Annotated in this window: 196 protein-coding genes, 1 tRNA gene, 1 other RNA gene and 3 pseudogenes (1 of these 201 running past the window's edge); 86 read left to right on the plus strand and 115 right to left on the minus strand. The window is 40.9% G+C overall.

What is annotated here, in order from left to right:
• From hrpA to A4U55_RS09070, 6 genes are all read left to right on the plus strand, one after another.
• A protein-coding gene (gene hrpA, locus A4U55_RS07435; RefSeq protein ID WP_003671316.1) for an ATP-dependent RNA helicase HrpA crosses the window boundary here: on the plus strand, nucleotides 1-1905 show its 3' portion. It extends 2268 nt beyond the left edge of the window; 1905 of the gene's 4173 nt are visible here — the last part of the coding sequence; its start codon lies off the left edge, out of view; its stop codon occupies nucleotides 1903-1905.
• A gap of 261 nt (nucleotides 1906-2166) precedes the next feature.
• Nucleotides 2167-3663, plus strand: a complete 1497-nt coding sequence (locus tag A4U55_RS07440; RefSeq protein ID WP_063454182.1) for a TolC family protein — start codon at nucleotides 2167-2169, stop codon at nucleotides 3661-3663.
• Between the two features lie 46 nt (nucleotides 3664-3709).
• Entirely contained in the window at nucleotides 3710-4873 is a 1164-nt protein-coding gene (locus tag A4U55_RS07445; RefSeq protein WP_063454183.1) for an HlyD family secretion protein, read from the plus strand.
• Between the two features lie 27 nt (nucleotides 4874-4900).
• Entirely contained in the window at nucleotides 4901-6079 is a 1179-nt protein-coding gene (locus tag A4U55_RS07450; protein WP_063454184.1) for an ABC transporter permease, read from the plus strand.
• A complete protein-coding gene (locus A4U55_RS07455; RefSeq protein ID WP_063454185.1) occupies nucleotides 6079-7179 on the plus strand; it encodes an ABC transporter permease in 1101 nt (366 codons plus the stop codon). The genes A4U55_RS07450 and A4U55_RS07455 overlap by 1 nt, the downstream gene beginning before the upstream one ends.
• A gap of 24 nt (nucleotides 7180-7203) precedes the next feature.
• Nucleotides 7204-7362 (plus strand): hypothetical protein, encoded by a 159-nt coding sequence (locus tag A4U55_RS09070; RefSeq protein WP_003668164.1) that lies wholly within the window; start codon nucleotides 7204-7206, stop codon nucleotides 7360-7362.
• A gap of 230 nt (nucleotides 7363-7592) precedes the next feature.
• On the opposite strand, the gene A4U55_RS07460 is transcribed toward A4U55_RS09070, so the two are convergent.
• A complete protein-coding gene (locus A4U55_RS07460; protein ID WP_003659817.1) occupies nucleotides 7593-7820 on the minus strand; it encodes a hypothetical protein in 228 nt (75 codons plus the stop codon).
• Here A4U55_RS07460 and A4U55_RS09360 point away from each other — a divergent pair.
• A pseudogene (locus A4U55_RS09360) lies at nucleotides 7815-8228 on the plus strand (type II toxin-antitoxin system HicB family antitoxin). The gene A4U55_RS07460 and the pseudogene A4U55_RS09360 overlap by 6 nt on opposite strands.
• On the opposite strand, the gene A4U55_RS07470 reads toward A4U55_RS09360, so the two are convergent.
• Complete coding sequence (locus tag A4U55_RS07470) at nucleotides 8208-8999, minus strand: C40 family peptidase (protein WP_063454186.1); 792 nt, start codon at nucleotides 8997-8999, stop codon at nucleotides 8208-8210. The pseudogene A4U55_RS09360 and the gene A4U55_RS07470 sit on opposite strands and share 21 nt — an antisense overlap.
• Before the next feature lie 381 nt (nucleotides 9000-9380).
• Here A4U55_RS07470 and A4U55_RS07475 point away from each other — a divergent pair, with 381 nt between their 5' ends.
• The gene (locus A4U55_RS07475) at nucleotides 9381-9584 is read left to right on the plus strand and encodes a hypothetical protein (RefSeq protein WP_003660029.1); all 204 of its coding nucleotides are present in this window, start codon (nucleotides 9381-9383) and stop codon (nucleotides 9582-9584) included.
• On the opposite strand, the gene A4U55_RS07480 is transcribed toward A4U55_RS07475, so the two are convergent.
• From A4U55_RS07480 to A4U55_RS07545, 14 genes are all read right to left on the minus strand, one after another.
• On the minus strand, nucleotides 9581-10246 hold the full coding sequence (locus A4U55_RS07480; protein WP_063454187.1) for a phage minor tail protein L: 666 nt from the start codon (nucleotides 10244-10246) through the stop codon (nucleotides 9581-9583). The two genes, A4U55_RS07475 and A4U55_RS07480, sit on opposite strands and share 4 nt — an antisense overlap.
• A 98-nt stretch (nucleotides 10247-10344) precedes the next feature.
• On the minus strand, nucleotides 10345-10737 hold the full coding sequence (locus tag A4U55_RS07485) for a hypothetical protein (protein ID WP_063454188.1): 393 nt from the start codon (nucleotides 10735-10737) through the stop codon (nucleotides 10345-10347).
• Between the two features lie 103 nt (nucleotides 10738-10840).
• Nucleotides 10841-11170, minus strand: a complete 330-nt coding sequence (locus A4U55_RS07490) for a phage tail protein (RefSeq protein WP_080534138.1) — start codon at nucleotides 11168-11170, stop codon at nucleotides 10841-10843.
• A gap of 10 nt (nucleotides 11171-11180) precedes the next feature.
• Entirely contained in the window at nucleotides 11181-14864 is a 3684-nt protein-coding gene (locus A4U55_RS07495; protein WP_227513444.1) for a tape measure protein, read from the minus strand.
• A gap of 59 nt (nucleotides 14865-14923) precedes the next feature.
• Nucleotides 14924-15760, minus strand: a complete 837-nt coding sequence (locus A4U55_RS07500; RefSeq protein WP_063454190.1) for a DUF6414 family protein — start codon at nucleotides 15758-15760, stop codon at nucleotides 14924-14926.
• Nucleotides 15723-15905 carry a hypothetical protein gene (locus A4U55_RS07505; RefSeq protein ID WP_003661679.1) on the minus strand — a complete coding sequence of 61 codons (183 nt, stop codon included), beginning with the start codon at nucleotides 15903-15905 and terminating at the stop codon, nucleotides 15723-15725. Before A4U55_RS07505 ends, A4U55_RS07500 begins: the two co-directional genes overlap by 38 nt.
• Before the next feature lie 157 nt (nucleotides 15906-16062).
• Nucleotides 16063-16893, minus strand: a complete 831-nt coding sequence (locus A4U55_RS09120; RefSeq protein WP_172953025.1) for a phage antirepressor N-terminal domain-containing protein — start codon at nucleotides 16891-16893, stop codon at nucleotides 16063-16065.
• Between the two features lie 283 nt (nucleotides 16894-17176).
• Complete coding sequence (locus tag A4U55_RS07515) at nucleotides 17177-17662, minus strand: hypothetical protein (RefSeq protein ID WP_051926236.1); 486 nt, start codon at nucleotides 17660-17662, stop codon at nucleotides 17177-17179.
• A 1-nt stretch (nucleotide 17663) separates the two neighbouring features.
• A complete protein-coding gene (locus A4U55_RS07520; protein ID WP_051926237.1) occupies nucleotides 17664-18359 on the minus strand; it encodes a hypothetical protein in 696 nt (231 codons plus the stop codon).
• Between the two features lie 81 nt (nucleotides 18360-18440).
• Nucleotides 18441-18689, minus strand: a complete 249-nt coding sequence (locus tag A4U55_RS07525; RefSeq protein WP_003665929.1) for a hypothetical protein — start codon at nucleotides 18687-18689, stop codon at nucleotides 18441-18443.
• 35 nt (nucleotides 18690-18724) lie between these two features.
• The gene (locus A4U55_RS07530; protein ID WP_063454191.1) at nucleotides 18725-19186 is read right to left on the minus strand and encodes a hypothetical protein; all 462 of its coding nucleotides are present in this window, start codon (nucleotides 19184-19186) and stop codon (nucleotides 18725-18727) included.
• 280 nt (nucleotides 19187-19466) lie between these two features.
• Nucleotides 19467-20375 carry a phage tail tube protein gene (locus A4U55_RS07535; protein WP_063454192.1) on the minus strand — a complete coding sequence of 303 codons (909 nt, stop codon included), beginning with the start codon at nucleotides 20373-20375 and terminating at the stop codon, nucleotides 19467-19469.
• A 34-nt stretch (nucleotides 20376-20409) separates the two neighbouring features.
• Nucleotides 20410-20928 (minus strand): DUF2829 domain-containing protein, encoded by a 519-nt coding sequence (locus A4U55_RS07540; RefSeq protein WP_003661873.1) that lies wholly within the window; start codon nucleotides 20926-20928, stop codon nucleotides 20410-20412.
• Nucleotides 20929-20936: 8 nt separating this feature from the next.
• A complete protein-coding gene (locus A4U55_RS07545) occupies nucleotides 20937-21323 on the minus strand; it encodes a phage tail terminator-like protein (RefSeq protein WP_049166895.1) in 387 nt (128 codons plus the stop codon).
• Between the two features lie 371 nt (nucleotides 21324-21694).
• On the opposite strand from A4U55_RS07545, the gene A4U55_RS07550 reads away from it, so the two are divergent.
• Complete coding sequence (locus A4U55_RS07550) at nucleotides 21695-21895, plus strand: hypothetical protein (RefSeq protein ID WP_003669653.1); 201 nt, start codon at nucleotides 21695-21697, stop codon at nucleotides 21893-21895.
• Here A4U55_RS07550 and A4U55_RS07555 read toward each other — a convergent pair.
• The 10 genes from A4U55_RS07555 to A4U55_RS08880 form a co-directional block, all read right to left on the minus strand.
• Entirely contained in the window at nucleotides 21892-22239 is a 348-nt protein-coding gene (locus A4U55_RS07555) for an HK97 gp10 family phage protein (protein WP_063454193.1), read from the minus strand. The two genes, A4U55_RS07550 and A4U55_RS07555, sit on opposite strands and share 4 nt — an antisense overlap.
• On the minus strand, nucleotides 22239-22595 hold the full coding sequence (locus A4U55_RS07560; RefSeq protein ID WP_063454194.1) for a hypothetical protein: 357 nt from the start codon (nucleotides 22593-22595) through the stop codon (nucleotides 22239-22241). The genes A4U55_RS07555 and A4U55_RS07560 overlap by 1 nt, the downstream gene beginning before the upstream one ends.
• Before the next feature lies 1 nt (nucleotide 22596).
• Entirely contained in the window at nucleotides 22597-22950 is a 354-nt protein-coding gene (locus A4U55_RS07565) for a hypothetical protein (protein ID WP_063454195.1), read from the minus strand.
• Between the two features lie 56 nt (nucleotides 22951-23006).
• On the minus strand, nucleotides 23007-23249 hold the full coding sequence (locus A4U55_RS07570) for a hypothetical protein (RefSeq protein ID WP_003658164.1): 243 nt from the start codon (nucleotides 23247-23249) through the stop codon (nucleotides 23007-23009).
• 9 nt (nucleotides 23250-23258) lie between these two features.
• Entirely contained in the window at nucleotides 23259-24212 is a 954-nt protein-coding gene (locus A4U55_RS07575) for a major capsid protein (protein ID WP_063454196.1), read from the minus strand.
• 2 nt (nucleotides 24213-24214) lie between these two features.
• Nucleotides 24215-24949 (minus strand): DUF6651 domain-containing protein, encoded by a 735-nt coding sequence (locus A4U55_RS07580; RefSeq protein ID WP_063454197.1) that lies wholly within the window; start codon nucleotides 24947-24949, stop codon nucleotides 24215-24217.
• A gap of 75 nt (nucleotides 24950-25024) precedes the next feature.
• Nucleotides 25025-25990: a minor capsid protein gene (locus A4U55_RS07585; RefSeq protein WP_063454198.1), complete on the minus strand. Its 966-nt coding sequence runs from the start codon at nucleotides 25988-25990 to the stop codon at nucleotides 25025-25027.
• A complete protein-coding gene (locus tag A4U55_RS07590) occupies nucleotides 25983-26240 on the minus strand; it encodes a hypothetical protein (RefSeq protein WP_125903619.1) in 258 nt (85 codons plus the stop codon). The genes A4U55_RS07585 and A4U55_RS07590 overlap by 8 nt, the downstream gene beginning before the upstream one ends.
• Before the next feature lie 104 nt (nucleotides 26241-26344).
• Nucleotides 26345-26641 carry a hypothetical protein gene (locus tag A4U55_RS07595; protein WP_003669671.1) on the minus strand — a complete coding sequence of 99 codons (297 nt, stop codon included), beginning with the start codon at nucleotides 26639-26641 and terminating at the stop codon, nucleotides 26345-26347.
• 39 nt (nucleotides 26642-26680) lie between these two features.
• Nucleotides 26681-26863, minus strand: coding sequence for a transcriptional regulator (locus tag A4U55_RS08880; protein ID WP_080534137.1), 183 nt, complete (start codon nucleotides 26861-26863; stop codon nucleotides 26681-26683).
• Between A4U55_RS08880 and A4U55_RS07600 the strand changes: the two genes are divergently transcribed.
• Nucleotides 26844-27494 carry a S24 family peptidase gene (locus tag A4U55_RS07600; RefSeq protein ID WP_063454200.1) on the plus strand — a complete coding sequence of 217 codons (651 nt, stop codon included), beginning with the start codon at nucleotides 26844-26846 and terminating at the stop codon, nucleotides 27492-27494. The two genes, A4U55_RS08880 and A4U55_RS07600, sit on opposite strands and share 20 nt — an antisense overlap.
• Before the next feature lie 51 nt (nucleotides 27495-27545).
• Nucleotides 27546-28442 carry a DUF4393 domain-containing protein gene (locus A4U55_RS07605; protein ID WP_063454201.1) on the plus strand — a complete coding sequence of 299 codons (897 nt, stop codon included), beginning with the start codon at nucleotides 27546-27548 and terminating at the stop codon, nucleotides 28440-28442.
• 17 nt (nucleotides 28443-28459) lie between these two features.
• On the opposite strand, the gene A4U55_RS07610 is transcribed toward A4U55_RS07605, so the two are convergent.
• From A4U55_RS07610 to A4U55_RS07620, 3 genes are all read right to left on the minus strand, one after another.
• Nucleotides 28460-28678 carry a hypothetical protein gene (locus A4U55_RS07610; RefSeq protein ID WP_003665900.1) on the minus strand — a complete coding sequence of 73 codons (219 nt, stop codon included), beginning with the start codon at nucleotides 28676-28678 and terminating at the stop codon, nucleotides 28460-28462.
• A 62-nt stretch (nucleotides 28679-28740) separates the two neighbouring features.
• The gene (locus A4U55_RS07615) at nucleotides 28741-29142 is read right to left on the minus strand and encodes a hypothetical protein (RefSeq protein ID WP_227513445.1); all 402 of its coding nucleotides are present in this window, start codon (nucleotides 29140-29142) and stop codon (nucleotides 28741-28743) included.
• 454 nt (nucleotides 29143-29596) lie between these two features.
• A tRNA-Leu gene (locus A4U55_RS07620) sits at nucleotides 29597-29683 on the minus strand.
• Nucleotides 29684-29964: 281 nt separating this feature from the next.
• Between A4U55_RS07620 and ppk2 the strand changes: the two genes are divergently transcribed.
• Entirely contained in the window at nucleotides 29965-31071 is a 1107-nt protein-coding gene (gene ppk2, locus A4U55_RS07625) for a polyphosphate kinase 2 (protein ID WP_003659777.1), read from the plus strand.
• A 113-nt stretch (nucleotides 31072-31184) separates the two neighbouring features.
• Nucleotides 31185-32795: an exodeoxyribonuclease VII large subunit gene (gene xseA / locus A4U55_RS07630; protein ID WP_063454202.1), complete on the plus strand. Its 1611-nt coding sequence runs from the start codon at nucleotides 31185-31187 to the stop codon at nucleotides 32793-32795.
• A gap of 7 nt (nucleotides 32796-32802) precedes the next feature.
• Here the strand turns inward: xseA and dusB are convergent, their stop codons facing one another.
• The 12 genes from dusB to A4U55_RS07690 form a co-directional block, all read right to left on the minus strand.
• Nucleotides 32803-33828, minus strand: coding sequence for a tRNA dihydrouridine synthase DusB (dusB, locus tag A4U55_RS07635; protein ID WP_003664267.1), 1026 nt, complete (start codon nucleotides 33826-33828; stop codon nucleotides 32803-32805).
• Between the two features lie 119 nt (nucleotides 33829-33947).
• The gene (gene recD / locus A4U55_RS07640) at nucleotides 33948-36005 is read right to left on the minus strand and encodes an exodeoxyribonuclease V subunit alpha (RefSeq protein WP_063454203.1); all 2058 of its coding nucleotides are present in this window, start codon (nucleotides 36003-36005) and stop codon (nucleotides 33948-33950) included.
• 33 nt (nucleotides 36006-36038) lie between these two features.
• Complete coding sequence (locus tag A4U55_RS07645; RefSeq protein ID WP_063454204.1) at nucleotides 36039-39986, minus strand: UvrD-helicase domain-containing protein; 3948 nt, start codon at nucleotides 39984-39986, stop codon at nucleotides 36039-36041.
• A 63-nt stretch (nucleotides 39987-40049) separates the two neighbouring features.
• Nucleotides 40050-40652 carry a uracil-DNA glycosylase family protein gene (locus tag A4U55_RS07650; RefSeq protein WP_080534136.1) on the minus strand — a complete coding sequence of 201 codons (603 nt, stop codon included), beginning with the start codon at nucleotides 40650-40652 and terminating at the stop codon, nucleotides 40050-40052.
• A 79-nt stretch (nucleotides 40653-40731) separates the two neighbouring features.
• Nucleotides 40732-42720 carry an excinuclease ABC subunit UvrB gene (gene uvrB, locus A4U55_RS07655; RefSeq protein WP_197711697.1) on the minus strand — a complete coding sequence of 663 codons (1989 nt, stop codon included), beginning with the start codon at nucleotides 42718-42720 and terminating at the stop codon, nucleotides 40732-40734.
• A gap of 245 nt (nucleotides 42721-42965) precedes the next feature.
• Nucleotides 42966-44372, minus strand: coding sequence for a lytic murein transglycosylase (locus A4U55_RS07660; protein WP_063454255.1), 1407 nt, complete (start codon nucleotides 44370-44372; stop codon nucleotides 42966-42968).
• Between the two features lie 159 nt (nucleotides 44373-44531).
• Nucleotides 44532-46061 carry an amidophosphoribosyltransferase gene (purF, locus tag A4U55_RS07665; RefSeq protein WP_063454206.1) on the minus strand — a complete coding sequence of 510 codons (1530 nt, stop codon included), beginning with the start codon at nucleotides 46059-46061 and terminating at the stop codon, nucleotides 44532-44534.
• A gap of 65 nt (nucleotides 46062-46126) precedes the next feature.
• A complete protein-coding gene (locus A4U55_RS07670; protein WP_003658194.1) occupies nucleotides 46127-46639 on the minus strand; it encodes a CvpA family protein in 513 nt (170 codons plus the stop codon).
• A 4-nt stretch (nucleotides 46640-46643) separates the two neighbouring features.
• On the minus strand, nucleotides 46644-47669 hold the full coding sequence (locus tag A4U55_RS07675) for a quinone-dependent dihydroorotate dehydrogenase (protein ID WP_003658196.1): 1026 nt from the start codon (nucleotides 47667-47669) through the stop codon (nucleotides 46644-46646).
• 40 nt (nucleotides 47670-47709) lie between these two features.
• Nucleotides 47710-48303: a methylated-DNA--[protein]-cysteine S-methyltransferase gene (locus tag A4U55_RS07680; protein WP_003673115.1), complete on the minus strand. Its 594-nt coding sequence runs from the start codon at nucleotides 48301-48303 to the stop codon at nucleotides 47710-47712.
• Nucleotides 48300-49241 (minus strand): signal recognition particle-docking protein FtsY, encoded by a 942-nt coding sequence (ftsY, locus tag A4U55_RS07685; protein ID WP_063454207.1) that lies wholly within the window; start codon nucleotides 49239-49241, stop codon nucleotides 48300-48302. The genes A4U55_RS07680 and ftsY overlap by 4 nt, the downstream gene beginning before the upstream one ends.
• Before the next feature lie 127 nt (nucleotides 49242-49368).
• A complete protein-coding gene (locus A4U55_RS07690; RefSeq protein ID WP_003671057.1) occupies nucleotides 49369-51492 on the minus strand; it encodes a PhoX family protein in 2124 nt (707 codons plus the stop codon).
• Nucleotides 51493-51906: 414 nt separating this feature from the next.
• On the opposite strand from A4U55_RS07690, the gene A4U55_RS07695 reads away from it, so the two are divergent.
• Together A4U55_RS07695 and A4U55_RS07700 are read left to right on the plus strand one after the other, a co-directional pair.
• On the plus strand, nucleotides 51907-53319 hold the full coding sequence (locus A4U55_RS07695; RefSeq protein WP_063454208.1) for a M16 family metallopeptidase: 1413 nt from the start codon (nucleotides 51907-51909) through the stop codon (nucleotides 53317-53319).
• 15 nt (nucleotides 53320-53334) lie between these two features.
• On the plus strand, nucleotides 53335-54789 hold the full coding sequence (locus tag A4U55_RS07700; protein WP_063454209.1) for a M16 family metallopeptidase: 1455 nt from the start codon (nucleotides 53335-53337) through the stop codon (nucleotides 54787-54789).
• 47 nt (nucleotides 54790-54836) lie between these two features.
• Here A4U55_RS07700 and A4U55_RS07705 read toward each other — a convergent pair whose 3' ends face one another.
• Nucleotides 54837-55595 carry a YoaK family protein gene (locus A4U55_RS07705; protein ID WP_003664326.1) on the minus strand — a complete coding sequence of 253 codons (759 nt, stop codon included), beginning with the start codon at nucleotides 55593-55595 and terminating at the stop codon, nucleotides 54837-54839.
• 336 nt (nucleotides 55596-55931) lie between these two features.
• Here A4U55_RS07705 and putA point away from each other — a divergent pair, with 336 nt between their 5' ends.
• The gene (putA, locus tag A4U55_RS07710; protein ID WP_063454210.1) at nucleotides 55932-59516 is read left to right on the plus strand and encodes a bifunctional proline dehydrogenase/L-glutamate gamma-semialdehyde dehydrogenase PutA; all 3585 of its coding nucleotides are present in this window, start codon (nucleotides 55932-55934) and stop codon (nucleotides 59514-59516) included.
• 80 nt (nucleotides 59517-59596) lie between these two features.
• Here the strand turns inward: putA and lptB are convergent, their stop codons facing one another.
• From lptB to A4U55_RS07765, 11 genes are all read right to left on the minus strand, one after another.
• Nucleotides 59597-60325 (minus strand): LPS export ABC transporter ATP-binding protein, encoded by a 729-nt coding sequence (gene lptB / locus A4U55_RS07715; protein ID WP_063454211.1) that lies wholly within the window; start codon nucleotides 60323-60325, stop codon nucleotides 59597-59599.
• Nucleotides 60326-60334: 9 nt separating this feature from the next.
• The gene (lptA, locus tag A4U55_RS07720; protein WP_003658213.1) at nucleotides 60335-60862 is read right to left on the minus strand and encodes a lipopolysaccharide transport periplasmic protein LptA; all 528 of its coding nucleotides are present in this window, start codon (nucleotides 60860-60862) and stop codon (nucleotides 60335-60337) included.
• Nucleotides 60863-60893: 31 nt separating this feature from the next.
• Nucleotides 60894-61469, minus strand: coding sequence for an LPS export ABC transporter periplasmic protein LptC (lptC, locus tag A4U55_RS07725; RefSeq protein WP_003664322.1), 576 nt, complete (start codon nucleotides 61467-61469; stop codon nucleotides 60894-60896).
• 9 nt (nucleotides 61470-61478) lie between these two features.
• Nucleotides 61479-62000, minus strand: a complete 522-nt coding sequence (locus tag A4U55_RS07730) for a KdsC family phosphatase (RefSeq protein ID WP_063454212.1) — start codon at nucleotides 61998-62000, stop codon at nucleotides 61479-61481.
• Between the two features lie 54 nt (nucleotides 62001-62054).
• Nucleotides 62055-63074: a KpsF/GutQ family sugar-phosphate isomerase gene (locus A4U55_RS07735; RefSeq protein WP_003658218.1), complete on the minus strand. Its 1020-nt coding sequence runs from the start codon at nucleotides 63072-63074 to the stop codon at nucleotides 62055-62057.
• 146 nt (nucleotides 63075-63220) lie between these two features.
• Nucleotides 63221-63853, minus strand: coding sequence for an RNA chaperone Hfq (gene hfq, locus A4U55_RS07740; RefSeq protein ID WP_003658221.1), 633 nt, complete (start codon nucleotides 63851-63853; stop codon nucleotides 63221-63223).
• 55 nt (nucleotides 63854-63908) lie between these two features.
• The gene (gene miaA, locus A4U55_RS07745; RefSeq protein WP_063454213.1) at nucleotides 63909-65018 is read right to left on the minus strand and encodes a tRNA (adenosine(37)-N6)-dimethylallyltransferase MiaA; all 1110 of its coding nucleotides are present in this window, start codon (nucleotides 65016-65018) and stop codon (nucleotides 63909-63911) included.
• Nucleotides 65018-65464, minus strand: a complete 447-nt coding sequence (tsaE, locus tag A4U55_RS07750; RefSeq protein ID WP_063454214.1) for a tRNA (adenosine(37)-N6)-threonylcarbamoyltransferase complex ATPase subunit type 1 TsaE — start codon at nucleotides 65462-65464, stop codon at nucleotides 65018-65020. The genes miaA and tsaE overlap by 1 nt, the downstream gene beginning before the upstream one ends.
• Complete coding sequence (locus A4U55_RS07755) at nucleotides 65461-66057, minus strand: 6-pyruvoyl trahydropterin synthase family protein (protein ID WP_003658226.1); 597 nt, start codon at nucleotides 66055-66057, stop codon at nucleotides 65461-65463. Before A4U55_RS07755 ends, tsaE begins: the two co-directional genes overlap by 4 nt.
• A 122-nt stretch (nucleotides 66058-66179) precedes the next feature.
• Nucleotides 66180-67430: a saccharopine dehydrogenase family protein gene (locus tag A4U55_RS07760; RefSeq protein WP_063454215.1), complete on the minus strand. Its 1251-nt coding sequence runs from the start codon at nucleotides 67428-67430 to the stop codon at nucleotides 66180-66182.
• Between the two features lie 191 nt (nucleotides 67431-67621).
• Entirely contained in the window at nucleotides 67622-68824 is a 1203-nt protein-coding gene (locus A4U55_RS07765) for a carboxynorspermidine decarboxylase (protein ID WP_063454216.1), read from the minus strand.
• 324 nt (nucleotides 68825-69148) lie between these two features.
• Between A4U55_RS07765 and A4U55_RS07770 the strand changes: the two genes are divergently transcribed.
• Nucleotides 69149-69994, plus strand: coding sequence for a hypothetical protein (locus A4U55_RS07770; protein WP_003664314.1), 846 nt, complete (start codon nucleotides 69149-69151; stop codon nucleotides 69992-69994).
• 64 nt (nucleotides 69995-70058) lie between these two features.
• On the opposite strand, the gene A4U55_RS07775 is transcribed toward A4U55_RS07770, so the two are convergent.
• The 3 genes from A4U55_RS07775 to A4U55_RS07785 form a co-directional block, all read right to left on the minus strand.
• Entirely contained in the window at nucleotides 70059-70370 is a 312-nt protein-coding gene (locus A4U55_RS07775; protein ID WP_003658236.1) for a 2Fe-2S iron-sulfur cluster-binding protein, read from the minus strand.
• 78 nt (nucleotides 70371-70448) lie between these two features.
• Nucleotides 70449-71579: a class Ia ribonucleoside-diphosphate reductase subunit beta gene (nrdB, locus tag A4U55_RS07780; protein WP_003659732.1), complete on the minus strand. Its 1131-nt coding sequence runs from the start codon at nucleotides 71577-71579 to the stop codon at nucleotides 70449-70451.
• A gap of 252 nt (nucleotides 71580-71831) precedes the next feature.
• On the minus strand, nucleotides 71832-73067 hold the full coding sequence (locus A4U55_RS07785; protein ID WP_063454217.1) for an O-succinylhomoserine sulfhydrylase: 1236 nt from the start codon (nucleotides 73065-73067) through the stop codon (nucleotides 71832-71834).
• A 205-nt stretch (nucleotides 73068-73272) separates the two neighbouring features.
• Here A4U55_RS07785 and A4U55_RS07790 point away from each other — a divergent pair, with 205 nt between their 5' ends.
• Nucleotides 73273-74352 carry a sulfate ABC transporter substrate-binding protein gene (locus A4U55_RS07790; protein ID WP_042510326.1) on the plus strand — a complete coding sequence of 360 codons (1080 nt, stop codon included), beginning with the start codon at nucleotides 73273-73275 and terminating at the stop codon, nucleotides 74350-74352.
• Between the two features lie 135 nt (nucleotides 74353-74487).
• Here the strand turns inward: A4U55_RS07790 and A4U55_RS07795 are convergent, their stop codons facing one another.
• The 9 genes from A4U55_RS07795 to pheA all read right to left on the minus strand — a co-directional run bounded on the left by A4U55_RS07795 (nucleotide 74488) and on the right by pheA (nucleotide 89702).
• Entirely contained in the window at nucleotides 74488-78621 is a 4134-nt protein-coding gene (locus tag A4U55_RS07795; protein ID WP_063454218.1) for an exodeoxyribonuclease V subunit gamma, read from the minus strand.
• A gap of 21 nt (nucleotides 78622-78642) precedes the next feature.
• Nucleotides 78643-79449, minus strand: coding sequence for a glutathione-dependent disulfide-bond oxidoreductase (gene yghU / locus A4U55_RS07800; RefSeq protein WP_003658242.1), 807 nt, complete (start codon nucleotides 79447-79449; stop codon nucleotides 78643-78645).
• 346 nt (nucleotides 79450-79795) lie between these two features.
• Nucleotides 79796-81466: a 2-oxo acid dehydrogenase subunit E2 gene (locus tag A4U55_RS07805; protein ID WP_003671072.1), complete on the minus strand. Its 1671-nt coding sequence runs from the start codon at nucleotides 81464-81466 to the stop codon at nucleotides 79796-79798.
• Nucleotides 81467-81493: 27 nt separating this feature from the next.
• Nucleotides 81494-84241, minus strand: coding sequence for a pyruvate dehydrogenase (acetyl-transferring), homodimeric type (gene aceE, locus A4U55_RS07810; protein WP_003658245.1), 2748 nt, complete (start codon nucleotides 84239-84241; stop codon nucleotides 81494-81496).
• Nucleotides 84242-84530: 289 nt separating this feature from the next.
• Entirely contained in the window at nucleotides 84531-84962 is a 432-nt protein-coding gene (locus A4U55_RS07815) for a 2-amino-4-hydroxy-6-hydroxymethyldihydropteridine diphosphokinase (protein ID WP_003658247.1), read from the minus strand.
• Nucleotides 84959-85318 (minus strand): dihydroneopterin aldolase, encoded by a 360-nt coding sequence (gene folB, locus A4U55_RS07820; protein ID WP_003658249.1) that lies wholly within the window; start codon nucleotides 85316-85318, stop codon nucleotides 84959-84961. The genes A4U55_RS07815 and folB overlap by 4 nt, the downstream gene beginning before the upstream one ends.
• Nucleotides 85319-86206 (minus strand): EamA family transporter RarD, encoded by an 888-nt coding sequence (gene rarD / locus A4U55_RS07825; protein ID WP_003658251.1) that lies wholly within the window; start codon nucleotides 86204-86206, stop codon nucleotides 85319-85321.
• Nucleotides 86207-86253: 47 nt separating this feature from the next.
• The gene (locus tag A4U55_RS07830) at nucleotides 86254-88557 is read right to left on the minus strand and encodes a bifunctional prephenate dehydrogenase/3-phosphoshikimate 1-carboxyvinyltransferase (protein WP_003673825.1); all 2304 of its coding nucleotides are present in this window, start codon (nucleotides 88555-88557) and stop codon (nucleotides 86254-86256) included.
• A gap of 32 nt (nucleotides 88558-88589) precedes the next feature.
• Nucleotides 88590-89702, minus strand: coding sequence for a prephenate dehydratase (pheA, locus tag A4U55_RS07835; protein ID WP_003659724.1), 1113 nt, complete (start codon nucleotides 89700-89702; stop codon nucleotides 88590-88592).
• Nucleotides 89703-90029: 327 nt separating this feature from the next.
• Here pheA and rd point away from each other — a divergent pair, with 327 nt between their 5' ends.
• The 5 genes from rd to A4U55_RS07860 all read left to right on the plus strand — a co-directional run bounded on the left by rd (nucleotide 90030) and on the right by A4U55_RS07860 (nucleotide 94767).
• On the plus strand, nucleotides 90030-90194 hold the full coding sequence (gene rd / locus A4U55_RS07840) for a rubredoxin (RefSeq protein ID WP_003658257.1): 165 nt from the start codon (nucleotides 90030-90032) through the stop codon (nucleotides 90192-90194).
• Nucleotides 90195-90200: 6 nt separating this feature from the next.
• Nucleotides 90201-91190 carry an alpha/beta fold hydrolase gene (locus tag A4U55_RS07845; protein WP_003658259.1) on the plus strand — a complete coding sequence of 330 codons (990 nt, stop codon included), beginning with the start codon at nucleotides 90201-90203 and terminating at the stop codon, nucleotides 91188-91190.
• A 63-nt stretch (nucleotides 91191-91253) separates the two neighbouring features.
• The gene (locus tag A4U55_RS07850; RefSeq protein ID WP_063454219.1) at nucleotides 91254-91886 is read left to right on the plus strand and encodes a fumarylacetoacetate hydrolase family protein; all 633 of its coding nucleotides are present in this window, start codon (nucleotides 91254-91256) and stop codon (nucleotides 91884-91886) included.
• 105 nt (nucleotides 91887-91991) lie between these two features.
• A complete protein-coding gene (purD, locus tag A4U55_RS07855) occupies nucleotides 91992-93263 on the plus strand; it encodes a phosphoribosylamine--glycine ligase (RefSeq protein ID WP_003673103.1) in 1272 nt (423 codons plus the stop codon).
• A 136-nt stretch (nucleotides 93264-93399) separates the two neighbouring features.
• Entirely contained in the window at nucleotides 93400-94767 is a 1368-nt protein-coding gene (locus A4U55_RS07860; RefSeq protein WP_003669717.1) for an ABC1 kinase family protein, read from the plus strand.
• A 76-nt stretch (nucleotides 94768-94843) separates the two neighbouring features.
• Here A4U55_RS07860 and A4U55_RS07865 read toward each other — a convergent pair whose 3' ends face one another.
• Both A4U55_RS07865 and trmB read right to left on the minus strand, forming a co-directional pair.
• Nucleotides 94844-96052 carry a TIGR03862 family flavoprotein gene (locus A4U55_RS07865; protein WP_063454220.1) on the minus strand — a complete coding sequence of 403 codons (1209 nt, stop codon included), beginning with the start codon at nucleotides 96050-96052 and terminating at the stop codon, nucleotides 94844-94846.
• Nucleotides 96053-96057: 5 nt separating this feature from the next.
• On the minus strand, nucleotides 96058-96729 hold the full coding sequence (trmB, locus tag A4U55_RS07870; RefSeq protein WP_003673822.1) for a tRNA (guanine(46)-N(7))-methyltransferase TrmB: 672 nt from the start codon (nucleotides 96727-96729) through the stop codon (nucleotides 96058-96060).
• Nucleotides 96730-96859: 130 nt separating this feature from the next.
• Here trmB and dnaQ point away from each other — a divergent pair, with 130 nt between their 5' ends.
• Genes dnaQ through mnmD form a run of 6 tightly spaced genes read left to right on the plus strand, consistent with a single transcriptional unit; the run spans nucleotide 96860 to nucleotide 103406 of the window.
• Complete coding sequence (gene dnaQ / locus A4U55_RS07875) at nucleotides 96860-98158, plus strand: DNA polymerase III subunit epsilon (RefSeq protein ID WP_003658268.1); 1299 nt, start codon at nucleotides 96860-96862, stop codon at nucleotides 98156-98158.
• Complete coding sequence (nudC, locus tag A4U55_RS07880) at nucleotides 98155-99006, plus strand: NAD(+) diphosphatase (RefSeq protein WP_003658270.1); 852 nt, start codon at nucleotides 98155-98157, stop codon at nucleotides 99004-99006. Before dnaQ ends, nudC begins: the two co-directional genes overlap by 4 nt.
• 13 nt (nucleotides 99007-99019) lie before the next feature.
• Complete coding sequence (locus A4U55_RS07885; protein ID WP_003659712.1) at nucleotides 99020-99847, plus strand: RnfABCDGE type electron transport complex subunit B; 828 nt, start codon at nucleotides 99020-99022, stop codon at nucleotides 99845-99847.
• 18 nt (nucleotides 99848-99865) lie between these two features.
• Nucleotides 99866-101134, plus strand: a complete 1269-nt coding sequence (locus A4U55_RS07890; protein WP_003659711.1) for a DUF2868 domain-containing protein — start codon at nucleotides 99866-99868, stop codon at nucleotides 101132-101134.
• Nucleotides 101135-101152: 18 nt separating this feature from the next.
• On the plus strand, nucleotides 101153-101446 hold the full coding sequence (locus tag A4U55_RS07895) for a YciI family protein (RefSeq protein ID WP_042510321.1): 294 nt from the start codon (nucleotides 101153-101155) through the stop codon (nucleotides 101444-101446).
• Nucleotides 101447-101459: 13 nt separating this feature from the next.
• The gene (mnmD, locus tag A4U55_RS07900) at nucleotides 101460-103406 is read left to right on the plus strand and encodes a tRNA (5-methylaminomethyl-2-thiouridine)(34)-methyltransferase MnmD (RefSeq protein WP_063454221.1); all 1947 of its coding nucleotides are present in this window, start codon (nucleotides 101460-101462) and stop codon (nucleotides 103404-103406) included.
• Between the two features lie 31 nt (nucleotides 103407-103437).
• Here mnmD and A4U55_RS07905 read toward each other — a convergent pair whose 3' ends face one another.
• The gene (locus tag A4U55_RS07905; protein ID WP_003658280.1) at nucleotides 103438-104085 is read right to left on the minus strand and encodes a MarC family protein; all 648 of its coding nucleotides are present in this window, start codon (nucleotides 104083-104085) and stop codon (nucleotides 103438-103440) included.
• 157 nt (nucleotides 104086-104242) lie between these two features.
• On the opposite strand from A4U55_RS07905, the gene queC reads away from it, so the two are divergent.
• The gene (gene queC / locus A4U55_RS07910; RefSeq protein WP_003666257.1) at nucleotides 104243-104941 is read left to right on the plus strand and encodes a 7-cyano-7-deazaguanine synthase QueC; all 699 of its coding nucleotides are present in this window, start codon (nucleotides 104243-104245) and stop codon (nucleotides 104939-104941) included.
• A 65-nt stretch (nucleotides 104942-105006) separates the two neighbouring features.
• Here queC and pyrF read toward each other — a convergent pair whose 3' ends face one another.
• The 9 genes from pyrF to A4U55_RS07955 form a co-directional block, all read right to left on the minus strand.
• Complete coding sequence (pyrF, locus tag A4U55_RS07915) at nucleotides 105007-105699, minus strand: orotidine-5'-phosphate decarboxylase (RefSeq protein WP_003659705.1); 693 nt, start codon at nucleotides 105697-105699, stop codon at nucleotides 105007-105009.
• 129 nt (nucleotides 105700-105828) lie between these two features.
• Complete coding sequence (locus A4U55_RS07920) at nucleotides 105829-106230, minus strand: lipopolysaccharide assembly protein LapA domain-containing protein (RefSeq protein ID WP_003659703.1); 402 nt, start codon at nucleotides 106228-106230, stop codon at nucleotides 105829-105831.
• A gap of 18 nt (nucleotides 106231-106248) precedes the next feature.
• Nucleotides 106249-106548, minus strand: a complete 300-nt coding sequence (locus tag A4U55_RS07925) for an HU family DNA-binding protein (protein WP_003658286.1) — start codon at nucleotides 106546-106548, stop codon at nucleotides 106249-106251.
• Nucleotides 106549-106760: 212 nt separating this feature from the next.
• Nucleotides 106761-108437: a 30S ribosomal protein S1 gene (rpsA, locus tag A4U55_RS07930; RefSeq protein ID WP_162839434.1), complete on the minus strand. Its 1677-nt coding sequence runs from the start codon at nucleotides 108435-108437 to the stop codon at nucleotides 106761-106763.
• A 230-nt stretch (nucleotides 108438-108667) separates the two neighbouring features.
• On the minus strand, nucleotides 108668-109381 hold the full coding sequence (gene cmk / locus A4U55_RS07935; RefSeq protein ID WP_063454256.1) for a (d)CMP kinase: 714 nt from the start codon (nucleotides 109379-109381) through the stop codon (nucleotides 108668-108670).
• Nucleotides 109382-109424: 43 nt separating this feature from the next.
• Nucleotides 109425-109970, minus strand: a complete 546-nt coding sequence (tadA, locus tag A4U55_RS07940; protein ID WP_003658294.1) for a tRNA adenosine(34) deaminase TadA — start codon at nucleotides 109968-109970, stop codon at nucleotides 109425-109427.
• Nucleotides 109971-109979: 9 nt separating this feature from the next.
• Nucleotides 109980-110687, minus strand: a complete 708-nt coding sequence (gene ung / locus A4U55_RS07945; RefSeq protein WP_003659698.1) for a uracil-DNA glycosylase — start codon at nucleotides 110685-110687, stop codon at nucleotides 109980-109982.
• Nucleotides 110688-110694: 7 nt separating this feature from the next.
• Nucleotides 110695-111648, minus strand: a complete 954-nt coding sequence (locus A4U55_RS07950; protein ID WP_003659696.1) for an RDD family protein — start codon at nucleotides 111646-111648, stop codon at nucleotides 110695-110697.
• Between the two features lie 376 nt (nucleotides 111649-112024).
• Nucleotides 112025-113170, minus strand: coding sequence for a beta-ketoacyl-ACP synthase III (locus A4U55_RS07955; RefSeq protein WP_063454222.1), 1146 nt, complete (start codon nucleotides 113168-113170; stop codon nucleotides 112025-112027).
• A 308-nt stretch (nucleotides 113171-113478) separates the two neighbouring features.
• On the opposite strand from A4U55_RS07955, the gene argF reads away from it, so the two are divergent.
• A complete protein-coding gene (gene argF / locus A4U55_RS07960) occupies nucleotides 113479-114402 on the plus strand; it encodes an ornithine carbamoyltransferase (protein ID WP_003658302.1) in 924 nt (307 codons plus the stop codon).
• A 223-nt stretch (nucleotides 114403-114625) separates the two neighbouring features.
• The gene (locus A4U55_RS07965; RefSeq protein WP_003658305.1) at nucleotides 114626-115687 is read left to right on the plus strand and encodes a L,D-transpeptidase family protein; all 1062 of its coding nucleotides are present in this window, start codon (nucleotides 114626-114628) and stop codon (nucleotides 115685-115687) included.
• A gap of 83 nt (nucleotides 115688-115770) precedes the next feature.
• On the opposite strand, the gene A4U55_RS07970 is transcribed toward A4U55_RS07965, so the two are convergent.
• Nucleotides 115771-117150 (minus strand): outer membrane protein transport protein, encoded by a 1380-nt coding sequence (locus tag A4U55_RS07970; RefSeq protein ID WP_063454223.1) that lies wholly within the window; start codon nucleotides 117148-117150, stop codon nucleotides 115771-115773.
• 200 nt (nucleotides 117151-117350) lie between these two features.
• Nucleotides 117351-117581: a SlyX family protein gene (locus A4U55_RS07975; protein WP_003658309.1), complete on the minus strand. Its 231-nt coding sequence runs from the start codon at nucleotides 117579-117581 to the stop codon at nucleotides 117351-117353.
• Nucleotides 117582-117775: 194 nt separating this feature from the next.
• Between A4U55_RS07975 and A4U55_RS07980 the strand changes: the two genes are divergently transcribed.
• The 19 genes from A4U55_RS07980 to ybeY all read left to right on the plus strand — a co-directional run bounded on the left by A4U55_RS07980 (nucleotide 117776) and on the right by ybeY (nucleotide 137478).
• Nucleotides 117776-119719: an ATP-binding cassette domain-containing protein gene (locus tag A4U55_RS07980; RefSeq protein WP_063454224.1), complete on the plus strand. Its 1944-nt coding sequence runs from the start codon at nucleotides 117776-117778 to the stop codon at nucleotides 119717-119719.
• 48 nt (nucleotides 119720-119767) lie between these two features.
• Nucleotides 119768-120811: an LpxL/LpxP family acyltransferase gene (locus tag A4U55_RS07985; protein WP_003659685.1), complete on the plus strand. Its 1044-nt coding sequence runs from the start codon at nucleotides 119768-119770 to the stop codon at nucleotides 120809-120811.
• Nucleotides 120812-120840: 29 nt separating this feature from the next.
• Nucleotides 120841-121224 (plus strand): aspartate 1-decarboxylase, encoded by a 384-nt coding sequence (gene panD / locus A4U55_RS07990; RefSeq protein ID WP_003658315.1) that lies wholly within the window; start codon nucleotides 120841-120843, stop codon nucleotides 121222-121224.
• Between the two features lie 225 nt (nucleotides 121225-121449).
• Nucleotides 121450-122073, plus strand: a complete 624-nt coding sequence (locus A4U55_RS07995) for an anthranilate synthase component II (protein WP_003658317.1) — start codon at nucleotides 121450-121452, stop codon at nucleotides 122071-122073.
• A 132-nt stretch (nucleotides 122074-122205) separates the two neighbouring features.
• Complete coding sequence (gene trpD / locus A4U55_RS08000; RefSeq protein ID WP_003673813.1) at nucleotides 122206-123297, plus strand: anthranilate phosphoribosyltransferase; 1092 nt, start codon at nucleotides 122206-122208, stop codon at nucleotides 123295-123297.
• A 32-nt stretch (nucleotides 123298-123329) separates the two neighbouring features.
• Nucleotides 123330-124154 carry an indole-3-glycerol phosphate synthase TrpC gene (gene trpC, locus A4U55_RS08005; protein ID WP_038519548.1) on the plus strand — a complete coding sequence of 275 codons (825 nt, stop codon included), beginning with the start codon at nucleotides 123330-123332 and terminating at the stop codon, nucleotides 124152-124154.
• 41 nt (nucleotides 124155-124195) lie between these two features.
• Nucleotides 124196-125257, plus strand: coding sequence for a tryptophan--tRNA ligase (trpS, locus tag A4U55_RS08010; RefSeq protein WP_003658321.1), 1062 nt, complete (start codon nucleotides 124196-124198; stop codon nucleotides 125255-125257).
• Entirely contained in the window at nucleotides 125254-126111 is an 858-nt protein-coding gene (locus tag A4U55_RS08015; protein ID WP_003663566.1) for a segregation and condensation protein A, read from the plus strand. Before trpS ends, A4U55_RS08015 begins: the two co-directional genes overlap by 4 nt.
• Nucleotides 126112-126183: 72 nt before the next feature.
• Nucleotides 126184-126750 (plus strand): SMC-Scp complex subunit ScpB, encoded by a 567-nt coding sequence (scpB, locus tag A4U55_RS08020; protein WP_003658324.1) that lies wholly within the window; start codon nucleotides 126184-126186, stop codon nucleotides 126748-126750.
• 150 nt (nucleotides 126751-126900) lie between these two features.
• The gene (gene rluB, locus A4U55_RS08025; RefSeq protein ID WP_003658326.1) at nucleotides 126901-127887 is read left to right on the plus strand and encodes a 23S rRNA pseudouridine(2605) synthase RluB; all 987 of its coding nucleotides are present in this window, start codon (nucleotides 126901-126903) and stop codon (nucleotides 127885-127887) included.
• A 467-nt stretch (nucleotides 127888-128354) separates the two neighbouring features.
• The gene (gene nrdA, locus A4U55_RS08035) at nucleotides 128355-130631 is read left to right on the plus strand and encodes a class 1a ribonucleoside-diphosphate reductase subunit alpha (RefSeq protein WP_003659678.1); all 2277 of its coding nucleotides are present in this window, start codon (nucleotides 128355-128357) and stop codon (nucleotides 130629-130631) included.
• A 176-nt stretch (nucleotides 130632-130807) separates the two neighbouring features.
• A complete protein-coding gene (locus tag A4U55_RS08040; RefSeq protein WP_003658329.1) occupies nucleotides 130808-131140 on the plus strand; it encodes a YbaB/EbfC family nucleoid-associated protein in 333 nt (110 codons plus the stop codon).
• Entirely contained in the window at nucleotides 131141-131737 is a 597-nt protein-coding gene (gene recR, locus A4U55_RS08045) for a recombination mediator RecR (RefSeq protein ID WP_003658330.1), read from the plus strand.
• A 19-nt stretch (nucleotides 131738-131756) separates the two neighbouring features.
• Nucleotides 131757-132980 (plus strand): ribonuclease D, encoded by a 1224-nt coding sequence (locus tag A4U55_RS08050; RefSeq protein ID WP_003659677.1) that lies wholly within the window; start codon nucleotides 131757-131759, stop codon nucleotides 132978-132980.
• A gap of 8 nt (nucleotides 132981-132988) precedes the next feature.
• Nucleotides 132989-133624 (plus strand): LOG family protein, encoded by a 636-nt coding sequence (locus tag A4U55_RS08055; protein WP_003658333.1) that lies wholly within the window; start codon nucleotides 132989-132991, stop codon nucleotides 133622-133624.
• A 203-nt stretch (nucleotides 133625-133827) separates the two neighbouring features.
• Nucleotides 133828-134250: an acetyl-CoA carboxylase biotin carboxyl carrier protein gene (accB, locus tag A4U55_RS08060; protein ID WP_003658335.1), complete on the plus strand. Its 423-nt coding sequence runs from the start codon at nucleotides 133828-133830 to the stop codon at nucleotides 134248-134250.
• A gap of 12 nt (nucleotides 134251-134262) precedes the next feature.
• Nucleotides 134263-135606, plus strand: a complete 1344-nt coding sequence (gene accC, locus A4U55_RS08065; RefSeq protein ID WP_003658336.1) for an acetyl-CoA carboxylase biotin carboxylase subunit — start codon at nucleotides 134263-134265, stop codon at nucleotides 135604-135606.
• A 242-nt stretch (nucleotides 135607-135848) separates the two neighbouring features.
• Nucleotides 135849-136946 carry a PhoH family protein gene (locus A4U55_RS08070; protein WP_003658338.1) on the plus strand — a complete coding sequence of 366 codons (1098 nt, stop codon included), beginning with the start codon at nucleotides 135849-135851 and terminating at the stop codon, nucleotides 136944-136946.
• Entirely contained in the window at nucleotides 136936-137478 is a 543-nt protein-coding gene (gene ybeY / locus A4U55_RS08075) for an rRNA maturation RNase YbeY (RefSeq protein WP_003658339.1), read from the plus strand. The genes A4U55_RS08070 and ybeY overlap by 11 nt, the downstream gene beginning before the upstream one ends.
• Before the next feature lie 59 nt (nucleotides 137479-137537).
• Here the strand turns inward: ybeY and ffs are convergent.
• The 6 genes from ffs to A4U55_RS08105 form a co-directional block, all read right to left on the minus strand.
• Nucleotides 137538-137634: signal recognition particle sRNA small type (gene ffs / locus A4U55_RS08080), an RNA gene on the minus strand.
• A gap of 70 nt (nucleotides 137635-137704) precedes the next feature.
• Entirely contained in the window at nucleotides 137705-138199 is a 495-nt protein-coding gene (locus A4U55_RS08085) for a SixA phosphatase family protein (protein ID WP_003658341.1), read from the minus strand.
• A 32-nt stretch (nucleotides 138200-138231) separates the two neighbouring features.
• A complete protein-coding gene (locus tag A4U55_RS08090; protein WP_003659674.1) occupies nucleotides 138232-139560 on the minus strand; it encodes an NAD(P)H-dependent glycerol-3-phosphate dehydrogenase in 1329 nt (442 codons plus the stop codon).
• 36 nt (nucleotides 139561-139596) lie between these two features.
• A complete protein-coding gene (locus A4U55_RS08095; protein ID WP_003658345.1) occupies nucleotides 139597-140172 on the minus strand; it encodes a nitroreductase family protein in 576 nt (191 codons plus the stop codon).
• A 47-nt stretch (nucleotides 140173-140219) separates the two neighbouring features.
• Nucleotides 140220-141320 carry a cell division protein ZapE gene (gene zapE / locus A4U55_RS08100; RefSeq protein ID WP_003658347.1) on the minus strand — a complete coding sequence of 367 codons (1101 nt, stop codon included), beginning with the start codon at nucleotides 141318-141320 and terminating at the stop codon, nucleotides 140220-140222.
• Nucleotides 141321-141355: 35 nt separating this feature from the next.
• Nucleotides 141356-142000 carry an alpha/beta hydrolase gene (locus tag A4U55_RS08105; RefSeq protein ID WP_003663556.1) on the minus strand — a complete coding sequence of 215 codons (645 nt, stop codon included), beginning with the start codon at nucleotides 141998-142000 and terminating at the stop codon, nucleotides 141356-141358.
• 167 nt (nucleotides 142001-142167) lie between these two features.
• Here A4U55_RS08105 and A4U55_RS08110 point away from each other — a divergent pair, with 167 nt between their 5' ends.
• Nucleotides 142168-142521 (plus strand): hypothetical protein, encoded by a 354-nt coding sequence (locus A4U55_RS08110; RefSeq protein ID WP_063454225.1) that lies wholly within the window; start codon nucleotides 142168-142170, stop codon nucleotides 142519-142521.
• Between the two features lie 164 nt (nucleotides 142522-142685).
• Here A4U55_RS08110 and ndk read toward each other — a convergent pair whose 3' ends face one another.
• Nucleotides 142686-143117: a nucleoside-diphosphate kinase gene (ndk, locus tag A4U55_RS08115; protein ID WP_003658352.1), complete on the minus strand. Its 432-nt coding sequence runs from the start codon at nucleotides 143115-143117 to the stop codon at nucleotides 142686-142688.
• 243 nt (nucleotides 143118-143360) lie between these two features.
• Between ndk and ychF the strand changes: the two genes are divergently transcribed.
• The 6 genes from ychF to A4U55_RS08145 all read left to right on the plus strand — a co-directional run bounded on the left by ychF (nucleotide 143361) and on the right by A4U55_RS08145 (nucleotide 150680).
• The gene (ychF, locus tag A4U55_RS08120) at nucleotides 143361-144452 is read left to right on the plus strand and encodes a redox-regulated ATPase YchF (protein ID WP_003666322.1); all 1092 of its coding nucleotides are present in this window, start codon (nucleotides 143361-143363) and stop codon (nucleotides 144450-144452) included.
• Between the two features lie 175 nt (nucleotides 144453-144627).
• Nucleotides 144628-145101, plus strand: coding sequence for a hypothetical protein (locus A4U55_RS08125; RefSeq protein ID WP_003658356.1), 474 nt, complete (start codon nucleotides 144628-144630; stop codon nucleotides 145099-145101).
• A gap of 218 nt (nucleotides 145102-145319) precedes the next feature.
• Nucleotides 145320-146036, plus strand: coding sequence for a TetR family transcriptional regulator (locus A4U55_RS08130; RefSeq protein ID WP_003663547.1), 717 nt, complete (start codon nucleotides 145320-145322; stop codon nucleotides 146034-146036).
• Between the two features lie 54 nt (nucleotides 146037-146090).
• Nucleotides 146091-147101, plus strand: a complete 1011-nt coding sequence (locus tag A4U55_RS08135) for an exodeoxyribonuclease III (protein WP_406564503.1) — start codon at nucleotides 146091-146093, stop codon at nucleotides 147099-147101.
• A gap of 401 nt (nucleotides 147102-147502) precedes the next feature.
• The gene (locus A4U55_RS08140) at nucleotides 147503-149257 is read left to right on the plus strand and encodes an L-lactate permease (RefSeq protein ID WP_003663545.1); all 1755 of its coding nucleotides are present in this window, start codon (nucleotides 147503-147505) and stop codon (nucleotides 149255-149257) included.
• A 214-nt stretch (nucleotides 149258-149471) separates the two neighbouring features.
• A complete protein-coding gene (locus A4U55_RS08145; protein WP_003658363.1) occupies nucleotides 149472-150680 on the plus strand; it encodes an alpha-hydroxy acid oxidase in 1209 nt (402 codons plus the stop codon).
• Nucleotides 150681-150884: 204 nt separating this feature from the next.
• Here the strand turns inward: A4U55_RS08145 and A4U55_RS08150 are convergent, their stop codons facing one another.
• The 8 genes from A4U55_RS08150 to rsmG form a co-directional block, all read right to left on the minus strand.
• A complete protein-coding gene (locus A4U55_RS08150) occupies nucleotides 150885-151856 on the minus strand; it encodes a DNA polymerase III subunit (RefSeq protein ID WP_003656804.1) in 972 nt (323 codons plus the stop codon).
• On the minus strand, nucleotides 151853-152434 hold the full coding sequence (locus A4U55_RS08155) for a histidine phosphatase family protein (RefSeq protein WP_003656802.1): 582 nt from the start codon (nucleotides 152432-152434) through the stop codon (nucleotides 151853-151855). The genes A4U55_RS08150 and A4U55_RS08155 overlap by 4 nt, the downstream gene beginning before the upstream one ends.
• 8 nt (nucleotides 152435-152442) lie before the next feature.
• Nucleotides 152443-153204 (minus strand): 3-deoxy-manno-octulosonate cytidylyltransferase, encoded by a 762-nt coding sequence (gene kdsB / locus A4U55_RS08160; RefSeq protein ID WP_003656801.1) that lies wholly within the window; start codon nucleotides 153202-153204, stop codon nucleotides 152443-152445.
• 110 nt (nucleotides 153205-153314) lie between these two features.
• Nucleotides 153315-154352, minus strand: a complete 1038-nt coding sequence (gene lpxK / locus A4U55_RS08165; RefSeq protein ID WP_003656799.1) for a tetraacyldisaccharide 4'-kinase — start codon at nucleotides 154350-154352, stop codon at nucleotides 153315-153317.
• 33 nt (nucleotides 154353-154385) lie between these two features.
• The gene (locus A4U55_RS08170) at nucleotides 154386-155426 is read right to left on the minus strand and encodes a ParB/RepB/Spo0J family partition protein (protein WP_003659663.1); all 1041 of its coding nucleotides are present in this window, start codon (nucleotides 155424-155426) and stop codon (nucleotides 154386-154388) included.
• A gap of 69 nt (nucleotides 155427-155495) precedes the next feature.
• Nucleotides 155496-155777, minus strand: a complete 282-nt coding sequence (locus tag A4U55_RS08175) for a hypothetical protein (protein ID WP_003668450.1) — start codon at nucleotides 155775-155777, stop codon at nucleotides 155496-155498.
• A 6-nt stretch (nucleotides 155778-155783) separates the two neighbouring features.
• Nucleotides 155784-156569 carry a ParA family protein gene (locus A4U55_RS08180; protein WP_003656793.1) on the minus strand — a complete coding sequence of 262 codons (786 nt, stop codon included), beginning with the start codon at nucleotides 156567-156569 and terminating at the stop codon, nucleotides 155784-155786.
• Between the two features lie 46 nt (nucleotides 156570-156615).
• A complete protein-coding gene (rsmG, locus tag A4U55_RS08185) occupies nucleotides 156616-157293 on the minus strand; it encodes a 16S rRNA (guanine(527)-N(7))-methyltransferase RsmG (protein WP_049166994.1) in 678 nt (225 codons plus the stop codon).
• 206 nt (nucleotides 157294-157499) lie between these two features.
• Between rsmG and A4U55_RS08190 the strand changes: the two genes are divergently transcribed.
• The 3 genes from A4U55_RS08190 (at nucleotide 157500) to A4U55_RS08200 (ending at nucleotide 161622) form a co-directional block, all read left to right on the plus strand.
• The gene (locus A4U55_RS08190; protein WP_003656788.1) at nucleotides 157500-159881 is read left to right on the plus strand and encodes an ATP-binding protein; all 2382 of its coding nucleotides are present in this window, start codon (nucleotides 157500-157502) and stop codon (nucleotides 159879-159881) included.
• A gap of 92 nt (nucleotides 159882-159973) precedes the next feature.
• Nucleotides 159974-160627, plus strand: coding sequence for an endonuclease III (gene nth, locus A4U55_RS08195; protein ID WP_003656786.1), 654 nt, complete (start codon nucleotides 159974-159976; stop codon nucleotides 160625-160627).
• A 425-nt stretch (nucleotides 160628-161052) separates the two neighbouring features.
• Nucleotides 161053-161622, plus strand: coding sequence for a biliverdin-producing heme oxygenase (locus A4U55_RS08200; protein WP_003669749.1), 570 nt, complete (start codon nucleotides 161053-161055; stop codon nucleotides 161620-161622).
• A 127-nt stretch (nucleotides 161623-161749) separates the two neighbouring features.
• On the opposite strand, the gene A4U55_RS08205 is transcribed toward A4U55_RS08200, so the two are convergent.
• From A4U55_RS08205 to A4U55_RS08220, 4 genes and pseudogenes are all read right to left on the minus strand, one after another.
• On the minus strand, nucleotides 161750-162703 hold the full coding sequence (locus A4U55_RS08205; protein WP_237049749.1) for a fumarylacetoacetate hydrolase family protein: 954 nt from the start codon (nucleotides 162701-162703) through the stop codon (nucleotides 161750-161752).
• Nucleotides 162704-162706: 3 nt separating this feature from the next.
• Nucleotides 162707-163236, minus strand: a pseudogene (locus A4U55_RS09015) (VOC family protein); the annotation flags it as partial.
• A gap of 526 nt (nucleotides 163237-163762) precedes the next feature.
• Complete coding sequence (locus A4U55_RS08215) at nucleotides 163763-165052, minus strand: adenylosuccinate synthase (protein WP_063454226.1); 1290 nt, start codon at nucleotides 165050-165052, stop codon at nucleotides 163763-163765.
• 55 nt (nucleotides 165053-165107) lie between these two features.
• Nucleotides 165108-166400, minus strand: a complete 1293-nt coding sequence (locus A4U55_RS08220; RefSeq protein ID WP_063454227.1) for an ATP phosphoribosyltransferase regulatory subunit — start codon at nucleotides 166398-166400, stop codon at nucleotides 165108-165110.
• Nucleotides 166401-166790: 390 nt separating this feature from the next.
• Between A4U55_RS08220 and A4U55_RS08225 the strand changes: the two genes are divergently transcribed.
• Together A4U55_RS08225 and A4U55_RS08230 are read left to right on the plus strand one after the other, a co-directional pair.
• The gene (locus A4U55_RS08225) at nucleotides 166791-168086 is read left to right on the plus strand and encodes a magnesium and cobalt transport protein CorA (RefSeq protein ID WP_003659657.1); all 1296 of its coding nucleotides are present in this window, start codon (nucleotides 166791-166793) and stop codon (nucleotides 168084-168086) included.
• A gap of 163 nt (nucleotides 168087-168249) precedes the next feature.
• Entirely contained in the window at nucleotides 168250-170103 is a 1854-nt protein-coding gene (locus tag A4U55_RS08230; RefSeq protein WP_003673799.1) for a monovalent cation:proton antiporter-2 (CPA2) family protein, read from the plus strand.
• A 56-nt stretch (nucleotides 170104-170159) separates the two neighbouring features.
• Here A4U55_RS08230 and A4U55_RS08235 read toward each other — a convergent pair whose 3' ends face one another.
• Nucleotides 170160-171470 (minus strand): Na+/H+ antiporter family protein, encoded by a 1311-nt coding sequence (locus tag A4U55_RS08235; RefSeq protein WP_192940794.1) that lies wholly within the window; start codon nucleotides 171468-171470, stop codon nucleotides 170160-170162.
• A 257-nt stretch (nucleotides 171471-171727) separates the two neighbouring features.
• On the opposite strand from A4U55_RS08235, the gene lon reads away from it, so the two are divergent.
• Nucleotides 171728-174190 carry an endopeptidase La gene (lon, locus tag A4U55_RS08240; protein WP_013107880.1) on the plus strand — a complete coding sequence of 821 codons (2463 nt, stop codon included), beginning with the start codon at nucleotides 171728-171730 and terminating at the stop codon, nucleotides 174188-174190.
• A 61-nt stretch (nucleotides 174191-174251) separates the two neighbouring features.
• Nucleotides 174252-174890 (plus strand): inner membrane-spanning protein YciB, encoded by a 639-nt coding sequence (locus A4U55_RS08245; RefSeq protein WP_003656768.1) that lies wholly within the window; start codon nucleotides 174252-174254, stop codon nucleotides 174888-174890.
• A gap of 136 nt (nucleotides 174891-175026) precedes the next feature.
• On the opposite strand, the gene A4U55_RS08250 is transcribed toward A4U55_RS08245, so the two are convergent.
• The 5 genes from A4U55_RS08250 to nadA all read right to left on the minus strand — a co-directional run bounded on the left by A4U55_RS08250 (nucleotide 175027) and on the right by nadA (nucleotide 180127).
• Complete coding sequence (locus A4U55_RS08250) at nucleotides 175027-175428, minus strand: ExbD/TolR family protein (RefSeq protein ID WP_003656766.1); 402 nt, start codon at nucleotides 175426-175428, stop codon at nucleotides 175027-175029.
• A gap of 11 nt (nucleotides 175429-175439) precedes the next feature.
• On the minus strand, nucleotides 175440-175988 hold the full coding sequence (locus tag A4U55_RS08255; RefSeq protein WP_003659649.1) for a MotA/TolQ/ExbB proton channel family protein: 549 nt from the start codon (nucleotides 175986-175988) through the stop codon (nucleotides 175440-175442).
• A gap of 105 nt (nucleotides 175989-176093) precedes the next feature.
• The gene (locus A4U55_RS08260) at nucleotides 176094-177122 is read right to left on the minus strand and encodes an energy transducer TonB (RefSeq protein WP_063454228.1); all 1029 of its coding nucleotides are present in this window, start codon (nucleotides 177120-177122) and stop codon (nucleotides 176094-176096) included.
• A 332-nt stretch (nucleotides 177123-177454) separates the two neighbouring features.
• The gene (gene nadB, locus A4U55_RS08265) at nucleotides 177455-179014 is read right to left on the minus strand and encodes an L-aspartate oxidase (protein WP_063454229.1); all 1560 of its coding nucleotides are present in this window, start codon (nucleotides 179012-179014) and stop codon (nucleotides 177455-177457) included.
• The gene (nadA, locus tag A4U55_RS08270) at nucleotides 179015-180127 is read right to left on the minus strand and encodes a quinolinate synthase NadA (protein WP_063454230.1); all 1113 of its coding nucleotides are present in this window, start codon (nucleotides 180125-180127) and stop codon (nucleotides 179015-179017) included.
• Between the two features lie 208 nt (nucleotides 180128-180335).
• On the opposite strand from nadA, the gene A4U55_RS08275 reads away from it, so the two are divergent.
• Together A4U55_RS08275 and nadC are read left to right on the plus strand one after the other, a co-directional pair.
• Nucleotides 180336-181274, plus strand: a complete 939-nt coding sequence (locus A4U55_RS08275; protein WP_003659643.1) for an NUDIX hydrolase — start codon at nucleotides 180336-180338, stop codon at nucleotides 181272-181274.
• A gap of 49 nt (nucleotides 181275-181323) precedes the next feature.
• Complete coding sequence (gene nadC, locus A4U55_RS08280; RefSeq protein ID WP_063454231.1) at nucleotides 181324-182181, plus strand: carboxylating nicotinate-nucleotide diphosphorylase; 858 nt, start codon at nucleotides 181324-181326, stop codon at nucleotides 182179-182181.
• A gap of 385 nt (nucleotides 182182-182566) precedes the next feature.
• On the opposite strand, the pseudogene prfA (A4U55_RS08885) reads toward nadC, so the two are convergent.
• Together prfA (A4U55_RS08885) and A4U55_RS08285 are read right to left on the minus strand one after the other, a co-directional pair.
• Nucleotides 182567-182689, minus strand: a pseudogene (gene prfA / locus A4U55_RS08885) (peptide chain release factor 1); the annotation flags it as partial.
• 235 nt (nucleotides 182690-182924) lie between these two features.
• Nucleotides 182925-197426 (minus strand): putative barnase/colicin E5 family endoribonuclease, encoded by a 14502-nt coding sequence (locus A4U55_RS08285; RefSeq protein WP_063454232.1) that lies wholly within the window; start codon nucleotides 197424-197426, stop codon nucleotides 182925-182927.
• A gap of 133 nt (nucleotides 197427-197559) precedes the next feature.
• Between A4U55_RS08285 and A4U55_RS08290 the strand changes: the two genes are divergently transcribed.
• The 4 genes from A4U55_RS08290 (at nucleotide 197560) to A4U55_RS08305 (ending at nucleotide 199318) form a co-directional block, all read left to right on the plus strand.
• Nucleotides 197560-197886 carry a hypothetical protein gene (locus tag A4U55_RS08290; RefSeq protein WP_038519595.1) on the plus strand — a complete coding sequence of 109 codons (327 nt, stop codon included), beginning with the start codon at nucleotides 197560-197562 and terminating at the stop codon, nucleotides 197884-197886.
• A 127-nt stretch (nucleotides 197887-198013) separates the two neighbouring features.
• A complete protein-coding gene (locus A4U55_RS08295; RefSeq protein ID WP_003667928.1) occupies nucleotides 198014-198490 on the plus strand; it encodes an ImmA/IrrE family metallo-endopeptidase in 477 nt (158 codons plus the stop codon).
• The gene (locus A4U55_RS08300; protein ID WP_003667926.1) at nucleotides 198481-198906 is read left to right on the plus strand and encodes a hypothetical protein; all 426 of its coding nucleotides are present in this window, start codon (nucleotides 198481-198483) and stop codon (nucleotides 198904-198906) included. Before A4U55_RS08295 ends, A4U55_RS08300 begins: the two co-directional genes overlap by 10 nt.
• 139 nt (nucleotides 198907-199045) lie before the next feature.
• A complete protein-coding gene (locus tag A4U55_RS08305; protein ID WP_003667925.1) occupies nucleotides 199046-199318 on the plus strand; it encodes a hypothetical protein in 273 nt (90 codons plus the stop codon).
• Between the two features lie 76 nt (nucleotides 199319-199394).
• Here the strand turns inward: A4U55_RS08305 and A4U55_RS08310 are convergent, their stop codons facing one another.
• From A4U55_RS08310 to A4U55_RS08325, 4 genes are all read right to left on the minus strand, one after another.
• Nucleotides 199395-201350 (minus strand): hypothetical protein, encoded by a 1956-nt coding sequence (locus A4U55_RS08310; RefSeq protein WP_063454233.1) that lies wholly within the window; start codon nucleotides 201348-201350, stop codon nucleotides 199395-199397.
• Nucleotides 201350-201934: a hypothetical protein gene (locus A4U55_RS08315; RefSeq protein WP_063454234.1), complete on the minus strand. Its 585-nt coding sequence runs from the start codon at nucleotides 201932-201934 to the stop codon at nucleotides 201350-201352. The genes A4U55_RS08310 and A4U55_RS08315 overlap by 1 nt, the downstream gene beginning before the upstream one ends.
• 23 nt (nucleotides 201935-201957) lie before the next feature.
• The gene (locus tag A4U55_RS08320) at nucleotides 201958-204624 is read right to left on the minus strand and encodes a hypothetical protein (RefSeq protein ID WP_063454235.1); all 2667 of its coding nucleotides are present in this window, start codon (nucleotides 204622-204624) and stop codon (nucleotides 201958-201960) included.
• Nucleotides 204625-204703: 79 nt separating this feature from the next.
• On the minus strand, nucleotides 204704-205180 hold the full coding sequence (locus A4U55_RS08325; protein WP_063454236.1) for a hypothetical protein: 477 nt from the start codon (nucleotides 205178-205180) through the stop codon (nucleotides 204704-204706).
• 56 nt (nucleotides 205181-205236) lie between these two features.
• Between A4U55_RS08325 and A4U55_RS08330 the strand changes: the two genes are divergently transcribed.
• The 11 genes from A4U55_RS08330 to nrdB (A4U55_RS08380) all read left to right on the plus strand — a co-directional run bounded on the left by A4U55_RS08330 (nucleotide 205237) and on the right by nrdB (A4U55_RS08380) (nucleotide 211592).
• A complete protein-coding gene (locus tag A4U55_RS08330; RefSeq protein ID WP_063454237.1) occupies nucleotides 205237-205878 on the plus strand; it encodes a hypothetical protein in 642 nt (213 codons plus the stop codon).
• Between the two features lie 64 nt (nucleotides 205879-205942).
• Nucleotides 205943-206674: an AAA family ATPase gene (locus A4U55_RS08335; protein WP_063454238.1), complete on the plus strand. Its 732-nt coding sequence runs from the start codon at nucleotides 205943-205945 to the stop codon at nucleotides 206672-206674.
• A 62-nt stretch (nucleotides 206675-206736) separates the two neighbouring features.
• Nucleotides 206737-207258, plus strand: a complete 522-nt coding sequence (locus A4U55_RS08340) for an HNH endonuclease signature motif containing protein (RefSeq protein WP_063454239.1) — start codon at nucleotides 206737-206739, stop codon at nucleotides 207256-207258.
• 32 nt (nucleotides 207259-207290) lie between these two features.
• On the plus strand, nucleotides 207291-207986 hold the full coding sequence (locus A4U55_RS08345) for a hypothetical protein (protein ID WP_003671143.1): 696 nt from the start codon (nucleotides 207291-207293) through the stop codon (nucleotides 207984-207986).
• Between the two features lie 9 nt (nucleotides 207987-207995).
• Nucleotides 207996-208196, plus strand: a complete 201-nt coding sequence (locus A4U55_RS08350) for a hypothetical protein (protein ID WP_003667814.1) — start codon at nucleotides 207996-207998, stop codon at nucleotides 208194-208196.
• On the plus strand, nucleotides 208193-208714 hold the full coding sequence (locus A4U55_RS08355; protein ID WP_003667812.1) for a crossover junction endodeoxyribonuclease RuvC: 522 nt from the start codon (nucleotides 208193-208195) through the stop codon (nucleotides 208712-208714). Before A4U55_RS08350 ends, A4U55_RS08355 begins: the two co-directional genes overlap by 4 nt.
• Before the next feature lie 11 nt (nucleotides 208715-208725).
• Complete coding sequence (locus A4U55_RS08360; protein WP_063454240.1) at nucleotides 208726-209079, plus strand: hypothetical protein; 354 nt, start codon at nucleotides 208726-208728, stop codon at nucleotides 209077-209079.
• 287 nt (nucleotides 209080-209366) lie between these two features.
• The gene (locus A4U55_RS08365) at nucleotides 209367-209624 is read left to right on the plus strand and encodes a hypothetical protein (RefSeq protein WP_003667805.1); all 258 of its coding nucleotides are present in this window, start codon (nucleotides 209367-209369) and stop codon (nucleotides 209622-209624) included.
• Nucleotides 209625-209628: 4 nt separating this feature from the next.
• Nucleotides 209629-210111 (plus strand): hypothetical protein, encoded by a 483-nt coding sequence (locus A4U55_RS08370; RefSeq protein WP_063454241.1) that lies wholly within the window; start codon nucleotides 209629-209631, stop codon nucleotides 210109-210111.
• The gene (locus A4U55_RS08375) at nucleotides 210112-210492 is read left to right on the plus strand and encodes a hypothetical protein (protein WP_063454242.1); all 381 of its coding nucleotides are present in this window, start codon (nucleotides 210112-210114) and stop codon (nucleotides 210490-210492) included.
• A 14-nt stretch (nucleotides 210493-210506) separates the two neighbouring features.
• Nucleotides 210507-211592 (plus strand): class Ia ribonucleoside-diphosphate reductase subunit beta, encoded by a 1086-nt coding sequence (gene nrdB / locus A4U55_RS08380; protein ID WP_003661585.1) that lies wholly within the window; start codon nucleotides 210507-210509, stop codon nucleotides 211590-211592.
• A 29-nt stretch (nucleotides 211593-211621) separates the two neighbouring features.
• Here nrdB (A4U55_RS08380) and A4U55_RS08385 read toward each other — a convergent pair whose 3' ends face one another.
• Nucleotides 211622-212620, minus strand: coding sequence for a tyrosine-type recombinase/integrase (locus A4U55_RS08385; protein WP_003667798.1), 999 nt, complete (start codon nucleotides 212618-212620; stop codon nucleotides 211622-211624).
• A gap of 45 nt (nucleotides 212621-212665) precedes the next feature.
• Nucleotides 212666-213745, minus strand: a complete 1080-nt coding sequence (gene prfA / locus A4U55_RS08390) for a peptide chain release factor 1 (protein ID WP_003656748.1) — start codon at nucleotides 213743-213745, stop codon at nucleotides 212666-212668.
• A 255-nt stretch (nucleotides 213746-214000) separates the two neighbouring features.
• Between prfA (A4U55_RS08390) and A4U55_RS08395 the strand changes: the two genes are divergently transcribed.
• On the plus strand, nucleotides 214001-215251 hold the full coding sequence (locus A4U55_RS08395) for an NRAMP family divalent metal transporter (RefSeq protein WP_063454243.1): 1251 nt from the start codon (nucleotides 214001-214003) through the stop codon (nucleotides 215249-215251).
• A gap of 141 nt (nucleotides 215252-215392) precedes the next feature.
• On the opposite strand, the gene A4U55_RS08400 is transcribed toward A4U55_RS08395, so the two are convergent.
• Nucleotides 215393-216889: an NAD-dependent succinate-semialdehyde dehydrogenase gene (locus tag A4U55_RS08400; RefSeq protein WP_003673794.1), complete on the minus strand. Its 1497-nt coding sequence runs from the start codon at nucleotides 216887-216889 to the stop codon at nucleotides 215393-215395.
• Nucleotides 216890-217015: 126 nt separating this feature from the next.
• On the opposite strand from A4U55_RS08400, the gene A4U55_RS08970 reads away from it, so the two are divergent.
• Together A4U55_RS08970 and A4U55_RS08405 are read left to right on the plus strand one after the other, a co-directional pair.
• Complete coding sequence (locus A4U55_RS08970) at nucleotides 217016-217183, plus strand: helix-turn-helix domain-containing protein (RefSeq protein WP_003656739.1); 168 nt, start codon at nucleotides 217016-217018, stop codon at nucleotides 217181-217183.
• Nucleotides 217176-217427 (plus strand): IclR family transcriptional regulator, encoded by a 252-nt coding sequence (locus A4U55_RS08405; protein ID WP_063454259.1) that lies wholly within the window; start codon nucleotides 217176-217178, stop codon nucleotides 217425-217427. Before A4U55_RS08970 ends, A4U55_RS08405 begins: the two co-directional genes overlap by 8 nt.
• Nucleotides 217428-217745: 318 nt before the next feature.
• Here the strand turns inward: A4U55_RS08405 and A4U55_RS09345 are convergent, their stop codons facing one another.
• Together A4U55_RS09345 and A4U55_RS09350 are read right to left on the minus strand one after the other, a co-directional pair.
• Nucleotides 217746-218627: a glycine betaine ABC transporter substrate-binding protein gene (locus tag A4U55_RS09345; RefSeq protein ID WP_038519713.1), complete on the minus strand. Its 882-nt coding sequence runs from the start codon at nucleotides 218625-218627 to the stop codon at nucleotides 217746-217748.
• Entirely contained in the window at nucleotides 218620-219264 is a 645-nt protein-coding gene (locus tag A4U55_RS09350; RefSeq protein ID WP_063454244.1) for an ABC transporter permease, read from the minus strand. The genes A4U55_RS09345 and A4U55_RS09350 overlap by 8 nt, the downstream gene beginning before the upstream one ends.
• Before the next feature lie 533 nt (nucleotides 219265-219797).
• On the opposite strand from A4U55_RS09350, the gene A4U55_RS08420 reads away from it, so the two are divergent.
• The gene (locus A4U55_RS08420) at nucleotides 219798-220475 is read left to right on the plus strand and encodes a type 1 glutamine amidotransferase domain-containing protein (RefSeq protein WP_063454245.1); all 678 of its coding nucleotides are present in this window, start codon (nucleotides 219798-219800) and stop codon (nucleotides 220473-220475) included.
• Nucleotides 220476-220638 lie beyond the last annotated feature (163 nt).

The following is a 220638-nucleotide window of genomic DNA, read 5'->3' on the forward strand; positions in this document are numbered from 1 at the left end:
ACGCTTGCTAAGATTGAACCTGAATGGATTATCAAAGCAGCACCGAATTTATTAAAATATCATTATTTTGAACCGCATTGGTCAAAAAAAGCAGGGCGTGTGCGTGCTTATGCTCAAATCAGTTTATTTGGACTGATTGTGATTGCCAAAGAATTGGTGAATTTTGAACAAATTGATTTGGTACAGGCCAGAGAGATTTTTATTCGTGATGCTTTGGTTGCCAATCAATATGGGATGCAGATGAAATTTTTGGCAGATAATGCCAATAAAATCAAAGACATTGAGCGTATTGAAGATAAGCTTAGACGCCGAGATTTATTGGTTGATGAAGAAAGTTTATATCAATTTTATGATGCCAAAATTCCTAATCATATCGCCAGCCGTAAAAGTTTTGAAGAATTTTATCACGATGCTGAAAACAAAACACCCAACTTTTTGCATTTTAGTGATGAAGATGTGCTTAATGAAGCTGTTGATGATAGTCGAGAATTTCCTGAAAGTTGGCATTTGGGCGGTGTACGCTTGCCGCTGTCGTATGTCTTTGATCCAGCGGCTGATAATGATGGCGTGACCGTGCATGTACCGATTAAGGCATTGGCACAGGTTGATCCTGTGGCACTGCTTTGGGGTATCTCAGGGTGGCGTTATGAATTAGTACTACAATTATTAAAAACATTGCCTAAAGAAATTCGCCGACAGATTGTCCCCATTCCAGATACTTGCCAAAAGATTTTTCACCAATTGGACGCAAGCTCAAAGATGGGTTTATTAGATCAGCTTGTGGCAGCATTAAAGACGCTTGGTGTGCAAGCACACGCTCAAGATTTTGCACCTGATAAGGTTGAAGATTACCTGCGTCCATTGATTTGTGTGGTGGATGATAAAAATCGTGTGATCGAAAAAAGTCGTGACTTGCCGAAATTACAGGCACGACATCGTAAAGCTAGCGTTCAAAGCATCGCTATTGAGCAGGGAGTGCATCATCATTTTCCAAATCATTTTAATTTTGTCAAAAATAAGCACACATCAGGCATTGTCATGCAAGAATTTTCTGCACTAAAAGCAGATGCGGCCCAAAGTGCGGTTTTTATTGCGACATTTACAGAGATGAACGCTGCTTTGGCTGAGCATAAAAAGGGCGTTTTAACGCTCATTAAGGGGCATTTGGGTGCGAAACAAAAACAGCTGACTGGTCAAATTGATAAAGCATTTAAATTGGCGTTCGCACCATTAGGTGATTTAGAAAAACTAAAAAATATCGTCGTACATGCAACTTTAGAAGCCTGCCTTTATGACTACGGTCCAGACTTTGATCATAAGCCTGTCAGTCAACACGTTGATCATGCCAGAGCAGCAATTGCAGGTCTAATAACACAAAATAATCAATGGCTGATTTCACATTTGCCACTAGATGAACGAGAGTTTGACGATTGTCAAGACTTAATTTTAAAGAATTTTTTACTGGTTGGTCAAGAAATCTTAAGAAACTTAAAAGAAATTTATACCGCTTGGCAAACAGCTCGTGGCAAGCTTTTGATGCTAGATCAGGAGATTTTCGGTGAAAATATCGAAGACATCGAAGATCAGCTTGATGACTTGCAATTGGCAAATTTTGTATATCAGACGGATTATCGGCATTGGCGTCAGTATCCTCGTTATTTACAGGCACTCAATATTCGCCTTGATAGGCTACAGCATAATTTAGAGGCGGACTTGGATGCTGTATATTTGCTAGATACGCACATGGAACGCTTAGCAAGGTGCGTTAAAAATCCTAAGTTTGCAGAATATCGCTGGCTGGTCGAAGAATACCGCATTAATTTATTTGCTCAACCGATGAAAACAGTTCAGCCGGTTTCTGCCAAGCGTCTTGAAACACTGTGGGCAAATCTGACCACTCAATAAACTGCGAGCCGCTGCCAAAATCAAGCCAAAAAACAGATTGGTTTTGGGCTTGATTGCTTATTATCTACTTATTTACTACTTCGCATAATATATATTATGTTAAATGATATAAGTAAACCAAATAACAATTCATTGTTAATATTTCACTTTGTCATATTTAAATTTAATAATTTTATCATTAAATATTAATTGATAAAGATATTTTAATGATAAAATGCATACATAATTTACCCAAAAAATCAATCATTAAATTTGATACACATGCCCATCAAATGCCAGTTGGTTGCTATTGATAATATTATCAAGCCTTGTTATGATAAGATTTTAAATTTTGTTTATTTTTCAACCATGAAAATGCCCTATTTTTTGCTTTTGGGATTGTTGTTAGCACAGCAGGCTGATGCTGATTATAGCTTGCTTGATGCCCAAAAACAGCTCATGAGCAGCAGCTCTGCCATCCAAGCAAGTCATGCCTTGTATCAAGCTGATGTCTTACAAGCAGAATCATTACAAAAATTACACTATCCTAGGATATCGCTCAATGCACACGCCTTTGTACTGCAACAAAACAGCAGCATACCCTTAGATCATATCAAAGAGCAGACCGCCCAGCACATTAACACCCATTTTGACCATCGCTTTGGCAGTGCACCCGATGGTCTGTTGGATGCTTTGCATGACAGCACCCAAACCGCCCTTGACCGCCTGCCTGACCATCAAGATGTCAAGCTACGCCATGATGGCATTACCCCAAACATTACCGCCACGATGCCCATCTATACAGGTGGCCTAATCAGTAGCAGCAAAAATATCGCCAATCTACAAGCACAGCGTGGTAAATTTGGATTACAAGAACGCATCTCTTTGGCAAAACTTAATTTGATTCGCCATTATTTTAATGTGCAATTACAAAAGCAGCTGACCGACACACAACAAAACATGCTTAGTGCCATGCAGTTACATGTAGATAATGCTTATAAATTAGAACAGCAAGGTTTTATCAGTCGTGGACAGCGTATGCAATTTGAAGTGGCACGCAATCAGGTACAAAGACTGTATCAAAGCACCCAAAATCAGCACCAAAACAGCATTTATGAACTTGCTGTTTTGCTTGGTTTGCCCCACATTGAACCGCTAAGCACACCGCTGTTTATTAACACCCAGCATCGCCCCAATTGGCAAGCATTACTCAAAGATTCCCAAAACACACCGCTAAATCAAAAGCTAAAAACCGACACTCAGCTTGCTGATGAAAATATCGCCCTAAGACAATCCACCAAAAAACCAAAAATTGCGGCCGTGGCTCGTTATACCTTAGATGATAAGCCTGATTGGTTTGCAGGTGTGGCGGTTTCTTACAACCTATTCTTGGGCATTGACCGTGATAAGCAGATTGAGGCAGCACACCTACAAAAACAAGCAGCCCAATTGGGTCATGAACAAGTCAATGAACACATCACAACCACCATGCACACCGCTTATGGCGAGATGGTGCTGGCACAAAAAACCCACGCCCTACTACAACAAAATCGTCAAGCCGCCAAAGAAAATTTGCGTATCCAGACGCTGTCTTTTCAAGAAGGGTTTGGGACGGTGGCAGGTGTGGTTGATGCCCAAAGTGCTTTATCACAGATTGACAGCGAAACCGCTCTAAATGCGTATCGCTACCTTTTGGCACTGGCGACGCTGTTGCATTACACAGGGACAATTGATGACTTTGATGATTATTTGTCTTTGGATGATGCTCATAAACTGTGATTGATAACGCTCATACTTAACCCCAACCATTTGACAGCCCAAAACCATGACCGATAAGACCGACGATGTTAAGCCAGATACCGATGGCAACCACCCAAAAAAACAAAAACCCCACACACAAGCCAAATCAAAGCCCAGACCTTTGGCGTTATTCTTATTATTGGCACTCATTGGCAGTGTGCTTTTGGTGATTATTTTTGGTTTGATACAAAGCTATGGCACACCGCAAAACTTGCCAACAGCTAACGCCATTGGTAGCACAAATGAGCCGCCAAAGGGGGTGATTGCCCATCTCAGACAAAAGATTACCGGACCTGCCACATTTAGCATTCAAGGGCGTGTGGAGGGCGAAACGGTGAACATCAGCACCAAACTGCCCAGTCGTGTTGCTGCCATTTATGTCAAAGAGGGTCAAGCTGTCAGGGCGGGTGAACCTTTGGTTCAGCTTATCAGTCCTGAAATTGACGCCAAAAAACAGCAAGCCGCTGCCATGTTACAGTCAGCCCTTGCCTTTCAGTCGTCCACAGACCGTGGCACAAGACAAGAAAATGTAGACACCCTGTACGCCAATTGGCAAAGTGCCAAAGCTCAGGCAACGCTGGCAGAGGAGAGCTATCGCCGTGGTGAGTATTTGTATCAAGAAGGCGTCATCTCCCGCCAACGCCGTGATGAGATGAGGGCAGCGAAGCAGTCTTCTGCCCAAATTGCCCAAGCAGCACAGCAGCAGTATCTAAAAGCCCAGCGTGGTCGCACTGATGAATTAAAATCATCCGCCGACGCCCAAGTCCAAATCGCTCGTGCGGCGGTTGCCGAAGCCGATGCCCTAGATGCTGAAACCATGCTTTATGCCCCCATTGATGGCACGGTCTCAAAAATCTACATTCAAAGCAGTGAACTGGTCATGCCAGCGGTGCCTGTAATGAGCCTGCTTGACAACCACCCTACCATTACCATAAGCGTCCAAGAAAATCAGTACAGTCATGTCCATGCCCTGCCCAAGCTAACTGGTTTTATCCCTGCACTGAACAAAACCGCCGATTTTAAAATCGTGCATACCGATGATGAGGGAGAGTTTGCCACCATCAAAAATACTAGACAGACAGGCGGTTATGACATTCATAGCTTTAAAACCAAACTTGAACCCATCACCCCCATTGAAGGGTTAAAAGTGGGCATGAGTATGATATTTGATATCACTGTTTTGCCTTAAATTTTCATCCAAATAAGTCTGATATCCATGATTGTTCGCTTTATTCGTGCTTTTTGCCAAGCATTTTTGCGTGAGCTTAACCGCTTATCATGTAACCGATTTGATTTGGCGATGGTCATGATAGCACCGCTTGTCATCATTGTCTTATTTGGAGCCATGTTTTATCATGGTAAAGCACATCATCTGCCTGTGGCTTTGGTTGATGAGGATAACAGTGAATTAAGCCATTTGATTTATCAGCACATTCATCATAATGAAACCATTAAAACCGTCCTAATCTTAGATAATGTACAAGATGCTCATCATGCCATCAATCGTCTGGATGTTGGTGGCTACATACACATTCCCAAGGATGCTCAAAATCATTTGGTGCGTGGTGAAAATACAGGCATTCACATTGCCTACAATCAATCATTTTTTAGCATTGGCAGTGCCATCTCATCTGCCCTATCTAAAAGCACCAAAGGCGGTATTGCCAAATTTATACAAACCAAGCATTTAACTGGTGTCTTACCCCATTTGTCTGGCAACATGCCTCATGTCAAAATATCGGTGCTGTTTAACCCCAATCTAAGCTATGAATTCTTTTTAGAGCCGTTTTTGGTCGCTGCGGTGCTGCATTTATTACTGTGCTGTTTGGTTGCCCACGCCATTGGACAAGAATTTCATGAACACAGCGTACATGAATGGTTATGTCATTCACCTTTTGGGGCGTTGTTTGGTAAAATAAGCGTGTATGTGCTGATAATCAGCCTTTGGCATGGGCTATGGCAGGCGTGGCTTATTGGGGTGCGTGGCTGGTTTGTGGCAGGGTCGTTATTTGTACTGATTATCGGTCAGCTGCTGTTTTATCTTGCTTATGCCTTATTTGGGGCGATGGTGGTACTTAAAACTCAAAACATTAATAAAAGCTATGGCATTTTGGCGGTCTATGGCGGCTCATCAATGAGTTTTGCAGGGGTTACTCTGCCGCTAAATAACGCCCCAAGCTTTACCCAATTTTGGTCGCAGATTATCCCCTTTACCCCCTTTGCCCGTCTACAAGTTGAACAGTGGGTGATTGGCAGTCCATTTATCATCACCCTAGCACACCTTAACTCTTTGCTGATATTTGTGCTGATTTTTGGCATCGGTAGCCTATTACTGCTTAGACGCATCAAAAAGACCTTAATAGCCATACCAAATACGCCCAAGGATGACAGTTGATGAGACGATTTATCAAACAATATCTGACCATCTGGCTTGATATCATCAAAGACAGGTCTATTTTTTTGACCATGGTGCTGTCGGTGGTGTTTTATGGTTTTTTTTATCCGTTTGCCTATCAAGCTCAGCGTCCTGCCGATTTGCCCATTGTGATTGTTGATGAAGAGCAAAGCCCGCTCACCCAAGCCATCATCCACACCACAAGCCATACGCCCAACATACATGTTTTGGCGGTTGTGAGTGATTTTAGGCAAGCTCAAATGCTGGTACAATCAGCAAAGGCAGATGGGATTTTATTACTGCCTAACAATCTTAGCCAAAGCATTCATCACGGTCAAACAGGCGGGGTTGGGCTGTATCTGAGTTCGGCGTATTTTTTGCGTACACAAAATATCGGTGCAGGTCTGGTATCATCATTACAAGCAACCATCATCCAAGAGTTAGGACAAGTCACCCAAACCAGACACAAACCCATGCCAGAGCTTATCCATCAATCAGCATTATTTAACCCTCTGTCAGGATATGGTAGCTATATTTTTCCTGCTGTTGCTCCCATCATCGTCTACCAAACCATCGTGCTGGGTCTTGCCATGCTTGTGGCAGGTTATCGTCAAAGGTTATGGCGTGCCAGTGCTTGTGATTTTTTGGCAATTTATGCGGTGGCATTGACCATTGGCTGTTTGTCGTGTTTTTATTTATTTGGTTTTGTATTTTGGTGGCATGATTATCCTAGGGGTGGCAACTTTTGGGGGATGATGCTCGGTGTCCCCATCTTTGTCAGCTGTGCTATTGGGGTGGCTTTATTAATCGCATCATGGGTAGCTGATGGTGCTAAGGTGGGTGTGTTGCTCATTTTTAGCTCTGTGCCATTATTTATGCTAACAGGGCTTGCTTACCCACTGATGGCGATGCCCAAATTTTTACAACCATTAGCCCACGCCCTACCAACCACACAAGGCGTACAAATGTTCATTCAGCTCAATCAGATGGGCGTACCCATTCAAGATGTTTGGCAAAAGATGGCATATTTGGCAAGTGTGGCGGTGCTTTGTTTGGGGGTGGCGTTTTGGCGGTTAAGATTAGTGAACAAATCAGTTTAAATTTAATAGAAGTGAAAAATTGATTTGAAAAAATCCGACTGGTCGGCTCGCTATATTAAAGACCATATTGAAGCGTGCAAGCCTTATTTATCTGATGGTGAGTATCAAGAGGGATGCTTGGCTAATATTTGGCATAAACCATTAGGCAATTTAAGCCCTGAATTTGTCGAAAATTGGGTGTGAAACGAAAATAAAACGCTCAAAACACGCACGGCTCAAGCTTATCAATGTATAAAGCGTTTGTTAATTGGGCAAGTGAATGCTTAGAATATAAAGGGTTAATTCTGCTTACACCAGCTCAAAATGTACCCCATCCAAAAAGCGTCAACCGCCAGCACGATATGCCTTAACCCATTCTTGTGGCGTGCCTGCTTTGCCTGTAATGACCATCCATGCACCGCCCCAACGCACATTTACGCCCAGCTTACCGCTTGCCTGTGCCATTGCTTTGGCAAGGGGGCAATAATCATCTGTAGATTTTTAAGACTACGCTCAGATAAAACAAAACCGCTTTTATTGGCAATCAGCTTATCTGCGGTGGCTGGTGCATTGTTTTCAGGGTGGGATTTAAATTGCTCACCTGCTGCCCTAATTTCGTCAGGTGTAATTGCTTTAACCACAAAGGCAGAGAATTTATGCACTATCCTGTTACCCTAACCCCTGATACAGACGGCTTTTGCGTTACTTTTCGTGACATTCCAGAAGCCATCAGCCAAGGCGATACCACGGACGAAGCCCTAGACATGGCACAAGATGCCTTAATGGTCGCCATGGAGTTTTATTTTGAAGATAACCGAGCCGTACCAATGCCAAGCTAAGCACAAGATGGCGAGCATTTGGTTAGCTTGCCACCGTCTGTATGGGTAAAGGTGTTACTGCTTAACGAAATGATTGCCCAAAATGTCAGCCAAGCTGAGCTTGCCAAAAGAATGGGCATTGTGCCACAAAGTCTAACCCGCCTTGTGGATTTATCGCACACCACCAAAATTGACACCCTTGCCAATGCTTTTGCCAAATTGGGTAAGCAGTTACAAGTTGGTTTGGTTTGATGCTTGATGACGCACCACCATCGCCGTGCGTCTTTGCCAATTGTCCCCATAAATCTCACGCACGCTAAGACTGCCATGGGGATGGTGCAAAATTAGGGCATTACCCACACAATCAGGCGTGGTTTCGCTTTTTAACTTGCCATCGCCCACATAAATCAAAGCATGATTGACATGATGGGTACGCCCAACACGGCACAAGATGACATCGTGCTTTTGTAAGTCGGTTTCATCTTGCATCTTGATAAAACCTGCTTTGGCAAAGTTTTTCTCGTATAAGGGTTCATGGTTCTCATCCTCCCACCAGTCATCAGATCGTGCAAAGCTTGGCAGTGTGATGTCAAGCTCACGGCTGTAATAGTCTTGTACTAGACTATAGCAATCTTGTACGCCATGATAATACTCACGCCCTAAAAGTGGGCTTTGATAAGTGGTAGGCTTATGGCGTTTGATGTCGCAGTATGTTGCCCCTGTCGGTGTATGACCTAAGCCCACAATCACCCAATCTATGTCATGTAAGCCCATTTGCACCTTATCCACTTCACTGGGTAAGGGTTCACCGTTTGGGTGGCTATGGACAATCGCTTCAATGTCGCCACGGTTAGACAATACCACCCATTCGGCAGTATCAATCTCAAACGCATTGGCAGGATTGGGGGCGATATTGGTACAAGGGTGGTATTGACCATCAATAATCACACCACAGCACTCGTTAGGATATACATCCTGAGCATGGGTTATGATTTGTTGTTGTAGGTTTTTAGTTAGTCGCATGGTTTATCCAATAAAAAACCGCCCAAGTTGTACTTGGACGGCTGAATATTTGTTTATAATTCAAAGGCTTATAAAATAAAAAAGCCAAATAATTTTGCGAAAAAACGCAGAAATTAATTGACTTTATTTGTATATTGTAATACAATACATTTCATCAACACAAGGGGTGTTGATTGGGCTAGGACAAGCCTAGCGGTAACATAAGGAGGAAAGGCAATGCTAAGACTCACAATCATCATTGCCCTGCTGTTGCAAGCTATCCAGCTTACTAACAGTAAAAGCCTAAGGTAGTTGCAGCTACTAAGGCAGGTTAGGTGGAAACGCCTAGCCACTCCTTACCCATTATCATAGCACCATTTTTATAAAAATCAAGGATTTTTTATGGCAGATAAAGCAAGCCCGCAAGCACGCAAAAAAGCAACCGCTAACTATTTTGATAAGTCACTGGCACGCATCGGACTTGTCATTAGCCATACTGAGCCTCATGTTTTAGATGCCTTAAATCAGATTATGGCTCATAAGGATTGCTCAAAGGCAATGGCAATCAAAATCGCTTTGGTTGAGTATGCCAAAACGCTTGACTAACCCACCAACCCAGCGGCAGGAAATCCGCCAAATCGCTGTTCATTATCTCTTAGTTTGCATTCGGTCATTCGCCCACCACATCTGTCTAGTGCTGGATTGTCGGTGGGCTTGCCGTCTGTGGTAAAGCGGTTGGTGCCGATATAGCCACATTCTTCGCCACGATAACGACCACAGACCGCCCAATGGCAGTAGCTGGTGATTTGACGCACAGGGATTTTTTGCCCTTCAAAGTCCACAGGGTTTGATAATTCAAAGGTGGTGGTGACATTGGTCTGGCTTGTTTTTTGCTCAATGTACCAGTTTTGGATTTTCAAGTTTTGTTCGTCAGCACTGGTCAGATATTCTGCTAATGTATGAATGACTTTTAATTTAGCCCCTACAAAATCACCGAACTTTAGGCATAAAAATCGTAAGGCTTGGGGTATGCCACCAATGTCGTTATGAATAATCAAAGTAGGGGTAGAAGCACGGCCGTCTGAACGCATCTCCAAACCGTCTGCCTTGATGGCGATGGGATGAAAATCCTGCCCCTGCCATCTAATCACCCCATCGTTATGCCCATGAAAACGGTAAATCTCACCGCCCAATTTACGTGCGTCTAATTCGTACAAGGTAATAAAGCCTTGTACAGTGGTTTGTTGTATGTCTGTGTTAAAACTCATGGCAATCTCATTTGATTAATCCGCCCAAGTGCCTGCATAACGCTAAGCACTTAGGCTATTACTTATCAGTTTAACCAGTAAGTTAAACTTACCTTAGCTTACTTATCTTGTTCAGCCTGTTCAGCCCCATCATCTGCCTTGTCTGTGGCTTCACTGGCAAGGGCAGCACGCACCCCATAACGGTCATTTTTATAAGACAAGCTAAACTCTGTGACCGTTTGGCTGTTGTCCCAGCCTTGCAGTTGACGCAGTTGATTGGACGCCCACGCTAAAAGGTCAGCACGAAACGCCGTGGTGCGATTGCGTTTTAGCACGCCGTTGTTAGGCTCACCGTTCGCCACCTCAAAGCCGTCATCCTCAGGGTAGTAGATGACTTCAATGGTGGCAGCTTTATCGCCATGTTGGTTTTTCCAAAAGTCCACCTGTGCGATAAAGCTCTGTAATACCTGTGCCTCGGTGCGTGATAGTTCGGTTAGAGTTGTTTCACTCATTGTTTTGCTCCTAAAAAAGCCCTTGATTTACAAGGGCTGTGGGTATGTCGCCGACATTAATGTCGTCGAGTTAAAAAACCGCTCATCAGATGGGCGGTTTGGTTTAAAAAACCTGTTCAAATTTTAGGCTAATCTCCCAAAAGTTGCCTTTTTTCTGACTGATTTCATAATTTTCACAGACATATTTTTTGGTTTGTCCATGCGGGTTTGTCCACAAAAACGGTATCACACCTTTGTGTTCATCAAGAAAGGTTTTGATGGGCAAGATGACCGTTTGCCAGTCGCCTGTTTTTGACCCTGACCAGTCCATACGCTGATTGTTAATACCATGACTGACACGCTGGGCATAGCCGTCACCAAATTGGGTTTTGCTAACAGCATGATGAACACTGGCGGACGCTCCCATGTTCATTTTCCAAGTGAAGGTTTTCATTTTTTACCCCCTATCGTCCGTTTTTAACGAAGTTATAAATGGAGCCACCTTGTCGCATTTCGCCATGAACGATGGCAAGAACGCCCGTTTTTAGGGCTTGCCCCATTTGATTTTTGCTATCATCTCTCACATCGTGTGAGCCGTCTGCGTTGATTGTGATGTGCTGGTTAATGACAACTTGTCCACCGCCATTGCTCATACTTGCTAACTTGTCATCCAGGGCTTTAGCAGTATGCCGTGGCAGTACACGCTCGCCTTTTTCTAAGTTCCAAGTACCTGATTTTGGCACGGACATAATGCCGTCGTGAGCTTGACCCACTGGCATGACCACCGATTTGATGGCACTGACAATCTTCGCCCCATGAGATACGGCTGTCGCCATATCTGCCAGCCCCTCAGGGAAACCCTTGGCAAGACCTTTACTGATGGCCTGCTGCATGGCAAGACCAGCTTGGGCGATGGCAAAGCCTTGTTGCATGGCAAACATGGCACGATATAGCCGAGACTGCTCACCTAGGCTGTCTTTGGCAATGCTGGCAAGTGAGCCGAACATATCTTCGCTGTCGCTAAGTATCAAGCTATTCATGGCGGTGCTATGGGCTTGTTCGATTTTGGCTCGCTCACTCGCTCCCCATTCTTTGATTTTGATTCGCTCTTCTTCGGTCAGTCGCTCGTTATCCAGCAGGGCTTGTAATCCTGTGTCTAGACTGGCGTACTGACCTGCTGTTTTGGCGTTTAACTCGTCATAATGATTGGTGGCGGGTGTGGCAAGTCCGACAGTTTGGCTGATGAGCTGTTTGGCTCGCTCAATGTCAAGATTTGCCCCCATCACTTGACTGTGCATGGTTAGCACATTGAGCTGGGATTTGAGTGTTTCAAGCCGTTTTTCTTCGTCTGTTTTTAAAGACTGAACAAGGCTGTGATATTCTTTGGTAACAAGAATTTTCTTTTGTTCTTGTTCTAAGGCATTTACCGCCATTTCTATCACTTTGTATTGCTCAGTGTGTCCATCTTTTAGCAAATGATTGTACTGCCCCAGCGTTTCAGTACGCTGTTGTTCAATGGCGAAAAGCTCTCGTGCCATACCTTCTTCCACGCCAAGTAAGGCAAGCTCATTTCTGCTGTCTCTGGTTTGCTTTTGTAATTCACGAGCCTTGGTAACAGCTTCTAAGGTGGCGAGCGTGCTTAAAATCTGCTTTTTCTGCTCTTCGTCAGCAAGATGCAGGGCGTTGGCGGTGTCTTGTAAATCATACGCCATTTCTAGGTATTTACTGCCATCAGCATTGGACAGGTGAATTTGACGCATGGCTTCTGTATATGTGCCTTGTAGCTCAAAATTGGCTTTGGCGATGTCCATTTCACGAGCCAACTTGCGAAGGTTATTTTTCATGTCATCGCTGGCACGATGAAACTTACCGCTTACCGATGTGATTTCAAATTCAATCTTGCTAAGTTCTGAGATAAAAGGCGTACTCATATCCCATTTAGCTCGTTCCCATTCGGCAAGCTGAGACTTGTAATTGTCATCCAACTCTTTTGAGGCTTTGCCTGCACCCTTTGCCACATCAGCCATAGACCCTGCCAAACCAAGATTGGCATCATGGGCTTGTTTGGCAGAGCTTTGCACTTTGTCATAGGCATTGACCACTTGGTTTTCTAGGTAGTGAGTATTATTTTTGGCGACGCTGGCGGTAAATCCTCCAAAGCCAAAATCAGTACTACCGTAATTCATGCGACCGATTCGCACCCGTCCAAGCAGTGCAACCGTGCCACCGCCAACCTTGCCAGAGATGGTATTTACACCATCAATAACAAAGTTGATTTTAGCTGTAACATCGTTAATAACGCCCTCAAGAACAAATGCGATAAAATTACCAATGCCTTTGAACACATTGGTGATTGCAGTACCGAGCGAGCTGATATTTTTCCACGCATACTGCGTAAAAGTAACCACACTCGCCCCTGCTAGGTCAAACACACGAGCGGTAATTTGCAGCACACCAACAAAGCCTTTGTGTGTCCCTGCAAAAAATCCCCCAAAGGCAGTTTGGGCAAAACTTGTGGCGTTAGCCGAACCGCCAATAAGATTGTCAAAGTAGTTAGCCGTTACTGTCCAAGCCGTCCCCAGTCCGTCCACAACACCACCAACAAAGTCCATTGCCAACACACCTGACACACTAAACGCATCGCCAAGCGACTCGATTGCTCCGCTTAGTCCTTCAGTGCGTGCGATGACCGCCCCAATGACGGCAGTCAAAACAAGAATGGGGTGAGCGGTGATGATCCGCCCAAGCGACATAAACGCACCGCCCAAGCCTGTGATGGTACGAGTGGCAAGAATGCCCACGCCCATCGCCCTTCGTTTAGCGGTGGTAACCCCTGCTAGGGCGAGCGTGTGTAGTCGTGCGGCCGCTGTGGCGGTATTAAAACTTTTTGCCAAACCAACCAATGAACGAGCATAGGCAACCGCATTTGTTGTGGCCTGTATGGTCTTCACAATCTTAAAGCCTAAGCCAGTGCTAAGCGACAGTATTTTAAGTTCTAGGACTTGATAAGCCGTGATTTGCCCTTGTACGCTAAATGCGTTGGCAACGCTGGCTTTGGTGCTTGCCACAGTTGCCCCTGTCAGTGTAACAAATGATGTTACTAAGGCAGAGTTTTTAGCGATGATGCCAAGCCATACCGCCCCGACCATCGCTGCCGCACTGACCAGCGTGCGAAAATGCTCAGCCGCCCATAAGACGGCATTGGCAATGTTTTGGCTCATCATGCTGTTTTGGTTCATGATGTCATCAATAAGATAATTATACTCGTTTTTAATGACTTGTAGGGCTTGTGATACCGTGGTTGGCATCTTAGCGGACATGGCGGACAGACTGTCCGTGGCTTTTGCCACCGCATTATAAACCACATCGGCGGTGATTTTACCGTCTTTGGCAAGATCTCTGATGGCATTTGATGTTACGCCCATCTCTTTGGCAATTAAATCCATCAAAATGGGAGCTTGTTCAGCCACTGAGTTAAACTCATCACCACGCAACACCCCTGACGCCAACGCTTGCCCAAGCTGGGTTAAAGCGGCCGCTTGGCTTTCTGCACTACCGCCACTGACACGCATTGCTGTTGTGATATTTTCGGTAAACTTAATCACTTCATCTTGGCTTTTGCCAAGTTGTTTTAATGACCGCTCGTTTGATGCGTACAATTGCCCAACAGAGTCAAGGCTGACCATATTACCCATCGCAATGCGTTCTATCTCACTCATTGCATGGGCATAATCTTTGGTGCTTGTGGTGGCAATTTTGATTTGACTTGTAAGGGTTTGCATGTCATCGGCGGTGGCAATGATACCGCCAACGCCAGCAACGGCAAGGGTGGTAAACATCACGCCTTTTAATGTGCCAAAAGCATTTTTTAAGCCATCTGTTTTACGCTTTAAGCCGTCAACATCATCACCTGCTTTTTTAGCACCATCGCCAAACTTTTTAGTCCCATCACCTGCTTTTTTAGCTTCATCACCAGCTTTTTTACTGGATTTTGACGCCTTATCCGCTTTGTCTGAAAAGCCATCAATACCAACGCTTGCCTTACCGCTTGATTGTTCAATCTTATCAAAATGCTCTTTTAGATTTCCCAAGGCGGTATTAGCACTATCGGCATTTACCTGTATGTCTAAGCGGTATGTATTTAACATAAATTCACCCAATAAAAAACCGCCCATAAAGGACGGTTGGTTTTTTAAGTTATATAGTGCTATTTAGCTTGTTGATTGGTGCGGATTACTCTAAAGATAGCAATCGGGGTGATACCATAACTGCTTGTATTCCTACCCATTGTTTCTTTGAGCGACTGAGACAATTCCAGGATTATATCGCCAAAGCTACCAGTTGTCATATCTATATTCATATCATCATTTGGGATGGCGTCTAACACTCCCAAAACATAATATTCCCCAAACAACACCTTACCATGCTTTAGGTTGATATCGTGTGGATTGCCGACCATTTCTCCACGATTTAAGGTCATCCATACCATGTCTCCACCGACTTTTAGTCTAGCTTCAAGTGCATATGGAATAGCCTTAATTAATTGAACCACCGGCTTGTTTTCCTCAAGCTTTTTCTTTACCGCCTGCCTTTTTCTATCACCATACAATTGCTTGTATTCTTCTTCGGTTGCAAAGTGCATTGTTGGCTCAAGTAGATTTTGCAGTGTTTCTATATCTGTAATGCTTAGCACACCGTTTAATAACACCAAATTACCTGCTGAATTCTCACCAAGTTCTCGACTGATAAATCCTAACTCGTCTAGCTTATCAATCATTTCCCTAGGTAATGTTGGTGTCGCATCATAAGTCTTTTCGCTAGATTGATTTTCACCTGTAGCATAGTTCACCTTAGCGTCAATCTTTGCCATAGCATTTACGCCAAAAGCACCCTCGCTCGCTAAGCTGCTATTAAGTGCGTTATTTGCCTTAATGCTAGCCAACGAGCCAAACCCTGTCAGCTGCGCATAAAACGAGCGAATTTTAATGCTGTCAAGATATAAAAAATCAAAGAGAGATTCTGTGGTTGGTAATTCTTGCGCCACGGTTAATCTCCTCTTTTACCTTTTTTTGCTCTTGGTGAAATTTCTCGGTTTCCCTGCTCATTGCTTGGTTTAGGCAACTAAACATATCACGCAAAAGTTGAGCAGAGTGGTGAGTTGCATCTGATTTTTTAGCATTATCTTGCATACACCCATCTCCTTGATGATAACAATACTAAAAGTATCGCTGAAATTATATTATAGCAAGCATGATATGGTTTGAACAATTTGTTTTACTTATCAATAACAAATACCAATGCCCCACTCACCATCTGATGAGCAGGGTTTTAAAACTTGTTTAATTCTTAACGATAAATCAAGGCAGCGCCACCATAATAATTTAAGCGACCTGGCTCAAACATGGGCTTGCCCTGCGTATTTTGCAAATCCAAAGCTTGAGCAATTTTGGCAATTCTTAAGATGGTATCTTGCCCGTCATGGTACATTTTTTGTGCGACATTCTCATCCATAAATGGCAATTCTTTTAAGCTTTTGATCAGCTTAAGATATGCTCGGATATTAGTTACACTATCTGTCAGTGCAATGTATAGCTGTTCATAGCCATTGCCGTGATTGTCAAAGCCATAATTGCGGATAAATGACATGGCGGTATCAAAATCACTTGCCAAAAGCTCGCTATATCGTGGAATGTTAAATTTTTGATGTAGCGCGCTATAAATCGTCTGATAATGCCGACGATTTGACTGGCAGCGGCGAGCGACCGCTTGGCGGATTTGAGCTTGTTGTTCGACGCTGATCGTATGGCGTCTTGGATTGATCGCCACGCCATCATGCCAATAGTCAAATAACGCTTGATAGCATTCTTTTTTGTAAGTGATGAGCGTTTCTTTGATTTCAGCTTTGACACGGTTTGTATCTACACCAAATAACCAACCATTTAAATATTGGATTGGTAGGCATAGCATTTTGTAGATTTTACGGTCTGCACCAGTTGTTGTTATCATAACAATAACTGAATTTAACACTTCATCACGCTTTATTCTTGTAAATTGGCTAGCCCAATCAAGACCAATATTTTCGCAAATTGGTTTCATGGCAACATAATGGTTACCGTCTTTTTCAAGCGTGATTAAGGTTTGATTGTGAAAATTCACGGTTTGGATTTGATTTGTCATGATGACACCTTTGAGATTTAGTTGGTAAAAATCGCATAGAGCGACAGGTTTCAACTACTGCTCAAAGACAGCGGAGCTTATTTCCCATTACTGGGTGTTGTATTAGGCTCTCTCAACCCGTCATAAGACGATTTGAAATGGTTTTTATCACAAAAAGAATTCGGATTAACTTTGGGATAAAATAGGCATAAAAAACACGCACTTTCGGGGCGAGATTTGATACCGCTTTGAGTTTAGTAGTAAGTATATAATACAACAAAAGCCCCACCATGTAAAGTGGATTTTACTGCCAATTCATAATTAAGTCTTTTGCCTTGTTAATATTAATCTTATCATCTATTGCCGTTGATGCTTTAAGTAAATTCTTAATGTCAGAAATTAGGACATTACTATCACTAGCAAAATAAGATTTATCATAGACTTTTCCATGAACACTACCCCAATGACGGCATAGCTCGGCTATCATTTCATCATCATACCTTAGTGCCAAATTTACACGGTCAATGACTTGTTGATAACAACCATTTTTTAAATCCTGCTTGTTCAAAATCCGAAAGATTTTAAACAGCTCTTTATAATGAGCCTTGTAAATTGTTGGCGGTTCGCATGAGATTTTTAACATCTCAACTGCTTTACTTAAATCGCCCGACTTCTTAACTTCCAGGGCTTCCAAGTAGTTATCAAGGTAATCATCTTCGCTATGTATGGTCCAAGAACCATCGGGGTGTTCTGTGATGATAGTCCTGAACCCAAAATCCTTATTTTTCATGCTAATTGCTAGGGAATTTGTGTTTATTAAGGATTTTGATTGAACCGTTGGATTTGTCTATAATCAAGGCTTCCACAGGTGTTTTGGCTTCACCAACTTTGCTTTCCGCCTTGACATAAATCTCAATTTTTTTCGCCTGCTCAAAATCACTCTTATAACTATGAACTTTTAAGTTGTGAATAAGCGGTTTTAACTCACCGCCGTCCACTCTATACCCAACAACTCCTGATGTTGGCATATCCAAAACAGATAGCTCATCCCCTTCTTTAACAGGAAGAAACGCACCCTTCATTTCCCAATTTTCTAGATTGATACTAACCGAGAAAGAATATGGGTCTTCTTGGATGTTTGGGTATCTATATCCCGACAGGTCAAACAGGGAAATTTTTCTGCGATAATCTGGAAAATGGCTTAACAGTGTTTCATAATCCTTTGATTTCATCTCAATAACGCCTTTATTCTGAGTGATTGAGATGTTAGGGCAGGTGAGTTTATAATCGGTATATCCCGCCCTGTCTGATTTAACAGGGTTGGGGAAAGAGGCTTCCTTCTTCCAATCCGCATACAGCTTGATACTGTCATTATTGGCATTTAGAATTAAAGATACAGTATCACAAACGATATCCTTCTTTGGTTGTGCGTGTGCAAAACCTGTAAATGAAAGCCCAATCAAAATAAATTTAAAAAGCTTTTTCATTCAATAACTCCCTAGTTAATCGGAGTTATAACTTTACAACATTTTTTCTTGTTTGTTAAGATATTATTTTGAAATAAAGCCCTAAGTTTTCTTAGAGCTTTTGTTATACTCATCAAGCCATAAATCATCAAGCATAAAAATAAGCTCAAACAGCCACGCCCTGGGCAATAAGCTTTGATAATGCTCACAAACATCACAAACATCACGCACAGACAACGGTAGGGCTATGCCTTGGGTGTATCGCCTTGCTCGGTTTGCCAGAGCAAAAACCATAAAGATATTGTCAACATACACATCACTAACAGCAGGCGTGGGTAAATCAATCCCCAACCGCTGATAGCTCTCAATACGGTTTGGGGTAAGTGTTACCCTGATTTTTTCCCATTGGTAGCAGTCATGGACTTTTTTACCAGTTTTGCCTTGTTGTCTTCAAATTCTTGGCTAAGGCTGGCATAAGTTTCAAATAGCAAGGTAATAAACTGTGTTAATTTGTCTTTTTCAAAACCTTGGTCAAGCAAAATTAAAAAGTTATCGCCATTGACCGCTAATGGCTCACCATCAGCGGTAACATTCCATTGACTGATACAATACTCACCTAAGATAAATAGCATGGCTTCGTACTCACCAATTTCATCTTGGCTATCACGCTTTAAGCTGTCTTTGGTTACCTTTTTGGGCGTGTTTGCTATCTTTTGTACTTCAGCGGCTGCTCGTTTAAACGCTTCGCTTGCTTGAATTTCAAGCGTCAATTCAAGCCCATCAAATTCAATCTCACGCTTAGCATTAATCTTAGCGTCTTTTTTTAATAGTGTTAAATCAAATGCCATGTTATTTTTTCCTTAAAGTTTATCGAATCGTATGGATAATATTGCCCATCTTAATTAAAAAACAAATGAACGGCGGTTAAAATCATATCCAGCTTATAAAGCGTAATCAGACTTGCCACCATCAGCCAAATGACAAATAAGCCATGTTTTTCAATTAAATATTTCATAAAATCCACAATTATGGTAATATATTCCACAAGTTAATTCCTTTTATCTGCCAAAAGGGGTTAATAAAAAAGCCTAGCTATTTGCAGTAGCTAGGCTTTTGTTTTATCACTGATTAGGCGGTATGTTTCTCAATGACTGGGCTTTCATCAACCACCGTGTAAGACAAATCCACGGTTACCAAATCCGTGCCTGATGGGCTTGGAATTTCGCCTGATACCTGAAATTTGGGGATTTTAATCACATACTTACTATTACCAAACTTAATCGGCAACTCAAGGCTTAGCGTTGCCCCTGTCATTTGGTTACTAATCATCTCATGGGCTTTTTGGCTATAAGCAATCGTCATAGAGCCTGTAATGTTGGTAAGCATGGCTAAGATATTACCACCATAGATATTATCGCCCAAGCACTTTTGTACTTCTGTTTGGTTATCAAGCTCAAAACTAAAGCTTTCAACACACACATCAAGTTTTGTGCCATTTACTTTAATCTCGCCAATAGACAAACCGCTTGCCTTAGCGGTATCTGCTTGGGCGGTCGGTGTTTTGGCAAATGATTCCGTTTTACTTTCTTGATAGCCTAGGCCTGTCATGCCAAATTTTAGTTTAATTAGGCTTGATGTATCCACACTCAGCCCAAAGCTTGAGACCACACAACCTGTAAAGACATGGTTAACATTAATATCGCTAAAATCCTTGGCTATAGCAAACTGATGTTTTGTTGCACCAACACTTAGCGTATTAGGGCTAGCACCTGCTGACCATTCACTCCAAAAAGCAGCAGCAAGTAATTCATCATACGCCCCAAACATAAGCTCGGTCTCAATATCGCCTTGTACTGACGCTGATGTTACCATGCCCGCTTTTGCCATGCGTGAGCCTGACAGCATTTCACTGTTTGTAAGCTCTGTGGCAACGGTTAAGCCATTACTGATATTTGGTAAGGTTTTCCAGCCAGTTTTTGGCAGGGTTTCGCCTGTTTGTTTGGCATACGCCGTTTTAACAAATGCTCCACTAGACATAATTTCTACTCCTAAGCCCTATGGGCTGTTAATATTACTGTACGACAACCCAATCTTCTGCCAACATATCAGTTTGACTGGCAAGCCAACCGACTGCAAATTTATTGTCTGCTGTTTTCATCGTGATAGATGGCACGGTCAGTTCGCCATTTTCATTCTGCATATCTGACAAATTAGCCTTAGTCTTAAAATCAATGTCGGTAGCAAGCAACAAATACATACCCTTGCCATTCCAACCTTTACGAGCGACTTTTTTACCGCCTTTTAACAACTCCACCGCTTGCCCAAAGGTTAAATTGTCGTTTTTATATTGCTCTTCAAACGCAAGTTTGGGTAACCACGACACATAACCATCAAAGCCGTCCACATTGCGTTCGGACACACCTGCATTAACGACAAGATAGCCGTCATCGTTAGGATTTTCATTATCAGGCACTTGCCACCCACGCAAATCATTGTATTCTTGACGGTTGAGCGGTGTTGCTTGTACCGTTCGGGTGGCAACAAATGAAGTAAGTAGGGCTGTTAAAACAGATGCAGTGATTAATTTCATAAAATCTCCTAATAGTACCGATACGGCACACTCACATTTATTTGATAAATACCGTCATTAGACGGCACATTGATGATGCTAGGGGCTAATAGTTCAAGCCGTCCTAACTGTTTTGCTTTTAGATGTTGGGCTAGGCTATCCGACCATATCTTAATCTTAACCGTGCCTAAATCCTGTGGGCAAAACAGCTGTATCACCAGCGTGCCTTGTTGCAGGATATTAGGCGTATTGCTAATACTGCGTACTTGATTGACACCACCCAAAATTGTAACCCTGCCCCAAATGCCATCAGGGGGTTTAAAGTTTCGGTTTTCTTTGGCTAAGGGGACATCATCAAAATGCTCCCAGGCTTTGATATGACCAAGGATTGTTTGTTCAATGTGAAAACTGTTCATTGTTTTATCCAATAAAAAACCGCCTATCTGATGATGGGCGGTTTGTTTTGTCAATCATTTTTTTGGCAATAAAAAAGCCAAACATTTTAGAGAAAATGATTGACTTTATTTGTTGGTTAGCTTACAATATACACCAACAAGACAAGGTATTATCAGTCTTGGAGGTGGTAGCAAGGTTGCTGGAACAACCAAGCTACTGTACACTCACTAGCAGAAGGAAAAAGCGATGAAAACTTTCATACAAATCGCAATTATCCTTGTGTTGATTATCTTACTAAAATCTAGCAGTTAAGTCAAGCTCTAATCAACACAACGCAAGTCTCACAGCGACATCGTGGGGCTTGCGACTGCACAACCTAGGAGATTAAACCATGCCAAAAATCACAAGCACCCCAAAAAGCCAAACACAGCGTACCGCTGACTCTGATGCTAAGCGTGGCTTTAAAACCAAAGGCTTAAAGCTACATATTGATGACATTAGCTTAATAGAAAACTTATCCAAACGCTTAAATATTCCCCAAAATCAGCTCATCATGGATGCTGTGCGTGCATATCAAAGACAGCTTGATTAACCCAAATTGGCGATGGCACTGTTAAAGGCATTACCGTACACCCCTGTTGGGGCTTGTTGTGACCAGCCGTGTTCAAGTCGCAACGCATAGGGCAGGTTGTTTTGAATGTAGATGAGTGGGTAGGTGTGTTTTGGAATGCCTAAGACAAGCTCAACACCGCCGCCTGTCTCGGCATAGCTAGGACTGCCAATGCTGATATGATGGGCATTTTTGTAACGCCCTTTACGCACAGGACTTAGAGCGATGACATTGTTATAACAGTCAATGGCAAATTTGCGATAAGTGGCGTCAATCTCATCAGCAATCGGATCAATGCTAAGCTTTTTATTCCATTTAATGCCCATTAAAAGCCCCTTAGCTGAATTGTAAAGCTCACCTCAGCAGGATCATGACTGATACTGATGATTTTCATCTCGTTAATCTCATCATCAATCTGTGGTATCTCTGTCAGCTCATCTTGTAAGCAAATCAGCTTAACATCGCTTTGCATGATGGTCTTGTTATCAATCTCATAGGCGTGAAAGCCTGTAAAAACGCCCCTACCGCTGTAATTGATGGTAGATAGTACTTGGGTATCATTAACCGCCCAATCGTCATCAGATAAGATGACACGCCTGCCTGTGAAGTCTTTGGCTACATCTTTTAAGTCGCCATCAAAGGCTTGGGCAATTTCAGTACTAATTTCAGCTTTTAACCCCATTTCACACCCTAACCAAAGGCAAGCCAAACATTCCCAAAGGCTGTTGTAAATACGGCTCAATAAGTGCTAAAGCGATTTGCTCATTTTGGCTCATCGCCTGCCCTTGCTCACCATCTGCATAGGTTTTTGAGACAGACACATCACCTGCTTTAGATGATTTGCTCGTCACTACGCCTTCGGTGCGTCCTGCCAACAGTTCGCCATTCATAAAAGCATGGGCAAGCTCAAGCCCTGCCTGCTTGATAGGCTCTGGCACATCGCCCACAAACTTCACACCTTTATTGATGAGATAGGCATTAACCACCATCAGCACACGCTCTTTATCAGGCGTATCAATGGGTAAATCATCTAACATAAAAACCCCCTAAAATACCCTTATAAGGATTTGGGTAAACCCCTATAAGGGTCAGATTATTCCTCTTTTGGCTTTCGGGTGCGTTTTGGCTTGGTATCGTCATCGGACACATTATCATCAAGCTCAAATCTTGGCAAATGCTCATAAGCTATTGGCACTTGCCCACAAACTTTATCACATTGTTCAAGATAATCTACCGCACCATAGGCTTTGGCGTTGCGAATAATAAGCCCATGCTGTTTAGCATAGGCTTGATTTTCTTGGCTAAAGTCATCGGTAAAATACAAAATACGCTCCATACCTTACCCCTAGGCTTTTGCGACAACCAACACGCCTGCGGTATCTTTGTCGCTTGATGCTGTCTTTTTCCAGTTGGTAGGCGTTGCCAATGCACCAGCGTTAGGATTTGCACCGCCTGCGGTCATATCCCACGTATACCCTTTAACGGATGCACCATAAGACCATTCAGCTTGATAAGCATTAGTGATGTTCTCTGTGCCTGTTTTTGGCACAATCACGCTGTTAAAATCGTTTTGGTTGTGGACAATCAAACCGCCTTCGGTTAAGCCCAAAATGTTATGCTTAGTGCTTTCATCGACCAAATCAGGGCAATCGGTTATGATAAACAAGCGTCCTTGTGGGTCTCGCAGTACACTGACATTTTCATAAGTGAATAGTCGCTCGTTGTTGCCAAGTGCTTTTAGTTGTAGGTTTGTCAAAGCACCAGAGTGCATTACCCACGCTCCAATCGCTTGTGAACGGTCGCCAAAACGGCTAGCCCCTTTGGTTAGGCTTGCAAAATCAAGGGCGGTTGTACCATCGCCTTCCACAAGAGCGGTATTGCCTTTAATGGCTGATACACCGCACTTAATGGCGGTATTTAGCATATCGGCAATGGTTGCACGTCCAAGCTGTTCACCAATCTTGATAGCGGCAAGCTGTGGGTTTTGCATTGTCCAGTTGTACTGTGCTGCCTCCCATAGGATTTCAGGCGTACCTGCTGCGATTTTTACCGCCACGTTTTTATGTTGGGTCAATCGTGCAGATGAAATGTTGTTTTGCCCATTTTCCACATCACGATGACGTACAAGGTTGGCAATCGCCTTAAAAGATGACGCTACATCAAAATCGCCCTTAAACGGCTTGGCAATCAGTTGAATTGTGCTGTTAGATTGTGCGTTAAATTTATCCACTTGTTGAGCGATAGTCTCGGTCATTACAAGGTGGGTTTCTTGGTTAAATTTGACTAAATCAAAAGCCATATTTATTCTCCGTTGTTTTGTTCATTTAGCCATGCAACACGCTCCTCATCGGTTTTGCAATCGGCTAAGGATTTGGGTGTATTTTTGCCCACGCCTGCTTGTGTCGCACCTGCACCACTTGCACCACTACCACGCAAAATGCTGTCTTTGTGTGGGTATTGGCTGATGATGGTTTCTAGTGCTTCGTCAAAATCTGCAAGCTCGCCTGGGTTCTTGCGTGAGTAAATCGGGTTTCCCCCCAAATTAGCCACAATCTTGCCGTTTTCCATCGTGAAATGACTGCCAAATGAACTTTGGACAATGTCAGACGGCAACAGCGTTTTGTCTTTGATAAAACTTGAGCGGGCAAATGCACCACCAATCACGGCATTGTTATATTCTTGTTTAATCTTATTGATTTGTGCGTCTTTCTCGGCAAGCTGTTCATCAAAAGCCTTTTTCGCTTCCGCTTTGACTTTCTCAACTTCGCCTGCGTCAATCAATCGCTTATCATCAAGGTTTTTAACCGTTTCAAGGGCTTTTTTAGCATCGTCAGCATTTAGACCATCAAAAGCCTTAAGTAAGGTTTCCGCTTTTTCTTTGGCTTCTCGGTGCTGTTTGGCTTCTGCATTGAGTTGTGAGATTTTCGCCATGTTTTGCATGGCGTCAAAAGCAATCTCTTGCCCATCGTCATACATATAAACAGGCTTACCATCTTGCACAACCACATTACCGTTTTCATCAAGTTTTAATTTCATAACAAACTCCAAAAATCGTCTTTCCAGACGTTACACCCTAGTTTTCCAACATCGGGCAACAAACCCACAAGGGGGCTAAAAAACTTTTTCAAATATCTTAGGTTCAAGCTGTCTCATTTCATCAAGTGTCAACGGCTCAAAGTTTTTATCAAGCTGTAATGCCTTAAACCGCTCAATTCCTATCTCGCCAAACAGTTTCGCTCTCGCTTTACCAAGCGCCATCTCTTGCGTTTCCAAAGCTTGCTTTTTTAGCCATTCATAATAGCTAACATTATCTGTTACACCGTTTTCACTGGCACGCTTAGTAGGTGCTGTCATTCCCTTATACACAAGGATGGTTGTACTACGGCAATTATGATGATAAGGGGGATATTTAGCCTTATCAATCGGCATTATCGTATGGTCTAAATACCTACAAATGGGGCTTGTGCGTGTATCAAGCGTGGCTAGTACCTGCACCCCTTGGATAATATCACTATACTGCACCACAAACTCTTTTTGGGCTTCGCTTGAGATAATCGCCGTTCCTGTGCGTGCAATGGTTTGGGCTTGGCGTTTGGTGGCGGTTAAAATACCATCTTTAAAACCGCCCTTTTTCGTGCCACGGATTGCCTTTACCAATTGGTCGTTTGTCCACCCCTCATAATGGGCAAGGCGTATCACGGCGGTTAGACGGTCAGCTTCATCATCGGCAAACTTGGCAAGCAATTCATCAAGGCTTAAGCCCTTAGTAACATTCAACGGCTTTTCAAAGGCGTGCTTGATCGCCTTGTCTAGCTTGTCATTTTTGGGCTTGGCAACCTTAGCAAGTTTTCGCTCATGCTCAATTCTTAGCCCAAAAAATCCACGCCATTCATTTTTAAGCACCACGCCATAGCCTGTAAACACTTGCCAAAACCGCTTACGGCTTGATTTGATGTGCTTGTATTCGCTAACGTCAATATCATCAATGATTTGGTTAAGCTCGTCATCTGGGAATAACTTAACCAAAAATGCCTTGAACCGCTCAATCATCACGGCAAGCAATAACTGTTTATCCATCTAATAACCCATCAATATCATCATCGGTTAGCTCGGCATTAATCAGATTAAACTCACGGGCTTTGTCATAAATCACGGTTCTTGGCAACTTACCACCATCAACCAACTGTGCAAGCCCCGTCAGCACACCCACATCTACCGCAAGTTGGTTAAACTGCTGACGAATGATAAATTTAGGCTCATCATCAATGCCCATATAAACATTGCACCATCTAAGTAGGGTTAAAAAGCCTTCGTTAAGGTTCGCCACACACAAAGACGCTTGGCTGTGCTGTGCTGATGTTTCATTTTCTGCTTGGGTTGCTGTTTTGATTGTACTGTTTGCTTGCTTGTGCGTTCAGTAGCCTTGTTTGACTACCTAAAGTTGTTGCCGATATGCCGTTTTTCTTGAATTTGTAAGCCAGTCATACGCTTACCTGACCTTTTTAGATAACACAAAACAAGGTGCATTTTGCTATTTATCCTTTGGTTGTTAAAATCACGCTTTTTTGCTGATTTTTTCTTTGGCTGTTCGGAATTGTCAAGATTGATGACTTTGCCACCTTTTTTGATAAATTCAGCGATTTGTTGCTCTTGGGCGTCTAAATCTGTTCTTGAATAATTAAAATCATTGCTCACAGAATTAGAGTTTGGTATAATAAATTCGTTCATTTAACTTTCCTTAAGTTAATCCGAAAATGGACACCGCCCCTAGCGATAACTAGGGGTTTTTTGTTGTTCTCTGACATATTCCCAATTAATATCAGGACGCAAGCCTTCCGCTTTTACCTTACCGCCTGTCGCTTGCTCAATAGCTAAGCATCTACCCCTTGGCGGATTGTTTTTATCCCATTTACTCAATGCCCAAGGCGTGATGCCAAGTGAGCGAGCCAAGGCTGATCAATTTCCTAAAATGATACGCCGTTATTCCAAAGGTCAAGCCAAGCCAAGAAACGACAAAATGAAACTGCTTACGCAATGTCTTGGTGTACCTATAACTTGGCTTGATTACGGCGAAGGTGAGATGACAAAAAATAATGATAAACTCACCCCTATCATTGAATGGGACGATAGCACCCCACTGGATGATGATGAAGCTGAGATCCCTTTTTATAAAGACATTGCCTTTGCTTGTGGGCATGGTGCAGTCAATGGTGATGCACCGCTTGAGGGTCGTAAGCTGCGCATGGGCAGACGCACCTTGAGCAATCTGGGTGTGATGCCCATCAATGCCTTTGCAGTCACTGCGTGCGATGACAGCATGACGCCCTATGTGCAAGATGGCGACACCATCTATATCGATAAAAGACGAAAAGAAGTCAAGGATGGGCGGATTTTTGCAATTCGCTTTGGGGAGCTGTGCTTATGTAAGCGTCTGTACCGACTGCCTGATGGTGGCGTGCGTATCGTCAGCGATAATGCCGCTGAATTTCCTGAGCAGGTCGCCACCAAGCAGCAGATCAGCGATGGTGAGTTTGAAGTGATTGGGTGGGTGTGGAGTGTCAGCCGTCTTGAGCGGTGGTGATGAATTTAAGATCGCCAAACGCATATTGAAGAAAATTTAGGAGTAATAACCGTGACAGCAGAAACCTTTCATTTAATACCAGCTATCACAGGTGCTGTGAGTGGCGCTGCATCAGTTGGTTTGCTAAATGGGCCTTTGCAAACCTTTCAAGATATTTGGTTTGTGGTATATGGTCACAAGTGGCATTATAAAGTTGAAAGCATTAAGGCTCAACAAGCAATGAATATACAAGCCATGCAGAACAACATTCAGACCGGTATTGAAAAAATACCAGCAAATGCACTCAAAGACCCCAATGTGGCAATTATCGGCCCAGCGTTGGAAGCCAGCCGATTTCATATGAACGAAGAGAACATTCGCGAAATGTTTGCCAATTTGATTGTGTCAGCCATGGATGAGAGAAAAGATGGTCAGGTGCATCATGCGTTTGTAGAGATTATCAAATCACTTAGCCCATTGGATGCCAAAAATCTAGAATATCTAAGTCAAAGCGGTGATGCACCAATTGTGAATATTGTCAAAGAAGCAAGTTATGGCTTTCATATGCTTCACCAACATGTATTTTTAGGCAATCGCCAAGTACTAGATCCCAACTTGATTACACCATCTATTGATAACCTTGCACGCCTTAAGCTAATAGATGTGACATATACCGAACACTTGACACATGAACCAGTCTATGATCCCTTTTATCACTCAGCCTTATATCAAGAAAAAGTTTCAGCACTGGGCAAAGAGCTTAAACTTCGAAGACTGGATATATCCAAGCTTCAAGATCTCACTAGACCAGTTGAACTCGATGGCAAGGTTCTAAACAAAGATGAACGAACTGAACAAATAGAGCTGATAAACAAAGAATTAGAGTCCAAAATTGAGATACAAAAAGGCATTATTAAACTTACTGCTTTTGGTAAAAATTTCCTAAGCGTCTGTTCGCCCACGACTTAGAGACTGCTTAATCTCATTTACAAAGCGCTTAGTAAAGGCTTTTTTTGTTCGTCCGTCATGGGGTTTGGGTCAATGATGAGAAAATCCTGCACCGATTTGTCTTTATCCGCCGCTTGCATGTAGGCAAGTAAGGCAAAGCCTTGTAAGTATTTTTTGGCGTTTTGGGTGGCTTTTTGGATGTTACGGCTAAAATGAACCGTATTTGCTCCAAGCACAATGTTAATTGCCAGTGCCATGTTGTCATCCTTTAAGTAAAAAAAACCACCGCATTGGGTGGGTTTTGGTCGTGATTGGGTCGTTAAGCGATGTGTTTTAAAAACTGCTGATATTTGTGCTTGCTTAATTGTAAAATGGCAGATTTGCTATCGTCAAACTCAATATGACAAACATAAGCGTCTTTGGTACGATTGGGTAGCCCAGCACCAATAGACAGGGCAACCAGTGCAGGCAAAACGCCCGCCCTAACAAGCAGCGTGCCAACAGTGGCACTGATGGCACCATTTTGAACCGAATTTGCCAAATTTGCCACCTGATCGATGTCAATGAGCTCAAATCTTTGTACCTGAGTGCTAAGATTGTACACATGGTTTTTGTTGGTTTGTTTGTCCATGATGGCAAGAAAACAACCAAACGATGACGCCGATTTTATAAAATCATCAGAATGTAACAGTTTAATGCCAAACATAACAAGTCTCATCATCAAAAACTACCCTCATCATACCTTAACTCTCACGCCTTTTCAAGCCGATCAAACATACACATTAAGGCTTCACTTTGCCTTTGGAGTGCTTGCTCTGCTTTGATTGCTTCATACGCTTCACGCATCTTGTCAGTCATAGGATTTGGATCAATTGTTGATGATTTATATATTCGTGGTCAAGGATGACGCACTGCATTTATTACACGCCAGTAAGCTCAACCGCCCAACAAAAATTGAAGTCAAATGAGATAGTAAGTATTTTAAAGTCACTGGTCGAAAATTTGGCGAAGTGGGTACAATTTACAGCTTTGCGCCTGCAAAGTACAGCCTTTAGATGATATACCATTTTAGGAGGAAGAAATTAAACAAAGTTTTAACGGTGGTTAGTATGTGGTTATTATTATTTTTAGCTATTAAAAGACCTACAACTTTTGCTGTAGGTCTTTTATTTTATTGGTACCAGTGGTCGGACTCGAACCGACACGCTTTTAAGGGCAACGGATTTTGAATCCGTCGTGTCTACCAATTTCACCACACTGGCATGTATGGTTAGCCTAACTGGCTATGAGTGCGTATTATACTGATATTTTTATCGCTGTCAATACTTTTTATCAATTTTTTTCGTTAAATAATGATTTGATGGTTTAGATGATAAAAACCAAAGCACGCTTAGTCATATTTTGTCATATGTTATGATAAATTATGGCGGTATGGTCAGCCGATATTACAAATTGCTTAACAGTTGATAACATATCATTAACATGATAACATACTAATAGCAAGGTTTTTTGTTGTTTTTATTTGTTTATCTAAGGAATTCTTATGACAACTACCCCAAAACCTAAGACAGCGACAACAAGCTCAACGACTGCCACAACCGTTCCCAAAAAAACAACATCGACTCGTACCAAAGTATCGACCGCTACAGAAACCAAGCCAAAGCCATCAAAAGCGGAAGCGATTATGACACAAACGGTGGGTCAATTAGAAGAGTTACTTGAGCATGCCACCCCTGAGGAGTTGGCAGAATTTGGTGAAGCGCTCAAAGAATACCTTCCCACAACTCATGTCATCAGCCAAGTTCGTACCGATAAATCACGAGATACTCAGCTTTCGGATAATTGGCGTGAAGGCGGTTATCCCTACAAATATCGCTTAAGTCGTAAAAATTACGAAGCCCAAAAATACAAGCTACAAATTGAACTGTTAAAACTCCAACATCATATCAAAACCACTGGTCAAAAACTTGTCATTATCTTTGAAGGGCGTGATGCTGCAGGCAAAGGTGGCACCATTAAGCGATTTATGGAGCATTTAAATCCCCGTGGTGCTCGTGTGGTCGCTCTAGAAAAGCCAACCGAACAAGAGCGTGGCCAGTGGTATTTTCAACGCTATGTGCAGCATCTGCCAACCGCTGGTGAAATCGTTTTATTTGACCGCTCTTGGTACAATCGTGCGGTTGTAGAACGAGTTATGGGCTTTTGTACGGATGAAGAATACCGTATTTTTATGCATCAAGTGCCTGAATTTGAAAAGCATTTGGTAGAATCTGGCATTCATTTGGTGAAATTTTGGTTTTCGGTCAGTCGTGAAGAACAGCGTGTGCGTTTTGCCAGCCGTGAAAATGACCCGTTAAAACAGTGGAAACTATCGCCAGTGGATAAAGCCTCGCTCAATAAATGGGACGATTATACACTTGCCAAAGAAGCTATGTTCTTTAATACTGACACGGCAGAAGTGCCTTGGATTGTGATTAAATCTGACTGTAAAAAACGCGCACGCTTAAACGCCATGCGTTATGTACTCAATAAATTAACCTACGAAAATAAAGACATCGCTCAAATTGGTAATATCGATCCTTTAATCGTTGGTCGTGCAGGTGCATTGTATGAGATGGATGAACGCACAGACTTGACTGTCAGCACTTAATTACCCAGAAAAACCACAACAACCAAATAACTCTTTTGGCCTATGATCGCTCAAATTCATTTGGGTGATTTTAATTTAGATTAAGTGTATAAAAACGCCTGATTGACCCAAAATTGCCAATTTTGCTTGGCTTTGCTACAATAGTATCTCACCAAAATTATGCCAAAATTATGCCAAAAAACACCACTATAAAGCATGTTGAAGCACTGGGCAGCACCCTTGATGACCCTGAAACGCTATTAAATAAACATCGTCAAATTGCCGAAAGTTTTGAAGCGAAGCTTGCCAAAGAAGCAGTTTTTGATGAGAATTTTAATAATTTGGCAGATGCTCATTTGTCTTTATCGGATTATTTGACAGCAGTCAAAATGGTGATTGATGACAGTTTTGATCATGAGGTTTGGGTGCGTGCTGAAATCCGTGCCATGAACACTAAAGGCGGTCATTATTATTTTGAATTGGCTGAGACTGATGATGTTGATCAAATTACCGCAAGCTGCCGTGCAACTTTATGGCGATTTCGTGCCAAGACAGTGATGAGTAAATTTACCAAAATGACAGGTCAAAGCCTACAAGCAGGTATTTTGGTCTTGGTAAAATGCTCGGCGAGTTTTCATGCCAATTATGGTTTTAGCCTAAACATTAGCGATATTGACCCAAATTATACGCTCGGCGAGATCGCTGCTGCATATACACAGATGAAAAAACGGTTGAGCGAAGAAGGCCTGCTTCATTTAAATAAAAAACACGCCATACCATTTGATATTCGCCATGTCATCGTAATCGCCCCTGAAAAGGCGGCAGGTTTAGGCGACTTTCGCGCCGAAGCCGATCGGCTCGCCTTGGCAGGTGCTTGCCAATTTCACTATCATTATGCCACTTTTCAAGGCAATCATGCGCCCAATGAGATACGCCTTGCAATTTCTGAGGGTATGAATAATTTTAAAAATACCTATGATACTTTGCCAGATTTGTTGGTCATTATTCGTGGTGGGGGTGCGGTTGGCGATTTGGCTTATTTGAATGATTTTGAATTAGCGGCTTTGGTGGCAGAATGTCCGATTCCTGTTTGGGTTGGTATTGGGCATGAGCGTGACTCGGTAATTCTTGATGAGGTAGCACATAGCAGTTTTGATACCCCATCAAAAGCTATCCTTGGTATCGAGTCGCATTTGGTCAAAATGACGCGTCAAGCGGTCGCTACAATGGAGCGTTTGACTAAAATGACCAATACTCATCTAACAATGGCCCAAGCAAATAGCCAAAGACAAATTGAGAAAATCCAAAGAAGCAGTTTGCACGCCGTCAATATGGCAAAAAAAGACGATTTATATCAACTAAGCCACATAAAAAGTACCGCAAAATTCCGCCATCACCAAGAAAAATCGGCTCTAACCGCCCTACTTGCTCAGACCCAAAAATCAAGTTTGGCGATTATATCGCAAGCCAAACATACCACAAAAATCCACCTTGATCAGCATAATATTCTATTTGATTATTTATCTAAACTAAAAAAAGACTGTCGCCATTTACAAAGTTTGATTTTAATTCAGCATCCAAGCCGAATGCTAAAAAAAGGCTATACACTCATTCATAATGCTCAGACCAATGAAAGTATTCATAGCACCAAAACACTCCAACAAAATCAGTCAGTTAAGATAACCTTTAAAGATGGGACAGTTAGTGCAGTCATCAAAGATATCAGTACACACAAAAACACTTAAGAAATTGTTAAGAAATTGTCTTAAAAAATTTATCCACGACCTCAAACTGCTCTTTGGTAGTCTCGCACGCATACATGGCGTCACGAAAAGCGTTAGAGTTGGGCAGACCGCCTGTATACCATGCGATGTGCTTACGGGCAATGCGACATCCTGAATATTCTCCATAAAAGCGATACAGCTCATCTAGATGCCTCAAGACCACTTCATGAATCTCACCGACCGTAGGCGACGCTAAGAGTTCGCCAGTATTGGCAAAATGGGCAATTTGCTGAAACAGCCAAGGTTTACCTTGAGCAGCTCGACCAATCATAACAGCATCTGCCCCTGTTTTGGCTTGGATATCCAAAGCTTTTTGTGGGCTATCGATATCGCCATTGACAATGATAGGGATTTTGGCAGCCTTTTTTACTTGGGTAATCAGCTCATAGCGTGCCTGACCTGTATAAAAATCCTCTCGTGTACGCCCATGAATGGTAATGGCAGCCACGCCTGCTTGTTCAGCAATTTGTGCAATTTTTAAAATATTTTCTTGCCCATTGGCAAATCCCAAACGAGTTTTTAAAGTGACTGGCACATCAACGGCCAAAACCGCACTGTCAAGCAGCCGCCTAACCAAATCTTCATCCTGAAGCAATGCCGAGCCTGCGAGCTTACGGCAGACTTTTTTGGCAGGACAGCCCATATTAATATCGACAATCTGAGCACCATTGGCAACTTGAAATTGGGCGGCTTGTGCCAATTTATCAGGCTCAGCCCCTGCAATTTGTGCAGAAATGGGTGCAATTTCGCCATCAAAATTGGCTCGATATAACGATTTTTTGCGTGCATATAATGCTGTATCAGCAATAATCATCTCACTGACGGCATGACCTGCACCAAAGGATTTACAGAGCCTTCGAAAAGGGTTATCTGTCACCCCTGCCATCGGTGCTACCCAAATTCTATTCTCAATTTTTAAACCCCCAATAGATAGGGGCTGTGATAAAATATGTTGATTTTTAAGGGATTTTTGTAGCTTATTATCTGTCATCATTGTGTCATATACTTGTATTTTGAAATATCACTTTAAAACTTTGTATTATGACATAATTTTATAATTTATGGCATATTTGGAATAAAATTTGTATTTTTAAACATGGCAAGATCAAGTGATTATGATTGCTGACCATCACTCACTTTATCCAGCCCAGTTTGTCGAACTGTCGGCGTATTGATGGCATTGATGAGTGCGTCATGCGTGCTGTAGATATGTACCGCTGACTTTGCTCGAGTAACAGCGGTATAAATAAGCTCCTTTGACAGCAGGCGTTCGCTATTGCCATCAAAGATAATGGCGACTTTTTGCCACTCTGAACCTTGGGATTTATGCACTGTGATGGCATAAGCCGTACTCACAACGGTATCACTTAACATATCAACCGCCACCATACGCAAAGTCTCGCCTTCAAAGTACACGCTAAGACCTGATGAACCCCATAAGCAAATGCCGATATCTCCATTAAATAAGCCCAAATCATATAAATTTTTGGTAATCATCACCACACGACCATGAAACCAAGGCGATACTGATGGTGGGATTTTTTGAACTGCTCGATGAGCTAAGCTTAAATAATCATTGATCTGATCATCGCCAAATGTACCAAGATGTGAAGCGCAAAGAATACGGTAAGTATCTAATATCTTAAATAGTTTTTTGACGCTATCAATTGCATCTTGGCTAGATAATTTTGCAAAACTAAAGCGAAGCCGTTTACTTGCTAAAAAATAGTCCTGATAGTCTTGGCTAAGCTTTTGGTAGGTATCATTGTGCATTAGGGCATGGGTGATGGGATGAAAATCAATCTTGGTATGGCAATTGATTAATTGTTGTATTTCATCAAAGTGTATATTTTGACGATCATCATTAATCAGCTTTGCCAATTGACCAACACCTGATGTGTCCGTAAAGCGTTTTGATGCTGTCAAATTGACACGCAAATGCCTTAGGCGTTCAATTCGGCATAAGTCAGCCAACACCGCACCAGCATCAACCGCAGCCAGCTGATGCGTATCCCCAAGTAAAATCACACGGCAACCCGTGGCGATAGCAGCAAATAGCTGACTTGCCAGCTCCGTGCCAAGCATAGAAGCTTCATCGATAATAAGCATATCAAGCGGCAGCTGATTTTTGGCATCATAGCGTGGGCTGCCATTTGCCCCAATACCAAGCAGGCGGTGAATGGTCTTAGGCTTGGGCAGCTGTATATCGTTCGCCTTATCTAGGGATTTAAGCAAAGATTCACTCATACGCTGAGCTGCCTTACCTGTCGGTGCAGCAAGCCCCAAACGCATCTTTTTATGCTCATCACGCTGATTGAGTGCGATGACAATTTGGGCAACTGTAAAGGTCTTGCCTGTCCCAGGACCTCCCATAATTAGGCAAAACGCTTGTTTTGAGACCAGCTTGATTGCGTCACGCTGCTCGGTATTTAGGCTATTTGGTAGCTGATCAAGAGCAAATATCGGCACATCAGCCTGACTGATACGCAAGATATGCGTCATCAGTTGTGATTCAGCAAGGTAGGCACGACTTGTCCATAAATACAGTCCACCTGCTTGATCACTAAAATAAATCGGTGGCGTATTTGTTGGTATGCTTTGAATGTTTGATGCCAAAATATCTCCAAAAAAAGTATTGTTATGCAAAAGACTCACAAACTGATTCAAAGTATTGGCATTTTTGTATAAGACATAGTAAATACGCAGCATGGACAAAAATAACGCAGATAATTGCTCAATTTCCATCACTGTGTGATCAAGCAAAGATACTTGCTGACGAAAATGATTTAAGGCATGATTAACAAATTGTTTTATCTTGATAGTATCATCTGCACAGCGATGATAAGCATCAAAAAATGCTGCCCAGTCCATGCCCTCATTTGCCAATGCGTGCGTTATCACTGTCAGGCATGAATCCATGATTTTTTGTTGCCAAATGGGTATCATGCCATTTAATCCATGGCGATTATTCAAATCATCATGATCATTGATATGCAGTATGGTATGCCCTTGATTGAGCTGAAATAATAATGCATCCTGCACGATATGATATAGCTCAAAGTCTGGTAATCTTAGTGTACATTCAGCAGCCAAAACCTGTTTTTTGGCATACCATTGATGATTGTCTTGAATGCGATCGGTCACATATCGGCTAATAATATCCCCTGCCATATATTATCTCTACTATTAATCGTTAAGTTTAACTTATAAAATATCATCAAGTGCTAAAATCAAAGATAATGGCGGCTGCCAACATAAATGCCCTGTCTTCTCATTGCCCTCTTGAACGCCACGCAAAAAGACATATTCAACAGCACCCAAATAAGCTGCTTCATTGCCAACATAGTCTTTTAATCGAATCTTTAAAAGTCGATGCAATGCCACTTGATAAATAGCAGCTTGTAGCCAATAGCCGACCTTATCCATCACTGCAGCCATGGCGTGATCATGATACTCATCAGCCGTGCTACCCAAATAATTTGATTTATAATCAACGATAAAAAATCGCCTATCGCACTCATAAACCAAATCAATCTCACCTCGTAAATAACGATAACGCATGGTATGATAGTCATCGTCAAGCAATACCAAGTCTTTGTCGCTATGTGCTTTAAACACCTCATTTAGGCGAGTGATACTAAAGGTATCGCCAAGCCCCAGTGTAAAGCTAAGCTCACGCAGTTGTACAGTCATTGGCAGAGACATTAATGAGCGATGAGATGCTCTAAAAGGTGCGTATGCAAGCTGATAAATCCAAGCAACCAACTTGGTATGATCATCGGCTTGATGCTCGTTAGAATTGATGCGTGTACCAATCTGCTGAGCGGGGCGAGTGGGTAAATAACGCTCAGCAATCCCAAGTTTTCTGCCTTGTTCATAAATCACCCCGCTGATGATACGATGAGCATCGTGCAAAGATGCCAATGCCAGTCGATCTGTCGGTAAAAATTGCATGACTTTATGCAAAAAATCACCAGCCAAACTGCCCTTAAAAAAGCTGGTACGAATGTCATCAAACTGATCAGATGCGGCCATGTCAGTCAGTACAGACAACTGATCAATATCTGCTTCATCAGGAGAAATGGCAGACTTATCCAAGCGAGTAATTAATGCACTAAAGCTGGTCTTATATTCTCCAAAAAACTGGGTTTTGGTCATCACCATATCCCAAGGTGCATAATGTTTGGCGCTAAGATTGGGCAGCTTGGTTTGATAAGGTTGGCTAAATAAATCCGCTTCAGTCAGATCTATCCAGTCCACCCAACCTTTTAGCCGATCTGGTAGGCTCAGTATTTTTTCACCTGCACAGTCAAGCCATTGATACAAAGGCATTTCTTTTGAAGTTTTTTTGGATAAATCACCACCCACGATATATAGCTGTTCAGAAGCACGCGTCAATGCCACATAGCCTAAGCGTCTGATTTCATCAATCAACTCCTGCTGATTGATATGATAATAATAATTTTCATCAATCAAATTACCTTGGCTTAAGCTTAAGCACCGCTGAAAATTGTGATTAGTATAAGGGTAGATTGTCAGCCCATTCTCATTTTTTGGCTTTTCATCCATGCCTATGACATACACGATGGGGAATTCAAGCCCTTTTGATTTATGAATGGTCATCAAATTAACACCGCTTTCGCTCGGTAGAATGGGACGCTTATTGTGGCTATCAACATCAGCGTTCATCTGTTTATGATACCAAGCAATGATACGCATCTCGTGCAGCTGCGATTGCTCACTGACCAAAGCCACCAGCCGTTCAAGGTCCACCAAATAACGCTCGCCTTGAGTGGCTGCCTTAAGCCAAGGCGATTTGTCATCATCATAATCAATGGGCGAATGGTGAAGCGCATAAGCAAGTGCTGATGATACACCAAATTTTTGCCATTTTTCATATGATTTTTTTAGGTAGGCTAAAAGATGAGTTTTTAGATTTTGAGTTTCTGATAAGTCATTATCCAAAGCCTGCTGATCATTTGGTTCAATGATATTTATTGCTTGCTTAAGCGTCATGCCAACCAAGCTTGATACCAAAAATTTACCCAAGTTTTCGCTGTGATTTGGTTGTAGTATCGCACCAATTAACGCCAAAAGATCATCTGCAGCTTGAGTGATAAAGATATTCATCTCTTTGGGAATGATGGCTGGGATATTGAGCTGATCAAGTTCACTTTTTATCCTATCTAGCGTATCAGCTGTGCGTCCAAGTACAGCAATATCCTTTGGCAGTATCTTTTGACCATGTAGCGTATGATCACCTTGCAAAATGGTATTGATATGCCGAGCAATTTGCTCAGCCCTTTGTGCAGCTTTTTGACCAGCTTCGATATGGTCAAAATGCAACACCGCTATGGGATATTTACCATAATAATCGGCATAAGCATCAGATTGCCAATGGATACCGCCACCGTCTTTATGTGCTTGGATCTGCTGATAAAAAATCCCTTGACCTAAATTGGCATGATTGGCGACAGCATCTTGATGATTATTGTCAAACCATGCATTGAGTGCCTCAATCAGTGCTTTGCTTGAACGGCGATTGACCGTCAAAGACAGCGATTGATTCATCAATGGTGCTTTGATGAGCAAATCTTGGTTGCCATAATGCTTAATTAAATTATAATTGGTAACATCGCCACCACGAAAGCGATAAATTGCCTGCTTAGGATCTCCAACTAACAATAAAAATCCCCGTGGCAGTTTTGGCTTCTCGCCACCGATTTGCTCATAGCGGATAAGATTTTTGTGATAATTGGCAATCTCATTGAGATAAACCAGCTCAATTAGCTCAACTTGTAGCCCATTAATATCCTGAGATTCATCAATCAAAGCGACAGGATAATGATGGCGAATCTGCCGTGCCAGTGCAGGACTATTACGAAGTGCCTCATTTAATCTTACCATTTGTAGCGTAAATGTGGTCTGACCATGTGTCTCAAGCCTTTGGGCAATCTGACTTTTTGCACTTAGGATAATGTGTCGGCAGATGTGCGTATGGTATAGATTGGTTTGTTCACTTAGCGTCAAATAAACATTGGCAATATCGCTGAGAGCCTGAAGTGGTAACGCCAAAAATTGATTGATATCGCTTGGGTTGGCACTTTTATTAAAAATTTGCCAATCTTTATCCATTGCTTTTATGATTGCATCAATCAGCTTAAGTGCATCATTATCCACAAAACGAACAAATAGCACGCCGTGTTTTTGGATTAAAGACAGCAAATTTGGCAGATATTGAATCAGTTTGCCAAAGCCTAAACTCTGATTCATTGCTACTTGTTTGCGAAAATTGGCGTCAAAATATGGTGTAAATCCTGTAAAATCTGTTGTTATAATTTGATCAATCATCGCTTTGACCAAGCTTATGTCTGTATTAATAGGCATAAGCTCGTCAATGGGTGCAGAATAAAAATTAATCGCTTTATTAACAATCTTGACAACAGCATCCACTTGGCTGAAAAAATTTGGATAAAATGCTTTAAAGATTTGATAAAATTCAGGCTGGGCGTGCTTAAGCCTAACTTCTTCGGCACGCATCTCATCATGGACGATGGCGGCAACTTTTTGTTCGGCATTATTTAAAATCTCCATGCCAGACTGATGCCCAATTTGGGCGGCAAATTCATTGAGCCATTTTTGAGCAAGGCTATCTAGCGTACCAACAAATAGTTTATCTAAAGAAGTTAATAAAAGCCCTGTGCGATAAACCACTTCGTTTAAGAAAGTTGCTTTTTGAGATAGGATAAATCTGAGTAAATGCTCATTAATTGGATCGGCGGCATCATACCCAGCCTGATCGGCAGAAGTAATAATTTGCTCTATGGGTGCAGTCTGATTAAACCATTCAGGCTGAGTGCTTAGCATACCTTGCAACCAACGCATCAAGCCATAAAAGCTGTGCAGCCGCTCACTGATACGCTCTTGCATCTCAGCTGCCGCCGCCCGAGTAAAAGTTGTGGCAATAATACGCTCAGGCGGATATTTTTTTTCAATTAATAGCCGTAGAATAATCCCCGTCAGCGTCCAAGTTTTGCCTGTACCTGCCGAAGCTTCAATCAAATAAGCCTGCTCAAGCGTGCATTGTAAGGCGGCAATTTGTTCAGAGGGTTTGGGCGGTGTTGGTGGCATCGTCAAGATGGTGTCAGTCATTATGGTGTCTTATTGCGAAGGTCTTGGTATTTTAGCAAAAATACACTTAAATCGTTGTACTTTTTAAAGCACGCCCAATGTCTCAAAAACCTTTCGATAAAAATCGGCTTTTTTATCAATCGCCAAAGGATACGCCCGTGATGATGATGGTAAGCGATATAAATCAATGCGACGGTTGGCAATCAATAGCTGTACTTGCTCGCCAATGTTTGGTATTTTTTGGCTTGTAAATTGCTGACATAAAACTTCAGTCGCTTTTTTGCCTGTGGTGATGAATGCATGACACCAAGGCAACTGCTTGAGCGTCTTTTCAATATCTGCTGGTGTGACAATCTGTAAAAACTGATCAGAAGCGTTGTCTTTTTGGCGGATCACCTGTTCGGCTGTGTCGCCGATGGCGATGCCCGTCTTAGTCAAAAATTGCTCAATAGCATCTTGATCAAAGGTTTTATGCGTGCTATCAATAAATCGCTTAGCATCATCAAAAAACACCAAACCCAAAATACGCCACATATCATTATTATAATTTGGATAATAAAATGGCATTGCCCAACGCTCAGGTGGCGGCGGAAAGCTGCCAAGCATCATCACACACGCATTGGGCGGTGTGAATGGTGGCAAAGGGTGTCTATGAATTGTTTGGATTGTCATAAGCTGATTAAACATAAAATTTGCCTTTACTTGATCATTAAACAGTAAAGGCATTGTTGTGATAAATTGTTGTGATAAATTGATTTGATCAATTTTATTGAACTAACAGCTCTTTGAGTGCGATGACTGTATCACGCACTTTGGCAGCCTCTTCAAATTTTAGCTCACGAGATAATGCCTGCATTTGTTTTTCTAAGCGAGCGATTTCTTTGGCCAGTAGTTTTGGCGAATGTAGGATGTTTTCATCCACGCCTGCCAATGCTTGAGATAAAACAATCTGCACCACTTCAGAAGTTTCGTCATCACCGGTATCAATCTTATCGGTAATGGCACGACTGGCTGATTTTGGTGTGATGCCATGTTCTTGATTAAATGCAATTTGTTTGGCACGGCGGCGTTCGGTTTCATCGATGGCTTTTTGCATGCTTGGCGTGATTGTATCTGCATATAAAATTGCCTTGCCATTCACATGGCGAGCAGCACGCCCAATGGTTTGAATCAGCGACCGTTCTGAGCGTAAAAATCCTTCTTTGTCGGCATCAAAAATTGCCACCAAAGAAACCTCAGGCATATCCAATCCTTCACGCAGCAAATTGATACCTACCAAAACATCAAAAATACCCGTACGCAGCTCATGAATGATTTTCATTCGCTCAACTGTGTCAATATCAGAGTGTAAATAGGCAACCTTAATACCGTATTCTTTTAAATAGCTGGTCAAATCCTCTGCCATGCGTTTGGTCAGTGTGGTAATCAAAACCCGCTCATCGAGTGATTTTTTTAGGTTAATTTCACCAAGAATATCATCAACTTGGGTTAATACAGGGCGGATTTCAAGTATCGGATCTACAAGACCCGTTGGACGCACGACCTGCTCAACCACTTGTTCGGATTTTTCAAGCTCATATTGAGCAGGCGTGGCAGAGACAAAAATGGTCGCTGGGGAAATTTTTTCCCATTCTTCAAATTTCATGGGTCGATTATCCATAGCACTCGGCAAGCGAAACCCATATTGAACAAGCGTTTCTTTGCGGCTTTTATCGCCTTTATACATCGCACCAATCTGAGGCACAGTCACATGACTTTCATCAATAAACAGCAGTGCATCTGAGGGAATGTAATCAAATAAAGTTGGCGGTGCTTCACCTGCTGGTCGACCTGACAGATGACGAGAGTAGTTTTCAATACCATTACAATAACCAAGCTGCCCAATCATCTCAAGATCATACTGTGTACGCTCTTTGATGCGTTGTGCTTCAATGAATTTATCATTAGCACAAAAATATTCTAGCCTTTGGGCAAGCTCTTCTTTGATCGTGGCACTGGCAGCTTCTAGCTTATCTTTTGGAGTGACATAATGTGATTTTGGATAAATGGTAATGCGTGGTACTGATTTGATATTTTTACCCGTCAAGGGGTCAAACCAAGTAATTTTTTCAATTTCATCATCAAACATCTGTATGCGTACTGCCAAGCTTTCACTTTCAGCAGGATAAATATCCAAAGTTTCGCCACGAATGCGATAAGTCCCTCGCCCAAAATCCAGTTCATTGCGTTCGTATTGTAATTCAACAAGTCGTTTGATTACCGCATCACGATGCACTCGATCACCAACAACAATATGAAGCAACATTTTTAGGTAGCTTTCAGGATCGCCCAAGCCATAAATTGCCGATACTGATGCCACGATGATGGCATCTCGTCGCTCTAATAAGGCACGAGTTGCTGACAGTCGCATTTGGTCAATATGATCGTTAATGGCAGAATCTTTCTCAATAAAAGTATCGCTGGCTGGTACATAGGCTTCAGGCTGATAATAATCATAATAACTGACAAAATATTCAACGGCATTATTCGGAAAAAATGCCTTAAATTCACCATACAGCTGAGCTGCCAAAGTCTTATTATGTGCCATGATGATGGCAGGACGACCGCACTCGGCAATCACCTTTGCCATGGTGTAGGTTTTACCAGAACCTGTCACACCCAACAAAAGTTGACCACGCATGTCCGCTTCAACACCTTTTACAAGCTCGGCGATGGCTTTTGGCTGATCGCCCGATGGCTCAAAATCGGTTACCATCTCAAATGCTTGACTGGAGATTTGTGTTCCTGAGACATTCACGCCTGTCAGCTGGGCTTTTTCTTGAATTCTACGAGCAAGTTGGTTGGTTTGTCGTTCGGCTCTGGTCGTTTCGGGCAGTCGCATAATGGATTTTTCTTCTTCTTTAAACAGTTAAATTAATCAAACCCCATTACCATGGGGATGATAATGGGGTTTTGCAAGGGCAATCACTTAACCAAAGGTGGTTAATGACATCAATGAATTTACCAGACCAAATGACCAGCCGTACGCTGGCTGATGAATCCATCTGGTATTTGACCATTAGCAGCTTGCCAGCGCGCAAATGCTTGGCGGGTATTACTACCAGCGACACCGTCAATGCCTTGGGTGTCATAGCCTTGTGCAGTTAAGTTTTTTTGTAAATTGATGATTTGGGTGCGTGATAATGGCTGTTCATGACGTGGCCAAGATTGAACAAGATCATGGCCACCGGCAATTTTTTTGGCAAGCAAAGAAACACCCAAAGCATAGCTTGAGGAATTGTTATAAACACGAATGACCTCAAAATTTTTGGTGAGTAGCAATGCTGGCCCATATTGACCAGCAGGTAGCCACAATTGTGCTTCATGTACGCCACCAAAATATTCACCGCTTGCACTGACCAGCCCTAATGCCTTCCACGCATCAAGGCTACGCTTGCTATTTAGCTGTAAAAAGTCAAACCCAGTTGGTAATCGCACTTCATAAAAAGGCTGTAAGCCACGAATCCAGCCAGCATTTGCCAAATAACTTGCAGTGGAAGTTAAGGCATCTTGGCGATTCCAAGGGTTTTTTCGACCATTGGCATCACCATCGATACTCTCTTGTATCCATGTCGTTGGGATAAATTGAGTATGTCCCATGCCTCCTGCCCATGAGCCTTTTAGCTGAGATGCTGCCACATCACCACGCTCAATCATTAAAAGCATCGCAAGTAACTGGTTTTCAGCAAACTCACGGCGGCGACCATCATACGCTAGGCTTGATAACGCACTGACCAAATCCATGCTACCCATGCCAGCACCGTATGATGATTCCATACCCCAAATGGCGGCGGTAATCTCTTTTGGTGTGCCGTAGATAGATTCAGCTGAGGTTAATATACTCAAATTTTCAGTTAATTTGGATCTGCCTTGGCTGATGCGATTTGAAGAGGCGGCTGATTCGACATATTCCCAAGGCATTTTGGTGAATTCAGCTTGACTACGATCCAACTCTATCACACGCTGATTGAGCGTGGCATTACTCATCAATGAATTTAAACTATTGGCATTAATACCTTTTGCCAAGGCACGATGAATAAAATCATGTTTCCACTCAGTAAAGGTAGCATAATGACTTTGGCTAGTCATGCTGGGTGTGTTGGTGGGGGCTGGTTTTTGTACGACGACCGATTTTTGTACCACAACGGATGCAGGTTTGGCGGTCGTAGGCTGAACGGTTGAGGTAGGTACTTTGGTCAAAGCTTGAGCAGGCACTTGAGCAGGCGGTGCAACCTGTGCAGGATTGGGTGTAACCTGCACAACTTTGATTGGTGCACGCTCATGTGTCACATGAGAAGTACAGGCACTTAAAAGCACACTGATTGTCATGACAGATAATGCCCAATGGGTGGCAGACTGATTTTTCATAAATACTTCCAAAAATAATCTCATTTTACCAATCACAATAGGCATCATCACTCAAGTGTTTAAACACATCAATAAAAATATTGTGATAAAAAGCACCGAGAAGCTATTTTTGGTGCTTTTTAGTGGTTAAAATTTTGGTTTATTTCAATGACATTTCAATTAAACTGCAGATACGCCCGTCATATCAACGGGTGTATCGACGACGGTGACACCTTTATCTTTGACAGCGTCATTTCTTTTATTTTGAAGATCGGTTAAATAAACTTCATCAATATCGCCTGCAATATATTTACCATCAAAAACCGAACAATCAAAGCCGTCAACTTGGCTGTGTTTGGTGTCTTTGACCGCTTCGATCAAATCACCTAAGTCTTGGAAAATTAAACGATCGGCACCGATAATCTCGCACACTTCTTCAACACTACGGCCTGATGAAATCAGCTCACCACGCACAGGCATATCAATGCCATAAACATTGGGGTACATGACTGGCGGCGCTGCCGACGCAAAAAAGACTTTTTTAGCACCTGCATCTCGAGCCATCTGAATAATCTCATAGCAGGTAGTACCACGAACGATTGAATCATCGACCAAAAGCACATTTTTGTTTTTAAATTCTAATGGTACGGCATTTAATTTTTGGCGGACGCTTTTTTTGCGCTGCTGCTGACCTGGCATGATAAAGGTGCGGCCAATATAGCGATTTTTATTAAAGCCCTCACGGTATTTGACATTTAAGCGAACCGCAAGCTCTAACGCAGAATTTCTTGAGGTATCTGGAATCGGTATGACCACATCAATCCCATGATCTTCACCCCATTCACGCAAAATTTGATCGGCTAATTTTTCGCCCATACGCATTCTTGCCTTGTGGACGGAGATATTATCAATAATAGAATCAGGGCGAGCAAAATACACATATTCAAAGATACAAGGCGTGTATTGACCTTTTTCGATAGGTACACACTGATGCGTGTGAATGCTGTGGTTTAGATCAATAAAAATCGCTTCACCAGGTGCGATATCTCTGACTATCTCAAAGCCAAGCGCTTGTAATGCGACTGACTCTGATGCGACCATATATTCTATGCCTTTTTCGGTCAATCGGCGTCCATAGACCAATGGACGAATGCCATTAGGATCACGAAATGCCACCAAACCGTGACCTGTAATCAAAGCCACCACACCAAACGCACCTTGACAGCGTTTATACAGCTTAGTCAGTGCCTCAAAGATATCATCAGATTCTAAAGCAGGCTTGGTAAATTTTTGAAGTTCGTGGGCAAAAATATTAAGCAAAACTTCAGAATCTGACTGAGTATTGAGATGACGGCGATCTTCTTCGTACAGCTCACGCGCCAATTTTTCGGCATTGGTTAAGTTGCCATTATGTGCCAAAGCAATGCCATAAGGGGAATTGACATATAAGGGCTGAGCTTCTGCGGTACTAGAAGTTCCTGCGGTAGGATAGCGTACATGACCGATACCACAATTGCCCACCAAGCGTGTCATATGTTGATTTAAGAATACATCACGCACCATACCATTATCTTTACGCAGATAGAGGCGATTGTCTTTTAAGGTGACAATACCCGCCGCATCTTGACCACGGTGCTGTAGCATGGTTAAACCATCATACAATGTTTGATTGACAGGTTCATGCGCCATAACGCCGATTACACCACACATAGTTACTCCAAATTATTGATAACAATAAGTTAATAATTATTAAAAATTGATGTTAAATGATATTATCATCGTTGATTTTTATAGGGATTTTCCAGCTGATTCCAAGTACTATCAAATGCCTTATGTAAGAAATTCTTTGCCATTGGTGCATAAGGCAATAGGCTTGGAACAAGTACAGATGACTGAGCAGCAGGTGTTAGCATTAATATCGGAGAGATGATACTTAGGACAATCAAAACCTTTAACATGCCAGTGGCGGCACCAAATACACTGCCGCCAATACGATCCAAAAATCCCAATTTTAATGCCTTAAATGAGCGTGATAATAGGCTAGCAACTGTGCCGACAAGTAAAACAGTGATCAGCATGATGACAATAAACGCCATGGCAACTTGTAAAACTGGGTTGTCAATCCATGGGGCAAATATATGAGAAAAACTATTTGCTGTTTTTGATGCAACCACTAAGGCAATAAACCACGATAACAGCATTGCCATGCTTTTTATCATGCCAACAGTAAAACCACGCCAAATACCCAAAAGCACAACAATGCTGATAATAATGTCAATCACATTCATAGGATTATCCGTAGCGATCACCTGAGAGTGCCTGAACGCAATCCGTCACAAGCCCAGGACCTTTATAAATTAGCCCAGAGTACAACTGAACCGCCTTAGCACCTGCATGAAGTTTTTTGACAGCAAGTTCGCCTGTCTCAATACCACCCACGCCAATCAAATCGACTTTATCAGCGATACGGTCTGCAAATTGGGATAAAATCAGCGTACTTTGGTGATTGACAGGACGACCCGATAACCCACCCGCTTCTTCTCCATGACGAAAACCTTCAACGCCTGTGCGTGATAAGGTGGTATTTGTTGCAATCAAACCATCAATCTCAAAATCAATCACTGTGCGAGAAATGTCATCAATCTGACTTAAATCTAAATCAGGTGCAATCTTCAATGCCAAAGGTACATAAAATCCATAGTCATTGGCTAAGCGTAACTGACAGTTTTTTATGCCATCAAGTAGTTGTGATAAGGCATCGCCACTTTGTAAATTACGCAAATTTTTGGTATTGGGGCTTGAAATATTAATCGTGATATAGCTGGCATATGGATAAACACGCTCAAGACAATAAATATAATCATCAAGTGCATTTTCAACAGGCGTCGTGGCATTTTTACCGATATTGATACCAAGAACACCTTGATACTTTGCCTGTTCAATATTATCAATCATCACATCCACGCCATGATTATTAAATCCCATTCGATTAATAATACCGTTCGCTTCTTTGATGCGGAATAAACGAGGTTTGTCGTTACCCATTTGAGGCTTTGGGGTGACCGTACCAATTTCCAAAAACCCAAATCCCAGCTCACTTAGGGCATCAATATACGCCCCATTTTTATCCAAACCTGCCGCCAAGCCCACTGGGTTTAATAAAGAAATACCCATGCACTCAGTCGGTAGCGCCTGCTTAGCATACACAAAACCCAAAAGATGTGCTTTGTTGGCAGATTCAAGCATCTGAAGCGTTTTTTCGTGAGCTTGCTCAGGATTCATACTAAATAATAACGGACGCAACAGTGCATAAGGCATAAACACTTCCTTAAACCATCAAATATGAAATTAAAATTATCTAATTATAGCATAAATAATCAAAATCAGTCGGTGTTTTATTTTTGCTTAAGTGACACGCCATCTCAAAATCTAATAATGCTTTTTTAATGGCAACACCACCTGTATAACCACCCAAACCCCCATCAGATGCAACCACTCGGTGACAAGGAACGATTAGGCTTAAAGGATTTTTGCCATTGGCATTGGCACAGGCGCGAAACGCTTTGGGTTTATCAATGAGTGTGGCAAGCTTGGCATAGCTGATGGTCTGACCATAATCAATCGTCAACAGTGCCGCCCAAACCTGTTGCTGAAATTGAGTGCCATAAGAAAAATCAAGCGGTATGCTAAAGTTCCTGCGAGTACCATCAAAGTACTCATTAAGCTGCTCGGTGGTCTGTAAAAGAATCGCCTGATCGGGCTGATTGATATCTAATTGGGATGGTTTTATAAATATCGCATGCTGATTGGCTTGATTGAGCAGTTTTTGGGTTTTGATATCTTGCCAATCAAGTAAAATCAGCTTACCGTGACTGGCAGTTAGGTGCATGGTTGGCAAATCAGGTAAAAAACTTGGTGGATGATAGTTAGTGCTAACTGCTTTTGCCATCATTCTTCTTTTTCCAAAAGTGCATCAACAAAATCTTTTGGCTTAAATGGCTGTAGGTCGTCAATACCCTCTCCAACGCCGATAAAACGGATGGGAATATCCGTATTTTGGGCGATATTAAATACCACACCACCTTTGGCTGTCCCATCTAGCTTTGTAATACTGATGCCAGTTAAATTCACTGCTTCTGAAAATACTTGCACTTGATTGATGGCGTTTTGACCTGTGCCTGCATCTAGCACGATCATCGTCTCATGCGGAGCAGTTTCGTCGCCCTTTTTCATCACACGCACAACCTTTTCAAGTTCATTCATCAGATGCGTTTTATTTTGTAGGCGTCCTGCTGTATCAGCGATAAGCACATCAATGCCCTTTGCCTTGGCAGACTGCATGGCATCAAAAATCACCGAAGCACTGTCTGAGCCATGACCTTGAGCGATGACAGCAATGCCATTTCGCTCACCCCAAATTTGTAGCTGCTCGGTGGCGGCGGCTCGAAAAGTGTCGCCAGCGGCAAGCATGACCGACTTACCCTCATTTTGTAAACGCTTGGCAAGCTTACCGATTGTGGTGGTCTTACCAACACCATTGACACCCACCATCAAAATGACATAGGGCTTTTTGGTGGTATCAATAATCAAAGGTGCAACTTTTGGCGTCAAAATGTCGGTCAACTCGGTTTTGAGTGCTTTATACAAAGCATGCGAGTAAATCAAATCGCCACGCGCGGTCTGCTCGGTGAGATTTTTGATAATGCGATTGGTGGCATTGACACCAATATCAGCAACCAGTAGCTGATCTTCAACTTCCTCAAGCAGCTCATCATCAATCTGTTTGCCACCAACCAAGACATTAACCAGCCCTTCTGATAGGTTTTTACTTGACTTTGATAGTCCAGCTTTCATGCGGGAAAACCAGCCACCTTTTTCGTTTTCGCTCATATCCTTACCTACATTTTATGATTTTGTTCAATGATTTTGATTGTAGCACAAATTTACCCAAAATTCATTACACAAAAACCTTAAAACCTATCATAACATGCTTGGGGATCGGTGGTATTAGCTGATATTAGGCCATGTTTTGTAATGATTCGCCTAAGATCACGCCACCATCATTTTTGGTAATCATGACTGTCGCTGAGCGCGGTACGCGTCCGCCTGGAACCGCACCCCAAGTCACATCAGGGCTGTCTTCGCCAGGATGCTGGATATTGATGAATAAGGTTTTGAAGTCAGGTGTCATGGTGATGCCTGTGACCTCACAGCCTTTTGGACCCACAAAGAATCTTTTTAGGGTATCATTAGTCGCCATTGCACCCACAGGCGTATTACGTCCTGTGGTTGTGGTCATGATTTTACCATCACCCACATGGCTAGGCAGCGCTGCAAGTAGCATACAGTTGGTAGTTTTGGTATAAGCACTGTCATCCGTTTGAATCCACAAGACACCACGTGGATCAAAATACAAGCCATCTGGAGAAGACAAGTCATTTTCAGCAGATAGATTGGATAAGTTTTGCTCAGTCAAATCATTTGGCGCAGCAAACAAATACACATCCCAATCAAACGCTGTTGCGGTATGCTCACCGCGCTCACGCCAGCGAACGATATGACCATGTTGGTTGCCTTTGTTGTTATAGCTTCTTGGGTTGGCGGCATCGGTAGCTTCAACTGTACGCTTTGAGTTGTTGGTCAAAGTCACATAAACTTCGCCTGTGATCGGACTGACCGAGATCCACTCAGGACGGTCCATCTTGGTTGCGCCTACGCTGTCGGCCGCCAAGCGAGCATTGATGACAACATCGGCTTGGTCTTTGAACGGATAATCTTTATGATTGACTTTACCATAAGACAGCTCACGCCATTCACCTGTACCATCTGTATTAAACACAGCAACATACAGCGTGCCATTGTTCATGTATTTATCGCCTGCTTTTAGGCCTTTGCCCACATCGCTTGGTGACCATTTGGCTTTAGAGACAAATTTATAAATGTACTCACCGCGCGCATCATCACCCATATAAAAGACCACAGGCTTGCCAGCGACAGGCGGTACAAAGGCACAGTTTTCATGAGCAAAGCGCCCCAGGCTTGTGCGCTTTACTGCGCGAGCTTTTGGATCAAATGGATCAATTTCTACGATGTATCCAAAGCCATTAAACCCGTTACGATAATCAGCACTTGCGTCATTGGCTTTGGCAGTGGCTTCCCAGCGACTGAATTCATCAGTTACAATGCCTTCTTTATCGTCAGCAGTGTGCCACAAATAGCCGCCGCCTGTGCTGTTTTCTTTTAAGCCATAGCGAGCCAGTGCGACATCTGCTTGGGTGCCGATTTTGGCTTTGTCTTCACCGCGTGCAAAGACATTTAAAAAGTTTTCTTCGGTGGTTAGATAAGTGCCCCATGGTGACATACCTGAACCACATTGGTTATTGATGCCCCAAGTGCTTTTGCCTGATTTGTCAAATTTGGTGATAAGCATTTTACTACCTGCTGCTGCACCTGCAAAATCTACCGTCGTTGCACTTGAAAAACGCTTATTAAATGGTGAGTTTTTGACCATTTCATAGCGATCGCCTGTCTTTCTTAGCTCAACCACAGTCACGCCATGAGCGTTAGCATCGCGACGCACATCCATAGCAAGGCGTTTTTTTCGATAAATCGGCGCGGCATTGTTATCTTCCTGTGTAAAGAAACCCATTGGGTGTAGATTTTCGTTGGTATATTCATGGTTGATTGCCAACAAAGCACGATTTGATTGATTGGGATCAAATTTGCCGTTGACCATGCCATAAAAATGCATACCGTCGTGGTTATCGCCCATGCGATACAAAAATGATTCGCCTGAATGTTCGCGGTTGTCACGGAACGCTTCGATGCCATCGATCAGCGGCTCACCCAAATGCAAAAATGCACGCGCCGTGTAGCCTTCGGCAACTTTCATGTCATTGCCTGTATAATGAGGTACGGCTTTGAATTGAAGTTTTGTTGGGCGTGCCAAATTTGTTTTCGTTGGTGCCGTGGTGGAATTTGTGCTCGCCATCAAAGGCAATGAGCCAAACATGGCAGCAGCCGTCAAGCCTGCACCACCTTTTAAAATGGTGCGGCGTGACACGGTTTGATTTAGGATATCAGCAAAGCTTGGGTTGCTGGTTGAGTTTGAGTCTTCGATAAAATCGTGTGGGTTATTCATCTGTATTTCCTTAGGCTTGCCATAGTAAGCTGGCTTGGTGAATGCCGTTATCTTAGCAAGCAAGCATGACAGATTAGTGACTGATTCATGACAGATTTATGACAGAGATTAAGCAGTTTTTGTTTGACAAAATTTTCATTTGATAAGCATTTATTACTCAATGTAGATAATCTGTGACATTTGGCTTTAGTGTTGTGTTTTTGATGATGATTATCATTATAATACTTAGGTCATCAAAATAATGGTCAGATGATTTAGCGATAATTTAGCTGGAGTGATTTATGAATGACTTATTAAAAAGTTGCTTACTGATGATATTTGCTTTGACAGTCATCGGCTGTGCCAGTGTTTCACCGACAGCATCGGTGATGATTGGCGGTACAACCACATTATAAAACAAAATAAGGATATACTATGAAACTCATGCCATTGGCTTTTGTGATTGGTGCGGCGGTTGGCTTATCTGCCTGTCAAAGTCTTGACCATACCCAAAACGCTATCTCAACCACAAAAACCCCAAGCACCCAAGCAGAACATCACGATATTTATACCCAAACCTTAAAAAATGGTCTAAAGGTCATCATCAAACAAGACAGCCGAGCGCCCATTGTGATGACCCAAGTTTGGTATGATGTGGGTTCAAGTGATGAGCCTATTGGAAAAGGTGGTATTTCACATTTTTTAGAACACATGATGTTTAAAGATGCCAAAGGTGTCAGTCATGACGACTATCAACGCCTCATTAGTCATTTTGGGGGTGAGTTAAATGCCTTTACCAGTGATGAATTTACGGCCTATTATGAAAGCCTGCCTGCCAATCAATTTCCATTGGCACTACAAATAGAAGCCAATCGCATGAATAACCTCATCTTGACCGCTGAGGAGGTTGCCACCGAAAAACAGGTAATCAAAGAAGAACGCCGCCTAACCACAGACGACAAACCCACCGCCAAAGCTCGTGAAGAGTTTTTGGCAATTGCCCTACCAAATTCTCCCAAAGGTCTCCCCATCATTGGTAGCATGCCAGAGATTGAAGCAATTACGGTAACAGACTTGCAAAATTGGTATGATCAATGGTACGCACCAAACAATGCAACATTAGTACTGGTTGGCGACATCGACCCCAAAACCGCCCTGCCTTGGATCGAAAAATATTTTGGCACTCTAAAACCATCATCATTACCAAAACGCACCCCACTTAGCCAGCCAAGTCATCGTGGCTATACGCAGGCCAATAGCTATCAAAATGTTAAAGTACCAAGCTTAATCATGGGGTTTAATGTACCTACTTTAGGTAGTCGTACTATTAAAAATCATACCAAAGAAGCTCATGCATTATCACTGCTTAGCGATATTGCTGATGGCGGCTTATCAGCGCGTTTTGAGCGTCATCTGATTCGCAAATTACAAATACTAAATAGCGTTTCTATTCGCTATAATATGCTCTCAAAAAGTGATGATTTATTTACCATTATTGCCACACCTCGTGAGGGTGTCAGCTTGGCAGATGCTGAAGCTGCCATATTAGCAGAGCTTAATGCCATCACCAACGATCAAATCACGGATGATGAGCTGGCCCGTAGTCGTGCAGGCTTGTTATCATCTTTGGTGTTTGCCAATGATAGTATCGCCAAACAAGCCTCTAATTTAGGTGCTTTGTCTGCGTTGGGGTTGCCTTTAGATACTTTAGATACTCTACCAAAAGCATTGGACAAAGTCAGTAAATCAGACATCCAAGCTGTGGGTAAAAAATATCTGAACAAAGACAATCTAACCACGGTTTATGTATTGCCCAAAAATACACAATCGCCCTCAGACACTCATTAATCGATGGACACTGACATGAAACATTTAACAAAACATCGCCTATCAGCTGCCATCATTGGCGTTTTATTATTCATTAGCCCATCAGTGCAAGCAAATACGACACACCATCATACGCTAACCAGTAGCGAGCTTAAACTTGCTGATGATAGTATTATTGATAGTATCAATCAATTGGGTGAGCTGACCGTCAATATTCCAAATACACAATATTTTCAAACCAACAACGGTGTGAGCGTTGCTTTTACGCCATTACATGAGCTGCCTATTGTCGATATCAGCTTGTATTTTAATGCAGGGTCAGCGTATGACCATCAGGTTGGCAAATCAGGCACGGCTAACATGGTTGCAACCATGCTCACCCAAGGAACTGACAGCCTTTCTGAAGATGAGTTTGTTGCTGCCAAAGAGCGTCTTGGCATTGATTTTACCAGTACAGCAAATAAGGATAACTTAACTTTATCATTAAGAAGCTTGTCTGATCAATCATTATTAAATCAAGCCGCCGATTTAATGGTCGATGCTGTCACTCAACCTGCTTTTGATGATAAGACTCTACAACGCAACAAAAATCAGCTCATCACCAGTTTAAAACAAAAAAAGCAAAACCCTTATCATGTAGCTTCTGTTGCTTATCATCAAGCCGTATATGAAAATCATCCTTATGCACACGCAACCACAGGCGATGAAGATAGTATTGCCAAAATTGATCGTGATGAGCTGCTTAATTTTTGGCATACTTTTATTAATGCAAATAATGCGACACTGGTGATTACAGGTGATATGACCGCCGAGCAAGCCAAATCACTTGCCAACCATCTGACCGCCAAATTACCGACAGGCAAGTCGTATAAAAATACGCTGGATTTGACAAAACCAGTTAAGGCTCGCCATATCCATATTCCTCACAACAGTAGTCAAACCCAAATCATCATCGGTCACCCCACCAGTAAAGTACGCACGGACAAAGCAGGTCGTCAAGAGTTCAGCGATTTTTCATTAGGTAATGAAATTTTGGCAGGTGGTGATTTTAATGCCAGATTGATGAAAACCATTCGAGAGCAAAAAGGCTACACTTATGGCATTTATGGCGGTATGGAACGCCTCAGAGCAGGTGGTAATTATGTGGTTGAATTTTCAACCGATGGCGATAAAGCAGCCGATGCCATTTTAGAGACGCTACACATCATTAATGAGTCGCTGAATGAAGGCATAACCCAAGAAGAGCTTGAGTTGGTGCGTTTGGGTAATAAAAATGGTTTTGCCAATATTTTTTCAAGCAATGCCAGTATTCATCGTGTCATTGGTGCTTTATTTGTTGCCGATTATCCAAAAGATCATCTTAACAATACGCTCAATCGCTTGGATAATGCCACGATAAATAGTGTTAATACCGCACTGAACTTGCGTATCAAGCCTGATGAATTTATCATCATCACCGTGGGTAAAACTAAGCCAAATTTGGACAAATAACTAAATAACTCAAATCCTTAAAACATGCCAAACGATTTTGGCATGTTTTAAGTGGATAGTTTGGAATGATGAGACTTTGAGCGGCGTTTTTTTCGTTGATTTTGGATCAGTTTTAGGCGTACAAGTCTTAATATTTGAGTATATAATTTGCCCATTTGATGATAAAATAAAGCGGCAATCAAAATGATCGTAATTGGCAAAATCATCGATAAATATCCGATGTAACTGTATAAAAGTACAGCTGAAATACTGCCCATAAAAAATCCCCACCACAGCGAGCTATGTAAAATGATTTTACGCAAGCTGACACGCCGACCAACCAACCAGTTACCTACTGTAGCACCCAAGTCTGAAGTGATACCGGTTAAATGTGTGGTGCGAATGACTGTGCCATGATAAGTTGCAACCATTGAGTTTTGGAGTCCGCACGCCATGGCAATCATCATTTGACCCAAAAAATGATGTGTCAATAAATACATCCAAAGGCTCAAGCACAGCATCAGCACCTCTAAAAGCATGGCATAGCCATAATTTTGGTGGATATTGAGTTCACTTGAGCCAATGATAGCACCACTTAATACCGATCCTACCCAAAAAGACCCGATGGATATTAATAATAACTTAAAATTTAACCAGTCATTGCTAAGCATTGAAACCACAAATAAACTGACATTGCCTGTCACATGTGATGCTGAAATATGGGTGATACCCATTAAGGCAGTTGTATTTAAAATACCTGCACAAAATGCCAAAACCACAGCACTCATTAATACCCAAGTTGGAATGACCTCCCCCATGATTTTCATTAATCATCACCTGTTGTCTAAATCAGCCCTTACCGTATGATTATACAATAAACCACCTGAGCTAAACCATACCAAAACACTACTGTTTTTATTAAAGTTATTGGGCTAACTGTTTGGTCAAACCAGCCTGATAGTTTTAACCAATTCATAAAAAATAATTATCTTAAGCTTAAAAAAATATCATACTTAAAAAATCGGTAATATCACGGAAAATGCATAAAAATTTACTTGGTTTATATGTTCATATAAGATATAATTAACGCTTAATTCTGATTTTTATATCATTTATTTTGACAGTTTAACTGGTTCTTATATTTTCATTTTGTGAGTTACTTTATGTTTAACTTTACCCACACTCAATCCACCTTACGAGACGCCATTACCAGTGCTTATCGATTAGATGAAGTCACCGCAGTATCAAATTTATTAGAAACTCTAAACTTCAATAATGATGAAAAATCACACATCAGCGATTTGGCTCGCCGATTAATTACCCAAGTTCGAACCAACCGCAGCAAATCCTCGGGCGTTGATGCACTCATGCACGAATTTTCCTTATCCAGCGAAGAAGGTGTGGCGTTGATGTGTTTGGCAGAAGCCTTGCTACGCATTCCTGATACGGCCACACGAGACAGATTGATTCAAGATAAACTGTCTGATGGCAATTGGAAAAGCCATATCGGTCATAGCCCATCCATGTTTGTGAATGCTGCTGCTTGGGGCTTGGTTTTGACAGGCAAACTCACCCAGCCTACCAGCGAAAAAGGGCTAAGCTCGGCATTAACCCGTGTTCTACAAAAAGGTGGCGCACCATTTATTCGTGCAGGCGTTAACCATGCCATGAAAATCTTGGGTAAACAATTTGTTACTGGTCAGACGATCCAAGAAGCCTTATCTAATGGTAAAGAGCGTGAAAAGCTTGGATATCGTTTCAGCTTTGATATGCTTGGTGAGGCAGCCATGACCGCTGAAGACGCTGATCGCTATTATCAAGATTATGTTACTGCAATTCATGCGATTGGCAAAGATTCTGTTGGTCGAGGCGTTTATGATGGTAATGGTATTTCAGTTAAATTGTCTGCCATTCACCCACGCTATTTTCGTGCACAACACGCACGCGTGATGAATGAGCTGTTGCCACGCCTAAAAGCCTTGTTTGTACTTGCCAAAGAATACAATATCGGTCTAAATATTGACGCTGAAGAGGCTAACCGTCTTGAGTTGTCATTAGACTTGATGGAAAAATTGGTTTCTGATCCTGATTTAGCGGGATTTAATGGTATTGGTTTTGTGGTACAAGCATATCAAAAACGCTGCCCTTATGTGATTGATTATTTGATTGATTTGGCTCGTCGCAATCATCAAAAACTGATGATTCGCTTGGTTAAAGGTGCTTATTGGGATAGCGAAATCAAATGGGCCCAAGTTGATGGCTTGGATGGTTACCCTGTATATACCCGTAAGGTACATACCGATGTATCTTATTTAGCCTGTGCTAAAAAATTATTGGCTGCTCAAGATGTGATCTATCCACAATTTGCCACGCATAATGCCCAAAGTTTAGCAACCATCTATGAGATGGGTAAAGATAAAGAATTTGAATTTCAATGCTTGCACGGTATGGGCGAAACACTGTATGACCAAGTTGTTGGTGATAATAATTTGGGTCGTCGAGTGCGTATTTATGCGCCTGTTGGTACTCATAAAACGCTACTGGCTTATTTGGTACGCCGCTTGCTAGAAAATGGGGCAAACTCCTCTTTTGTTAATCGCATTGTTGATGAGCAAGTCAGTATTGATGAATTGGTTGAATCGCCCATTGATATTGTCAAAGCCAATGGCATCTCTCAAAATCCACTCACGCCACCACCTCGCCATATTTATGGTGATCGCAAAAACTCGCTTGGATTGGATTTAACCAATGAACACACACTTGGCAGATTAGAAGACTTAATGCAACCTGCCAGTCAGATTGATTTTAATGTCTCTTCATTAACGGCAGTAGATGTCAGCCATCAGCCTGCTCATACTGTCTTAAATCCAAGTGATCATCGAGATGTTGTTGGTCAAGTTTCTTTTATTGATCCAAACAGCGTACCAGATGTTATCACCACAGCTTTAAACGCCCAAACAAATTGGCAGACTGTCTCTGCTGCCGAACGAGCTGCCATTTTACGCCGTTTTGCAGATTTGATGGAAGACTCTGCTCATATGGCACTATTGATGATGGTTGCCGTCCGTGAAGCAGGCAAAACCTTATTAAATGCCATTGCTGAGGTTCGTGAAGCGGTTGATTTTTGTCGTTATTATGCTGATGAAGCAGAATCGCTTAATCTGTCTAGCCCTGTTGGTACGGTCGTTGCGATTAGCCCATGGAACTTCCCCCTAGCTATTTTTGTCGGTGAGGTTGTCTCGGCATTGGTAACAGGTAATACTGTTGTTGCCAAACCTGCCGAACAAACCAGTTTAATCGCACATTTGGCAGTATCTTGGCTACATGAGTCTGGTGTGCCAAAAGATGCTTTACAGCTTGTCTTAGGTGCAGGCGATGTTGGAGCAGCTTTAACATCAGATGAACGCATCAACGGTGTTATTTTCACTGGCTCAACAGAAGTTGCCAAACATATCAATAAACTACTTGCTGCTCGTGATGATAATCCAGTACTCATCGCCGAAACAGGTGGGATGAATGCAATGATTGTTGATAGTACCGCTCTACCCGAACAAGTTTGTGCCGATGTACTGGCATCAGCATTTGATTCAGCAGGTCAGCGGTGCTCTGCTTTGAGAATTTTATGTGTCCAAGAAGACATTGCTGATCATGTGGTTGCAATGATTAAAGGGGCAATGGATGAGCTGATTGTTGATAATCCTGCCGCCCTTTCAACAGATGTTGGACCTGTGATTGATGAAGAAGCACAAAAAAATCTACTTGAACATATCAACGCACTCAAACAAATTGCACCTTATCATGAAGTTGCCATCGCATCAGATGCACCATCAACCTTTGTTGCACCGATTTTGTTTGAACTCAAAGATCTATCACAGCTTAAAAAGGAAGTTTTTGGCCCTGTCTTGCATGTTGTACGATTTGCTGCCCATGAGCTGAATGATTTGATAGACAGTATCAATAAAAAAGGATACGCCCTAACCCACGGTATCCATAGTCGCATTGATGGTACGATTGATCAAATTACTGACCGTATCCAAGCAGGCAATGTTTATATTAACCGTAATATTGTTGGTGCAGTCGTTGGCGTTCAACCTTTTGGTGGACATGGTATGAGTGGTACAGGTCCTAAGGCAGGCGGTCCTTTTTATCTTCAGCGTCTAAGTCATCTGACAAACTGGCAAAAACCAACGGTTGATACGCCAGCGAGTATTGATCATACAGCACTAAGCAAAGTACAGCGGTTAGCGCACAAGCTTTTGACATCTGATAATGAGAAGGCAAATTTTGATGCTGTCGCACAACAAGCCATCAACTCATCTTTAAATCAAGCTTCGGTCATCCTACCAGGTCCAACAGGAGAGACCAACACCCTAAGTTGGCATGCACCAAAACAAGTTGCTTTGTATGGTGGATCACAATCCCAAGCACTAGACGCCTTGGCAATCTTGGCAGCCAATGGTATCATCACTCAGGTTCGCCCATCTCATGTACTGGCAGAGCATGCCAATGAGTTAATTGGCGTCCTAAAAGTTGTTGAAGAACCTGCGGTGAATGCTAATGATATCATCATTGCATTATCAACAATGCCTGCTGATGAACAAGTTAGTATTGCCAAACTAGATGGTTCAATTCGCCGTATCATTGATGCCACCAATGGGCTTGATATTGCAAGACTGTATCATGAGGTCAGCCAAAGCTATAATACAACCGCTGCAGGGGGCAATGCCAGCTTAATGGCTTCGGCGTAAGCCCTTAAACCGCAATAAAACCGCTCTATCTTGGAGCGGTTTTATTGTAATAAAGCAGAATTATTTTATTTTATAAATACTTAAGCAACGAAATCTTGGCCAAGATAGACCTTACGAACTAACTTATTAAATAAAATTTCATCTTTATTACCTTGGGCGATAACTTTCCCTTCAGAAACGATATAAGCTTTTTGGCAAATTGACAGTGTTTCACGAACATTATGATCGGTAATTAGTACACCAATCCCACGCTCACGCAAAGTTTCGATGACCTGCATGATATCGCTCACAGAAATTGGATCAACGCCTGCAAATGGTTCATCCAATAAGATGAATTTGGGATTTGATGCCAAACAGCGTGCAATCTCGCACCTTCTGCGTTCACCGCCTGATACACTCATGCCCAACGAATGGCGGACATGCTCTAAATGAAAATCAGCCATCAGCTTTTCAAGCTGCTGACGCTGCTCTGTTTGTGTTAAATCCTTGCGTGTCTGTAAGATTGCCATGATATTTTGTTCGACGGTCAGCTTACGAAAGATAGAAGCTTCTTGGGGCAGATAACCGATACCTTTGGCAGCACGCTCATGCATGGCATTTTTTGAAATATCTTGGTTACCTAAAATTACCTGACCTTTATCCATAGGCACAAGACCGATCACCATATAAAAACTTGTGGTTTTGCCTGCACCATTAGGACCTAAGATACCGACCACTTGACCTTGCTCAATCTCAAAAGAGACATCCTCGACCACCCATCTTTGACCATAACGCTTACCCAAGTGACGCATCGATAATACTGTTGTCATATTCAGGCCTTAGCGTAACCCACTGCGAGAATTTGAGTCGCTTGGTGGAAAGACCAATTCTACACGCTGACCACCACCAGCATTGGCTTCAACATCACCAACAGACAAGCTATAACGGATCGTATTACCAGAAAAACTTGATCCAGCTTGAGTGAGTTTAGCATTGCCTGTCAGCGTCACAATCCCGCTGACAGCATTATAATCAATGCGATTTGCCTGACCTTTTGCCAATCCCTTTTCTTGGGTTACGACTTGTTGTATGGTGGCAGGCTGCCCTGTTGCAACCGCTGATTTAATGCTGCGATTATTGGTATCAAGATTCACGGTCAAATTATCGGCAGCAATCTTTAATGTGCCTTGCTCAATCGTCACTTTACCTGAATAAGTGGTTACGCCAGTGCGTTCGCTATAAGTCGCACGATCGGCCAATAGTCGGATCGGCTGATTGGTATCAGAAGGCAATGCTGAAGCAATCATTGGTATACTGACTATGCACGATAAAAATAGGTATTTTGTAATTACAAAATCAGCTTTCATATAAAACCTTGAAAAAACTTAAAAAATTTAATTAAAATAAAGTTTGATTTTGACGCTTTGGTGCATCAAAAAGCACTTCAATGTGATCAAACTCATATTCACCAGTTTGTAGATTCGCCCGAAAACCCTGAGCTTTAAAGCGATCTATGCCCTGTTGTACTGTCAGAGGGTCTCGGCTGGATATAGTACGATTTTTGGTATTGCCAATAATATTCAAGCCCTCAATAATCATTTCAGGCTTAGCAGCAGTGGCTGCACGCACCAACCGAAATCCTTGAGATAGTCGCAAATCGCCACTGTTTTGTTCAAGTGTCGCACGGTCGGCAGTCAGCGTATAGGTTTCGCCCTGAGGAGGTTGCCAGTGAATGGTTGCACCCAACATTTCATCTTGACCATTGGCGTTTTGAATCAATGAATCTGCGGTCAGTGTGTATTCTGTTGCACCAGTTTTAGGATCGGTTTGAATGGCTTTGATTTGGGTAACTTCAGAATCCACAGTCGGCACTTCAGGCAAGGCAGGTTTCACCTCGATATCTTCTTGATAAAAAAACCACACTGCCACCGCTAATGCTATGACACCCAACACACTTAACATACGAAAGTTCATTTGGGTCGCCTACTGAAATGTTGCAATGAATGCATCAAAGTTATTTTGTGCCTTTAAAATCAGCTCACAAACCTCTCTGACAGCACCATTACCCCCAGTTTTGGTTGTGATATAATCTGAAACTGCTCGGGTCTGCTCACACCCATTAGGTACACTGATCCCAAAGCCTACCTCACGCACAGCTTTTAGATCAGGCAAATCATCACCGATATAGGCACAGTGTGATAGCTCAATACCAAGCTTCTTAGCAAGCCCCACCAAAGCAGTCAATTTATCATCTTGACCTTGGATAATATGTGAAATACCAAGTTCTTTGGCACGTCTATCAACCATGGTAGAGCTTCGGCCTGTGATAATGGCCAAAATAATGCCTGATTGTTTGAGTGCTTGCAAACCCAAACCATCTTGCACATAAAATGCTTTGGTTTCTGTGCCTTCAGAATTATAAATGATTTGCCCATCCGACAAAATACCATCGACATCCATGGCAAAAAGTTTGATATGTTTGGCTTTTTGGTAAATTTCATTCATGAGTTTATCTTTTTAATTTCAAACCGCTTAATGTCAGTTTAGGTGTATATAAAATTAGCTGATGCCAGCTTTTAGTATATCATGAATACTAATTACGCCAATCAATTGACGATCTTTAAGTACCAAAAGCTGGCTGATGGCATTTTCATTCATCAAACTCAGTGCATCAGAGGCGCGCATCTGCTGATCAACAGACTTTGGCGTCTTGGTCATCAGTGTCTGAATTTCAACCGTCAGATTGGTATGCTCAGCCAATTTACGGCGTAAATCCCCATCGGTAAAAATACCAACCACTTTGCCATCATCATCAACGACCACAGCAAGCCCCAAGCGTCCACTGGTCATGACTAATAAAGTTTCATTCAAGCTTGATTGATGATGTACAACGGGTAAATGATCGGTATGCATGATGTCAGATACACGCGTCAAAAGCCTGCGTCCAAGCGCACCTGCAGGATGAGAGAGTGCGAAATCATGACTGGTAAATCCACGCGCGTGCAACAGTGCAACCGCCAACGCATCGCCCAAAGCCAGTGTGGCTGTGGTGCTTGAAGTTGGTGCAAGTCCAAGGGGGCATGCTTCTTCGGACAGACCCAAAGTCAGTGCAATGTCCGCTGATCTTGGCAAAATTCCACGCTTATCACGACTGATGCTAATTAGTGGAATGTTGAGTTGTTTGACGACAGGCAGCAGCATGCGTATCTCATCTGATTCGCCCGAATTTGAGATGGCAATGAGTACATCGCCTTGTACCAGCATTCCCAAATCACCATGCCCTGCCTCTCCAGGGTGCATAAAAAAGGCCGGTGTACCCGTTGATGCAAAAGTGGCAGCAATCTTACGACCAATATGTCCAGATTTGCCCATGCCTGTTACGACCACGCGTCCAGAACAGTTTAAAATCGTTTGACATGCATTGACAAAACGCTCATCAAGCTCATCAATCAACAACTCCAAAGCACGCTGTTCGGTACGGATTGCGTCAATAGCATCTTGGATGTAATCACTGGGTGCAAGGTTGTTTTGTTTCATTGCCATTTCATTCATCAAAAAAACAGGCCATAATAATAGCATATTTTATCTGTTAATTGATTGGTATTTTAGCATTTATGAGTTAGAAGGTATCACCCAATAAAAAACTTGTACACGATTAACTCGTATACAAGTTTTTATGCCAAAATACTTCATTTTGGGTTGGATAAGTCAAGATGATGACCAAATCAGGATTGATTTTCAAAATCGTCATCATAATTAAATTTTGGGTCAGGTTTGGCGTCAAAACCTGAGCGGTTGAAATTTTTGGTATCATTGCTTTCAAAGGCCTTACCATCAAAGCCTCGCTCCTCAAATCCTGAACGATCAAAATTTTGACGCTCAAAACCAGTATGATTCATACCACCGCCTTGATAGCCCATACCACCACGGTCAAATCCGCCTTGAGTTTGACGCTCAAAACCAGTTTGAGAGGTACGAGTAAAGCCGCCTTGTGGGCGAGAGCTGCTTTGATAGCCCATACCACCACGGTCAAATCCGCCTTGAGTTTGACGCTCAAAACCACCGCCTTGATAAGTGCCACTAGACATGACACCCAGATTAGCGCCTTGATATCCACCAGCGGATTGTGCAGGTGTAGAGCCGCCTTCTGTGCGAGGATTTCTGGTAGGTACAACCGTTGAAATGGCATGCTTATACACCATTTGGCTGACTGTATTTTTTAATAATACGACATATTGATCAAAAGATTCGATCTGCCCTTGTAGCTTTATGCCATTGACCAAAAAAATTGATACTGGAATACGGTCTTTACGCAGAGCATTCAAAAATGGGTCTTGTAAGGTTTGTCCTTTTGACATAAGTTTCTCCAATCTAAATAGCTAAAGCAATGTAAATGAGAAGACGCCTCATGAATTATTGCAAAAATTGCTGTTCTACTTGTTTTATGCTATTAAATGATACTATTGTTAAGTTATTTTTGGTTGGTTTGTCTGTCTGTGCCAATTGCTTCAGCCAAGTATATTGGCGTTTTGCCAATTGCCTTGTAGCATATAATGCCTTATTTTTCATATCTTGACAAGCCAAATCCCTTGTATTTGTCATGGTTTTTTTAGATTTTTTGTTAAAATCTTGATGAATTGAATTAATTTCTTGGTTTTGCTTGGATTTTTGAGCATGATAATAAGGCTTAAGCCCAAGATGGGCAGTGACACAGGCATGATCAATTGCAATCAAATAATCAAGCACCTGCCGATATCCAACAGCACGCAGTGCTGGCATATCGGCCGTCAGATTTGGATGCTGCTTGATTAGTCCGATAACTTCTTGTAAAAATCCATCCGCCCACATTACTTGAAGCCTTTGTTCAATCCGCTCATGCAACCAAGCTCTATCTGGCATAACAATAATAGCGTACCAGTGCCATTTTGGGTGGTGGCTGATTGCCAGCTTTGGTGTTGATTGCCAATGGCTTAACGGCTTACCTGTTTGTAAGTGTACCTCAACGGCACGCGTGATACGCTGAGTGTCTGTGACTTTGAGTTTTTGACAAATCACGGGGTCATGTTGTTTTAGGTAATCATATAACGCTTTATTACCCATTTCATCGTGCCAAATTTTGACCTGATTGCGGATCATTGGATTGGTTTGCGGTACTGCGGATATCCCATCAAGCAGTGCCATATAATACATCATCGTTCCGCCGACCAAAATAGGGATTTTATTGCGCGCATGAATCTCGCCAATCAATCGCTCAACATCTTGCACAAAATTTGCGACGCTGTAGCTTTGGGTGGGCGGCAAAATATCTACCAAATGATGTGGATAAGCGTTCAGCTCATCTTTGGTTGGCTTAGCCGTGCCAATGTCCATGCCTTCATATATCAGTGCACTATCAACAGAAATCAGCTCAAACCTGCCTGTATCATATAGCTTAAACGCCAAATCTGTCTTACCACTGGCGGTCGGAGACATCAAGCAAACGACACTATTATTTGGCAAATCTGTATAATGCGGCAGATCCATTAAACTTCCTCAAGGCCCATCAAGGTAACGACTCTTTTGTCATCAAGATGGCGAATGATATCAATGTGATAATCAGGTTTGGGTAAAACCTGACTGGCACGGCTTGCCCACTCAATAATAACAAGGCTGTTTGGTTCATCAAAATATTCATAAAAGCCAATAAAATCAAGCTCCTCAGGGTCATTTAAGCGGTATAAATCAGCATGATAAACAGGCTTTAATCTTCCTTGAAGATTGATTTGATAAGGCTCTACCAGCGTGTAAGTGGGGCTTTTGACAGCACCTTGATGACCCATAGCTTGTAGCCAATAGCGTACCAAAGTCGTTTTGCCTGCACCCAAATCACCTGACAACCACACACTGCCCAATAAGTTCATCTGAGCCAATGTTTCGGCAAGTGCTTGGGTGTCCGCTTCACTGTGTAAGGATAAGGTTTGGCTGATCATACTTGAACCTGCAAATCCACTTTTGGATTGACAAATGCATCGCCTTTTAGCAGCTTATCATACATCTGAGGGTCGCTCCACTCTGATTTAACTTGCTCACTAAACTCAAAATCAGCTAAGCTAAGTACGCCCATTTGTTCATTTTCAACATCTTGCTTAAAGCACTGAGCATAGCCTGTCGCTGTCTCATGGACAATGACAGAATAAACGCTGATATCTTGTTCACCGTTTTGCATGACAGTTTGATTCAAAATGGCATCTGCCCAAAAGAAAATCACTCGACTAAACTGTTCGGCTGAAGGTGATACAGGCAAACTTATCCAACGCGCACTAAAGTCCTTGCAAGCTTGGATATAGCGTGTATCGTCCTGATCCCAAAAAGTGATGGCGTGGTCAAAACTGTCTATGATATCTTTGATATGGTGCTTTAATAGCCCAAAATCATAAACCATTTGACCGTGATCAAGGCGATGTGCCTCCAAAATCAGTTCAACTTCATAACTATGCCCATGTATGGATCGTTTACAGCGATCGGATGAACAATTACGCACAATGTGTGCATTTTCAAATTTAAACAGTTTGCGAATTCGCATGATAAGCCTTTTTTATTGTCATCTTATGTTTGTTTGGCATTATTATATCACAGGTGATTTTTGACAAAAAGCAAAAACGCAGCAAGGCATTTGCGTTGCTGCACTGTGCTCTAAAGCTTAGGTTAGCCGAATGCTAACAATCGATCGCCATCTTTATCAGCAATGCGTGTCGTCAAACCCATGGTATTTAGTAGATTGATAAAAGGTCTGGCATCTAGCTCTTCAACATTGACCATCGTACCTACATTCCATTCACCACTGGCGATCAAAAGTGCTGCTGCAACAGGCGGCACACCTGCGGTATAAGAAATGCCTTGACTACCGACTTCGGCATAAGCGTCTTCATGATCGATGATATTATAAATAAATATTTCTTGAGTCTCGCCGTCTTTTTCCCCCTTAACTTTATTGCCGATACAGGTCTTACCTGTATAATGTTCGGCAAGACTGGCAGGATTGGGTAAAACCGCCTTGACGACTTTTAGAGGCACTACTTCTAGACCCTCGGCAGTTGTGATCGGCTGCTCTGATAAGAGACCAAGATTTTTTAGCACGCCAAATACATTGATATAATGATCACCAAACCCCATCCAAAAACGGATATTCGGCACATTTAAGTTTTTGTGCAAAGAGTGCAGTTCATCATGCCCGCTTAGATAGCTGTTTTGAATACCGACGATGGGTAAGTCATCTGTCCGCTTGACTTCAAACATTTGGTTGGTCTGCCATTGGCTATTTTGCCAAGAATAAACCACGCCAGTGAACTCACGAAAATTAATCTCAGGATCAAAATTGGTTGCAAAATATTTGCCATGGCTACCAGCATTAATATCAATGATATCAATATCGGTTACGCTGTCTTTATCAAAATACTCAACACCCAACCGTGCGTATGCATTGACAACACCTGGATCAAATCCCACACCCAAGATGGCGGTTGCACCTGCTTTTTTGAAGGCTTCTCGTTTTTTCCACTCATAATTTTCATACCAAGGCGGTATTTCGCAAATTTTATGCGGATCTTCATAAATGGCAGTATCTAAATAATGCGTACCTGTTTCGATGCACGCATCCATCACACTCATATTAATAAATGGTGAGCCAACATTAATCACGATATCTGTATTTGTTTGGCGGATCAATTCAGCCACAGCGTGATGATCCATCGCATCCACCGCATGAGTATGCAAAACGGCATCACGCTTAAAACTGCCCTTTTTGGCGACCTGTTTGGCAATGGCTTGACACTTGTCAATCTTGCGTGATGCGATGTGAATTTCCCCAAAAATATCATTTGCCATCGCACATTTGTGTGCAACCACCTGAGCGACACCACCTGCACCAATGATGAGTACATTTTTTGCCTGAGACATCAATCCTCCTTAATGCCCAATGAATGAAATGAGCTTATCAATAGTTGTGTGTGAATTAAAAAGGAAGACTTCAAGGAAAATTCACACACCCAAATTATTTGCTATTGATGATAAAAACTTTAATAATAGCGATTATTTGCCTGATTTTCAAGCAGTTAGATAATCATTTATTCTCAAAAGCAATGTTTCATTTAGGACAGACTGGCCTTATAATCTTCATAATCAAATTGGCGTTGAATCATGATTTCGCCATCTTGGCGAATAATCACAATTGATGGCATATCAACGCCATTAAACCAATTTTTCTTAACCATCGTATAAGCAGCGGCATTGCCAAAAGCGACTTTGTCACCAATCTTTAGAGGTTCATTAAGCGTATAATCTCCAAAAATATCGCCCGCCAAACAGGATTTGCCATAGATTCTTACTGAGGTTTCATCTGTCGATGTGCCATCAAAATCTGCACCTGTGGTATCATAAGCTGTTTCATTGACATAAGCCAGCGGCGAAGATTGACGATAAATAAGTAAATCTAACATATGTGCCTCAATGGAAGCATCAACTACTGCCAGCGGCTTATTATTATACATCACATCAAGCACGCTGGTCACAAGAACAGCACCTTGGTGCACTGATGCCTCCCCTGGCTCAAGATAAATTTGTACACCATATGTTTCGCTAAAATTCTTAAGCCTATTGATAAATTTATCTAAAGGATAATTTTGGTCAATATAATGGATACCACCGCCAAAGCTGATCCATTCTAAGCGATGAAATAACTCACCAAAGCGGTTTTCTATATCGGTCAAACTTTGGCTAAATGCCTCAAAATCAGTGTTCTCACAATTATTATGAATCATCACACCAGTAATCTGATCAGCTATCGCCATAATGCTCTCAACATCATGCTCGCCCAAACGGCTAAATGGTCTGGCAGGGTCTGCAATGATAAATGATGAGTTGCTGGTTTGAGGATTTAGGCGAAGCCCAACGGGAATATTTTTATCATCAGCCAATGGCCCAAATCTTTTTAATTGATTAATAGAATTAAAAATAATCTTATCACAGTAATCAAGAACTTCTTTAATTTCATGATCGGCATAAGCCACGCTATAAGCATGCGTTTCACCGCCAAAGCATTCTTTGCCCAGTCGCACTTCCTTTAAGGACGAGGAAGTTGTGCCATGAAGATACGGCTGCATGGACTCAAAAACCCCCCAAGTGGCAAAACATTTAAGTGCAAGTAACGCTTTTGCACCAGACTCATGACAAACCTTTTGCGTGACGCTAAGGTTGTCAATAATGGCACGCTCATCAAGCAAATAATACGGCGTTTGAATGGTTGCTAAATATTGCTTTTGCTTAGGAGTTAATCGAGCAAAAAATTGACTCATGATAAATTCCTTTGATAAAATTCATGATATATTTTAACAAAATTTTTGGTAGATATGTTTTAAAAGGTTGATATTGATATCATTTATGCCAAAAATATTTTTCTTTTATTGGTATCGTTTTGGGTATTATGTTGCTTATTTGTTGGTATAGATGATTGATTGGTATACTCTGTATGATATGTTTTTTTAAAGCTACAAAAAATTACCGATTCACTCATCTTATCCTACTAAAAATTTGCTAAAATACTCATCAATTTTATATTTAGTAGGCTTTGGTTATCAAACCATAGCGATTTAGGATAATCAAATTTAAGATCGAATCATATGGATAACACTCAAACAACCCACCTTTCTTCTCAGTTGCACAATGCCCAAATGATAAAAAACGGCAATGACACAACTTTTTATCATACAGATAACGCACAAACGGACACGATGAGTCTTGAAAATCAATTTGATGCCAAAGACAGTAGCAGTTGGTTTAATGAAAGCTTGCTCTTAAGTTGGCAACAAACTTTTGGCAATATCAAGCATGGCTATGTCAAAGCAGCTGATAATTTGGTTGATGAGCTTTTGGTCACACTCACCCAAAAGCAAGTTAATGATGCTTTGTATAATTTTGTTACAAAAAATGTTGGGCTGTTGCATAATTTAAAATTGGATATTCATGACAACTGGCTTAGATTGACTTGTACAGTCGATATCATGGGTCTATATACAACAGTGGCCAGTAATTTTGAGCTGGTTCATCTACAGCTAGATCGCCACACTCAGCGGTTGGTGCTTAAGCAAATCGGTGATACAGATGTGATTGAGCTACACAGTAAGCAGTGGTATAAAGCCCCAGCTGCACGACTTGGCGTGGGCTTATACCGTACGCTACTACGCAAAGATCCATTACCTTTTATTTTGAATAAAATTAAAATTAAAGGCATTCCATTTACTGGGCATAAAGGCAATATCATTTATCTTGACATTGGTCGATGGCTAAAAAATAACGATATGATCATGAAAAATCTAAAAAAAGTTCAAATCAATGATGGTTACTTAAAAGCACAACAGCTCTTATTAAAGGTTCAGCCAAATTTTGGTGATATCTTAAGCTTTGGCGATCCTGATGCTGACATCATTACCGAAAAAGACAACCCAAAACACCAAAAAGCAGATTGATCGTCGTTTTCACTGGATAAAACGCCCTAATTTCGCTTTGGCTGATTTAACCATAGTATATCAATTAGGGTAAGTATTCAGCACAGTCAATAAACAATGGCAACTGATTTTCATTTTTAGGGTAATAGCTGACTTTAGTTGTGCCGTTTAAAGTGCAGCAACAGGCCAATATTTCATCATCTGCTAAAGTTGCCAACGGTTTTTTAACCAAAGTGATTGACCCAGTGGTTGCCAATACTTTCATGCGACAAGTACCACAATAACCCTGTCGGCATTCGTAGTGTACCTTTTTATGTTCTGTACGAATCATGCCGTCTAGCAGTGTTTCATTTTCATGCAAGTAAAATCGTGTCTCGTCAGTAAACACCCAACCCATATCGCAATCTTTATTTTTCTTGTTATGACTGATTTATGAATTAGGGCTTGTCTCATAACAAGCCCTTTTGGTAATTAGTTATAGCTCAAAATCGTCCAAATCCACATCATCTAAATCAGAATCAATCTGACCAACCAAATAAGTGGTAATTTCGGTTTCTTGAGGGGCAACCTGAACATTGTCTGAAGACAGCCAAGCATTAATCCAAGGAATGGGATTGGTTTTGGTTTCAAAAATAGCTGGCAATCCAATAGCCGACATACGAGTATTTGTAATAAACTCAATATACTGGCATAAAATATCTCGATTTAGACCAATCATTGAACCATCTTTGAATAAATAGTTTGCCCAAGCTTTTTCTTGTTCGGCAGCACTTTTAAAAATCTCAATCGCTTCTTCTTGACACGCTTCGGCAATGGCAACCATGTCAGGATCATCTCTGCCTTGACGCATCAGATTGATCATATGCTGAGTGCCATTTAAATGCAATGCTTCATCACGCGCAATCATTTTAATAATTTTCGCATTACCCTCCATCACTTTACGCTCAGCAAATGCAAACGAACAGGCAAATGATACATAAAAGCGAATGGCTTCAAGCACATTGACAGCGACAATACACAAATACAGCTGTTTTTTTAGTTTTGGTAGCGTAACCTCAACAGACTGCCCATCAATCTGATAAACGCCCTCACCATGCAAATCATACAATTTGGCACATAAATGCAAGTCATCGTAATATTTGGCGATATCACTTGCACGCTCAAGAATATATTCATTATCCACAATATCTTCAAAAATTTTACTAGGGTCATTGACCACATTGCGAATAATATGTGTGTAACTGCGTGAATGAATCGTCTCACTAAATGACCAAGTCTCAATCCAAGTCTCAAGTTCTGGAATAGAAACCAAGGGCAATAAAACCACATTTGGGCTACGACCTTGGATACTGTCTAACAGAGTCTGATATTTAAGATTACTTAAAAAAATATGTTGCTCATGCGTAGAAAGTTCGGCAAAATCAATACGATCCTTTGAGACATCGATTTCTTCGGGACGCCAAAAAAATGACAGTTGTTTTTCGATGAGTTGCTCAAAAATCGGATGCTTTTGTTGATCATAACGAGAGACATTCACGGGTTGACCAAAAAACATCGGCTCTAACAAGACATTATTTTTAGTTTGGCAAAAAATAGAGTAACTCATGTGATGGCTCAAATTATAATCAAGTGTGATGAAAATAAGATAACTGGTAATAGATAACCCAACCGATTGGGTTTGGCTATTATCGGTTGTTATTTGGTATATGTTATTTTGTATATTTTAGCATAAATGCACCAGAGTTAAAACCCAATTTATTCTCTTAGTAATTTTGTGATTTGATTTAAATCATTTATGATTAAAGAATTGACCACGGATGATTTTAAATAAAACTGTGATTAATTCTATAAATTTTATCTAAATATTATCTAGGCCATGTGCCAAATCTTTGATAATATCACGAGCATCTTCAACCCCCACCGATAATCGAATCAAACCATCATGAACACCTGCTTCAATACGTTGCTCAGGCGTCATACGAAAATGCGTGGTGGTGGCAGGATGGGTAATGGTAGTTTTGGCATCACCCAAATTATTAGTAATACTAATCATACGGGTGCTATCAATCACTTGCCATGCCGATGCTTGGTCAGCCACTTCAAAACCAATGATCGCCCCAAATGCTCCCCCAGTCACTTCAAGTGCGGTATGCTGTGATTTGGCAAGCTCATGCGAGGGGTGGTCTGACAGTCCTGAAAAATGAACTTTTTTGACATTAGGGTGACTGGCTAAAAATTGGGCAACTTGATTGGCATTGTCACAATGCACCTTCATGCGTAGAGATAGCGTTTCAAGCCCTTTTAAGAGTACCCAAGCATTAAAAGGTGACAAGCTGATGCCGCCTGTACGCACCACACCAAATGCTTTTTCCATCAGCTCATCACGCCCAACAAGCGCACCGCCCAAGATACGCCCTTGCCCATCAATGTATTTGGTGGCTGAGTGAATGACCACATCAGCTCCTAGCTCTAAAGGCTTTTGGATGGCTGGTGTTGCAAAACAATTATCAACAATCAATAAGGTATCGTGTGCATGGGCAAGCTTGGACAAGTAACGCAAATCGGCAATCTGTGCCAAAGGATTACTTGGGCTTTCACAATAAAGCACACGGGTATTAGGGCGTATCGCTGCTGCCCATGCCTCATTATCAAAACAATCTACATAGCTGACCTCTACCCCAAACCCCTGAAAATAACCATCAAAGAGTGCGATCGATGAGCCAAATAATTGCTTAGCACAAAGCAAATGATCGCCTGCTTTTAGGTATGCCAAACACATGGTCAAAATAGCACCCATACCAGATGCGGTAGCGACAGCTCGCTCGCCATTTTCAAGTAAAGCTAAACGACGCTCAAAGGCTCTGACTGTTGGATTGGTATGCCGAGAATAGACATTGCCTTTTTTATTACCATTGAAATGATCGGCTGCATCAGCGGCACTGGCATACACATAACTGCTGGTTGTAAAAATAGCTTCGTTATGCTCGCCTTCATCAGTGCGATGATAACCGCCTCGAACTGCCAAAGTCTGCTCAAAATAACCAAGACTTGGATCAAGTGCATCTGTCTGCCAATTTGGGTCAAGCTGAGTCATAAACATTCCTTAAATTGGGATAAAATACGGTAAGCATAGCATATTTTTTTTGTATTTTCATCAATCATCAGCCCTACTTAGACTAATTTATCAGACTGCTTAATTCCAAAATAGAAAATAAAAAGTCTGATTTGTCGTTGGTTTTTTATGACGAATTTGCGTAAAGTATGCACTATCTGTTTATTTAGTTTGGTTTGGATTTATTATGATAACATTGCTTAAAAAAACAACACTGCTGGCAACAGCATTTGGTATCTTTTTTGGCTTAACTGCTTGCTCAAACAATACCAAAACTTCCATCCAAAATACTGACACGACAGCCAGTAGTACAGAAGCTAATCAAGATCCAATTGAGCTTTTGAATGTTTCTTACGATGTGTCTCGAGATTTTTATAAAGCGTATAATGAAGTTTTTATAAATCATTATTTGACCAACTACCCAAATACCAAAATTAAGATCAAGCAGTCTCATGGTGGCTCAAGCAAGCAAGCACTTTCGGTAAAAAATGGACTGCAAGCGGATATTGTTACCATGAATCAAGGCTCTGATATTGAGCTATTGGCTGATGCCAAATTGGTGGATGGCAATTGGCGACACGCATTCCCAAACCATGCCATTCCTTTCACCAGTACTATCGTATTTTTGGTACGAGAAGGCAACCCCAAAGGCATTAAAGATTGGAATGACTTGGCAACAAGTGGCATAGATATTATCATCGCCAACCCAAAAACCTCTGGTAACGGTCGCTATGCGTTTTTGGGTGCTTATGGCTATGGCTTGAATGCTTATCATAATGACGAAGCTCAAACTCATGCGTTCGTCAAGACACTTTTAAGCCATGTTAAAGTATTTGAAAATGGTGGGCGTGCGGCAACAACAACCTTTGCCCAGCGTGGCATCGGTGATGTCTTAATCACCTTTGAAAATGAAGCCAATGTGATTAAGAGTAAATTTGGCAATGTGGATATTATTTACCCAAGCTACACAGTGAATGCAGAAAATCCGATTGCTGTGGTGAAATCTGTTACCGACAACAAAGGCACAACCAAAGCTGCAACCGAATACCTCAATCATCTGTACAGCGACGAAGCTCAAGAGCTTGCCACGAAGTTTTTCTTAAGACCAAGCAGCCCCGATATCCTAGCCAAACACGCCGATAAATTCCCTGTCATGACAACCTTTTTTCCTAATGATGTCTTTGGAGACTGGGCAAGTATCATGAAAACTTATTTTAGTGATGGCGGCTTATACGATAAGCTTGCCGTCCAAGCTCAAAATCAGTAATTCATTTTTGCTCAAACAGTTGTCAAACAATCAGTTTGGCGATTGTTTGAGCAAACTTAGATCAGATAACTGTTAAAATTTATCATTATTTCACAATAAAAAACAAAAGCGTTTATCGCCTTAAGTATTAAACCATCAAACTGTTTGACTGGTTGGGTCAATGATGAGAGCATCCAATAAACCAGCATATAAAACTTGTGCAAGTTCTTTACCTTTTTTAATCTCAGGCAGTGGCTGCAGGCCATCCAATATCTTTTGCCAAGATTGACCTTGGTAATGATCTTCATACTGACCTGACAACCAATCATTAAACTGGCTTTCACCAAATTCAAGCTCATTTTTGGTATTCAAAGCGACAATGTTCAGTGAAGTCATCAAAGGTAGCACCAAAGGCATCTGCTTGGCTAATAAACCCATGACCATGAAATTTTGTAGTTGCCGCTTAGCAGTCTCTTTATGAATGGGTTTTAGCTTTAATAAGGAAACATCATTGAGATGAAAGTCTTTTAAATCATTGCTAGCCTGCCCAAACTGCCATAAGCTGCTGCCAAGATTTTGTTCAATGTCTTTTTGGTCGGTTTGTCTGCTCACTTGCCACGCCAAATGATGCAAATAAAAGCGTAAAAAATGCCCTGCACGCACTGTATTTGGTAGCACTCGCAACCATTGATCGCAGCTGATGGGTAATTTTGCGACAATATCCAGCGGGATATGATTTAGCTCAACTGCAATATATTGCTCTTTGGTTGGACTAATCATTGAAGAATATTGTAATTGCTGCTTCTTAACTTGTAAATCTGTTAGATTTTGTGCAAAATCGTCAGTCAGCTTCGCCAGTTGCCCAACCAAATTATCCAAACTGGTCAAACGATTTGCACCAGCGGGTAGCAAATTATCATAATAGATGCGTACAATGTGAGCAAACTCTGATGCCTTATCATCGTTCATATAAATGGTATCTATGAGCTTATGATAGTCAAACTCATCCATAGGCATGCCATCAAATACCCCTTGTGCCATGGCATCAATCAAGGTCTCTTTAAGCTGATATTGACCCAAACCGTCCAAAGACAGCGGCTCTTCTAAAAAGCCGTCTTCTGCGTCATATAGTAGTGGCAGTTTGTGTTTTAGATAGGCTGTGGCAGGATTTTTAAGTGTATGATAAATCTGATTAAGCGGCATACTGTTTGGTAATTGAATGCCAAAAATGGTTAAAACTTCCTCTAATTGCCCGCTGTCACCTTGTAAGTTGTTTTGTAACGCTTCTGCAAGCATCTGATAAATTGTCGCATCAGGTAAGCTTATGATGGGTGATTGATTAAAATCTTGATCCAATAAATGACGCAATTTTACCATCATGGGCGATGGTGGCAAGTAATAAGTTTGGGATTGTTTGGCGTGCAGAATTTTTTGGGTTAAAAAATCAGCCAAATCATCTTCATCACAGACCATCTCTTTTGTTTCATAAAATACAGACGCATCAAAGGCATTGGCAGCATGCTCATAAATCAAAAGCTGCTGAACCAATTTCGGGGCGATGGTCGCAAGTTTAGCATGTATTTGATCGGCTTGATTGGTATGATCCGCCTGCAAGTCAACTGCCCAATCCACATTAGATTTAAAAAATTCAATCAACTCACTGACTGGTGATGCTGGCAGTAGCTGAGTGCCGTCATCGGCGACATTGGTATAAAAAATGGCACAAGCATCACGGCTACACAGTATGGCATCTAAAAATGCACCATTGTCATCATCTTCTAAAAAACGATCGCCACGACGCTTAAGCCCAGCTTTCATCAAATCTAGGCGCGCTTGTCGATCTTGCCTAGGGAATGCCGATAAATTCATATCCAGCATCAGCGTCAAGCCAAAAGGCACATTTCTTAAAGCCCCAAAACGCGCAAAAGTGATCGTGCCTGCTGGCTCAGCACTCACCGCTTGAGAGGCAAGTAAACTCGTCATACTCTCAAGCACAAATTCAAGTGTAAGCTCTATGTTTTGAGTGCCTTGTGTAGAATTCTTAGTATGGTGGTGATAATGATGATTGGCACGGATGCTGGCTGCAATACCATTCATCACCTTGAAAATAACATGCATCTGACTGGTTTCACGATATTTGGTAAAGTAGCGATTGATGACACGATGCTCGATATGATGAAGCCAATCAATCACAGGTGCAAGCCGTTGATATTCATCACGAAATTCTCTGAGACCTGCATGAATCAGACACAGCGCCTCAACAATCGGTTGATCAGCTAATGTGACCCCCTCTAAAGGCAAGCTTGCTTCTTGAAATGATTCATCACGCCATTTAAACGGATGCATCAATGAGCTTGGAGATGGTGAATCACAGGGTGTTAAAAACCCTGCCACGATACGATCTAAAGCATAGCTAAAACTATAACGATAATCCAAATCAGCTTCATTTAGTGTCATTGCCAAATGTGCAGCATCAAATCCTCGGCGAAAGCCAGCCGCATCCAGCAATTGACAGGCTCGATTGACTGACTCAAAATCAAGCCCCAAACTTTCGTACAATGCTGGCGTCATCAGCCATTCATACACATCATCACGATAAAAACGCGCATTTTTGGCACCAAGTAGCCGATAAAACCCACTGATGGCAGCCATCAGCGAATCTACCTCACGACTGGCAGTACCGGTAATTTTGGCAGGTAGCTTCAGCCCATCCATACCAACATCATCATTAAAAATCAGTCGGATAAGATCTTCGGCTGCCTGAGCTTCAGGTAAATAAACCACGATATCAGATAATTTTCGGCAGCTACCGTCAGAATTTGGCTCATTAAGATAGCGAGCTATGATCATACGAGCCACTTCAAGCTGTCGTTTTAGACTGTGGCAGGCATGGATACTTAGACTGGGCAGGCGTAGAGATTGATCATTTTTATCCAATCCAAGAGGCAACACTAACTGGCTTTTGGTTTTAACTTTTTGTTCCCAAAACGCACTATTTTTGAAGGCTGATACAAGTTCTTGTTGCCACCATTGTTTGGTAGCTTCGCCATCTTCAAGCATTAAAATATCGGATTTTAGCTGATTTAATAAACTTTTAGATTCTTGAGCCGGCGATACAAAATCATCCTGCCAGTCAACTTGCCAATCTTTGGGTGTGCGATAAGTTTCATAAAATCTGCGATTCACCCCTTCTTTTTCATAATAATAATCACCGCCCGACATATCTGCCAGCATCGCAAAAGTTTCTCGGGACTCTTTACCCAATCTTGATAATAAAACATGACCATAATCTTTTAGATAGACCAAGTTTGGGTTAATAATACGCTGCGTTGCCAGCCAGTTTTTATCAACAATATCCGCCCAAAACATCTTTGATGGATTAAAATGCAATAAATGCACATTCAAATGAACTGATAAGCGTTTTAAAAATTGTAGCTCCAGCAAGGGAATTTGCTGGATAGTAAATAAATAAAGGTGATTAGGCAAGCTTTTATATGCTTCAGCTGCCACACTTTCACCACGCAGCCCATCAAGCACTGCCCAAAATCGCACCTCAAGCGTCTCACGATAAGCATAGACCTCAGAAAATAGCTGTCGCCACAGATATCGTAACAATTTTTCAAGATCGTGATATTGCTGAATCAGCCATTTGGGTGTTGGATCACTATCGCTATAATCATTGGCAAATCTATCCTTAGTATCGATCATCTCATCGATTGATTCAGGTAGTGGTAAGTCATGGGTCCATGCATGTAGCCATTCGGGTCGATGGGTCAAATATCGCACAAAAACTGACGACACCTCCTCACAGATTCGCCATAGCCGATGCTCTGGAATGCTTTGGTTCTGAGTGTCATAAATTGCCATCAAAAAATCATACAACGGATGATGATCATCTTGCATAATCTTGATAATCTGCTCACTAGATAAAGTTTTGATAAAGCCAAAAATCCGCCAACGCATGACCGAACCAGACAGTACCGCCACCTCTGGCACCTGCAAGGCATCTGAAGGATGATGATTAGCATCAATCCTAAGCACTTGCTGAATAAGCTGCCACTGATATTGACCCCAAAATTGTGTCATAAAAAGTGTGCTAATCCCAAGCCGTTCAGCAATACTGCGATTGAGCCAATCACCAAGTACCATCGATGGAACAATGACGATAAATGGTGAAAAAACAGAAATACCCAGTGCCTCACCTTGACGCTGTGCCTGTGTTTGCTGGTAGTAATGAATCAGATGATCCAATAGAATTTGGGTATCATTTGACTGAGTAATTGTAAACATATTATCAAGATAACTTGGTCATCAAATTGCTTTAAGCTCAAGAGATTGGGCGTATTGTACTGCTTCACGAGCTGCAATGGTTTTTGCCCATCGAATGACATTTTGATAAGTATGTACTTCCAAAAACTTGGCGGCATCGTAGCTATCAGAGACATAAAGCTCTCCCAAGCACAAACGCCCATACCATGGATAAATCGCCATATCAGCGATCGTATAATCATCTTTAATCATAAAGGTATGGTTTGCCAAATGCTGATCTAAGACATCCAATTGTCGTTTGGTCTCCATCGCATAACGGTTAATAGGATATTCCATTGGCTCTGGTGCATAGGCATAAAAATGACCAAAACCACCACCCACAAACGGTGCTGAACCCATCTGCCACATGAGCCATGAGTAAAGTTCTGATAACTGATTGAGATTAGTTGGGATAAAGGCGTTATGTTTTTGGGCTAAATACAATAAAATCGCCCCGCTTTCAAAGATACGAGTAGCAGGCGTGGTACTTTGATCAAGCAATGCTGGAATTTTGGAGTTTGGGTTAATTTTGACAAAATCCGATCCGAATTGATCTCCTGCCATGATATTGATCTTATAGGCATCATATCCTATGATTGCCCCAAGTTGTTTTAGCTCCTGCAGTAATATATTCACCTTAATGCCATTGGGCGTATTTAAAGAATACAGCTGATAAGGCGAGTCGCCAACAGGCAAGTTCTTCTCATGCGTTGCCCCTGCTGTGGGGCGATTTGTACCGCCAAATGTGCCACCGTTTTTGGCTTTGATACTTTGATAATCCCAAACTTCTGGCGGTGTATAAGTATTCATATAATATCCTTTTGCTTAAGTATTTTTTGAGTTGATAGACATAAAATAGTATCGTGAACTATCAGTATATATCACTATACAGCAAAAAAGTGTCAATTGCATCAGCTTTTTGAGTTTTGTAAACTGGGTTTTGTGTGCGTATTTTTTGATAAAATGATTAAATGATTAGAGTAATAACCAGCCGATTTTCATCTTTTGTTTTTATTATTAATATTTAATGATAAAAATCATCTTTTTAATTTATACATATTATTATTTTAAAGTATCATTTCTTAAGTTAATTCATATTAATTTATAAAAAAACGCACCGATTTTGATCGATGCGTTGTTAGTCTTGGCGATTAGATTATAACAAGATACGACGCGGATCTGCCAACAATTTTGCAATATGGCGAGTAAAGACCGCAGCATCCGCACCATTGATCACACGGTGATCATAAGACAGTGATAGTGGCAACATGAGCCGTGGCTCAAATTCTTTGCCATTCCATCTTGGCTGATACGATGCTTCAGATACACCCAAAATACCGACCTGTGGCCAGTTTACAAGTGGCGTAAAGGCTGTGCCGCCAAGATTGCCTTGACTTGAGATGGTAAAGCTTGCACCTTGTAGGTCTTTGGCGGTCAGTTTTTTATCACGCGCTTTTTTGGCAAGTTCACCAATCTCAATGGCAATCTGCTTGATACCTTTATCTTGAGCATTCTTGATCACAGGTACAATCAAACCATCATCGGTTGCTACCGCAATACCCATATTTACCGATTTGCGGATAATAATTTGTGTATTATCATCCGATAAATGGCTATTAAATTTCGGCGTTTGGGTAAGTGCATATGCCACCGCCTTAACAATAAATGCCAAAATAGTCAGACCAATGCCCTCTGCCTTAAACTCACCCTTAAGCTCATTACGCAAGCTTTCGGTATCTGTGATATCAGCAAGATCAAACTGCGTCACCTGTGGTAGATAGGTATTGTAGTTTAGCTGCGGAATAGAGACTTTTTGTAGACGAGTGAGATCTTGGATTTCAAGCTCGCCCCAAATCTCTTTATTGCTCATATCTGGTAAGCTTGGCAAACCAGAACGCACCTCGGTCGTGCCAGATTTTGCTTGACTGGTAGAACCGCTGATGACTGATTTGACATAGCCAAATAAGTCTTCTTTTAAGATTCGCCCGTGAGCTGCTGTACCTGTCACAGCACTGATGTCCACACCAAGCTCACGCGCAAGTTTACGCACCGCTGGGCCTGCGTAAACATGTCGAGCTTTTTCGTTTACGACAGCTTCTGGCAGTTTGGTTTGTGGGCTTTGTACAGACTTGTTTTTTGATTCAGATACTGCCGCTTGGTTAGCTTTGGTATCTTCTTCTTTGGTTTTTTCGGCTGGTTGCTCTTTATTTGATGATTTTTTGGCTGAAATGCCCTTGCTCTTAATCGTAATAAACGCTTGACCATTTGAGACACTATCGCCTGCTTTGATTAAGATTTCTTCGATCACGCCATCAACTGGTGCAGGTACTTCAACCGAGGCTTTGTCAGACTCAACCAAAATCAATGGTTGATCCTTGGTAATTTCATCACCAACTGCCACCATAATATCAGCAACTTCGGCACTATCTACGCCAAGGTCTGGTAAATGATGCGTTTGACTACCAGCTGATTCATTTAAGTCAGGCTGATCGTCTGTTTGCTCATCATCACCGATAGATATATCATCTTCATCTTTAGCCGATTGTTTTGTTTGAGGTTCATCGTCGGATTTTGAGTCAGTTTTTTGAGCATCGCCACTTTGATCACTGTCAAGAGTGAACAACAAATCTCCTTCGGAGATGTGATCACCGACCGAGATATGAATTTCTTTGATAACACCAGCACCAGTTGATGGCACTTCAACAGAGGCTTTATCAGACTCAACCAAAATCATATTGTCATTTTCGCTGACGCTATCGCCAACTTTTACCATAATTTCAGCAACTTCAGCTGATTCAACACCCAAATCGGGGGCTTTGATTTCCATCATATTCTCCTATAAATTGGGCAGTTATCAGTGATTGTCATCTTCGACCAGTTCAGGTACAGGGTTTGGCTCACGAGTTGCCTTTGGTGCTGGTGCATCTGGGAAGAAATCATATTGAGGCTGCCGCTGCCATGCTGGTGCTTGATCGGCGTCAATATCAAAACTGTTGATCGCATCTTGAACCAAGCGAACATCAATGTCACCTTCATCTGCCAATTTTTTCAAAGTTGCCACAACAATATGTTCTGCATTAACATTAAAGAAACTGCGTAATTTGGCTCGACTATCCGAACGCCCAAAGCCATCAGTACCCAAGGTTACATATGGACGGCTGTCAGGTAACCATCCACGGATTTGTTCTGAATAATTACGCATATAATCTGTTGCTGCAACCACAATACCTTTATGTGATGCCAATTGACTGGTTACCCATGGGGTTTTTTGGTCGGCGGTTGGGTGTAGGCGGTTGTAGTCGTCACACGCCATGCCATCACGAGTCAGTTCATTAAAACTGGTCACACTCCAAACATTGGCAGTGATACCAAATTCATCTTGCAAGATTTGTGCCGCTTTTTCAACTTCACGCAAAATCACACCCGAACCCAGTAGCTGAACTTGAGTTGAGCCATTATCTTTTAACAGGTACATACCACGCTTAATGCCTTCTTCAACACCCTCAGGCATGGCTGGATGTTCATAGTTTTCATTCATCAAGGTGATGTAATAATAAACTCGCTCACCTTGTGCATACATACGGCGTAAACCATCGTGCATGACGACAGCCAGCTCATAACCATAGCATGGGTCATAGGTTACGCAGTTAGGTACGGTACCAAATAAGATATGGCTATGGCCATCTTGATGCTGTAAACCTTCACCATTTAGTGTGGTACGCCCTGCTGTCGCACCAAATAAAAATCCTTGTGCTTGACAGTCGCCCGCTGCCCACGCCAAATCACCAATACGCTGGAAACCAAACATTGAATAATAAATGTACATTGGAATCATCGGTAACGCATTAACCGAATAGCTGGTTGATAAGGCAATCCATGCACTCATTGCACCTGCTTCATTGATGCCTTCTTCTAGCATATGGCCATCTTTGGCTTCACGATAGCCCATCAAAGCATCGGCATCTTCAGCGACATAGTTTTGACCCACTGATGAATAGATACCAAGCTGACGGAACATGCCTTCTAGACCAAAGGTACGCGCCTCATCAGGCACAATCGGCACAACATGTTTATTTAGACCTTTATCTTTTAATAGGGCTGACAATAAACGCACAAATACCATAGTGGTTGATTGCTCTTTGCCTTTTGAGCCTTGCAGAACTTGATTAAATACCGAAAGCTCAGGAATCTCAAGTGGAATGTGACCACTGCGACGAGATGGCAAATGACCGCCCAAAGCCTCTCGGCGACCCATCAGATATTTATATTCGGCCGAATCTTCACTTGGGCGATAAAAAGGTAATTCTTTGAGCTGTTCGTCGGTCAATGGTAAATCAAAACGGTCACGGAAGTATTTTAAGCCACTTTCGTCAATTTTTTTGATTTGGTGAGCTTTATTGACCGATTGAATCTGAGTAGACAAACCATAGCCTTTCACCGTTTTCACCAAAATTACCGTCGGCTGACCTTTGGTTTTCATGGCTTCAGCATAGGCAGCATAGACTTTTTTGGGGTCGTGACCGCCACGATTTAGGCGTATAATCTCTTCATCACTGAACTGTTTTGCCATCTCTTCAAGCTCAGGATACTTACCAAAAAACTCCTTACGAACAAAGGCGGCATCACGAGCTTCATAGAGCTGATACTCACCATCTACCACCTCTTCCATGCGTTTTTTGAGTGCCCCTGAGGTATCTTTGGCAAGTAATGGATCCCAATGATCGCCCCAAATGACTTTAATCACTCGCCAGCCTGCACCACGGAACACCGATTCAAGCTCTTGGATAATTTTACCGTTACCACGCACGGGACCATCCAAACGCTGAAGGTTACAGTTGATGACCCAAATTAGGTTATCCAGCTTCTCACGACCTGCCATTGAGATAGCACCCAAGCTTTCAGGCTCGTCAGTTTCACCATCACCTAAAAATGCCCAAACTTTACGATCCTCATCTTTGATTAGGCCACGATTGGTCAGATATTTTTGATTACGGGCCTGATAAATTGACATCAAAGGACCCAAGCCCATGGATACTGTTGGGAACTGCCAATAATCAGGCATTAAATAAGGATGCGGATAGCTTGACAAGCCCTTGCCATCGACTTCACGGCGAAAATTAATCAGCTGCTCTTCAGACAAGCGACCTTCTAAGAATGAACGGGCATACATGCCTGGTGCACCATGACCTTGATAATAAATCATATCACCGCCATGGTTTTCGCTAGGTGCACGCCAAAAATGGTTAAATCCCGTCTCATACAGTGTCGCTGATGATGCAAAAGTTGCCAAATGCCCACCCAAATCGTCATTATTTTGGTTGGCACGCATGACCATTGCCAAGGCGTTATAACGAATCAATGCACGAATTTTACGCTCCATGTGCAAGTCGCCAGGATAAGTTGGCTCATCTTCGGCTGGAATGGTATTGATATATGCAGTATCAAGGCGGTTGAATGGTAAACCTTCTTGAACAGCCATGTTATAAAGTGCTTTTAATAAAAACTGTGCACGATCTTTGTCTGCATTTTTTATGACCGATTCAAATGCATCAAGCCACTCTTGGGTCTCGATGTGATCGGGATCGTTATAATATTTTGTCATTGAAATTACCCTGATAAAATTACCCATCCATTACTCATGGTGGACTATACACACAAGCAGATGTCTGCCCATGCAACCGATTAAAACAAGTTTAATATATAAATATTCTTGTTTATTATAAAAGGATTTTTACCAAAAGTTTATTCACAAAAATAAATACCAATACCAGTTTCATTTATTAAAAAAATAGTGGGACTAATTAAAAATGAATACCCACTTTATGGCTTACCATGATTTTAGATAGACACACAGTACAGCCCACTTGATGATAATAATGAATCGATATCAGCTATATTTGGTCTAATAAAAATGCCGCAACTTGCTTTATGCCTTGTATATCGTGGTTTTTTAGTGGCAGTCGTGCCAAATTCATCTGCCACTGTTCATCAAACCTTGCCGCCAGAATATCCAAATCTATCACCACTTCATAATCGTATTTGGTACATTTTTTGGCAGGATTGCGTCCACATCGCCGTTCAATTTGTTTCAGCGTTTGTTCAATGTCTGTATATTGCATAGTTTTTGTCAGTATAATATAAGCACAAGCATTATGATAAATTCTCTGACTACGCCCAGTGAAATCTTGTCCACAAATTCGCTGTGATAATACGACTCGCCCAAGCTCTTGAAGCGATTTAATGGCACAAGTAAACGCAACCTTGGCATCATGGTTACTGCCCAAAGCGATAACAATCGCATTTGCATAGGCTTGTTTGCTCATACACCTGCCTTGCGGATGATTTTAATACCCACGCTATCAGCTTGCTTGATGGCATTGGGCTTATGTATGGTCAGTGTGATTTCACAGCATGGATAATTGGTCAAAACATGATGCGCAATCTTATCCGCCAAGGTCTCTAAAAGCTCAGCTTGCACCTCATGGCACAATTTTTCAATATCCTCACAAACGGCTTTATAATCAATCACATACGCCACATCATCATCGGCAATGGCACGCGTCATATCACAGACCATCTGCGCATCGATGATGAGCCTTTGTTTGATGACACGCTCCCAAGCATAGACACCAATCACCGTATCAATATTAAGCCCTTGTATGAACACAATATCGCTCATTTATGCTCCTTTTTTATGTTTAAACATATCCGCACTAAACATCAAAAGCCCGACCCAAATTAATACAAAAACCAACAATCGCTTGGCATCAAAAGGCTCGTGATAATAAAAAATAGCCAATAAAAATATCAAGCTTGGCGTTAAGTAATTTAAAAAAGATAAGGTATTAAACTGTACCAGCTTGGTCGATATATTATACAAAAGCAGCGGCACTAATGTCACTGGACCTGCTAACATCAAAAGCCAAATCTCAGATGACACCCAAAACGCCATCGATGAGCTGGCAACATGAGAAAATTGCAACCAAATCAGTGATATAGGTACAAGCAATGCTGTCTCAAGAAACAACCCATCAAGTGCATCAAAAGGCGTTTGTCTTTGAATAACACCATAAAGTCCCCATGACAGTGGCAATAACATACTCACCCAAGGCAACCCGCCCATCCATACAATCTGAATGCCAACAGCGGCGGCGGCCAGTAGTACAGCGAGTTTTTGCATCAACCGCAGCTTTTCTTTGAATATTAGCATCGAAAATAGCACGCCAACCAAAGGGTGGATAAAGTAGCCTAAGCTTGCTTCAAGTACCTGATCGTGCGTTACTGCCCACACATAAACCAACCAGTTTGTTGCGATTAAAACAGAAGCAAGAAAGGTTAAAAACAGCCATTTGGGCTGCTTTTTGATTTGATCAATCCACCTAAAGCGTCTTGTGATTATGGTAATCCCAAGTAAGATAACAAAAGTCCAAACCACACGATGAACGATGATTTCTATGGCATCATATTCTATCAGCTCTTTGAAATACAGCGGAAAACAGCCCCAAATCAAAAAAGCAGATAACACTGTCAGTAACCCTTTTGGCGTGGTTGTGACTGTTTTTGCCATAGCAATTACCATAATCAATCGGTAGATGGATTATTTAAATAGATGGGTTATTTAACCTCAATAGACAGACCAACACGATTGGCAAGCTCGGCAAAATTTGGAAAACTGGTATTGACTGTCTCGGTGCCTTGAATGATAATGTCATCTGTGGCGCGGCTGCTTGCCACCGCAAAACTCATCGCAATCCGATGATCGTGATGACTCTCAATCACACCACCGCCAAAGATGGCGTTTTTCTCACCTTGGATGCCTTTACCTTGGATAATAATGCCATCTTCTAGCACTTTAGAATCAATACCAAGTGTTGCCAAGCCATCTGCCATCACTTGGATGCGATCAGACTCTTTTACTCTCAGCTCCTTTGCACCAGTCAGTTTGGTGACACCATACGCACAGCTTGCTGCGATGAATAATATAGGAAATTCATCAATCGCAAGTGGTACCAAATGCTCTGGTATGTCAATACCATGCAAATCAGAAGGTCGCACTGTAATATCAGCAATCGGCTCGCCACCTACGACAGCTTCATTCATCACTGTGATATCAGCACCCATCAAGGTTAAAATATCGATGACGCCTGTGCGAGTTGGGTTCATGCCCACTTTTTCAATGGTCAGTCCCTCACCGCCTCCAATTGCACCCAGCACCATAAAAAATGCTGCACTGGAGATATCTGCTGGCACAATAATATCTGTAGCTGTCAGCCTGCCGCCGCCCGTCACACTGATTTTACACCCATCAACTTGCACAGGATAACCAAAGGCATTTAGCATACGCTCGGTGTGATCTCGGCTCACTTCAGGCTCGATGATGGTTGTGGTACCCTTAGCCCATAGACTTGCCAAAATCAGACAAGATTTAATTTGAGCAGAAGCAACAGGCAATTGATATTCGATGGCATTTAGAGTTTGTGAGCCTGTGATGGATAAGGGTGCTGTGCCTTTTTTACCCGTTGATTGGATTTTGGCACCCATATTACGCAGTGGTACAGCCACTCGCTCCATCGGACGCTGAGATAGGCTGACATCACCCGTCATCACGCTATCAAAGGCTTGGGCGGATAAAATTCCTGCCAATAAACGCATGCTGGTGCCTGAATTACCCATATATAGCGGAGTTTTGGGTGCTTTTAGACCATCAATACCAACACCATGAATGGTAACTTTATCGCTATTTCGCTCAATCTTAACGCCCATATCAGCAAATGCTTGCAGTGTCGCCAGTGCATCTTCACCCTGTAAAAATCCTGTCACATGAGTGACACCATCAGCCAATGCGCCAAACATGATTGAACGGTGTGAGATCGACTTATCTCCTGGGACACTAATCACACCTGAAATGGCATTTTGTGGCCGAATATGATAACTTTGACTCATAATAGTATCCTTGATGGCATCTGGAGTAATAACAATATTAGGTTTGTGCATCGGTTTTTTGGCGAGCATATGCCCAAAATGACGGCGAGCATGACGAGCGGTGGCGAGCCAATCAAACATTTTTTCAGAATCTTCTTGATCAATGATTTGGCGAAACACTTGTAAATGATTCACAAATTCATCTAATGCATTTAAAAGTGCAGGCTTGTTAGCGATAAAAATATCATGCCACATCACAGGATGGCTGGCGGCAATACGACTAAAATCCCTAAACCCACCCGCTGCATAACGAAAAATATCCAAATTATCATCATGGCTTGCCAGCTGATGTGTCAGACTAAAAGCAAGCAAATGTGGTAAATGGCTGGTATAAGCCAAAATCTCATCATGGCGTGATGCACTCATTTGTATAACCTTAGCACCGATTGCCTGCCAGATTTTGGCAATTTTAGCAAAATCGGCTGCTTGGCTATGAGTGCTTGGGCATAAAATGACCTTATGCTGTACAAAAAGCTCACCATTTCTGGCGTCAAAGCCCGACCTTTCTGCACCTGCAATCGGATGCCCACCAATAAAATGATGGTACGCACCAAAAATCTCATCAGCCGCTTTAGCAACTGATACTTTGGTGCTGCCCACATCTGTGATGATGGCATGACTAGCCAAATCACCCAAATCTATCGCATGCTTTAGCATCTTCATGATCGGATAAATGCTTTTGACGGGCGTGGCAATCATAACCAAATCAGAGCCACAAACTGCACTGAAAATATCTGTGCTACCACTTGAAATCACGCCTGCCGCCAACGCATCATCGATACTTTTTTGATTGGTATCAGCGGCAGTGATTTGACCCACCAAAGGCGTGTTAAGCCGATGATTGGCATTGTGTACCGCTTGTACAAATGATGCACCAATCAGCCCCAAGCCGATTACGCACAATTGCTCAAACAACGGCTTTTTTGTATTATCCATTGGATTTTTCATACGCTGTTAATTTAAAAAAGTTATAAAACAGCTTTTGGATAAGAGCCTAACACTCGCAAATCCTTTACTAGTGGTCTGATATCTTCGATCGCAGCAGCAACATGCTTATCTTCGATATGGCCATTCATATCAATAAAAAATACATAAGCCCATTTATTCGGACGCTCAGGGCGTGTCTCAATACTGGTCATCGATACTCCGTGACGGCGTAAAGGTTCCAAAATCTCAATCAACGCTCCCGCTTTATCTGGACTTGAGACCATGATTGAGGTTTTGTCTTGACCAGATGGTGCAATGTCTTCTCGCCCAATGATTAAAAATCGTGTGGTATTACCCGGATTATCCTCGATATTTTCGTATAATTTATGTAAACCATATTCAGCAACAGCCACATCACCTGCAATTGCTGCAGAATGCCATTCATTTTGAAGACGACGAGCCGCTTCACCATTTGATGAAACTGCCACTCGTTCAACATTTGGGAAATTGACATCCAGCCAGTGGCGACACTGTGCCAATGCTTGCTGATGGCTATAAATACGGCTCAGGCTCTCAACACGGGTATGCTCTGCCACCAAAAAATTATGATGAATCGGCAGCTCCACCTCGCCAATGATTTTTAAGCTTGAGCTTAAAAATGCATCCAAAGTATGATTCACCACACCTTCTGATGAGTTTTCAACAGGCACCACGCCGTACATCGCACTGCCTGCTTCAACTTCACGAAATACATCGGTGATGGTTGTCAAAGATACTGTCGTGGCTGCTTTACCAAAATGCTTTAGTGCTGCTGCATGGGTGAATGTCCCAACTGGTCCCAAAAAAGCCACTTTTTGTGGCTCTTCAAGCTCAAGGCATACCGACATAATTTCACGAAACAAGCGTGCCATCTTTTCGCCAGATAACGGGCCTTCATTACGCGCCATGACTGATTTTAATACTTGAGCTTCTCGCTCAGGGCGATAAAAGATGGGGTGATTTTCGTGGTTTTTTTTGGCAACTGCCACTTGCTGAGCAACTTTGGCACGCTCATTGATGAGCGTTTGAATTTTCTCATCAATGGCATCAATTTGGGTGCGATAGCCTTTGATTTCATCGGTATTAACAGGCAAAGACTGAGTAGTTTGGCTCATGACAGCATTCCTTATACGCATTAAAATATGGTTAATGATACACGATTTTAACGATGAGTTGTAGCGATTTTATCAAACTTTATTTTATCTGTAATATCAAATAATTTTTAGATGACATTTAGATAATACACCAAAAATTTCTAGCCAAATACCGTCAATTGTGCTAATTTAATCAACAAAAAACTGGCAATTTGATCAAATGATTTTCATAAATCATAAATTTTACTTGCAAAAATTCGATACATCTGTAAACTAATTGGGTATTTTATTTACCCAATAACCAAATCTTTTGGGAATTTGGTGGACTTTTGAAGGTCAAAGGTGATTATGAAAAAATATCAATGTATTGTATGTGGCTGGATTTATGATGAGGCACTAGGTTGCCCCGAAGAAGGGCTTGCACCTGGTACACGCTGGGAGGATGTGCCTGATGATTGGCTTTGCCCTGAATGCGGCGTTGGTAAAGAAGATTTTGAAATGGTGGAAATTTAAGCCATCATGAGTATCAATCGCCCCATCACACCACCTAACAGCTGGCAAAAATTTGGAGATATTCACTGGTATCCTTCTGATCTGTCAGAACATCTATTTCAAGCCATCATTGATATCGGTGAAGGTATTAAGCTTTGTGTGGAAGCAGGCGGCAACCCCGAGCATCCACCAATGATCTTTATTACAGGCCTTGGCTCACAAATGATGTTTTGGTCAGACCAGTTTTTAAAGCGATTTATTGATGCTGGATTTTTTGTCATACGCTTTGATAATCGTGATACAGGCCTATCAAGTAAAATCCAAATTGATGGCCTACCAAGACTCAATACCTTCAAAATGATGCTAAAAATGCAGGCAGGTCTATCCAATCGCTCAGAGCCAGTTGCCTATACTCTAACAGATATGGCAGAAGATGCAGCACGCCTAATCAAAACCATGCAGCTTCATAATGTCAATCTTATTGGGGCTTCGATGGGTGGTATGATCGCACAGATTGTGGCAGCACGCTATCCTAAATATATCAAAAATTTAGTACTGCTATTTTCTACATCCAATCGGGCATTTTTAAGGCCGCCAAACCCCAAGCAATTCATGACATTTGTCCGTCGCCCTGAAAGTCATTCAGAAAGAGATATGGTTCGCCACAGCGTATGGTTTATGACAGCGGTTGGATCGCCTGGCCATTTGGACATCAAAGGTACGCGCGCCATTGCCGAAAAACGCTACCAAAGAAATTTTCATCCATTAGGCGTCTCACAACAGCTGACTGCTATTTTGGCATCAGGTTCGATATTACGCTTTACCAAGCAGATCCGTGCTAATACTTTGGTTATTCATGGCAATAAAGATGGTTTAGTTGCACCAAGCCACGGTAAATTTCTTGCCAAAGTCATTCCAAATGCTCGTTTTGTATTGGTTGATGGCATGGGGCATGACTTACCAAACTATTACTACCCTTATTTGACGGGGCTAATTAGTGAACACTGTCAAGCTTAACGCTTGATGGTGTGATGGCAACATCATTTCGTAAAACTGCTGACATACGCTTTGAGGATTTTTATGAAGCACATCACATTTAAAGATGGCAGCACCGCCCCTGTCAATAATATTTATTGCATTGGTCGTAGCTATGCTGAGCATATCAGCGAGCTTGGCAATACACCAACAGGCGAACCTTTGGTATTTTTAAAGCCAACCACAGCACTGACCACCGATAACACCCTAAGATTACCAGGCTATTCAGAAGATATCTATCATGAAGTTGAGCTGGTTGTTTATATCGATCAAGATGTGGCAGATGACCAAATTCCTGATCTAAGCTGTATTGCAGGATATGGGATTGGGCTTGATTTGACAGCACGAGATATCCAAAATGCCCTAAAAACCAAAGGAATGCCGTGGACAACTGCCAAAGGCTTTCGCCATGCTGCTTGGCTATCTGTCTTAACCAAAGGCATACCAACAACACATCAATTATCACTGATGGTCAATGGCGATATCCGCCAAGACGATAGCACAGATAAGCTTTTATTTGATATAACTTATCAATTGAATTTTTTGCATGAAAAATTCGGCTTGCGTCAAGGTGACATTATTTATACAGGCACGCCCAAAGGTGTTGGCAGACTTGTCAGTGGCGATACGCTCGTCGCCAAGCTCGATACAGAATCTTACACTATTCATATTGTCTAAAGATCACACGCCAAAATAACTGACGATTTTTTTAGAACTTCATTGGCGATCTTCCAAATTTTTGTTACAATAAGCACCAATGTTAAACAAATACTTGGGGGAATGATGAAAATTTTGGTACTCGGCACAGGGGGCCGTGAGCATGCATTGGCATGGGCTTGTGCAAAAGATGATGCAGTTAAGATTGTCTATGTTGCGCGTGGTAATGCCGGTACTGCTATTGAGCCAAAATTACAAAATGTTGATTTGGATATTACCGATCATAACGCACTGATTGCATTTTGCCAAACACATGACATCCAATTTGTCGTTGTTGGACCTGAAGCACCGCTGGTTGCTGGTGTGGTAGATGATTTGCGTCAAGCAGGCATTGCTGTTTGGGGCCCAACAAAATACTGTGCTCAGCTTGAAGGCTCAAAAGCATTCGCCAAAGAATTTATGCAAAAATATGGCATTCCCACAGCGTATTACCAAGTCTTTACAGAAATTGAAGCCGCCAAGCGTTATGTGCGTGAAAAAGGTACACCTATCGTCATCAAGGCAGATGGCTTGGCAGCAGGTAAAGGCGTGATCGTCGCCATGGATGAAGCGACAGCTTTTGATGCAATTGATGATATGCTTGATGGCAATAAATTTGGTGATGCAGGCAGCCGTGTGGTCATTGAGCAATTTTTATCGGGTGAAGAAGCATCATTTATTTGCATGATTGATGGCGAAAATATCCTACCGATGGCAACCAGCCAAGACCATAAGCGTATTTTTGAGGGTGATACTGGTGCTAATACAGGTGGTATGGGTGCATACTCACCAGCACCTGTCGTCACGCAGATGGTGCATGATAAAGTGATTGAGCGGGTAATTCGCCCTGTTGTTGAGGTGATGAAGGCCAATGGCACGCCTTATACAGGATTTTTGTATGCAGGGCTGATGATCGACGAGCATAACGACCCTTATGTGATTGAGTTTAATTGCCGATTTGGTGATCCAGAGACTCAGCCGATTATGATGCGTCTTAAAAGCTCTTTGACTCGCCTAATCCAAGCAGGTCTTTTGGGGAATTTACCAAACGAAGCTCAGTGGTTGGATCAAGTGGCTTTGGGTGTGGTTTTGGCAAGTCGTGGCTATCCTGAATCCAGCATCAAAGGCGATATCATTACAGGACTTGATACCCAAACAGACCGCTTAAAAATCTTCCATGCTGGCACCAAACAATCAGGTGATGCCATCGTGACTGATGGTGGGCGGGTTTTATGCGTCACAGCACTGGCAGATGATATTCAAACCGCCCAAAAAGATGCCTTGGCTGCCATTGAGCGTATTTATTTTGATGGCATGCAATATCGCCGTGATATCGGCTGGCGTGCCATCAAACGCTGATTTAATCAACAAAAAAGATGGTTTAACCATCTTTTTTGTTTTTGTCAAATATCTTTTAGGTTTGACAGATGTTAAATGAATAGAAATTTGCTATAATGCAACCATTGATAACCATATTATTTATTGCATCACAACAATGAGCCAACCACTGAATAAACTCAAAACTTCGCCTTTTTCACGCCGTCTATCGATTGCAAAAACTTCTTTAAATATCGGTAAAAATTGGGCAAAGTCCAGCATGAACGGTCTTTTGATGACCAAAGAAGAGCGAGAGATTGCCAAGCATACTTTAATGCAAGAACAAGCGGATTATTTGGTCGGTGAGCTTGGTAAATTAAAGGGTTCGGTCGTCAAAGTCGGTCAAATGCTTGCACTATATGGCGAGCATTTTCTACCCAAGGCAGTCTTAAATGCCTTGCATACACTGGATGCTCAAACGACGCCGCTGTCTTGGCATGTCATTTATGCGACACTTAAAGCAGAACTTGGTGAGCAAATCGCTGACTTTGATATCGACCGCACACCCATAGGTACGGCAAGCTTAGCACAGGTTCATAAAGCTGTACATAAATACAGCGGTCAAGATGTTGTACTTAAAGTACAATATCCAGGGGTTGCCGATTCAATTGATTCTGATTTATCTATCTTTAAGCATTTATTAAAAATTACCAATGCAGTACCACAGACCAAAGCATTGGATGCTTGGTTTGAGGAGATCGGTGAGCTTTTGCACCGTGAAGTGGATTATCGGCTTGAGGCAGAAACCACCAAGCGTTTTGCTCATTATTTGGCAGATGATGAGCGTTATGTTGTGCCGACAATTTATGATAATTATAGTACTAACCGATTGATTTGCATGAGCTTTGAAGCGGGTATTTCGTTAAATGATCCAATCATCACCACCCTACCCCAAGACCGTAAAAATGCACTTGGACAAGCCGCCATCGAAATTTTCATGCGTGAGTTATTTGAATGGGGTGAGATGCAGACCGATCCAAACTTTGGCAATTATTTGGTGCGCTATGAAGATGGCATTGATAAGCTTATCTTATTAGATTTTGGGGCAATCAAGCAATTTGACGATCATCTTTTGAGTATCGCGTATGGGCTGATTAGTGCAGGCTATCATCAAGACAAACAACAGATGATGGCAGCCATGACAGGCTATGCTTTTTTTGATCAGTTAAACGGTAAACCCAAATCTGATATAGCAGAAGTATTTTTGATGGCTTGCGAGCCTTTTGCTCATGCGCAGGCACTTAAGACACGCCATGGCGGTCATTCTTCACATTTAGATGAGCAAGGCTTATATATTTGGTCAGGTAGCGATTTATATGCCAGAGTAATGAATGCCGCCAAAAATGGTATGCAGTCGCGTGAATTTAGCCTACCACCCAAAGAAATGATGTTCATCAGTCGTAAATTTATTGGTGCTTATGCCTTATTGGTGGCACTGAATGCACGCACCGACAGTGACGCACTGGTTAAAAAATTTATTAATTAACTCATTAATCAATATTAAAATAAATGAATAAAATACCAGCACAATTTGGCTTGATGATTTTGTTTTAATCACTTTTTTACTGGTCAATATTTAAAAACTGTAAAGCGCAATAAGCTGCCGCACGCCCTGTTGCCATACAAGCGGTTAATAAATAGCCGCCTGTTGGTGCGTCCCAATCAAGCATCTCGCCAGCACAAAATACACCCGACTCTTTGATAAGCTGTAGATCATTGCCTAGAGCAATGCGTTTGATGCCGCCGCCAGTACTGATCGCTTCATCTATTGGTCGAAAACCTGTCGCTTGAATGGTTAAGTTTTTGATATGCACTGCCATTTTGGCGGTATCCGACCAATCTGCCTTAGGCGTACACTCCCTTAAGATAGAGATTTTAACAGCATCTAGACCAGCTTTTTTGAGTAAGGTATTCAGCGATTTTCTTTTAGTTTGGCTTAAAATATGATGAATGGTATCAACAGATTTATCAGGCATCAGATCGACCGATAAATGAAAGCCATTTTCTTTTTGACAGCAACGCATTGCCCGATTGAGACGATAAATCAGTCCGCTTTCTAGTCCATAATGGCTGATGATGACATCCCCTTGATACGACTTTTTCCCTACACTGATTTGAATACGCTTTAATGGCTGACCAAATAACGGCACCATAAAAGACGACCAATCAACCAGCACGCCGACATTACTGGCATATAAAGGTGTTAATAAATCTTTATCAAACCACTGCTGCCAAGCACCATCACTGCCAAGTGCTCGGTATGACCCACCGCCACACGCTAAGATAACCGCATCATAGTTAGCACAAAAAGAGTCAATAAGCTCCGCCTTAGCATCAAGTTTATCAAAGCTTAATACCCTGCCTGATATCTGAGTACAGCGATGGCGATAATAAAACCGAACGCCCCGACCATTTAGCCGAGATAGCCAAGCACGAACCAGTTTTGAGGCTTTCATTTCTACTGGAAAAATCCTGCCAGATGAACCAATGTAGCTTTCGATACCCAAAGATGCCATCCACGCAACGATATGATCGGCATGAAATGACTGTAAATACCCGGTCAGCCAATCATTTGGCGTGTAACGATCCACAAAAGTCTCAAAAGGCTCACTGTGCGAGATATTTAAACCAGTCTTGCCTGCCATCAGTATTTTGCGTGCGGCAGTTGGTTTGTGTTCATAGACATCTACCGATACAGGGTATAAAGACAACACTTCAGCCGCCATAAGTCCAGCAGCACCCGCACCAATCACAGCAATTTTTGGTTTCATACAGCCTACTCTTTTACAGGCGTATCATCAAATCTGGTCTGATAGCAGGCAGGTTTGGTGAGAATAATTTCTTGACAAAGCTCGCCACGAGCCAAATATTTGATCTCAAAGTGCGTGCGTGCTGATGTTGAATCAATGGCATACTTGGTATAAGGCAGTCGCCAAACTTCGTCCAACAGCTGGCACGCCTCATCAATATAAGACTCAATATTACTGGCAATCCTGACAAATCCCCCAGCTTTTAGACGAGATAATAAAAATTCAAAAAATGGCATATTAAGCCAGCGCTGATTTTTATTATGCGGTTCAGGATTTGGATACAAAATAAATACGCCGTCAAGCGAATTGGGTGCAATAAAATGTACACAAAAGGTAATGGCATCAGCATGAACGAAGGTTAAATTATTCAATTCACCAAGAGCGGCTTGTTTTTGAAATGCGTTAAATTTTTCACGAGTTCTTTCAATGGCGATCAAATACTTGTCTGCATTTAAGCCAGCAAATTGCATGGCATGCTTGCCCTTACCTGCACCAATTTCCAAAAAAAGTGGTGTGTTTGCGGTCAGTGATTGAAAAATGTTTTGTCTGTCTTGGTCTTGGACAGTTTTTGGTGCATGTAAAAATTTGGCGTCAAATAAACGGTCAAAACGATGGCTTGGTGTGTCATGATGAATCATAAACAATCTAATTTTCGGCAAATAAAGCATTATATCACACTCAAAGTCTCTGCATAGACCAAAAAATTCGCACAAAATCCTTCAATGATTTATAATAGTCTAATTACTATCAATCATACGAGCAAACACCATGAGCCAACTTAATATCGCTTATACCGACGGCGCCTGTAAAGGCAATGGAAAACAAGGCGTATCTGCAGGCGGTTGGGGCGTGTATTTGCATTATTTCAATGGCGATGAGCGGCATCTGTGGGGCGGTGAGCCTGATACGACCAATAATCGCATGGAATTGATGGCTGCCATCACAGCTTTGGAGGCAACGCCTGCACAGATTCCTCTGCAACTTTGGACAGATTCAGGCTATGTTAAAGATGGCATAACTCAGTGGATTGGCGGTTGGAAGTTGCGTGGTTGGAAAAAAGCAGATGGCAAGCCTGTCTTAAATCAAGACCTATGGCAACGATTGGATCAGCTGACCCAAAATCGCATCATTGATTGGCAATGGATCAAAGGCCATGCTGGTCATGCTGGCAATGAGATGGCAGACCAACTGGCCAATAAAGGCGTTGATGGTTTTGGAGATGAGACCCTCCCCAATCCCATCGTTCACAATGACGAAAATTTTATGATAAATACACCCAAACCAAAACACCCCTATGCTTACAACACCATCCAAAACCCTGATTATGATGGTGATACCAGTCGTACCAATACTGATTTTTGGCCAATTTTACCCAAGCCTGACAATCGAGACGCACCCGAAAGACAGCTGATCATGGATACTGAAACCACAGGTTTTAATGAAGCTGGTGGTGATCGTATCGTTGAGGTCGGAATTGTTGAATTGGTTGGGCGTAAATTCACAGGCAATATTTTACATGTGTACATCAATCCTGAAAAACACATGGATGATGCAGTCATACAAGTTCATGGCATCAGTAATGCGTTTGTCGCAGATAAGCCCAAATTTGCTGAAGTTGCTCAGCAGATTTATGAGTTTATGGCAGGCAGTGAGGTCATTGCGCACAATGCCGCCTTTGATATGAAATTTTTAAACATGGAATTTAACCGTGCAGGTTTAAGTAATTTTGCAAACAGTGTTAAAGTTACCGATACACTAGCACTCGCCAAACAAATGTACCCTGGTCAAAAAAACAGCTTGGATGCTCTAGTAAAACGGCTTGGCGTCGGTCAAAAAGATCGTACCTTTCATGGGGCGTTGCTTGACTCGGAGATCTTAGCTGAGGTGTATTTGGCGATGACAGGCGGTCAAATCGCAATGGCAATTGACGATGATAACACTGGTGGCAGCAATACTCGTAGTACAGGATCTGCATTTTACGATTTATCTCAATATGCAGACTCACTGGCACTTTCTGAGTCTGACATTGAGGCTGATGCTCTATGGCGTGCCAAGGTGTTATCATGACAGCGAACATTTGGATCGTACAAGGCGATGGTATTTTATGTACAAGCGATGGTTTGCCATTTGTGCTTAAGTTGTCCAATGTACCAACCAAAGCCATTCATTTGGGTTTTGCCGAAACGCATAATAAGCAGTCTTTACTTTTGTGTTCACCAAATCAGTTGCCGATTAGTCATGCCATGGATATCAATGATGCCATCAAGCTTGGGTTGATTTTTGCTTATGGTGACGGCTATGACACCAAAACAGTCAGAAATCTAAAAATAGTCAGTTTTCGTGAATTTTTGACTGTGATGGATAATAAGATGCTAAACTTGATGGCTCGTGCAATCATGCTGATTGGTTGGCACAATGACCATCAGTTTTGTAGTCGCTGTGGTGCTAAGACGACACACCACCCCCAAGGAGAACATGCTAAAATTTGCCCAAAATGTCGTCATCATGCCTACCCTAGGGTACAGCCTTGTATTATTGTTGCCATCACTCGCATTCATCCCAAAACCCATAAACAACAAATTCTTTTGGCGCGTCATCACCACCATAAAAGTGGCATTTATGGCTTGATTGCAGGCTTTGTTGAAGTTGGTGAAACGCTGTCCATGGCAGTTCATCGTGAAGTATATGAAGAAGTGGGACTATTGATTGATGATATTCGATATTTTGATAGTCAGCCTTGGCCCCATCCAAGTAATCTGATGGTTGGCTTTATCGCCAATTATAAAGAAGGTCAAATCAACATTCAGCGTAATGAACTTGTCGATGCCCAATTTTTTGATATTGATCAGCTGCCACCCATTCCAAATCAAGGTACCATCGCATGCTCACTGATTCAAGCGGTGGTCACTGCCTAACTAATAAGATATCATGATTACATACACGACAGAACGCTTAGACAATTTACCCATCTTATTTCAGCCATTAAACTTACAAAGCTTAAGCAATGCTGATCGTCAGAGCATTGCCGCTATTGATGCTGCTTTACCGCAAACTCAATGCGGCTTATGCGGTCATCATGATGGCTGCCTGCCTTATGCTTATGGCATTGTCATGCACGGTGAAGCAATTAATTTATGTGTACCAGGCGGTCAATCCGTAACCGATACCATTGCAAATATACTAAACAAGCCTACCAAGCCTGCTACCCCAAGCCAATGGCAAATCGATCCACTAACCAACCGACCCAAAGAAGTACGGGCCATCATCCAAGAAGCGGACTGTATTGGTTGCACCAAGTGCATACCCGCCTGCCCTGTTGATGCCATCGTCGGTACCGCCAAACATATGCACAGCATCATTACCGATCTGTGTACTGGCTGTGAGCTATGCTTAGCCCCCTGCCCTGTAGATTGTATTGATGTCATACCGCACTTGCGTCAATTAAGTGATGCTGACAGAATCACAGAACAAAATCATCTGCGTCGCCGTTATCATCAGCATCTTGACCGAGTTGCCATGACCATCGAACAAGGCACAAAGCCGGTTGTGAGTACCATTGAATCTGCCATGGTGAATGTACTTAACCAACGCCAAAATACTGAAATTGATGAAATCCATGCCAAAAATGCAATTGCTGCGGCCAAGCTGCGTACCCAAATTAAAAAACTTAATAAACAATTAACACTCAAAGCTGATGCAGACCTACAAAATAAGCTTGACAAGCTAAATGCTAAGCTTAGTGAACTACAGCCCTGACGCTCATGAGAGTGCAACATGACAACCAAGACTAAAAAAGCACATCAGCATTTAGAAGTAATCAGACGGCTTGAAGCTCAAAATTATATTTTTACCCAAGATCCAAAAATCATCACCGAGGCTGTTAAGTTGGAAAATGGCACAGCATTTGATAAGCTATTTATCCGAGCTCAAAAAATTGACAGCGATGCACGCATTATGCAGATATTATCAGACACACAGCATGGTATCTTAAGTGTCATCAGACTGATTTATCTGCTTTATTTTATCTTCGCTCTCATTGGCGTTGCAAGTCTGCTTGGCACTCAAGCGATTAACTTTTTTTATTTGATGGTAGCGTTATTAGGTTGGCATACGCTTTCTTTGGTTTGGTGGCTGATATCACTTGCATTTTCGCACCGCCCATCGATGCTTAGCAGCGTCGTGGAACATATCGCCCTTAAAAATAAGCTGATTGAGAAGCTAAGTGCTTGTGATAAAAACATCCAAAAAGTTTGTTTTAGCGTCTTAAATGATACAATCAAACCCATCAAGCGATGGCAGATTGCCAGTATCTTACACGGCGCTTGGCTATTTGGCTTAATGGGTAGCATTTTGGGTATGCTGGGCTTATTTTTATTCAAAAGCTACAGTTTTCACTGGGAATCGACACTGCTGACCGATCATCATTTTGATCGTTTGATAACGATCATCGGCTATATTCCCAGTCAGTTGGGGATTGTGTTGCCCAGTGCGTCAAGTCAGACACCTGCACAATTTGCCATATTGGCGATGACAAGCGTTATCATCTATGCGATTTTGCCTCGTTTGGCAGCATATTTATATAGTCGTATCAAAGCACGCCAACAGTTTCGTATTGATACCAAAGCACCCTATTATGCCAATTTGATGAATTTTTATCGTCAAACCATCATTAATGCAGATGACTATCAGTCGCCTAAGCCTACAACGATTGCACCTATTGTATTAAGCGATCGATTAGTTATTGCTGCACTTGAAAAGCCTTATTATCATCATCCAATTCCAATCAATGCCATAAAAGATTTTGGCGTGATTGATACACACGCACAAATAAAGATGCTACTTGCAGACGCTTTGCACTTATCGGCACAAATTTATTTAATTATCAATACCGATACCGTACCTGATCGTGGCATAGTGCGTAAAGTAGAACGATTAGCTAGCCATCAATTTGGCATTATAGCGATGCTTGTTGGTGAGCAGATACACGATGATGCTTGGAAAGTGGCGCTAAATGAACGCCGTATCCCCATATTTAATCACTGATTCGTCCAAGGAGAAAACATGCCGTTATTTGTCATTATTGGTCACGATGTCGCTGACAGCCTAGATCAACGTACCAAAGCCAGACCTGCACATCTTGAACGCTTAAATACGCTGATGGCACACAATCGGCTCATTCTTGCTGGTCCCACGCCGATCGCACATGGAGAGCCTGCCATGAGTGGTAGCGTGGTGGTGGCTGAATTTGAGGATATTCATGCCGCCAAAGCTTGGGCAGAAGCAGATCCTTATATCATCGCAGGCGTGTATCATCATGTCGATGTTAGGCCTTTTATCCAAGTTCTTCCTAAGTAGTATGAGGCAACTCATGACAGACACGCTAAAAACCGCTGATATCGTATGGAAAGAAGATCACAATGGTTGTCTTATCCCCACATCACGGCATTTTGATGATATCTATTTTTCACAAGCTGGCGGTTTAAGCGAGACTTACCATGTGTTTATTCATGGTAATCGGTTAACCGAACGATTTGGTCAGTTAACCAAAAACGAGCGTTTTGTGATTGCCGAAACTGGATTTGGTACAGGATTAAACTTTTTGGCAGTTTGCCAGCTTTGGCAAAAAATAGCCCCAAAATCTACTCGATTACACTTTATTAGTACCGAAAAATATCCGCTTGGTCATGATGATTTTGCACAAGCATTATCTGCATGGCGTACTGACGACAGTTTTGGCGATTGGGTAGATGCGTTGATTCAGGTTTATCCACTGCCTTTGGCAGGATGCCATCGACTGCATCTGAGCGAAAAGATTACTTTGGATTTATGGTTTGGTGAGGCTTTAGATACCCTTAATGAAATTGCCAATAATCAACATGAGCATAGCATACGCATTGATGCTTGGTTCTTGGATGGTTTTACCCCTGCCAAGAATCCAGATATGTGGAGTGATGCATTATTTAAGGCGATGGCACAGCTTTCACATCGCAAGACGACAGTTGCAACCTTTACTGCAGCAGGATTTGTACGCCGTGGCTTGATTGATGCAGGGTTTGACATGGTTAAGTCAGCAGGCTTTGGGCGAAAAAGACAAATGCTATGCACAGCACCAATGCCAAATCAGCCTACCTTAAACCATTATCAGATAGGTTTTAAGCCCAAAAAGATCGCAATTATCGGCGGCGGTATCAGCGGCGTAAGCACCGCCGCTGCCTTAAGCTATCGTGGGCATGTGGTGCATTTGTTTGAGCCTGATGATATTATGGCAGGTGCGTCAGGTAATCCGTGTGCATTATTTTCACCCAAACTAACCTTGCTGGATCATGCCACCAATCACCTGCCTACGGTCAGTTTTTTGTATTCATATCGCCATTATAAAGCAATGAATTTGTACTCACAAATATTTGATCAGATTGGCGTTCTTGATTTTTTATTACCCAGTCAAAAAACTGCCAAAAAAAGACAAGCACTGATTGATGAATATCCAAAGTCGTTAATCAGTATCCACTATCCACAAAAAGACAGTTCTGCACTTGGCCAAGATCTGCGACAAACAAATATCGTTGCACACATTCCCATGGGCGGTATTTTATACCCGATTAACATTGCCAAGTTACTAAAAAAGCATTTTATACATCACCCTTTTAAGGTCGTACGCCTTCAAGAGCAAGAAAATAGGGTGGTATTGACAGCTTTTGATGGGCAAAGTCATCAAAATTTCAGCTTTGATCAAGTCGTGATCGCTGCAGGATTTGCCAGCCATCTCATTGATAATCGGCTGTTTAATTGCCGAAAAATTCGTGGTCAAGTTACTTGGCTTGCTCTTACCAACGGCGATGATCCAAAAAAGCCAACTCAAGCGACCAACGCCATCAAATACGACGGTTATAGCACCGAGTTTTTTGACTCTAAGAGCCAATCAAAATCCTTACTATTTGGCGCAAGCTTTATTCGCAATAATACAGAAACAAAGCTAAGCGATGATGAGCATCTTAGTAACTTTCAAAAATTTAGCCAAGCTTTGCCCAACTATTGCCAGTCTTTAAATATCTCTAAAGATACTCATTTTGAAGGTCGTGTTGGGATTCGTGCCCAAACGCCAGATTATCACCCTTTGGTCGGCAAAATTTCCGATAGTGACCATATTTTTTGTCTGTACGGCATGGGATCTAAAGGCTTTAGCTTTGCCCCTTTTTGTGCCGAAATATTGGCTGATCTGATGGATGGGGGCATTTTGCCCGTGTCATCTAAGCTATTGGCGAAACTATCGCCAAACCGTGATCGGCTAAACACGCCCATCCAAGAAGAAGATTAAAGATATTTTTGGTTTTAATTATTTGGGCTGATTATAATAAATTTGGAAAAATGGTTCTTAGACCTGCCACAACGATTTCTATCGCCACAGCTGCTAAAATAATCCCCATAATACGATTGATGATATTTAAGCCAGTATCGCCAAGCAATTTACTAATCCGCCCTGCTGCCATTAAAGACAAATAGCATAAAATACTGATGCATAAACCTGCAACAATGATGAGCGACATTCCCACAATACCACTTACTTGAGATGAGTAGATAATGACAGTGGAAATACCGCCAGGCCCAACCATCATTGGTATCGCCAGAGGCACCACGGCAATGCCAGTCAAAGAGCTTGGATCTTTTGCCTTGGGCTGGGATAATTCCAGCTCATCTTCATTGGGTTTGACAGGATTATTACCATCATTCATCATGCCAAGTGCAATCAAAAATAGCAAGATACCGCCTGCAACTCGAAACGACCCCAACGAGATGCCCAAACCACGCAACATGATCTCACCAAATAATGAAAAAAATGCAATCGCAATAAACACTGTTGCACTGGCAATCCGTGCAACACGGCGTTTATCCTCATAACTGTATCCATGCGTAAAATTAACGAACATTGCCAAAGCTGCCGATGGGTTAATCAGCACGATAAAGGCTAGAATAATTTTGATAATCTCAACTTCCATTCATTCCTCGGTACAGCAAATTTATATCGATTATGGCTACTTATTTTATCATGCTTTGGCAGTGTTTGTATTAATGAAAGGAATTTACCTAAAAAATAGTTGAAATATGTCATAATTTGGAGTATCTTTCTTGAAACTTTATCCAATGAAATGTCATATGAATAATAACCAAAATGCCGTTGTATTATTTTCAGGCGGTTTGGATTCGACCACCTGCCTGTACTGGGCAAAATCACAATTTAAAACTGTCACTGCGGTCAGCTTTTGCTATGGCCAACGCCATTCAAGTGAACTTCATGCCGCTCAAAATATCGCCAAAAAGCTTAGTGTTAGACATCATGTCATTGATATTGATATCGCAAAACTTGGTGGCTCGGCATTGACCGATATGAATCTATCGGTGCCAAATCACGATGAGTCTGTCACCTACAGCGATGCTGATCAGGTCGCACCGATTACTTATGTACCTGCACGCAACACCATCTTTTTATCTTATGCGTTGGCAGTTGCTGAAGTGACGCAAGCATCCGCCATCATCATTGGCGTAAGTTCGGTAGATTATTCAGGATATCCTGACTGTCGCCCTGACTATATCGCTGCCTTTGAAACTATGGCAAACCTTGCTACCGTTTCAGGTAGGCAAGGCAACCACCTATCCATTATTGCACCATTACAAAATTTATCAAAAGCCGATACCTTAACGCTTGGTATCTCATTGGGTGTGGACTACTCAATGACCGTTTCATGCTATCAAGCCGATGCGTTGGGCCGTGCGTGTGGTCACTGCGACAGCTGCCATCTGCGTAGACAAGGATTTATGGATGCTAAGATTGCCGATCCAACACGCTATCAATAAAAAGACTTATTCATTACCATAAATTAAGCCCTGTTTGGTAACAGGGCTTAATCATGTTAGTAAAATCAAATACCAGCTAAGATTGTATGAAGCTTATCATTAGGATTGGATGCATTTGTAATTGAACGCCCTATGACCAAATAATCCGAGCCATTTTGTAGTGCTTGAGCTGGTGTGCAAATGCGAGCTTGATCATCTTTAGCATCCTCGACCAAGCGAATGCCGGGCGTAATTAGTCTAAACTGTTTGCCAAATTTTTGTTTCAGAAGCTGTGCTTCTTGAGCTGAGCAAACAACGCCGTCTAATCCTGAATCATGAGTCAATCCTGCCAAATGGCGTACCTGCTCACTCACCGAACGCTGAATACCAAGCTCGGATAAATTAGCTTGCGTCATAGAAGTTAGCACAGTGACCGCAATCAATAATGTATCATAGCCCCCATCTTGTAAGCGGCTCTTGCACAAACGCATCGTATCAGTGCCAACCATGGCATGAATATTGGTCATCCATACACCCATATCAGCTGCCGAAAGTACTGCTTGTGCTGTGGTATTTGGGATATCGTGGAATTTTAAATCTAAAAAGACCTCAAAGCCACGCTCATGAAATGCCTTAATGATTTGGATACCACATACAGTAAATAACTCTTTACCCACTTTTAGGCGACACAGTGCTGGGTCTAAGCTGTCCGCCAAGGATAGTGCATCGTTTAAATTATGCTTATCAACAGCTACAATGATGGGTGAGGTAATTGCCATAAAATATCCTTGTGACCAATCATAAAAAGCCGTAGATGGTGGCTTTTTATTAAATTATGACGGCAATCATAGCATATTTTAATGGCATTCGCAATTTAGAATAACAGCCATCATTAATCGGGCGTTGAGTTATAAATTTGGATGATGATAGCCATCATTGGTAACTTGTTGTAAAGTAGCATCAGCCAAGGTTGGTTTATTTGGCTGATGCTCAAGTTCTAATCTGCGAATTTCTTCAGCTTGTTGTGCCAGTTGAAGATTGGCTTCACTAAGCTTGGCTTGAATGGATGCTTTTTCTTTTTTGAGACGACTGATTTCCCACTTATTTTGAAAAACACGAAATAATAACAGTGCAAGCAAAATCCCAATCAAAATGCCTAAAAAAATTGTTGCAACTAAAACTAAACCCAAGCTCATATTTGCAACACTTGAAAATAATAAATTAACAGCGATTGCTTGATTATTGAGAACGACAAGTGCCAAAGAATAAGCAAATGCCAGCACCAATAGGATGATTAAAATAATATGCATAATTAACCCTTTGTTTAGTCAGTCATTAACCAAATTCACCGATTCACGCAGTGCCTTACCAGGCTTAAAGTAAGGAGTGGCTTTGGCCTTAACAGAGACACTCTCGCCTGTGCGTGGGTTACGAGCAATGCGTGCAGAACGGTGATGTAAACAAAAGCTACCAAAACCTCTAACTTCAATACGCCCATCATACACCAACTCATTAACCATCATCGCAATCATTAGGCGTACTGCTTCATCAACAACATCTTCTTCTAACTCTTCACAGACTGATGCCAAATTTGCAATCAAATTAGATTTATTTATTACCGCTTGCATACGACCTACCTCAATCACAAATCAAGCTTTTTATCAAAAAAGCTGGAAATAATAACTTAAAACACAAAAAAAGAAAATAATTTTTTTGTTAAAATGTCACACATTCAAAATACATTCAAACCGTTAAAAATGATATTGAATCAATTTACTGCAATAAAAAGAGCGATGACCAACACCGCTCTTTTTAATAGGCTTAATCATATTCAGGACAATCAACCTTTAAGCTGCTCACCGAAAATATCGCCAAGTGTTTTTGGCTGTGTTTCAGCTGCTGTATTAGAAAGCTCTTTAATGGCTTGACGCTCATCAGCTTCATCTTTTGCCTTGATTGATAGGCTAATATTGCGAGATTTACGGTCAACGCCGACAATTTTAGCTTCTACTTCATCGCCAACGCTCAAGACTTTAGAGGCATCTTCGGTACGCTCACGAGCAATATCTGCAACACGCAAATAACCTTCAACTTCATCGGCCAAAGTAATCACCGCACCTTTAGCATCCACTTCTTTTACTGTACCTTTAACGATAGCACCACGATCATTTGATAGCAAGTATTCATTAAATGGATCAGAGTTTAGCTGCTTAATGCCTAGGCTGATACGGTTTGCTTCTGCATCAACAGACAATACGACCGCCTCAACGGTATCACCTTTTGAGTAATTGCGGATGGCTTCCTCACCAGACTCAGTCCATGAAATATCAGATAGGTGTACCAAACCATCAATACCACCTTCTAGACCAATAAACAGACCAAAGTCAGTGATTGATTTGATGGTACCGCTGATTTTTTGACCTTTTTCATGGTTTTTATCAAACTCAGCCCATGGATTTGGCATGGTTTGTTTGATACCAAGGCTAATACGGCGACGCTCACCATCAATCTCAAGAACCATCACATTCACCTCATCGCCCACTTGAACAACTTTTGATGGGTGAATATTTTTGTTCGTATGGTCCATTTCAGAGACATGCACCAAACCTTCAATACCTTCAGCGATTTCAGCAAAGCAGCCATAATCAGTTAGGTTGGTTACACGCGCTTTGGTGATGGTACCCACTGGATAAGTTTGCTCAACTTCAGTCCATGGGTCAGCACCCAATTGTTTTAGACCCAAGCTAACACGGTTACGCTCACGGTCAAATTTAAGAACTTTTACTTTAAGGTCTTGACCGACTTCCACTGCTTCTGATGGGTGCTTGATACGCTTCCACGCCATATCGGTGATGTGCAATAGACCATCAATACCGCCTAAATCAACAAATGCACCATAATCAGTTAGGTTCTTAACGATACCTTCTACTTCCATGCCCTCTTCTAGCTTGGCTAGTAGCTCATCACGCTCTGCTGAATTTTCAGCTTCCATAACAGCACGGCGTGATACAACGATATTGTTGCGTTGTTTATCAATTTTAATGACTTTAAATTCAAGCTCTTTGCCTTCTAGGTGTGTCGTTTCACGAACTGGGCGAACATCTACCAATGACCCTGGAAGGAATGCACGCACTGAACCAATCTCAACAGTGAAACCGCCTTTAACTTTAGATGAAATAACGCCTTTAACGATTTCATCATTTTCGTGTAGTTGTTCAAGCGCACGCCAGCTTTCTTCACGCTTCGCTTTTTCGCGTGAAAGCACAGTTTGACCCATGCCGTTATCTACAGCTTCAACTACAACATCAATGCTGTCGCCTACTGCCACTTCAAGCTCGCCAGCTTCGTTTAAGAACTCTTCACGAGCAACGATACCTTCAGATTTAAGACCTGTATCAACTGTAATCCAATCGCTGTCAATAGCAACGACCGTTCCTGAAATCACTGAGCCACGCTCAATGTTAAGACCTTGTTCTGATTGGCTTGCTTCAAACAGTTCAGCAAATGATACCATTATATTTACCTTAAAAATTAGCCGTAGCCTGTCCAGCACAGTACGGTTCAAGTGATGTATAGTCATTAAGAAATGCTGGTTTTAAACTTAATGACAACACAAAAATATATTAAACCTGTTAATTATAGCAGATTATAATCCCAATAGATAGTATTTTTTATGTTTTATCTCTTAAATGACAAACTTAAATGGCAAAGTCTTAATTAATAAAGTTATTTTTAGTCAGCATATCATCATTCAGATAATTTTTGTTCTATAAACTGCATTGCTTCTTCAAAAACCAAATCGGCTGACTTATCTGAACTATCAATCAATAACGCATCATCGGCAGGACGACTTGGGGCAACTGATCGATTTTCATCTCGCTCATCTCGTGCGATGATATCCGCCAATATATCATCAAAATTTGCCTGTTTTCCTGCTTGAGTTAATTGAGTAACACGCCTTTTGGCACGAGCCTGAGCGCTTGCAGTGAGATAAATTTTTGCATGGGCATGAGGAAAAATCACCGTACCCATATCTCGCCCATCTGCCACCAAGCCAAGCTTGTTATCTGCGATATTTCTTTGTAAGTCAAGCAGTGCTGAGCGTACTTTTGGAAATGCTGCAACAATAGAAGCATAGCCGCCGACAGTTTCATTACGGATATCATCACGCAATGGCTTTTTATCAACATAAATATCAATGGTTCGTGTTTTAGCGTTTGGGCAAAAACTTAAATGAAGCGACTGCACCAAATCAGATAAGGCAAGCTCATCAGGGGTGTTATCAAGTAATCCTGCTTGATAAGCCATCAGCCCAACAATACGATACAACGCACCGCTATCTAATAGCTCAAAACCAAAATGCTCTGCCAGCCGATAAGCCAGCGTACCTTTACCCGCACCGCTTGGGCCATCAATGGTGATAATGATTGGTTTATCTGAATTTATCTGTAAATCAGTCATAAAATTGTGTTTTTTCATAGATATGGTAAGGTATGTTAAATTATTAGGCTTGGGTTTTTAATGCTCTTTTTTCTTGGCGTCGCTGCCTAAAAAAACCACTCAATAAGGCACTACTTTTATCTGCCAAAAGTCCGCCATAAACACTTAAGTGATGGTTATAAAACACCTGTTCTGGTAATTTTAGCTGACTTACAACAACGCCAGCTTTCGGTTCAAATGCACCAAACACAACACGGCTTATGCGAGCATGAATCAGCGCACCAAAGCACATCGTGCAAGGCTCTAGCGTTACATAAAGTATACAGCCTTTTGGTAGGCGATAGTTATTTAGCGTCTCACACGCCCGCCGTACTGCCACAATTTCAGCGTGTGCTGTCGGATCTTGGGTAGTGATTGGGCAATTATAGCCTTCACCTAAGATCCTACCCTCGTATACAACCACTGCACCGACAGGAATTTCACCAAACTTAGCACCTTGTTTGGCAATCTCCAAAGCACGATTCATCATCTCAACATCACGCATCGACCAAAAGTGATACTGATCATAACTGATATTAGAATTATTAATGTAATGAAATGGCACTATCATATTTGGCAACTATTGAGGCAAAGCCCAATTGATCGGTGTTTTGCCATGGCGTTGCAAATACTCGTTTGTGCGTGAAAATGGTCGAGTGCCAAAAAATCCCCCACGATTTGCCGCCAAAGGTGAAGGATGGCTTGCGGTTAGCACCAAGTGTTTTGATGTATCAATAAATCGACCTTTATGTTTTGCATAGCTGCCCCATAATATAAAAACCGTCTGGTCGGTATAATTATTAATGGCTTCAATGACGGCATCAGTGAACTCCTCCCAACCTTGTTTTTGATGACTGCCAGCAAGACCTGCTTCAACGGTCAAGGTGGCATTCAGCAGTAATACGCCTTGCTTAGCCCAAAAGCTAAGATCGCCATGACGACTGATGGGCACGCCCAAATCATTTGATAGCTCTTTTAAGATATTTTGAAGGCTGGGCGGTTTTGGGATAAGTTTAGGTACCGAAAAAGACAACCCCATGGCCTGACCTATGCCATGATAGGGGTCTTGGCCTAAAATGACCACTTTAACTTGAGATAATGGCGTTAAATGAAATGCGTTAAATATTTGATTTTTTGGGGGATAAATATTTTTTTGTTGATGATATTGCATCTTTAAAAAATCACGCAATTTATCCATATTTTCGCTAATCAAGGCAGGTGCAAGCGCCTGCTTCCAGTCATTGGGCAGCTGTACTCGCTCAAGAATGGCTTGTTGTTCTGGCGTCATGATTTTCTCACTTATCTGATTTTTTCTTAAATTTTACCTCAGATGCCTTCACAACAATAGTACCTGCCAATTTGTCATGCCAACCTTGTTTAATTGGGCTGCGTGCTGCCATGATATAATTAATCATCAATAAAATCAGCGCCATATTAATGGCGATTGGCAGAGCACTTGCCAACTGATAGATAAAAAATAGCACGACAACACGCAAGACAAATCGCTTGAAAAAATTTGGTTTTTCTAAAGTTTTTGTATCTACAGTACGAATGCCTGCGACCAGTTTACCAAATGACTGTGCTCGGACTATAATTAAGATAAGCTGAATGATTAAATAGGCAGCAATCAAAATGCTTGATAGTGTCATCGTTTGTGCAGGTATCTGCGTTGCCAATTCTTGGGCATAAGCCATGCGTGTCTCAAAATCGCCTGTATTTAGTAGAACTGGATCAGGGTTTAGTGCCATAAACTGCTGTAAAAAAGGCATCAGTGCCAACATAAATAGCACAAAGTTAATCATCACCGCCATAAATCTTGAACCAATGGTTGCCAAAACTGCCTGCGTATTCTGACTAATCGCCACATCAGATGTTCGACTGGACGACTGATCATTTGTATCATCAGACGGCTGAACGGGTTTTTTACCATACAGCTCATCTACACTGATACGCTTAGGTTTATCGGTAGATTGGGTGCGATCAGAGTGAAAATCTACATTATCACCAAATCCTCTTGTTTTGGTTTTGTGCTGAATCTCAGCCAAAGTTGCTGGTTTAGGTGGTAGCGTACTATTGGGCTGATAATAGGATTGATTTTGGGTTAAGTCGCCCAAGCGTTGCCAAGTGGTCATTGGTGAGTGCCAAATCAAATCATCAAGCCGTACCTCACCAGATGCTAACATGGTATTAAGCTCTTCGAGTGTATACGGTCCTGCCTGCACTTGGTTTCTTGCCAAATAAATTTTCATAAATTACTCAATTAAAATAAATTCTTATCATCGAGCTATTGTAAACCAAAAGCCCAAAATAAAAAAGACATGATCGCCATGCCTTTTGTCTGTACAAATGTTTTTTGATTGCTTGATTGACGAAGCAACAAATCTTTTAACAAAATAGTATATTAGTAAAACTTAATTATCGTTTGTGCTGGTAATCACCAAACCACTCAGCTACCTGAAGCGACTATCGTAAGGCATTGCCTTTGTAGGTGAGTTAATTGCCATTGATAGGTTTTGTAGGTTTGGACTGAATTTATGGATAAAATTTCAAAAGCATCTGATTAAATAGACGCTTTTGATTGGTCTTGTTAATTAATATATCTTAACTTAATAATTAATTATAATTTTATACTTTTTTGAGTAATACCGATCCAATTGAATAACCAGCACCAAAAGAACACATTACGCATAGATCTTCGCTTTCAACACCGTCTTGAGTCTCATGGAACGCTACCACAGGGCTTGCTGAACTGGTATTGCCATATTCTGCAATGACAACAGGTGCAATGGATTTATCCGCATCTTTTCCAACGACCGTACGCAAAATCAAATCAATCATATTAATATTGGCTTGATGTAGCCACATACGCTTAATTTGATCGGCTGATAAGTTATTTTCGGTCAAATGTATGGTAATGATTTCTGAAACTTTGGGGCAAACTTCACGGAATGCCTTACGCCCTTCTTGTAAGAAAAGCTTATCAGTAACTGGCTCTTTGATGTCTGCATACATTTGTGTATCTGCTGCCAAAAACTCGCTACGATCCATAAAACCGTACTCATTTTTAATATTGGCAGAAAATTGTGTGTATAGCTTACTGTCAAGAATTTCATAACCTTTTGGGGTTGACAACTCCTCAACAATCGTCGCAGCCGCCACATCACCAAAAATAAAGTGGCTATCACGATTACGCCAATTAAGATGCGCTGAGGTAATTTCAACATTTAGCACAGCGATTTTTTTGCCAAGCCCTGCTTTGATGCTGCCTACCGCTTGGGCAATGCCAAAAGTCGCCGCACTACAAGCCACATTCATATCATAAGCAAAGCCATGCTGCATACCGATGGCATGTTGAATCTCGATGGCGATGGCAGGATAGCAACGCTGGAAATTTGATGATGCACAAATAATACCATCTAGGTCATCAGCCGTCAGCTTGGCACGATCCAAAGCATCTTTGAGTGCTGCTAAACCCATCTCTGCCATCACTGACAACTCCTCGCCAAGTTTGCGAGCAGGAAAAATAGGCGCCATGATTTTGGGATCTAAAATTCCTTTTTTATCAATCACATAACGAGATTTGATACCAGATGCCTTTTCGATGAATTCGCTTGATGAGTGCTGAAGGGCCACCTTATCACCTGCTGCGATTGCCTTAGCGTGTTCGGCATTATAATTATCAACATAAGTATTAAATGCAGCCACCAACTCATCATTGCTAATTTGATAAGCAGGTTTATAAAGACCGGTTGCCGTTAAATAAATTCCCATAAATTACTCCTAGTCATCATTGGCTTAGCATGGATAAAACCCATGGCATATCCTTTTGGTAAATTTTGAATCTCAATAATTTTATCACAAATAAATGTAACGAGTTGTAAAAATATACGCTTGTTTACATAAAATATTTGCCAAATCAAAATAAATAATTAATTTTCAGTGAGTTACGATCATTTGACAAATTTCTTAAACATAACAACCCATATCACTTAAAAAACAAATTATCGTTAAATGATAGCCAAGCCCCATATCCATGCTATACTACAAATTTGCCCTGATTGTTAAAGGAATATTTTATCATGAGCGTACGCCATTTTCGTAATCTTTTAGATATGACGCCTGCCGAGCTTGAGGCTATCATCAGTCGTGCAAGTAAGCTGCGTCAAATGCAGCAGTGTGGCGAGATTTATCGTCCGTTTGTGGGGCGTACGCTTGGCATGATTTTTGAAAAATCCTCAACTCGCACACGCATCTCTTTTGAGGCTGGCATGGGTCAATTTGGTGGTCATGCCATCTTTTTATCGCCAAAAGATACACAGCTTGGTCGAGGCGAGCCTATCGAAGACTCCGCCAAGGTGATTTCAAGTATGGTTGATATCATCATGATTCGCACTTTTGAGCATGACAAGCTGGATTTATTTTGCAAGCATTCGTCTGTACCTGTGATTAATGCGTTGACTGATGATTTTCATCCGTGCCAGTTGCTTGCTGATATGCAGACCTTTCATGAACATCGAGGCAGCATCAAAGGCAAAACTGTCACTTGGGTCGGTGATGGTAATAATATGTGTGCCTCTTATATTTTGGCAGCTCATCAATTCGGCTTTCAGTTGCGTGTGACAGCACCATATGGATTTGAGCCGAATCCTAAGCTCATCGAAGAGTATAGCCACTGCGTCACTTATGTTGAAGACCCTCAAGAGGCTGCCAAAGGGGCACATCTGATTACAACTGATGTATGGGCGAGTATGGGTCAAGAATCTGAACAAATGACGCGTGCACGCCGATTTGCTCCTTATCAGGTTAGCCCTGCCATGCTTGATAAGGCTGATCCTGATGTTTTGTTCATGCACTGCTTGCCTGCCCATCGTGGCGAAGAAATCAGCTTTGATCTGTTAAACGATCCCCGTTCTGTGGTTTGGGATGAAGCCGAAAACCGACTGCACGCCCAAAAAGCACTGATGGAATTTCTTCTTAAAGATAAAATTAATTTAAGTTCATAAATTTAAATTCTAAATATCATGCCATGTCTTGATGACAACGACAAAACTTGGGGGTATATCTGTATAAAAGCAGATACAATGCTGACTTATGTCAGCGAATGACAGCCTTAAAATCAATCAATCATTTGGCTTAGAAATTTTAACCCTAATTATCCATCATGTTTAAAATTGTGGTGAGTTTTTGGTCGTGATATAATAGCGTATATTTTTTTTAGGATTTATTATGACATTAATTAAGCCTTTAAGCTTAGTAATGATAAGCTTACTAAGCATCGGCATTGCCCATGCCAATACTGATGGCGATATTATCTCAGGCGAGGTCATCGTCCCAACCCAAACCGATGATACTGTCATTAACAGTATCGAGCAAGGGGGTAAGCGTACAACAATACACAATTTGGACGAATACGCTCGTCGTGTCAATGAGTCGCTATGGACACAAGACATGAAAGTCAATACTGCCATGACCGTAAAAATGCAAGTATTGCTTGACTGGAATCACGCCTCCCCTGGCCCTATTGATGGTGGTTGGGGCATGAATTCAAAAAAAGCATTAATGAATTTTCAAAAAATCAAGGGGCTTGAGCCAACGGGTAAAATGAACCAAGCTACTTGGGATGCGTTAAACCAAAATATTGCGACCAATCAACCTGTTTTGGTCAGTTATACCATTACCGAAGCTGATGCTAAAGGTCCTTATAAAACCCTACCCAATGATGCAGAATCTCGTTCAAAGTTAAAAGCTTTAGGCTATGAAAGTATTCAAGAGATGCTTGGTGAAAGGTTTCATATGGATGTGGCATACCTAAAAAAACTCAACCCAAATAAACGCTTTGTTGCTGGCGAAAGCATTACGGTTATTAATACTGGCAAGCCATTTGAAGGCGTTGTTACTCGTGTGGTTGCTGATCGTAAAGATAAGATTTTATATGCTTATCATGAAGACCAGCTTGTCGCCACTTACCCAACAACGGTTGGCGGTGAGGCAAGTACAACACCAGGCGGTAAGTACAAAATCATCAATAAAGTTAAAATGCCAACTTATAAGGCCACCGTCAATCGTGATGATGAAGACAACAAAGTCTATTATTTACCACCAGGACCAAACAGTCCTGTCGGTGTGGTTTGGATGGGATTAAATAAACCCAGCTATGGTATTCATGGTTCGCCCATACCAGAGGGCATTAGTCGTCAATCGTCGCTGGGCTGCATTCGCCTGACCAATTGGGATGTGCTAGAATTGGTCGCTGTCATCGAAAATGGTGCGACGGTTGAGATTCGTTAATTTTTTAACCAACTAATAAAAATAGCTTGAAAATTCAAGCTATTTTTTATATTTAGGACATTTTTGTATGATTTAGCATGAGATTATTTGGCGTGATAAGCAAGCTTAACGCCCAAGGCATAGCCATCATTACTATCAAAGTTACCTACTTTATCTTTGGTTGGTAGCTGTGCTTGAGCATCTCCAAATTTAAAGTATTTACCACCCAAAGACAGCGACCATTCAGGTGTAACATTATACCGCGCACCTAAGCCCAATGAATAATAGCCTTTGATAGGACCTAAGCTACTTGCAGGGTTACCTGCACCACTATCCCAACCTACCGCACCTGAAACAGCCAAACGATCGCTAACACGCTTACCCAAACCAACTTCAGCCGACCATTGGTCTTTGTCATAGCTGATGATTGGTAAACCCTGTGGATAACGAAGTTTTGTGGTTTCTGTATACTGTGTTGGGCGAATGTCAAAATCAGACCATGGTACATAGCGTACTTTGGCAGTTAATAGCGTTGTTGGATTCACACCAGTTTGAAAATCTAAGTTCCATGAGTCAGGCAAAGTAACTTTAAAATCCTTTTTACCCGCATAGCCCGTCACAGGAATGGTTTCGGCAATTTCAGAGTCATGCTCAATCTCAGAGCGATAGGTCAAAGCGGCTTTTAGGGCAATTTCGGGTTTATAAAATGCCAAACCTGCCGCCCAGCCCAATTGAGTATCTGTTGCAATTTTGGCATCATAACCTGTCATGACTTGATAAGCAGGACCACGCAAATGCACTTCGCCCTTAACTCTTTGAGCCACAGGACCGCCATAGATTTGGAAATTTTTATTAGCACCCAATTTGGCACCGACTAACATGGTTAGGTTGTTGGTGCGAATTTCGACATTAGTCTTTTGACCGTCAGTTGCTTCTGCATGTGCAGCCGCTGCTCTTAATCGGTCAGCAATGGGTTTGGCTTGTGCTGAATTGGTTTCTACGATTGATGCTACTGCCAAAGCACGCTGAGGTGATTTAACACTGTCTAAAACTGGCTTAATTGATTTATAAGCAAGGCTATCGTTTAATTGTGCTTTTGTAGCCTGATTGATAGCTTGGGCAAAAATTGTTGCTGTTGCATTTTTATCTGCCACAAAATTACTATTACCATCATACTTAATTGCTGCACCAAATGGCTCATCGTACAGCACACCCACACTAAAGGTGTCGTTGATGTCTGCTTTAACGCCATAACGGAAAAAATCATAAGCTTCGGCAATATCACCTGTATCTTTGCCTGCGGTATCTTTACCGGTAACATTGGCATCAATATAAGTATAAACGGTTTCGGCATAAGTGCCATCTTGTAAAAAAGCAGTCACATCTTGCCCTGAGCGATCCAGGCCTGCTGCTTGTGCTGCGGTTGCGGTTAGGGTTGAAAATACCGCCAAACTCAGCGCTTTGTATCCAAATTTTAAGCTCATCACTTTCTCCAAAAAGTCAGTCCTTACAATATGTAAAACTGTCCATACTTCTTTATAGAACAGTACAAAAGTCTTACACATTTGTATCTTAAATGAAATTTAATCACAAAACAAGTAAAATATATATATTTTCTTACAATTTTTAGCGTTTATTTTCATTTGTTTGATGGTTGATATTTGATTGTGTAAATCAATCGGATTTAATAATGTGGCGGTCTATCAGCCAATAAATCAAATGTAGCAATGCCTACATCGTCTTGCTTGGCTTGGATATGTTGGTACATCAGTTTTAACTGATCTTGCAAATCTCTTAAATCACGGTCTTGGCGAGCAATAATTTTACTAAGCTCATCACAAGTATCCTCCAAAAAGCTGATGCGTGTTTGTAGATCAATTAAGGTAAAATCTTTGGTAAATAAGACATCAGGCATAAAAATATCAACTCATTTATTGGGTATTAAGGTTTTGGATTAAGGTTTTTGGGTAAATCTTTGACCAATTTGGCTTATTTTACGACATAACGCACAATTTTTGGTTAAAATTTGATATGATAGTTAGTCTATTGATTTTTGACAATCTTTCATCACTTTTTTATCATTGATTTTACTGTATCACTTTTCATCTTATGGCTTTAATTCACTTAAAAAATATTCATTTAGCCTTTGGCACAGCACCGATTTTAGATGGCGTTCATTTTACCCTAAAACCCAATGAACGCGTTTGTTTGATTGGTCGAAATGGCGAAGGCAAATCCACCTTATTTAAGCTGATTATGCGTCAAATACATGCTGATGATGGTGAGGTACTCATCAAAGATGGTACAAAAATTGCCATGCTGGCACAAGATGTGCCAAATGAGTCGGCCAGCGTCCTTGACGTGGTGATGGAGGGTGATGACAAAGTTGCCCAAGCCTTAAAAAACTATCATCAAGCCAGTGCAAAATGCGCCATGGGCGACAATGAAGCCTGTGATGTCATGAGCGGTCTTCAGCAAACCTTAGACGCTCTGAACGGTTGGGACTTGGAGCGGCGTGCGCGTGCATTGATTGACAGCATGGGGCTTGATGCCGATGCTTGCTTATCAACATTATCAGGGGGTCGTAAACGCCGTGTTTTGTTAGCACAGGCTTTGGTAACAAATCCTGATGTGCTACTTTTAGACGAGCCAACCAACCATTTAGATATTGAAAGCATCACTTGGCTTGAAAAATTTTTATTGAATGAACGATTAACCGTTCTTTTCATCTCGCATGATAGGAAGTTTATTGATACACTTGCCACTTATATCATCGAGCTTGACCGTGGTCAACTCTCTGGCTATGATGTGACGCAAGGTGTGGGTGGCTATGCACGCTACCAAGAGTTAAAAGCGCTTGAACTTGCCAGTGAAGAAAAATCATTTGCCGAATTTGATAAAAAGCTTGCCCAAGAAGAAGTTTGGATTCGCCAAGGCATTAAAGCACGCCGCACCCGTAATGAAGGTCGTGTCCGTGCCTTAAAAGCCATGCGTGAAGAGCGAAAAGCACGCCGTGATGTGTTGGGTACTGTCCAAATTAGCCAAAATAATAGCGAAAAATCTGGAAAAATTGTTTGTGAAGTCAATCACTTAACTTTAGAATACGACAATAAAACCTTAGTTAAGGATTTTTCAACGCTGCTTGTTCGTGGTGATAAAGTTGGTATCATTGGCAAAAATGGCGTTGGTAAAACAACCTTAATTAAAAGCATTTTGGGTTTGGATGATTCAGCGATTCAATCAGGTTCGGTTAAGCTTGGCACCAATCTAAATATTGCTTTTTTTGACCAACTCAAAGACGACCTAGACCCTGAAAAATCTATCACAGATAATGTTTCAGAAGGCTCTGACCATGTCGATGTTGGTGGAAAAACTACGCACATTTTAAGCTATTTGCAAGATTTTTTATTCACGCCAAATCGTGCTCGCACACCTGTTAAAGCACTATCAGGCGGTGAAAAAGCACGCGTTTTATTGGCCAAATTATTGCTAAAACCTGCCAATGTTTTGGTGCTAGATGAGCCTACCAATGATTTGGATATGGCAACACTTGAGCTTTTAGAAGATTTTGTGGTCAATTTTAAAGGCACAGTATTACTCATCAGCCATGACCGTGCTTTTATGGATAATGTTGTTACCCAAACTTGGGTATTTGATACTGATAAGTACGGCGACGGTATCGTTTTGGAATATGTTGGCGGTTATGAAGACTATGTACAACAGCATGAAAGATGGCTGGCTCATCACGCCACAGACAATAAACCTAAGGCGACAAAACCCGCCGAACCCATCCAAATCAAACCACCTCAATCAGGCGTTGCCCAAAAACGCAAACTCAGCTATAAAGAGCAGCGTGAACTTGAAGATTTGCCTAATGAAATTGCTGCACTTGAACAAGAGCAGGCACAGCTTGCCAAAAAGATTGAAGATGGTTCATGGTTTAATACCGATTTGGCGGCAGCAACGAAGGCTGGTGAGCGATTGGTAGAGATTGATGAGCTTTTGATGATGAAGCTTGAGCGATGGGATGAGCTTGAAAATATGACCCAATAAACTTTAAAATACAGGTTTAAACAGTACCATTAATAAAGAATATGATCCATGAGTTGCCATCATCAGCATAAGCAGACACCCAAACACGCCATATCCATTAAGCATATGCCAAGCTTGACAGATACTCATAAACAAAGTAGCCAAGCTGAGCCAAAATCGTTTGAATGGGCGTTTTTACATCCCAAATATTGGGGAGTTTGGCTGGCTTTTGCGTTGATTTTACCACTGATTTTTCTACCGCTGCGTTGGCAGTTTTGGATCGGCAAGCGTCTTGGCATTTTGGTACATTACTTAGCTAAAAGCCGAGTTCAAGACACTCTAACCAACCTGCAGCTTACCTTCCCAAATCAACCAAAATCAAAACACAAGGCCACCGCACGGCAAGTATTTATTAATCAAGGTATTGGTATTTTTGAAAGTTTATGTGCATGGTTTCGCCCTAATGTCTTTAAACGCACTTTTAGCATTTCTGGTTTACAGCATTTGATTGATGCCCAAAAACAAAATAAAGCGGTGATTTTACTTGGTGGACATCGCACGACGCTTGATTTGGGCGGTCGGTTATGTACACAGTTTTTTGCGGCGGACTGCGTGTATCGCCCACAAAACAACCCTTTGCTTGAATGGTTTATCTATAATGCACGCCGCCGTATCTTTGATGAGCAAATCTCAAATCGTGATATGAAAAAACTCATCACTCGGCTCAAACAAGGTCGGATAATTTGGTATTCACCTGATCAAGATTTTGGTCTTGAGCATGGCGTGATGGCGACCTTTTTTGGTGTGCCTGCAGCAACGATTACCGCTCAGCGTCGTCTTATTAAGCTGGGTGATAAAGCCAATCCTCCTGTCATCATCATGATGGATATGCTCAGACAAACGCCCGATTATATCGCAAAAGGTCACCGTCCACATTATCACATCAGCCTAAGCGCTGCGTTAAAAAATTATCCCAGCGATGACGAAACCGCCGATGCTGAACGCATCAATCGACTGATTGAGCAAAATATTCAAAAAGATTTAACCCAGTGGATGTGGTTTCATCGCCGCTTTAAAACTCAAGCCGATGACACCAATTACTATCAACATTAATGATAATTATTAATTTGGAAAATACAACCATGATTCGTACACTTTTGGGTGGTAAAATCCACCGTGCTACTGTTACTGAAGCTAATCTAAATTATGTGGGTAGCATCACCATTGATGTGGATTTGTTAGATGCTGCTGGTATCTTAGTGAATGAAAAAGTCAGCATCGTCAATAATAATAATGGTGAGAGATTTGAAACTTATACCATCGCAGGCGAGCGTGGTAGTGGCGTGGTGTGCCTAAATGGTGCAGCTGCTCGTAAAGTACAACCAGGCGATGTTGTGATTATTATGAATTATGTGATGATGCAGGATATTGATGCCCAAAATCATAAGCCCAATGTTGTTTTGGTTGATGCCAACAATCACATTACCCAAATCATGCACTATGAACCTGCCAATACCATTTGGTAAACTGCTGACTGGCAAGTTTAATTGACTAATTATCAGTACACTGATTTGACCACTGCCAAAAAAATGGTACAATACCGAACCAACAGGCACGACCTGACTTATTACTTTGAACAAAATAACTGCTAATGAGTCAAATATTACCATCATTCGCTTAAAGCCAGTGCCAAGCGAGTATGGATAAAGGATTAAAATCAAAATATCTATTTAAATCAAGGATTTATTAAAATGATACTGATGATTGATAATTATTGTAGTTTTACTTATAATATTGTTCAATATTTTGGAGAACTACAGCAAGAAATGACCGTTTGGCGAAATGATGAAACCACTTTGGATCAAATCATCAAGCTTGCACCTCGAGCGATTGTTTTGGGTCCAGGTCCTTGCAGTCCAAACGAAGCAGGCGTAACACTTGAGATTTTAGATAAACTCTCAGGAAAAATTCCAATTTTGGGCATCTGTTTAGGTCATCAAGCCATCGGACAAGCGTTTGGCGGTCAGGTGGTGCGTGCAGGTGAGGCAATGCATGGGCGACTATCATCTGTACACCATACCAATCAAGGTGTTTTTGCTGATATTCCAAACTCTTTTAATGCCACACGCTATCATTCTTTGGTGATTGACAAGGCAAGCCTACCTGATTGTTTAGAGGTCACCGCTTGGACAGCTCATGCTGATGGTCGTATGCAAGAAATTATGGGCGTACGCCATAAATCGCTTGATGTTGAAGGTGTGCAATTTCACCCTGAATCTATTTTGAGCGAATATGGTTATCAATTATTGAATAACTTTTTAAAGCGTTGTGGGTTGGCCAAGCTTGAAAATAGTCACTTACCCAAAGTTGTCTGATACCAAAAAACACGCATGCAATTAATTAATTTAGCATGCCTATTATTGAAACCTATGATCAAAAATTGATAACAGATTGACAATCTAAATTCACGACAGGCAGTCCTACACTGGAAAAATAAACCAAATATTATGACAAAGATCATCACCACCGATGATATTGCCATCATGACCGATGATGATATCTTAGCTATTTTGACCAAAGTCCTTAACCACTTGCTAAAAAATATTGAATTAACCCATGATGAGATGCGTCAAGTCATGCTCATCATCATGCAAGGTCGTTGCCCTGATGCGTTGATGGGAGCCATTTTGATCGCTTTGCGGCAAAAAGGTGAGTCTATAGATGAAATTACCACTTGTGCTAAAACAATGATTGAGCTTGCCGATACCATTGATATTTGCAATCCCAATGCAGTTGATATTGTTGGTACTGGTGGCGATGGTTCAAACTTATTTAATGTATCAACAGCATCTGCTTTTGTGGCAGCGGCGGCAGGTGTTACCATTGCCAAACACGGTAATCGTGGTGTATCAACAAGCTCTGGCTCTTCAGATGTGCTAAGCTTGGCGGGCGTGCGTTTGGATATTAATAAAACTCAGACAGTCAAAGCCATTAATACGCTTGGCATTGGATTTTTATTTGCACCCAATCATCACCCTGCAATGCGTCATGCTGTTGGTGTCCGCCGATTGCTCAAAGTTCGTACGATCTTCAATATTTTAGGCCCACTGACCAACCCTGCTAAGGTTAGCCGTGCTGTGGTCGGTGTTTTTAGCCCTGAACTGTGTGAGCCATTGGCATATGTTTTTGCTAAACTTGGTCTTACCCATGTCATGGTCGTGCATTCTCAAGATGGCTTAGATGAGTTTAGTCTTGCCACGGGCACACATGTCGCTGAGCTTAAAGATGGTAAGGTACATACTTATCTTTGTCAGCCTGAAGATGTTGGTATTGTCTCAAGAACTTTATATGGTCTGACTGTCAATGATTCAAAACAAAGTCTTGAAATCATCAAAAATGCACTGGGCGGCACAGCAAATGATGATATCAGCCTAAAGGCACGAGCGATGATTGCCATCAACGCAGGTGCTGCTATTTATGTGGCAGGCCATGCCAAAACACATGCCGAAGGCGTTGCCATTGCCAAGCAAATTATGACAAGTCGCCAAGCTTTAGATAAGCTAAATGCATTTACAAACTTTACCCAGCACTGTGAATAACAAGTCCAAATACCAAGGATGATGACAAGCTTATGACAACAAACACCCCCAGTATCCTTCAAAAAATCATCGCAACCAAACACCAAGAGATTGCAGTCGCCAAAGCCATCAAAACGACCAATGAGCTTTTAAAGTCGGCAGCTTGCCACATGCCTCGAGGTTTTGCTGATGCACTAAGAGCAGTTGATACAACAACTGATATTGGTGTGATTGCAGAAGTAAAAAAAGCCTCGCCTTCCAAAGGTATCATTTGTCAAGATTTCAACCCCGTGACAACAGCACAAGCCTATGAAAAGGCTGGTGCAACCTGTTTATCCGTACTCACAGACCGTGATTATTTTCAAGGTCATGATGACTATCTTATTAAAGCTCGCAAGGCTGTTCGCTTGCCTGTGCTTCGCAAAGATTTCATGGTTGATGAATACCAAATTATTGAATCGGCTGCGATGGGGGCGGATTGTATTTTACTTATCATGGCTTGTTTAGATGCTGATACCGCCTTACACTTACATCAAACAGCAACTGACTTGGGTCTGGATGTATTGATTGAAATTCACACTGATGATGAGCTAACCCAAGCATTAAATTTACCCAAATCAGCTCACAATATCTACGGCATTAATAATCGCAATTTAAATACCTTTCAGGTAGATTTAGAAAATAGCATTCGCTTATCCCAACGACTATTTGCCAATCTTGGGCAAGATGCCCTTGTGGTTAGCGAAAGCGGTATTCATCATGCCACCGATATTCACCGAATGCAACAAAATCATATTCACCATTTTTTGATTGGTGAACAATTTATGAAAACTGATAACGCAGGTGGTGCATTATCACAGTTATTAAAGACAATTTAACATATTTTAATTAAATTTAAGGATAAAATAAGAGTATTATTATGAACACAACCAAAAAACGCATCCTAACAGGTATCACCACCACTGGCATTCCCCATTTAGGTAATTATGTTGGATCCATTCGCCCCGCCATTGCCGAGGCTCATCGTGCCTTTGAGAATCATGATGGAGATGCGTTTTTCTTTTTGGCAGATTATCATGGTATTATTAAATGTTTTGACCCTGATGAAATTCATCGCTCTACTCGAGCGATTGCCGCCACTTGGTTGGCATGTGGTCTTGATCCTGAAAAAGTTATTTTTTATCGTCAATCGGACATTCCTGAGATTCCTGAATTGGCATGGATACTCAATTGCTCATGTGCCAAGGGGCTGATGAATCGTGCCCATGCTTATAAAGCCGCCGTCGATATGAATTTAAGTAAAGAAGATACCGATCCTGATTATGGCATCAGCATGGGATTATTTGGCTATCCTGTCTTGATGGCGGCCGATATTTTGATGTTTAATGCCACCCATGTCCCTGTGGGTAAAGATCAAATTCAGCATATTGAAATGGCAAGAGACATTGCAGGATCGTTTAATTTTAAATACAAACCCTTATTTGTCGAGCCTTTTGCCGTTGTCGACGAAAACACACCGCTACTGACTGGTTTGGATGGACGAAAAATGTCAAAAAGTTATGGTAACACCATTCCACTTTTTGGTGATGGCAACCCTCAAATTGACCCTGAAAAAGCGCTTAAAAAGGCAGTCATGCAGATTGTCACCAATTCTCAACCACCCGAAGAGCCAAAAGACCCTGAGCATTGCACCATTTTTGAAATCTACAAAGCCTTTGGTACGCCTGAAGAGATTGAAGCATTGGCAACACATTATCGTCGTGGTATTGGCTGGGGTGAAGCTAAAGAGATTTTATTTAATAAAATCAATCATGAAATTGCCCCTTATCGTGAGCGTTATTTACATCTAATGAATAATCCAAAAGAGCTTGAAGAAATTTTACAAATGGGTGCTACTAAGGCTCGGCGTGTTGCCCAAAAGCAGCTGGATAAAACTCGCCGTGCCATTGGCATCAAGCCACTTGCCAAGCTTAAATCATGATCACCATATCAAATAATCCAGCACCATCAAAAACAGCTGATGTACGCATCTTTGATACACCAGTACTAAATTTGCCTGAAGATTTATATATCCCGCCACAGGCATTTGCGATTTGGCTTGAACAGTTTGCAGGACCTTTAGATTTTTTATTGTACTTAGTCAAAAAAAATAATTTTGACTTAACTGAAACTGCTATCTTGCCAATTACCGAGCAATATTTAAGCTATATCAGTGAGTTGGATGAAGCGTATTTTGAGCTTGCGGGTGATTATTTATTAATGGCAAGTACACTGATTGCCATTAAATCTGAGTTGTTATTGCCCCAATCTAAAGTTGATGATGATGAGATTAGCCCTAAGGCTAGATTAATCCGAAGGCTTGAGGAGTATGCTCAAATCAAAGAAGCTGCTCGGCGTATCGATGGTCTGCTTCGTCTAGAAAGAGATGTTTTTTTAGCATTTACCAGTATGCCAAGTCCCGAAGCCATGCAAAAGCAGCTGCCCAAGTATTCGCCAGAGCTTTTGGTCGAAAGCTTAATTCATATGAAAATTCGCCCTGAAGCTATTACCCATACTGTTCAAGCGGACAGCGTGCCATTATCTCAGCGTATCGCCAGCATTACACGCTTGATAAGCGAAAAAGGCGTTAGTACCTTTGCCGAACTGATTGATAAATCTCAAGGCAAAATAGGCATTGTGGTGAGTTTTGTGGCTGTACTTGAGCTGATGAAACGAGGTTTAATCGGATTTGATGAAGCCAATTCTGGTAAGCTTAATCCAACCAAAAATGATACTTATCATGATAACCAAAATGGGCAAGATTTAACAAAACAAAGCTTACATTGGCTACATTAATCGCTGTTAGTTTTTAATTCACTTAAGTAGCTATTTTTATATACTCATTTTTTAAATAATCATGAATCTGTTATGACACAACATACCACCTCTGATTTTTTGCAAGCTCACAAGCAAGCTGAAACTTTCAGCCGATATATTGAAGTTTTACTACATGCCAGCGAAACACCGCTGACCGATAAAGATTTAAAAAAACATCTGATGATCGGTTCAAATGAACTTCAAGATGCCTTGGCCATTCTGCAAGAACGGCTGTCTTATGGTGTATTGACACTCAATAAGACTGCCAGCGGTTATCGCTTGCAAATCAAAGACAGCTACAGTAGCCTAATTCAGCAGGTTTTTCCTGAGCGGCTAGAAAATCTAAGTCAAGCCTTGCTTGAAACCTTAAGCATCATTGCTTATCAGCAACCTGTCACACGATCAGACATTGAGCAGGTGCGTGGCGTGGCAGTCTCTAGCAATATTTTGCGACAATTATTTGATAAAGGCTGGATTGTCGAAAATGGGCATAAGGACACTTTAGGTCGCCCTGCACTACTGCACACCACCCAAGCATTTTTGGATGCGTTTGGGCTAGATAGCTTAGATAGATTGCCACCACTGCCTGACCTTGACCACCTAAAAATCAGGCAATGAACTTATAATGAACTTGTTAAACTCAGATGAATCATGTATGATGACAAGTTTTTCATCAGCGTTCGTGGGTGTTTATCTAGGCTAATCAACCATTAAACCGATATATTTCACATTGAGATAATGTTATAACCAATTTTCTGGATTTAAGTTATGAATCAATCAAAACCCAAAAACAACTCCACCATCAACGAACAAAACGCAACCAACAAACCTGCTGGCGAAAAACTACAAAAACTGCTTGCCAGATTGGGTTTGGGTTCACGCCGTGGGCTTGAAGAGATCATCAAATCAGGTCGCATTTCCATTAATGGTAAAGTCGCCACATTAGGCGATAGGGTTATCTTAACCGACGAAATCCGCATTGACGGCCGTCAAGTACGCCTGAAAGCCGAGCGTGAAAAGCGTCGCCGTGTCATTGCTTATTATAAACCTGAAGGGGAAATCTGTTCAGCCTCTGACCCTCAAGGACGCCCGACCGTTTTTGACCGTTTACCAAAACTCACTAACGATCGCTGGGTGATGGTGGGTCGCTTGGACATCAATTCATCAGGTCTTTTGCTGTTTACAAATGATGGTGAGCTTGCACATCGCCTGATGCACCCTTCTAGTGGGATAATCAGAGAGTATGCTGTACGAGTTTTAGGCGAGGTTACACCACAAATTGCCAGTCAACTCACCGCTGGTGTAGAGCTTGAAGATGGCGTTGCCAAATTTGATGACATCAAAGAAGGTGGCGGTATTGGTGTCAATAAATGGTATCATGTGACCATCAAAGAGGGTCGAAAACGAGAAGTTCGCCGTATGTTTGAAAGCCAAACACTCAAAGTATCTCGCTTGATTCGTACACGCTATGGCACCGTAATTTTGCCCAAAGAATTGCGTACAGGTCGTTTTATTGAGCTTGATGCCAGTGATATTGGCAAGCTGGTTGATTCTGTTGGTCTGCGTCAGCGTCAAGGTACAGGGCTAAATCACGCTACCAAAGAAAAACAAGCACGCATTCACAAAAAACCTTTAAAATCTCGTGAGATACGCCGTCAAAAGCACGAAGCCCACGAGCGACGAGAAGAACGCAAAAAACACACACCAAAACATCGTACACCCAATCTTAGCCGTACCAAATTTACCAAAATTTAATAAGTTTATCTTAATTAAACAATAATATAATAAGCTGCCAAATGGCGGCTTTTTTATATGAAATTTGACACAATTTCAACCAATTTAGACTCACTTTTTTGACAACATTTTGACATTTATATTTAAATAAATTGATTTATATTCACAATTTTTTGATTAAAATTTATCATCAAAAATAACCCATTCTCAAATTACAAAAAACTTGAATATTTTTTTCTGTACAAGCCATTGATTTAATTGAAGTTGAGATTTGAATCATAGTTTTAATAATTAATCAATCTTTTATTTTAAGAAAAAATAGGATATATTGTTGCCCTAAAACCATCCATACACTAGATATGGTATATAAATTATCAAAGTGGTTGATTAGCCTCATTGGGCGATACTCACTCATTTTGTCACATGATTGATCGTATATCTGATACAACGACTGATCAAAAACTGTATTCAAAACTTTTGGAGCCATAATGACGCACATTGATACAATTAAAGTCACCAAGAGAGATGGTCGCCTTGAACCCATTAATCTTGATAAAATTCACCGAGTCATTGCTTGGGCTGCTGAAGACTTAAATAATGTGTCTGTTTCTCAAGTTGAGCTAAAATCTCATATTCAATTTTATGAGGGGATTCGCACCCGTGACATTCACGAAACCATCATCAAAGCCGCCGCTGACCTGATTTCGGTAGAAACGCCAGATTATCAGTATTTGGCAGCTCGTTTGGCAATTTTTCACCTGCGTAAGATTGCTTATGGAAAGTTTGAACCACCGCATCTGTATGCTCATGTTAAGCATCTTACCGAACAAGGTAAATATGATCAGCACATTTTGGCAGATTACAGTATTGATGAGTTTAATGAGCTCAATGATTATGTGGATCATAACCGTGATATGAACCTAGCATATGCTGCTGTTGAGCAAATGATGGGTAAGTATTTGGTACAAGACCGTGTGACCAAACGGGTTTATGAAAGTCCGCAATTTTTATATGTGTTGGTGGGCATGTGTTTATTTGCAGGCTATGATAAAGCACAACGCCTTGACTATATCAAGCGTTTTTATGATGCCACCTCAAATTTTTACATCTCCTTACCCACACCGATTATGTCAGGGGTGCGTACACCGACACGCCAATTTAGCTCGTGCGTTTTGGTTGAATGTGGCGATAATCTTGATAGCATTAATGCCACAACATCAGCAATTGTGCGTTATGTCTCACAGCGTGCTGGTATTGGTGTCAATGCTGGTGCTATCCGTGCGCTTGGCAGCCCAATTCGTGGTGGCGAAGCACAGCACACAGGCTGCATTCCATTTTTTAAAATGTTCCAAGCTGCTGTTAAATCATGTTCTCAAGGCGGCGTTCGTGGCGGTGCAGCAACTTTATTCTACCCAATTTGGCATTTAGAAGTTGAAAGCTTATTGGTGCTAAAAAATAATCGTGGTGTTGAAGATAACCGAGTGCGTCATATGGATTATGGCGTACAGATTAATAAAACCATGTACGCCAGATTAATTAAAGGCACTGACATTACTTTATTTTCACCCTCAGATGTCCCAGGGCTTTATGAAGCATTCTTTGCCGATCAAGAAACTTTCGAGCGATTATATACCCAATATGAAGCCGATGAAAATATTCGTAAACGCAAAGTACCTGCCCGTGATTTATTTAGCCTAATGCTGCAAGAAAGAGCAAGCACAGGCCGTATTTATATTCAAAATGTTGACCACTGCAACACACATAGCCCCTTTGATCCGACGGTCGCACCGATTCGCCAATCTAATTTGTGCATGGAGATTGCCCTGCCAACAGCACCTTTGGATAACATCAATGATGAAAAAGGTGAGATTGCGCTGTGTACTTTATCAGCGATTAATTTAGGTAAGATTGAAAAATTATCCGATATTGAAGAGCCTGCTGAGCTGATCGTGCGTGCGCTTGATGCGTTGCTTGATTATCAAGATTATCCTGTAATTGCCGCCAAAAAAGGCAGTACCAATCGTCGCACTTTGGGCGTTGGCGTGATTAATTATGCGTATTATTTGGCAAAAAATGGAACTCGTTACTCCGATGCAGCGGCGCTTGGTTTAACCCATCGTACCTTTGAGGCACTGCAATATTATTTGCTCAAAGCATCAAACAAACTCGCCAAAGAACAAAGTGCTTGCCCTTGGTTTGATCAAACCACATACAGCCAAGGCATTTTGCCTATTGATACTTATAAAAAGGATTTGGACAGCATTTGTACCGAACCTTTGCATCTTGATTGGGAAAGTCTACGCACAAATATCAAAGCCTACGGTTTGCGTAACTCTACCCTATCCGCCTTGATGCCATCAGAGACCAGCTCTCAGATTGCCAACGCAACCAACGGCATTGAGCCGCCTCGTGGTTTGGTATCCATCAAAGCGTCTAAAGATGGTATTTTAAAGCAAGTTGTGCCTGAGATTGAACGCTTGGCAAGTCAATATGAACTGCTTTGGAATATTCCTGATAATAATGGCTATCTGCGTTTGGTTGGAATCATGCAAAAATTCATTGATCAGTCCATCTCCGCCAACACCAATTATGACCCCACTAAATTTGAAGGTGGTAAAGTCCCGATGAAAGTGCTGATTCAAGATCTGCTAACCGCTTATAAATTTGGTGTCAAAACTTTATATTATCATAATACGCGTGATGGTGCTGATGATGCCCAAGGCGACTTGGACGATGGCTGTGCAGGTGGTGCGTGCAAGCTTTAAGATATCAAAATATCGCCCAATTTGTTTGCCAAGTTGGGCTAATTTTATATTTATGGCATAATATCCCTTAATCATTAATTGCTGAGTTTGGATTTTCTTGCATTTTTATCACTCAGATTATATGCTATAATGTGTCAATTATTTAGTTAATTATTTACATCTTAGGAAGATTGCCTATGAATATTCAAGCATTAATGCAACAAGCCCAAGCCATGCAAAAACAAGTTGAAAAAAATGTTGAAGCTGCCAAAGCAAGTCTTGCAACCAAGGAAGTGCAAGGCGAAGCAGGCAATGGCTTGGTCAAAGTTACCATGACAGGTCGCCATGTCGTTAAGCGTTTAGCCATTGACCCAAGTCTAATGGATGATGAGCCTGACATGATAGAAGATTTGGTAGCTGCCGCAATTAATGATGCGGTGCGTCAAGCAGATGAACTGTATGAAGAGGTGATGGCTGGTGCGACAACTGGCATGGGTCTGCCACCTAGTATGAAAGGCTTGTTTGGCTAAATGCTCACCCCAAAACTGGATAAACTCATCAAAGAGCTACAAGTCTTACCAAGTGTAGGACAAAAATCAGCTCAGCGAATGGCGCTACAGCTTTTGACCAAAAAACGCACCCAAGGATTATCTTTGGCGGCTGCACTTGAGACTGCGATGCACGACATTAAAGAATGCTTGCAGTGTCACTCCTTTAGTGATGATGAGATTTGCCCAATTTGCTTAGATCATCGCCGTGATGATGGGCTACTATGTGTTGTTGAGAATGCATCAGATGTCATGGCGATTGAGCAAAGTGGTGCTTATCGTGGCAAGTATTTTGTACTTGGTGGGCATTTATCGCCCATCGATGGTATCAATGCCAATGATTTGCATATTGATCAGTTGATTCATCGCATCAGGCATGAAGCGATCCATGAGGTGATCTTAGCCACTGGTGCCACGGTTGAAGGACAAACCACGGCTTTTTTTATTCATGATGCCATCTGTACCCATGTACCCAAAATTACCCGTCTTGCTCAGGGCATTCCTATGGGCGGTGAACTTGGATATGTGGACAGCATCACACTACATCAAGCACTACAAAATCGCAGTAATATATCGTAGTAATATATAATGATCAATTATGACTATACCAACTCTTGAGTTTCCAAAATTTACCATCAATCAAGCGGCTTGTGATGGACTGCCAACCATTTGGGTGCAAAATGATGATGATCTGTACGCACTGATTGATGAGATTGATGCTAGCGATGTGGTCGCACTTGATACTGAATTTATCAAACGAACAACCTATTACCCAATTTTGGCACTGATACAAATCAATACTGGCAATGCCATTTATCTAATTGACGCACCTAAGCTGGATTTGACCGAATTTTGGCAAGCACTTGCTGAGGTGCCAATAATGGTATGGTACGCATGCGGCGAAGATTTGGGAATTTTTTATTTACTGGCCAAATGCCCACCACTGACCAATATTTTTGATGTACAAATTGGGGTAGCTTATTTATCAGGTAAATTACAAGCTGGTTATAGCCAAGCTCTTAATGAAATGCTTGGCATTGAGATTGATAAAGGCGAAAGCCAGTCAAATTGGCTAGCGAGACCTTTGTCTTATGAACAAGAGACTTATGCTGCTAATGATGTCCGCTACTTATTAAAATTATATGAAGTTGTACGCACCGAATTGGCAGCTCGTGGCATTTTAAATTGCGTCCTTGAAGACAGTAATCACTATGCTCGAGAACTGCACACCATTCAAAATCAACCCGATGAGATGCTGTATCTAGACTTATTAGCACCGATTTATAATCGCCGTCAATTGGGAGTACTTCAGCAGCTCACCATTTGGCGTGAAGCATTGGCAAGAGCAACCAATGAACCCAGAAGCTTTATTATCAGCAAACAGGCACTTAGGGAAATTGTTCAAGACATGCCTGATAGTATCAAGCTTTTGGCTCGTACTACCATCAACCGAGCTGTGCTAAGACGCTATGGTAACGAAATTGTACGCATCATTTGCCAAGTCAAAAATATGCCTGATGGCAATCTGCCTGCATTACCGCCACCGACTTATCATAGTAAATCCAAACCCTTTAAAAATGACTTAAATGATATCATCAATGCCTACAGTCAAAGCCACTACATTCCCCCTAATTTATTATTAAAAAACCGTTGGATGAATGACTTATTGGTCTTGGTTGCTTATGATGGCTTAATTGAAGAATTACCGCTTGAATTGCTTGGTTATCGTCAAAGTTTAATCACAAACAATATTTTACCAGCATTAAGACCCTATAAAGAACATATTTTAGAAGTTTTAAATACACCTGAATATAACCATTGATTATACACATGAATTATCAAGATAAATTTGCACGCATTGTCGTCTATTGTGGTTCAAACTTTGGCGATACACCTGCTTATTATCATGCCGCCCAAAGCTTAGGTAAAACTTTGGCAGAGCATGACATCACCTTGGTTTATGGTGGTGGCAATGTTGGCTTGATGGGCACGATTGCAGACAGCATCATCGCACATGGTGGAAAAAGTATTGGTATTATTCCCAGATTTTTGAAGGATAAAGAAGTCGCTCATCATGGGCTAAGCGAGCTTATCATCACAGAAGATATGGCAAGTCGTAAACTAAAGATGATATCCTTAGCAGATGCTTTTATTGCTCTTCCTGGTGGTATTGGTACCTACGAAGAGCTTTTCGAGGTCATGTCACTGGCACAATTGCGTCAGCACGCCAAGCCAATTGGTGTTCTTAATGTTGATGGGTTTTTTAACCCTTTTCTTAAATTGCTTGAACAGACAGCAAAAGCAGGCTTTATGCCCGTTTCAAATATTAATTTGATTTGTGTGGCCGACAACATCCCCACACTACTGACAAAAATGGCAACTTACCGGTTTACCGAATCTCAAAAATGGGTCAAGCCCAGTTGGATGGATGAGACATCGGCTTATACTGTACCCAAATTCACCTAAACAGACATCAGTTTGCCAAATTGTACCAAAATATGACAAAAAAACACTTGCAATAAAATAAAACGAATGTACACTATATAAAGATAATTTTTAAACCATCTTGGCTGTTTGCTTAATCGGTGGTAAGTTTTGCTCGCTAAAGGCGTGGATAGCCTTTTGACTGGCGTAATATTAACATTCTTATTTTTATCAAGGTAATACTGATGGACATCAAAAAAATTCGTGAACTTTTAGATCTGATGGAAGAAAAAGATCTGTTAAATTTGGAATATGGTTATGATGACAAATACATCAGCCTTACTCGTAATACTGCCGTGCAGACAGTCGCTACCACCCAAGTTGTTTCAGCAGCACCGTCAGCCACAACTCCTGCTGTCGTCAAGCCAAGTGGTCAGCTTGAAACTTCGCCCATGGTTGGCGTCTTTTATTCAGCACCCAGCCCTAATGATCCTCCTTTTGTCAAAGTAGGTCAAAAAGTTGAGGCTGGTGATACGCTTGGTATCATCGAAGCCATGAAAATCATGAATCCCTTAGAAGCCACCCAAAGCGGTATTATTGAAGAAATCTTGGTTAAGAATGCCGAAGTGGTCGAATTTGGTCAGCCTGTCATTCGCTACAAAGCCTAACAGGAAGACACTATGATTAAAAAACTTCTCATTGCAAACCGTGGCGAGATTGCTCTACGCATCGTGCGTGCGTGCAAGCAATTGGGCATTGCGACAGTAGGCGTTTACTCTACTGCTGATAAAGACTTGATGCACTTACGCTTTGTTGATGAAGCGGTATGTATCGGTAATGCGCCTTCCGCTCACAGTTATTTGGATATTAATGCCCTACTGGCAGCAGCTGAGATTACCGCAGCTGATGCCATTCATCCTGGATATGGGTTTTTGTCAGAAAATGCTGAATTTGCTGAACGGGTTGAAGAGGCAGGCTTAACTTTTGTTGGCCCGCACCCAGAGCACATTCGATTAATGGGCAATAAAGTTTCTGCAATCAATGCCATGAAAGAAGCTGGCGTACCAACGGTACCAGGTTCTATCGGTGCAATCACTTTAGGTAATGCTGAAGAGCAAGCTCGTGAAATTGGCTTTCCATTGATTGTCAAAGCTGCAGCTGGTGGCGGTGGTCGTGGCATGCGAGTTGTTGAGCGTTTTGAAGAACTGTTAATCCAAGTTCAAGCCGCCAAAACCGAAGCTCAAAATGCCTTTGGTGATGATACGGTCTACATGGAGCGTTTTTTAAAAAATCCTCGCCATGTTGAGGTACAGGTGTTGGGTGATGGTAATGGTAATGCTTTGCATTTATTTGACCGAGACTGTTCATTGCAACGCAGGCATCAAAAAGTACTCGAAGAAGCACCTGCTCCAGATATTCCTGATGAGGTTCGTACGCCAATTTTAGAAGCATGCGTTCATGCCTGTAAAAAAATCGGTTATCGTGGTGCAGGCACCTTTGAATTTTTATACGAAAATGGTGAATTTTTCTTTATTGAGATGAATACCCGTGTACAAGTTGAGCACCCCGTAACCGAGATGATTACAGGCATCGATATCGTGGTCGAACAATTAAAAATCGCCGCAGGGTATGGATTATCCTATCATCAAGATGAAATTACGATTCGAGGTCATGCCATCGAATGCCGTATTAATGCTGAAGACCCAAAAACTTTTATGCCATCACCTGGTCAAATTCAGCGTTTATTCACTCCAAGTGGTTCAGGGATTCGCTTTGATTCACATCTTTATCAAGGCTATACCATTCCAAGCTACTATGACTCTTTAATCGGTAAGCTCATATGCCATGCCCAAACTCGCCGACAAGCTATTGCTAAGACATTGCACGCTTTAGATGAGCTGGTTATTGAGGGCATCAAAACCAATATTCCTTTACATCGAGATGTCATCTTGCAAGATGAGGCATTTTGTGAAGAGGCACAAAATATTCATTATCTTGAAGGTCATATGCTAAAAACGCAATGATTGGGCATGTTTCAATCGATTACAAAGCAGTCAAAATTTGACTGCTTTTCATTATTTTAGCATAATTATTTGATACACTAAAAAGACGATCGCTAAAATCTACTCAAAAGATTGAATTTATCGCTGATAATCCCAATGTAAGCGTTGTTTGATTTCATCACATGGCAATTGGTTGATTATTTGATTTGATTGCAATTTATCACTGTCAACCAAGGTATTTGCCACAATAAAAGGAATAGTCTTTGAGCATCACTCGCACCATCCAAACCAATCTAAACACGCATGAATTACGCACTTTGCTTGGCGAATATAACAAACACATCAAATACATTCAGGAACGACTTGAGGTCCAAATCACTCAGCGACAAGATCAGTTTATTATTACAGGTGAGCTTGATTTGGTTGAGCGAACCGAAATTATCATCAACAAACTGGTGGAGCTTGCTGGCGAACAGCATAATATTAGTGGAGAAGAGCTTCATTTAATTATTCAATCAAGCTTATCTCGTGATTATGATTATGCTAACACTCAAGGTAAGCACCATGATCATAGTGGCAACTCAAAAGATAAAAGCGATACTAATGTCGCTTTGCGTACACGCAAAGGCAAGATCATACCAAGAGGCTACAATCAGCAAGAGTACACAAAAAAAATCTTGATTTCAGATGTATCTTTTGGTGTTGGGCCAGCGGGTACAGGCAAGACCTATTTGGCGGTGGCATGTGCGGTAGATATGCTTGAGCGTGGAGAGATTGAACGGATTTTACTGGTTAGGCCAGCCGTTGAGGCAGGTGAGAAATTGGGATTTTTACCGGGTGATTTGACCCAAAAAATTGACCCTTATTTGCGTCCTTTGTATGATGCACTGTATGAGATGCTTGGCTTTGAAAAAGTTGGTAAGCTGCTTGAGCGTCAAGTGATTGAAGTTGCACCGCTTGCTTATATGCGTGGACGAACACTGAATAACTCATTTGTCATTCTTGACGAGGCACAAAATACCACGCCAGAACAAATGAAAATGTTCTTAACGCGTTTAGGCTTTGGTTCAAGAGCGGTGATTACAGGCGATATGACGCAAGTTGATTTGCCTCGTGGTCACAAATCTGGCTTGGCTCAAGCTTTACAAATTTTATCCAAAATTGATGAAATTCATATCACTCGCTTTGATAGTAACGATGTGGTACGCCATCATTTGGTTCAAAAAATTGTTCAAGCTTATGATCAATTTGATGAGGTGCAACAGGCGGCAGCCGCCGAAAGAAGAGCACTGCATCTGACCAAACAGTCAATTGCCAATGAAGAAAAAACCGAATTACAAGGGGCTGTCGATGCCCAATGAAATCAAGCTGGGTTTTGATGATGATTTAACAAACACTGTCCAATCTTTGTATTTTGATATTGATTTAAACAAGATTGTTGAGACAACTTTATCCATCATGACCCAAAAATTACATCATGGGATCGATTTTGTTTATTTTCCTGATGCCATACAGATTTGGCATATGCCCAAATCTGTCAGCATTTATGTGGTTAACCATGCCCAAGGCCGTGCTGTAAACTTAGCGGCCAGAGGTAAAGATTATGCCACCAATGTGCTTTCTTATCCAAGTGAGCTACCCACTGAGATGACCACATTACTCGGAGAGATTGAGCTTGGTGAGCTGGTGTTGTGCCACGAAGTTGTTCTTAATGAAGCAGATGAACAAAACAAAAGTTTTGAGTCGCATTTGACACATCTGATTATACATGGTTTATTGCATCTACTTGGTTTTGATCATGAAATTAGTGATGCTGATGCTGACCAAATGGAGGGTTTTGAGATTGAAATCTTAGCACAGCTTGGTATTGATAATCCTTATCTTGAGCCTTAATCTTAACAATCACCAAAACGCCATGTTGATACATGGCTTTTTATAGACATAAAAAATGGCTCCATCAGCACATCTTCGGCACACTTTGTATCTACTACCGTTGCTACCTTCCGGTCCTGGCGGGGTTCATAGTACATAGTTGCGAAGCTACCGATGAAGCCAAGTCAATATTATAATTAATTCTTTATAAGTTTGCAAGAAAAATTTTGATCGTTTTTAAAAAGTATTAAGATTGGTTGGGGATAAACACATCTTGGGTCGTTGCCAAACCTTGTGCCAAAACTGGCATTTGTAAAATCCGTGCTTCTGCCAACTCAAATGAGGCTGGGCTTAAATTCTCAAGCCTGGCAACCATAGACGCTACAATCGGCATATGGCAGACCACCGCAACACATTTATCATCCAGATCTTCACCGAACTTTGTACGCACGATATCTTCAAGGTCATCGATAGCAATCATAGGATTATCATCGGGCGTAATACTGTTTAAGCTCATAAAACTTGGATTTTGACCCAAAGTCATCGCCCAAGATAACAAAATCTTAGCAGTCTGATCGGCACGATTATAGGGGCTTGCGATAATGAGATCAAGCTGATAATGCTTGGCAAGATACTGTGCTGTCTGCTGTACTTGCAGACGCCCAAAGTCGGTAAGATCTCGCCCTGCATCATCTTCACAATACGGGGCTGCTTGCCCATGTCGTACAAAAATAACTTTCATCATTTATCCTTAATACAGTTGATATACCAAAGCTAAGGCATATCACTGGATTGAATTTCATCTTTGGGCTTAGCATTGGCACTGGTCTTTAGCACTTCACTAAACTCATGGCTCAAGCGTACATTGCTTTCATCATGCGGCAAAACAAATTCCACATCACTTCTAAAGCCTGTTTCCATCAAATTAAGTGCAACACCAAGTGCAGATTTATTCTCATATAATACCGCATGCAGTGCATGAGTGATGGGCATATAAATACCCAGTGCTTTGGCACGAGAATGCACTTGAAGAATTGTATTGACACCTTCAGCGGTCTGACCTAATTTTTTGATGGCGTGTTCAAGACTTATACCCTGACCAAGCATATAGCCGATGCGATAGTTACGGCTTAGCACCGAACTGCAGGTAGCATATAAATCCCCCACACCAGACAGACCTAAAAAAGTCAAAGGATCAGCACCAACCGCCACACCAAAACGACTCATTTCGGCTAATGCACGAGTCAATAACATGGCTTTGGTATTTTCACCCACATCATACGCTGCCGCCATACCCATGGCGATGGCATAGATATTTTTTAGTGCGCCGCCAAGCTCCACGCCTTTAATGTCACTACTGGCAAAAACACGAAAAAATGCACTATGTAAAGCGGTTTGAACAGCTTTTCTAAGCGGTTCTGATGCTGAGGCAATGACTGTTGCGGTAGGCATATTATCCATAATTTCTACCGCTAAGTTTGGTCCACTCATGACACCAAAATTCACCTCAGGCAACACCTCTTGGATGATATCACTCATCATCGCAAAAGTCTCTTTTTCCATGCCTTTAGTCAGTGAAACCACAGCTTGGTGTGTAATAAAGGGCTTAATATTGGTCAGCATCTCTCGAAATGCCGAGCTGGGTACTGCAACAAAAATCACATCCACGCCTGCCACTGCTGTTTTCAGATCGTGACTAAATTTCAAACGCTCATCAAGCTTATGATTTGGCAAATATTTTTTATTGATTCGAGTTTTATGCAGAGACTTGACAGTGCGCTTATCTCGTACCCACAATGTCGCATCACAACCGTTTTTAGCCGCCAAATTTGCCATGGCAGTTCCAAAACTTCCACCGCCCAAAAAGGCAAAACTCATCTGATGAATATCCGATGCGATCTGCTCTGTTGCCTGCATTGATTCAACCAGTTGAGCTGATTTTTTCTTTTTTAGTCCAGTCAGCTCAGCGATGCTAGAAATCAATGGTTTATTTGGCAGACCCGATTCTTTGATAGCGCTTACCGCATCATCAATACCGATGCTGGCAGCATCGACAATTTTTTGTACTTTTTGGTTTTTGACATTCGGTTTGCGCAGCTTCATACGGCATGCATCCTTTCAATGGTCATAAATAATCAGTTATTGGCGATATTCAACATAGTCAGATAAATCCACAGTCTCACGATCTGGCATCTGAACACTACTTGAACCTGTATAAATCAAGCCACAAATGGTATTTTGTTTTGTCACACCAAAATAATCTTTTACCTCAGGCGTATTACACAAAGGACCTGTACGCCACACACTGCGATAGCCCAAAGACTCAAGTGCAAGCAACATATTTTGGGCGACTGCTCCTGCACTGAGCAATTGTTCAAATGGTGGTACTTTTTTATGATACTGATATTCGGTTGCAATCACAATAATCATGGGTGCTCTAAGCGGCATATTCAGTATTTTTTTGATCGCAACTTCATCTAATATCTCACCACATGATGCTGCTTCATGCTCAGCTGCTGATAACAACACTTGACCAAATTCAATCAGTGTCTCTCCTGTCAATACCCAAAATCGCCATGGCTTTAACTGTTTATGATCTGGTGCTACCATCGCAGCCTCCAATACCGATTTTAGCTCAGCATCGTTTGGCATGGGCAAAGATAGGTTGCCGATACTGCGGCGTTGGTGAATAATATTTAAAATCTCATTTGTCATTATTTTATCCTTAATTTTTATTAAAAATTCATATCGCTGAATTCATCTTAATCCAAGCGATGTTCTTCTGCCAAGTATTCCTCTGACTGCATTTCAAGCAGGCGTGACCGTGTCCGCTCAATCTCAAATGCCAACTTTTCACCCTGATAAAGTGTCAAAATAGACTGTTCGGCTCGTATCAGTAATTTGACACGACGGTCATAAAATTCATCCACCAAATAAATAAAGCGGCGTGTCGGATCCATAAGCGTATCATTTAGTGCAGGTACATTATCCACCATAACGGTATCAAAATCATTGGCAATTTCAATGAAATCTGCTGCTGAACGAGGCTGCATGCAAAGCGCCCGAAAATCAGCCAGTAGCATGGTTTCTGTACGCTTAATGATATCAATATTGCGGCCGCCAATCACAATCGGCGATGTGCTGATGGTCTGACCGCCTGCCAAGGTGTCAAATCGCTCTGACAGCCAATCTTTGGTGTCATCGGTCAAAGGCGAGCTGTATAGTTTGGCCTGCTTTAAAAGCCTGAGACGATAATCAATACCAGCATCAATATTCATGACCGTCGTATGTTTTTCAACTTGAGCGATGGCAGGCAAAAATCTATCACGATGAATCCCATTTTTGTATAGACCTGATGGTTCAATGTTGGAAGTTGCCACCAATGTAATGCCACGATCAAACAACATGCTAAATAAATCGCCCAAAATCATTGCATCTGATACATTTGACACAAAAAATTCATCAAAGCAGATGACAACAGCTTCTTGATGAATGATATCGGCAACTTTTTTAAGGGGGTCAGCCTGCCCTTGAAGTGCCACTAATTCTCGCTGAACACGCTGCATAAAGTGGTGAAAATGCATTCGCATCTTACGCTTGATTGGCAGGCTTTCATAAAACATGTCCATCATCCAAGTCTTACCACGCCCTACCCCGCCCCACATATACAGACCTTTTGGCATGACTGGTTTGGATTTAAATAGGCTTGAAAACCACCCACCACCTGAGCTGTCTTGTGATTTGATAATTTCATGATACAAATTATCCATATAAGTCACCGCCGCCAGCTGAACGGCATCTTCACTAAAATCGCCAGTCGCCAAAGCAGCCTGATAACGCTCTAGTGGCGTTTGATTTGACATAATAAATCCTTGTTATATTTTTTATTTAAATTTATTTAAATTTTGGTGTGTTTTTGTAAACTCTGCCCAAGCTCAACCAATTTGCCATGGAAAAAATGTCCTGTTGAAAGCACGGTAGTGGGAATTTCCCTTTCTTCGGCAAACTGTGCCAAATGCTCAGGGCTGACCAGTTCATCTTGATCGCCATAAATCATAAAAGTATGGTCAGCTTGCCAGCGTAAAGATGCCATGCCAACACGCATCACCGAAGGTGCGATGAGTGCTAAATTATGCAAATTCACATCAAAAAACTCTTCATTATCCGTCATCAGACTTGCTAAGCGTGTAGCAGTATATCCACCAAAACTAAAGCCTCCCAGCCAAAGTTTGCGTGCTTTTGTATGCTTTAAAGCATAACGCAGTACTGTCAATGCATCTTCAAGCTCACCATCGCCCGTGCCTGTTTGACCAGTTGAACGCCCAACACCACGAAAGTTAAACCGTAGCACATCCATGCCACCATCACGACAAAATCGGTACATGGTGCTAACCACTTTATTATTCATCGTGCCGCCTTGGACAGGATTGGGATGGCAAAGAATCGCCAAGCCATCTTTGGTCTGTCGCTCCCCCGACTGCCAAATGGCATCTACCTCTAGCACACCTGCAGGCGCATCGATCAGTAAAATCTCTTGTTTCATCGTTAAAATTAGTTTGGTAAATGAATCTTATTATATCATAATTTATGGTTGTGCAAAACTTAGTATGATATACAAAAAGCCCACAGTGACACAAAATACCTGACTTGAAATGCAGCGATTTCTTGTTATACTGATGAAATAAATTAATCTATAATTGGGGATTTATGATGAAAAAATTACTAGCAATTGTCGTCTTGGGCGGATTATTATCGGCTTGCACCAGCACATCTACGACCGCACCTGTCATTACACGCACTGGTGGCATTCACGAAACAACAGGTTTGGGTGCAACCAAAACCAAGGCACAAGAGTCTGCCTTGGCAGCTGCCAAAAAGCAATGTGGTATCCAATCGCCCATTGTGGTATCTGATAAGATGACTTATAATGGTATTCTTAATGAACACACAGGGCGCATGATTGAGCAAGGTGTGAGTGTTGCGGGTGCTATTTTTGGTCAATCAGCACCAAAACTTAGCCGTGATGATGATTTTGAATATGCCATAAAATTTCGCTGCCAATAATCAATCAATAAAAAACAAACGATAGATATTCGCTTGTTTTTTATCTAGCCAGAACTTATTTGACTTAATATTCAGTCAACCAATCTACTAATCAAAAATTTTGTATAAATAAAAAACAGCCATCATATGACGGCTGTTTCATAAGTGCTTGGACGCCTGAGCGATTAGCGAGTGCGTGGATAAACTTCGTCATCACCAAAGAAGTAAGCGATTTCTCGTTCGGCAGATGCCACAGAGTCAGAACCGTGTGCTGCATTTTCATCGATACTGACAGCAAAATCTGCACGAATGGTGCCTTGTGCCGCTTCTTGTGGATTGGTTGCACCCAAGATTTCACGGTGGGCTAAAACAGCGTTTTCACCTTCAAGCACTGACACAACGACAGGACCTGATGTCATAAAAGACACCAAATCACCAAAGAAGCCACGCTCTTTGTGTTCAGCATAAAAACCTTCTGCATCAGCTTGAGATAGGTGCTTATATTTCATGGCAACTGGCTTAAGCCCTGCTTTTTCAAAACGAGCGATGATATCGCCGATATGGTTTTTGCCAACTGCGTCTGGCTTGATGATAGATAAAGTGCGTTCGATAGCCATAGTTTTTCCTTATGCTAGATTAAGTGACAGTAAAATCGTGATTGATTATAACAATTTTTCCAACAACTTGCATCTTTTTAAATCAGTTTATGGTGAAATTTTTACCGCTGGCTTATGAACTTATCAAATCATTCTAAATAAGTTGTCTGACGGTTTTAGCTTACAAATTCGTCTTTTTTGATACCTTAATTTGATAAATTTTGGTATAATGACAAAATTTCACACAACATACGAGAATTTATTATGGGTTTTAATTGTGGTATTGTCGGCTTGCCAAATGTTGGTAAATCCACCTTATTTAATGCACTCACCAAAGCAGGTATCGCTGCTGAGAATTTTCCGTTTTGTACCAAAGACCCAAATACTGGCATTGTCCCTGTCCCAGACCCACGCTTAAAAGCACTGGCAGCTATTGTCAATCCTGAACGCACCATTCCAACCAGTATGGAGTTTGTAGATATTGCAGGTCTTGTGGCAGGCGCTTCTAAAGGCGAGGGTATGGGCAACCAATTTTTAGCCAATATCCGTGAAACTGACGCCATCGCCCATGTGGTACGCTGTTTTGATGATGACAATGTTATCCATGTTGATGGGCAGGTCAATCCGTTATCTGATATTGAAACCATCAATACAGAGCTTGCTTTAGCGGATTTGGAGGCGGTCACTCGTGCCATTACAAACTTAAATAAAAAAGCCAAAGGCGGTGATAAAGATGCTCAAGCTGCTCTAGGGGTCTTCCAAAAAATTGAACCTTTACTTGCTGATGGCAAGCCTGCGCGGTTGGCGGACTTAGATGCCGATGAAAAAAAGCTGATTAAAAGCTATGGTCTTATCACCTTAAAACCCGTCATGTATATTGCGAATGTGGCAGAAGATGGATTTGACAATAATCCACATTTAGATGCGGTGCGTGAATTTGCTAACAATGAAGACGCCATCGTGGTTGCCTTATGTAATCAAATTGAAGCTGAAATCGCCCAGCTTGATGAAGAAGAAAAAGCAGAGTTTTTGGAGGGCATGGGCATGAGTGAAGCAGGTCTTGACCGTGTCATTCGTGCAGGCTATGAATTATTAAACCTACAAACTTACTTTACTGCAGGCGTCAAAGAGGTGCGTGCTTGGACAGTACCTGTCGGAGCAACCGCTCCAGAAGCTGCTGGCGTGATTCATACTGACTTTGAGCGTGGCTTTATTCGTGCTGAAGTTATCGGCTATGATGATTTTATTGAATACGGCGGTGAAAAAGGTGCCGCTGCCGCTGGTAAGTCTCGTTTAGAAGGCAAAACCTATATTGTTCAAGATGGCGATGTGATGCATTTTAGATTTAATGTATAATCAATATGTCAAATTGTGTCAGCCAAGTTATGCTTGGCTGATTTTATTAATGGGTGGCATTAAGTCCCTCAATATCTCATAAAAATTTTGACTTGATTTGAAATTGTTGGTTGGTTTTGCTATATTATCATGGTCAATATTTTTAATGATACTCATTTCGTTTTAAAGGATAACTATGAACCAAAAATTACTTTTAGCTTCTGTGGTGGCAGCTTTGACTTTGACCGCTTGTAGCAAGCCTGCCGATGAGTCCAGCCAAGCAAATCCCTCAGCTGAGCAAGTTGCCAATCCTGCCACACCAGATATTACAGCAGAGCATGCAACCATGCAAGACGAGCATACTCACGCACATGAGCATCATGATGACCATGCAGGTCATATGCACATCCACACTGATGGCGATGCGTATCAATGTGGCGATCAGACAGTTCATATTGTCGTTCATAATCATGAAGGTGAAATTGAAGCTCACCTAAATCATGATGGTATTGAGTATGATTTTAATCAAGATCCCAGTAATAAAAATCAATACACCAGCAATCATGGATTTGCTGATAACCAAAAAACCATACTCACCATTGATGGTAACAAGGCTGTCGTAACTGGTGATACCAATCAAGTGTTGCTTGACTGCGTCAAAGCCAGTTAATCGGCCATTTTAATACTTAATATAAATCATTTTAAATCACTCACTGCTTTAAATGAGTGATTTTTATTTATGATCTTAAAATCATCACCATAATACATATTAAAAGCATTGATTTTAAAAATTTCAGCAAGCTTTTTTGAATGACTTGCAACTGGCAAGGTTTTTATCCATAATATACAGTTATTCACTCAACCTTTAAGTTTATCACTGGACGAACTATGAGCATCGCAAGAACAACCAACCGTGAACAAAAAAAGCGTCAAACTCGCCAAGCATTTTTTAATGCCGTGCTTGATTTATGTATGAGCGGTCAAGGTTATAGCTCAGTTAGCTTGCGTCAGGTAACACGAGAGGTTGGTGTTGTGCCAACCGCCTTTTATCGCCATTTTGATGACATGGAAAGTCTTGGTAAAGCATTGGTTGAAGATGAACTTGGTGGTGCACTTGCCACGCTCAGAGAGCATATGCAACTTGGGCGTAAACGCAGTTTTGACCGCCAAATTGCCAAAAGTGTTCAGCTCTTTTTTAAGGCAGTCGATGCCCAGCCTCGCTATTGGCAATTTATCGCCAGTGAACGGTTTGGTGGCTCAGAAGCGGTTCGCCGTGCCATCAATGAACAAATCAATACCTTTGCCAAAATTATGAGTGCTGATTTGGTATTACAGCCTGCTTTTGAGCATATCAATAGCTATGACCGTTATTTATTAGCAGAAACGGGTGTGAATTTGTCTTTTTCATGGATTATTGAGTGGCTGGATTTGACGCATATGCCGATTTTTTTGGATGAAGAAGAACGATTATCAACTTGTGAGCTGGACACCAAAAAACAGCAAATGTTGCACCGCTGCACACGCCAAATGCAAATGGTGCTGTATGGTGCTTATAACTGGAAATCCAGCGAAGAAACTTTATTGGATGAACCTGCCAATATATAACACCCCACTTAGGTGGGTATCTTGTCCTTATTAATCCTGATATTAAGTACGACTATGACCCAAAAAGTTCGCAATACGCCAAAATCTATTCTCAATAATAGCCAGACTAGGTCTCAAATCAATCCAAAAGAAGATACATTAGGTACTATCTTGCCCAAACAAGCTGCCACTTTGACCACCAAAAGTATGCAAAAAACACCCAAATCTCAGGTTGTCGCTGTTAAGCCAAATGACATCGTACCATCCAAGTCAATCTATCAAACTGCCAATCAAGTGCTTCGTGTCGTTTCTATTAATGTCAATGGCTTGCGTGCGGCTGAAAAAAAAGGATTCTTTGAGTGGCTGGCTGTCAGCAATGCCGATGTGGTCTGTATCCAAGAATCACGCATCACTCATGAACAATGGACGGATAAATTTCGCCCAAAGGGCTGGCATACGCATCTATTTGCTGCCCAAAAAGCAGGCTATGCTGGCGTTGCTATTTATAGCCGCCTACCTTTTGTGTCGGTGGTAGATGGCTTGGGCTTTGATCTTGCCGACAGTCAAGGACGATTTATCTGTGCACAGTTTGATTTGTCCGCCCAAGGCATCGACCATCCAGTGTATATTGCTTCTTTATACCTACCTTCTGGCTCATCAGGCGAAGAAGCTCAAGCCAGAAAAGATCTTTTTTTAGAAAAATACCGCCACATTCTTAAACAGTGGCGAGATGAGAATAAATCACTCATCGTCTGCGGTGATTATAATATTGTGCATAAACGCATTGACATCAAAAACTGGTCGGGTAATCAAAAAGCATCAGGCTGCCTGCCACATGAGCGAGCTTGGCTTGATCACATCTATGACGAACTTGGCTATGTTGATACATTCAGAGTGGTTCGCAAGGATACCGATATTTATTCTTGGTGGTCAAATCGTGGTCAAGCCCGTGCCAAAAATGTGGGGTGGCGTATCGATTATCACGCCTGCTCACCTGATTGGAAAAAACGCACCTTGAATGCTTGGGTCTATAAAGATTCTTGGTTTAGCGACCATGCACCTGTTATTATTGATTATCAATTATAAAGTTATTTAGGGTGCTATGACTGCTATTTTACGCTCTAAATGACATCGTATTCATGCTCACATCGCCAAATCCCAAGATAGCAAAATACGATAAAAAATATCCATACCCTACCCCCAATCAAAAAGCAGATTATCTTTATTGTAGATTTTAAGTCATTAATTTTTGGCATTGAATTTTTAAAATTGAACAATTATTATTTTCATTTAAAATTGTAGCCATTATGTAAAATTTTAGGTAAAATATAACATACTTTTTATTTTTATCTGTAAATAAAAAATTCATAACATAGATAACCCAAGCCTAAATCTTGATTGGTTTACCTTTCTTCTTAGACAGACGCTTAAGCCATTTTTGGCATACGGCTGCTGTTGGCTTAAAATTATGCAAACAAGGAGTGAGCATGCTTACCTTTTTGGCGATAGTGCCGATTATTATTGTCTTTTTATTATTGGTGGTGATGCGACTACCCGCTAAATATGCCATGAGCTTGGCGTACCTTGCAACGGCTGCTTTGTCATATTTTGTTTGGCAAACCAGCGGTAACCAAGTTGCTGCTGCAACCATCCATGGCGTACTGACTGCGGTGAATGTTTTATTCATCGTTTTTTCTGCCATTTTGATTTTAAATACCTTAAAATACAGCGGTGCAATTAATGCCATTCGTCAAGGCTTTATGGATATCTCTCCAGACCGCCGAGTTCAAATGATTATCGTGGCATGGCTATTTGGCTGTTTAATCGAAGGCTCAACAGGCTGGGGTACGCCTTCGGCGGTGGCAGCACCGCTCCTGCTTGCGTTGGGGTTTCCTGCGATGGCGTGTGTGATGGCAGTTTTAATCATTCAGTCCACACCTGTATCTTATGGTGCCGTTGGTACGCCACTTTTGATTGGTGTCAATTCAGGTCTTGAAAATAAAGACGACCTTGCTCAAGCACTGGCAAATATTGGTATGGATTTACCTGCCTATATTTTCAATATCTCAGGCAATGTGGGCATGATTCATGGTATGGTCGGATTTTTAATTCCGTTAATATTGTGCGGATTTTTGACACTATTTTTTGGTCAAAAACGCTCATTTACCGAAGGTCTAAAAGTGGCACCCTTTGCGATTTTTGCAGGCTTGGCGTTTACCATTCCTTATGCCTTGACCGCTAAGTTTATCGGCCCTGAGCTGCCATCTATTGTGGGAGCGGTCGTTGGCTTATCCTTGGTTATTCCTGCTGCCAAGCGTGGGTTTTTAACCCCAAAACAAACCTTTGACTTTGGTCCACGAGAAAGCTGGGAGAAAGAATGGGTCAGTGAATTTACCATCACCGATTCAACCAGCGATATCTCTCCAAAATTTTCGGTCATACGTGCGTTTTCACCCTATCTACTCATCATTACCATTTTAATCATCACACGGACGATTGCACCATTAAAGGCATGGCTCACCAGTGATGCGGTTTCTATCGTTTTTGCCAACATTTTGGGCACAAATATCACCAATAAAACCCAGTTGCTTTATTCTCCTGGTGGCGTGCTTTTATTGGTGTCAATTTTGTGTATTTTTATTTTTGGCATGAAAGGCAATATGGTCAAAAAAAGCTGGTCAGAGTCAGGCAAAACCATGCTCGCTGCTGCACCTGCGTTACTATTTTCGGTGCCGATGGTGCAGGTATTTATCAATTCAGGCACATCGCCAGATGCTGCTGTACAGATTCTTGCCATGCCAAAAGTATTGGCCACCTCAGCAGCACAAGCATTTGAGGGCATGTGGCCTTTGGTTTCACCTTGGATTGGTAGTCTTGGCGCGTTTATTGCTGGCTCTAACACGGTTTCTAACATGATGTTTTCGCATTTTCAATGGGGGACAGCAACCCAAATCGGCTTAGGTGTTATGGATGCCGCTAAAGTTGTTTCCTTGCAAGCGGTGGGCGGTGCAGCGGGCAATATGATATCGGTTCATAATGTTGTTGCGGCATGTGCTGTTGTTGGTTTGGTCAATCGTGAAGGTTATGTCATTCGTAAAACTTTAATTGCCATGTCCTATTATGTGATTCAAGCAGGTTTAATTGGTATGGCGATTATATTTAACCCAACTTATTGGGTGGGTGCTGTCATCTGGCCAATATTGTTCTTATTTATCATGAGCAAGGTGGGTAATAAAGCCTAGCATGCCCCCAAAGACAACATTTTACCACTCATTAAACTAACCCAATCTTAAGGTTGGGTTATTTATGCCATCTAAGCCAAAAATAAGCATTTGATTTTAGTTTTTACTTGCCGATTTAAGATAAAACCAAGTAAAATACCCATTGATGGCTAAAAATTACCCAAAAACATGATATCAACGATTAAATACTCAAAAAATTAAGCGAGAAATTACCATGGCTGATTTAAGTAAAATTACCGAAATTGAAGATTTGCGTCGTATCGCTGAGCGTAAAGTACCACGAATGTTCTATGATTATGTGGATTCAGGTTCATGGACACAAACCACTTACCGTAATAATGAAACGGACTTTGATCGCATTAAGTTGCGTCAGCGTGTCCTTGTCGATATGGATAATCGATCGCTTGCCACACAAATGATTGGTCAAGATGTCAGTATGCCTGTGGCAATCGCACCGACTGGATTTACTGGCATGATGTGGGCAGATGGAGAGATTCACGCAGCGCGTGCCGCTGAGAAATTTGGTATTCCATTTTCACTATCTACCATGTCGATTTGCTCGATCGAAGATGTTGCCGAAAATACCACCAAACCATTTTGGTTTCAGCTGTATGTCATGCGTGATAAAGAATTTATGGAAAATCTAATCAAGCGTGCCAAGGCTGCAAATTGTTCAGCACTGATTTTAACGGCGGATTTACAAGTCTTAGGTCAGCGTCATAAAGACATTAAAAATGGACTATCAGCACCCCCAAAACCGACACTAAAAAATATCTTAAACTTAATGACCAAGCCTGAATGGTGCTACAATATGCTTGGCACAAAACGCCATACTTTCAGAAATATCGCAGGTCATGCCAAAAATGTGTCTGATCTATCCAGTTTATCAGCTTGGACAGCAGAGCAATTTGACCCTGGTCTTAGCTGGGATGATGTGGCACGCATTAAAGATATGTGGGGCGGTCCTTTGATTTTAAAGGGCATTATGGAACCTGAAGATGCCATCATGGCAGCACGCTTTGGTGCTGATGCGATGGTAATTTCAAACCATGGGGGTCGTCAGCTTGATGGTGCGCCAAGCTCTATTGCTTCTTTGACTGACTGCGTACAGGCATCTCAAGCTGAAAATTCTAACTGTGAAGTTTGGCTAGATAGTGGTATTCGCTCGGGTCAAGATGTACTAAAAGCCATCGCCTTGGGGGCAAAAGGTACGATGATTGGGCGTTCATTTTTGTACGGCTTGGGTGCTTATGGTGAAGATGGTGTGCGTCGTGCGCTGGAGATTATCTATAAAGAATGTGATGTCACGATGGCATTTTGTGGTCATACCAATATCAGTACGGTAAATTCTGATATTTTGGTCAAGGGTACTTATGAGCATCTCAAAGCCAATCAGCCACACATCACGCCAATTCGCTGGTAAAATTCAATAAAAAGTAAGTTTACTAAGCTAATAAAACCTACCAAGAATTAGTATCAAAAAAGGCTTTGGCTCATAGATTATTAGCCAAAGCCTTTTTTATTCTATCATAACACTACGATCAAATTTTCAATCATTCACCGACAAGTATTTTAAAATTTAGATCGCCAATCATCGACCCATAACTTGTATTAATGGTGGTGATTGTCATTTTGCCATCTCAATTAAAATGCGGTCAAAGCCCAAAGTCTCTTGCACATTTTGGGCGTAAGCTGTCTGCGTATCATCAATACAGCTTAGTAATGATTCAAGTTTTGAAGAGTCAAGCTGAACTTGAGCCAACAACGCTACCACATCTATATCTTGATGTAAGCTTGGTATCCCCAAGAACACACGCCATAAATCCATTAACATGACTCTTGATAGCGTGATAAATTCAGCCAAAGTTAAGGTTTTTTGCCAGTAACTACTAGCGGCACTGGCGGTACGCTTGGATAATTGTAGAGCGGTGTAGGTTTTTAACCAAAGTGTACGCTGATCAAACCATTTGGCAGAAGATAAGCTCTTAGCCTGCAAGACCGCCCCATCGCTGATATCTAATAAAAGCTTTGATAGCTCAGGTGACATAAATTCACTCAGATAATCAATCGCCTCTACTTTATCTATATAAGATAAAGGCATTGTCTGTACACGGCTTTTGATGGTGGGTAAAAGCCTAGAAGGATGGTCGGTAATGAGTATCAAAAATACCCCATCTCGAGGCTCTTCAAGCGTCTTTAAAAATGCGTTGGCAGCACCCAGTGTCAGTGTATCTGCCCCATCAAGCACAATGACTTTTACCCCATGCCCTTTGGTTTGACTGTATTCTTGGAGCAAACGAATATCATCAATTTTGATGCTATCACCCTGCGGTAGCACCAATAAATCAGGATGCGTTCCAGCACGCAACCATTGACAGCTCTGACAGTGACCACACGCACCATATTGGTTTTTTTCCAAACACAGTAAATACGCCACAAATCGCCAAACAAACTCACGCTTACCGATGCCTTTTTGACCTGCAGCAAGTAAGCCATGTGGCATACGCTGCTCAATGAATTGACCTGTCAGCTGCTGCCAAGCCTGTCTTTGCCAAGGAAGTAATGGAGCAAAGTAGGGTAACTGTTCTTGCTCGTTCATGGCGTATCGTCCATGTGGATTTCATGGCTAATTTCGTGGTAGCGTTTTAGCATAATACCGTCAAATTCAAATGCCATTATCCACGGAAATTTGTGCTTATTGGCATTAAAATCCTGATAACCAAAATCCGCCTGATAATACTTAATGATGGTAGATAATGCCGTACCGTGCGTGCCGATGACAATCGTCTGATTGGGATAATTTATCAAAATTTCATGCAACATAGCAATGTTTCGTTGCTGGACACGGTGCAAACTTTCACCATTTTTTAGATGAAATCCAAAATCTTGCCACTGCTTTTGGCTAAATTCATCAAAATTATCCACCCAAGTGCCAATCCGCCTTTCACAAAGCTTCTCTTTTAGATGAATGTTTTTTTTGCGACTGTTGGCAAGCGGATAAATCGTATCCACCGCCCGTTTGTAAGGGCTTGAAAAAAACACATCAATATCAATACCCCTAAACACATCAAGCAACCGCTCGCTTTGGGCAATGCCTTTTGGGGTCAAGTCTCGGCTAAACTCATCACGATTGGCATAATTGGGTTCAGCATGGCGAATAAAATAAACTGTGGTCATCGCCACTCCTAAAACTTTAAAAACTCATCCATAGGCATAGCATTTAGTCTGTCCAAATCCTCTTGTGTGTCCACCCCAGCTGGCAGTGCAACTTGTGCGATATCAATGGCGATACGCTCACCATTTTCAAGTACCCGAAGCTGCTCTAGACTTTCTAATTTTTCAAGCACCCCTTGAGTCCAGTTTGTGAACTGCTTAAGCATACGCACACGATACGCATATAAACCTAAGTGACGAAATGCATGATTAGGCATATCCAACAAGCCATCACGGTCATAAGGAATTGGTGCACGACTAAAATATAAGGCATGCTTTGCCTGATTCATCACCACTTTGACCACTGAGGGGCGAAAAAATTCTTCTTGGTTGTAGATTGGCTCACATAAAGTTGCCATCGCACAATCTGGATTATCAATCAACAGCTGCGTCACTTGCTCAAGTAGCACCGTTGGTACCAAAGGTTCATCACCTTGCATATTGACAATAATATCATCATCATCAAAGCCCAAATCCGTTGCAACTTGAGCCAACCTATCCGTTCCAGATGGGTGAGTGCTGTCAGTCATGACGACATGTATGCCTACATCGGCGCAAGTCTGATAGACTCTATCGTCATCGGTGGCCACACAGACGGTGTCTACAAAACTTGCTTTTAAGGCTTTTTTTGCTGTCCATAGAATCATCGGTTGATCGTGCAAAAGCAATAAAGGCTTGCCTGGTAGACGGGTGGATTGATAACGAGCTGGAATAATCAGATGAATTTTTTGCATAGCTATCCTTAAAAATTAAATTGGTGTATTTTTATGCTTATCCTACCAGATAAAGATACAGGCATTGTTAGATAGAATTTTCAAGCTAAATACCCAACAACTCCAATCATTTAATTTAATTGATACTTAACAATTAAATGATTAATCTGCTCAATAATGCCATCAGATAATACCATCTCCACAGGCAGCACCCAAATATGATTAAAAATATCATGGGTAGTTTGTGTCGCCAAATGACGCAATTTTACCGCATCTTTACTGGTGACAATGATAGGATGATTGATCAAATCCACCAAATCCTCAAGTCTAAAATCATGATGATCTCCAAAAGGATGCGGAATAACCAAAAACCCCTGATCCGATAAAGTGTCAAAAAACCGCTTAGGATGCCCAATACCGCTGACCGCATGAACATATGTACCTACAGATGGCACAGGGCTTTTATGATTGCCCATCAGTGGCTCAATTTGCCCTACTTTTAGGCTCATTGCCATCGCTTTTTTAGGATATTTGGTCATATCTTTATCATGATAAAGGACCAAAGCGTCTTGTAATCGGTCAATGGGTTCTCTTAAAAAACCCTGTGGCAGAAGCTTACCATTACCAAAACCTCTGGCAACATCAACCACAATCCACTCTTCATCACGGTGCAGTGCATAATGCTGTAGCCCATCATCACTGATAATCAGTGTCGTCTCAGGAAAATTTTGTAGTAATAAATCAATGGCTTGACCACGATTTGGCGCAACTGCCATAGGTAAAAAAAATCCATCAGAATACAGACTTTGGGCAATTAAGCAAGGTTCATCACCCACTTCATTGGGCGTACTTGTTGGCGTGACCAATTTGGGCATTTGTGTGCTGTCACCACCATAACCTCGGCTGATGACAGCGACACTGATACCTTGTTTGCGTAAAATTTTAGTCAAAGCAATAATGAATGGCGTTTTGCCACTGCCACCAACAGTGATATTACCAATAACAAGAACAGGTACAGCCGCCCGATAAATTGGGCATTTACCTGAGTGATACAAAGATTTTCTAGCATGCGTCACCACACCGTATAGCCCCGATAGAGGTGTTAACAGCTTTAGCCAAGCTGCATTTTTTTGCCACGCCTGCGTCAATGCCAACTCAAGCTTCTTCATGACCATTGCCCTGCTAATTTTAATATCTGATGATCAATAATCTGATATTTGGCATAGTCTATTGACCAGCTCGCCAAACTCATCATGGTCATAAAAGAAAATCTCCACACTGCCCTTGCCATCTTTGCCTTGCTTTAATTTAACCTTAGCACCCAGTGCATCCGATATCTGCTGAGAAAGTGCCAAAACTTCATGATTTGGCTGAACGATAAGCTTAGGATTGGGATCTAAAATTGATTTGACCAGCCTTTCAGCATCTCGCACTGTCATGCCGCCATCAACAATTTTTTTGGCGATAATGGGCTGTTGCTCTTGGGAGAGTGATAAAAGGGCACGAGCGTGTCCCATATCCATCACACCATCTATCATATATTGCTTGACTTGATCGTGTAGGTGATTTAATCGCATTAAATTTGAAACAGTGGTGCGTGCTTTACCAACCACGGATGCAATCATTGCATGACTCATACCAAACTCAGTATGAAATCGTTGCAATGCCGCTGCTTGCTCTAAGACATTTAAGTCCTCACGCTGAATATTCTCAATCAACGCCAAAGCAATCGCAACCTCATCAGACAAAACCCGCTCAATGGCAGGAATGGTCTCAAGCCCCGCCAATTTTGCCGCTCGCCATCGACGCTCACCAGCGATAATCTCGTGCGTTACCGTATCGCTGGACTTGCTCTCATCTGACAAAAGTGGGCGAATGACAATCGGCTGCATCACGCCATGCTGTTTGATGGACAGTGATAGCTCATTGAGTGCCTCTTCGTTCATATCACGCCGTGGCTGATATTTGCCTGATTGCAGGCGATTGGTGGCGATTTGAACAAGTGCTACTTTCTCACCCATACCAGCTTCCAAAGCTGGGTTATTGTTACCTGCTTTTTTATCTGCTTTAGCTTTATTGATTTTGGTAGTCTTGGTTGAGGCTGTAGGCTTAGTTTCGGTCTGTTCACTGGCGGCACTTGCCACCAAAGACTGGGCACCTGCGATGATTTTTTTTTCTGCTGAGATGTTGCCAAGCAGCACATCTAGCCCACGATTCATACCCAATCCACGCTTTTTAATCATGAAAATTTCCAGTCTGCAATTAATAATTCAATTAAAATTTATGATTGACGCATGCGTCAAATCAGAGTATCACGGCTCAGCCAAACCAAACTGCCAAAACAAAGCGATCTGTTTTTGTTGATATTTGGGTAAGTTATCCAAAACACTCACCGCCTTATCATCAGCACTTTGATGAGTGGTATCAGACTCAGCGGTGCTTGATACCGCTTGCGGCTTATCGTTAGGTTGATTATTATCTGCCATCACCATTTTGGCATCATCAATCACATCAACAACTTGGCGACTCACCTTTGTGCCGCTTAAGAGTGTATCCAAACCGTATTTGACCCCAAGTCTGCGTTTTTTTGCCATAGCTATCTATCCGTTTGATTTGGCTTTCGTTTGTGCAATCACTTCATTCATAAGTTTATGATAAGCGATTGCACCTTTGGATGATTTTTCATAAGTAAAAATTGATTGCCCAAAGCTGGGCGCTTCTGCCAAACGCACATTTCTTGGAATACTGGTTTGATACACCAAATCACCAAAATGGCGTTCAAGCTCACCAGAAACATCTTGTGCCAATGTGTTACGATAATCAAATAAAGTACGCACCACACCACGAATATGCAAAGATTCATTGATGGATTTTAGCTTATCAATCGTCGCAATCAAATCTGCCACACCTTCAAGCGCATAATACTCGCACTGCATCGGAATAATCACGCCATCAGTTGCCGAAAAGGCATTCACCGTAATCATACTAAGACTTGGTGCACAATCCATCACGATATAATCATACTCAAGCTTGCCTGCCATCTTGGCATCTGCCATCGCCTGCTTAAGTAAAAAAGGCGCGTCTGCCACGCCTGCAAGTGATACATCAATACCTGCCAAATCTCGGTTGGCACCAATGACATCCAAGCCAATATCGGTAGATAAGATGGCATCTTGTAAAGACACGCCATCAAGTAGCACATCTGCCATTGTATATTCTAAGGCATTTTTATCCAGACCAACACTGGTGGTGGCATTGCCTTGGGAGTCCAAATCAATCAGTAGCACCCTTTTTTTGGCAATTATCGCCAACGCTGCTGCCAAATTGACTGTTGTTGTAGTCTTGCCAACACCCCCTTTTTGATTGGCAATTGCAATTATTTCCATAATAAAACCTTAAAAGAAAACATATCCAATAAAAATGATTAAAAAATTACTGCTTTGTTAGGTAAACCACACATCGATCGTCATCTAATTTGGGTACGCAGATGGGCTCAATATCTATGTGCCAAGCTTGCAAATCTGCCATCTCCTCAGCGGTCGGATTTTTACCTTTCATGGCATACAAAACACCTGTATCCGCCAAACATGGTGTAGCAAGGCTAACAAAATCAGTCAGTGACGCAAATGCCCGTGAAGTAATCACATCGTACGCACCTGCTTTTTGGGCATGATGATGCTCAATTCTAGAAGCAATTGGCGTGATATTTTTTAAGCCAATCTCACTGCTAATCTGGCGAATAAAGCGGATTTTTTTTTGATTGCTATCAAGAGCATCAATGTGCCAATCAGGCTTTAAAATTGCCAAAATTACCGATGGCAATCCTGCACCTGTACCAATATCTAGCAAAGATTTGTTTGGTTGCGTGACAAACGGCAGCATGGGTATAATCGCCATACAATCAAAAATATGCTTCACCAAAGCCTCATCAGGGTCTGTGATAGCGGTTAGATTGTACGCTTTACCCCACAATAAAAGGCCGTCTAAATACCGTAAAATCTGCATATTTTGCACATCGGTAATCGTCAATCCAAGCGATTGGGCTGCCTCATCAATGGCAGTGGCGAAGCGTTGAAATTTATGGGAGATTTTGGAAAATTTGGGCGTCATATCATCGTTCTTAATCAATTTAACCAATCAACACAAGATTGCCAAATAAGGCAGTAAAAATAAAAGTTTACACACAGCAAAGCTATTTTATCATGCTTTAATCTGCTAAAATACCCTTTTTAACCAACCCACTGCGTTTTTTGGGCATTTCGTTCATATTTTACTATTTTGCACAAAGGATAGCAGACGAAGCTGATTTTGATTTTATGAAAGATAATGCATATCATCGTTTAAAAAACAACTACCGATTACAAGCTTGCGACTTAAAACGCTACACCGATCCCAATCATCTGCCCAAATCTAGCCGTCTGCATCTGCCCAAACCCGATATTGCATTTGGTCAAAGCCGTGCCATCAAAGCCTTAAACACCGCATTAGACATACACGCCAATGGCTATCATGTGTTTGCAGTCGGTGAAAATGGGTTGGGCAAGCGTACACTCGTCACACGCCTTTTGGCTGAGCGTGCCAAGCATATGCCAACACCGAATGATTGGGTATATGTACATCATTTTGAAGACATACGCCGACCCATTGCCATTGATTTTCCTGCTGGTATGGCAATTATTTTTCAGCAAAAAGTCCATAAACTTTGGCAAAATGCCAAAAAAAAGCTGGTCGCCAAACTGCTTGGAGATACTCACCAAAACCACATTGAACTGATAAAATCAGCCATACCCCTACAACAAAACAAACGATTTGATGCTATTAATGCTGATGCCAAACAACATAATTTGGTACTAAAGACCACAGGTGATGGGCGTGTGCATTTTGTGGCAATTGATGACAGCAAACCTATAGATACCAAAAAGCTCGCCCAGCTTCAAAAACAGCTTTTAGAGGCACAAATTGAGCTTAGTGAGCTTGAAGACAGCACGCATGAGGCACTTGATGAGCTACATCAAAGTACTGCCAAAAAAGTACTTGAACCCATGTTTAACGCTGTGATGGCAAACTTTGAGAACCACCCAAAAGCCATCCGTCATCTCATGGCGATTCAAGATGATATGGTCAAAAACATTACCCATATCATCAATGAAGATGATGACAATTTTATCGCCACCAGTTTATCACAAGTACCAAGCCGATATGTTGTCAATATCTTGGTCAGCCATCAGCCATCAGCTGGTGCACCGATTGTATTTGAAGATTTGCCAACACATCTAAACTTACTTGGGCATATTGAATATACCACCGAGCTTGGTACTGTCTTAACAGATGTTAGCATGATTCGAGCTGGTGCATTACACAAAGCAAATGGCGGCTATCTTTTATTAGAAGCCCAAAGCCTACTTGAACATCCCTATGCATGGCAAGGTTTAAAGCGTGCTTTGCAATCAAAACAAATCAAAATCTCAAGTCTTGAACAGATGCTCACTTTGACAGGCAGCCTATCGCTTGAGCCCGATAGCGTGGCATTGGATGTCAAAGTCATCTTACTTGGTGAAGCTGATTTATATTATGAATTGCTAGAATTTGAACCTGAATTTAATTCGGTCTTTAAAGTTCGTGCCGATTTTCATGATGACATTCAACGAGATGACTGTAGTGAATATGGCATGGTATTAAAAATGGTGGATATGATTAAAAGCCATCAGTTGCCCAATTTTGATAATACCGCATTTGCTGTAATTATTGATGAATTATCCAAGCTTAGCGATGATAAAAATAAGCTGGACTTACACGCCGATCGCTTGTCAGGATTATTGGTTGAATCTGCACGAATCGCTACCCTTGAAAATAACAAAATAGTCACCGCCAAGCATGTACAAACCGCACTTGATGACATCACTGAACGAAAGGGGTATTTAAAGGATTTGTATTGGCAGGAGATTTTAAACGGTCAGCAAATTATCTGCACCAAAGGCTGGGCGGTTGGGCAAATCAACGCATTAACCATCATCAGCTATGCTGATAGTGAATTTGGGCTACCTGCACGCTTGACCGCTTTGATTCAGCCCAACTTTGGTCAAGGTGAGATTTTAGACATTGAACGAGATGTTGAGCTTGGTGGTAGCTTACACGCCAAAGGCATGCTCATCATGTCCAGTTTTCTGCGTGCCTTATTTAGCGAATTTCATGAATTAAATTTCAGTGCGTCTTTAGCATTTGAGCAAAGCTATGGGCAAATTGATGGCGATAGTGCAACCCTTGCCGAAGCGTGTGCCCTTTTATCGGCTTTAGCCAATATTCCCATTGCCCAAAATCTTGCCATCACAGGTTCAATGAATCAATTAGGGCAAGCTCAAGCGGTTGGTGGCGTGAATGCAAAAATCGCTGGATTTTTTGATGCTTGCCGTGATAAAGGGCTTGATGGCAATCAAGGGGTAATATTACCACGCGCTAATATTGCCCAACTGATGCTGCGTGATGACATCGTACAGGCTGTTAAAGATGAACAATTTCATATTTATGCCATCGACCACATTACCGACGCCCTTGCCCTTTTGTCAGGCATGCTCATTGATGATAAAAATAAGCATGGCGAGTATAAGCGTAATACATTGTTTGGCAAAATCGTCAAACGCCTTGAAAGCTGGGTACAAGATGATAAAGACGACAAAGACAACCGAACAGCTAAAAACTAAACCAGTATGCCACAAACTATAAACTATAAACTATGACAACCAAACCCAAATTAACCACGACCAAAACGGCTAACACGCCGCCCTCACGCTCCATGAATGCCAACAAGCGTTTGGTATTTTTTCAAAAACTTGCCAAGCATATCAAAGAACCTGTCACCGAACTTCACTATACTTCAGAATTTGAGCTACTGATTGCTGTCATGCTATCAGCTCAAGCCACCGATAAAAGTGTCAATATTGCCACCGATAAATTATTTAAAGTTGCCAACACCCCCAAAGCTATTTTGGATTTGGGATTAGATAACCTAAAAAGTTATATTAGCTCTATTGGACTGTATAACTCTAAAGCTGCCAATGTCATCAAAACCTGCCAAGACCTCATCACCAAACACAATGGCCAAGTACCCCGCACTCGAGATGAATTAGAAGCTTTAGCAGGCGTGGGCAGAAAGACCGCCAATGTGGTGCTAAATACCGCGTTTGGTGAGCCTGTCATGGCAGTAGATACACATATTTTTCGTGTGGGTAATCGGACAGGATTGGCCACAGGTAAAACCGTCCTTGCTGTTGAAAAAGCCTTAATGAAGCGTATTCCTGCCAAGTTTTTGGTGGATGCACATCATTATTTGATATTACATGGGCGTTATACTTGTACAGCACGCCAGCCCAAATGTGGTGCTTGTGTGGTATTTGATGAATGTATGTTCAAAGACAAAGAGCAATGGGCGTTAAAAGATTTAAGTTAGCCCAAATTCAGATTCATGATAAATTTGCTCAATGCTTATCTTTTACCAGCACTCTAATGATATTGGTTTTTTCTTTTTGATGGCTGATTAATGTTGATATTGGTTAAAACCACCAAGCTATTATCATCAAATCTTAATTAATTGTAAATATTAATTAATTGTAAATATGAATTATAAATTGATCAAAAATAAGTTGCAATTTAGCAACTGTTTGTTTTTTATTTCATAAAAATGATAATAATTATCACTTGTGTTAAGATTACTTATTTGATATCTTTTAGCCATCTTTTTAAGAGTTGGCAGTGATTTGGTGTATAACCTTACAGTTGTTGGGTTAGACTAGAAGTATCCAGTGACAGATGGGGCGTATTTAGTCGCTTAAGCCATTTTAGTCATCAACCAAAGTCATAAACTGGAGTAATGCTATGACACAACTTACTTTCGCCGAGCGTCTCAAAGAAGATACTCGCAACATACACGACAGCGTCGATGAGACGGTCATGTCAGTTAGACCTTTTGACAGTGTCGAAAATTATATTAAGTTTTTAAATCTACAATCTGTTTTTCATAAAATTGTTGACCCCATTTATAAAGACCCAGCATTGAACCAATCCATTGAAAACTTAGCATCAATGACGCGTTATGATGCCGTTTTAAATGATTTAAAAGACCTAGAACAACAGCCAAATACCTTTAAGGCAAAATTACCAGCACCAATGGGTGCCAAAGCCATTGGCTGGCTTTATTGTGCCGAAGGTTCTAATATTGGTGCAGCCTTTTTATTTAAAGACACAAAAGAAAAATTGGGTTTTGATGAAAATTTTGGTGCCAGTCATTTAGATGCGCATCCTGATGGGCGTGGTAAGCATTGGAAGGCATTTCGTGAATCTTTAAACCAGCTCAATCTTAGTAAAGATGAGCAAGATACAGCCATTCAAGGGGCAACAGAAGCCTTTGAATTTTATAAAGTGGCACTTAAGCAGATTTTTGGGTAACCAAGGGTATCATTTTAAGATGATTACTTCACCTTAAACAATACCTTAATAATCCAAGATGATAAAACCCAAGTTCATCGTTTTGAATTTGGGTTTTTATTAGACAGTTAAATGCCAAACATGATGCTTATATTGCTTTTACGGTATTTTCAATTGTGCCAAAAATACTTTCACCTGTTTCATCAAACATTTCAATCCGTACCACATCACCATCTTGCATAAACGGCGTTTGCTGTTTGCCTTCAATCGCCTCATACATACGAAGCTCTGCCAAACAACAATAGCCCACTCCACCATGCTCAACGCTCGACCCCCAAAGGCTGTCTTGCTTATTTGACACAGTGCCTGAACCAATGATAGTGCCTACTGCCAAATGACGAGTTTTGGCAGCATGGGCAATCAATTGCCCAAATCCAAAGGTCATATCCTCACCAGCATTAGGGCGGCCAAAAAGCTCACCGTTTAGATGGACTTGAATGGGTAGGTACAATTTGGCAGCTTGATTATCCCAAGCTGTTATTTCATCAGGTGTCACAGCAACTGGGCTAAATGCAGAAGCAGGCTTACTTTGAAAAAAGCCAAATCCCTTGGCAAGCTCCGATGGGATAAGATTTCTTAAAGAAACATCATTCACCAGCATCACCAATCGGATTTGTTCGGCAGCTTGTTTTGATGTGCTACCCAAACTAACTTTACCTGTAATAACCGCAACTTCCGCCTCCATGTCAATACCCCATGCCTCTGATGCCACAATGTCATCTCGTGGCCCAATAAAGCCATCAGAACCGCCTTGATACATCAATGGATCATCATAAAAAGATTCGGGTACCTCTGAATTCCGTGCTTTGCGAACCAATTCAACATGATTTAAATAAGCCGAACCATCTGCCCATTGGTATGCTCTTGGTAAGGGCGAATGGCATTGTGTTTGATCAAAAGGCAATCCATTACGGTTGTCATTTAAATCCTGATAGACCGCTTGTAGCTTGGGCGATACCACTTCCCAATCATCTAAAGCAGCTTGCAGCGTTGGTGCAATATCCTCAACTTTACGATATTGGCTTAAGTCACGGCTAACCACAACCAAACTGCCATCATGTACCCATTGTGCGTGTTTGGGTGCTTTTTTTGTTTGTGCCCATTCATTGAGCATATCCCATTTTACTTTATCTAAAGCACGGTTATCTGATCGGTTGCGATATCGCAGGCAAGCTCAACACGATGACCATTTGGGTCAAAAAAATAAATGCTCTTAAACAGCGTATGATTTACAGGTCCCAAAACTTCCAAGCCTGCATCAATCAGCTTTTGCTTGGTGGCGCTTAAGGTCTCTTCGCTATCAACTTTGAGTGCTAAATGTTGAGTCCATATGGGCGTATTTTCATCTCGTCCCATCGCAGGCTTGGTTGGAGGCTCAAAAAATGCTAAGATATTACCACCGCCTGCATCCAAAAAAATATGCATATATGGATCAGGTTCACCCGTTGATGGTACTTTATCCTCAGCAATTGCCAAAACAAAGCCCATATTCAGATGCTTTTGATACCATGCAACCGTTTCTTTGGCATCCTTGCAACGATATGCCACATGATGCACACCTTGAGTGATAGACATTCAACCCTCCTGTGAATGAATATTAACACTATTATCCAGCATGATAATAAGAATATATTTAAAGCGTCGTTACCTTTGATCATCATGATTGAAAATTGATAACAATGTACAATTTTAAGTCAGTTTTATATAAAAAATGCCAAAGGCAGGCACACTTTGATCAATTTAAGACACCTTAAGAGACAATCATCATAAAAGTTATGGCTAACATGATGACCGTGCCAATTACCCTACCATTTCATCAAAAGATCAGGCTAAGATAAAGTGGGATTTTTTGGATTATTTATCGGTATTTACGATAACTTATCAAAAATAAATAGATAAATTAATTTTTTTAACAATAAAAAACCCAATCATAACTGTATCAAGTCAAGATTGGGTTCGTTGATATATTTGATAATCAAATAACTAAGTCATGCCAAAAAGTTATTTTCACATAACACTGATAAGATAATTAAATAAAAGTTAATTATCAGGGTTAATACCAACTTTTATCCGATGCGATCATTGGTAAAATCACACTCACTTAAGCATCATAAGGGTCACGCAACACAATGGTTTCATCACGATCAGGGCCTGTTGAGATGATATCAACAGGGCAACCGACAAGCGCCTCGATGCGTTTGATATATACTTGAGCATTGGCAGGCAGTGAATCAAAGTTGGTCACGCCAATCGTCGATTCGCTCCAACCTGGTAGGGTTTCATATTTTGGTACCACTTTTTCATAATATTCAGCATCATAAGCACCAGCACACTCACCTTCTGGTACTTCATAGCTGGTGCAAATATTAATCTCATCTAAGCCATCTAAAACATCAAGCTTAGTCAAACAAATTCCACTCATTGAGTTTAATACAACCGCACGGCGTAAGCTGACCGCATCAAACCAACCACAGCGGCGAGCTCGGCCTGTTGTTGCACCAAATTCATGTCCAACTTTTGCTAAGTGAGCACCAACATCATCAAACAGCTCTGTTGGAAATGGTCCTGAGCCGACACGAGTGGTATAAGCTTTGGTAATACCTAACACATAGTCTAAATATAAAGGGCCTAAGCCTGTACCTGTAGATACGCCGCCTGCTGTTGTATTTGAGCTGGTAACAAATGGGTAAGTGCCATGGTCAATATCAAGCAATGTCCCTTGAGCGCCCTCAAACATCAAATTTTCGCCATTTTGTCGACGGATCTCTAGTGCATCGGTCACATCAATGACCAAATCCTTAAGCTCGGCTGCCCATTCTTGGCATAGTTTGAGCGTGGTATCAAAATCGATGGCATCTACCTTATAATATTCGGTCAGTGCAAAGTTATGATATTCAAGTAAGTTTTCTAGTTTTTCTGGCAAATCTGCACGGAATAAATCAGCAACTTTGAGTGCACGGCGTGAGACTTTATCTTCATAAGCAGGCCCAATACCACGACCTGTTGTGCCAATTTTGCCACTGCCTCGTTTGATTTCACGAGCTTGGTCAAGTGCAGTATGATAAGGCATGATAAGCGGACATGCAGGTGAGATTCGCAAACGCTCACGCACAGGCACACCTTTTTCGATTAAACCATTCATTTCCTTAAGTAGTGCCTCAGGAGATAAAACAACTCCATTGCCAATGAAACAGGTTACGCCCTCACGCAAAATACCTGATGGAATAAGATGCAGAACGGTTTTTTCACCGCCAACAACCAGTGTATGACCTGCATTATGCCCACCTTGAAAGCGGGCGACCGCTGTGGCTTTTTCGGTCAGCAAATCCACGATTTTGCCTTTACCTTCATCACCCCACTGACTACCCAGCACGACAACATTCTTACCCATAATATATCCTTAAAAGTTACTCAATAAATCAATCAACAACATCAATCGGTGACATTTAGTACTCATCACCAACTAATCGCACCGCCCAAATCGGCTTATCTTGATCGGTGTCCCAATGCAAAATACCATCAATCTGGTCAGGCTTATCATCTACAGTCAAGGGCTTAATGACAATACAGCCTTCAGATTGTAAGGTTTTAATTTGTGTGGCCAAATCAGCTTTTGTGTCTGCATCAGCATTTTGTAAATCGTGATAATCCACCAAAATCACGGTATCTTCTTCAAGCTCTACAAATTCAAGCAAGCGATTAATATCCATACTAAAACCAGTTGCACCCCTTGCCACGCTGTGAGTTGAGATGCCATCAAAGCGACCGCCTCGTACCAAAGCTTGAGTCTGTGTGGTTCTATTACCCAAATAGACATTAAATACCACGCCAGTGTGATAATGATATCCTGACAATTCAGTCACATCAATACTCACACTCATACCCACCGCTCTGATATGTGCCGCCAAAGTAGCAAGCTCATTTGCCGCTTGGATGATTTGATTATCTTGGCGAGCTTTATCGGACAATTTACTTAATAAAGCCTCGGCATTTGGCGTCCGATCACTGCTTAATGTATGCTTAGCCAATACCAAAAAATCAGTTGCATCGCTTGGGCTGTTTAAGCTGTTGCCCATATTTTGGCACCATTTGGTAAGTTCTGGCATGGCTTTTTTATGGTAAATGCCAATCAGCTCATCAGCATCTTTGTTTGAAACGCCATGCAACTGACACAAGCGATCAAAAATAGCGACATGCCCAATATCCACATGCAGCATCTGTCGGTCTAGTCCGACCTCATCTGCCAATGCGACCAGTAGATCAATCAACTCAAGCTCGGCACAGATATCATCTATCCCAAAAATCTCGGCACCCAATTGAAGCGGCGTACGCAAGCCAAACAGACCAGTCGGTAGGGTTTTGACAACCTGCCCAACATAACAGTAACGGCTGATGCCTTGACCATATTTGCTATCAATGCGTAGAATTTGTGGCGTAATATCGGCACGCAAACCCATTAAACGACCATTGAGCTGATCGATAAATTTGAAAGTTTGGCGTTTTAGGTCTTCATCGGCATTATTTAGCAGACTTTCGGTATACTCAATTAATGGCGGCGACACCAAGCGATAACCGTGTGCGGTTAGCACAAATAGCAAGGCATCACGCAGGCTTTCTTGTTTTTGAGCATCGGTAAATAGTACATCAGCCACACCATCAGGTAGAAGCCAATTTTGCTGAATGTGTTTTGTATCCATTTGGTGTTCGGTGTTAAAATTGGTGGTGCTATGCTTTGGCACAAAAAACCCCTGTCAGCAAATAAAAACAGTCAAACAAGCGTTTGACCAAAATACGGTGTCATGAAATACGGTGTCATGAAAAAATAACTTGGGCTTATAACAAGCTTATAAAATAAGCATCATAATTACAAATGAGTTATATTGACTCATTTGTGATCACAGTAAGCATTTAGCATTTTTTCTTGACTAGTGTACCATACCTTAGCAGGCTTGCAAGGTTAATTTGAAAAAAAAATTTTATCAATCGCTCAATTGTCAATGAAGTCATTATTTAACTGATGAAAAATTGCGACAGTATTGCTATAATAACCCACTGAATATAAATTTGCTCTATAGTTTAGGGTTTTAATACACCGATCATCACAAAATGTGCGATTTTTTGGGGATTTTATGACACAGCATAATACACAAACCGATCACACCCCAAATCCAAACGACCTGACCCACCCTGCCAAATCCGCCACCATATCTGATCTTAATCCTATCATTCATCAAGATGAGCTGTTTGATGAGTCAGACATGATCAAAGTCACCAACGACCCTGAGCATACCCCTGAAAGTGCTGAAACTTTCCACGACACTCAAGACAGCTATATCTATGGCGATGCCGATGCCACAGACGAAGATACCATTGAGACAATGACAGTCTACGATCCTGATGCCGACCGCTTAGAAGATATTGAGCAATCTGGGGATAATGAAACTGTCATCTGTTATGCTTACTCTCGTAAAACAGGCGCACCCATTGAGCCTTTAGCAATCGAGGATGTCAGTCGTACGCTTACTAATAATAATCAATTTATCTGGCTTGGACTATACGATCCCAGTCTTGAAACCGTTCAAGAGGTTCAAGATGCATTTGACTTACATGAGCTTGCCTTAGAAGATGCCTTTGCTGATCACCAACGCCCAAAGGTTGAAAGCTACGGTAATGATACCATCTTTGTGGTTGTGCGTACTGCTAAGCTTGAGGATAACCAAATTCGCTATGGTACAACCGCCATTTTTATGGGTAAAAATTTCATCATCAGCGTCCGCCGTGGTGCATCCAATTCCTACACCCCTGTTCGTGAACATTGCCACCGCCGACCTGAAAAATTGCGTTTGGGTCCAATTTTTGTACTACATGCAATTTTAGACTTTATTGTTGATAACTATTTACCAATCACTGACCGATTGGGCAATTATTTGCGTGAGCAAGAACGCAATATCTTTTCACATGAGTTTAGCAAATCCACCCTAAAAAGTTTATATGAACTAAAATCTCAACTGGTGCATATGCGAGCGGTGATTTTGCCTGTTCAAGATGTGTGTAACTTTTTTATTAATCATAAAAAAAATGAATTGGTCTCTGCTTTTCCTGTTGCCGCCAAACCTTATTTTCGTGATGTCAATGACCATCTTTTACGCTCAATTGATGCCGTCAATGGCCTAAATGAAATGCTCTCTGTGGCAATGGATACCTATATGGCGATGGTGACAATGGGGCAAAATGATGTTGTCCGAAAATTGGCGGCTTGGGCTGGTATCGCTGCTGTACCAACGGCGGTTGCTGGCATTTATGGCATGAACTTTGATTATATGCCTGAGCTGCATATTCGATATGCTTATTTTGTTGTTGTTGGTGCGGTCATGTTGGTTTGTTTGTTTTTATACACCAAATTTAGAAAAGCAGGTTGGTTATAATTGATCAATTAAATCGATTACGCATCACACGACGATAACTTTATCATATAAGTTTATAATTTTTGATTTTATTAGCACAATACTTAAGCTTGCATTAACTTACATTAAAATGGCGGCTTAATGATTTGTGCTTTTTTATTCATCACTAAAATAAGGAATAACGATGGCTGAAGCTGGTATGGCAAGCGAGCTGATTCAAGTTGTGACACTGCTTGGAGCTGCCGTAATCGCAGTACCCCTTTTTCGTAAAATTGGGTTAGGGTCTGTTCTTGGTTATTTGGCTGGTGGTCTGATAATTGGGCCATTTGGCTTAGGGATATTTACCGACCCACAGACCATCATTCACACCGCTGAACTTGGTGTGGTGATGTTTTTATTCATTATCGGTCTTGAAATGCACCCATCGCATTTGTGGAGTCTTAGACGACAAATCTTTGGGCTTGGGTCTTTGCAGGTATTAGGTGCAACCGCCTTAATGATGTTGGTACTCAAGATATTTGGGGTATCATGGCAAGTGGCATTTGTGGGGGCATCAGGGTTTGTGCTAACCTCAACGGCAATTGTCATGCAAACTTTGGGCGAAAATAATGGATTGTCTACCGCCAAAGGTCAAAGCATGGTATCCATCTTATTATTTGAAGACTTGCTGATTGTTCCGCTGTTAGCCATTGTGGCTTTTTTATCGCCTGTGGTGCATACCAGTGAAACACCAGCTTGGCAAGCGATTGCTGTGGCATTAGGTTCATTACTGGCATTGTTGATCGTTGGGCGTGTACTGATTAATCCATTATTTACGATACTTGCCAAAACTGGTGTACGAGAGATTATGACAGCTGCAGCGTTATTGGTCGTGCTAGGATCGGCACTACTGATGGAGCTTGGCGGTCTGTCGATGGCGATGGGTGCATTCGTTGCAGGTGTGCTGTTATCTGAATCCAGCTTTCGACATCAACTTGAAGCAGATATTGAGCCTTTTCGTGGTCTTTTACTGGGCTTGTTCTTCTTAGGCGTCGGTATGGCACTTGATTTATCCATCGTGACCAAAAACTGGCAACTTATCAGTCTTGGCGTCATCGCACTCATGCTCACCAAAGGTCTTTGGATTTATTTTGTGGCCCGTATGACCAAAGCTGGGCATGCCATCGCTATTGAGCGTGCAGTCATGATGGCACAAGGTGGTGAGTTTGCCTTTGTGCTATTTTCAGCAGCGGCGACGCATTCGGTCATATCCGCCGATACACATGCTAATTTAACAGCAATCGTTGTGATGTCCATGGTACTTACGCCGCTATTTTTAGTGATTCATCAAAAATACACCGCCAAAAACACATCGCCAGCGTCTGTAAGAGACAGTGATGCCATTGATGAAGAAAATCCTATCATTATCTTAGGACATGGCAGATACGGGCAAGTTGTCAATGGCATGATGACCGCATGTGGTTATCAGACCACATTGATTGATAGTGATGCTGACCATGTAGATGGTTTGTCAAACTTGGGGATTCAGACTTATTATGGCAATGCCACACGATTTGATTTGCTTGATATGGCAGGCATCGCCAAAGCCAAACTGGTTTTAATCGCTATCGATCATCCCAAAGAGGCACTGTCCATCGTACGCCATCTACGCCACACCTACAACGATTTGCCAATCGTGGCTCGTGCTTATGATCGCATTCATGCCTACCAATTGCACAAAGCAGGTGCCAGTGCGGTAATTCGTGAGACTTTTGATTCAGCGGTACGCAGTGCCCGTACAGGGCTTGAGCTTTTGGGGATGGATAGCGAGATTGCTGAACGCATCGCACATCTGTATCATCACCGAGATCGAGATGGTGTGGCAGCTGCTGCCGAAACATACGACCCAAACATCAGCCGCTATAAAAATACGCATATGATTAGCATGCTCAATCATCATCGTGCACATACCAAGATGATGATTGAAAAAATCTTGCGTGGCGAAGAAGTCAAATGGCAACCAAAGCGTGGTACTTATTTAGGCCAAGAAAATCAATAGCCAAAAAAATGCCTTGAAGCGATTTCAAGGCATTAAATATCAAGTACTCAAAAAGACTAAAGCACCATCGCGGCAATCCAACCAAAAACAATCAAAGGAATATTATAGTGGATAAAAGTTGGAATCACAGAATCATGAATATGGTCATGCTGGCCGTCTGCATTCAGCCCCATGGTGGGACCTAATGTAGAATCTGATGCAGGTGAGCCAGCATCACCCAGTACGCCTGCTGTTGCAATCAAAGCCACTGTCGCAGGTACACTAAAGCCCATCGCCATACACAATGGTACATAAATGGTCGCAATAATAGGGACAGTCGAAAATGATGAACCAATGCCAAGTGTCACCACCAAACCAACAAGCAGCATCGATACTGCCGCAAGCATTTTGTTATCACCAAAAAGACCCACCGCCCCATTAACCAACGCATTAATCTGCCCTGTGGCTTTCATCACCTCTGCAAAACCTTGAGCACAAATCATGATAAAGCCAATCATCGCCATCATTTTAATGCCATCATTAAAAACCTCATTGGCATCACGCCATTTAACAATACCTGTTGCCATAAATATCGCAAAACCCACGAGTGAGCCAATCAATAAAGAATCTGTCATTAGCTGTGCGACAAATGCCGCAACAATTGCCGCCATTGCCACGACGATATTAAGCGTACCGACTTGAATAGACGCCTGACCGACCGCCACGACTTTTTCTTGATAATGACGCGGTTTACGATACGTGACAAAAATGGCAATCAAAAGTCCAATCAGCATACCCAAAGCAGGGATCATCATAGTTTGCATCATTGAGATGTTGTTGGTTATCATGCCTGCTTCATTGATATTTTTAAGGATAATTTGATTCAAAAAAATATCGCCAAATCCATAAGGAATAAACATGTATGTATTGACCAAACCAAAAGTTAAAATACATGTGATCGCACGGCGATCCAGATGCAAGCGATTCATCACCGATAACAGTGGCGGCACGATTAGGGGAATAAAGGCAATATGAATCGGCACAATGTTTTGAGACATGATTGCCATAATAATTAAGATAAAAAATAACAAAAACTTAAGCCCACCTGTGCCATCAGCGTACTGCAACCGAGCAATCAGCTTATCTGCCAATATCTGTGGCAATCCTGAATGGGCAATTGCCATCGCAAAAGCACCAAGCATGGCATAAGATAAAGCAATTTGTGCACCATTTTTAATACCATCTTGAAAAGAAGTCAGCGTATCAGCGACCGACATACCCGCCATCAAACCGCCAACAAGTGCCCCAACCACCAAGCTTAGTACCACATGTACCCGTACAAGCGATAAGCCAACCATCACAATGACGGCAAGCAAAACAGCATTCATCATCACCCCCAAATCATACCTATCAAAATTAAATTCTGTATTATACCCAAAAAAATTCATAAAATTTTTTAAAAATATTATGATAAATCAATAAGTTATATATTTAATTGTGATAGACAATTTTTACAAAGCCAATCATTTGGTCATGATGATTAAAAAAGCGAATGATTTGCCAAGTTTTTGATATCAGGTCTTGCAATTTACGCTATAAGCCACCATAAATCCAGCATCATTTTAAAAATATAAGGAATACTAAAATGACAACCCCAAATACAACTTATGACAATGCCAATAATCATCATAATTTACAACAACTGCCCTTAATTGCTGTTCGTGATGTCATCATTTTTCCGCAGACACAAGTCGCCTTATTTATCGGTCGTGAGCAGTCCATCAAAGCCATTGAACTTGCCCAAAAATCACATGAGGGTAAACTGATTGCGGTTGCCCAAAAAGATTCACTGTCTGAACAGATTGATATTGAAGATTTACATCGCTACGGAACACTTTGCCGAATTGTCAGTACCATGCCACATGACTCCGATGATAAATGCTTAAAGGTGTTGATTGAGGGTCTTGAGCGTGTTGAAATCGGTCGCATCCAAAATGCCAATGATGATACTGATGATAGCTTTATCGCTGAGTTCACTGCTGCCAATGTTGACCTCAATCTTAGCCAAGAAGAAGCTGATGCTCAAAAGTCGGTGCTGCTTGAGCTATTTAGTGACTATGCTGAAAGTACGCTGAGAAATTCGCGTGAGCTGATCCGTGTTGCCAGCGGTTTTGATAATTTGCTTGAGCTGATTTACTTTGTCGTGACACGCACACAGCTACCTCTTGATAAAAAGCAAGCTTTGCTTGAATCGGGTGATGCTGCTGAATACTTTAAGGTGCTAAGCGAATATTTCACTAACACTAAAACCGAGCATAGCATCGAAAGTCAGCTACAAGACACTGTTCGAAAGCAAATGGAAAACAACCAACGCGAGTATTTCTTAAATGAAAAAATGAAAGCCATCAAATCAGAACTATCCGATTTAAATGATGGTGCCGATGATGACGATGTTGAGCTTGAAAATCGCTTAAAAGAAGCTGATTTGCCCGATGATGTCCGAAAAAAGGCCGAAAGTGAATTTAAAAAGCTTAAACAAATGCCAGCATCATCATCAGAGGCATCGGTGGTACGAGGTTATGTTGAGTGGATTTTAGACACGCCATGGAACAAAGCCAGTAAAGTTAGCATTAATCTTGATAAAGCCAAACAAACACTGGATAAAGATCATTATGGGCTAGATGATGTCAAAGACCGCATTTTGGAATATTTGGCAGTACAATCTCGAGTGAAGCAGCTTAAAGGGCCTATTTTATGTTTAGTTGGCCCTCCTGGGGTGGGTAAAACTTCCTTGGGCGAGAGCATTGCTCGTGCCACAGGTCGTAAGTTTGTGCGTATGGCATTAGGCGGCGTGCGTGATGAAGCTGAAATTCGTGGGCATCGCCGTACTTATATCGGTGCGATGCCCGGCAAAATTGTACAATCACTTGCCAAAGTTGAGGTTAAAAATCCGCTATTTTTACTCGATGAAATTGATAAGATGGCACAAGATTTTCGAGGAGACCCTGCTTCTGCCTTACTTGAGGTCTTAGATCCTTCCCAAAATAAATCCTTTAATGATCATTATTTGGATTTAGATTTGGACTTATCACAAGTGATGTTTATTTGTACTGCCAACAGCATGAACATTCCGCCTGCATTGCTTGACCGTATGGAGGTCATTCGCTTACCTGGCTACACTGAAGATGAAAAAATGGCCATTGCCAATAATTATCTAACCCCAAAAGCTTTAGAACAAAACGGCCTAAAACCCAATGAGCTTGATATTACTGATGATGCATTAACCAGTATTATCCGCCATTATACCAAAGAAGCAGGCGTTCGTAATCTTGAGCGCGAGATTAATAAGATTAGCCGAAAAGCGGTACGCTCCCAAATCGAAAAATATGGCGTCAAACCCAAAAAAGGTGTTGATATCGAAAGCTTGACCATCACCGATGATAATATTTCAGATTATTTGGGCGTCAAGCCATATGATTATGGTTTGGCTGAAAAAGACCCTGAGATTGGACGCATTACAGGTTTGGCGTGGACTTCGGTTGGTGGTGAGCTTTTGACCATCGAATCTGCAACCATGCAGGGTAAAGGCGAGCTTGTCTTTACAGGGTCGCTCGGTGATGTCATGAAAGAGTCCATTCGTGCTGCCATGAGTGTTGTGCGTGCCAATGGTGAGCGATTTGGGATTACTTATGAAAAATTTAAAAATACCGATTTGCATATCCATATGCCTGAAGGTGCAACCCCAAAAGATGGCCCATCAGCAGGTATTGCCCTAACTACTGCCATCGTCTCTGCCATGACAGGCATCGCCATTCGTGCTGATATTGCCATGACAGGTGAGGTTACTTTGCGTGGTAAAGTATTACGCATCGGTGGATTAAAAGAAAAGCTCTTGGCGGCACATCGTGGCGGCATCAAGCATGTCTTGATACCCAAATCCAATGAGCGTGATTTGATCGAGATTCCTGACAATGTCAAAGAAGGTCTTGTCATTCAATCTGTTGAAACCATTGATGAGGTGCTGGCGGTAGCTTTGGTTGAGCCAATTCGCCCACTTCCTCCACAAGCGGTCACTCACAAGACCAGTAGCGATACTGTACGCAGCTAAACAACAGCACACCTTGGCAGATAGTGTCAGGTGTGCTTTTTTTAATTAAAAGATATGCATCATGAAAGCCTTATTTGACTATATTCCACTCATTATATTTTTTGTTCTTTATAAAACGACCGAACCAACAGACAGCACGCATCCGATTTTACAACTCATTGGGTCGGCAGGTACGGATAATAACCACATTTTAGTGGCAACATTTGGGCTGATTGCCGCAACTGTAATTATATATGGGTATTTATTCATCAGCCAAAGATTTCACCTAGAAAAGCAGCAGTGGTTTGTGTTACTGATGACGGTGGTTTTTGGTGGAATCACCTTAGCACTTAGCGACGCATTTTATATCATGCTAAAAGCAGTGTTAATTAATGGTGCATTTGCACTGGGGCTACTCATCTCCCCATTATTTAGCAAAGATAAAAGCCCCATCATCAAACGCTTGTTTGAACCTGTATTTCACCTAACGCATCAAGGTTGGCAGTATCTTAATTTGGCTTGGGTGGGTATGTTTACTGTGATGGCAGGTTTACATACATTTTTTGCATTCATTTTTGCAGAGGGGAAATACTGGGGCGAATTTACCGCTTTTGGTGATATGATTGTCATGTTTATATTTTTGGGTGTGATGTTTTTTTGCCTAAGAAAAAATATCAGAAAGGACATTACTGAGAATTCTAAAAAATCACTTAATAAATAGTTACTTAATAAATAATCACTTAATAAATAGTTACTTAATAAATAATCACTTAATAAGCTCACTTAATAAATAATAAGCTAATAAAAAGCACTGTTAAAACAGTGCTTTTTATTTATCTTTGATTTGATTAAACCATCTATTCGCTGACAAAAGCGATTTTGCCCAATCCTGCTTTTGATGCCTCAGCCAAAACCTGTGCGACGGTATCGTATTTACCCTCTTTATCAGCACGCAAATTAATTTGGGGGTTTTTGCCTGCATTAACCTGCTCGGTGAAGCGTTGGCTCAGCTCATCTAAGGTCAGTGCTTCACGGTCCCAATAAATGCCCCCTGCCTCATCAATGCTAATTTGTAAGACCTCAGGCGGTGCATCATTCACCGATGCCGAAGTTTTTGGTAAATCAAGCGGCACACTTGGGTTTAGCACGGTCGCTGTTACCAAAAAAATAATCATCAAAACCAACATGATGTCAATCAGCGGAATAAGGTTCATCTCATTCATGCCGTTATTGTCATGATCACCTAACTCAAAAGCCATCAGACCCTCCTTTATCGTACAATCTTAGACAGAATTTGATGGGCTGTATCAGTTGCCAGATGAATCGCTTGCTTGTTGATGCGTGTGGCAATGTTATAAAAAATAACCGCAGGTATTGCAACTGCTAGACCCAAACCTGTCATAATCAATGCCTCACCCACAGGCCCTGCCACTTGTGCCAAGCCCGCTTGACCTGTTGCACCGATGCTGTGAAGGGCATGAAAAATCCCCCAAACCGTACCAAACAACCCAATAAAAGGTGCGATGGAAGCTGTTGTGCCAAGAACGGGCAGACCTTTTTCAAGTTCATAACGATGACGAGCGATTTGTTGGAGCAGTTTTTGCTCTGTTGCCATCTTGCGTTGGTCAAATGGCAAATCACCCAAGTTTTGGATATTAATTTGGGCAGTTAGCTCATCAACAATATTTGCTGTGCGACGCCGAGAGTTAATCACACGCATGATGCCCACAACCCAAGATATCATTGATAAAGCCAACAAGACAAAAAACAGTGTCTTACTCACCGCATCAGTATGCGACCAATAAAATCCAAAATCCATAAATTCACCTCAAATTTTCAAAACTCAATCAGATGACCAAATATTTGGGCAACTCAACTAAGTTATCATAAGAATTATTGCTAAAAATCAGTTAAAACCACAAAATTAGTTGGTACAAGACTCATCTTTTTGTAATTTTAGCGTAATCGGATAAATTGCAGTGCCAACACGCGTGATGTTACCTTCTCTAAATGGATGCAGGCGACCACGACCTATTTGACGGATAATCTGTCGGTCTAATTTGGCATCGCCTGTTGAGCCATTTAAATTGACATTGGAGATTTTACCCTCAGCATCAACACGGAAACTCACTTGAAGCGTGGTGTCAATATCACTTCTTGCTGAACAAAAATTATTCACTCTGGGCTTGGTTTTCCAGCTGGCATTACTGATATTAATACCACCTTCCACGGTCTGATTCTGGCCAGGCTGACCGCCCCCATGATTGCCTGCTTTTTTGGCAGCATTAGCCGCCGCTTGGGCAGCTGCTCGCCTTGCAGCAGCCACTTGGGCTTCTTTCTGTGCTTGTTCTCTGGCTCTGCGTTCGTTGTCAAGTCGCTCCTGCTCACGCCTTGCGTTTTCTAAGCGTTCTTGTTCAAGTCGTTCTTGTTCCCTGCGTTCATTTTCAAGTCGCTCTTGTTCCCTGCGTTCATTTTCAAGTCGCTCTTGTTCCCTGCGTTCATTTTCAAGTCGCTCTTGTTCAAGTCGCTCTTGTTCTTGAATTTTGGCCAATTGTTGTTGCTGAGCAACCCAAGCCTCTTGAAGTCTTTGTTGTTCTAAGATGGCTTCTACATCAATCTCGGGCTCAGGCTCAGGCTCAGGAATTGGTTCAGGTAATGGCTCAGGTTCAGGAATGGGTTCGGGCGGCTCAATAACCTCAGGCGTAGCGACCTCTGGCTCTACAACAGGCTCTGGTGTAACAACAGGTTCGCCTGGTGGTTCAGGCGATTCAAGGTCATTAAGTGCGATGGGTTCAGGCACTGGTTCTTTGATAAATTCAATCTCTAAAGGCGGTGTAACAGGTGGCGGTGTGATTGGTTTTATAGTCATATTCGCCAATCCAAAACCTACCAATCCATGCAAGACAGCTGCGATAGAGATAGCCAACACTTTGATTTTTTTGGAATTATCCACTTAAAACACCCATAAACAACCAAATATGGTATATCTATTGACAAAAATTAAAAATAAAAATAGTAACGATAACGATTATCAGTTGTCATATTATGAACGATTTAGTTATAAATTGCAATCTTTTAGTAAAATTTATTTCACCAAAATCGGCGACCATCTGATGATACAAAAAGTTATATTATAACATTAATAATCTATCCGCCAACCCTTGTCAAACAAGTTTATGCAATTTTATGGTACGCTATTTTATCTTAGCAATTTTAATCACTTTGCTAGATTGCTAGAGTTGAAAACCTATTTGTTGGGTTGTTATCATCAAATACCAAAAGAACTCATACAACTTTTGGCAGTCGATTTGGTGCTATCAGATTTGGCTCATTTTCTACCCAATAATGACAGCCAATGCTATGCGGGCGATCTAAGCTTGCTTTTGCGACCAAATAAGCGCACATGGTGAGATTAAGCTTTTGAATTTGGCTTTGGGTAGTGAGATTTTGGGTGGATAGATCAGCCAAAGCTCCCGCCAAAAGCTCGACAGTTTTTGCCACATCCTCTTGCCTGCGTATTACCCCAAGATGTTGCTGCATTAGCTGCTTAATCTGAGCGACATCCAATGGTATACTTGATGCCAGATTAATATCCTTTTGATGCGTTTGAACCGACCAATTAGGCAGTACTTCACGATTTGACCATTTCGCCAAAGGTTCTTGCAAAGATTTGGCAGCATTTTGACCCATCACCAAACACTCCAGCAATGAATTACTCGCCAACCGATTAGCACCATGCAGCCCTGTATATGCCATCTCACCCAAACAATACAAACCCACCACATCACTTCGCCCACTGACATCTGTCAAAACACCCCCACAAAAATAATGCTGTACTGGCGTTACAGGAATTGGCTGCTTGGTTATATCCACGCCTTTGGCTAAGCAAGATTGATAAATTTTTGGAAAATGCTGCTTGATAAATTCATCTGATTGATGGCTGATATCCAAAAATACGCCCTGAGCGGTACGCTGGGCCTCCTTGATAATGCTTCTTGCGACAACATCTCTGGGTGCAAGCTCTAGACGCTCATCATAATTTGACATAAAGCGTTCGCCTTGAGCATTAATGAGCCGCCCACCCTCGCCTCTAACCGCTTCTGAGATCAGTGCTGTTTGAGCCATAGCATCATCAAAACCTGTTGGGTGAAATTGAACAAATTCAGCATTCACAATGCGGCAACCTGCTCGGTACGCCATAGCAATACCATCACCAGTACACACCTCTGGCGCTGTGGTATATTGATAAATCTGCCCTAAGCCGCCAGTGGCAAGCACTACTTTATCGGCATCATATTTTTTGGATTGTTGATTGATGAGACATACCACACCTTTACAATGCACTTTTTTTGTCTTTACATCAAGCTCAGTCAAAATGTCTGTCACAAAACACCGCTCAAGCACATGGATATTTGGGCGAGTCTGCATGTTTGCCCAAAGGCACGCCATGACTGATTGACCTGTATGATCAGCGACATGGCAAATGCGGCGTCTATTGTGTCCACCTTCTTTGGTTAGGTGTAAACCCTCTTTGGTTGTACTAAAAGGCACTGCCAAAGAACTAAGCCAAGCAATCGCATCAGCACCTTGATGAATGATTTGCTCGGTTGTGTTGGGATCGCACAGCCCTGCACCTGCAATGAGCGTATCTGTCACATGCTCCTGAACGCTGTCGGTTGGTGCTATCACCGCAGCGATACCACCTTGGGCAAAGCGGCTTGATGTATCCGCAATTTCACCTTTGCACATTAATAAAACTTGGCAATCTTTTGGCAAAGATAACGCTGTGGTAATGGCAGCCAATCCGCTACCAACAATGATCACATCATAAGAATCTGGTTTCATTTAGGCAACTCCCAAACCATGAACCGCTGGTTTCTTGGGCAATGTTTTTGAAAATTCAATCATTTTATCCAACGCATGGCGTGCATCATTCATCAAAGACTCAGTCAGCTGAATTTCACCTGTGCCATATTTAAGCGCTTGATAAACCCCTTGGACACCATTCATAGCCATCCAAGGGCAAAATGCACAGCTTTTACAAGTTGCACTATTGCCCGCTGTCGGTGCTGCAATGAAAGTTTTTTGTGGTGCATGCTTTTTCATTTCATGCAAAATCCCCAAATCGGTTGCAACGATGAAAGTTTTTTCGGGACGATGAATGGCAGCTTGTAATAGCTTACTGGTAGAACCGACCACATCTCCTTGAGCGACCACACTGGCAGGGGACTCTGGATGTACTAAAGTGATCGCTTCAGGATGTTCACTCTTAAGCTGCTCAAGCTCTATTGATTTAAATTCATTATGCACAATACAAGATCCTTGCCATAAAATCATATCCGCCCCTGTTTTTTGGCGAATGTACTCGCCCAAATGACGATCAGGACCCCAAATGATCTTTTCCCCTTTGGCATGTAAATGACTGACAATTTCAAGTGCGACCGACGAAGTTACCACCCAATCAGCACGCGCTTTGACAGCGGCACTGGTATTGGCATAGACAACCACTGTTCTATCAGGGTGTGCATCACAAAATGCACTAAATTCCTCAATTGGACAACCCAAATCCAACGAACATTCAGCCTGTAAATCAGGCATTAAGACAGTTTTGTGCGGACTTAATATTTTGGCACTCTCACCCATAAAACGAACCCCTGCGACCAATAAGGTCTTGGCATCATGCGCCGCCCCAAACTTAGCCATCTCAAGCGAATCCCCAACACAGCCACCTGTCGCCAATGCCAAATCTTGAATGTCAGGATCAACATAATAATGTGCAATAATCACCGCATCTTTTTGGATAAGCAGATCCTTAATATTGTGTTGGTATTGGGTCAGTGCATCTTTTGGTAGCTCAGGCGGAATCTTTGCCCATGCTTGCTTGATGCGACACGATGTCGTTGGCATATTTGATAAGGGTGCTTCATAATCAAACGCTTGTTGGGTATTTTTGTGCATCACATGCTCCTTTTTTTATCAGCTTAAATGATTACTCAGATGATTTATGCTCATTTTGAGTATTAATTTGACATATTATGCTCATTTTGAGTATAATGTAAAGCAGTTTTTGATAGGATGTCGCTTTTTAATCAATCTGGTTATCAAAAGTACATTGAAAATTAGTAAGATTTTTTTTAAAATGATGATTTTTCAATGACTGTGAATTATGAGCATACATTCATCAACCAATACTCCCCAACAAACTGACGGCTTGGTCGATCTTGTAACGGTTTTGGCTGCTGTTACTGATCATAAAGCTCGTATCTTAACGGTCAGCGGCGGTGATAAGTTGCCCAGCGGTCAGCTGACACCCATTCATCATTCACTACAAGCTGGTGTTAAAGACTGGGTACGCACCCAAACCGCTCAGCCAATGGGTTATGTGGAACAGCTGTATACTTTTGTAGATGGTGAGCGTAAAAACGCACAAGGTATGCCCGTTTTGTATGTTAGCTACCTTGGGTTGGTTAAAGAAGCGACTGCCCACAGTCTCAATCCTGATGCCACTTGGCAAGATTGGTATGATTATTTTCCATGGGAAGATCGGCGTAATAGCAGTAAGCCTATTGAGATTTTGTCAGGTCTGTATGCTTGGGTGGATGCTGGCAACGATACCCAAGAACGCCAAGAACGGCTAAGACGGGTTCAATTATGCTGGGGTTTACCTCCTTATTCGTGGTCAGAAGAGCAGGTACTACTACGCTATGAATTATTGTATGAAACAGGGTTGGTTGCCGAATCGCCTTGGCAAAACCCAAATTTTGATTTTCGTCATACTGGTCGTTTTATGCAGCATAGCCATCGCCGAGTACTAGCCACGGCACTCGCCAGATTGCGTGCCAAGATAAAATACCGCCCTGTTATTTTTGAATTGATGGCAGATGAGTTTACATTATTTCAGCTTCAAAAAAGCGTCGAAGCCTTATCAGGTCAAGAACTGCATAAACAAAACTTTCGCAGGCAAGTTCAGCAGCAAAACCTGATAGAAGCCATTGAAGGCAGGTTTGCTCATGAGCGTGGTCGGCCTGCACAGCTTTACCGATTTAAAGACACGGTGCTGCTTGAGCGTTTGTTATCTAACACTCGCCTGCCCGTGAGCAAATGATTCAAGATAAATAATTTAAGATAATGATTAATAAGATAAGGATAAATTCATGAAAACGCCATTATTTGCATTGCCTGATGCCCTACTAATACCCACAGTCCAAGTAGCACTTTTAGAGGATTTGGGGCGGCGTGGTGATGTTACCTCGGCTGCGGTCATTGCCAAAAATAGCACAGCAAATCTTGCCATCGTAAGCCGTGATACAGGCATTTTGGCAGGCATGGATTTGGCAAGGTTGGCTTTTGAATGTATTGATAAAACAATCAACTTTAGCCCAAATGCCTCAGATGGGGATACTATCAAATCAGGTCAAGTGTTGGCTTATGTATCGGGCAATACCCAAGCCTTATTACAAGCTGAAAGAACAGCACTAAATTTTTTGACACATCTAAGCGGTATCGCCAGCATGACCGCCAAAGCAGTTGCCCAAATATCACACACACAAGCCAAAATTACCTGCACACGCAAAACCACACCACTTTTAAGAAATCTACAAAAATACGCTGTGCGAGCAGGTGGTGGCTGCAATCATCGAATGGGGCTAGATGATGTGATCTTAATTAAGGATAATCACTTGATTTATTCAGGTACGCTTAAACAAGCCATCGCCAACGCCAAAGCAGCCGCAGGTCATCTTATCCCCATTGAGGTTGAAGTGGATACCATCGCACAGCTTGAAGATGCCTTGGAGGCTGGAGCGGACTTTGTTTTGCTTGATAATATGGATAACGATACTCTAAAGCACGCCGTATCACTTTGCCAAGGCAAAGCAAAAACAGAGGCGTCAGGTGGTATTACCTTTGAGCGACTAAAAACGGTAGCCGATTGCGGTGTTGATTATATCGCTTTGGGCTATCTGACCCACAGTGTGATCAATCACGACATTGGTTTGGATTTTTTGGATTAATACTCTAAACAATCTACCAAACCTGCCATCGTATTTGATTTACAGGTTTTAAATCATAATTAAATTGCACCAAAGCACCATTAAGGTGCTTTATTTTAAACATGCTATACAATATTTTTTAACACTAAGGAGCGTTATCATGTATAGATTACTCATTATTTTAGGTTATGTATTTCCTATTGTTGCACTCAGTCTTCTTGTGTTTAGTTTTTGGTATTGTCATGGTAATGTTTGTTGGGACGGTTACTAAATATATGACCAAGTCATTACCATGTATCATGGTTTGGATACGATACCTACAACCCACCTGACTAATCTTAGGGATATTTTTAAGTACCATTTAGGGTAATCCTAGGGTAATTGACATAAAATAATTACCCTAAAATTACTCTGCTCCCACACTTGCCATCAAATCAGCATGATGTTCACGCAATAAGCTGTCTAAAAGCTCAGTCAAATCCCCTTCCATGATGGCATCAAGCTTATATAAAGTTAGGTTAATGCGGTGAAAGCGTCAATAACTATCAGCAATTAGAGTACTTTTAGGGTAATACCATTACACTTAATTAGTGAAGGTTTAGTATATAAAATATCCCCAAACATACCTATACCAGTTTATTTATACCATAAATAAACCCTATGAATATTAGGAGTAAATACCAAAAACCTACCCATATTAGGTAGGTTTTTAGTGCGTATTAGTATAGAAATTTTAGACTAATAAATCAAGACACTCTTCTTATTCACAAGAACATAGCTATTAATGGTAACTGTGCTAATGCACCAATACCCGTAAATGCCCCAAGACCTGTATTAAACATAGGGAAAAATGGATTTAATAAACCAGCAACAGGTAAGTATTCTTCTACCATGAAATGTTGAAGCATTGCATGACCACCATTTTGATGTAGTTGTCTTGCTAGTGCTCGTTGGAATCTCACAGTAAACTTAGTAAACATAAACAGACCCAAATCATTTGCTGCTTGTAGCGTACGGTTTGTAGGAATGTCATAATTAATAAATACTTCCTGAGCCATCTGAATACCATCTTCAAATGCAGCTTTCTTAGATTTACCCATCTTCAATGATTTTCTTTCAATATGCTTAGCTAACACAAATTTAGCAGCAAAATCAGAGAACTGAGTAGATTCACTCAAAAACTTATGAATCTCAGTATCAGGGTGGAATGTTGCCCACTTCATTGTTGTGCGTACTGGTTGTGGTATCTTCTCTGCAAGGTTATCTAATTTCTTCTCAAAGTCAGATTTAAATAACTTGGTTTCAGAACCCATATCAATGTCTTCCACAATCGTACTCATCAAGCCTTCTTCCATGTACTCGTGCATACCTGAATTTTGCATATTCTGTCTGACAGCAACTAACTGTGCTTTAAGCTTCTTACGCTGAGATTCAGAAGTTGCATTAAGCATCTCAAAGTTAATACGCTGCTCTTCTGCTTGTAATTGACGATAAGCTTTACCTTCTTTCCAAGCATAGAACATACCCCTTGCTAACTCTGTAGGTGTAATACCATGAGCTGCTGAGATTAACGCATTAGCGATAATGTTACCAATCAGAACTTTGACAGAACGAATCACAATAAGGTCTTTGGCTTGGGTAACAAACCATTCCCAAACATATTGATGATTAGCAGCTTTATTACGAGCTTGCTTACCATAGATATTTTCATACAAAGTTACCATGAACTTCTCAAAGTAATTACGCTCACCACTCACCTTATCAAACATTTCAGAGACATTATATTTTCTAAAGCCAAAGACAGAGTTAAATACTGCTGTACGGATAACAAATGGTTTACCCTTACCAAATTGATGCTGCATTTCTTGGTAGAACTCATAAGGCATCATACGAAGCATCTCTTGAACTCTTGGGTCAGGAGAATTAGGGTTAATCACGGTAAAGTGTACAGGTGAGATTTTAAAACCAGTTGTAGGATTCTTAGCGTCTTCAGCCAGTACCTGTGCTAATGTACGCTGTGTATCTACTAACTTTGGTTTAGCAACCAATTCACTGCCCATAGTGGCTAACATCATATCAAATGATAAATCACGGTCTAGTAGCTTATCTCTTAGTTCGCCTGACATTTCATAGTTATAACCCAAAATCAGCATATCATTACCATATCGTGGAATGAGATGATTGCCCTTAATATTTCGTGGATCATAGCTTCGTGCATCCATTGTCTTAGCAAGTTCAGTATTACGCTTTAAACGACCTTGACCTACACGAGCTAATTCTTTAGCATTAGTCTTATAGTTAAAGACTTCATAACCACGGAAGTGAGTATCTTTCATATCCAAACCACCAGAGTTATAACGAGCATAGGGTGCGTTCTTGTTAATCATCAGATAGCGAGGTTCAGTATTATCTAACTCATCTTGAACAATAGAACCATGTAGTACTTGTTCATAGCCCTTTTGGATATAATCATCTACTTCTTCAGCTTTTACAGCAACGACATCTACATGCGGATTATGAATGGCAGGCTTAAATCCTTTGATATAGTTCAATGGATTGTCCTTAAACTCTTCTTTGGATTTCTTCACAAGGTCATGATGGGTATTAAGCATAGCAATCAACACTTGACCTTCATTTTGAATCAAGTCCTGTGTTGTGTACATATACTTACCATTAACCATCTCTAAACCATGTAGTGTAACTAGCTCATCTACAGCTTCAAAGATATTCTGATCCATCTGTTCGTATGGGGTAATGCTTCGTGTACCTGCAGAAGTTGCAATCAATTCAGCGTTCTTTTTCACATCGCCTGAGACTGTTTCACCTACCATATACCAAGCCAAGTCTTTGGTATCTTTAAGCAGTTGATTGAAATGCTCACGATTTTTTGACAAAGACTGTAGCTTATCTTCCAACTCTTTAATACGAACTTTTCGTTGTTTTGAGTTGGCAATATAATTGAGTGTTTGTTCCATACCATGATAATGCAATAGTGTCTGTGCATCAGACATCATTACAGTACGAGTGATAGACTGCTTAGCGTGGTTATCAAATCGTTTAGGGTCTTTCATAATAGAAGCAAAGTTATTTAACATAGACTGCTTATAGTTAGCACGGTCTTGGGCGACTTTATTTACAATACGAATAACACGCTCTACAGTATGACCCACGCCACGCTGACCTAGCATTTCATTGACAGTTTCTTTGATAAAACCCCGTGTTGCTGATTTGATGTCTTGGTTTCCACCATAAGACATATTCATATCTAAACCAGTAATCGCCAAACCTGCTTCTATCGTAAGGTTCATACTGTCCTTTGCAACACTGCTCTTACTAAGATTTTCTGATTGCTTCGCTGCTTTAATACGCTCTTTATGACTACGCCAAGTATCACGCATTTGACTGGACATAGGTAAACCACTGATGATAGCTTCACTACCAATATCCCAAGTCTTATCCCATACCCAGTTAGCAGCGTCCATAGGCTTTTGATAGACCGTATTCCATGCTTTATCTATCATAGATACACGAGCTAGACGAGCATTAGTTTCAGCATTAACCAGTTTTGCCATAAGCTGTTTGGTTGCTTCAGAAGTACTATTTGCATTGATATATTTGGTTCTCAATAAATTCATAGCTTTGTGCCATAAATTCATGAACTTATCAAACCAACTATCATGCTTGGTTTTGCGTAATTCTACTTTCTGATCAGTTAATTCATTGAATGTTTGTGATGATAAAACCAAAGCAACAACAGAAGCTAAGTTATTCATCTCACCTATAGATTTAAACAATTTACTGTGTTCTGTATCATACAGATTTTTAACTTCATCATTCACTGTATGATAGTCAGGATACAGATCAGCAGCAGTAGGATAAGCTTTAATCAGTTGTGCATGAATCTTATTAAGTTCTGATGTAATGTTAGAATCAGTATGATTGTTTACTAAGAAATCTACAATACTGGTTACTGCTTGGTAAGATAGCTGTTCTTTGACCGTCATATTGAATGTATTTGGAACAAACATTTTATTCACCTGTTTAGCAGTATCTAAAAGACTCTTTTGCTCCATCTCACTTAAAGTACTATAAGCAATATTACCATCAAACAGACTATCCCAAACTTCTTGTAAATGCTTATTCCACCCATCAGTTAGTGTCTGACTATCCAGTGAATTAAACACTTCTGATACAGATTGTCTATCCGTTTCATCAAATATCTGTGAATAACGAGTGTCTTCGTTGCTATCTGTAGTAAGCTGTGTTATATTGGTTTTGTCAGATGCACCCATACTATCACGAGCAAGTGTAGGGGTAGTATGCGTAGGCTTGGAAGTATCAAATCCTACTCCTTGTCCATCATCTGATACTTTATTTGAAGCTCCCACATCAGTACGAGCGGAATAGGACTGATTGTGCGTAGGACTGGTTTTGCCATCACCCTTGCCAGTACCATCTTCAAATATCTCAAATGCGGTGATCACCCAAGCATTACTGCCTTCAGCTTTCCTTAGAGCCACAAAGTAACCTTTGTGAGTAATCTTAATATTTTTTACGCCATTAGATGAATTATAAGCATCTGCTGTACTGCCTTGTGCAATAGTCTCCACAATGTTGTGTGTCAGCATCTCAACCACTTCATCATAACTCATCTTATCCTTACGGATTCTTGCTTCTATGATATGACTGATGCCTTTAGCTCCTTTGGTTTTACCATTGGTTTTGATGATGCCTGTATCACCCCAAACAAAATCAATCCATCCAATATCGTTACGATACATAGCACGCTTAACATCCGCTTTGGTTGTGATGGCTTTATTCATGGCTTCTGTACCACGCTTAATATTGGCTTGAACTGACTTCATAGCAGAAGCACTAAAGCGAGTATCATTACTTGTTAAGGTCAGTAAATCCACAGGTGGATTATCCATGATGGTTTCAACATTTTGTACAAATGCTTTATATCCATCACCCTTAAAACCAAGCACCTTAGATGCTAAGCGTACCAAGAAATCCATCACAGATGAGATGCCTTTTCTTGGTTTGATACCTAAATCAGCAAGCTCCATAGCGTAATCAATATAACGCATCATCTCAGGGTCAGTCATACCATAAGCGATAAACTCACTTAAGCCAGCATAATGATTACCATTAGTTGTATCAGCTTCTTGAGATGCTTTGATGACTTCCATGATTTGATTAACATAAGTTAAATCATCTTCTTTGGTGTCATGACGACTATGCCCATACTTTTTATTAAACGCTACATCTTCTTGCCACTGAGCCATGACAGCATCAAGCATCTTATTCAGATGATTTAATTCACTGCGTAGGTCTTGAGCGTTAGAGATGATGGCGTACTCAGTCAGAGCGTGTACAAGCTCATGATTGATAACTCGTAGCTTATTCTCATCGTTACCACTTTGGCTAAAGGTTTGGTTATCCAAAGTCAATGTATGGGTAGTTACATTATAGCTTCCATAGGCACGAGTACCATTAGGCGTAGTTACATCAGCAAACTTCACAGACATCTTGCTTAGGTGTTGGTTGGCTTTACCCATCAACATCTTATTAAGCTTTAACTGTACTTCACTGACATTAACCAAACCTTTAATGGTTTGGTCAAGCTGTTTTAGGTTTTGGATTGTTGGCTCAGTTGGTGTACTGGACGAGTTAGTAAATGCAGCTCCCTGAGTACCGTCTGTTCCTGTACTTGTTGTGGGAAGTTGGGAAACTTGTTCTGTTGCTCTGGTGTCAGAGAGTTGTACAATTCCAGACTCGCTTGTTTGCTGTTTTGTAGTATCTGTTCTTTTGTTTGGTTCATAACCCATTACCTTAATAGTTGTATTAAGAGCCAAATCTTTTTCTAATTGATTGATTTGATCTACAACCTTATTCTTTTCTTTAAGAGCAGTTTGACGGTCAGCATCTGTTACTTGATACTCACCAAATTCACCTGCATACTGGTGTAGATAAGCCAAATTAGCTAACTGATCTAGTTTATTAAGCTCAGTATCTTTAACTTCATTAATTAAACTAGTAAGTCCTTTGGTAAGCTCAGCAAAGACTTCATTAACATGGAAATCTTCACGAATAACCCCATCTTTAATAAGTGCATAGCTACTTTGGATAACACTGGTTAATGCCCGTAATGACTCAAGCTGACCATGATAACTTACCAAAGCTTGGAAGGTTGCTTTGTTTTGTTGGGTAATCATATCAAGCTGATTATCAATAGCCCCAATATTTGCATCATGAACATTAATATTAATCTTCTTACCCATAGCCATAGCAAAGGATGAGATATAACTATCCATAGACTGTGTTTGAACAGAGTTAGCCAATAGAGCTTTATCTTCAAGATGTATATGTCTTGCAGGACTACCAAACGAAGTTGCTTGATACTTACCTGATTTATTTACTAAGAAGAAGCTGTTATTGGTCAGATTCGCTTTATCTACGAACAAAATCTCTGCTAAGCGTGTTAAACGAACCTTAGCTTTGGATTCATTATTTTGTACAGAATATACATTATGAATCTGTGCCTGAACTTTATCCATCACAGAATGGACAAGCTCTTCACGCTCTTTATCAGATAAACCACGATAGCTAATTTCTTTAAGAGCTAATTCGTTTGCCAGTCCCCTATCTAAACCAGTCTCAACTAAAGCATTAGAGATTCTCTCTGCAACAGTCTGTATAGCACGCTCTTCTACTTCACGATACATTTGAGTAAATAACTCAACTGTACTGCTTAGTATACGCATATTGACTTTATTCTTCTCAATATAAACAGCTTCATAGTCCTGCAGTACTTCTGCAAGATATTGACCCATAGTAAAGCTATATTTATTATCTAACATAGCTTCATCTTTAGGGCTAATCCAAGCTTCTAGCATATATTTGAGATCTAAGTTCTCATTAATAACCACTGCTTTAGGCTCATTATCAATAGTAATATCCCATTGAATAGGTTTTTGTGTCATGAATGAGAATAAACGATCTACTGTCATTACTTGGTTTAGAAGCTTAGCTCTTTGGGTGTCATACTCTAACTGAGTCATTTGACCTGCTTCTAGGGCTTTTTTATTTGCAATATCCTGTTGAGCAGCAAGTGTAATATTATCTTGCATCTCTTTTAAGAAAGTACGAAATACAGCTTTCTTAAGTGAACCAACCCCTGCACCATAGTTAAATGGAATCAAGACACTCTTAGCCACTGCTCGTTTAGTTAAGCTCTTTTGTACTCTCATTAATGCACGAAAAACCTGTTCATTATGGTTGGCTAGATCTTTTTCTAAATTCGCATGAAACCCCATAATAAAAGCTTCTTGTGCTTTCTCATTAATGACAGCGTTCTTAAAGGCAGTATAATAATCACCCAAATTCTTATCATGACGAGCATCAAAATAAGATTTAAAGGGGTCATTAAAACTAAAAAAACCCGTGCGTAATAATAACTCTTTATAAAATGCACCATTCCAAAAGTGAGCCAATGCTGCACCGTTATTTAAACCATCAGAGCCTAAACCAAGTGATGTTGTAAAATTAGCGTGATTATTTTCTTGTGTAGTTTGAAAATCTGCCCATTCTCTTAGAGCTCTTAATGAGCTACCAGTCATAGCCATCTCATCAATAACACTACTAAGATGATTCATCTCTTCAGATGAAATCTTATCACCTGCTTGTGCTTTAGAAACAATCTCTGTCGCTTTTTGAATATGTTCTTGGTTTAGATATTCTATAAAAGCAGGAATAAACACATAACTGGGCAGCTTATCTACGGTAAACCCTTCTGTGAATATTTCTTTAGAGCCAGTATTTTTAAAATAAGCTTCAATGAAGTCTTCACTGCCTTCCATATTCTCAGCTAATGCACGCAGGAAGTAAGTCAGGTTTAATTCATCTTTAGTCAAATGTTTAGAATGAATTTCTTTACCATGCTCTTTAAGCTTACTTTGTAAAGAGTCTAATACTGATGAGCCATCTTTATTCTTAAGCTGTACAGTTACTTTAAAGTTACTAGGCTCAGCCATAGCACGGTGTAGTTTAGAAGACTGATAGTTAAAGACATTACTGTTATAGTGCATACGACTATTAACAGCCATAAACATTGTATCCCAGTACTTACGGACACCATCTACTTTTGGGATACTATTGATGAAATCTACAGCATTTGTCCAATCACGCATAACAGCTTCTGCCTTGCCTTCTAAACCATCACGGTCATTGATATGAGCTGTTTGTAGTTCACCTTCTTTTAACTTAGCACCAATCATCTCAAGGAAAGCATCTTCATGTTGGGAAGCCAAATTAGTTAATAGACTAAAGGTAGGTTCATTAATCACATTTGCATGGGCTTGTGCTTTAGCAACACGCTGGGCTTGTAGGTCAGTAACTGTTGCATCAGTTCGTTTGATTCTACGCTTAACATTAGCAACGCTTTCTTCTATTGGCTTAAGTGATGGCATGCGTACAGCACTAACACCACCCATAATATCTGTCAGATAGCCTGCTGTACCTTTATTGGCTTCACTGATTTCATTGATGCGTTTGTTTATACCTTCACCTTCTTTATTGGTAATAGAGACAAAACGAACAGTACCATGTGAATTAAAATCTTTTTCATCAATAACACCACGAACTTCTTCAATAGCTTTTTTATGTTTTTCACTAGAAATGCTATGTAAGTGAATTAAATCCGCAGATTGCATTGCTGATAATGCCCAAGTACCCAGTGCAGAATACAGACGAGAATCTACCGTAATAGAACCATTTTCTGTACGCTGAATATTTAATGTTTCAGCAATTCGTTTACCTAAATCATCAGCAACCTTGACATAACCTGAGCCAATATACTTATAGGTTTCCCACATTTCTTTAGTAATATAAGCATTGTTTTTTTGTTCTACATCATTACTGGTTAAACCAAGTAAAGCAAGAATATCATCACGCATATTCATAGTATGATTAGCAACGCTGTTTAGATAGTCATAAGCACCATAACTCAGTGCATCTAAAACATTACTATCAAATTCACCAGTTTGTTTATCATAGAAGTAGTTTGCCAACGCTCTGTTTTCATAACCTTCATCCGTTGGTTTAAATACTTGTTTTAGATGCTCACGAAACTCAGCAGTAAACTCAGCAAAATCATTAATCTGTTCTCTTTGTGCTTTTGTAGGTGGCTCAAGATTTAATATCTGACTTGCTTTAACTGGGTTTGTATAAAGCTCTCTGACAAAGTTTTGGATACTACTTAACGGTTTATGTAGTGTCTGTGCTTGTCTAAAGCTTGTTTTTAAGATATTTCTAACAACTTTAGAATCCTTTGTTGCAGTAATAGGTTTTGTCAGATCTTCCTCAATATTTTTAGCAGGCTCATTTAATTGGCGTATTTTAGCTTCAGAAGATTTAGAGAAATTCCCTTCGCTATCTAAAACACTCAAAGAAGTGCTATCACTAACAATACCTAACAGTTTTGTATACGCTGTAGATTCATCTTTACTAAACCCAAAGAAATTAGTAACAGCATCCATTAAAGCATGATAAGCCTTAGTAACTTTGTTCTTACCACGAGATACTTTAACTTGTTTTAGTACAGACTTAACATCTTCATTAAATAAACCAAGCTGTAATAAATCAGCAGCAGAATCCGTTGCTCTCATCAGTAGTGCTTTACTGTTTTCAGTAAATTTTTGATTTGGGTCAGATAAGATTTTACGCATGTGCTTACGCACATCTTTATTGATACTGTCTATTGTTAAGCGTAATTCACCCAGCTTGGCTTGTCTGTCAATAACTTCATCATCAAAGAGCGTATCAGTGTTTTGTTTACCTTCTTTTCTATTAGCATCTCTTTGTTTTTTGGCTTCAATGTTAGCCAAGGCAGTCACATGATCTAGGGTATCTAGTTCATCAGCAATGTTACCAATCTGCTTATGTACCATTGCTTGAGCAATATCACGAGTAATATCTTTACTATCTTCACTCACACGGATGGTGTCATCATCATAACTGGCTTTTTCGTCATAGCTAGTTTTGTCTTGAATCTTAACTTTAATATCAGGACTATATCTAGACAATACACTGATTAGTGCTTGGTTTTCAGCTTGAGATTTATCTTTAGTTTTAATCTGAGATGATTCTATAGAACTGGCTAAATCACTTACTTTAACTGGCTTATTGATAAAGCTCTTTTCAATAGGCGTATTTGTAATATAAACTGTATCTTCTGCTTTGTTTTCTTCTTTTGCTTTAGAAGTAGATTCTAGTTTACGAACCTGCATTGGTTTTAGTACAGTTTCTTTCGTGATTGCATTACTAGCACGATTCGTTGGTATAGATGAATTACGCTTTACTGCAACTGCCTCTTGTGGTGTTATAAGCTCATCTGCAGAAGATTCAGCCTCTTGGGTAGAGTTTTCTTTTGTATTGGTAGAAACATCTGTAGGAAGCGTCTTTGTCGCTTCTGTGGTGTTATTTTGATGAGATTCAAAGACACTAAGGTCAAAACCAGTATTTGTATTTTCATCAATACCAGTTTCAGTAATTCCATTATTATCAGTAATATTAGGTGGAGTATTATTTCCTGCATTACCGCTGTTTAAATCAGTATTTGTATTACTAGTACTATTAGTAGCTGTATATTCATTGAACTTATTTAAATCATCTTTAGAAAAGACATGGGGTTTATATAAGTTATCTTCTTTACCAAAGGTATTCGTATCAATAGGTCGTTGAATTTCACTATGAAACTGACCATCTGCCATTAATGTACCCATATTAGATAGAACATTAAAGACAGCTTGTGGTTGCTCTTTATATGATATTTTTTGTAGTGCTGGGTGTTTACGGAGTTCTTCTACCACTCTAGGAACAATCGCAGCTTCACTAAACGCTGAGTTACTCATCTTGTGCTGTACAACAAAGCCCGTATTAGGGTTAGCAGCCATCTGTAATAATGCACGACTAAAATCTTGGTTATTGCTAACAGCAACACGCATAAAGTCCATATAGCGGTTAGCACTTTCAATCATAGCAGCATCTTTACCTGCCTGCGTACCATCATGCACAATGCTATACATATCCCCACCAAACTCTTCTATCAACTTAAGCTTCTGTTGATCATGAGCGTTGGTTGAATTGACATAGATGGGTGATTGGATAGGTGATCCAAAGATACCTGCTTTAATGACTTCTTTATTTTCATCAACAAAGACATTACTTCTAACAGTAACTTGACCAGTTTTAGGGTCTTTAGCTGACCCAGTACCACGATAGATACTAGATAAAGATACTGTTGCCATTTTACCTTCATCATTGACCTGCCTTTCACCACGCCCAAGCCAAACATAATTAGGTGTTGCCACGCCTTCTTGGATTTTACGCTGATATTCACCCACACTACTATCACGAGCCAAAGTATCGTTATATGGGTTTGTAGGCAAACGAAAAGGTTTTCTTTGGGTAGGTACACTAGATGGTGTTTTTGTTACAGGTGGTGTAACAGGTATAGATTCTTGTGTAGGTGTTGTTGTAGGCTCTATAGTAGGGTCTGATGTTGTAACATCAGCTACAGGCGTTTGATTAATATTTGATGCACGAGTAACTTGTACAGGCTGTTGTTGCTGAGATACGCCAGTATTAATTTGACTAAAGTCTGTTAAACCAAAGTCTGATACTTTAACTGATTCTTTAATGCGGTCAGATGCACCATGTAACTCATAAGCTTTATCATAACCTTGTTTGATTTGATTAAGGTGAAAAGCTTCTTCAATCAAATTATTAACAAAGTTTCTTGAGATATTACTAATCTCAATAGCACCTGTTTTAGCACGCAACTCTTTTGAGATACTGCCTTCATGTACTTCCCATTCTTGGCTATCTGCTTTACGGGCAATATACAACGGCTGTTGATTTTCATCAAAGCTATCCATTGCTTGTTTAGCAGCACTCGCTTTAGATGTATGGCTTTCATTGAATCTAGACAAGTGATTATAGTAACTGTCTAGTACGCCAATATCATCTGTCTTTAAGTACTGTACCAAACCTTGTTGGTAGCTTTGTAAACCAATATAACCATCTTCAGCACGCTTGGCTTTTTTACCAATATAAATATCATGCTTAACATCGTCTGTATTTTTAGTCGCATTTTCTACAACACGCACTTCCTTTAATAAGCGAAGTTTCTCAGCGTGTTTTTCACTTAATGCACCTTGTTCTACCAAAATGTTAATCATGTCATCAGAGAGCATCTCAGAATAACGGATGATCTCATCAAAGGTATCTTGCTGTGCTTTACTGACTGCTTCAGACTCTACAGAGACTTGTTCTTGTTGTGAGTTAGTCTGATTATCAGCAACCTGTGCTTCTAGTGAGCTAATCTTGTCTTGCAACGCTTTTTGAGCTTCTGCTTCTTTAGTTTTGGTTTTTTCATCTTTTAATTTCGTTATTAAACTTTCTAGTCGCTCTTGTGCTGTACGGTTATCATCTATGTTCAGATTACTGTTACTAGACTGACTAGAAAAAGACCCAGTGTAATTAGAGCCTAATAGACGATTAATATCAGCATGACCCTTATCTAACTTGGCTTCATGTGTGCTAGAGTCAAATGATGCACCGCTTTTTAATTTATTTTGACCATAAGCCCAACCAATAGCAGCATGACCCCAGCGTCTGTCTTTTAAGTCAGGGTTGGCTTGTTTTAAGAAGTTACGAGTATCATAAGTACCACCTCTATACTGACTAAGTGTTATTCCACCACTTTTCATTTCTTGCATAAAAAAAGCAGCCATTGCATCTAAACTGGCTTGTGTTTGTGGAATACCTGACTCTTTAACATCAATTCCCCTATCTTTTAAAAACTTAAATAGGTTAGTACGCCTGCCTTGTTGCCAACTGATGAAGCCAAAGTTATTAGCACCATTAGCATGGTCTGAGTGAGAACCAAACATAGTCTTAGCACTAAAGCCATTTTCACGGTTTACCTCACCAATTAAGTAGCGTGCCTGCCCATCAGTAAAGCCTGCTTTACGAAAAGCCGTATAAGTACCCATAATCAAGTCATCACGACTCTTATTGCTATTATCAATACTGAAGTTAGTTGAGTACTGAGATGTACCTGATACTACTTGTCCTTGTGCTTGGGTAATACCTACTTTGTCATAGATTGGTTTATACCATCCACTATCAGGGTGTGCTTTGTATTTATCTGCTTTAGCATAATCAAAACCACCAAGGAAAGTTACACCCATTTCCTTAGCAATATTAGCTAAGTCAGTATTCATGCGAGTACCAAGCTTACTGTCATCTTTAAAGTTATTAGCAACACCCATAACTTGTACGGATGCACCATTATCTTTTAGATACTTAATCTGCTTACGGATTGTGTTTAAATCAGCCTTGGTATTATTAGATAAGCCAGTAGATAGAACGACAGTTTTACCTTGTAATTCACTCTTACTAAGTTTCGTGATGGTATTAAGTACTTCATTAGGATTACGACCGTCTTTACTGTAAGAAGTAACACCAAACTTTTTATATTGATTACCAAACGCATTGGCAATGCTATCACCAATGGCAATAACGCCTGTAGATGCTTGCTGTGTATTAGTAGTACCAGTCCCAACACCATCCACATTAGTATATTCAGGGATTTCAGGTTGATAATTAACAGCATCCGTCAGTTGTTGTTCTGCTTGTTGTTTGCGGTTATGGTAAGCTTCAGCATTTAGGTCAAGAATACGCTGTAAGACTTCATCAGAAGACATTTCTTGGGATAACTGTAAGTTACTTACTTGTTCTAACGCAGCAACGGTATCTTGTAAGGGTTGTACTTGGTTATTAAACCAATCATTTCGCTTTTTTTGTAATTTCTCTTTTTTCTTACCATCAGGCAGTTGTGCCAGTTTTTCATCAAATTCAGTAAGACGACTCATAGCCGTTGTTAATGCTTGAGTCTGTTCAGCTTTAGCACTATCAATATCTATCTCACCTAAAGCAGCTTTGCCTGCACTGACTTGATAAGCATAATTAGGATCATAGTTTTTGTTATTTGGGTCTGTCTTTAAAGTAGATCTAAAACCCTTAACATCTCCTACTGCTGCTTTTATGTTACCTACTATAGCAGGACCACCTGCCATACCAAAGCCTACAGCAGCTTCCATACCTGCATCTTTACCTACTTTACCCCAATCAATTTTACCTTCTTTTTGTTGTTGGTTTAGAGCAGATTCTAATGCACCTTGTACAGCTTCCTGACCTGTTTCAGTAGCTGTATTAACAGCTGTTGTACGAGCTCTATTTGCAGAGTTAGCTAATATCCTTGAAACATCTCCATTAGCAATGATTTGTTCAGTAGAAAATGAAGAAGGCAATCCTTTACTAACAAGACCTAGACCTGCACCTGTAGCGAGATCGTACGCCATATCCCTATGTGTGCTATAGCCTTTATCCTTTGCTGTATCACCCATCTCTACAACAGCAGATGTAACTGCTGTACCTATTCCTGCTCTTGTACTTGCTGATAAAGCTGCATTAGCTACCTTTGCACCCCTGCCAATAGCACCTGCAGGAAGTGCTTGGGGTAAAGATGATCCAGCACCTGCAGCCAAGAGATTAGGTTTAGTTAAACTATGCCCAAAAGTAGCAGCAAATTTGAGTAAAGGGTTTTCAATATCTTTAACTGCTTCATCTACTTCAGCTTTTTGACGGTAATATTCATTAGAGTATTTTTTAGCTATATACTCTTCTATAGCCTTTGCATCATAGATTCCCAGCTTCTTTAATGCAGCTTGATATATCCCTGCATTGACAACTCGCCCTGCTATCTTCTGTTCACTCTCAGGCATTGGAATTAAAGGTTTGGAGTCTCCAGTAAACATAGAATAAGCGTTATTAACTGGATTAACAACATGCTGTGTAAGCATTGTATCAGCCACTGCTAAACCACCTTGAATTAATGAGTTTACACCTGAAGCAGCACCCCATCCTGTATCAGTGAGTATGTTACCTCCGTTATGTCTAGCTGTGACTTTAGGAGAATATACAGGAGCAATCTCAGGTGTAATAGTGTTATTTGTAGCAGCTTGCTTATAAAAACTATTTTCTGAAGCCAATCGTGCAGCTTCTTCATCTGTAAGACGCTTCTGTCTTTCACTATGGGTTTCAATACCCATCCTCTTTTGGGCTTGTTCTACTTGAGCAATATTGCGTGATTGGGCTGCTTGTAATTTTTGAAGGACTTTATCAAGATCAGTACTCATAGTTTACCTATCCAGTTACTCTAAGAAATAAAGTAAGTTTACAACTAGAGAAAGATAGATAACTAATTTGCGTCCGTTGGACGCTTTTGTGGTTTGTTTTTTATTAATTCTTTTAACTTATAGGAGTAACTCCATGAATATCACCAAAATTGATACACTCATTTCAAGCTTTTCTGATGCCATTGCCATGTTATCAGAACTAAAAGATGAACTTACTGAACCTAAACCAGTCATATTACAAGAACCATCAGCTTCCACAACAGAAGTCTATCTTAGAACTGAAGTACTATACCCTTGGGTAAAGTTAAAAAGATGGTGTACACAAAACCATGTACAACCAGTCAAAAAAGACCATTATGGTTTGATGATTAACCATTACCCTGCTTCAGCATGGTTAGAAGTATTTGGGGTAGATATTATTGAGATCATGTCATTGAAGTTACTTGATGAAGCTGTATGAGTCAATATTTATATGGGATATTTATATATTTTATAGTTAATATAAGTACCCTTGTATTGACACTGTGCACGGAAACCTTATTATATACTTACACTAGCCACTGGTTTGTTAAGTATAAGGGGGAGATATGACCTATGCAGTAAATATGGCTCGTAATATCCTAAGTACTTACTGGGATAGACAGCTACCTATTAAGCCAGAAGATATTGCAGAAGCTTTAGGTGTAACAGTGATTTTGGATAGCGATATGGAAGACACGACATCAGGTTCTTATAGCCTTGATGGAGATCAGCCAGTTATCCGAGTTAATGCTAACCAGCACTCAAACCGTCAGAGATTTACCCTTGCCCATGAGTTAGGACACCATGTCCTACTACATGGGGAGCGTGAAGATAGTCCTGTGACATTGTTTCGTCAAGAAGGTACAACCAGTAATCTTGAGATTGAAGCCAATGCTTTTGCAGCAGAGTTACTGATGCCAAAAGGCGTGATTGATTATGTGGTAGAGAACGCTACCAAACCAACCATACAATATATGGCAGAGCAATTTTGGGTATCTGAACAAGCCATGATCTACCGCTTAAGGAATACTGGATGGCTATAAAGCGAGAGAAGGCATTAACCACTCCAGTGATAGATGCAGTCAATGCAGAGCTACAAACCAATCAACAACGAGCAGAACTTGAAAAGGTTCGTATGCTTTGGTTTAGAGTAGCTGTTATTGTGGCTCTAGCTATTGCGATTACATTTGCTCTATTAGCCATCCGATTAGTGTGTGCTTACATTAGGTTAACCCAATCACTTACTGTAGTGCCTGCACTAGAGTACTACTGGCATATGCCTTTGATGTTCTTACTGGCTTGCACCACTTTGGTGATCATCACTCTACATTCAGTAGCTTCCTTTGGTCAATCTAATGAAGTCAAGGATAACAATCACCCTGCTGAAGGTTTACTGGATAAGGTCACTGAACTGTGTAATAAAGTAGTAGAGTTGATTTCAAAATCTGAGGGTAAGTGAGTAGAGCAACTCTATTGACAAGGTTTAGCTTAATAGGGTAATCTTTTTATACTAGGTATTTATATTACTTTAAAGCCAACCACACCACCACCAAAGGCGGTGATTTTATATTACTTATATTAACTAGTAGTTACTGATTATGGATAAGAAACCAGAGAAAATAACCATCAAGATTAAGAAAGAGGATTTAGGTGATCTTGATGAAATTACGATTGAAGTACAACAAAAAGAATCTGCTGTAGATAAAGTATTAAATCAGTCAATTGAAGGTGCTCAATCATTACATCACAAAGCCAAAATAAATGGCTGGTATCGTAAAATCAAGATACTAGTTATAACTGTTTTAGTTATCTATTTAAGTATTTTCGCTATAATTTTTATTGAGCCACTCCTATGGCGTTTAGGATATTAATAGTAATATTGTTAAGTATACAAACCCTGATATATAAATATCAGGGTTTGTATAAAACAGTAACTCTTACTTAGATCTATCTTATATTAAAATACCTAAGAGCTTTATCCAGACTTTCCTTTCCGTTCTCCACACTTCTTTCCCAACCAACAGGAGTTTTCGCTGTAGGTGTAAGTGCAGTTGAGGTTGGAGTTTTACTTTGATTTTTTCCTTTATCATTTGACTTACTCTGCTGTTTTTGTTGTGGAGATGGATTGTTAGGTACATAAAAAGGATTATCAACTTTCTCTTTTGATGCTTCAAGTGCTTCATCTAAAAGTTTAATGGTATTTGCATCTGCATATTGCTTAAATGCCTTGTTTTGATTTAAAGTTACTGCATTATCTCTAACAAACCCTTTAAGCCCTGTTGGGTATGCTGTATTAATTGCTTGTAGATAGAGAGAGAAATCTTTAGCAGCTCCATAGAAAGCTTCATTAGCTATCTCTGCCCTAATATTATGAAGAACATTCTTATTTAAAAGTGTATATTCCATATTATCCAAGGAATTATTCCTAGCTACCCCAAACATATCTATAATACCAAAGCCATTACCTTGATAAGCAATGTCTAGTCTACCTGCAATACCTGCCTCTACAATTCTAATTTTCTCCGCATCAGTCTTTCCATGTTTACGAGCTAAATCAAAGTAGTCTCTTAAGCGTGTATCACTTACTCCTGCATTTTTAGCTAAGGCAGGTGCTTCTTTAGTAAACCACTCACTAGCACTTATTTTAGAGCCTTGAATGTGAGAATTGTTATGTTGGGTATGTAGCTTGTTTGCATAAGCAAGTGTACTAGCTAACACCTTATTAGGATTAAATTCACCATTCTCGCCAATAAACCCAAGAGCTTGCTCTTCAGTTAAACCAACACTAGTAAGCCTATTTACATTGTTTTCTTTTCTAGCTTTAACTTCCTTTGATGAACCGCCAGAGCCATCACCCCCATTAGTTGCTTCAAGGTAGTCAATAGCGTTCTTTTGCTCGCCCAGCTCTCTGTCATTTTGTACCTTAGCCCACCTAATCTTAAGTTCTTCTTCAGCATTTTTAATAGCAGAAATAGCTGCTTCATATTCCACTTCATTCATACGCTTACTATGGAAGTCGTTATGAGCGACCTGCTCTAGTCTTGCTAGGATGAGTGGGTTTTTTAAGGACTCAATCATCTCTGAGCCATAATGAGATGTTAATGCTGCCTTATCTAATGCAATATCATCTAATGCTTGTTTTCTAGCTTTTGAATCTTCTAGTTTATTGGCTTCAGCTTCTTTAGCTTTAATAGCACTACTTTGAGTTAAATAAGTAATATAAGCAGATCCATATAACTTAACAGCTTCATCAACATAAGCATTATCAAGTCGCACTGATTCTGTTTTCGCTTTTTTATCGCCATCTATGATGCTTTGTATAGAGCTATTTAAAGCAGCACTACCACTAGGATACTTAGTTATATATTGTTCTGCAAGAGTCCCTATTTGCTGATATATCTTATCTTTATCAGGATGACCATCAGGTAAGAGGCTTGCAGTATTGGTTAGGTTATGGATTACATCAGCAGTATTATCAGCATCATACTGCATAACTTCTGTGGTATTTTTTCTTGACTTACTGGCATGATCAATAGCATCTACTGCGTCCTTGATTAAAGTAGTATTACGACCATCTACATACTTAATAATGCTGTTTATATTAGCAGCATCAAAACCACCAATGTCAGTACCATATTTGGTTATCAGACCGTCAATTAAGGCAGCTTTATCAGTAGTTTGAAATTGATCTAGATTTATTGCATTGATTTCTTTCTCAACTTCATTAAGCTTATGCTGCTGTGCATATGTAAATACATCAGCACCTGCTTCAGTTAGTTGTTTAAAAGCTTTGTTCTGAAGTTCAGCATTTTTATAAGCACTATTAATGACATCAGTAGCATCAATGGCTTCTACATTTGTCCACTTAGGTGCTGTACTAAATACTGTATCAAAATTACTCATTACTTCGCTCCATATCTATTTAAGTATTCCCCAATGCTTTCAGGTCTAGCAATACCTGTACCTTTATTATTGGCTTCCCAATACGCTTGACGATAGCGTTGTCTTTCTTCTAGCGTATTATTCCAAGCTTTGGCTTGCATCTCATAGTTACGATTGTTATTCATCATATCATGAGCCAATGTCTGTTTAGCAAGCTTATGTGCTTTTCTAGCATTAATTGCTTCAAGAATTGAACCTACTGCTTTTAAGCCAGTATTAAACTTTTCGCCAGTACTCATTTGTCCCCAACTGTTTCTAAAGCCCCTTGTATTGTTAGATAAGCTTGATTGGATAAGACTACCTACACTACCTACCGCATTTCTCCACTGTTGTTGTTGGCTTGGTAGACCTAAACCATTGTAATTAGCATAGCGTTGGTTAGAAGTATCTACCCTAAACTTAGGCTGGGTAACTACAGTATCAGCGGGTAGGGTCATAGTAGGCATAGCAGTAGGGGTAATCGTAGATGTATCTGTTAGAGTATCATCAGTTAAATAACTACCTACTGCTGGTACATAAAAAGGATTGGCAACAATCTCATTCATAAAATTTCTCCTTTGGTTTAAAGTTAAGTGATTAAAAGAACATCTTCAACTTGTTGTTGTATGTCTGCCACAGTTGTTAGATTAGGGGTTTGTTGTTTACTTAGTAAACCATCAGCTAAATTACTTACTGTACCTAAAGACAAATTGACGACATTGATGTTACTATGCCTAGCATACATCATTTGAGGTGTCTCAAATAAGTTTACTTTAGGTGCATAGCTTGGCATGTTAAGATACAGCTTAGCATCTTTAGCTACGCCCAAATCCAGCATCTTTTGTTTGGTTTTGAGTGCTTCTGTTTTGGTTTGATACTTGACAGTTTCATCTTGGATTTGTTTATATACTTCAGCTAACTCATAAGCTTTTTGTTTGTTATAAGCATTAAATGACTGGTTTACTGCAGTCATAATATTAGGTGCGGTTATAAGCTTACTAAAGTCCCAACTTGCACCATGAGCCGCCATAACCACTGTAATAATCAGTTGTAAATAGCCAGCTAATTTGGGTGAAACCAGTCCTAACTTAACAGCAATTTTTACTACAAAATTAATGGCAAGACTTACTGCCAATGACTTTGCTAAAGCCACTAAAGCTGCATAAGTACTGCCACCATCACCACCCCCTGTTATGATAGCAACAGCAATACCAACAATCACAGCACCAAACTTAACAGCTGGTTTAACCCAATCACGATATACCTTGACAGTTTCTTCTGTACGGGTATGTAATTGCATTGCATACTGTAAAAGTTCATCTTGTTCATGACGAGTTAATTGTTTTAGTAAGTAAGGTATGACAGGTAAATTATGGTAGGCTAATGTAGTAAAGCCCACTACCCTACTGCCATATAGCGTTGAAGCCATTAAGGTGATATTTTTTCCTATGGGTGTTCTTGTTGTTTTAGGTATTCTGTTATAAGGGTATAAGTTATAGGGCACAAACCAATAGTTATCAGGTCTTGTATAAGAGCCATTCGTCTGATGGTTTATTCTGATATCCAGCAGTTCATTGGGAATATCAAAAGTACTGCCATTACTGGTATTTATTCTCTGAGCCATGCGTTCAGTACTATTTTCTAGTTCATATTCATTAACTGGGGAGTTATGCCTAATAAAATTACTTCTAAAATCATCTATGTGTTCACGGTTGTATGTCATCACCTTGAATCTGTGTGATTGAAAAGTAAACGGATTGCCCTGCTGTCTCCAAAACACAGTGTCATCAATGCCACCATACTCTGTAGGTAGGCTATACATATAAGTAAACTGACGATAATATGCTTGATAATCAGGATTAAAGTAAGTTGCTATCCTAAACTTAAACATCATGTAGTTATACAGATGCCAGTATTTGTGTAGTACAGGTACATCAAAATCTGATTTATCATAAGGCAACGGTACGCTCAAGTGTATCCATACATCATCTAATTTACCCCAATCAGCACCCATACTATCACGAAAACTAGAAATTAATTCTTTAATATCATACCCAAGTACCGCTAATGCTTCTGCTGCATAAGCACGGTCATAGGCGATACGCTCGTGGCTTTGTTTTAATTGTTCTGTGCGTCTTTGTCTATTTAAAAACAATTTACCCAATAAAGAATTTCCTGTCAGCAGTTCTGAATCTTTATCCATATCATAATCAGAGATTCGTATTGGTATTGGGTGATACTGACTGATGGGTATTGTGGTTGTGTGTTTACTAGCCAATGCCCCAATACGATGGCTTCTTAAATCAGGGATATGTTCATAGTAGGTTTGTACATTACCTTGTTTATCAATATATTCTGCACCAAACCATTCATAAGGTTTTGTATCTCGTTCATCATCAGGATAAGGGGTAGGTACATAGTTTGTAGAGATATTAGGCAGTAGTGATTTAGCATCTATCCCAATCAGCTCTGCGATAGGCATCGTGTCTTTACCTGCTACTTCTTCACGCATGATTTTATCGTAGTCTTCTTTTAGAAATTTAACAAAGGTATAAGACTCTCTAGATAAAGGTTTTACTCTAGGATAGCTGGCTAATTCTCTAATTTCCCTTGGATTTGTTTCTAATTTTGTTCTATAAGCCCTACTATAATTGTGTGCACGACTTAAGCGATTCTTAGGGTGTAGATAGTGATAATTAGGTTTGTTAACATAACTGCTAGAACCAAGATACCACGATTGTAGGTTATAATCATTACCTACTAATACCACCACATATCTTGGATTACTTTGTATGAGTACTTCATGATTATGGTCAGTTTTATTCACTTGTCTAAATCTAAAACGCTTTCTTGCCCAAGCATCTACACTAGGCAATTCCCATAAGTCTCCATGATCTATGTGCAAAAATTTATCTATTTGGTTTGGGAATTTTTCTTTAAGATACTCTTCCGCTGCTTTTTTCCAATTTAATTGTTTTAGTGGTTTGCCTATGGCACTGAACTCACCAAAATCCCAACGATACTCACTATAGATATTTTTGGTTTGTACCAGCTCATATAACTTATCCCATCTGCTTTTTAAGCCATTTTGACTGGAAGCTAATAAATACTCATGTAAGGGTCTTTGTGAACCTTCAAATACCCATTGTTTAATGGCTTGCTTCTTAACCTGTTTTGCATCACTGACTTGACTGGGGGCATACAAAGAAGCACTGTCCGTATTTGTAAATGTCTTTTTCTTTTTAAATAAACTCATAACCTACCTATTTAAACCAATAAAAAAGCTAAAGTATTGCTACTTTAGCTTATTATTGTAAGGACTGGTTAATTACAGATTATGCTGAAGTTACCCCTGTAATGGCTGTTTCAATCACACGCCCAATATTAGACGCATTGAGTTTATTGACATCATTAGGTATGGCTTGGTCAGCGGCATTGGTATGGTGTACTTTCCATACATCAGCCATGATATTTGCCATCTTAAGCTTACTGTCATTATCAAAGCTCTTAGCCTGTGCTGTCAGTACTTTATTGTTCTTATCCATAACAGAGTTTGCTTTGATGTATTGACCATCTGTTTGTGCTTTTTCTGTAATGACCTTTTGGCTATATAGCTCTTTTTGGGCGGTGATTTGGGCAATCTCAGCAGGAATTCTCTCAACTTCTTTGGCTTTTACTTTCACTTCTTCACGAGCCACATTGACCTTTTGCTGGGCTAATTGCAGTTCTTGTGGTTTGATATTTTGAAGTTCATAGCGTGTCAGTTCTTTTTGGGCTTGTTGTAGATCTACTTGAGCACGATTTAAAGCCACTTGAGCATCTAGTACAGATGTTTGTTTTGTGGTTAATGCAGACTTAGCGACTTCATGTGGAGCATGGTTACCGCAAAGAAGAAAATGCCATTGCAGGATTTAATCTCTTGGTTTTAGATGTAGATAGTAGTACTAAGCTTACAACTGCTATGATGCTATTGAAAAAATATACAGCAATTTATTATACAACCAAACGCCATCAAGAAAATGGTGAAGACAGATATCGTATTATTTTACCTTTGAATTACACACTTAAGTTAGACTCTAAAGAATACAAAGAGCTGTATAACAATGTCATTAATTCATTACCATTTGAAGTAGATGCTCAGTGTGGACAAAGAGCTAAGAAATGGCTGACAAATCCAAATGCACAAGTACATACTGTTGAAGGTGAATTATTTGATATTTTACCCTTCATTCCTAAGACCTCTAAGAATGAAGAAAGAGAAAAATTATTACAAGATCAAAGCCAAATGGATAACCTAGAAAGATGGGTTATTAATAATACTGGTGACGGTAATCGTAATAATATGCTATTGAGATTTGCAATGATATTGGTAGATGCTGGATTTAGCTTTGATAACATCAAGGATAAAGTCATCTCACTGAATAATAAGATGGCAGATAAACTTGATGAGATTGAGTTATATAACACCATCTTCCATAGTGTTGCTGCAAAGCTAACTTCAATAGCATAACATCTTCCCATAGTACGGCTTTGTTACCGTATTGTGGGTTTTGTTTTAAATCCTAGGAGCAATCATGACTCAAATTAATGACCATTTAGTCTTAGTCTGTGGTAAATCCACAATGGGTAAGACGACTTGTTTACGCACCCTTAGAAATCCTGAAGGTGTTATGTACCTTAACTGCGAAAATGGGAAGCGTCCCCCCTACCGTGAAGCCAATAAGTTTAAAATGTACACCATCACTGACCCGTTTCAAGTGCATGAAGCTTTTACTCATGCAGAAACTCAATCTGATGTTCATACTATTGTAATTGATAGTCTCACTTTCTTATTAACTATGGCAGAAAAGCAAATTGTCCATACAGCCAAAAATCCTCAACAAGCTTGGGGAAAATTTCAAAACTATATCACAGATTTAATGTTAGATTATGTAGCGAAATCCACAAAAAAGATTATCTTTACAGCCCATATAGTGGATCAAATTAATGAGGCTGAAATGGTTAAAGAGACTTTTGTGCCTGTTAAGGGAGCTTTAAAAGCACAAGGTATAGAAAGCTTTTTTAATGTTATTATCTCAGTTAAGAAAATCAAAATTAATGACTTAGAAGGTATTAATACCCCTTTTTTAAATATCACAGACCGTGAGCGTGAGTTGGGATATAAACATTGTATCCAAACGAGACTTACCAAAGATACTTTAACTGAGCGTTTAAGAGAGCCATTAGATATGTGGACTGAATCAGAAACATTCATTGATGGTGATATTCAAATTGTTCTTGATAGATTGGATGAATACTATGGATGACGCTATAAAACTATCCCCTTACGCTAGAGACCTTACAAACAATTTGGTTAAAGGAATCGTAGATGAGTATCATAGAAAGTACATTAACTCATGAGTTACTAACATCTTACCTAAAGTACAACGAAACCAAAGGAGAATTTACTTGGATTAAAAGACCCAATAAAAACATTCATCTACATACTCGTGCAGGTACAAAAAACTCTGCAGGTTATCGTGTTATTTCTTTATTTGGTAAACGCTATCTTGAGCACAGATTAGCTTGGTTTTATGTACATGGTGAAATGCCCAAACATGAAATAGACCATATTAATCAAATTCGTGATGACAACAGAATTAATAATTTAAGACAAGTTACACGTTCTGAAAACCAAAGAAATAAAACCCGTAAAGATAGTCGTGTAGATGAGATAGGTATTTGGTGGTGCAGACGCAGAAAGCGTTATATCGCTGAAATCTCTCTTAATGGAAAGAAAGTCTATCAAAAATCTTTTACAGACATTGATGAAGCCATCAGTGCTCGTAAAGCTAAAGCATTAGAGCTTGGCTTCCATGAGAATCATGGTAAGACCCAAGCTCAATATTAATTTAATCAACCAACCCAAAATAAGGAACTATTATGAGTTTTCTATCTAACCTAAGCTACCAAGACAACATCAATGACGACAAAGATACACTAGGTGGTAGCTTTACAGTCTTAGAATCAGGTGTTTATGATGCTACTGTCAAATATGCCTATCTATCGCAAGCAAAATCAGGTGCAGGTGCAGTAAACTTTGAATTTGATGTGGATGGTAAAACCATTAAAGAAACCATGTATGTAACTAACCGTGAAGGTAAAAATTACTATGAACGAAACGGTCAGCGTAACTATCTACCTTCATTTATTAATGCTGATGCGATTAGTTTATTTACTACCGGTAAATCTTTGTTTGAGCAAAAAGAAGAAACCAAAGTTATTAACTTGTATAACTTTGATGTTAAAAAAGAAGTACCTACTGAAGTACCTATGCTAACTGCAATGATTGGTAAAACAGTTAAGCTAGGTATCCTAAAAGAGAAAGTCTTTAAACAAATCAAAGATAACTCAGGTAACTATGTAGACACTGATGAGACTCGTGAACAAAACAGTATCAATAAAGTGTTCTCAGCAAAAGACAACCGTACAGTTAATGAAGTCCGTGCAGAAATTGATTCTGCTCAATTCATGAACGATTGGCTTGAAAAGTGGGAAGGTCAAGTATCAGATAAAACTGCTAACAAGAAACCTACTGCTTCTGCACCTGCTAAGAAAACTTCATCACTATTTGCATAAGGAATTAGCATGACTACACACACTATTTTAGAAACTGCACAAGATGTTATTGAATTGGTTACTGAATGGCATAAAAATAATCAATGGTTATTAAGCCAGCGTATTGCTCATACAGAGAACTTTGAGGTTGCTCAAGAGCTCCAAACGATTAAAGAGCTTTATAGCGAACTACCTTTTGAGATTCTATTTATCAGTAAGGTGGATGAATGAGTAACCAACCAGTGACTATCATTGGCTTTGACCCCAGTTTACGCAACTGGGGTTATTGTATTGCAACCTATGCTGATAATAAATTAACATTTCATCAAGGGGGTGTCATTCACTCAAGACCAAATACAAAACAAAAACAAAACCTACAAGATTTACTTTCAGCAACTCAATTATACAGCCAGTTAAAGCAGTTAATGACTACGCATAAACCTGACTATATCGTTGCTGAATTACCTGTAGGAAGCCAATCATCAAGAGCAATGGTGTCTTATGCGACTTGTATTTCATTATGTAGTGTATTAGCATTTAACGATGGTATTAAAACCCGCCCATTCATTAATATTCCCCCACAAGAAGTGAAAAAAACAGTGGGTAAAAAAAATGCGACTAAAGATGAAGTTATTCAGTGGGTAGCAGAAAATTATCCCGATACCAAAGGCTGGTTAGATAACTTACCTAAATCTAAAAAAGAACATATCTGTGATGCCATTGTTGCGACACATACTGCCGTTTACTAAGGAGAACTTTAATGAAAATTACTTTAGACAACACAGAACTAAACCAAGCTGTTATTGAATACTTAAACAATCAAGGACTTACTCTTAATACTGATAAAGTTCATATTGAAATTACATCAGAAGGTGTAAAAATTGATACGAATAAACCAAATAGACAAGAGGCTAAAGACAGTGTACAAGAGCCTGTAAAGCCTAATAAACCCAATAATAAACCAAAAGGTAGTGATATACCAGCTAAACAAGAAAAGCCTGCTAAAGTGTTATTTAACGCATCAGATGACACAACAGATGACATCTTAGAAGATGATACGCCTACGATTCCTGAAAACCAGCAAGTAGAAAAGACACGCAAGCTATTTCAATAAGGTGAATTAGATTATGGATAAAGATAATCTAGTCTTTGCTATTACGGCTTGTGTAATAGTGTTAATTTTGTTTGTATTCATGGGTTTTTTAATAAAGTATGACACTGTGAGAGAATGTATCAGGGTAAACCCTAATAATGCAGAAATCTGTGCACAACTTTAACATGAGTATAAAGAAAGTTACATTGACTATTTCAGTGGAAGACTACGAACCCTCTAGTAAAGCTTAAGTAAATAACTAAACCAAAAGCTACCTAGCTGGGTAGCTTTTTAATGAGGATTTTAATATGACAGATTTAGAAATGATAGGTCAAGCATATATGGTGTGGTATCAATGTAATGATAAAACCCATATAGCGAAGCAAGAGCTTAACTATTATATGGACGATCCATCACCTACGATTGGTGACTATACAGATGAGGCATTTAAAAAAACACTCTCATCATTAAGCAAAAACTTGATTACCTGTTTACAAGAAACTTCTAAAGCTTATGATGCGTTAGATGATATAGTGCTTAATTACCTGACTAAACAAAGAAGTTAAAACTATGAACAAACAAACATTTAAAGCTGGTGATAAAGTTTATTATCCCCTTATATCAAATAAAATTCTAACACTGCTAGAGGATGATGAAGACACTGTTAGTGTAAATTTGTGTGTAAGTAATTATACCGTCTATAAGTCAAATGGCAAAAAATTTAAACATCATTTGGTTCAAAGTATCTTTCATGCAACTCAGCTTAACTATGAGCTTTTAACGAATTTGTATCCACACATACAGTTTGAAGAGCCAATACCAACATCTGTTACAATCATTAAAAAGATGCTTAATGATGGCTATGCTTATGTTATCTGTGACATCGTACTGCCCAATGGTGTAGTTAAAGATATTATCAGAGGTTATGATGACAATTTACTCTTTGGTGAGTACGGTAACTACGACTATGATCAGGTAATACCTTTAGATATTTATACAGGTAAAGTCATTGTAGATTATATAGATGGTAAACCAGTACTAGAAGGTGATTAAATGAATATACGAAAACTTATTAGTGAACTCAAAACCCACCATATGTATATTTCAGCCCTGGATACTAAGAAAAGTGAATCAGTGGCTGCTGGTATTGCTATTGCTATTGATATTATTAAAAAGCATACAGAAAATGAATGGATAGATACCTTGGAGGAGTTACCACCTACTGGTAAACCAGTGTTACTGGCAGTAGATCTTGGTGAAGATTCGCTTGTACCAGCCGTAGGTCAGTTAATTGAATATGATGTAAACTTCGTTGATGAATATGTTGATTTCACTGAAACCTTAGAATGGTTAAATTCAGAAGGTGATAGCTTTGTTGCTGAATTTAATGATGTTAAGTATTGGCTTCCAATCCCTGAATTTCCTAAACATTAAACCAAGGAGTATTAATGTATTCTGTATTTAATCCCAACCCCAATGATGCTACCCAAGAGCCAATGTTCTTGGGTGAATCAGTGAATGTATCACGGTTTGATAAACAACGATACCCTATCTTTGAACAGCTTACAGAAAAACAAATCAGTTTCTTTTGGAGACCTGAGGAGATTGATGTATCTAAAGACCGTAGAGACTTTATTGAGCTACCTGAACATGAACAACATATCTTTGTATCTAATCTAAAATACCAAACACTACTAGATAGTGTACAAGGTCGTAGTCCTAATGTTGTATTATTACCTTTGGTTTCAGTACCTGAACTTGAAACTTGGATTGAAACATGGGCTTTTTTTGAAAGTATTCATGCTCGTAGTTATACGCACATTATCCGCAATATCTTTAATAATCCCAGTGAGATTTTAGATGATATTGTGATTAACCCTGAGATTATCAAAAGAGCTGAATCCATCTCAAAATACTATGATGAACTACATAGCTTATCTTTAGAGTATCAGCAAGGTAAGCAGGTAGATATGTATGAGCTAAGAAAACGCTTATATCTGTGCATTATGAGCGTCAATGTGCTTGAAGCTATCCGCTTTTATGTATCATTTGCCTGTTCATTTGCTTTTGCTGAACGAAAAGTGATGGAAGGTAATGCTAAGATTATCAAATTAATTGCAAGAGATGAAGCATTACATTTAAATGGTACACAACATATCCTAACTTTATTGGTAAAAGAACATGAAGATTATCAGACAATTACTCAAACATGTAAAGATGAGATTTACGATATATTTGAGTCTGCTTATGAACAAGAGCGAGCTTGGATTGACTATTTATTTAAAGACGGCTCTATGATTGGTTTAAATAAAGAGATATTGACTCAATATCTTCAGTATATTACCGATATTCGTATGAGTGCCATCGGCTTAGAGCCTGTTTTTAATACCAAAAACCCAATCCCTTGGATTAATAATTGGTTATCTTCTGATAATGTCCAAGTAGCCCCACAAGAAACAGAGATTACATCTTATGTTGTAGGTCAGATTGATTCTGATTTGAGTGATTTAGATTTTAATGATGTACAGCTATAATAAGTTACCCCCTAATAAGGGGGTAACTTTTAATTAAAGTAACTGGCTAATTCATCAACAGTAGGGTTATAGTAAACATTTACTAAGGTTTTAATATCCTTATGTCCTGTAATTTTAGCCAGCTTTTCTACAGGGATATTTAAATCCCTAACCATCCTTGATATGGCTTCATGTCTTGTATCATGAAAATGTAAATCTTTAATCCATAATTGCTGTCGCATTCTTCTCCATATCAAATTAAAATTATCTAAGCGAATACAAAATAACCTGTCTGTTAATGGGGTAACTTGTTTTAGCATCTGTCTTGCTGTTGTATTTAAGATCACATTCCTAGCCATACCATTTTTACTATGACTGATATGCACATAGTTTTCATGGATATGGTCTTTAGTAAGTGCTAATATCTCTCCCCTACGCATGGCTGTTTGCAGGGCAAATAAGAAACACCAACCCACTTGTTTTCTACAAGTATCAGGAACATCTCCTAAAGTATAACCTGTCCATTGTAGTATTTTGGCTTCTTCTTCAAGGGTAATTCTTCTATCCCTAGAAGCTGGTTTACTGGGTCGTTTGACTTTATTCATTGGATTGGTTTCAAAAATATATAACTCATTAATTGCATAATTAAATACACAATTTAAAAAAGATAATTCAAGTAATACAGAACCTTGAGATACCTGTAATAAGCGTCTGTCCCTGTATGCAGATAATTGTTTGGGGGTAATTTGTGTAATTGCAGTTGTAACCAAATCAGGGTGCTGTTTCACCATAATATTAATAATACTCTCAGCTCTTTTACCGTTTTTACGCAAGCTTAGTACTTTATTTCTGTATATATCAATCACTTCTAATAAACTCAGGTTACTTTGTTCATTAAAATAAAGCAGTTCTTGGCACAGTGTATTAAACCAGTCTATACATTCTTGTTCTGATGATTTCGTTGCTGAGTATCTTTTACCATGTATCATGGTTTGGATACGATACCTACAACCCACCTGACTAATCTTAGGGATATTTTTAAGTACCATTTAGGGTAATCCTAGGGTAATTGACATAAAATAATTACCCTAAAATTACTCTGCTCCCACACTTGCCATCAAATCAGCATGATGTTCACGCAATAAGCTGTCTAAAAGCTCAGTCAAATCCCCTTCCATGATGGCATCAAGCTTATATAAAGTTAGGTTAATGCGGTGATCTGTCATGCGTCCTTGGGGGAAATTATAAGTACGAATTCTCTCTGAACGATCGCCTGAACCGACCAAATTGCGTCGCATATCGCTTGTTGCATCAATTTGGGCTTGAACTTTGGCTTGTTGAATGCGAGCTACCAGCATTTTCATCGCTTTTTCTTTATTGGCATGCTGAGAGCGTTCTTGTTGGCATTCAGCCACCACCCCTGTTGGGATATGTGTGATGCGGACTGCTGAGTCAGTTGTATTGACATGCTGCCCCCCTGCACCACTTGAGCGATAGGTATCAATCCGCAAATCACTTGGGTTAATCTCAACCGTATCATCAATCTCAACCTCTGGCATCACCGCAACTGTACACGCTGAGGTATGTACACGCCCTTGAGATTCGGTGGCTGGAACTCGCTGGACACGATGAGCACCACTTTCAAATTTCAATCTGCCATAAACACCGATACCAGATACACGCGCGATGATTTCTTTATAGCCGCCATGCTCTCCTTCATTGGCAGACAATACCTCTACTTGCCAACCTTGGGATTGTGTATATTTTTGATACATACGAAACAAATCACCCGAAAAAATTGCCGCTTCATCACCGCCCGTGCCTGCACGAATCTCCAAAAATGCCGTCGCTTTATCATTAGGATCTTTAGGCAGCATCATCACATTAAGCCTCTCCTCGAGCGTCTCAATGTTTGCACGCGCCACCTCAATTTCATCAAGTGCCATTTCTTTCATCTCAGGATCGCTCAAAAGCTCATTGGCAGTTTGTAAGTCTGCTTCCGCTTGCACAAAGTCCTGCCAAGTAGTGGTAATCTCAGACAGGTCGCTATGCTCCATGGATAACTCACGAAATTTTTTGTTATCACTGATGGTATCAGGATCTGACAAAAGTGCGGTAACCTCTTCAAAACGATCAACCATTTGATCTAGACGGTGGCGTAAGGATTCTTTCATAAATTTAAATCAACTAACTGTTTGTTAAATCAGTTATTTTGCCATACTTTTTGGGTTTTTGCACCGTTTTATCAGTATCGTTGAATGGTTATAAAGCTTATTCCTTAAATTTGGTTGTTTCATCATACTTTATTATGCTAATCTGTCACAAATTATCATCTTTTATCAAGCAATCTTTACAGTACTGATACAATATGGTAGGGCTTCATAAAATACAGCCACTGCGATGTTTGAAATTTTTTTTGAGTATGAATTATGACCGATATCACCTTAAACCAAAGCCAGAAATTAACTTGGCGTTCATTTGGACCTGGTATTTTAATGGCTTCTGCTGCCATCGGCGGCTCACATTTGGTCGCCTCAACACAAGCTGGTGCTCTGTATGGCTGGCAATTGGCAATTATGATTATCCTTGCCAATTTTTTTAAATACCCTTTTTATCGCTTTGGAACAGAATATGCCTACTCAACAGGCAACAGCTTAGTGGCAGGTTATGCTAAAATTTCCCGTATCTATCTTTGGGCATTTTTTGTCTTATGCATCATTTCAGGTATTATTAGCACAGGTGCGGTGGCACTACTATGTGCGGTCATTTTGGGGCAAATTTTGCCTTGGGAACTCAGCACTCTAGAGCTTTCACGCATCGTAATGGTAAGCTCAGGCATTTTATTGGTGGCAGGTCATTATCGGCTTTTAGATGGTTTAACCAAGTGGATTATCGCCCTGCTGACAGTAGCGACGGTTGCAGCTGTATTTATCGCTGCAGGTAAGCCCTCTGCCATATCAGCCGACTTTATTCCTGCCTCACCTTGGAATTTGGCAGCACTTGGATTTATTGTTGCACTTATGGGCTGGATGCCAGCACCACTTGAATTTTCTGCCGTGACCTCAGTGTGGACCGCTAAGAAAATTCGTACCGATTACACCAATCGCTTTCAAGGTTTTGTTGATTTTAATGTTGGTTATTTTACTTCAGCGGTTTTGGCAATATTTTTCTTGGCACTTGGCGTATTTGTACAATATGGCACAGGCACCGAAATCGCCATGCAAGGCGGTGCTTATGTGCCACAGCTGATTAATATGTATACCGAAACCATCGGCAACTGGGCAAAAATGCTGGTCGCCACGATTGCTTTTTTGTGCATGTATGGTACAGTCATCACCTGTGCTGATGGCTATGGTCGTACCAATTCAGAAAGCCTATCCTTAATTTTGACCAACAGCACAAAAGCAACCGAAAAATATGTTGTTATGTGGACTGTATTTACGATTGTGGCAGGCTACGGTTTAATCGCATTTTTTCTAGGTCAAATGGCGGCACTGCTCAAATTTGCGATGATCTCAGCATTTGTGACTGCACCGATTTTTGCTTATTTAAACTACGCTTTGGTCAAAAAAGAGGGTCATCTAAGCACCATCATGAAATGGTATGCACTGGCAGGCATTGTATTTTTGACAGGCTTTACCGTATTATTCTTATTACAATTTTTTGGTATGATTGGCTAACATCACCCATCTTATCCAACCGATCGCCAAGTTAAATTTGCTTGGCGATTGTTATTTTTATTCGCCAAATAAAACCATCATCAGTCATCAAAAGCTCATAAAAAAGCAGTACCTTTTGTACTGCTTTTTTATGATTAAGGTTTATTTGCTGATATCCATACACCAATATTTGGTGGTAATATACTCTTCAATACCGTATTTTGAACCCTCTCGCCCAAAACCTGATTGCTTAACACCACCAAATGGTGCAACTTCAGTTGATAAAAGCCCTGTATTTTGACCAACCATACCATACTCTAGTGCCTCTGAAACACGCCAAGCACGAGCATGGTTTTGGGTATAAAAATACGCCGCCAAGCCATAAATGGTATCATTGGCATGATGGATCACCTCGTTTTCATCTTCAAAAGTCATGATCGGAGCAATCGGACCAAATATCTCTTCATGGGCAAGATCCATCTCGTCGGTGATATCACTGATGACAGTTGGGGTAAATGACAGTTGACTTGCGTCATGTGGCACGCCACCTGTGATTAGCGTTGCCCCTTTGTTTAGTGCATCATCCAAAAGTGCCTGCACTTTTTTGAGTGCTTGTTGATTGATAAGCGGTCCGATATCGGTTGCTTCATCAGCACCATTGCCAACTTTCAGTACTTCTACTTTTTGTTTAAATTTCGCTAAAAACTCATCTTTAATTGAACTTTGGACATAGATACGGTTGGCACACACACAAGTTTGCCCAGCGTTTCGATATTTTGAAGCAATCAGTCCTTCTGCCGCCTTTTCAAGATCGGCATCATCAAAGACGATAAAAGGTGCATTACCGCCAAGCTCCATAGACAGCTTTTTGATGGTGCTTGCACATTGCTCCATCAGTACTCGCCCCACTTCGGTAGAACCTGTGAATGACAGCTTATGAATGCGTGGATCTTTGGTCAGTACCTCGCCGACCACAGAGGATTTACCAGTAACAATTTGTAACACACCTTTAGGAATGCCTGCTTGTTTTGCCAAATATCCCAGTGCCAATGCCGAAAATGGCGTCTCGGTGGCTGGCTTGATGATCATGGTACAGCCAGCCGCTAACGCAGGTGCAGCTTTACGAGCAATCATTGCCGAAGGGAAATTCCAAGGCGTAATCGCAGCACACACACCGACTGGCTGCTTGAGTACCACATAGCGTAGCGACTGATTGGTACTTGGAATAACATCGCCATAGATGCGTTTGCCTTCATCTGCAAACCAGCGTATGAAGCTATTGGCATAATCAATCTCACCTTGTGATTCTGTGATGGGCTTGCCTTGCTCATAGGTCATGATCAGTGCCAAATCTTCCTTGTGTGTATCGATCAGATCCGCCCAAGCATGCAAAAGTTTGGCACGCTCACTGGCGGTGGTATTTGCCCAGCTTTCTTGGGCAGCATCAGCACACTCAACGGCGTTTAGAACGGTTTGTTTTGATAAGCTGGGTATCGTACCAAGCACATCGCCTGTGAATGGATTGGTAACTGCGATGGCCTCACCAGAATCAGCACCAACCCACTCTCCATCAATCAAACAGGCTTGCTTTAGCAGATTGGGGCAGTTAAGCGGAATCGATGAGGGTTGGGTCGTAGATTGATTTGTAGGTTGGTTCATAGCGTATCCTTTTTACTGATAAAAATGACTTAAAATTATTAAAAAAATTGTATATGATATATTAAAATTTATATTCTATATATTGAACATAAGTTCTTGATATTATACAATATAGCACTAAATATTTTGGAATACAAAATCACCCAAAGTGCTTCTCCTGTCTCTGCTGCCACCATCACCAAAGAGCTTAAGCTGGCTCGCTCAACAACTTATAATATTCTACAAGCACTGAGTGCAAAAGGCGTACTGCACAAAGTACCAATCATTACCATTGACCGAGCGTGGGGTGACTGATTTTAATCAGCTAAAAGATGAATTTCTTTACATCAAGCAGACACGACTATCGCTTGATGATGGGCAATTGCGACTTGGTATGACCTGTATTGGTACCTACATTCAAAGTCCAGATAAAGTTAAGCTTGGCATCGCAGTATCACTATCTAATAGTGAATATGATGACAAAAAAGTACAAATTGGCGATGCACTCGTCAAACTTGCCCAAGCCATCGAAAATCGTATGGGGTTTGGTAGCATGTAATCTGGTCATCTGATGATGATCATCACAAAACAACCCAAGCACTAGGTATTTCAAAACAATGTAAAAACAAAAACAGACTTTATTTGTTTGTTGTTTATCCATTCACCATATTTGGCTCATCTGCCCTATTTTTCTTTTGTTGACCAAAAACTGCTGATGATTTGATATACATCTCAATCAAATATGATACATGCCATCAATTAACACAACTGAGTGATTAACATAATTTTTTAAACACAATTTAAAATAACCCGCCAGCCAATAGGCGATGGTCATTCATCAGATTATGACATATCAAACCATCACTGTTTAAATGGCTTAAGATGCCAACAAGGATTTTTTACGCAAAAAATCTTGTGCCACTTTTCTTTCATTGTGACCTTGATTTTCTACCAAGTCATTTAATTGTGCCATCTCCTGTTCTGAAATTAGCCCGTCCATTTTCATGAGTGCAGACTCAAGTTTTGGGTACTTTTGTAGTGCTTCTTGTCTGACGACCGTGCCTGCATGATAATGGGTATAAAATGCCTTATCATCTGTCAGCACTTTCAGATTTGGGTTGGCGAGAGCGCCATCGGTGGTTGAGATACTGACGACATCAATTTGACTGTTATTAAGTGCTTGGTATTTTAGACCGATATCTAAATCTTTGGTATTCTTAAAATGATAACCGTAAGTATCGCTTAACGCTTGGTAGCCATCATCACGCTCAAAAAAATCATACTCAGCACCAAAAGTAAGATTTGGGCTAACGGGTGCAAGCTGACTAAAAGTGGCAATTTGATTGGCATCGGCATAGTCAGAACGCACCGCCAAGCCGAAGGTATTATCAAAGCCATACATACCCACCCAGCGAAAGTTATATTGATCTTGATAGCTTTTTTTAAGATTTTCTAAAAGCACGGCTTGATCGAAGATTGGCTCATTTTTTAGGACATACAGCCATGCCGTACCTGTGTATTCTGGATACAAATCAAACTCACCTTTAAGCATGGCAGGATGGATATTTGCTGTACCCCCACCGATACCTTTAGTAATTTCAACGGTTGTGCCAGTTTCTTGCTCGATGAGTATGGCAAGCATTTCAGCGATGATGAATTGTTCGGTCATGGGCTTGGTGGCAATGCGAATTTTATCATCTTGACTTTGGCAGGCGACCAATAGAACGCTCATAAGTAGCAGAACAGATTTTTTAAGCATGAGATTTTCTCCATTTGATTGATTTTTCAAAATACGCCAGAACAAAGTCAGCCAAAAACGCAATAAGCATGATCAAAATACTACCGACTGCGGTCATGGCGGTGCTATTGGTGGTGATACCACGATATACCGCCACACCAAGCCCACCTGCACCAATAAAAGATGCAACCCCCGCCAGTGCAATGGTCATCACCAGCATCGTACGAATGGCTGATAAAATAATCGGTAATGCCAAAGGCAGCTTAATGCGGCGTAAAATCTGCCAGCGTGTCATGCCAAAGGACTCGGCAGCTTCTATCAATCCCGTATCAATCTGCAAAAACCCTGTGCGTGTGCCATTAATCATCGGTAACAGTGCATAAATTACCAGTGCAATGATTGCTGAGGCATTACCAATACCACTCACCAAAATCAATAAGCCAAATAAAGAAATGCTTGGGATGGTATAAATGATATTACTTGCTTGAATGACAAACGGTGCAAACTTCTGATGTTCGGTGATTAGCACACCAAGCCCAACACCAATCACGATCGCACAGCTTGCCGCAATACCGCAAATCATCAAATGCTCAACAAACAGTCGCATGAAAAACTCAGAGCGAGTGGTCAGCAGCTGCAGCATCTCTTGAATGATCATCACGCCATATCCTTCGATTTTTTTATAAATTTATTTAAGTGAGTATAAATAATTAATCTGTCATTTTATACGACCAAGACACATATTACAATGTTCAGCGTTATAAATATTGTAAAAGTGGGTAACGGATTATCAAGGTGAGTGCCGATAAGCGACTAACATGCCTGCCATTGATCACAGTTATCGGATAAAATCTTGATATTTGCGACCAATGATTATCTTTAATTTAGACCGCCCATCTTAAATGCTAACCGTCGTTAGTAATTATGTAAAGATACTAGACGCTTGCCTCGTAAAGGGGTATGATAATCATAATTTTATGGGTGAGATGCTCTTACCCGATACCACGGAATGACTAATTTATTAAATTTTATTTATAATAATATATTAATAAATTTATATAAAAATATCAATGTCAATAGGTAAAAAGGAGGTTTACTGTAATTAAAATTAACAACCTAAAACAACACAAATCATCACACAATTTGCAATAAATCATATAGACAACATCTTATAGATAATAAGGGTAAATGATGAAAATTTTAATGGTATTAACCTCACACGAAAATCTTGGAGACACTGGTAAAAAAACGGGTTTTTGGTTAGAGGAATTTGCTTCACCATATTATGCGTTTAAAGATGCTGGTGCTGATATTACCTTAGCGTCCCCTGCTGGCGGTCAACCACCGCTTGACCCAAAAAGTGATGAGCCAGACGCTCAGACCGAATTTACTGAACGATTTAAGCAAGATGCCGCCGCCAAAGAACAGTTGGCAACCACTCATAAACTGGCTGATATTAAGGCTGCCGATTATGACGCAGTATTCTATCCAGGCGGTCATGGTCCAATGTGGGATTTGGCAGTTGATGAGCAATCCATCTCATTGATTCAAGATTTTGTGAAGACCGATAAGCCAGTGGCTTTTGTTTGTCATGCACCCGCCGCACTCAAAAATTTGAAAATTGATGGCGAATATTTTGTTAAAGATAAAAAAGTGACTGGCTTTAGCAATTCTGAAGAACAAGCCGTCGGTCTGTTAGATGTCGTTCCGTTCTTGTTAGAAGATGTGCTAAAAGAAAATGGGGGCAAATATGAAAAAGTTGCTGATTGGCAATCGTATGTGGGAGAAGATGGCCTGTTAATCACGGGTCAAAACCCTGCTTCATCTGAAGATACTGCCAAGCGGTTAATCCAAAAACTACAGGCTTAATCAACCACCGCTGACCATGTCCACGATGATTGCTCTGATGGGATGGTCAGCCCAGTTAGTTGACTGCTTTGGCTATGTCGTTGGCATATTCAGTCATATCAGATTGGGTATATTATTTATAGGGTATATTTATTTATAATAATTATTAGGCATTGTTAAATTA

This window comes from Moraxella catarrhalis (genome assembly GCF_001632285.1).
GTDB lineage: Bacteria > Pseudomonadota > Gammaproteobacteria > Pseudomonadales > Moraxellaceae > Moraxella > Moraxella catarrhalis.

Coding starts and splice junctions, on each gene's coding strand:
- A4U55_RS08350 (WP_003667814.1), top strand. CDS start 207,996: ATGACTACACACACTATTTTAGAAACTGCACAAGATGTTATTGAATTG.
- A4U55_RS07560 (WP_063454194.1), bottom strand. CDS start 22,595: ATGGGGTTAAAAGCTGAAATTAGTACTGAAATTGCCCAAGCCTTTGAT.
- A4U55_RS08110 (WP_063454225.1), top strand. CDS start 142,168: ATGAAAAAATTACTAGCAATTGTCGTCTTGGGCGGATTATTATCGGCT.
- A4U55_RS07505 (WP_003661679.1), bottom strand. CDS start 15,905: ATGCAAGATAATGCTAAAAAATCAGATGCAACTCACCACTCTGCTCAA.
- A4U55_RS07565 (WP_063454195.1), bottom strand. CDS start 22,950: ATGTTAGATGATTTACCCATTGATACGCCTGATAAAGAGCGTGTGCTG.
- A4U55_RS08180 (WP_003656793.1), bottom strand. CDS start 156,569: ATGGAAATAATTGCAATTGCCAATCAAAAAGGGGGTGTTGGCAAGACT.
- A4U55_RS08255 (WP_003659649.1), bottom strand. CDS start 175,988: ATGGATTTTGGATTTTATTGGTCGCATACTGATGCGGTGAGTAAGACA.
- trpC (WP_038519548.1), top strand. CDS start 123,330: ATGACAACAAACACCCCCAGTATCCTTCAAAAAATCATCGCAACCAAA.
- A4U55_RS08050 (WP_003659677.1), top strand. CDS start 131,757: ATGACTATACCAACTCTTGAGTTTCCAAAATTTACCATCAATCAAGCG.
- A4U55_RS07775 (WP_003658236.1), bottom strand. CDS start 70,370: ATGGGTTGGGTGTTTACTGACGAGACACGATTTTACTTGCATGAAAAT.
- A4U55_RS07865 (WP_063454220.1), bottom strand. CDS start 96,052: ATGAAACCAAAAATTGCTGTGATTGGTGCGGGTGCTGCTGGACTTATG.
- nrdA (WP_003659678.1), top strand. CDS start 128,355: ATGACGCACATTGATACAATTAAAGTCACCAAGAGAGATGGTCGCCTT.
- rsmG (WP_049166994.1), bottom strand. CDS start 157,293: ATGACGCCCAAATTTTCCAAAATCTCCCATAAATTTCAACGCTTCGCC.
- A4U55_RS07785 (WP_063454217.1), bottom strand. CDS start 73,067: ATGACTCAGCTTGACCCAAATTGGCAGACAGATGCACTTGATCCAAGT.
- A4U55_RS07595 (WP_003669671.1), bottom strand. CDS start 26,641: ATGAACGAATTTATTATACCAAACTCTAATTCTGTGAGCAATGATTTT.
- A4U55_RS08300 (WP_003667926.1), top strand. CDS start 198,481: ATGGCTATAAAGCGAGAGAAGGCATTAACCACTCCAGTGATAGATGCA.
- A4U55_RS07765 (WP_063454216.1), bottom strand. CDS start 68,824: ATGAGTCAATTTTTTGCTCGATTAACTCCTAAGCAAAAGCAATATTTA.
- A4U55_RS08295 (WP_003667928.1), top strand. CDS start 198,014: ATGACCTATGCAGTAAATATGGCTCGTAATATCCTAAGTACTTACTGG.
- tsaE (WP_063454214.1), bottom strand. CDS start 65,464: ATGATCAGCCAAACCTTATCCTTACACAGTGAAGCGGACACCCAAGCA.
- A4U55_RS08400 (WP_003673794.1), bottom strand. CDS start 216,889: ATGAACCAACCTACAAATCAATCTACGACCCAACCCTCATCGATTCCG.
- scpB (WP_003658324.1), top strand. CDS start 126,184: ATGACACAACATACCACCTCTGATTTTTTGCAAGCTCACAAGCAAGCT.
- hfq (WP_003658221.1), bottom strand. CDS start 63,853: ATGTCAAAAGGACAAACCTTACAAGACCCATTTTTGAATGCTCTGCGT.
- A4U55_RS08375 (WP_063454242.1), top strand. CDS start 210,112: ATGAATATACGAAAACTTATTAGTGAACTCAAAACCCACCATATGTAT.
- A4U55_RS07550 (WP_003669653.1), top strand. CDS start 21,695: ATGCCAAAAATCACAAGCACCCCAAAAAGCCAAACACAGCGTACCGCT.
- A4U55_RS07555 (WP_063454193.1), bottom strand. CDS start 22,239: ATGGGCATTAAATGGAATAAAAAGCTTAGCATTGATCCGATTGCTGAT.
- A4U55_RS08175 (WP_003668450.1), bottom strand. CDS start 155,777: ATGGCAAAAAAACGCAGACTTGGGGTCAAATACGGTTTGGATACACTC.
- A4U55_RS08015 (WP_003663566.1), top strand. CDS start 125,254: ATGATCACCATATCAAATAATCCAGCACCATCAAAAACAGCTGATGTA.
- A4U55_RS07790 (WP_042510326.1), top strand. CDS start 73,273: ATGATAACATTGCTTAAAAAAACAACACTGCTGGCAACAGCATTTGGT.
- A4U55_RS07520 (WP_051926237.1), bottom strand. CDS start 18,359: ATGAAAAAGCTTTTTAAATTTATTTTGATTGGGCTTTCATTTACAGGT.
- A4U55_RS07830 (WP_003673825.1), bottom strand. CDS start 88,557: ATGGATAATACAAAAAAGCCGTTGTTTGAGCAATTGTGCGTAATCGGC.
- A4U55_RS08090 (WP_003659674.1), bottom strand. CDS start 139,560: ATGAAGCTGCGCAAACCGAATGTCAAAAACCAAAAAGTACAAAAAATT.
- A4U55_RS08340 (WP_063454239.1), top strand. CDS start 206,737: ATGAGTATCATAGAAAGTACATTAACTCATGAGTTACTAACATCTTAC.
- A4U55_RS07860 (WP_003669717.1), top strand. CDS start 93,400: ATGAGCCAACCACTGAATAAACTCAAAACTTCGCCTTTTTCACGCCGT.
- A4U55_RS07615 (WP_227513445.1), bottom strand. CDS start 29,142: ATGATGAGACTTGTTATGTTTGGCATTAAACTGTTACATTCTGATGAT.
- A4U55_RS08250 (WP_003656766.1), bottom strand. CDS start 175,428: ATGGCTTTTGAGTTAGGTGATCATGACAATAACGGCATGAATGAGATG.
- A4U55_RS08315 (WP_063454234.1), bottom strand. CDS start 201,934: ATGAATGAGATTGTTGCCAATCCTTTTTATGTACCAGCAGTAGGTAGT.
- A4U55_RS07645 (WP_063454204.1), bottom strand. CDS start 39,986: ATGACTGACACCATCTTGACGATGCCACCAACACCGCCCAAACCCTCT.
- A4U55_RS07490 (WP_080534138.1), bottom strand. CDS start 11,170: ATGAAAACCTTCACTTGGAAAATGAACATGGGAGCGTCCGCCAGTGTT.
- A4U55_RS07450 (WP_063454184.1), top strand. CDS start 4,901: ATGATTGTTCGCTTTATTCGTGCTTTTTGCCAAGCATTTTTGCGTGAG.
- A4U55_RS07670 (WP_003658194.1), bottom strand. CDS start 46,639: ATGAATGTGATTGACATTATTATCAGCATTGTTGTGCTTTTGGGTATT.
- A4U55_RS08335 (WP_063454238.1), top strand. CDS start 205,943: ATGACTCAAATTAATGACCATTTAGTCTTAGTCTGTGGTAAATCCACA.
- A4U55_RS08105 (WP_003663556.1), bottom strand. CDS start 142,000: ATGAAACAAGAGATTTTACTGATCGATGCGCCTGCAGGTGTGCTAGAG.
- A4U55_RS08170 (WP_003659663.1), bottom strand. CDS start 155,426: ATGATTAAAAAGCGTGGATTGGGTATGAATCGTGGGCTAGATGTGCTG.
- ung (WP_003659698.1), bottom strand. CDS start 110,687: ATGACGCCAGAACAACAAGCCATTCTTGAGCGAGTACAGCTGCCCAAT.
- A4U55_RS08095 (WP_003658345.1), bottom strand. CDS start 140,172: ATGACAAATGAGATTTTAAATATTATTCACCAACGCCGCAGTATCGGC.
- A4U55_RS08135 (WP_406564503.1), top strand. CDS start 146,091: ATGACCCAAAAAGTTCGCAATACGCCAAAATCTATTCTCAATAATAGC.
- A4U55_RS07545 (WP_049166895.1), bottom strand. CDS start 21,323: ATGAACAGTTTTCACATTGAACAAACAATCCTTGGTCATATCAAAGCC.
- A4U55_RS07815 (WP_003658247.1), bottom strand. CDS start 84,962: ATGAGCAAACAAGCCTATGCAAATGCGATTGTTATCGCTTTGGGCAGT.
- ftsY (WP_063454207.1), bottom strand. CDS start 49,241: ATGAGCGAAAACGAAAAAGGTGGCTGGTTTTCCCGCATGAAAGCTGGA.
- A4U55_RS07925 (WP_003658286.1), bottom strand. CDS start 106,548: ATGCAAGCGGTAATAAATAAATCTAATTTGATTGCAAATTTGGCATCA.
- A4U55_RS08125 (WP_003658356.1), top strand. CDS start 144,628: ATGAACCAAAAATTACTTTTAGCTTCTGTGGTGGCAGCTTTGACTTTG.
- rarD (WP_003658251.1), bottom strand. CDS start 86,206: ATGGCAAAAACAGTCACAACCACGCCAAAAGGGTTACTGACAGTGTTA.
- A4U55_RS07575 (WP_063454196.1), bottom strand. CDS start 24,212: ATGGCTTTTGATTTAGTCAAATTTAACCAAGAAACCCACCTTGTAATG.
- A4U55_RS07795 (WP_063454218.1), bottom strand. CDS start 78,621: ATGTTTACAATTACTCAGTCAAATGATACCCAAATTCTATTGGATCAT.
- A4U55_RS08310 (WP_063454233.1), bottom strand. CDS start 201,350: ATGAGTAATTTTGATACAGTATTTAGTACAGCACCTAAGTGGACAAAT.
- A4U55_RS07705 (WP_003664326.1), bottom strand. CDS start 55,595: ATGAAAATCATGGGGGAGGTCATTCCAACTTGGGTATTAATGAGTGCT.
- nudC (WP_003658270.1), top strand. CDS start 98,155: ATGACAGCGAACATTTGGATCGTACAAGGCGATGGTATTTTATGTACA.
- yghU (WP_003658242.1), bottom strand. CDS start 79,449: ATGAATACTTATACACCGCCAGAAGTTTGGGATTATCAAAGTATCAAA.
- queC (WP_003666257.1), top strand. CDS start 104,243: ATGAATAATAACCAAAATGCCGTTGTATTATTTTCAGGCGGTTTGGAT.
- A4U55_RS08225 (WP_003659657.1), top strand. CDS start 166,791: ATGACACAGCATAATACACAAACCGATCACACCCCAAATCCAAACGAC.
- trmB (WP_003673822.1), bottom strand. CDS start 96,729: ATGATTCATCATGACACACCAAGCCATCGTTTTGACCGTTTATTTGAC.
- A4U55_RS07690 (WP_003671057.1), bottom strand. CDS start 51,492: ATGAATAACCCACACGATTTTATCGAAGACTCAAACTCAACCAGCAAC.
- uvrB (WP_197711697.1), bottom strand. CDS start 42,720: ATGGTAACCGATTTTGAGCCATCGGGCGATCAGCCAAAAGCCATCGCC.
- A4U55_RS07955 (WP_063454222.1), bottom strand. CDS start 113,170: ATGGGAATTTATTTAACGGCAACCGGTCTTTATAAACCTGCTTATCAA.
- A4U55_RS07985 (WP_003659685.1), top strand. CDS start 119,768: ATGAGTTGCCATCATCAGCATAAGCAGACACCCAAACACGCCATATCC.
- A4U55_RS07885 (WP_003659712.1), top strand. CDS start 99,020: ATGATTACATACACGACAGAACGCTTAGACAATTTACCCATCTTATTT.
- A4U55_RS09350 (WP_063454244.1), bottom strand. CDS start 219,264: ATGATCATTCAAGAGATGCTGCAGCTGCTGACCACTCGCTCTGAGTTT.
- A4U55_RS08130 (WP_003663547.1), top strand. CDS start 145,320: ATGAGCATCGCAAGAACAACCAACCGTGAACAAAAAAAGCGTCAAACT.
- lon (WP_013107880.1), top strand. CDS start 171,728: ATGACAACCCCAAATACAACTTATGACAATGCCAATAATCATCATAAT.
- A4U55_RS08365 (WP_003667805.1), top strand. CDS start 209,367: ATGACAGATTTAGAAATGATAGGTCAAGCATATATGGTGTGGTATCAA.
- A4U55_RS09345 (WP_038519713.1), bottom strand. CDS start 218,627: ATGCTTAAAAAATCTGTTCTGCTACTTATGAGCGTTCTATTGGTCGCC.
- ndk (WP_003658352.1), bottom strand. CDS start 143,117: ATGGCTATCGAACGCACTTTATCTATCATCAAGCCAGACGCAGTTGGC.
- A4U55_RS08230 (WP_003673799.1), top strand. CDS start 168,250: ATGGCTGAAGCTGGTATGGCAAGCGAGCTGATTCAAGTTGTGACACTG.
- accB (WP_003658335.1), top strand. CDS start 133,828: ATGGACATCAAAAAAATTCGTGAACTTTTAGATCTGATGGAAGAAAAA.
- dusB (WP_003664267.1), bottom strand. CDS start 33,828: ATGATGACAGATAATAAGCTACAAAAATCCCTTAAAAATCAACATATT.
- zapE (WP_003658347.1), bottom strand. CDS start 141,320: ATGTCAAATCAAACGCCACTAGAGCGTTATCAGGCTGCTTTGGCGACT.
- A4U55_RS07660 (WP_063454255.1), bottom strand. CDS start 44,372: ATGAAAAATCAGTCTGCCACCCATTGGGCATTATCTGTCATGACAATC.
- A4U55_RS07970 (WP_063454223.1), bottom strand. CDS start 117,150: ATGAGCTTAAAATTTGGATACAAAGCGCTGAGTTTGGCGGTATTTTCA.
- A4U55_RS07695 (WP_063454208.1), top strand. CDS start 51,907: ATGAAACTCATGCCATTGGCTTTTGTGATTGGTGCGGCGGTTGGCTTA.
- lptB (WP_063454211.1), bottom strand. CDS start 60,325: ATGACAACAGTATTATCGATGCGTCACTTGGGTAAGCGTTATGGTCAA.
- nth (WP_003656786.1), top strand. CDS start 159,974: ATGAATGCCAACAAGCGTTTGGTATTTTTTCAAAAACTTGCCAAGCAT.
- A4U55_RS07760 (WP_063454215.1), bottom strand. CDS start 67,430: ATGTCTCAGGCAAAAAATGTACTCATCATTGGTGCAGGTGGTGTCGCT.
- panD (WP_003658315.1), top strand. CDS start 120,841: ATGATTCGTACACTTTTGGGTGGTAAAATCCACCGTGCTACTGTTACT.
- A4U55_RS08245 (WP_003656768.1), top strand. CDS start 174,252: ATGAAAGCCTTATTTGACTATATTCCACTCATTATATTTTTTGTTCTT.
- A4U55_RS07850 (WP_063454219.1), top strand. CDS start 91,254: ATGAAGCACATCACATTTAAAGATGGCAGCACCGCCCCTGTCAATAAT.
- A4U55_RS08395 (WP_063454243.1), top strand. CDS start 214,001: ATGACCGATATCACCTTAAACCAAAGCCAGAAATTAACTTGGCGTTCA.
- cmk (WP_063454256.1), bottom strand. CDS start 109,381: ATGACTGATTTACAGATAAATTCAGATAAACCAATCATTATCACCATT.
- nadA (WP_063454230.1), bottom strand. CDS start 180,127: ATGCACAAAAATACCCAACAAGCGTTTGATTATGAAGCACCCTTATCA.
- A4U55_RS07770 (WP_003664314.1), top strand. CDS start 69,149: ATGGATAACACTCAAACAACCCACCTTTCTTCTCAGTTGCACAATGCC.
- lpxK (WP_003656799.1), bottom strand. CDS start 154,352: ATGAAGAAGCTTGAGTTGGCATTGACGCAGGCGTGGCAAAAAAATGCA.
- tadA (WP_003658294.1), bottom strand. CDS start 109,970: ATGATAGTGCCATTTCATTACATTAATAATTCTAATATCAGTTATGAT.
- A4U55_RS07610 (WP_003665900.1), bottom strand. CDS start 28,678: ATGGCACTGGCAATTAACATTGTGCTTGGAGCAAATACGGTTCATTTT.
- A4U55_RS08370 (WP_063454241.1), top strand. CDS start 209,629: ATGAACAAACAAACATTTAAAGCTGGTGATAAAGTTTATTATCCCCTT.
- A4U55_RS07600 (WP_063454200.1), top strand. CDS start 26,844: ATGCCAAGTGAGCGAGCCAAGGCTGATCAATTTCCTAAAATGATACGC.
- nadC (WP_063454231.1), top strand. CDS start 181,324: ATGAAAACGCCATTATTTGCATTGCCTGATGCCCTACTAATACCCACA.
- A4U55_RS08360 (WP_063454240.1), top strand. CDS start 208,726: ATGAAAATTACTTTAGACAACACAGAACTAAACCAAGCTGTTATTGAA.
- lptC (WP_003664322.1), bottom strand. CDS start 61,469: ATGAACTTTCGTATGTTAAGTGTGTTGGGTGTCATAGCATTAGCGGTG.
- A4U55_RS07805 (WP_003671072.1), bottom strand. CDS start 81,466: ATGGAAATCAAAGCCCCCGATTTGGGTGTTGAATCAGCTGAAGTTGCT.
- ybeY (WP_003658339.1), top strand. CDS start 136,936: ATGCCCAATGAAATCAAGCTGGGTTTTGATGATGATTTAACAAACACT.
- A4U55_RS08320 (WP_063454235.1), bottom strand. CDS start 204,624: ATGAGTTTATTTAAAAAGAAAAAGACATTTACAAATACGGACAGTGCT.
- A4U55_RS07755 (WP_003658226.1), bottom strand. CDS start 66,057: ATGCGAATTCGCAAACTGTTTAAATTTGAAAATGCACACATTGTGCGT.
- putA (WP_063454210.1), top strand. CDS start 55,932: ATGTTTAACTTTACCCACACTCAATCCACCTTACGAGACGCCATTACC.
- A4U55_RS07570 (WP_003658164.1), bottom strand. CDS start 23,249: ATGGAGCGTATTTTGTATTTTACCGATGACTTTAGCCAAGAAAATCAA.
- A4U55_RS08145 (WP_003658363.1), top strand. CDS start 149,472: ATGGCTGATTTAAGTAAAATTACCGAAATTGAAGATTTGCGTCGTATC.
- A4U55_RS07965 (WP_003658305.1), top strand. CDS start 114,626: ATGACATTAATTAAGCCTTTAAGCTTAGTAATGATAAGCTTACTAAGC.
- A4U55_RS08345 (WP_003671143.1), top strand. CDS start 207,291: ATGAGTTTTCTATCTAACCTAAGCTACCAAGACAACATCAATGACGAC.
- A4U55_RS07535 (WP_063454192.1), bottom strand. CDS start 20,375: ATGTCTAGTGGAGCATTTGTTAAAACGGCGTATGCCAAACAAACAGGC.
- A4U55_RS07905 (WP_003658280.1), bottom strand. CDS start 104,085: ATGGAAGTTGAGATTATCAAAATTATTCTAGCCTTTATCGTGCTGATT.
- A4U55_RS09120 (WP_172953025.1), bottom strand. CDS start 16,893: ATGACAAATCAAATCCAAACCGTGAATTTTCACAATCAAACCTTAATC.
- A4U55_RS07700 (WP_063454209.1), top strand. CDS start 53,335: ATGAAACATTTAACAAAACATCGCCTATCAGCTGCCATCATTGGCGTT.
- nrdB (WP_003661585.1), top strand. CDS start 210,507: ATGTATTCTGTATTTAATCCCAACCCCAATGATGCTACCCAAGAGCCA.
- A4U55_RS07995 (WP_003658317.1), top strand. CDS start 121,450: ATGATACTGATGATTGATAATTATTGTAGTTTTACTTATAATATTGTT.
- A4U55_RS07650 (WP_080534136.1), bottom strand. CDS start 40,652: ATGTTTAATCAGCTTATGACAATCCAAACAATTCATAGACACCCTTTG.
- A4U55_RS08150 (WP_003656804.1), bottom strand. CDS start 151,856: ATGAACGAGCAAGAACAGTTACCCTACTTTGCTCCATTACTTCCTTGG.
- A4U55_RS08055 (WP_003658333.1), top strand. CDS start 132,989: ATGAATTATCAAGATAAATTTGCACGCATTGTCGTCTATTGTGGTTCA.
- A4U55_RS08155 (WP_003656802.1), bottom strand. CDS start 152,434: ATGACCACAGTTTATTTTATTCGCCATGCTGAACCCAATTATGCCAAT.
- recR (WP_003658330.1), top strand. CDS start 131,141: ATGCTCACCCCAAAACTGGATAAACTCATCAAAGAGCTACAAGTCTTA.
- A4U55_RS08085 (WP_003658341.1), bottom strand. CDS start 138,199: ATGAAAGTTATTTTTGTACGACATGGGCAAGCAGCCCCGTATTGTGAA.
- folB (WP_003658249.1), bottom strand. CDS start 85,318: ATGAGCGATATTGTGTTCATACAAGGGCTTAATATTGATACGGTGATT.
- nrdB (WP_003659732.1), bottom strand. CDS start 71,579: ATGAGTTACTCTATTTTTTGCCAAACTAAAAATAATGTCTTGTTAGAG.
- A4U55_RS08420 (WP_063454245.1), top strand. CDS start 219,798: ATGAAAATTTTAATGGTATTAACCTCACACGAAAATCTTGGAGACACT.
- A4U55_RS08190 (WP_003656788.1), top strand. CDS start 157,500: ATGAAAGATAATGCATATCATCGTTTAAAAAACAACTACCGATTACAA.
- A4U55_RS08275 (WP_003659643.1), top strand. CDS start 180,336: ATGAGCATACATTCATCAACCAATACTCCCCAACAAACTGACGGCTTG.
- A4U55_RS07890 (WP_003659711.1), top strand. CDS start 99,866: ATGACAACCAAGACTAAAAAAGCACATCAGCATTTAGAAGTAATCAGA.
- recD (WP_063454203.1), bottom strand. CDS start 36,005: ATGGCAGGGGATATTATTAGCCGATATGTGACCGATCGCATTCAAGAC.
- A4U55_RS07675 (WP_003658196.1), bottom strand. CDS start 47,669: ATGCCTTATGCACTGTTGCGTCCGTTATTATTTAGTATGAATCCTGAG.
- A4U55_RS08290 (WP_038519595.1), top strand. CDS start 197,560: ATGAATATCACCAAAATTGATACACTCATTTCAAGCTTTTCTGATGCC.
- lptA (WP_003658213.1), bottom strand. CDS start 60,862: ATGAAAGCTGATTTTGTAATTACAAAATACCTATTTTTATCGTGCATA.
- rd (WP_003658257.1), top strand. CDS start 90,030: ATGAAAAAATATCAATGTATTGTATGTGGCTGGATTTATGATGAGGCA.
- A4U55_RS08200 (WP_003669749.1), top strand. CDS start 161,053: ATGACACAACTTACTTTCGCCGAGCGTCTCAAAGAAGATACTCGCAAC.
- A4U55_RS08285 (WP_063454232.1), bottom strand. CDS start 197,426: ATGAGTACTGATCTTGATAAAGTCCTTCAAAAATTACAAGCAGCCCAA.
- A4U55_RS07485 (WP_063454188.1), bottom strand. CDS start 10,737: ATGAGTGAAACAACTCTAACCGAACTATCACGCACCGAGGCACAGGTA.
- aceE (WP_003658245.1), bottom strand. CDS start 84,241: ATGACAAAATATTATAACGATCCCGATCACATCGAGACCCAAGAGTGG.
- A4U55_RS08385 (WP_003667798.1), bottom strand. CDS start 212,620: ATGGTACTTAAAAATATCCCTAAGATTAGTCAGGTGGGTTGTAGGTAT.
- pheA (WP_003659724.1), bottom strand. CDS start 89,702: ATGAGCCAAACTACTCAGTCTTTGCCTGTTAATACCGATGAAATCAAA.
- A4U55_RS07680 (WP_003673115.1), bottom strand. CDS start 48,303: ATGATGGCAAAAGCAGTTAGCACTAACTATCATCCACCAAGTTTTTTA.
- ppk2 (WP_003659777.1), top strand. CDS start 29,965: ATGACAACTACCCCAAAACCTAAGACAGCGACAACAAGCTCAACGACT.
- A4U55_RS07540 (WP_003661873.1), bottom strand. CDS start 20,928: ATGAAATTAATCACTGCATCTGTTTTAACAGCCCTACTTACTTCATTT.
- A4U55_RS07975 (WP_003658309.1), bottom strand. CDS start 117,581: ATGCCTGATGTCTTATTTACCAAAGATTTTACCTTAATTGATCTACAA.
- A4U55_RS07845 (WP_003658259.1), top strand. CDS start 90,201: ATGAGTATCAATCGCCCCATCACACCACCTAACAGCTGGCAAAAATTT.
- trpS (WP_003658321.1), top strand. CDS start 124,196: ATGAACACAACCAAAAAACGCATCCTAACAGGTATCACCACCACTGGC.
- prfA (WP_003656748.1), bottom strand. CDS start 213,745: ATGAAAGAATCCTTACGCCACCGTCTAGATCAAATGGTTGATCGTTTT.
- A4U55_RS07735 (WP_003658218.1), bottom strand. CDS start 63,074: ATGCTATTATTATGGCCTGTTTTTTTGATGAATGAAATGGCAATGAAA.
- kdsB (WP_003656801.1), bottom strand. CDS start 153,204: ATGCAAAAAATTCATCTGATTATTCCAGCTCGTTATCAATCCACCCGT.
- A4U55_RS07495 (WP_227513444.1), bottom strand. CDS start 14,864: ATGTTAAATACATACCGCTTAGACATACAGGTAAATGCCGATAGTGCT.
- A4U55_RS07730 (WP_063454212.1), bottom strand. CDS start 62,000: ATGAATGAAATTTACCAAAAAGCCAAACATATCAAACTTTTTGCCATG.
- accC (WP_003658336.1), top strand. CDS start 134,263: ATGATTAAAAAACTTCTCATTGCAAACCGTGGCGAGATTGCTCTACGC.
- purD (WP_003673103.1), top strand. CDS start 91,992: ATGAAAATTTTGGTACTCGGCACAGGGGGCCGTGAGCATGCATTGGCA.
- nadB (WP_063454229.1), bottom strand. CDS start 179,014: ATGAAACCAGATTCTTATGATGTGATCATTGTTGGTAGCGGATTGGCT.
- mnmD (WP_063454221.1), top strand. CDS start 101,460: ATGACAGACACGCTAAAAACCGCTGATATCGTATGGAAAGAAGATCAC.
- A4U55_RS07585 (WP_063454198.1), bottom strand. CDS start 25,990: ATGGATAAACAGTTATTGCTTGCCGTGATGATTGAGCGGTTCAAGGCA.
- A4U55_RS07470 (WP_063454186.1), bottom strand. CDS start 8,999: ATGCGACTAACTAAAAACCTACAACAACAAATCATAACCCATGCTCAG.
- ychF (WP_003666322.1), top strand. CDS start 143,361: ATGGGTTTTAATTGTGGTATTGTCGGCTTGCCAAATGTTGGTAAATCC.
- trpD (WP_003673813.1), top strand. CDS start 122,206: ATGACAAAGATCATCACCACCGATGATATTGCCATCATGACCGATGAT.
- A4U55_RS08235 (WP_192940794.1), bottom strand. CDS start 171,470: ATGAATGCTGTTTTGCTTGCCGTCATTGTGATGGTTGGCTTATCGCTT.
- miaA (WP_063454213.1), bottom strand. CDS start 65,018: ATGGATCTGCCGCATTATACAGATTTGCCAAATAATAGTGTCGTTTGC.
- pyrF (WP_003659705.1), bottom strand. CDS start 105,699: ATGGCAATTACCTCACCCATCATTGTAGCTGTTGATAAGCATAATTTA.
- rluB (WP_003658326.1), top strand. CDS start 126,901: ATGAATCAATCAAAACCCAAAAACAACTCCACCATCAACGAACAAAAC.
- A4U55_RS07920 (WP_003659703.1), bottom strand. CDS start 106,230: ATGCATATTATTTTAATCATCCTATTGGTGCTGGCATTTGCTTATTCT.
- A4U55_RS07475 (WP_003660029.1), top strand. CDS start 9,381: ATGGCAGATAAAGCAAGCCCGCAAGCACGCAAAAAAGCAACCGCTAAC.
- A4U55_RS07455 (WP_063454185.1), top strand. CDS start 6,079: ATGAGACGATTTATCAAACAATATCTGACCATCTGGCTTGATATCATC.
- dnaQ (WP_003658268.1), top strand. CDS start 96,860: ATGAGCCAACTTAATATCGCTTATACCGACGGCGCCTGTAAAGGCAAT.
- purF (WP_063454206.1), bottom strand. CDS start 46,061: ATGTGTGGTGTAATCGGCGTTATGGCGCATGAACCTGTCAATCAAACA.
- A4U55_RS08215 (WP_063454226.1), bottom strand. CDS start 165,052: ATGGGTAAGAATGTTGTCGTGCTGGGTAGTCAGTGGGGTGATGAAGGT.
- A4U55_RS07580 (WP_063454197.1), bottom strand. CDS start 24,949: ATGAAATTAAAACTTGATGAAAACGGTAATGTGGTTGTGCAAGATGGT.
- A4U55_RS07515 (WP_051926236.1), bottom strand. CDS start 17,662: ATGAAAAATAAGGATTTTGGGTTCAGGACTATCATCACAGAACACCCC.
- A4U55_RS08140 (WP_003663545.1), top strand. CDS start 147,503: ATGCTTACCTTTTTGGCGATAGTGCCGATTATTATTGTCTTTTTATTA.
- A4U55_RS07895 (WP_042510321.1), top strand. CDS start 101,153: ATGCCGTTATTTGTCATTATTGGTCACGATGTCGCTGACAGCCTAGAT.
- A4U55_RS07950 (WP_003659696.1), bottom strand. CDS start 111,648: ATGAAAATTTATTTGGCAAGAAACCAAGTGCAGGCAGGACCGTATACA.
- A4U55_RS07440 (WP_063454182.1), top strand. CDS start 2,167: ATGCCCATCAAATGCCAGTTGGTTGCTATTGATAATATTATCAAGCCT.
- A4U55_RS08040 (WP_003658329.1), top strand. CDS start 130,808: ATGAATATTCAAGCATTAATGCAACAAGCCCAAGCCATGCAAAAACAA.
- A4U55_RS07480 (WP_063454187.1), bottom strand. CDS start 10,246: ATGAGTTTTAACACAGACATACAACAAACCACTGTACAAGGCTTTATT.
- argF (WP_003658302.1), top strand. CDS start 113,479: ATGAGCGTACGCCATTTTCGTAATCTTTTAGATATGACGCCTGCCGAG.
- A4U55_RS08305 (WP_003667925.1), top strand. CDS start 199,046: ATGGATAAGAAACCAGAGAAAATAACCATCAAGATTAAGAAAGAGGAT.
- A4U55_RS07530 (WP_063454191.1), bottom strand. CDS start 19,186: ATGGCATTTGATTTAACACTATTAAAAAAAGACGCTAAGATTAATGCT.
- A4U55_RS07445 (WP_063454183.1), top strand. CDS start 3,710: ATGACCGATAAGACCGACGATGTTAAGCCAGATACCGATGGCAACCAC.
- A4U55_RS08355 (WP_003667812.1), top strand. CDS start 208,193: ATGAGTAACCAACCAGTGACTATCATTGGCTTTGACCCCAGTTTACGC.
- A4U55_RS07980 (WP_063454224.1), top strand. CDS start 117,776: ATGGCTTTAATTCACTTAAAAAATATTCATTTAGCCTTTGGCACAGCA.